This window comes from Marinobacter qingdaonensis (genome assembly GCF_034555935.1).
GTDB classification, from domain to species: domain Bacteria; phylum Pseudomonadota; class Gammaproteobacteria; order Pseudomonadales; family Oleiphilaceae; genus Marinobacter; species Marinobacter qingdaonensis.
In genome coordinates this window covers 2,462,353-2,691,888 of sequence record NZ_JAYDCJ010000003.1, presented here as the reverse complement: position 1 = coordinate 2,691,888, position 229,536 = coordinate 2,462,353, and the positions used below count along the sequence as shown (strand labels likewise).

General features: G+C 61.1%; 210 protein-coding genes, 2 tRNA genes and 1 pseudogene (2 of these 213 cut by a window edge). 107 read left to right on the top strand and 106 right to left on the bottom strand.

Annotation, left to right across the window (positions count from 1 at the left end; all coding sequences use genetic code 11):
• From U5822_RS15540 to U5822_RS15445, 20 genes are all read left to right on the top strand, one after another.
• A protein-coding gene (locus tag U5822_RS15540; RefSeq protein WP_322856519.1) for a copper resistance protein B crosses the window boundary here: on the top strand, positions 1-345 show its 3' end. 405 nt of this gene lie to the left of the window's left edge; the window shows 345 of its 750 coding nt (coding positions 406-750); its start codon lies beyond the left edge, outside the window; its stop codon occupies positions 343-345.
• 114 nt (positions 346-459) lie between these two features.
• Positions 460-1,758 carry an MFS transporter gene (locus tag U5822_RS15535; RefSeq protein ID WP_322856518.1) on the top strand — a complete coding sequence of 433 codons (1,299 nt, stop codon included), beginning with the start codon at positions 460-462 and terminating at the stop codon, positions 1,756-1,758.
• Positions 1,759-1,789: 31 nt separating this feature from the next.
• Positions 1,790-3,238 (top strand): malate:quinone oxidoreductase, encoded by a 1,449-nt coding sequence (locus U5822_RS15530; protein WP_322856517.1) that lies wholly within the window; start codon positions 1,790-1,792, stop codon positions 3,236-3,238.
• 27 nt (positions 3,239-3,265) lie between these two features.
• Positions 3,266-4,666, top strand: a complete 1,401-nt coding sequence (locus tag U5822_RS15525; protein ID WP_322856516.1) for an aminotransferase-like domain-containing protein — start codon at positions 3,266-3,268, stop codon at positions 4,664-4,666.
• Positions 4,667-4,764: 98 nt separating this feature from the next.
• Positions 4,765-6,147 carry a cytochrome c oxidase accessory protein CcoG gene (ccoG, locus tag U5822_RS15520; RefSeq protein ID WP_322856515.1) on the top strand — a complete coding sequence of 461 codons (1,383 nt, stop codon included), beginning with the start codon at positions 4,765-4,767 and terminating at the stop codon, positions 6,145-6,147.
• A 169-nt stretch (positions 6,148-6,316) separates the two neighbouring features.
• Positions 6,317-7,213, top strand: coding sequence for an AraC family transcriptional regulator (locus tag U5822_RS15515; protein WP_322856514.1), 897 nt, complete (start codon positions 6,317-6,319; stop codon positions 7,211-7,213).
• A gap of 340 nt (positions 7,214-7,553) precedes the next feature.
• Complete coding sequence (locus U5822_RS15510) at positions 7,554-8,846, top strand: ABC transporter substrate-binding protein (protein WP_322856946.1); 1,293 nt, start codon at positions 7,554-7,556, stop codon at positions 8,844-8,846.
• 81 nt (positions 8,847-8,927) lie between these two features.
• Positions 8,928-9,860 (top strand): carbohydrate ABC transporter permease, encoded by a 933-nt coding sequence (locus U5822_RS15505; protein WP_322856513.1) that lies wholly within the window; start codon positions 8,928-8,930, stop codon positions 9,858-9,860.
• A 17-nt stretch (positions 9,861-9,877) separates the two neighbouring features.
• Complete coding sequence (locus U5822_RS15500; RefSeq protein ID WP_322856512.1) at positions 9,878-10,711, top strand: carbohydrate ABC transporter permease; 834 nt, start codon at positions 9,878-9,880, stop codon at positions 10,709-10,711.
• Between the two features lie 12 nt (positions 10,712-10,723).
• Positions 10,724-11,827 (top strand): ABC transporter ATP-binding protein, encoded by a 1,104-nt coding sequence (locus tag U5822_RS15495; protein WP_322856511.1) that lies wholly within the window; start codon positions 10,724-10,726, stop codon positions 11,825-11,827.
• A gap of 5 nt (positions 11,828-11,832) precedes the next feature.
• Complete coding sequence (locus tag U5822_RS15490) at positions 11,833-13,293, top strand: mannitol dehydrogenase family protein (protein ID WP_322856510.1); 1,461 nt, start codon at positions 11,833-11,835, stop codon at positions 13,291-13,293.
• A 36-nt stretch (positions 13,294-13,329) separates the two neighbouring features.
• Positions 13,330-14,964: a glucose-6-phosphate isomerase gene (gene pgi / locus U5822_RS15485; RefSeq protein WP_322856509.1), complete on the top strand. Its 1,635-nt coding sequence runs from the start codon at positions 13,330-13,332 to the stop codon at positions 14,962-14,964.
• Positions 14,964-15,950: a carbohydrate kinase family protein gene (locus U5822_RS15480; protein WP_322856508.1), complete on the top strand. Its 987-nt coding sequence runs from the start codon at positions 14,964-14,966 to the stop codon at positions 15,948-15,950. Before pgi ends, U5822_RS15480 begins: the two co-directional genes overlap by 1 nt.
• A 280-nt stretch (positions 15,951-16,230) precedes the next feature.
• A complete protein-coding gene (locus U5822_RS15475; RefSeq protein ID WP_322856507.1) occupies positions 16,231-17,604 on the top strand; it encodes a carbohydrate porin in 1,374 nt (457 codons plus the stop codon).
• A 30-nt stretch (positions 17,605-17,634) separates the two neighbouring features.
• A complete protein-coding gene (locus U5822_RS15470) occupies positions 17,635-18,906 on the top strand; it encodes an ABC transporter substrate-binding protein (protein WP_322856506.1) in 1,272 nt (423 codons plus the stop codon).
• Positions 18,907-18,912: 6 nt separating this feature from the next.
• Positions 18,913-19,905, top strand: a complete 993-nt coding sequence (locus tag U5822_RS15465) for a carbohydrate ABC transporter permease (RefSeq protein ID WP_322856505.1) — start codon at positions 18,913-18,915, stop codon at positions 19,903-19,905.
• Entirely contained in the window at positions 19,902-20,744 is an 843-nt protein-coding gene (locus tag U5822_RS15460; protein ID WP_322856504.1) for a carbohydrate ABC transporter permease, read from the top strand. Before U5822_RS15465 ends, U5822_RS15460 begins: the two co-directional genes overlap by 4 nt.
• Before the next feature lie 15 nt (positions 20,745-20,759).
• Positions 20,760-22,379, top strand: coding sequence for an alpha-amylase family glycosyl hydrolase (locus tag U5822_RS15455; RefSeq protein ID WP_322856503.1), 1,620 nt, complete (start codon positions 20,760-20,762; stop codon positions 22,377-22,379).
• A gap of 45 nt (positions 22,380-22,424) precedes the next feature.
• Complete coding sequence (locus U5822_RS15450; protein WP_322856502.1) at positions 22,425-23,567, top strand: ABC transporter ATP-binding protein; 1,143 nt, start codon at positions 22,425-22,427, stop codon at positions 23,565-23,567.
• A gap of 12 nt (positions 23,568-23,579) precedes the next feature.
• Positions 23,580-24,635, top strand: coding sequence for a LacI family DNA-binding transcriptional regulator (locus U5822_RS15445; RefSeq protein WP_322856501.1), 1,056 nt, complete (start codon positions 23,580-23,582; stop codon positions 24,633-24,635).
• 9 nt (positions 24,636-24,644) lie between these two features.
• Here the strand turns inward: U5822_RS15445 and U5822_RS15440 are convergent.
• From U5822_RS15440 to U5822_RS15425, 4 genes and pseudogenes are all read right to left on the bottom strand, one after another.
• Positions 24,645-24,776: pseudogene (locus U5822_RS15440) on the bottom strand (MerR family DNA-binding transcriptional regulator); the annotation flags it as partial.
• A 72-nt stretch (positions 24,777-24,848) separates the two neighbouring features.
• Positions 24,849-25,415, bottom strand: a complete 567-nt coding sequence (locus U5822_RS15435) for an NADPH-dependent FMN reductase (protein ID WP_322856500.1) — start codon at positions 25,413-25,415, stop codon at positions 24,849-24,851.
• A gap of 19 nt (positions 25,416-25,434) precedes the next feature.
• On the bottom strand, positions 25,435-26,349 hold the full coding sequence (locus U5822_RS15430; protein WP_322856499.1) for a pirin family protein: 915 nt from the start codon (positions 26,347-26,349) through the stop codon (positions 25,435-25,437).
• Between the two features lie 171 nt (positions 26,350-26,520).
• Positions 26,521-26,937 carry a PaaI family thioesterase gene (locus U5822_RS15425; protein ID WP_322856498.1) on the bottom strand — a complete coding sequence of 139 codons (417 nt, stop codon included), beginning with the start codon at positions 26,935-26,937 and terminating at the stop codon, positions 26,521-26,523.
• 267 nt (positions 26,938-27,204) lie between these two features.
• Between U5822_RS15425 and U5822_RS15420 the strand changes: the two genes are divergently transcribed.
• On the top strand, positions 27,205-27,666 hold the full coding sequence (locus U5822_RS15420; protein ID WP_322856497.1) for a (2Fe-2S)-binding protein: 462 nt from the start codon (positions 27,205-27,207) through the stop codon (positions 27,664-27,666).
• On the top strand, positions 27,663-29,996 hold the full coding sequence (locus U5822_RS15415; RefSeq protein ID WP_322856496.1) for a xanthine dehydrogenase family protein molybdopterin-binding subunit: 2,334 nt from the start codon (positions 27,663-27,665) through the stop codon (positions 29,994-29,996). The genes U5822_RS15420 and U5822_RS15415 overlap by 4 nt, the downstream gene beginning before the upstream one ends.
• 48 nt (positions 29,997-30,044) lie before the next feature.
• Here U5822_RS15415 and U5822_RS15410 read toward each other — a convergent pair whose 3' ends face one another.
• The 5 genes from U5822_RS15410 to U5822_RS15390 form a co-directional block, all read right to left on the bottom strand.
• Positions 30,045-31,310, bottom strand: coding sequence for a tyrosine-type recombinase/integrase (locus U5822_RS15410; protein WP_322856495.1), 1,266 nt, complete (start codon positions 31,308-31,310; stop codon positions 30,045-30,047).
• A gap of 144 nt (positions 31,311-31,454) precedes the next feature.
• Positions 31,455-32,348 (bottom strand): LysR family transcriptional regulator, encoded by an 894-nt coding sequence (locus tag U5822_RS15405; protein ID WP_322856494.1) that lies wholly within the window; start codon positions 32,346-32,348, stop codon positions 31,455-31,457.
• A 54-nt stretch (positions 32,349-32,402) separates the two neighbouring features.
• Positions 32,403-33,305, bottom strand: a complete 903-nt coding sequence (locus tag U5822_RS15400; protein WP_322856493.1) for a bestrophin family protein — start codon at positions 33,303-33,305, stop codon at positions 32,403-32,405.
• A 512-nt stretch (positions 33,306-33,817) separates the two neighbouring features.
• Positions 33,818-33,949, bottom strand: coding sequence for a hypothetical protein (locus U5822_RS15395; RefSeq protein ID WP_322856492.1), 132 nt, complete (start codon positions 33,947-33,949; stop codon positions 33,818-33,820).
• A gap of 302 nt (positions 33,950-34,251) precedes the next feature.
• Entirely contained in the window at positions 34,252-35,169 is a 918-nt protein-coding gene (locus tag U5822_RS15390) for a LysR family transcriptional regulator (RefSeq protein WP_322856491.1), read from the bottom strand.
• Positions 35,170-35,308: 139 nt separating this feature from the next.
• Between U5822_RS15390 and U5822_RS15385 the strand changes: the two genes are divergently transcribed.
• The 4 genes from U5822_RS15385 to U5822_RS15370 all read left to right on the top strand — a co-directional run bounded on the left by U5822_RS15385 (position 35,309) and on the right by U5822_RS15370 (position 41,150).
• Positions 35,309-36,766, top strand: coding sequence for an NAD-dependent succinate-semialdehyde dehydrogenase (locus tag U5822_RS15385; RefSeq protein ID WP_322856945.1), 1,458 nt, complete (start codon positions 35,309-35,311; stop codon positions 36,764-36,766).
• Between the two features lie 28 nt (positions 36,767-36,794).
• The gene (gabT, locus tag U5822_RS15380) at positions 36,795-38,072 is read left to right on the top strand and encodes a 4-aminobutyrate--2-oxoglutarate transaminase (protein ID WP_322856490.1); all 1,278 of its coding nucleotides are present in this window, start codon (positions 36,795-36,797) and stop codon (positions 38,070-38,072) included.
• A gap of 155 nt (positions 38,073-38,227) precedes the next feature.
• The gene (locus tag U5822_RS15375; protein ID WP_322856489.1) at positions 38,228-39,511 is read left to right on the top strand and encodes an NAD(P)/FAD-dependent oxidoreductase; all 1,284 of its coding nucleotides are present in this window, start codon (positions 38,228-38,230) and stop codon (positions 39,509-39,511) included.
• Between the two features lie 166 nt (positions 39,512-39,677).
• Positions 39,678-41,150 (top strand): Na+/H+ antiporter NhaC family protein, encoded by a 1,473-nt coding sequence (locus U5822_RS15370; RefSeq protein WP_322856488.1) that lies wholly within the window; start codon positions 39,678-39,680, stop codon positions 41,148-41,150.
• A 284-nt stretch (positions 41,151-41,434) separates the two neighbouring features.
• Here the strand turns inward: U5822_RS15370 and U5822_RS15365 are convergent, their stop codons facing one another.
• On the bottom strand, positions 41,435-42,214 hold the full coding sequence (locus tag U5822_RS15365; protein WP_322856487.1) for a glutamine amidotransferase-related protein: 780 nt from the start codon (positions 42,212-42,214) through the stop codon (positions 41,435-41,437).
• 13 nt (positions 42,215-42,227) lie between these two features.
• Positions 42,228-43,565 carry a glutamine synthetase family protein gene (locus U5822_RS15360; protein WP_322856486.1) on the bottom strand — a complete coding sequence of 446 codons (1,338 nt, stop codon included), beginning with the start codon at positions 43,563-43,565 and terminating at the stop codon, positions 42,228-42,230.
• A gap of 242 nt (positions 43,566-43,807) precedes the next feature.
• On the opposite strand from U5822_RS15360, the gene U5822_RS15355 reads away from it, so the two are divergent.
• Both U5822_RS15355 and U5822_RS15350 read left to right on the top strand, forming a co-directional pair.
• The gene (locus U5822_RS15355) at positions 43,808-45,211 is read left to right on the top strand and encodes an aspartate aminotransferase family protein (RefSeq protein ID WP_322856485.1); all 1,404 of its coding nucleotides are present in this window, start codon (positions 43,808-43,810) and stop codon (positions 45,209-45,211) included.
• A 72-nt stretch (positions 45,212-45,283) separates the two neighbouring features.
• Positions 45,284-46,093 carry a response regulator transcription factor gene (locus U5822_RS15350; RefSeq protein WP_322856484.1) on the top strand — a complete coding sequence of 270 codons (810 nt, stop codon included), beginning with the start codon at positions 45,284-45,286 and terminating at the stop codon, positions 46,091-46,093.
• A gap of 38 nt (positions 46,094-46,131) precedes the next feature.
• Here U5822_RS15350 and U5822_RS15345 read toward each other — a convergent pair whose 3' ends face one another.
• Positions 46,132-47,619 (bottom strand): aldehyde dehydrogenase, encoded by a 1,488-nt coding sequence (locus U5822_RS15345; RefSeq protein WP_322856483.1) that lies wholly within the window; start codon positions 47,617-47,619, stop codon positions 46,132-46,134.
• 238 nt (positions 47,620-47,857) lie between these two features.
• On the opposite strand from U5822_RS15345, the gene U5822_RS15340 reads away from it, so the two are divergent.
• The 4 genes from U5822_RS15340 to U5822_RS15325 all read left to right on the top strand — a co-directional run bounded on the left by U5822_RS15340 (position 47,858) and on the right by U5822_RS15325 (position 53,341).
• Entirely contained in the window at positions 47,858-48,133 is a 276-nt protein-coding gene (locus U5822_RS15340) for a hypothetical protein (RefSeq protein ID WP_322856482.1), read from the top strand.
• A gap of 144 nt (positions 48,134-48,277) precedes the next feature.
• The gene (locus tag U5822_RS15335) at positions 48,278-50,962 is read left to right on the top strand and encodes a mechanosensitive ion channel domain-containing protein (RefSeq protein ID WP_322856481.1); all 2,685 of its coding nucleotides are present in this window, start codon (positions 48,278-48,280) and stop codon (positions 50,960-50,962) included.
• Positions 50,963-51,043: 81 nt separating this feature from the next.
• A complete protein-coding gene (locus U5822_RS15330; protein ID WP_322856480.1) occupies positions 51,044-51,790 on the top strand; it encodes a CLCA_X family protein in 747 nt (248 codons plus the stop codon).
• Between the two features lie 39 nt (positions 51,791-51,829).
• Positions 51,830-53,341 carry a patatin-like phospholipase family protein gene (locus U5822_RS15325; protein ID WP_322856479.1) on the top strand — a complete coding sequence of 504 codons (1,512 nt, stop codon included), beginning with the start codon at positions 51,830-51,832 and terminating at the stop codon, positions 53,339-53,341.
• Here U5822_RS15325 and U5822_RS15320 read toward each other — a convergent pair.
• The 3 genes from U5822_RS15320 to U5822_RS15310 are packed head-to-tail and all read right to left on the bottom strand — an operon-like array spanning position 53,338 to position 55,069.
• Positions 53,338-53,928, bottom strand: a complete 591-nt coding sequence (locus U5822_RS15320) for an ATP-dependent zinc protease family protein (protein WP_322856478.1) — start codon at positions 53,926-53,928, stop codon at positions 53,338-53,340. The two genes, U5822_RS15325 and U5822_RS15320, sit on opposite strands and share 4 nt — an antisense overlap.
• Positions 53,925-54,500 carry an acyl carrier protein phosphodiesterase gene (locus U5822_RS15315; protein ID WP_322856477.1) on the bottom strand — a complete coding sequence of 192 codons (576 nt, stop codon included), beginning with the start codon at positions 54,498-54,500 and terminating at the stop codon, positions 53,925-53,927. The genes U5822_RS15320 and U5822_RS15315 overlap by 4 nt, the downstream gene beginning before the upstream one ends.
• Before the next feature lie 23 nt (positions 54,501-54,523).
• Positions 54,524-55,069 (bottom strand): porin family protein, encoded by a 546-nt coding sequence (locus U5822_RS15310; RefSeq protein ID WP_322856476.1) that lies wholly within the window; start codon positions 55,067-55,069, stop codon positions 54,524-54,526.
• Positions 55,070-55,313: 244 nt separating this feature from the next.
• Between U5822_RS15310 and U5822_RS15305 the strand changes: the two genes are divergently transcribed.
• Positions 55,314-56,726 carry a TrkH family potassium uptake protein gene (locus U5822_RS15305; RefSeq protein WP_322856944.1) on the top strand — a complete coding sequence of 471 codons (1,413 nt, stop codon included), beginning with the start codon at positions 55,314-55,316 and terminating at the stop codon, positions 56,724-56,726.
• 66 nt (positions 56,727-56,792) lie between these two features.
• Here the strand turns inward: U5822_RS15305 and U5822_RS15300 are convergent, their stop codons facing one another.
• Positions 56,793-57,452, bottom strand: a complete 660-nt coding sequence (locus U5822_RS15300) for an alpha/beta hydrolase (protein ID WP_322856475.1) — start codon at positions 57,450-57,452, stop codon at positions 56,793-56,795.
• 33 nt (positions 57,453-57,485) lie between these two features.
• Positions 57,486-58,691, bottom strand: a complete 1,206-nt coding sequence (locus U5822_RS15295) for a lysophospholipid acyltransferase family protein (protein ID WP_322856474.1) — start codon at positions 58,689-58,691, stop codon at positions 57,486-57,488.
• 215 nt (positions 58,692-58,906) lie between these two features.
• Here U5822_RS15295 and recQ point away from each other — a divergent pair, with 215 nt between their 5' ends.
• A complete protein-coding gene (gene recQ, locus U5822_RS15290; RefSeq protein WP_322856473.1) occupies positions 58,907-60,775 on the top strand; it encodes a DNA helicase RecQ in 1,869 nt (622 codons plus the stop codon).
• 30 nt (positions 60,776-60,805) lie between these two features.
• Here recQ and U5822_RS15285 read toward each other — a convergent pair whose 3' ends face one another.
• On the bottom strand, positions 60,806-61,363 hold the full coding sequence (locus tag U5822_RS15285; protein WP_322856472.1) for a YiiD C-terminal domain-containing protein: 558 nt from the start codon (positions 61,361-61,363) through the stop codon (positions 60,806-60,808).
• Between the two features lie 32 nt (positions 61,364-61,395).
• The gene (locus tag U5822_RS15280; RefSeq protein WP_322856471.1) at positions 61,396-63,282 is read right to left on the bottom strand and encodes a methyl-accepting chemotaxis protein; all 1,887 of its coding nucleotides are present in this window, start codon (positions 63,280-63,282) and stop codon (positions 61,396-61,398) included.
• Positions 63,283-63,473: 191 nt separating this feature from the next.
• Here U5822_RS15280 and U5822_RS15275 point away from each other — a divergent pair, with 191 nt between their 5' ends.
• The 4 genes from U5822_RS15275 (at position 63,474) to selD (ending at position 68,575) form a co-directional block, all read left to right on the top strand.
• A complete protein-coding gene (locus U5822_RS15275; protein ID WP_322856470.1) occupies positions 63,474-64,994 on the top strand; it encodes a bifunctional GNAT family N-acetyltransferase/carbon-nitrogen hydrolase family protein in 1,521 nt (506 codons plus the stop codon).
• A 155-nt stretch (positions 64,995-65,149) separates the two neighbouring features.
• Positions 65,150-65,548 (top strand): hypothetical protein, encoded by a 399-nt coding sequence (locus U5822_RS15270; protein ID WP_322856469.1) that lies wholly within the window; start codon positions 65,150-65,152, stop codon positions 65,546-65,548.
• 40 nt (positions 65,549-65,588) lie between these two features.
• Positions 65,589-66,299: a helix-hairpin-helix domain-containing protein gene (locus U5822_RS15265; protein ID WP_322856468.1), complete on the top strand. Its 711-nt coding sequence runs from the start codon at positions 65,589-65,591 to the stop codon at positions 66,297-66,299.
• A complete protein-coding gene (gene selD / locus U5822_RS15260; protein ID WP_322856467.1) occupies positions 66,299-68,575 on the top strand; it encodes a selenide, water dikinase SelD in 2,277 nt (758 codons plus the stop codon). The genes U5822_RS15265 and selD overlap by 1 nt, the downstream gene beginning before the upstream one ends.
• 3 nt (positions 68,576-68,578) lie before the next feature.
• On the opposite strand, the gene senB is transcribed toward selD, so the two are convergent.
• Complete coding sequence (gene senB / locus U5822_RS15255) at positions 68,579-69,547, bottom strand: selenoneine biosynthesis selenosugar synthase SenB (RefSeq protein ID WP_322856466.1); 969 nt, start codon at positions 69,545-69,547, stop codon at positions 68,579-68,581.
• Positions 69,548-69,730: 183 nt separating this feature from the next.
• Between senB and U5822_RS15250 the strand changes: the two genes are divergently transcribed.
• The 4 genes from U5822_RS15250 to U5822_RS15235 all read left to right on the top strand — a co-directional run bounded on the left by U5822_RS15250 (position 69,731) and on the right by U5822_RS15235 (position 73,433).
• Entirely contained in the window at positions 69,731-70,600 is an 870-nt protein-coding gene (locus U5822_RS15250; protein ID WP_322856465.1) for a putative selenate ABC transporter substrate-binding protein, read from the top strand.
• Positions 70,600-71,250, top strand: a complete 651-nt coding sequence (locus tag U5822_RS15245) for an ATP-binding cassette domain-containing protein (RefSeq protein ID WP_322856464.1) — start codon at positions 70,600-70,602, stop codon at positions 71,248-71,250. The genes U5822_RS15250 and U5822_RS15245 overlap by 1 nt, the downstream gene beginning before the upstream one ends.
• A gap of 8 nt (positions 71,251-71,258) precedes the next feature.
• On the top strand, positions 71,259-72,725 hold the full coding sequence (locus tag U5822_RS15240) for a PhnE/PtxC family ABC transporter permease (protein WP_322856463.1): 1,467 nt from the start codon (positions 71,259-71,261) through the stop codon (positions 72,723-72,725).
• Between the two features lie 138 nt (positions 72,726-72,863).
• On the top strand, positions 72,864-73,433 hold the full coding sequence (locus U5822_RS15235; RefSeq protein WP_322856462.1) for a hypothetical protein: 570 nt from the start codon (positions 72,864-72,866) through the stop codon (positions 73,431-73,433).
• Here the strand turns inward: U5822_RS15235 and U5822_RS15230 are convergent.
• Complete coding sequence (locus tag U5822_RS15230) at positions 73,426-73,740, bottom strand: hypothetical protein (protein ID WP_322856461.1); 315 nt, start codon at positions 73,738-73,740, stop codon at positions 73,426-73,428. The genes U5822_RS15235 and U5822_RS15230 overlap by 8 nt on opposite strands.
• A gap of 89 nt (positions 73,741-73,829) precedes the next feature.
• On the bottom strand, positions 73,830-74,297 hold the full coding sequence (locus tag U5822_RS15225) for a hypothetical protein (protein WP_322856460.1): 468 nt from the start codon (positions 74,295-74,297) through the stop codon (positions 73,830-73,832).
• A gap of 132 nt (positions 74,298-74,429) precedes the next feature.
• Here U5822_RS15225 and U5822_RS15220 point away from each other — a divergent pair, with 132 nt between their 5' ends.
• From U5822_RS15220 to U5822_RS15210, 3 genes are read left to right on the top strand one after another with little or no spacing between them, the layout of a single operon-like run.
• Positions 74,430-75,350, top strand: a complete 921-nt coding sequence (locus U5822_RS15220) for an ABC transporter ATP-binding protein (protein ID WP_322856459.1) — start codon at positions 74,430-74,432, stop codon at positions 75,348-75,350.
• A gap of 26 nt (positions 75,351-75,376) precedes the next feature.
• Complete coding sequence (locus U5822_RS15215; protein ID WP_322856458.1) at positions 75,377-76,138, top strand: ABC transporter permease; 762 nt, start codon at positions 75,377-75,379, stop codon at positions 76,136-76,138.
• Positions 76,135-76,641, top strand: coding sequence for a DUF192 domain-containing protein (locus U5822_RS15210; RefSeq protein WP_322856457.1), 507 nt, complete (start codon positions 76,135-76,137; stop codon positions 76,639-76,641). Before U5822_RS15215 ends, U5822_RS15210 begins: the two co-directional genes overlap by 4 nt.
• Before the next feature lie 22 nt (positions 76,642-76,663).
• On the opposite strand, the gene U5822_RS15205 is transcribed toward U5822_RS15210, so the two are convergent.
• Positions 76,664-77,452 (bottom strand): enoyl-CoA hydratase, encoded by a 789-nt coding sequence (locus U5822_RS15205; protein ID WP_322856456.1) that lies wholly within the window; start codon positions 77,450-77,452, stop codon positions 76,664-76,666.
• A gap of 203 nt (positions 77,453-77,655) precedes the next feature.
• Here U5822_RS15205 and U5822_RS15200 point away from each other — a divergent pair, with 203 nt between their 5' ends.
• Positions 77,656-78,531: a DMT family transporter gene (locus U5822_RS15200; RefSeq protein ID WP_322856455.1), complete on the top strand. Its 876-nt coding sequence runs from the start codon at positions 77,656-77,658 to the stop codon at positions 78,529-78,531.
• Between the two features lies 1 nt (position 78,532).
• On the opposite strand, the gene U5822_RS15195 is transcribed toward U5822_RS15200, so the two are convergent.
• The 3 genes from U5822_RS15195 to U5822_RS15185 form a co-directional block, all read right to left on the bottom strand.
• Positions 78,533-80,515: a putative bifunctional diguanylate cyclase/phosphodiesterase gene (locus U5822_RS15195; protein ID WP_322856454.1), complete on the bottom strand. Its 1,983-nt coding sequence runs from the start codon at positions 80,513-80,515 to the stop codon at positions 78,533-78,535.
• Positions 80,516-80,696: 181 nt separating this feature from the next.
• Positions 80,697-80,783, bottom strand: a tRNA-Leu gene (locus U5822_RS15190).
• An 88-nt stretch (positions 80,784-80,871) separates the two neighbouring features.
• A complete protein-coding gene (locus U5822_RS15185) occupies positions 80,872-81,501 on the bottom strand; it encodes a class I SAM-dependent methyltransferase (protein WP_322856453.1) in 630 nt (209 codons plus the stop codon).
• Between the two features lie 183 nt (positions 81,502-81,684).
• On the opposite strand from U5822_RS15185, the gene U5822_RS15180 reads away from it, so the two are divergent.
• Genes U5822_RS15180 through cydC form a run of 4 tightly spaced genes read left to right on the top strand, consistent with a single transcriptional unit; the run spans position 81,685 to position 87,480 of the window.
• The gene (locus U5822_RS15180) at positions 81,685-83,118 is read left to right on the top strand and encodes a cytochrome ubiquinol oxidase subunit I (RefSeq protein ID WP_322856452.1); all 1,434 of its coding nucleotides are present in this window, start codon (positions 81,685-81,687) and stop codon (positions 83,116-83,118) included.
• 2 nt (positions 83,119-83,120) lie between these two features.
• On the top strand, positions 83,121-84,122 hold the full coding sequence (gene cydB / locus U5822_RS15175; protein WP_322856451.1) for a cytochrome d ubiquinol oxidase subunit II: 1,002 nt from the start codon (positions 83,121-83,123) through the stop codon (positions 84,120-84,122).
• Positions 84,123-85,871: a thiol reductant ABC exporter subunit CydD gene (gene cydD, locus U5822_RS15170; RefSeq protein ID WP_322856450.1), complete on the top strand. Its 1,749-nt coding sequence runs from the start codon at positions 84,123-84,125 to the stop codon at positions 85,869-85,871. It begins immediately after the preceding gene.
• Positions 85,864-87,480 (top strand): thiol reductant ABC exporter subunit CydC, encoded by a 1,617-nt coding sequence (gene cydC, locus U5822_RS15165; protein WP_322856449.1) that lies wholly within the window; start codon positions 85,864-85,866, stop codon positions 87,478-87,480. The genes cydD and cydC overlap by 8 nt, the downstream gene beginning before the upstream one ends.
• A 4-nt stretch (positions 87,481-87,484) precedes the next feature.
• Here cydC and U5822_RS15160 read toward each other — a convergent pair whose 3' ends face one another.
• The gene (locus U5822_RS15160; RefSeq protein ID WP_322856448.1) at positions 87,485-88,726 is read right to left on the bottom strand and encodes a saccharopine dehydrogenase family protein; all 1,242 of its coding nucleotides are present in this window, start codon (positions 88,724-88,726) and stop codon (positions 87,485-87,487) included.
• Between the two features lie 27 nt (positions 88,727-88,753).
• Positions 88,754-89,170 carry a hypothetical protein gene (locus U5822_RS15155; protein ID WP_322856447.1) on the bottom strand — a complete coding sequence of 139 codons (417 nt, stop codon included), beginning with the start codon at positions 89,168-89,170 and terminating at the stop codon, positions 88,754-88,756.
• A 206-nt stretch (positions 89,171-89,376) separates the two neighbouring features.
• On the opposite strand from U5822_RS15155, the gene U5822_RS15150 reads away from it, so the two are divergent.
• Complete coding sequence (locus tag U5822_RS15150) at positions 89,377-89,706, top strand: hypothetical protein (RefSeq protein WP_322856446.1); 330 nt, start codon at positions 89,377-89,379, stop codon at positions 89,704-89,706.
• A gap of 14 nt (positions 89,707-89,720) precedes the next feature.
• On the top strand, positions 89,721-90,200 hold the full coding sequence (locus tag U5822_RS15145) for a hypothetical protein (RefSeq protein WP_322856445.1): 480 nt from the start codon (positions 89,721-89,723) through the stop codon (positions 90,198-90,200).
• Positions 90,201-90,210: 10 nt separating this feature from the next.
• Here the strand turns inward: U5822_RS15145 and U5822_RS15140 are convergent, their stop codons facing one another.
• The 3 genes from U5822_RS15140 to U5822_RS15130 form a co-directional block, all read right to left on the bottom strand.
• Positions 90,211-91,053 carry a putative RNA methyltransferase gene (locus U5822_RS15140; RefSeq protein ID WP_322856444.1) on the bottom strand — a complete coding sequence of 281 codons (843 nt, stop codon included), beginning with the start codon at positions 91,051-91,053 and terminating at the stop codon, positions 90,211-90,213.
• A 102-nt stretch (positions 91,054-91,155) separates the two neighbouring features.
• Positions 91,156-92,097 carry an electron transfer flavoprotein subunit alpha/FixB family protein gene (locus U5822_RS15135; RefSeq protein WP_322856443.1) on the bottom strand — a complete coding sequence of 314 codons (942 nt, stop codon included), beginning with the start codon at positions 92,095-92,097 and terminating at the stop codon, positions 91,156-91,158.
• Positions 92,098-92,847, bottom strand: a complete 750-nt coding sequence (locus U5822_RS15130) for an electron transfer flavoprotein subunit beta/FixA family protein (protein WP_322856442.1) — start codon at positions 92,845-92,847, stop codon at positions 92,098-92,100.
• Positions 92,848-93,371: 524 nt separating this feature from the next.
• On the opposite strand from U5822_RS15130, the gene U5822_RS15125 reads away from it, so the two are divergent.
• Entirely contained in the window at positions 93,372-95,024 is a 1,653-nt protein-coding gene (locus tag U5822_RS15125) for an electron transfer flavoprotein-ubiquinone oxidoreductase (RefSeq protein WP_322856441.1), read from the top strand.
• Positions 95,025-95,152: 128 nt separating this feature from the next.
• Here U5822_RS15125 and U5822_RS15120 read toward each other — a convergent pair whose 3' ends face one another.
• The 7 genes from U5822_RS15120 to U5822_RS15090 form a co-directional block, all read right to left on the bottom strand.
• A complete protein-coding gene (locus tag U5822_RS15120; RefSeq protein WP_322856440.1) occupies positions 95,153-95,614 on the bottom strand; it encodes an FKBP-type peptidyl-prolyl cis-trans isomerase in 462 nt (153 codons plus the stop codon).
• Positions 95,615-95,814: 200 nt separating this feature from the next.
• Positions 95,815-96,381: a DUF1285 domain-containing protein gene (locus tag U5822_RS15115; protein WP_322856439.1), complete on the bottom strand. Its 567-nt coding sequence runs from the start codon at positions 96,379-96,381 to the stop codon at positions 95,815-95,817.
• 22 nt (positions 96,382-96,403) lie between these two features.
• Complete coding sequence (locus tag U5822_RS15110) at positions 96,404-97,300, bottom strand: radical SAM protein (RefSeq protein ID WP_322856438.1); 897 nt, start codon at positions 97,298-97,300, stop codon at positions 96,404-96,406.
• Positions 97,301-97,342: 42 nt separating this feature from the next.
• Positions 97,343-97,792, bottom strand: coding sequence for a SixA phosphatase family protein (locus U5822_RS15105; RefSeq protein WP_322856437.1), 450 nt, complete (start codon positions 97,790-97,792; stop codon positions 97,343-97,345).
• Positions 97,793-97,815: 23 nt separating this feature from the next.
• Entirely contained in the window at positions 97,816-98,883 is a 1,068-nt protein-coding gene (locus U5822_RS15100) for an NAD(P)H-dependent glycerol-3-phosphate dehydrogenase (protein ID WP_322856436.1), read from the bottom strand.
• A 64-nt stretch (positions 98,884-98,947) separates the two neighbouring features.
• Positions 98,948-99,439 (bottom strand): STAS domain-containing protein, encoded by a 492-nt coding sequence (locus tag U5822_RS15095; RefSeq protein ID WP_322856435.1) that lies wholly within the window; start codon positions 99,437-99,439, stop codon positions 98,948-98,950.
• 14 nt (positions 99,440-99,453) lie between these two features.
• Positions 99,454-100,662, bottom strand: a complete 1,209-nt coding sequence (locus U5822_RS15090; RefSeq protein WP_322856434.1) for a PP2C family protein-serine/threonine phosphatase — start codon at positions 100,660-100,662, stop codon at positions 99,454-99,456.
• A 114-nt stretch (positions 100,663-100,776) separates the two neighbouring features.
• Between U5822_RS15090 and U5822_RS15085 the strand changes: the two genes are divergently transcribed.
• Positions 100,777-102,261 carry an HD domain-containing protein gene (locus tag U5822_RS15085; protein WP_322856433.1) on the top strand — a complete coding sequence of 495 codons (1,485 nt, stop codon included), beginning with the start codon at positions 100,777-100,779 and terminating at the stop codon, positions 102,259-102,261.
• Between the two features lie 6 nt (positions 102,262-102,267).
• Here the strand turns inward: U5822_RS15085 and U5822_RS15080 are convergent, their stop codons facing one another.
• Positions 102,268-103,287 (bottom strand): NAD(P)/FAD-dependent oxidoreductase, encoded by a 1,020-nt coding sequence (locus tag U5822_RS15080; protein ID WP_322856432.1) that lies wholly within the window; start codon positions 103,285-103,287, stop codon positions 102,268-102,270.
• A 116-nt stretch (positions 103,288-103,403) separates the two neighbouring features.
• On the opposite strand from U5822_RS15080, the gene U5822_RS15075 reads away from it, so the two are divergent.
• From U5822_RS15075 to U5822_RS15030, 10 genes are all read left to right on the top strand, one after another.
• A complete protein-coding gene (locus U5822_RS15075) occupies positions 103,404-104,360 on the top strand; it encodes an acyl-CoA desaturase (protein ID WP_322856431.1) in 957 nt (318 codons plus the stop codon).
• On the top strand, positions 104,357-104,824 hold the full coding sequence (locus tag U5822_RS15070) for a nuclear transport factor 2 family protein (RefSeq protein ID WP_322856430.1): 468 nt from the start codon (positions 104,357-104,359) through the stop codon (positions 104,822-104,824). The genes U5822_RS15075 and U5822_RS15070 overlap by 4 nt, the downstream gene beginning before the upstream one ends.
• Positions 104,821-105,621, top strand: coding sequence for an SDR family NAD(P)-dependent oxidoreductase (locus tag U5822_RS15065; RefSeq protein WP_322856429.1), 801 nt, complete (start codon positions 104,821-104,823; stop codon positions 105,619-105,621). The genes U5822_RS15070 and U5822_RS15065 overlap by 4 nt, the downstream gene beginning before the upstream one ends.
• Positions 105,618-106,883, top strand: a complete 1,266-nt coding sequence (locus U5822_RS15060) for an NAD(P)/FAD-dependent oxidoreductase (protein ID WP_322856428.1) — start codon at positions 105,618-105,620, stop codon at positions 106,881-106,883. Before U5822_RS15065 ends, U5822_RS15060 begins: the two co-directional genes overlap by 4 nt.
• A 2-nt stretch (positions 106,884-106,885) precedes the next feature.
• Positions 106,886-107,770 (top strand): DUF1365 domain-containing protein, encoded by an 885-nt coding sequence (locus U5822_RS15055; RefSeq protein ID WP_322856427.1) that lies wholly within the window; start codon positions 106,886-106,888, stop codon positions 107,768-107,770.
• Positions 107,758-109,029 carry a cyclopropane-fatty-acyl-phospholipid synthase family protein gene (locus U5822_RS15050; RefSeq protein ID WP_322856426.1) on the top strand — a complete coding sequence of 424 codons (1,272 nt, stop codon included), beginning with the start codon at positions 107,758-107,760 and terminating at the stop codon, positions 109,027-109,029. Before U5822_RS15055 ends, U5822_RS15050 begins: the two co-directional genes overlap by 13 nt.
• Positions 109,026-109,547, top strand: a complete 522-nt coding sequence (locus U5822_RS15045; protein ID WP_322856425.1) for a DUF2878 domain-containing protein — start codon at positions 109,026-109,028, stop codon at positions 109,545-109,547. Before U5822_RS15050 ends, U5822_RS15045 begins: the two co-directional genes overlap by 4 nt.
• On the top strand, positions 109,544-110,293 hold the full coding sequence (locus U5822_RS15040; protein WP_322856424.1) for a hypothetical protein: 750 nt from the start codon (positions 109,544-109,546) through the stop codon (positions 110,291-110,293). Before U5822_RS15045 ends, U5822_RS15040 begins: the two co-directional genes overlap by 4 nt.
• 81 nt (positions 110,294-110,374) lie before the next feature.
• Positions 110,375-111,187 carry an exodeoxyribonuclease III gene (xthA, locus tag U5822_RS15035; protein WP_322856423.1) on the top strand — a complete coding sequence of 271 codons (813 nt, stop codon included), beginning with the start codon at positions 110,375-110,377 and terminating at the stop codon, positions 111,185-111,187.
• Between the two features lie 18 nt (positions 111,188-111,205).
• On the top strand, positions 111,206-111,835 hold the full coding sequence (locus U5822_RS15030) for a TetR/AcrR family transcriptional regulator (RefSeq protein ID WP_322856422.1): 630 nt from the start codon (positions 111,206-111,208) through the stop codon (positions 111,833-111,835).
• 17 nt (positions 111,836-111,852) lie between these two features.
• Here the strand turns inward: U5822_RS15030 and U5822_RS15025 are convergent, their stop codons facing one another.
• Positions 111,853-112,266, bottom strand: coding sequence for a phasin family protein (locus U5822_RS15025; RefSeq protein WP_322856421.1), 414 nt, complete (start codon positions 112,264-112,266; stop codon positions 111,853-111,855).
• Between the two features lie 338 nt (positions 112,267-112,604).
• On the opposite strand from U5822_RS15025, the gene U5822_RS15020 reads away from it, so the two are divergent.
• The 18 genes from U5822_RS15020 to U5822_RS14940 all read left to right on the top strand — a co-directional run bounded on the left by U5822_RS15020 (position 112,605) and on the right by U5822_RS14940 (position 124,702).
• Entirely contained in the window at positions 112,605-113,039 is a 435-nt protein-coding gene (locus U5822_RS15020; protein ID WP_322856420.1) for a YeeE/YedE family protein, read from the top strand.
• Between the two features lie 4 nt (positions 113,040-113,043).
• Complete coding sequence (locus U5822_RS15015; RefSeq protein ID WP_322856419.1) at positions 113,044-113,469, top strand: YeeE/YedE family protein; 426 nt, start codon at positions 113,044-113,046, stop codon at positions 113,467-113,469.
• Positions 113,470-113,564: 95 nt separating this feature from the next.
• Entirely contained in the window at positions 113,565-113,996 is a 432-nt protein-coding gene (locus U5822_RS15010; protein ID WP_322856418.1) for a protein tyrosine phosphatase family protein, read from the top strand.
• Positions 113,997-114,039: 43 nt separating this feature from the next.
• The gene (hemH, locus tag U5822_RS15005) at positions 114,040-115,149 is read left to right on the top strand and encodes a ferrochelatase (RefSeq protein WP_322856417.1); all 1,110 of its coding nucleotides are present in this window, start codon (positions 114,040-114,042) and stop codon (positions 115,147-115,149) included.
• A 3-nt stretch (positions 115,150-115,152) separates the two neighbouring features.
• Positions 115,153-115,893, top strand: coding sequence for a 5-oxoprolinase subunit PxpA (locus U5822_RS15000; protein WP_322856416.1), 741 nt, complete (start codon positions 115,153-115,155; stop codon positions 115,891-115,893).
• A 330-nt stretch (positions 115,894-116,223) separates the two neighbouring features.
• Complete coding sequence (locus U5822_RS14995; protein ID WP_322856415.1) at positions 116,224-117,522, top strand: tyrosine-type recombinase/integrase; 1,299 nt, start codon at positions 116,224-116,226, stop codon at positions 117,520-117,522.
• Positions 117,519-118,406, top strand: coding sequence for a hypothetical protein (locus U5822_RS14990; protein ID WP_322856414.1), 888 nt, complete (start codon positions 117,519-117,521; stop codon positions 118,404-118,406). Before U5822_RS14995 ends, U5822_RS14990 begins: the two co-directional genes overlap by 4 nt.
• A 127-nt stretch (positions 118,407-118,533) precedes the next feature.
• Positions 118,534-118,728 carry a helix-turn-helix transcriptional regulator gene (locus tag U5822_RS18385; RefSeq protein WP_425259270.1) on the top strand — a complete coding sequence of 65 codons (195 nt, stop codon included), beginning with the start codon at positions 118,534-118,536 and terminating at the stop codon, positions 118,726-118,728.
• Positions 118,725-118,940: a hypothetical protein gene (locus tag U5822_RS14985; RefSeq protein WP_322856413.1), complete on the top strand. Its 216-nt coding sequence runs from the start codon at positions 118,725-118,727 to the stop codon at positions 118,938-118,940. Before U5822_RS18385 ends, U5822_RS14985 begins: the two co-directional genes overlap by 4 nt.
• Positions 118,940-119,332, top strand: a complete 393-nt coding sequence (locus tag U5822_RS14980; RefSeq protein ID WP_322856412.1) for a hypothetical protein — start codon at positions 118,940-118,942, stop codon at positions 119,330-119,332. Before U5822_RS14985 ends, U5822_RS14980 begins: the two co-directional genes overlap by 1 nt.
• 38 nt (positions 119,333-119,370) lie before the next feature.
• Positions 119,371-119,766, top strand: a complete 396-nt coding sequence (locus tag U5822_RS14975) for a helix-turn-helix domain-containing protein (protein WP_322856411.1) — start codon at positions 119,371-119,373, stop codon at positions 119,764-119,766.
• 258 nt (positions 119,767-120,024) lie between these two features.
• Complete coding sequence (locus U5822_RS14970; RefSeq protein WP_322856410.1) at positions 120,025-120,264, top strand: hypothetical protein; 240 nt, start codon at positions 120,025-120,027, stop codon at positions 120,262-120,264.
• 143 nt (positions 120,265-120,407) lie between these two features.
• Positions 120,408-120,578 carry a hypothetical protein gene (locus tag U5822_RS14965; protein ID WP_322856409.1) on the top strand — a complete coding sequence of 57 codons (171 nt, stop codon included), beginning with the start codon at positions 120,408-120,410 and terminating at the stop codon, positions 120,576-120,578.
• The gene (locus U5822_RS14960; protein ID WP_322856408.1) at positions 120,575-121,129 is read left to right on the top strand and encodes a hypothetical protein; all 555 of its coding nucleotides are present in this window, start codon (positions 120,575-120,577) and stop codon (positions 121,127-121,129) included. The genes U5822_RS14965 and U5822_RS14960 overlap by 4 nt, the downstream gene beginning before the upstream one ends.
• Complete coding sequence (locus U5822_RS14955; protein WP_322856407.1) at positions 121,129-121,371, top strand: hypothetical protein; 243 nt, start codon at positions 121,129-121,131, stop codon at positions 121,369-121,371. The genes U5822_RS14960 and U5822_RS14955 overlap by 1 nt, the downstream gene beginning before the upstream one ends.
• On the top strand, positions 121,368-121,880 hold the full coding sequence (locus U5822_RS14950) for an HK97 family phage prohead protease (protein ID WP_322856406.1): 513 nt from the start codon (positions 121,368-121,370) through the stop codon (positions 121,878-121,880). Before U5822_RS14955 ends, U5822_RS14950 begins: the two co-directional genes overlap by 4 nt.
• A gap of 252 nt (positions 121,881-122,132) precedes the next feature.
• Positions 122,133-124,193 (top strand): hypothetical protein, encoded by a 2,061-nt coding sequence (locus tag U5822_RS14945; protein WP_322856405.1) that lies wholly within the window; start codon positions 122,133-122,135, stop codon positions 124,191-124,193.
• Positions 124,194-124,369: 176 nt separating this feature from the next.
• Positions 124,370-124,702, top strand: coding sequence for an HIRAN domain-containing protein (locus U5822_RS14940; RefSeq protein WP_322856404.1), 333 nt, complete (start codon positions 124,370-124,372; stop codon positions 124,700-124,702).
• A gap of 56 nt (positions 124,703-124,758) precedes the next feature.
• Here U5822_RS14940 and U5822_RS14935 read toward each other — a convergent pair whose 3' ends face one another.
• Positions 124,759-125,208: a hypothetical protein gene (locus tag U5822_RS14935; protein WP_322856403.1), complete on the bottom strand. Its 450-nt coding sequence runs from the start codon at positions 125,206-125,208 to the stop codon at positions 124,759-124,761.
• Between the two features lie 105 nt (positions 125,209-125,313).
• Positions 125,314-125,404: transfer RNA gene (locus tag U5822_RS14930), tRNA-Ser, on the bottom strand.
• 209 nt (positions 125,405-125,613) lie between these two features.
• Between U5822_RS14930 and U5822_RS14925 the strand changes: the two genes are divergently transcribed.
• The 5 genes from U5822_RS14925 (at position 125,614) to U5822_RS14905 (ending at position 127,811) form a co-directional block, all read left to right on the top strand.
• Positions 125,614-126,312 (top strand): Bax inhibitor-1/YccA family protein, encoded by a 699-nt coding sequence (locus U5822_RS14925; RefSeq protein WP_322856402.1) that lies wholly within the window; start codon positions 125,614-125,616, stop codon positions 126,310-126,312.
• Positions 126,313-126,400: 88 nt separating this feature from the next.
• Positions 126,401-126,814: a sulfurtransferase complex subunit TusD gene (gene tusD / locus U5822_RS14920; RefSeq protein WP_322856401.1), complete on the top strand. Its 414-nt coding sequence runs from the start codon at positions 126,401-126,403 to the stop codon at positions 126,812-126,814.
• 6 nt (positions 126,815-126,820) lie between these two features.
• Positions 126,821-127,171, top strand: coding sequence for a DsrE family protein (locus U5822_RS14915; protein ID WP_322856400.1), 351 nt, complete (start codon positions 126,821-126,823; stop codon positions 127,169-127,171).
• A 28-nt stretch (positions 127,172-127,199) separates the two neighbouring features.
• A complete protein-coding gene (gene tusB, locus U5822_RS14910; RefSeq protein WP_322856399.1) occupies positions 127,200-127,481 on the top strand; it encodes a sulfurtransferase complex subunit TusB in 282 nt (93 codons plus the stop codon).
• A 3-nt stretch (positions 127,482-127,484) separates the two neighbouring features.
• The gene (locus tag U5822_RS14905) at positions 127,485-127,811 is read left to right on the top strand and encodes a TusE/DsrC/DsvC family sulfur relay protein (RefSeq protein WP_322856398.1); all 327 of its coding nucleotides are present in this window, start codon (positions 127,485-127,487) and stop codon (positions 127,809-127,811) included.
• A gap of 7 nt (positions 127,812-127,818) precedes the next feature.
• Here the strand turns inward: U5822_RS14905 and U5822_RS14900 are convergent, their stop codons facing one another.
• The 3 genes from U5822_RS14900 to nfuA all read right to left on the bottom strand — a co-directional run bounded on the left by U5822_RS14900 (position 127,819) and on the right by nfuA (position 130,247).
• On the bottom strand, positions 127,819-128,184 hold the full coding sequence (locus tag U5822_RS14900; protein ID WP_322856397.1) for a hypothetical protein: 366 nt from the start codon (positions 128,182-128,184) through the stop codon (positions 127,819-127,821).
• Between the two features lie 33 nt (positions 128,185-128,217).
• Positions 128,218-129,384 carry a hypothetical protein gene (locus U5822_RS14895; protein WP_322856396.1) on the bottom strand — a complete coding sequence of 389 codons (1,167 nt, stop codon included), beginning with the start codon at positions 129,382-129,384 and terminating at the stop codon, positions 128,218-128,220.
• 275 nt (positions 129,385-129,659) lie between these two features.
• The gene (gene nfuA / locus U5822_RS14890) at positions 129,660-130,247 is read right to left on the bottom strand and encodes a Fe-S biogenesis protein NfuA (protein WP_322856395.1); all 588 of its coding nucleotides are present in this window, start codon (positions 130,245-130,247) and stop codon (positions 129,660-129,662) included.
• Between the two features lie 243 nt (positions 130,248-130,490).
• On the opposite strand from nfuA, the gene metH reads away from it, so the two are divergent.
• From metH to U5822_RS14870, 4 genes are all read left to right on the top strand, one after another.
• The gene (metH, locus tag U5822_RS14885; protein WP_322856394.1) at positions 130,491-134,189 is read left to right on the top strand and encodes a methionine synthase; all 3,699 of its coding nucleotides are present in this window, start codon (positions 130,491-130,493) and stop codon (positions 134,187-134,189) included.
• Positions 134,190-134,227: 38 nt separating this feature from the next.
• Positions 134,228-134,458, top strand: a complete 231-nt coding sequence (locus U5822_RS14880) for a DUF2970 domain-containing protein (protein WP_322856393.1) — start codon at positions 134,228-134,230, stop codon at positions 134,456-134,458.
• A 365-nt stretch (positions 134,459-134,823) separates the two neighbouring features.
• Entirely contained in the window at positions 134,824-136,476 is a 1,653-nt protein-coding gene (locus U5822_RS14875) for a nitrite/sulfite reductase (RefSeq protein WP_322856392.1), read from the top strand.
• Complete coding sequence (locus U5822_RS14870; RefSeq protein ID WP_322856391.1) at positions 136,469-136,975, top strand: DUF934 domain-containing protein; 507 nt, start codon at positions 136,469-136,471, stop codon at positions 136,973-136,975. Before U5822_RS14875 ends, U5822_RS14870 begins: the two co-directional genes overlap by 8 nt.
• 84 nt (positions 136,976-137,059) lie before the next feature.
• Here the strand turns inward: U5822_RS14870 and U5822_RS14865 are convergent, their stop codons facing one another.
• Together U5822_RS14865 and sohB are read right to left on the bottom strand one after the other, a co-directional pair.
• A complete protein-coding gene (locus tag U5822_RS14865) occupies positions 137,060-138,058 on the bottom strand; it encodes a YhdH/YhfP family quinone oxidoreductase (RefSeq protein ID WP_322856390.1) in 999 nt (332 codons plus the stop codon).
• A 23-nt stretch (positions 138,059-138,081) separates the two neighbouring features.
• Entirely contained in the window at positions 138,082-139,146 is a 1,065-nt protein-coding gene (gene sohB / locus U5822_RS14860; RefSeq protein WP_322856389.1) for a protease SohB, read from the bottom strand.
• 230 nt (positions 139,147-139,376) lie between these two features.
• Here sohB and U5822_RS14855 point away from each other — a divergent pair, with 230 nt between their 5' ends.
• Positions 139,377-139,691: an SCP2 sterol-binding domain-containing protein gene (locus tag U5822_RS14855; RefSeq protein WP_322856388.1), complete on the top strand. Its 315-nt coding sequence runs from the start codon at positions 139,377-139,379 to the stop codon at positions 139,689-139,691.
• A gap of 62 nt (positions 139,692-139,753) precedes the next feature.
• Here U5822_RS14855 and U5822_RS14850 read toward each other — a convergent pair whose 3' ends face one another.
• From U5822_RS14850 to U5822_RS14830, 5 genes are all read right to left on the bottom strand, one after another.
• On the bottom strand, positions 139,754-140,401 hold the full coding sequence (locus U5822_RS14850; protein ID WP_322856387.1) for a multidrug transporter: 648 nt from the start codon (positions 140,399-140,401) through the stop codon (positions 139,754-139,756).
• 5 nt (positions 140,402-140,406) lie between these two features.
• On the bottom strand, positions 140,407-142,113 hold the full coding sequence (locus U5822_RS14845; RefSeq protein ID WP_322856386.1) for a FimL-related protein: 1,707 nt from the start codon (positions 142,111-142,113) through the stop codon (positions 140,407-140,409).
• A 232-nt stretch (positions 142,114-142,345) separates the two neighbouring features.
• Positions 142,346-143,056, bottom strand: coding sequence for a DNA polymerase III subunit epsilon (gene dnaQ / locus U5822_RS14840; protein ID WP_322856385.1), 711 nt, complete (start codon positions 143,054-143,056; stop codon positions 142,346-142,348).
• 28 nt (positions 143,057-143,084) lie between these two features.
• Positions 143,085-143,528: a ribonuclease HI gene (rnhA, locus tag U5822_RS14835; RefSeq protein WP_322856384.1), complete on the bottom strand. Its 444-nt coding sequence runs from the start codon at positions 143,526-143,528 to the stop codon at positions 143,085-143,087.
• A 21-nt stretch (positions 143,529-143,549) separates the two neighbouring features.
• On the bottom strand, positions 143,550-144,344 hold the full coding sequence (locus U5822_RS14830; protein WP_322856383.1) for a class I SAM-dependent methyltransferase: 795 nt from the start codon (positions 144,342-144,344) through the stop codon (positions 143,550-143,552).
• Between the two features lie 93 nt (positions 144,345-144,437).
• Here U5822_RS14830 and gloB point away from each other — a divergent pair, with 93 nt between their 5' ends.
• The 7 genes from gloB to U5822_RS14795 all read left to right on the top strand — a co-directional run bounded on the left by gloB (position 144,438) and on the right by U5822_RS14795 (position 153,711).
• Positions 144,438-145,232 (top strand): hydroxyacylglutathione hydrolase, encoded by a 795-nt coding sequence (gloB, locus tag U5822_RS14825; RefSeq protein ID WP_322856382.1) that lies wholly within the window; start codon positions 144,438-144,440, stop codon positions 145,230-145,232.
• Positions 145,233-145,388: 156 nt separating this feature from the next.
• Entirely contained in the window at positions 145,389-147,143 is a 1,755-nt protein-coding gene (locus U5822_RS14820; RefSeq protein WP_322856381.1) for a LysM peptidoglycan-binding domain-containing protein, read from the top strand.
• A gap of 252 nt (positions 147,144-147,395) precedes the next feature.
• Positions 147,396-149,096: an extracellular solute-binding protein gene (locus U5822_RS14815; RefSeq protein ID WP_425259426.1), complete on the top strand. Its 1,701-nt coding sequence runs from the start codon at positions 147,396-147,398 to the stop codon at positions 149,094-149,096.
• Positions 149,097-149,142: 46 nt separating this feature from the next.
• Positions 149,143-150,228, top strand: coding sequence for a microcin C ABC transporter permease YejB (locus tag U5822_RS14810; protein WP_322856379.1), 1,086 nt, complete (start codon positions 149,143-149,145; stop codon positions 150,226-150,228).
• 2 nt (positions 150,229-150,230) lie between these two features.
• Positions 150,231-151,253, top strand: a complete 1,023-nt coding sequence (locus U5822_RS14805; RefSeq protein ID WP_322856378.1) for an ABC transporter permease — start codon at positions 150,231-150,233, stop codon at positions 151,251-151,253.
• A 1-nt stretch (position 151,254) separates the two neighbouring features.
• A complete protein-coding gene (locus tag U5822_RS14800) occupies positions 151,255-152,859 on the top strand; it encodes an ABC transporter ATP-binding protein (protein WP_322856377.1) in 1,605 nt (534 codons plus the stop codon).
• 66 nt (positions 152,860-152,925) lie between these two features.
• Positions 152,926-153,711, top strand: coding sequence for an enoyl-ACP reductase FabI (locus tag U5822_RS14795; protein WP_322856376.1), 786 nt, complete (start codon positions 152,926-152,928; stop codon positions 153,709-153,711).
• 62 nt (positions 153,712-153,773) lie between these two features.
• Here the strand turns inward: U5822_RS14795 and U5822_RS14790 are convergent, their stop codons facing one another.
• Together U5822_RS14790 and U5822_RS14785 are read right to left on the bottom strand one after the other, a co-directional pair.
• Complete coding sequence (locus tag U5822_RS14790; protein WP_322856375.1) at positions 153,774-154,181, bottom strand: PilZ domain-containing protein; 408 nt, start codon at positions 154,179-154,181, stop codon at positions 153,774-153,776.
• 23 nt (positions 154,182-154,204) lie between these two features.
• Entirely contained in the window at positions 154,205-156,028 is a 1,824-nt protein-coding gene (locus U5822_RS14785) for a DUF1631 family protein (RefSeq protein WP_322856374.1), read from the bottom strand.
• A 173-nt stretch (positions 156,029-156,201) separates the two neighbouring features.
• On the opposite strand from U5822_RS14785, the gene U5822_RS14780 reads away from it, so the two are divergent.
• Positions 156,202-157,278, top strand: coding sequence for a 3-deoxy-7-phosphoheptulonate synthase (locus U5822_RS14780; protein ID WP_322856373.1), 1,077 nt, complete (start codon positions 156,202-156,204; stop codon positions 157,276-157,278).
• An 82-nt stretch (positions 157,279-157,360) separates the two neighbouring features.
• Here the strand turns inward: U5822_RS14780 and cobA are convergent, their stop codons facing one another.
• From cobA to leuC, 20 genes are all read right to left on the bottom strand, one after another.
• A complete protein-coding gene (cobA, locus tag U5822_RS14775) occupies positions 157,361-158,212 on the bottom strand; it encodes a uroporphyrinogen-III C-methyltransferase (protein WP_322856372.1) in 852 nt (283 codons plus the stop codon).
• Positions 158,209-159,483, bottom strand: a complete 1,275-nt coding sequence (serS, locus tag U5822_RS14770) for a serine--tRNA ligase (protein ID WP_322856371.1) — start codon at positions 159,481-159,483, stop codon at positions 158,209-158,211. Before serS ends, cobA begins: the two co-directional genes overlap by 4 nt.
• An 88-nt stretch (positions 159,484-159,571) precedes the next feature.
• A complete protein-coding gene (locus tag U5822_RS14765) occupies positions 159,572-160,909 on the bottom strand; it encodes a replication-associated recombination protein A (protein WP_322856370.1) in 1,338 nt (445 codons plus the stop codon).
• Positions 160,909-161,568: an outer membrane lipoprotein periplasmic chaperone LolA gene (gene lolA / locus U5822_RS14760; RefSeq protein WP_322856369.1), complete on the bottom strand. Its 660-nt coding sequence runs from the start codon at positions 161,566-161,568 to the stop codon at positions 160,909-160,911. The genes U5822_RS14765 and lolA overlap by 1 nt, the downstream gene beginning before the upstream one ends.
• A gap of 11 nt (positions 161,569-161,579) precedes the next feature.
• Positions 161,580-164,186, bottom strand: coding sequence for a DNA translocase FtsK (locus tag U5822_RS14755; RefSeq protein ID WP_322856368.1), 2,607 nt, complete (start codon positions 164,184-164,186; stop codon positions 161,580-161,582).
• Positions 164,187-164,192: 6 nt separating this feature from the next.
• Complete coding sequence (locus U5822_RS14750; RefSeq protein WP_322856367.1) at positions 164,193-165,434, bottom strand: O-succinylhomoserine sulfhydrylase; 1,242 nt, start codon at positions 165,432-165,434, stop codon at positions 164,193-164,195.
• A gap of 30 nt (positions 165,435-165,464) precedes the next feature.
• Positions 165,465-166,988 (bottom strand): amidophosphoribosyltransferase, encoded by a 1,524-nt coding sequence (purF, locus tag U5822_RS14745; protein WP_322856366.1) that lies wholly within the window; start codon positions 166,986-166,988, stop codon positions 165,465-165,467.
• Positions 166,989-167,021: 33 nt separating this feature from the next.
• On the bottom strand, positions 167,022-167,591 hold the full coding sequence (locus tag U5822_RS14740; RefSeq protein WP_322856365.1) for a CvpA family protein: 570 nt from the start codon (positions 167,589-167,591) through the stop codon (positions 167,022-167,024).
• A gap of 91 nt (positions 167,592-167,682) precedes the next feature.
• Positions 167,683-168,369 carry an SPOR domain-containing protein gene (locus U5822_RS14735; RefSeq protein ID WP_322856364.1) on the bottom strand — a complete coding sequence of 229 codons (687 nt, stop codon included), beginning with the start codon at positions 168,367-168,369 and terminating at the stop codon, positions 167,683-167,685.
• Between the two features lie 134 nt (positions 168,370-168,503).
• The gene (locus U5822_RS14730) at positions 168,504-170,507 is read right to left on the bottom strand and encodes a glutamate ligase domain-containing protein (protein ID WP_322856363.1); all 2,004 of its coding nucleotides are present in this window, start codon (positions 170,505-170,507) and stop codon (positions 168,504-168,506) included.
• A complete protein-coding gene (accD, locus tag U5822_RS14725; protein ID WP_322856362.1) occupies positions 170,491-171,417 on the bottom strand; it encodes an acetyl-CoA carboxylase, carboxyltransferase subunit beta in 927 nt (308 codons plus the stop codon). The genes U5822_RS14730 and accD overlap by 17 nt, the downstream gene beginning before the upstream one ends.
• A gap of 43 nt (positions 171,418-171,460) precedes the next feature.
• The gene (gene trpA, locus U5822_RS14720; protein ID WP_322856361.1) at positions 171,461-172,273 is read right to left on the bottom strand and encodes a tryptophan synthase subunit alpha; all 813 of its coding nucleotides are present in this window, start codon (positions 172,271-172,273) and stop codon (positions 171,461-171,463) included.
• A gap of 13 nt (positions 172,274-172,286) precedes the next feature.
• Positions 172,287-173,495 (bottom strand): tryptophan synthase subunit beta, encoded by a 1,209-nt coding sequence (trpB, locus tag U5822_RS14715; protein WP_425259424.1) that lies wholly within the window; start codon positions 173,493-173,495, stop codon positions 172,287-172,289.
• Positions 173,488-174,117, bottom strand: coding sequence for a phosphoribosylanthranilate isomerase (locus U5822_RS14710; protein WP_322856360.1), 630 nt, complete (start codon positions 174,115-174,117; stop codon positions 173,488-173,490). The genes trpB and U5822_RS14710 overlap by 8 nt, the downstream gene beginning before the upstream one ends.
• A complete protein-coding gene (truA, locus tag U5822_RS14705) occupies positions 174,114-175,022 on the bottom strand; it encodes a tRNA pseudouridine(38-40) synthase TruA (protein WP_322856359.1) in 909 nt (302 codons plus the stop codon). The genes U5822_RS14710 and truA overlap by 4 nt, the downstream gene beginning before the upstream one ends.
• A 104-nt stretch (positions 175,023-175,126) precedes the next feature.
• Positions 175,127-178,384, bottom strand: coding sequence for a motility hub landmark protein FimV (locus tag U5822_RS14700; RefSeq protein ID WP_322856358.1), 3,258 nt, complete (start codon positions 178,382-178,384; stop codon positions 175,127-175,129).
• Positions 178,385-178,698: 314 nt separating this feature from the next.
• Entirely contained in the window at positions 178,699-179,814 is a 1,116-nt protein-coding gene (asd, locus tag U5822_RS14695; protein ID WP_322856357.1) for an aspartate-semialdehyde dehydrogenase, read from the bottom strand.
• A 128-nt stretch (positions 179,815-179,942) separates the two neighbouring features.
• Entirely contained in the window at positions 179,943-181,016 is a 1,074-nt protein-coding gene (gene leuB, locus U5822_RS14690) for a 3-isopropylmalate dehydrogenase (protein ID WP_322856356.1), read from the bottom strand.
• A 39-nt stretch (positions 181,017-181,055) separates the two neighbouring features.
• On the bottom strand, positions 181,056-181,703 hold the full coding sequence (leuD, locus tag U5822_RS14685; protein ID WP_322856355.1) for a 3-isopropylmalate dehydratase small subunit: 648 nt from the start codon (positions 181,701-181,703) through the stop codon (positions 181,056-181,058).
• 17 nt (positions 181,704-181,720) lie between these two features.
• On the bottom strand, positions 181,721-183,139 hold the full coding sequence (leuC, locus tag U5822_RS14680) for a 3-isopropylmalate dehydratase large subunit (RefSeq protein ID WP_322856354.1): 1,419 nt from the start codon (positions 183,137-183,139) through the stop codon (positions 181,721-181,723).
• A gap of 181 nt (positions 183,140-183,320) precedes the next feature.
• On the opposite strand from leuC, the gene U5822_RS14675 reads away from it, so the two are divergent.
• A complete protein-coding gene (locus U5822_RS14675; protein WP_322856353.1) occupies positions 183,321-184,208 on the top strand; it encodes a LysR family transcriptional regulator in 888 nt (295 codons plus the stop codon).
• Here the strand turns inward: U5822_RS14675 and U5822_RS14670 are convergent.
• The 10 genes from U5822_RS14670 to U5822_RS14625 all read right to left on the bottom strand — a co-directional run bounded on the left by U5822_RS14670 (position 184,200) and on the right by U5822_RS14625 (position 195,151).
• On the bottom strand, positions 184,200-185,357 hold the full coding sequence (locus tag U5822_RS14670; protein WP_322856942.1) for an MFS transporter: 1,158 nt from the start codon (positions 185,355-185,357) through the stop codon (positions 184,200-184,202). The genes U5822_RS14675 and U5822_RS14670 overlap by 9 nt on opposite strands.
• Before the next feature lie 42 nt (positions 185,358-185,399).
• Entirely contained in the window at positions 185,400-186,494 is a 1,095-nt protein-coding gene (gene aroC, locus U5822_RS14665; protein WP_322856352.1) for a chorismate synthase, read from the bottom strand.
• A gap of 37 nt (positions 186,495-186,531) precedes the next feature.
• Entirely contained in the window at positions 186,532-187,434 is a 903-nt protein-coding gene (gene prmB, locus U5822_RS14660; RefSeq protein ID WP_322856351.1) for a 50S ribosomal protein L3 N(5)-glutamine methyltransferase, read from the bottom strand.
• Between the two features lie 96 nt (positions 187,435-187,530).
• Positions 187,531-188,736: a patatin-like phospholipase family protein gene (locus U5822_RS14655; protein WP_322856350.1), complete on the bottom strand. Its 1,206-nt coding sequence runs from the start codon at positions 188,734-188,736 to the stop codon at positions 187,531-187,533.
• 5 nt (positions 188,737-188,741) lie between these two features.
• Positions 188,742-189,611, bottom strand: coding sequence for a DUF4892 domain-containing protein (locus tag U5822_RS14650; protein ID WP_322856349.1), 870 nt, complete (start codon positions 189,609-189,611; stop codon positions 188,742-188,744).
• A 34-nt stretch (positions 189,612-189,645) separates the two neighbouring features.
• A complete protein-coding gene (locus U5822_RS14645; RefSeq protein WP_322856348.1) occupies positions 189,646-190,569 on the bottom strand; it encodes an alpha/beta fold hydrolase in 924 nt (307 codons plus the stop codon).
• 13 nt (positions 190,570-190,582) lie between these two features.
• The gene (locus U5822_RS14640; RefSeq protein WP_008171779.1) at positions 190,583-190,933 is read right to left on the bottom strand and encodes a PilZ domain-containing protein; all 351 of its coding nucleotides are present in this window, start codon (positions 190,931-190,933) and stop codon (positions 190,583-190,585) included.
• A gap of 113 nt (positions 190,934-191,046) precedes the next feature.
• Entirely contained in the window at positions 191,047-192,057 is a 1,011-nt protein-coding gene (locus U5822_RS14635; RefSeq protein ID WP_322856941.1) for a DNA polymerase III subunit delta', read from the bottom strand.
• 17 nt (positions 192,058-192,074) lie between these two features.
• Positions 192,075-194,123 (bottom strand): transglutaminase TgpA family protein, encoded by a 2,049-nt coding sequence (locus U5822_RS14630; protein WP_425259252.1) that lies wholly within the window; start codon positions 194,121-194,123, stop codon positions 192,075-192,077.
• Positions 194,120-195,151 carry a DUF58 domain-containing protein gene (locus U5822_RS14625; protein ID WP_322856347.1) on the bottom strand — a complete coding sequence of 344 codons (1,032 nt, stop codon included), beginning with the start codon at positions 195,149-195,151 and terminating at the stop codon, positions 194,120-194,122. Before U5822_RS14625 ends, U5822_RS14630 begins: the two co-directional genes overlap by 4 nt.
• A 228-nt stretch (positions 195,152-195,379) precedes the next feature.
• Here U5822_RS14625 and U5822_RS14620 point away from each other — a divergent pair, with 228 nt between their 5' ends.
• Complete coding sequence (locus tag U5822_RS14620; RefSeq protein ID WP_322856939.1) at positions 195,380-195,997, top strand: hypothetical protein; 618 nt, start codon at positions 195,380-195,382, stop codon at positions 195,995-195,997.
• Positions 195,998-196,109: 112 nt separating this feature from the next.
• On the opposite strand, the gene U5822_RS14615 is transcribed toward U5822_RS14620, so the two are convergent.
• Positions 196,110-196,916 (bottom strand): DUF6160 family protein, encoded by an 807-nt coding sequence (locus U5822_RS14615; protein ID WP_322856346.1) that lies wholly within the window; start codon positions 196,914-196,916, stop codon positions 196,110-196,112.
• A 190-nt stretch (positions 196,917-197,106) separates the two neighbouring features.
• A complete protein-coding gene (locus U5822_RS14610) occupies positions 197,107-197,691 on the bottom strand; it encodes a hypothetical protein (RefSeq protein ID WP_322856345.1) in 585 nt (194 codons plus the stop codon).
• A 150-nt stretch (positions 197,692-197,841) separates the two neighbouring features.
• On the opposite strand from U5822_RS14610, the gene pabB reads away from it, so the two are divergent.
• Positions 197,842-199,191: an aminodeoxychorismate synthase component I gene (gene pabB / locus U5822_RS14605; RefSeq protein ID WP_322856344.1), complete on the top strand. Its 1,350-nt coding sequence runs from the start codon at positions 197,842-197,844 to the stop codon at positions 199,189-199,191.
• A 49-nt stretch (positions 199,192-199,240) separates the two neighbouring features.
• Here pabB and thrH read toward each other — a convergent pair whose 3' ends face one another.
• The gene (gene thrH, locus U5822_RS14600) at positions 199,241-199,855 is read right to left on the bottom strand and encodes a bifunctional phosphoserine phosphatase/homoserine phosphotransferase ThrH (protein WP_322856343.1); all 615 of its coding nucleotides are present in this window, start codon (positions 199,853-199,855) and stop codon (positions 199,241-199,243) included.
• A 181-nt stretch (positions 199,856-200,036) separates the two neighbouring features.
• Here thrH and U5822_RS14595 point away from each other — a divergent pair, with 181 nt between their 5' ends.
• On the top strand, positions 200,037-200,759 hold the full coding sequence (locus U5822_RS14595) for a phosphoadenylyl-sulfate reductase (RefSeq protein WP_322856342.1): 723 nt from the start codon (positions 200,037-200,039) through the stop codon (positions 200,757-200,759).
• A 28-nt stretch (positions 200,760-200,787) separates the two neighbouring features.
• Here U5822_RS14595 and cysB read toward each other — a convergent pair whose 3' ends face one another.
• On the bottom strand, positions 200,788-201,765 hold the full coding sequence (gene cysB / locus U5822_RS14590) for an HTH-type transcriptional regulator CysB (protein WP_322856341.1): 978 nt from the start codon (positions 201,763-201,765) through the stop codon (positions 200,788-200,790).
• Positions 201,766-202,007: 242 nt separating this feature from the next.
• On the opposite strand from cysB, the gene U5822_RS14585 reads away from it, so the two are divergent.
• Positions 202,008-204,728, top strand: coding sequence for a winged helix-turn-helix domain-containing protein (locus U5822_RS14585; RefSeq protein WP_322856340.1), 2,721 nt, complete (start codon positions 202,008-202,010; stop codon positions 204,726-204,728).
• 262 nt (positions 204,729-204,990) lie between these two features.
• Here U5822_RS14585 and dinG read toward each other — a convergent pair whose 3' ends face one another.
• The 5 genes from dinG to U5822_RS14560 are packed head-to-tail and all read right to left on the bottom strand — an operon-like array spanning position 204,991 to position 211,890.
• On the bottom strand, positions 204,991-207,195 hold the full coding sequence (gene dinG, locus U5822_RS14580) for an ATP-dependent DNA helicase DinG (RefSeq protein WP_322856339.1): 2,205 nt from the start codon (positions 207,193-207,195) through the stop codon (positions 204,991-204,993).
• Positions 207,195-207,917, bottom strand: coding sequence for a general secretion pathway protein GspB (locus tag U5822_RS14575; protein WP_322856338.1), 723 nt, complete (start codon positions 207,915-207,917; stop codon positions 207,195-207,197). Before U5822_RS14575 ends, dinG begins: the two co-directional genes overlap by 1 nt.
• Before the next feature lie 2 nt (positions 207,918-207,919).
• The gene (locus tag U5822_RS14570) at positions 207,920-209,581 is read right to left on the bottom strand and encodes an ExeA family protein (protein ID WP_322856337.1); all 1,662 of its coding nucleotides are present in this window, start codon (positions 209,579-209,581) and stop codon (positions 207,920-207,922) included.
• Between the two features lie 3 nt (positions 209,582-209,584).
• Complete coding sequence (locus U5822_RS14565) at positions 209,585-211,072, bottom strand: DUF3336 domain-containing protein (protein ID WP_322856336.1); 1,488 nt, start codon at positions 211,070-211,072, stop codon at positions 209,585-209,587.
• A gap of 32 nt (positions 211,073-211,104) precedes the next feature.
• Entirely contained in the window at positions 211,105-211,890 is a 786-nt protein-coding gene (locus tag U5822_RS14560; protein WP_322856335.1) for an MlaA family lipoprotein, read from the bottom strand.
• A 92-nt stretch (positions 211,891-211,982) separates the two neighbouring features.
• On the opposite strand from U5822_RS14560, the gene U5822_RS14555 reads away from it, so the two are divergent.
• On the top strand, positions 211,983-212,390 hold the full coding sequence (locus U5822_RS14555) for an acyl-CoA thioesterase (protein WP_322856334.1): 408 nt from the start codon (positions 211,983-211,985) through the stop codon (positions 212,388-212,390).
• Between the two features lie 6 nt (positions 212,391-212,396).
• Here U5822_RS14555 and U5822_RS14550 read toward each other — a convergent pair whose 3' ends face one another.
• The 3 genes from U5822_RS14550 to U5822_RS14540 form a co-directional block, all read right to left on the bottom strand.
• On the bottom strand, positions 212,397-213,518 hold the full coding sequence (locus U5822_RS14550) for a beta-ketoacyl-ACP synthase III (protein WP_322856333.1): 1,122 nt from the start codon (positions 213,516-213,518) through the stop codon (positions 212,397-212,399).
• 135 nt (positions 213,519-213,653) lie between these two features.
• Positions 213,654-217,517 (bottom strand): ATP-dependent RNA helicase HrpA, encoded by a 3,864-nt coding sequence (hrpA, locus tag U5822_RS14545; protein WP_322856938.1) that lies wholly within the window; start codon positions 217,515-217,517, stop codon positions 213,654-213,656.
• A gap of 230 nt (positions 217,518-217,747) precedes the next feature.
• Entirely contained in the window at positions 217,748-219,424 is a 1,677-nt protein-coding gene (locus tag U5822_RS14540) for a long-chain fatty acid--CoA ligase (RefSeq protein ID WP_322856332.1), read from the bottom strand.
• 187 nt (positions 219,425-219,611) lie between these two features.
• Between U5822_RS14540 and U5822_RS14535 the strand changes: the two genes are divergently transcribed.
• Complete coding sequence (locus tag U5822_RS14535; RefSeq protein ID WP_322856331.1) at positions 219,612-220,097, top strand: MaoC/PaaZ C-terminal domain-containing protein; 486 nt, start codon at positions 219,612-219,614, stop codon at positions 220,095-220,097.
• Positions 220,098-220,104: 7 nt separating this feature from the next.
• Here the strand turns inward: U5822_RS14535 and U5822_RS14530 are convergent, their stop codons facing one another.
• The 10 genes from U5822_RS14530 to U5822_RS14485 all read right to left on the bottom strand — a co-directional run.
• A complete protein-coding gene (locus U5822_RS14530; protein ID WP_322856330.1) occupies positions 220,105-221,082 on the bottom strand; it encodes an AgmX/PglI C-terminal domain-containing protein in 978 nt (325 codons plus the stop codon).
• Positions 221,075-221,563, bottom strand: coding sequence for an ExbD/TolR family protein (locus tag U5822_RS14525; protein ID WP_322856328.1), 489 nt, complete (start codon positions 221,561-221,563; stop codon positions 221,075-221,077). Before U5822_RS14525 ends, U5822_RS14530 begins: the two co-directional genes overlap by 8 nt.
• Positions 221,560-222,090 carry an ExbD/TolR family protein gene (locus U5822_RS14520; protein WP_322856327.1) on the bottom strand — a complete coding sequence of 177 codons (531 nt, stop codon included), beginning with the start codon at positions 222,088-222,090 and terminating at the stop codon, positions 221,560-221,562. Before U5822_RS14520 ends, U5822_RS14525 begins: the two co-directional genes overlap by 4 nt.
• Before the next feature lie 46 nt (positions 222,091-222,136).
• Positions 222,137-222,784: a MotA/TolQ/ExbB proton channel family protein gene (locus U5822_RS14515; protein ID WP_322856326.1), complete on the bottom strand. Its 648-nt coding sequence runs from the start codon at positions 222,782-222,784 to the stop codon at positions 222,137-222,139.
• 2 nt (positions 222,785-222,786) lie between these two features.
• Complete coding sequence (locus U5822_RS14510; RefSeq protein WP_322856325.1) at positions 222,787-223,152, bottom strand: hypothetical protein; 366 nt, start codon at positions 223,150-223,152, stop codon at positions 222,787-222,789.
• On the bottom strand, positions 223,153-223,617 hold the full coding sequence (locus tag U5822_RS14505) for a tetratricopeptide repeat protein (protein WP_322856324.1): 465 nt from the start codon (positions 223,615-223,617) through the stop codon (positions 223,153-223,155).
• Entirely contained in the window at positions 223,607-226,405 is a 2,799-nt protein-coding gene (gene bamD / locus U5822_RS14500; protein ID WP_322856323.1) for an outer membrane protein assembly factor BamD, read from the bottom strand. The genes U5822_RS14505 and bamD overlap by 11 nt, the downstream gene beginning before the upstream one ends.
• Positions 226,402-228,051 carry a tetratricopeptide repeat protein gene (locus tag U5822_RS14495; protein WP_322856322.1) on the bottom strand — a complete coding sequence of 550 codons (1,650 nt, stop codon included), beginning with the start codon at positions 228,049-228,051 and terminating at the stop codon, positions 226,402-226,404. The genes bamD and U5822_RS14495 overlap by 4 nt, the downstream gene beginning before the upstream one ends.
• A gap of 6 nt (positions 228,052-228,057) precedes the next feature.
• A complete protein-coding gene (locus U5822_RS14490) occupies positions 228,058-228,555 on the bottom strand; it encodes an AraC family transcriptional regulator (protein ID WP_322856321.1) in 498 nt (165 codons plus the stop codon).
• 382 nt (positions 228,556-228,937) lie between these two features.
• A protein-coding gene (locus U5822_RS14485) for a vWA domain-containing protein (protein ID WP_322856320.1) crosses the window boundary here: on the bottom strand, positions 228,938-229,536 show its 3' portion. The gene runs 580 nt beyond the window's last position; only the last 599 of its 1,179 coding nucleotides appear in the window; its start codon lies beyond the right edge, outside the window; the stop codon is at positions 228,938-228,940.

Sequence of the window (229,536 nt, the reverse complement as noted above, 5' to 3'; positions counted from 1 at the left end):
CAGTGGTTCGAGGTCGACGCAAACCTCTACGTCAGCGACGAAGGTGACACCTCCGCCGAATTGGACGCGGAATACGAGCTGCTGTTTACCAACTACTGGATTTTGGCCGCGACACTGGATGCGACAGTGGCGTTCAGTGAGGACCGGGAAATTGGGGTCGGGAAGGGGCTTGTCTCCACCGAGACTGGGTTGCGACTGAGCTACGACTTGATCGACCGGTCATTCTCACCCTATCTGGGCGTCGTTCATGAACGGAAGTACGGCGACTCGGCGGACTTCGCCGAGGCCGAAGGCGGCAGCACCGAGGAGTGGTTTGCCGTGTTGGGAGCGCGATTGGCCTTCTAGATCTGTTCGGAGGGGCGGACCAGCAATCTCCGCCCCTCTGTTCTTGCATTTCAAGCAAAAATTGTTGCCTACTTGTCTGTTTACAGACTCTGACCCACCCCGGAAGGCAACAGAATGAGCGAAGCGCAACGCCGCGACACCTCTACCGAACATGGATCCTTCGGCACCTACAACCACCTGATCAATCCGGTCCTGATTGCCGGCTGCATCATCATCCTGGTCAGCTTCGCCATCCGGGCATCGTTCGGCCTGTTCCAGTTGCCGATTGCCCTGGAGTTTGCCTGGCCCCGGGAATCCTTTTCCCTGGCGATTGCCATCCAGAACCTGTTCTGGGGCATCGGGCAGCCCATCTTTGGCGCCTTTGCCGAGCGCTTTGGCGACCGTCGGGCGATCCTGACCGGTGGCGCTGTCTATGTCGTTGGCCTGGTGCTGTCTGCGTTCGCCATTACCCCGGGCCAGCACCAGTTTCTGGAAATGCTGGTGGGTTTCGGCATTGCCGGGACCGGGTTTGGGGTCATCCTGGCCGTGGTTGGGCGTGCGGCGTCCGACAAGCATCGGTCCATGGCGTTGGGTATTGCCACGGCGGCCGGTTCGGCCGGCCAGATTGTCGGGCCGCCAGTGGCTCAGGCGCTGCTGAGCCAGATGCCCTGGCAGTCCGTGTTCATCGTGTTTGCGGGTTTCGTGGTGCTGTCTATGTTCGCCCTGGTGCTGATGCGGGCGCCGGAACGGCCCCAGTCCACCCCCAGCGACGAGCCCATGGGTGTGGTGTTCAAGCGTGCGATGAAAGACCCGACCTTCTGGTTCATCTTCATCGGCTTTTTCTCCTGCGGTTACCAATTGGCCTTCATCACCGCCCATTTCCCGGCCTTCATCACCGAGATGTGCGGCCCCATCAGTCCGGACAGTCTGCTGTACGTGCTCGGGGTAACCACCGCCTCCGGTCTGGGGGCCATCTCCATCGCGCTGATCGGCTTCTTCAACATCGGGGGCACGCTGCTGGCGGGCTGGCTGGGTAACAAGTACTCCAGGAAGTACCTTCTGGCGACGGTGTATCTGCTCCGAACGTTGGTGGCGGCGGCGTTTATCATGGCGCCGATCACGCCGGAAACGGTGGTGCTGTTCTCGGTTGCCATGGGCTCGCTCTGGCTGGCCACGGTGCCATTGACCTCCGGACTGGTCGCCCACATATACGGTCTGAAATACATGGGAACGCTCTACGGCATCGTGTTCTTCTCGCACCAGCTGGGCGGCTTCCTGGGCGTGTGGCTGGGCGGCGCCATGTACGACATGTACAACGACTACACTCTGGTTTGGTGGGTCGGCGTTGGCGTGGGCGCGGTCTCGGCACTGATCCATCTGCCGGTTAAAGAGTATCCCTGGTCACAGCGTGGCAATGCCGCCATGGCAACCTGAGACATTCGAGGAACCATAAGGAATAGGGGTTATGAACGTAATCATCATCGGTGCGGGGATCATGGGAACCACCTTCGCCACCCTGGCGAAGGAGCTGGCCCCCGAGCTGGACGTCACCATTCTGGAGCGACTGGACCACGCCGGGGCAGGTAACTCCTGGGTGTTCAACAACGCCGGCACCGGGCACGAGGCAAACTGCGAACTCAACTACACGCCGGTGGATGAGGAGGTCATTTCCGTTGAAAAGGCCCTGAAAATCCACGCCCAGTTCAACGTGGCCAAACAGTTCTGGGCCCACCTGGTGGAAACCGGGGCGGTGCAGGATCCGACCACGTTCATCAATCGCACCAAGCACTGCACCATCGTCTCCGAGTCGGCCATCGAGGAGCTGCGCCTGCGCTTCAAGGAGATGTCGGCCCACCATTTCTTTGAGCACATGCAGTACTCCGAAGACTTCGACGAGATCAAGAGCTGGATTCCGTACCTGATGGAAGAACGGCCGCGGGACCAGAAAATGGCAGCCACAGTGATCGAGACCGGCACCGACGTGAACTTTGGTGCGCTGACCGAGCAAATGGCCAAACACGCGGTTGAGAAGCTGGGCGTGAAGATCGAGTACGGCACCCACGTGAAGCGGGTGCACCGCAGCCCGACCGGGCGCTGGCTGATCGAAGCCCAGCAACACGGCAGGGCCATTCAGCACAAAGCCGATGTTCTGTTTGTTGGCGCCGGTGGTGGCGCCTTCCCGTTGCTGAAGAAAAGCCACCTGCCATTCCGCAGCCGGTTCAGCGGCTTCCCTGTGGGCGGCCGCTTCCTGCAGGCGCCGATCAGCGCGGAACAGGCCGAGTACTACCGGGCCAAGACCTATGGCAAGGCCGCCGTGGGCGCGCCGCCCATGTCCGTTCCCCACCTGGACCTGCGGGTTGCCGATGGCCAGCATTACCTGTTGTTCGGGCCTTTTGCCTCGTTCAAACCGGTCCTCGAAAAGGGCCGAGGGTTTCTGGATTACCTCCGTTCCATGCGGCTACACGACATCCCGGGCCTGTTGAACGTGGCCCTGGAGCATTTCCCGCTGGTGAAATATCTGGTGAGCGAAACCTTCAAGGGCGAAAAGAGCATGTTCGAGGAGCTGGAGAACTTCGCTCCTGGCATGAGCAAGAAGTTCAACTGGCGTGCCGTTGAAGCGGGCCAACGGGTTCAGATCATCAAGGACGGCGATCTGCAGATGGGCACCGAAATCCTGGTGTCCAGCGACAAGACTTACGGCACGCTCCTGGGTGCATCCCCCGGTGCGTCTGTCTCGCCGGAAGTGATGCTGCGCTGCCTGGAACAGATGATGCCGTCGATCTTTGCCAAGGAAGAAGCCCAGCAGAGGAAAAAGGAAATCTTCCCCGAAGATAACCTGGAAACCCTGAGCCAGGACGCCGAGCGTTACCGGGCAATCCGCGACGCCGCGAATAAAACCCTCGGCATCGCCTGATTCACGGACTGCCGGAGTACGCCGCGTTTGGCTGAAGAATTCCGTTACCAGCAGTTGGAAAACTGGCTGCTCCAGGGGCTGCAAGGCGAACGCTGGCGGCTCGGGGAGCGGCTGCCCTCCATTCGCAGCCTGTGTCAGGACCAGGGGCTGTCCAAGGCGACCGTGCAACACGCACTGCAGCGGCTCGAGGCCCAGGGATGGCTCGAAGCCCGCCCCAAGGCCGGCTATTTCGTGGCCGCCCGTCCCGCCAATGCCAATCCGCCCACCAGCCGTGCCCGGATCGATTCCCCGCGGCCGGTGACCGTCAGTGAACTGCTGCTCGACATCATGGGCCGAAGCGCTGCCTTTGACCTGTTGCCGGACCTGGCCGCGGGCGAATTGCCTCCCGGGATCGAGGCTCTGAATCGCGCCATTGGCCGGGCGCTGCGACGGCAACGGGGAGAGGGGCACCAGTATTACGACAAGCCCGAAGGCAACTTGGCGCTTCGCGAGCAGCTGGCCATCCACCAGGGCCGTCGAGGCTGGCAGGTAGCGCCGGATCAGCTGTGTGTCACATCCGGGTGCCAGCACGCGCTGTTCCTGGCATTGATGGCCACCTGTGAGCGGGGCGACGTGGTGGCGGTGGAGTCCCCCGGGTTTTACGGTGTCCTGCAGCTTTTGCAGCAGCTGGGCCTTCAGGCGGTGGAGGTGCCTTCGTCGCCGGACAGCGGCATGGACATGGACGCCCTGGAGGCCGTATTGGAGCGTTGGCAGGTGAGGGCGGTGATTGCCTCCCCCGCGTTCTCGACACCCAGCGGGGCATTGATGCCCCTGGACAACAAACAGCGCCTGCTGGCGTTGGCTGACCGCCATGACCTGGTGGTGATCGAGGACGACATCTACGCCGACACCGCCCTGGGGCCGGCGCCGGATCCCCTGAAAGCACTGGACACCGATGACCGGGTGATCCTGTGCGGCTCGCTCTCCAAGAGCCTTTCCCGGGATTTGCGGGTGGGCTGGATCTCCGGGGCTCGATGGCATGCCCGAATCCTGCATTTGAAACTGGTTACCCAGCTGGCCAGCAGCCGGTATCTGCAACAAGGCCTCGCGGAGTTCATGGCGGACGGCTACTACGCCGCCCATGTGCGACGCCAGCGCCAGCAGTTGCGGGCCAACCGGGACCAGTTGCTGGCCGCTCTGAATGGCTGGCCGGCGGACGTTCGCGCCAGTGTGCCCCAGGGCGGACTCTCGGTGTGGGTGGAACTGCCGGAGCATGTCGATACCCTGGCCGCCTACCCAAGAGGCCTGGAGGAGGGCGTGGTTATCACACCGGGGCCGCTGTTTTCGGTGTCGGGTCAGTTTGGCCACTGCCTTCGAATCAGTTACGCCCATCCCTGGACCGCAGATCGGGTCCGTGCCCTGGGCAAGTTGCCAGCGCTGCTCCTCTAAATCTGTCCCTATTAAAGTTTAAAAATCTGAGCCTGTGCCCATCGGTGCCGGCGGCGTAGGCTTTGACTTCCCACATCCAATTCCGGGAAGTCCGTCCAATGACCAACGCCATACCCCTGCGAAACCTGCCCAGCCATGGGAGCACCAACGACAAGATTTACCCCCGACGCTTCCAGGGTGTTTTCCGCCGTTTGAGGATCGCCGGCGGCAGTTTCCTGTTCCTGTTGTTTTTCGGGACGGCCTGGCTTGGCTGGAACGGGCGGCAGGCGGTGCTCTGGGACCTGTCCGGAAAGCAGTTTCATATTTTCGGCAGCACCTTTTGGCCCCAGGATCTTGTGCTGCTGTCGGCGATTTTGATCATTTGCGCTTTTGGTCTGTTCTTTCTGACGGTTGCGGCCGGACGCGTCTGGTGCGGCTACAGCTGTCCACAGAGTGTCTGGATGTGGCTGTTCCTCTGGGTTGAGCGAGTCACCGAGGGGGACCGCAATCGGCGCAGGAAGCTGGACCAGGCCCCTCTGTCCCGATCCAAACTGGCCAGGCGGGCGGCCAAGCACAGCCTCTGGCTGGCCATCAGCCTGATCACCGCCATCACCTTTGTCGGTTACTTCACGCCGATCCGGGCCCTGGTTGCCGACCTGGCCACCCTGCAAGCTGGCGGCTGGGCGGCCTTCTGGGTGTTTTTCTTCACGGCCGCCACCTACCTCAACGCCGGCTGGCTGCGGGAAAAGGTGTGCGTGCACATGTGCCCCTATGGCCGGTTCCAGTCCACCATGCTGGACCGGGATTCCCTGGTGATCAGCTACGACGCCGCCCGGGGCGAACCCCGGGGGCACCGCAAAACCGGAACCAGTGAGTCGGCCGAGGGCCTCGGGGACTGCATCGACTGCCAGATGTGCGTTCAGGTCTGCCCGACCGGCATCGATATCCGTGACGGCTTGCAGATGGAGTGCATTGGCTGCGCCGCCTGTATCGACGCTTGCGATTCCATCATGGAGAAAATCGGCGCGCCCACCGGTCTGGTTCGCTACACCAGCGAGCGGGAACTCAGCGGCGGCAAGCTCCGGGTCCTTCGGCCACGTTTGCTCGGCTATGGCGGCTTGCTCGCTGTGTTCATTGGGGTGCTGGTGTGGGCCATAGCCAGCCGTCCTCTGGTTGATCTGGACGTGACCCGGGACCGTGGCCTGTACCGCTTCAACGCGGCCGGGGAGATCGAGAACAGCTACACCCTGAGGATCCTGAACAAGGCCCAGCACCCCCGTCTCTTCGACGTCTGGGTGTCCGGTGTCGAGGGCCTGAGGTTGTTAGGTGGAACCCGGATTTCTGCCGGGGCGGGTGAACGGGTGGAGGTTCCCGTCAGTGTGTCAGTGCCCGCGGCCGCGATGGAGAATCCTATAACAGACATCAAGTTTCATCTGCAGGCAGCTGATTCTGATGCGGAAAGCGCCGAGGACATCACCCGCTTCATTGGTGCGGCCCGGTAGCCTGAGCTCGGACGAAAACACCCCTTTATCGGCGCTGTCGACGCCCGGCCGTGTCGCGCCCGCCTGGTGTTGAATGTGGTGGAATATCGCTGGCACCGCCCATCCTCTCGAAGGAATTGGTTACACTGTAGTGGTACGAACCAGGTGACCGGGAATTCGAGGCAGGACAATGGAAGCGGACAGACAACGCATCAAACCCGAATTCGAATGGGTTGAGCAGCGCGGCGATGAGTCCATCCGGTACCTGGACCATGGCTACCCGAGCCCGCTGGTGCGGTGGCACTACCACGAGGAGTACGAGCTGCATTTGATCACCGAGACCTCGGGCAAGGTCTTTGTCGGCGACTACATCGGCAATTTCTCACCCAACAGCCTGATTCTCGTTGGTCCCAATCTGCCCCACAACTGGATCAGCCACATCGAGAAAGGCGAGCGGGTGGCGCTCCGTGACCGGGTGATCAACTTCTCCCACGATCTGGTTCGCGCCTGCGAGTCGGTGTTTCCGGAAACCCGGGCGCTGGCGCCGTTCTGGAAGCGCGCCGAGTACGGCATCGAGTTTCTCGACGCCGCTGCCATCCCGGAGGCTGTGAGCCTGTTTGAGGACGTGGCGGAATCCACCGGGTTCCGGCGCCTGACCCGATTCTGGGCGCTGATCGAACTGCTGGCGTCCATGGGCGATTATCGGGTGCTGTCCTCATCCACCTATCTGCCGATTACCGATGAGAAGATCCTCAACCGCCTGAACCAGGCCCTGGATCTGATTTTTGAGCATTACCACACCGGGATCTCCCTGGAAGAGGTGGCTGCTCATGTAAAGGTCAGCCCGGCCTACTTTTCCAAGTTCTTCAAGCGAGCCACCGGGCATCGGTTTATCGAGTTCATCAACAGTCTCCGGGTCAACAAGGCCTGTGAGCACCTGGCTCACACCGATGAGCCGATCACCGAAATCTGCTTTCGGGTCGGGTTCAACAACATCGCCAACTTCAACCGGCGGTTTTACGACGTGAAGAAAATGACCCCGTCTGAATACCGAAAGACCTCCCTGGACAGTCTGTACAAAGGCTGATCGGCCCCACGCTGCCGTCCTTAGGCCTGTGAAAAACTAGCCCCGATGAAATAATACTTTCTGGTAGCCCTGCTGAAGGCTGTTTGGGCCCTTATTCGTGAGGGCCGTTCTGAGTCGCCGTGCTCTCAGGGCTTGCCTGCAATTTATATGAGGATGCGATATTTCCAGCCAAGGACAAAAAAGTACATAAAAATGACAAGGTACGTATTTGTCCGATTTCCGCATTGCGCGTGTAATTAGCTCATGCAATCAGCTCCGCAATCAGGAGCCGTTTGATCGACCTACTCCAAAAACAAACAGAGGTTCGAGCATGAACACCAAGAGCTATCTGGCCGCTCTGATGGCGGCTGGCCTGACCGTCACTGTCGCCCCCACCATGGCCGCTACCAAGGTCACCATTGGCACCGTGAACAACGGTGACATGGTCCGCATGCAGGGCCTTTCCGAAGAGTTCGAAAAGCTCCATCCGCACATTGACCTCGACTGGGTAGTGCTCGAGGAAAACGTCCTGCGCCAACGCCTGACCACCGATATCGCCACCAACGGCGGCCAGTTCGATGTCATGACCATTGGCATGTACGAGGCCCCGATCTGGGGCGAGAAGGGCTGGCTGACAGAGATGGACCAGTTGCCTGCCGACTACGACCTGGACGATATCTTTCCATCGGTACTGGGCGGCCTGTCCTCGGAAGGCAAGCTCTACGCGCTGCCCTTTTACGCCGAAAGCTCCATGACCTTCTACCGCAAAGACCTGTTCGAGGCGTCGGGCCTTACCATGCCTGACCAGCCCTCCTGGGATCAGATCAAGACTTTTGCAGAGAAGCTCCACAAGCCGGATTCTGAACAATACGGCATTTGCCTGCGTGGCAAGGCAGGGTGGGGCGAGAACATGGCTCTGGTCACCACCATGGCCAATGCCTTCGGTGCCCGATGGTTTGACGAGAACTGGAAACCGGAATTCACCGATCCCGAATGGCAGCAGGCCATCAGCTTCTACGTCGATCTTCTGGGAAATTACGGTCCCCCTGGAGCCAGTTCCAACGGCTTCAATGAGAATCTGGCGCTGTTCAACAGCGGCAAGTGCGCCATGTGGGTGGATGCCACCGTGGCTGGCGCCTTCCTGACCGACGAGTCCCAAAGCAAGGTCGCGGACCAGATTGGTTTCGCTCTGGCGCCTGAGCAGGTCACCGCCAAGGGCTCCGGGTGGCTGTGGTCCTGGGCCCTGGCCATTCCGGTGAGTTCCGACGCCAAAGCGGCCGCGAAAACCTTCGTTACCTGGGCCACGTCCCGGGATTACAGCCAGTTGGTCGAGGCCAACTACGGCGTGGCCAATGTGCCGCCTGGCACTCGCGCTTCAACCTACGACAATGCTGATTACCTGGCTGCAGCCCCCTTCGCGACGCGCACGCTGGAGGCCCTGGGCAGGGCCGACCCTAACGATTCAACCCTGAAACCGTCTCCCTACGTGGGTGTCCAGTTTGCGGCCATCCCGGAGTTTCAGGCGATTGCGACCCAGGTCGGCAAACTGATCTCAGGTGCCCTGGCAGGGGCGATGAGTGTCGATCACGCCCTGAAGGCGTCGCAGTCCATCACCCTCCGCGAGATGACGCGCGCCCGTTACTACGCCAACTGATCACCCGGCCCAGATGAAACAACAATGACCTGAGGCGGCCCCGAGCATAGTGGGGCTGCCATCGGTCCCCGGAGACCCGTTATGAAATCAACCGCTCTTAACGCTGGCACCGTGAGTTCCGCCACGGAAGCCAACAAGGACAAACGAAAGACCTCGCGCTTGAGTCGCTACATGGTGTCACCGTCAGTCCTTGTGCTGTTGCTGTGGATGGTGATCCCGCTGTCCATGACCATCTACTTTTCGTTGATCCGCTACAACCTGTTGTACCCAGGGGATAACGAATTCGTGGGGCTGGAGAACTTCCAGTTCTTCGTCACCGATTTTGGCTTTATGGCCGGCATGAGCAACACCTTGCTGCTGGTGGGTGCGGTTCTGCTGATAACCGTGGTGTTTGGTGTCCTCATTTCGCTGCTGATCAACCAGGCGTTTTGGGGGCAGGGCATTGTCCGGATCCTGCTGATCTCTCCGTTTTTTATCATGCCGACCGTGAACGCACTGGTCTGGAAAAACCTGTTGCTTCATCCCGTTTCCGGTGTGTTTGCCGCAATCTGGAAATTTTTCGGGGCCCAACCGATTGACTGGTTCGCCGAATACCCGTTGTTTTCAATCATCATGATCGTGTCCTGGCAATGGCTGCCGTTCGCCATCCTGCTACTGATGACGGCGCTGCAGTCCCTGGACCAGGAACAGCAGGAGGCCGCCCGGCTGGATGGTGCGGGTCCCGTTGCCATGTTCTTCCATTTGACCCTGCCGCATCTGGCTCGCCCGATTGCCGTGGTCGTCATGATTGAAACCATTTTCCTGCTCTCCATTTTTGCGGAGATCTTCACCACCACGGGCGGTGGACCGGGGTACGAAACCACAAACCTCGCTTACCTGATTTACAGCCAGGCGCTGCTGCAGTTCGACGTGGGGCTTGCGTCCGCGGGGGGCTTGATTGCCGTGATTCTGGCCAACATTGCCGCCTTCTTCCTGGTGCGGCTGATCGGCAAAAGCCTGACAGAAAAACAATGAATTCCGGAGGTTACAAGATGATTAGCCTGAAACAACGACGTAGCCTGAACACCTTTTTGATGGGGGTGTTGGCGTGGGGGGTGGCCCTGGCCATCTTCTTCCCGATTTTCTGGATGCTGCTCACCAGCTTCAAGACCGAGATCGATGCCTTCGCCACACCGCCACAGCTGTTCTTCTCCCCAACGCTGGAGAATTACACGCTGGTCAACGAACGCAGTGACTATCTGCACTTTGCCTGGAATTCGGTGGTGGTGTCCTTCGGCTCGACACTCATCGGAATGATGCTGGCCGTACCCGCTGCCTATTCCATGGCCTTTTTTGAGACCAAGCGTACCAAAGGGACCCTGCTGTGGATGCTGTCTACAAAAATGCTGCCGCCGGTTGGCGTGCTGGTCCCCATCTACCTGATCTTTAAAGACACGGGCTTGCTCGATACCAAGACCGGTCTGGTCATCATCTACACCCTGATCAACCTGCCGATCATGATCTGGATGGCCTACACCTACTTCAAGGAGATCCCCAAGGAAGTGTTGGAGGCCGCGCGGATGGACGGCTCCTCGCTGTTCCAGGAAATCTGGCGGGTGCTGCTGCCGATGAGCAAGGGCGGCCTGGCGGCAACCGTACTCCTTTCCCTGATTCTCAGTTGGAACGAGGCGTTCTGGTCGCTCAACCTCACGGCCTCGGAGGCGGCACCACTGACCGCGCTGATTGCCTCCTACTCCAGTCCGGAAGGGCTGTTCTGGGCCAAGTTGTCGGCGGTATCCACCCTGGCTTGTGCCCCCATTCTCATCTTTGGCTGGATCAGCCAGAAACAGCTGGTTCGCGGTTTGTCCTTTGGCGCCGTCAAATAACGGAGATTTCCCATGGCTAATTTAACAATAAAGAACCTCAAGAAATCCTTCGGGGATATCGAAATTCTCAAGGGCATCAACCTCGAGATCAAAGATAACGAATTCGTGGTGTTTGTTGGACCATCAGGCTGCGGCAAGTCGACGTTGCTGCGCTCGATCGCCGGTCTGGAGGAAGTGACCAGCGGGCACATTCTGCTGGACCACAAGGAAATCACCGAACTGGCACCGGCAAAACGGGACCTGGCGATGGTGTTTCAGAGCTACGCGTTGTATCCCCATATGTCGGTGCGTAAGAACATGTCCTTTGCCCTGGAATTGGCCAAGGAAAACAAGGAGGTCATCCGCTCCAAAGTGGCTGAAGCGGCGCGCATCCTTGAACTGGAGCCGCTGCTTGAACGCAAACCCAAGGAATTGTCTGGTGGCCAGCGCCAGCGAGTGGCGATTGGCCGCGCCATCGTCCGTCAGCCCAAGGTCTTCCTGTTTGACGAGCCGCTGTCGAACCTGGACGCGGCCCTGCGGGTGCAGATGCGACTGGAATTGGCCCGACTGCACCACGACCTGAACGCAACCATGATCTACGTCACCCACGATCAGGTTGAGGCCATGACCCTGGCTGACAAGGTCGTGGTGTTGAACCAGGGCCGGATCGAGCAGGTGGGATCTCCACTGGAGCTGTACCGCAACCCGGCCAACCGATTCGTGGCTGGCTTCCTGGGCATGCCCAAGATGAGCTTCCTGCCTGGCAAGGTCAGCGCGATTGACGCCGACAATGTGACCGTTGAATTAGCCGCAGGCACCTCGGTGCGTCTGCCAAAATCCAGTGACCACCTGCGCCCCGGTAGTGCCGTCAGTTTGGGTGTCCGGCCGGAGCATATTGATGTGGTGGAACCGGCGGAGAGCCCGCTTACCGGCTACATGGACATCGCCGAAAGTCTTGGCAGCGACACATTCTGCTATGTGAAGACCGACAGCGATGAAACCCTCACCGTTCGCATGCCCGGCAACTTTACCTGCAAATTTGGTGATCGCATTGGCTTAAGCCTGCATCTGGATGAGTGCCACCTGTTTGATGAGCAGGGTAATGCCGTGCAATCCACCCGTCGACTGGCAGCGTGACCTCCATGAATTTGAACAACTCAACTCTGGGACAGCTCAATCATGAGGTGTCCGTGCCCAATTACGGCCGGGAAAAGCTCAAGCACGGCATTGTACACATCGGGGTGGGCGGGTTTCACCGCTCCCACCAGGCGGTCTACACCCATCGGTTGCTTCAGGAGAAGGGCGATACGGACTGGTCAATCTGCGGCGTGGGCCTGCGAGCAGGGGACAAGGCCATGCAGCAGGTGCTATCCAGCCAGGATCACCTGTACACCCTGATTGAGCTCGGACCAGAAGGCGCTCGCGCGCCCACCGTGATTGGTTCGATCAGCGATTTCCTGTTCGCGCCGGACGAGCAGGACGCGGTTATCGAAAAAATGGCGAGCCAGGAGGTAAAAATCGTTTCACTGACAATTACCGAGGGTGGCTACAACGTCGACGACAGTACCGGCCGATTCAACGCGGACGATCCGGACGTTTGCCATGATCTGGAAAACCCGCAGCAGCCCCGCTCGGTGTTTGGTTACCTGACCGAAGCGCTGCGCCGTCGCCGGGAGCGCAACCTGCCGCCGTTTACAGTGATGTCTTGCGACAATTTGCCGGAAAACGGCAAGGTCGCTCGAGGTGCGCTTCTGGCTTTCGCCAATCTCCGGGATCCCGACCTGGCAGCCTGGATTGAAGCCGAAGTGAGCTTCCCGGGGAGCATGGTCGACCGGATCACACCAGGCACCGGCGATCAGCATCGGCAGTGGCTGAGGGACCAATACGACGTGGAAGATGGCTGGCCGGTGATCTGCGAGCCCTTCTGTCAGTGGGTTCTGGAGGACGACTTCTGCAACGGACGACCAGAGTGGGAAAAGGTCGGCGTGCAGTTCACTGACAATGTCGCCCCCTATGAGCGCATGAAAATCCGCCTGTTGAATGCAAGTCACTCCGCTATGGCGTACCTTGGGTATCTGTCCGGCTATCGCTATACCCACGAAGTCATGGCCGACGAGCGGTTTAGCCAGTTTATTCGGAACTTCATGGATGAGGATGTCACACCTGTGCTGGGCCCCATTTCCGGGATTGATATTCCTGCTTACAAGCAAACCCTGATTGAGCGGTTCTCCAATCCGCAGATGGGCGACCAGCTGGCCCGGTTGTGCATGGACGGTTCCAGCAAGATCCCCAAGTTTTTGGTGCCGACCATCGAGAGTCTGGTCAAGGGCGGGCACTCTCTGTCTCGGGTGGCCCTGGTGGTCGCCAGCTGGGCGCTGTACCTGAGAGGTGAGGATGAGCGGGGCGAGAAACATAAGGTTGACGACCCCGTGGCCGGGCGGCTGCAGGCGGCAGTGAGCAACCGGGCGTCACTGAGCCAGGATTTTCTGGGCATGGCCGATATCTTTGGGCCCACGTTAGCGGGCTCCACAGCGTTTGAGGACGCTTTCAATGCAGCGCTCGACCGGCTCGAAACCCATGGCGTCATGGCGACTCTTGAGTGAACTCGATAACGCCAATGAATCATTGAGGAGAGGATTATGAGCGCACCGACAACTTTGAAGTCCTGGCGCTTGCTGAACCAGCTTGCGGATTCGCACCGTCACGACCGGATCGCCGACTACTTTGATGCAGACTCCAAGCGCTTTGAGGCCATGAGCCTTAAAGTCGGCGGACTGTTTCTGGATTACTCCAAAAATCGGGTCGCGCCCCCGGTCATGCAGGCCCTGATCGACCTGGCCAGGGACTCTAACCTGGAACACCGTCGCGAGCAGATGTTTTCCGGGGCCGCCATCAATATCACGGAGAACCGTCCGGTCCTGCACACGGCGCTTCGCAACCAGAGCCAACGGCCGGTCGAGGTCGAGGGACAGGATGTCATGCCGGCGGTCCGCGCAAGCCTCGACAAGATCAAGACCTTTACGCACCAGGTCCGGGACGGCCAATGGCGTGGTCCCACCGGCAAGCGGATTCGACACATCGTTAACATCGGTATCGGCGGCTCAGACCTTGGACCCAACATGGTCTGTCGTGCCTTGCTGGATTATCAGCGCGCGGACCTGGACGTGCACTTCGTGTCCAACGTTGATGGTCGGCACCTGAAAAAGGTGCTGCGGGGCCTGGACCCGGAAGCGACCCTGTTTGTGGTTTCGACCAAGACCTTTGCGACCCAGGAAACCCTGTTGAACGCCCAGAGCGCGAAGCGGTGGCTGTGCAAGAACAGCCGGTGCAGCGATCAGGAAGTGGGCCAGCATTTCGTGGCGGTGTCGACCAACAAGGAAGCGGCCCTGGAGTTCGGCATTCGGGAAGAAAACACCTTTGAATTTTGGGACTGGGTCGGCGGGCGCTATTCGCTCTGGTCCAGCATTGGCTTGCCCATCGCATTGGCCGTCGGCTTTGATGCCTTTAGCGAGCTTTTGGAAGGTGCCTACGACATGGACCGGCACTTCGTCGAGGCGCCGTTCGAGGCCAACATGCCGGTCATCCTGGCGTTGATGGGGATCTGGAACAGCAATTTCCTGGGCGCCGAGACCCAGGCCATTATTCCTTACGACCAGGCGCTGCACCAGCTGCCCGCGTTTCTCCAGCAACTAGACATGGAGAGCAACGGGAAGTCCGTCGATCTCAATGGCAACACGGTCGAGCATGCCACCGGGCCGATCGTCTGGGGCCAAACCGGCTCCAACGGCCAACACGCGTTTTTCCAGTTGCTGCACCAGGGCACCCGGTTCGTTCCGGTCGACTTCATTGCCTCACTGAAAGCGGATGAGGAAGTGGCGGAGCACCACTTTGCCCTGCTGACGAACATGCTGGCCCAGGCGAGCGCACTGATGAACGGCGACACCCAGGAGAATCATCTGAGCTACGCCGGCTGCCCGGGCAATCGACCGAGCAACGTGCTGCTGCTTGATGAGCTCAGCCCGCGCAATGTCGGCGCCTTGATCGCGCTCTATGAGCACAAGGTCTTCGTTCAGGGGGTGATCTGGAACATCAATTCCTTCGACCAGTGGGGCGTCCAGCTCGGTAAACGATTGGCCAATGACATCAGTCGCAACATCCAATCGAATACCGATAACTACGACGCCTCTACCCGCGGGCTGATGGGCATCGTCAACCGCGGGCTTAGGCCGGAGACGGGCGACTCCGGTGACCTCAAGGTTGGGAGCGGAACCTGATGTTGAAGGTGATTTCATTCGGCGAAGCCCTGATCGACATGCTCTCGAATCGGATCAGTGATAGCCAAGGCGCGGTTGACCAACCGTCGGACACAGAGAGCTTCACCAAATATCCGGGCGGTGCCCCGGCCAACGTGGCAGCGGCCGTGGCCAAGCTGGGTGGTAACAGCTATTTCGCGGGTAAGGTCGGTGCCGACATGTTTGGCGACTTCCTGGTTCAGTCCCTTGAGGACCTGAACGTTCAGACCGATTATCTGGTTCAGACTCAGGAGGCCAAGACCGCGTTGGCGTTTGTCTCACTGGATTCGACTGGCGAGCGCAGCTTCGAGTTCTACCGCGGGCCCTCGGCGGATCTCTTGTTCCGGCCTGATGACTTCAAACCCGACTGGTTCCAGGGCCCGGGCATCTTTCATTTCTGTTCCAACACACTGACCGAGCCCGGGATTCTCGAGGCCACCCATGCCGGGGTGGAAATCGCCCGGTCGGCCGGCTGGCTGGTCAGCTTCGATGCGAACCTGCGGGCCAACCTCTGGCCCCAGGGGGCCGACCCGTACGAGTCGGTTTGGCATTGCGTCCAGCAAGCGGACCTGGTGAAACTGTCCGCCGAAGAGCTGGACTTCTTGTGCCGTGGCCAGGATGAACCGGAGGTTATTGGTCGAATTCTGGCGGGCAGGGCGGTGCTGGTGTTGGTCACCGACGGTGGCAAACCGCTGCGCTACTTCACCGCCGAGGGCGCCGGCACCATTGCCCCGAAAACGGTGACCATGGTGGACAGCACCGCCGCCGGTGACGCGTTTGTGGGCGGGCTGCTGTTTCGGCTATCTCAGCTGGATATTACCGGCGCCCGGTTGGGCGAACTTGCACAAGACACACGCCAGCTCGAAGGGGTTCTGAGTTTTGCCAGCGCCTGTGGCGCTCATGCGGTGACCCGTGCGGGCGCATTCACCTCGTTGCCCGCCCTGACGGACATCAGTGGCGAGCACTGAAGTTTGGTGTGCCGTCAGCCGAAAAAATTAAGTTGAAATTAAGCTCACCAACTGGTTGCAGAGGCTATATACCGGTTCTAACATGGCATCAGACTTAATGCATTAAGAGGATTGAAAGACCACTGATCGCAAGGCTTACGGGCTTGCAGCGACGACAACAAAAAATTTTTTAGATGCCATCTTAATGCTTTAAGTATGGCATCAAACAAAACCGAAACCTTACAACAACAATACGAGGTTCCTACCCATGCTAATAGCGAAACGATCGCGTCAAACGCCTATGGCTCCCATTGCTGTAGCTATCGCCAGTACGCTGCCGGTAGCTGTTCAGGCCCAGGACAGTGTCGAAGAGCGCCTGTCGGCTTTGGAAGCCCAACTGGCAGAAGTTGAGCCCAAGGCCACGGGCGAGGAAGGCTTTTCCTTCAATACCTATGCCCGCTCCGGTTTGCTGCTGAATGAGGACTTGAAGAGCGCGCCAGGCGGCCCCTATCTGACGCCTGCCGGCTCTGTCGGTGGTGCGGTGGGGCGCCTGGGCAACGAACCGGATACCTATCTCGAAGCGATTCTCAACTATCGGCAGAAAGCCGACAACGGCACCAAGTCTTTGTATCGGCTGATGATTGCCGATTCCACTACGTCCAGTAACGACTGGACAGCGAACGACGGCGCCGTCAATGTCCGCCAGGCCTACGTGGAATTCAGCGAACTGGCCGGATTCAGAGGCATTGTCCGCAACGCCACCATCTGGGCCGGTAAACGGTTTGATCGGGACAACTTCGACATTCACTGGCTGGACAGCGACTTCGCGTTTCTGGCCGGCACGGGCGCGGGTATCTATGACGTCCAGTTCGCGTCCGAGCTGAGTTCCAACTTCTCGGTGTACGGTCGGAGCTTTATCGATTTCCCGTCAGACCCCGACAGTTCCGACGGCACCTCCAAGACCGACAACATCATTCTGACGGCCAACAATTATTTCGGCCCGGTTCAGTTGATGGTCAACGGCATGACGGCGGCAGACAACGATGAGCGCATCGTGGCCGGAAATACGGACGCGGCCGACAGCGGAATTCACACCATGCTTGCCTACCATGGTGACAGCTTCTTCGGTTTGTCCGATGGCAACTTCAAAGTGGCAGTGCTGCACGGTTCGGGGCTTGGCGCCGAGGTCAAGAATATCGGCGCAGACGGCAACCTTCACGAGGATGCGGTCAGCACCCGGTTCGGCGCCTACGGCACTACTTACCTGGGCGACCACTGGCGCCTGGCTCCGGCAATTCTGGCTGAAACCAGCAAGGACCGGTACATCAAGGGCGACGACTATCAGTGGCTCACCCTTAATGCCCGCTTCGCCCATGAAATTGCCGCCAACTTTGAGATGCAGTACGAGGCATCCTGGCAAACCATGGATATAGATCCCCGTGGCTACCAGGGGAGGTCCGAGGTTGATGGTGAGTATTCTCGCCTGACCATCGCGCCCACGTTCAAACCGCAGGTAGGCGGTTTCTGGAATCGCCCGGAAATTCGTGTTTTTGCCAGTTACTCTAGTTGGGACGACGAACTGGATGCCTATGCCGTGGGCGATTCCCTCGGTGAGGACAGCGATTTTGCCAGCGACCAATGGACCTTTGGCGCCCAGATGGAAGTGTGGTTCTAAAGCCTATAACAACAAGACGAGGTGACTGCTATGTCCCGTTTCAATATCAAACACTGGTTCCTCGGCGGCCTGGCCGCCGCATCCCTCGTGGGAGGGTTGCAAGCCGAAACCATCACCATTTCGTGTGGTGCTGTGGGCGCCGAGCGTCAACTCTGCGAGGAGGGCACCCGGTTGTGGTCGGAAAAAACCGGTCACGAGGTGCAGGTGGTATCCACCCCGAATTCCGCCACCGAACGGCTGTCTTTGTATCAGCAGCTCCTCGCCGCCCAGTCGGGTGATGTCGACATCTTCCAGATTGATGTGGTGTGGCCCGGCATGCTGGCCAACCACATGATCGACCTCTCGGAGCACACCGACGGGGTCGAAGAAGAGCATTTCCAGCCTTTGATCAGTAACAATACGGTGGACGGTAGACTGGTCGCCATGCCCTGGTTTACCGACGCAGGCGTGCTCTACTACCGGAAAGATCTGCTGGAAAAATACGATCAGCCGGTGCCGGAAACCTGGGAGCAGTTGACCGCGACCGCCGAAACGGTCATGGCGGCCGAGCGCGAGGCCGGCCAGGACAAGTTCTGGGGCTTCGTATGGCAGGGCAGAGCCTACGAAGGCTTGACCTGTGATGCCCTGGAATGGGTGGCCAGTTACAACGGCGGCACCATCGTCAATCCGGACGGCGAGGTGACCATCAATAACCCCGCTGCCAAGAAGGCCCTGACCGTTGCAAGCCAATGGGTTGGCACGATCTCGCCCAAGAGCGTCCTGAATTACACCGAAGAAGAGGCTCGCGGTGTCTTTCAGTCCGGCAACGCGTTGTTCATGCGCAACTGGCCCTATGCCTGGAGCCTGACCCAGAGTGCCGATAGCCCAATCAAAGACCGGGTTGGCGTGGTGGCCTTGCCCCGGGGTGAGGAATCCGGCCAGCACGCCGGAACCCTGGGCGGTTGGCAATTGGCCGTCTCCAAGTACTCGAACAACAGCGAGCTGGCGGCCGATCTGGTGCTGTACCTGACCAGCTTCCAGGAGCAAAAGCGTCGCGCTATCCAGGGCAGCTACAACCCAACGATTCCGGCGTTGTACCGGGACGAGGACGTCCTGGCGGCCGTTCCGTTTTTCGGGGAGCTGTTCGAGACCTTCAAGAATGGCGTGGCGCGTCCGTCATCGGCAACCGGTGACAAGTACGGCCGTGTCTCCAACGCTTTCTTCAACAGCGTTCACGACGTGCTGTCGGGCGAAGCCAATGCCGATCAGGCGCTGTCAAAGCTTGAGCGGGATCTCCGCCGGCTGGGACGTCGGGGTTGGTGATCGGTCATGGCCATTTCGACTTCCGCGCCCAATAACACCAAAACCCACGATGGGTCTCCGTCCGGCGCCCCGCTGGCCCGGAGCCGGCCCAGCAGAATCCACCGTCAGCGCCTGCGCGCGGCCTGGCTCTGCCTCATTCCCATGCTGTTGGTCCTGGCCGCCGTCGCCGGTTGGCCTCTGGTACGTACCATCTGGTTCAGTTTCACCGATGCCAGTTTTTCCAACATCAGCGAATACGGCTGGGTAGGGCTGGAGAACTACCTGGTCTACGACGACGGTGCCTGGTACGGGGTTCTGGCGGACCCAACCTGGTGGCAATCGGTCTGGAACACCCTGTTTTTCACCGTGGTGTCGGTGGGTGCCGAAACGGTGTTGGGGCTCATCATCGCCCTGACCTTGAACGCCCAGTTCCGCGGTAGAGGGCTGATCCGGGCGGCAACGCTGATTCCCTGGGCGGTGCCGACCATCGTGTCCGCCAAAATGTGGGGCTGGATGCTGCATGACCAGTTCGGAATCATCAACGATGTCCTGATGACCCTGGGCATCATTGCTGAACCTTTGAACTGGACCGCCAACGCCGATCTCTCGATGTGGGCGGTGATCATGGTCGATGTCTGGAAGACCACACCGTTCATGGCGTTGCTGACCCTGGCGGCACTGCAGATGCTGCCGTCGGACTGTTACGAAGCGGCCAAAGTGGACGGCATTCATCCGGTTCGGGTGTTCTTCAAAGTCACCCTGCCGCTGATTCTTCCGGCCCTGATGGTCGCCATCATCTTCCGGGTCCTGGACGCCTTGCGTGTGTTCGACGTGATCTATGTGCTGACCTCCAACAGCGAGGACACCATGTCGATGTCCGTATACGCGAGACAGCAACTGGTCCAATTCCAGGATGTGGGGTACGGCTCGGCGGCATCCACCGTGCTTTTCCTCATCATCGCGTTGTTGACCATCACCTACCTGTACCTGGGGCGCAAGCAGATTGGAGGCGAGTCATGAGCATGAAACTGGCCAAGCGCCTGATCAGCAGAATCGCGTTCTACACGCTGCTGGCCGCGATCCTGATCTTCACGGTGTTTCCGTTCTACTACGCCATTCTGACCTCGTTCGAAAGCGGCTCGCAGCTGTTCACGGTGGAGTACTGGTTTAGCTCCTTCGATTGGTCCAACTACGCATCGGTTCTGGGGGAGGCGTCCTTCGTGACCAGCATCTGGAACTCGGTGCTGGTGGCGTCGTCCACGGTGGTGATCGCCATGGCCTTCGGTCTGACCGCAGCCTATGCCCTGGGCCGGGTCAAGTTCCGGGGCCGGGGCGCGGTGCTGATGATCGTGCTGAGCGTGTCCATGTTTCCTCAGGTCGCGGTTTTGTCGGGTCTCTTCGAGGTGATCCGCGCCATGAACCTGTACAACGACCCGCTCGCCCTGATCTTTTCCTACACCATTTTCACGCTGCCGTTCACGGTGTGGATTCTGACCACCTTCATGCGGCAATTACCGAAGGAGCTGGAAGAGGCGGCCATTGTCGACGGCGCATCGCCGATGACGACCCTGTTCCGGGTGTTCATCCCGTTGATGTGGCCGGCGATGGCGACCACGGGGCTGCTGGCGTTCATCGCGGCCTGGAACGAATTCCTGTTTGCACTCACCTTCACGCTCACCAACAGCGAGCGCACCGTCCCGGTTGCTATCGCCCTGATCACGGGCGGGTCCCAGCATGAACTGCCCTGGGGCAACCTGATGGCAGCCTCCGTGGTTGTGACCGTTCCGCTGGTGGTGCTGGTACTGATCTTTCAACGTCGAATTGTCTCCGGCCTGACAGCGGGCGCGGTCAAAGGATAACCGAGGAGTATTTGTATGAATCAATCTCAACCCTGGTGGAAAGGCGGCATTATTTACCAGATCTATCCTCGTAGTTTTCTTGACACTACGGGCGATGGCATCGGCGACCTGCAGGGCATTACCGAAAGGCTGTCCTATGTCGCATCCCTGGGGGTCGACGCTATCTGGCTGTCGCCGTTTTTCACCTCGCCCATGAAGGACTTTGGGTACGATGTTTCTGATTACCGGGGCGTTGATCCGATCTTTGGCAACCTGGACGATTACCGGGCGCTGGTGGCCGAAGCCCATCGCCTTGGCCTGAAAGTCATCATCGACCAGGTGCTGAGCCACACCGCGGACAGCCACCCGTGGTTTGCCGAAAGCCGGACCAGCCGCGACAACCCGAAATCGGACTGGTACGTCTGGGCCGACCCCAAACCCGATGGCAACCCGCCCAATAACTGGCTCTCGATCTTTGGCGGCAGCGCCTGGGCCTGGGATAGCCGGCGAGGCCAGTATTACCTGCACAACTTCCTGACCAGTCAGCCCGACCTGAACTTCCACAATCCGGAGGTGCGCCAGGCCCAGCTCGACAACATGCGGTTCTGGCTGGACCTGGGAGCCGACGGTTTCCGACTGGATACCGTGAACTTCTACTACCACAGCCAGGGACTGGAGAATAATCCGGCCGTCCGGGAAGGGGACAGCAAGACCTTTGTCGCCAACAGCATCAATCCCTACACCTACCAGCGGCATGTGTACGACCTCAGCCAGCCGGAAAACCTGGCGTTTCTGGGTGAACTTCGCTCCCTGATGGACGAGTACCCGGACACCACGTTGGTCGGGGAAATTGGCGACGATAACCCACTTCAACGCATGGCCGAGTACACTCAGGGAAACAAGCGTCTGCACATGGCCTATTCCTTTGACCTCTTGTCCGACCGCCAGGGGCCGGAGTGGGTCCGGGACGTGGTAAGGCGGTTCCAGAACGGGCTGGCGGGTGGCTGGCCCTGCTGGGCGCTGAGCAACCACGATGTGGTGCGTGTGGTGTCCCGATGGGGGCAGGGGGTCGACGACCCGAAGGCCCTCGCCCGGATCCTCATGGCCTTGCTGCTGAGCTTGCGCGGCAGTGTCTCGATCTACCAGGGCGAGGAACTCGGATTGCCCGAGGCCGAAGTACCGTTCGAGGCCCTCCAGGACCCTTATGGCATCGAGTTCTGGCCAGAGTTCAAGGGGCGGGACGGGTGTCGAACGCCCATGCCCTGGACCGCCGACCAAAACGGCGGCTTCACCTCCGGTTCGACGCCCTGGTTGCCGGTGGACCGACGTCACCTGGAGATGGCTGTGGCCGTCCAGGAAGAGGATTCCGAATCGACCCTGAATCAGGTGCGTCGACTGATTCGCTGGCGGCAACAGCAACCCGCACTGGTTGGGGGTGACCTGAGCCTCATCGAGGACACCGGAGACGCGCTTTGCTGGGTCCGTCGCACCGAGGACCAGGCCATTTTCGTAGCGCTCAATGTCACCGGTACCGAGCTTAGGTTGCCTGCCCCTGTTTCGATCCGTAGGGCATTCGGCGAACCCGGCTTCCAGGGACGCATCGAGGACGGCGACCTGGTTTTGCCCCCGTACCAGGCGCTGTTCGGCGAACTGTAAATTTTACGCCCGAACTGACGGGTGACTAACAGAGGAGTCTCCACCATGGCCAGTGTGGAACTGAACAAGATCAACAAAACCTTTGGCGGAGTGGAGGTAATACCGGGCGTAGACCTTCGAATTGAAGACGGTGAATTCGTGGTCTTCGTGGGACCGTCAGGCTGCGGTAAGTCGACCTTGCTTCGACTCATCGCCGGCCTGGAGGATCCCACCTCCGGCGACATTCTGATCGACAACGACCTGGTCACCGACCTTTCCCCCAAGGAACGGGGAGTTGGCATGGTGTTCCAGTCCTACGCGCTTTATCCGCACATGTCGGTCTACGAGAACATTGCCTTCGGTTTGAAACTGGGCAAGGCGAACAAGCACAAGGTCAGGGAGTGGGTTGAGAAAACCGCCGAGGTGCTGCAGCTCGACAAACTGATGAATCGCAAACCCCGGGAGCTGTCCGGCGGCCAACGCCAGCGCGTGGCCATCGGCCGGGCCATGGCCCGGGAGCCCAAGATCATGCTCTTTGATGAGCCCCTCTCCAACCTGGACGCCAGCCTCCGGGTGCAGATGCGCACGGAAATTGCAAAGCTGCACGACAGGCTCAAGTCCACCATGATTTATGTCACCCACGATCAGGTCGAGGCAATGACCCTGGCCGACAAAATCGTGGTTCTCAATCGTGGCAAGGTGGAGCAGGTGGGAACCCCCTACGAGCTCTATGAAACCCCTGCCAGCCTGTTTGTCGCCGGGTTTATTGGCTCACCGAAGATGAACCTGGTGCCCGGCACCATTGCCGAGACAGCAGCGGATGGCACCACCGGCGTCGACGTTGCCGGTTGGGGCAGACTGTTGGTGAATCGCGACACCTCCTCACTGCAATCCGGCGACCAGGTCACCCTGGGGATTCGGCCGGAGCACATGCAGCTGGAGATCAGCACCTCCGCCAGCGGTCTGGATGTCGTGAATGTGGAATATCTTGGCAATGAAGCTTATGTTTACGTGGCTTTGCCAGGTGTGGAGGAACCCATTGTGGTTCGCCAGCCAGTCCCGTGCGGCGTACAACCTGGCCAGCGTGTCTCGCTGTCTGCAGAGCCCCAATGTGTTCACCTGTTCAACAGCGACGGGCTGGCACTGGGTGCACGTGCGCAGGCGGAAAACGGAACAGAAGCGATGGCAACCGCAGTAAGAAGAGCCTGAGGGAATGACAGCATGAAGGTCAGCGACAAGCCCCGACGTCTGACGGTGAAAAGGATGGCGGAGATGCTCAACGTCTCCACCGCCACCATCTCCAATGCCTTCAACCGTCCTGACCAGTTGTCCGAGGCACGGCGTCGGTGGATTCTGGAAGAGTGCCGACGAGTGGGCTATATGGGGCCGAACGCCGCCGCCCGGAGCCTGAGGACCGGGCGCACCGGCAACGTCGGCGTGATGTTGGCGGATAACCTGGCCTACAGCCTGACCGATCCCGTGGCCAGCGAATTCCTCCATGGGTTGGCCGAAGTCTTCGACCGGCGGCAGATGAATATGTTGCTGCTTTCCTCTCGGGAGGATGACGAGCACCGCAGTCGACTGCAGGAATCCATGGTTGATGGCTTCATCGTCTACGGCTGGCTGCAGGAAGGGCGGACCTATGATCGCCTCCTGCAGCATGGAAAGCCCATGGTGGCCGTGGATTTTGATCTGGAGGGATGCACCTGGGTCAATATCGACAACTATGCCGGTGCCCGTGGCAGTGCGGAACACGCTCTGAAACAGGCACCGGAAACGGTGGCCATTCTCGGGCTGCGCCTGGTGGATACGGACCAGGTGTGTCGGGTAGGGGACCAGAAGCTGTTCAACGAAAAAAGGGCCATTTCGGTTCGACGGTTGAACGGCTATACCGACGCTCTGGCCGCCGCGGGCCGGCAGGTGTCGTCCGAGCTGATTTGGTCGGTGCCCGTCAATACGCACCAGGTGGCTTACCAGGCGGCACGAGAGGCGCTGACCTCGAGTCCACGGCCTGATTTGCTGCTCTGTATGAGCGACCGCATTGCCTTGGCGGCGATTCAGGTGGCCCTGCAAATGGGCCTGAAAGTTCCAGAGGATGTGCGGGTGGTGGGGTTCGACGGCATTCCCGAAGGTGCGAACCTGCATCCCTCACTGACCACCGTTTACCAACAGAGTGCAGAAAAAGGGCGAACCGCTGCCCGTCTGTTTCTGGGCGAACAGGAAGACCGCAACGTACTGCTACCAACCTGTCTGGAGATTCGGGAAAGTTGCCCGTGATCGGTATGGGAGCGTTTCCGGCGGGTAGCTCCGATAGCCGTTGGCGCTTCGTTTGACCGTCTTCAACAAGCCGATTTTCTCGTAGAAGCGGATACGCGAGGCCGCAAGGCCGGAGCGTTTAGCCAATTCCCCGATTTTCATTGAACCACCCTCGGTCACCAAGCTTAAAATTTACTTTAGCATTGGCGGGATTGGGCGCCCAAGACCTCAAGATCAGGTGCGGATCGTTTTTAGAGCTCGGGCCCATTTTTCCAGTTCGGTGAGCAGGGCTTTCCCAGAGTCCTCGTGATGTTCATTGGGTACGAAGTTTTTCTCGTCATCAAGCAGAGACCAAGGCGCCTGCACCATCACACCTTCCATCATCGGCATCATCTTTACTGACGTTGCCAGCTGTTTTGCTAACTGGGCGGAGCGCAAGCCGCCGGAGACACCGCCATAGCTGACGAAACCGCAGGGCTTGTAATTCCACTCGTTGTAGACGTAATCCAGCGCGTTCATGAAGGATGGAGGAGGGCAGTAATTGTACTCGGGGATGACAAAAGCATAGCCATCGGCGTCAGAGACGCTCTTGGACCAGGCCCGGGTGTGCTCGTGCTCGTATTTCTGGAGCCGAGGGTGGTGGGGTTCGTTGTAAACGGGCAATTGGAAGTCGGCGAGGTCGACCAGGGTAGATTCAAACTGGCCCTGGCCGTTGGCGAATTCATTGAACCATTTGGCGACTGAGGGGCCCACGCGACCGGGTCGGGTGCTGCAAATGATGGTATGAAGTTTCAGAGACATGATGAGCTCCTTAGTCCTGCTAGTCCGGGAACGGAATAAATTCCTCTTCGTCGCCTGGCACAACTGGAAAACGGCCCTCTTTCCAGTCCCCCTTGGCCTGCTCAATACGTTCTTTACGGCTGGAGACGAAATTCCACAGCATGTGGCGCCGTGAAAAAGGTTCGCCGCCAATAACCGCCAGGCGAGTTTCTTCCTGCGCGGTAACCTCGATACCCTGTTCGTGACCAAGCACCGCCATGGCATGCTCGGGAATCTCGGAGCTTTTCGCCTTGAGTGAACCCTGGGCCACGTAGAGTGCCCGTTCTTGAGCAAACGGCAGCGTCAGGCTCTGGCCCTTCTGGAGGTGGGCTTCGATATACAGGGTGTCCGCATACACTTTGACCGGCGACGTTAGGCCGTAGGCGCTACCCATGATGACCCGAACGGGTACGCCGTCGATATCGATTGAGGGAATGGAGTCGCCGGGATAGTGCATGAACGCCGGATCAATTTCCTCCTGCCCCTCCGGCAAGGCCAACCAGAGCTGAAGCCCATGAAGGGTGTGGTCTGTCGCGGTGATTTCAGGTCGCTCACGCTCTGAGTGCACGATGCCTCGGCCGGCTACCATCAAGTTGATATCACCCGGTTTGATGGGTTGAACACTCCCCAGGGAATCCCGGTGAAGGATCTCGCCCTCGAACAAGTAGGTGACCGTGGCAAGATTGACGTGGGGGTGAGGACGCACGTTAATGCCCGTTCCTGCTGGAAAATGGGCCGGACCCATGTGATCAAAAAAGATCCAGGGCCCGACCATCTGACGCTCTTTCGTCGGAAGCACCCGTCGAACCGAAAATCCACCCAGGTCCTTGTCCCGCGGCTGAATCAGCAATTCGATGGCACCGCATGATTCCGCAACTTGGCACTCCCATGGCACCGTCGTGGTTAGATTGCTCATGTCGAACCTCCTGTTTTAGCCCCTGGGCATTGTCTTCAGCTCCCAGGTTACGCCCCGTCCGAGGTTGAATCGGTGGTTTAAATCTAGTTAAAAAAGACCGGACGCGGTAGGCCGGTATGCTGAATTGGTCGCCACACAGATAGAACGATCGGATTTCGGCTGGCTTTGGAATTATGCCTTCACATTCACAATGGTCGCCTGCATCAACGCCACCACTTTCCGGGACTCACCGGAGATGGCCACCACTTCGCCGCGACAGACGGTCAGGGTTTTGCCGGCGGTTTCGACCCGGCCGGTGGCGATAAAACGCTCCCCGATGGCCGGGCGTGCGAAATTGGTCTTGAATTCGGCGGTCACGACTTCGTGCCCGGCGGGTGCCTTGGTCAGGGCGGCGTAGCCACAGGCGCTGTCGACCACGCTGGTGATCGCGCCGGCGTGCACATAACCCAGCTGCTGGGACAGCGTGGTCGAGTAGGGAAGTTCGATCTGCACCTCGCCATCCTGCACAGAGAGCAGGCGCGCGCCCAGGGTATGCATGAGTCCCTGGGCGGTGAAACTGGTTTCAATTCGGTCCTGGATGTCGGTCATGGTTACCTCTTTTCTTGTTTTCTGAATTGTCTGTGTGGTTAGTTTGGTGTCTGGCTTCAAGTCTCGTCATCTAAATTCTCACAAACCAATCGATATTGCGTCAGTTTCGTACCCTTCAGTTCAGGGATGGTGCGTGCTTCACCCCTATCTCAATCCTATCGATTTCTTGCCTGTTTCTATTAAACGTATTGCAAGCGGGTGAAAGTCGACTAGGTATTAGGTTTGAATCAGGCTTACCCCAGACTCTAAAAAACGAGGGAGAGACCAATGGCCAGTCTGACGATCAACGGACGCCAGTACGAACTGGACGTACCTGACAACATGCCCCTGCTCTGGGTCATTCGAGATGTTGTCGGCATGAAGGGCACCAAATTCGGCTGCGGCATGGCCCAGTGTGGCGCCTGCACCGTGCACATTGATGGCGCAGCTACGCGTTCCTGTGTGACCCCGGTCTCGGCGGTGACGGGCGAGGTTAAAACCATCGAGGCGATGGCCGAGGATCCGGTCGGGAAGAAGGTCCAGCAAGCCTGGCTGGATCTGGGCGTGGCCCAGTGCGGGTATTGCCAGGGTGGCCAGATCATGAACGCCACCGGCCTGCTCAACAACAACCCGAAGCCCAGTTCCCAGGAAATCATCGATGCCATGGCCGGCAACATCTGCCGCTGCGGCACCTACAACCGCATTCTGGCCGCCGTTGAGCGCGCCGCGTCAGAGGAGGGCCAGGCATGAGTCGGTCAGACGATACTTTGCTGCTCGCCAACGTCAGCCGCCGCGGCCTCCTGAAGGGCATGGCCGGGGCCTCCGCACTCCTGTTGGCTGCCCGCTGGGACACCGGTCTCGCCAATGAGAAGGCCCAGTTTGGCGCCGGCGCCATGCCCGGCGGGTGGGCGGACAACCCCAATGTTTTCATCCGGATCGATGCCCAGGGCACGGTCACCTTCATCAACAACCGGGCCGAGATGGGCCAGGGTATTCGCACCAGCCTGGCCATGGTGGCCGCCGACGAGCTGGGTGCCGATTGGGAGCGGGTGCAGGTAGAACAGGCGCCGGCAGACCAGGACAAGTACGGCAATCAGAATACCGACGGCTCCCGCAGCATGCGCCACTGGTACGATCCCATCCGTCGCGCCGGCGCTGCCGCTCGGCAGATGCTGGCGCAGGCCGCGGCCAACCAGTGGGGTGTGCCGGTGTCGGAAGTGCGCGCCGAGATTCACCGGGTCGTCCATCCGGCCAGCGGCCGGGAACTCGGGTTTGGTGAGCTGGCCGAGGCTGCACGCGAACTGGATGTGCCGGCCCGGAACGCCCTGGTGTTGAAGCCCCAGAGCGAACTGCGTTTCATCGGCAAGGAAACCGGCCTGGTCAACGGTGAATTGACCAAATCGCATCCCAAGGCCCTGGATGGCGAGGACATCGTCACCGGTAAGGCAGTGTTTGGTGCGGACGTGGACCTTGAAAACATGCTGTACGCGGTGATTGCCCGCCCGCCGGTCTACGGTGCCGGAATCACCAGTGTGGATGACAGCGCGGCCCTGAAAGTGCCCGGCGTGAAGAAGGTCATTCGCATCAAGACTGCCGAACAACCGGCGGTCTTCAACCCTCTCGGTGGTGTCGCGGTGGTGGCCACCAACACCTGGGCCGCGATGGAGGGCCGCCGGGCGCTCAAGATCACCTGGGATACGGCGGCCGCCGGCGACAACGCCAGCTACTCTTCCGACGCCTATCAGGCCGCCCTGGAGAAGGCGGCGCAGTCGCCGGGCAAGGTCATCCGCCAGTCCGGTGATGTGGACGCCGCGCTCGACGGAGCCGCCAAGCGGGTGTCGGCCACCTACTACATGCCCCACATGGCGCAAGCGCCCATGGAGCCACCGGTCGCGGTGGTTCGCGTCCAGGACGGCAAGGCCGAAGCCTGGGCCCCAGTGCAAAACCCCACGGCCACCCGGGATGGCATTGCCGGCATCCTCGGCATCGACCGCACCCAGGTAACGGTGCACCAGACCCTGCTCGGCGGTGGTTTTGGTCGCAAATCCAAGCCGGACTTTGTCAGTGAGGCGGCCCGGATCGCCCAGGAGTTCGAAGGGCAGCCGGTCAAATTGCAGTGGTCCCGGGAAGATGACATCCAGCACGCGTACTTCCACGCGGTGTCGGTGGACCACCTGGAGGCTGGTCTGGACGCCGACGGCAAGGCGACCGGATGGCTGCACCGGACCCTGTCACCTAGTATCGCGTCCCTGTTTGCCCCGGACCCGAAACACAAAGGTGAGTTTGAGCTGGGTATGGGCTTCAACACCATGCCGTTCAGCATTCCGTCGATTCGCCTGGAGAACCCGCCGGCGCCTGCGCACGTGCGGATTGGCTGGTTCCGGGCGGTCTACAACCTGCCGCACGCCTGGGCCATCCAGAGCTTTGCCCACGAGATGGCAGTGGCTGCCGGCAAGGACCACCGGGACTATGTGCTGGATCTGCTCGGGCCAGACCGGGAAGTGAACAACCTGACGGTGGGCGATGGCTGGAACTACGGTGAGGATCCGGATCTGTACCCGATTGATGTCGGCCGCATGCGGCGGGTCATTGAGCGGGCCACGGACAAGGCCGGCTGGGGCCGGGACCTGCCCAAGGGCCGTGGCCTAGGCCTGGCGTTCCATCACAGCTTTGTGTCCTACACCGCGGTGGTGTTCGACGTTGAGGTGGACGATGCCGGTCAGGTCACCATTCACAGCGCCGACATCGCGTTCGACTGTGGGCCCCAGGCCAATCCGGAGCGCATCCGGTCGCAAATGGAGGGCGCGTGCGTGATGGGGATTGGCATTGCCCTGAAAAACGAGGTGACTTTCAACAACGGCGTGGCGCAGCAGAGCAATTTCCACAATTACCTGTTGCCGCGCATGCCGGATGCGCCGAAAGAGGTTCGGGTTCACCTGATCGATAACCCCGACGACGCCATGGGCGGCGTGGGCGAGCCCGGTCTGCCGCCGGTGGCGCCGGCCTTGCTCAACGCTATCTACGCGGCCACCGGCAAGCGTATTCGTCGGTTGCCGGTGGGTGATCAGCTGAGCGCGTAATCCACCGTGCTGGGAACCACCAGGCCGCCATGTTGGTTGCCTGGTGGCTCAAACCATCCGCCGACGCCCTTCGGTTCGCCGCCGCGCCTGTTCAGAATTCACGTAAACCGATTCCGTGAAGGTGGCGTTGGCATGCCCAAGCTCTTCGCTGATGTGGCGAATATCGCCTCCGGCCTCGATCGCCTGGCTGGCGCCGGTGTGCCGTAGGTAATGGGTTTCTGAGCGGATGGCCAGGATCTGCCTGGCTTCATCGCGGAAGCCCTCGCGCTCCATTCGGTCCGCGGTCGCGACCATGGCCTGCTCGTAAATTCTCTGGACCTGGCGTTTACCCAGGGCATCGCCTTTCTGCGAGGGCAGGATCGGCGTGGACTCCCCGGGAACCGGCAACGGCGCGGTCAGGCCCAGGTGCGTGCGCCATCGTTTCAGGTAATCCAAGTAGGCATCTGGCAGGGTGACCTGGCGGGTCTTGTCGCCCTTGCCGAAGACGGAATAGATCCAGTAGGGCTCGCCATCCACCACGGTGCGCCTGAAATCCCCGAAGGTAGGCGTACGGATCTGACCGCGGTCCACGGGCCTGGGCGCCAGCTCGCTGACGCGCAGAAACAGGCTTTTCATGGTGACGATAACGAACAGGTGCCGCTCGTACTTGGCATCGCCACTGGCCAGTTCGGTGAGGGTTTCCAGCAAGTAGGACCACTGCCAATCGGTCAGGCGTCGCACCTCGGCATCGCGATCCTGGTTGAGGTTGGGTTTCGCGTTTCGGTCCCTTTTGCGCACATCCAGCAGGGGATTTCGCTGCAGATAATCCCGGCTGACCAGGTACTTGAAGAAGGTCTGCAAGGCCGTGCGGCTGGCATTTAAGCTGGCCTGGGAAACCGAGTAGGGCGCATCTTCGTTGGCACGATGGACGAGTGGGCGCCATTTCGGGTTGGATCGCCTCAGCTCGTCACGGTTCTCAAACGCCGGATAAATACCCGGCGCCACCCAGGCCACGGGGGGCGTTTTCAGGAACGCAAAGTAGCTGCTGACCAGGTCGGTGTCGGTCTGGCTCAGGCTCCGTCTGGCCACCAGCCAGGTGTAATTCAGGAAGCGCTGAATCTCGCTTCGAAACCGATTGTAGGTACCTGAAACATCGCTGTATTTGACCAGAAATCGGTGCGCGATGTGGAAGTCATCCAGAGCCGACTCCTGGGCGATGGGTAATGCTGTCAGAGCGGCACGAAGGTCCGGGTACAGCTCAAGATCCGCCTGGTCGTGAATCAATTCGGCGGTATCGAACAGGGGAAAACCAGGGAACTTGGCTTTGGAGCTCATAGAAGGGTAAGTCGATGTCAGGAAAACGAAGAAGCTACACCATCATCAAACTGGTGATAATGCGGAGGAAAGGTATCGAAACGAGGACCATTGTTGGCAGTTAAGTGGCCGTTGTAAAGGGCAAAAATAGGGTTTGGCCTCAGGTTAGTCGGCCTCCTCCATAAAGATCTCCCGCGCCGCCTCAAAACATCGTTCCGCCAACGCCGATCGTGGCTCAGTCCGCCGCATCAGCAATCCCATTGGTGCCATTGTTGTCGCACCGATGACCGGTAGGATCCGCAATTCCTCACTCAGGGACTCAACACCACTGTGTAGCGGCATCATTGCGCAGCACATTCCGGTGCTTACCGCCTGCACGAGGTGCATGGTTGAATCGCTCTCGAGTATTGAACGAGGGTCCAGCCCACGGCTGCTGAAATTAAGGGCGATTGAATGACGATAGTGCGTGCCGCGGGTCAACAGCCCCAATGGCAAGCTGCTGATCTCTTCCCAACTCAATTCGGCCTGTTCAAACTGAAAATGGCGGGTATCGTAGAGTAAGCCCATGCGGGTGGTGCCCAGCTCAAGGCTTTCGAAATGTTCAGGATCGACATGTTCGAGATAACACAGGCCCAGGTCCAACTGGTTGCGCATCAGACCATCAACGATCTCCTCTGAACTCATTGATCGCAACTGAAAAGATAATTCAGGGTAGCGCTGGAACAGAGGCTGCACCAACGCCATCGGGTTGAGGCTCGAGAGCGGAACAATGCCCAATCTCAGGTTTCCCACCAGTTCGCCTCGGCAATTGGCGGCTTCTGAACGGAGGCCATCATATGCCGCGAGGACGCTTCTGGCCCACGCCAGAACCCGTTCACCGCCTTCAGTAAAACCCTCGAACCGTTGGCCACGCTCGATCAGAACAAGGTCCAGTTCTTCCTCGAGGTTGCGAATCCTCATGGACAGCGCGGGTTGGGTCACGTGGCAGAGTTCCGCCGCCTTTCCGAAATGCCGGGTTTGGTCCAGTGCGATCAGAAATTTGAGCTGTTTGATGTCCATGGGCGCCAAAGTCTGGGTGGGTTGCCGCCTGTTTCAGACGGAACGAGCGGCGTGTCAGGTCAGTACGCCGTTCACCGGCTCTAATACCGGAGGGAGTGAAGCCTGCGCTGACGCCCCGAATATATCCCGCTCGATGCTGCGTACCATGGCGTCGATCGGTAGGTCGTTTTCGTCGAACCCGAACGGGTCCTCCAGTTCGTCGCCAATGGTGTCCAGTCCAAAAAAGGTATAACTAACGATACTTGTAAATAGGGGGGCAAGCCATCCCAAAGGCTGTGCCAACGCGAACGGAAGCAGTAAGCAAAAAATCAGCGTCGTCCGGTGCAGCAGCAGAGTGTAGGGGAAGGGCAGTGGCGTGTTCTTGATACGCTCACAGTTGGCCTGGGCTTCCGATAATCCGACCAACCGTTGTTCAAGGGTGATATAGCGCCATTCGCTGATCTGCGCTCGATCGGCCAAATCGGAGCAGCACCTGCCAACGTGCATCAGGATAGCATCCGAGACATTGTGACAGTCATCGCCTCTGAAAGTGTCGGGTAACCAGGGCCGGGAGGCTTCAAACTCGTCCCGATCCCGAAGCCGGGCATTCAAAGAATGGGCAAACCCACACAGCGCGTGGACCAATTCGATCCTCAAGTGATTGTCCGTGAGCGTGGAGACTTCCCGAGAAAACGAGCGTATCTCGATGATGATTTTTCCCCACATCTGGCGTCCTTCCCACCAGCGCGCGTAACAGGCGTTGTTTCGAAAACTCATGAAGATCGAAAGCGAGAGCCCCAGTAGGGTAAACGGCATCGCGCTGCTTCCCTGGAACGTGGCGGGATACAGGCTTTCTACCCAGACAATGAGGGAAGCCAGCGCGGTAATCAGAATGCATCGCGGCGCAATTCGCCGAGCGATGGATCCCCGCAGGGTGGTCAGGATGGCGATCCAATTGGTGTTAGGGTGAATGATCATTCTGCTGGCTTGGTAGGTTTTGGTTGGGAGGAATGAAACCCGCTGAGATTGGCGTCAAATGCTATCCAGCAGTCAGCATTTATTCCAATCGCTTTGCCTTATGCATTAATAAGTAGAACTTAACACCAGCATTTTTAGTAGGTTAGATTGACTCCGAGGCAGTTAGACGACCATTCAGGAGAGATAACGATATCCTAGTAATGTCCAATACTCCCAAATATTGGACATACTTTATAACCTCATAAAAACAGCATATTACCGCATCTTTCTCGACGTAAAATTAAGTTGAAGTTCGTCAGCCAGAACACCACCGCCTTGGCCGTGCGTGACAGCCTGCTGTATACCGCGCGACAGAGAGTGTTTCGAGCGGCCTTAATCTAGATCGCTAGAACTGCCGTCACGTCGTTTGGGCTCAGGATTGGGTGCAGAGATATGTTGGAATAAAAGGCAGGAGCTGAAAAAAAGAAAACCCGGCTGACAGAGCAACCGGGTTCAGATCAGAGGCAAGGCAATCAGGAGGCGAGCTGGTTCTCGTCTTGCTTGTCGATCGCCTGGTTCTTGCCAACCGCCAAGCGCAAAGCAAAGGCCAGAGTGAAGAACGCAGTCAGGCCGCCGAAAAGAGTGATAACGGGAATAATGTTCATGGTGCTACAACCTCCAGTGGTTCGATCTGCTGGGACGCGCTTTCATTCCATGTAAACCTGCGTGCCAGCATTTAATCTGTGAGGCCTGATCGATAAAAGCAGGCCCGTGTTTGAAAGTATGGCTATTTTACGAGGAAGATAGCTTGCAAAGCGTATGCAGAAACCGTGACCCCGGGTATGGAGATACCCTTACTTTTGTTCTGCCTGGCAATGTCCGACTGCGCATAATGTATATTATGTTAAATACCGTATTCGCTAATCCAAATCCATCGTTTCCAACTCCAATCCCATAGCCCTTTACCTCATACCCGATCCACCTCGGTCATCCCCGTCAGACTTTCCAAAAACAGCGCTCTCGCCCGATTGGCCTTTCCGTGCGCCCGCGTGATCGCCACAATCTCCAGCGCGTAGTGCTTGGTCTCCGGTACCAGTGCCCTGAGTTCGCCACTGGCGACCTGTTGCTGTACGAAGGCGTCCGGCATGAAGCCTATGTAAGCGCCGGACAGAATCATGGCCAGTCGCGCTTCGTAGAAATAGGAAATGGCGGCCTTGTTCATGTCCGCCAGTTGGCTGCCCACCTCCGGGCTGGTGTGTATGCCCGCGTGCACTACTTTCGCAGCCAGTACTTGCTCCAGCAGCGCGTCACTGTTCGGGCTGTCGTACAACGGGTGTGCCCGGCTGCAGTAAAGATGAAACTGGTCTGCGTACAGCGGCGCGTAATTGAGCCCGGACAGCTGTCGATGGAATGGGATCAGCCCGATGTCCGCCTCATCGTTCAACACCATCCGTTCGATGTCATTGAGCGCTTTGACGTCAAGGAGCACGTTCACTTCCGGTGCAGCGGCGGTGAACTCGGCAATGGCCTCGGGTAGCCGGGCCTGGGGGTCCATGCAGATGGCATCACTGGCGATAACCCGCAGATTGCCGGTCAGGCGCACGTGTAAGGCGTTGACGCCACTGCGAAATCCATCCAGGGCGGCAAACAGCTCCTTCATCAGTTCGTAGACCTCAACGCCCTCCTCCGTGAGCGAAAATCCACCACGGCCCCGGCGGCACAGTTTCAGGTCCAGCCGGTCCTCAAGGTTGGCGATATGGGTGCTGATGGTGGAACGGCCGATGCTCAGCTCGCTTTCGGCCGCGGAAAATCCGCCGCTTTCCACCACGGCTTCAAAGACTTTGAGAAGCCGGATCTCGAAATCCCCGACTTGGCCAAGACTCACCCTCAGGTCTTTTTTCATTGTTTGATAGCGCTCAACGTTTACGACTAATCATTGAGATTTATCACACTCAGGCCCCGTTTTACCATCCTCGCCAACGGTATCCGCCGCATTTTCAGCCAATTTGGACGAACTTATGACCATAGAACTCAACTCTCCCGAGCTGTTCCAGCAGCGCGCCTATGTTGATGGGCAGTGGGTTTCATCGGCCAAGGGCCATACTTTCCCGGTCTTCAACCCCAGCACTGGGGCCCTCATTGCGCAGGTTCCGGATCTTGGTGAGCAGGAAACCCGTAACGCGATTGACGCCGCAGAAGCCGCGATGCCGGCCTGGCGCTCGCTCACCGCGAAGGAGCGTTCCGCCCGTCTGCGCGCCTGGTTTGATCTGATCATGGCTCATCAGGACGACCTGGGCCGCATCATGACCAGCGAACAAGGCAAGCCTCTGGCCGAAGCCAAGGGCGAAGTGGCCTATGGCGCTTCCTTCGTGGAGTGGTTCGCCGAAGAAGCCAAACGCATTTATGGCGATGTCATTCCTGGCCATGGCCCCGACAAGCGTCTGGTCACGATCAAGCAGCCCATCGGTGTGGTGGCCGCCATCACGCCCTGGAACTTCCCCATTGCGATGATCACCCGCAAGGTGGCGCCGGCGTTGGCGGCCGGCTGCACGGTGGTGATCAAACCCGGCGAAGACACTCCCCTGAGTGCCCTGGCCCTGGCCGAACTGAGCCGACAGGCCGGCATCCCCGCCGGCGTGGTCAATGTGCTGACCACCCTGCAGTCACCGGTGGTTGGTCGCACCCTGTGCGAAGACCCACGGGTTCGCAAGTTGTCGTTCACCGGGTCCACCCCGGTCGGAAAACTGCTGATGCGCCAGTGTGCCGACACGGTCAAGAAGGTGTCGCTGGAACTTGGCGGCAACGCGCCGTTCATCGTGTTCGATGATGCTGACGTGGATGCGGCGATATCCGGGGTGATGGCCGCGAAATTCCGCAACGCCGGGCAAACCTGCGTCTGTACCAACCGCATCCTGGTCCAGGACGGCATTCACGACCAATTTGTCGAAAAACTGAACGCGGCGGTGGCCGATCTGGCCGTTGGCGATGGGTTCGCCGACGGGGTGACCATCGGCCCGCTGATTAACGACAAGGCAGTGACCAAGGTCCGCGGCCTGGTGCAAGACGCGGTCGCCCAGGGCGCCCGGATCACCTTGGAGCATGCGAGCACGCCCGATAACCCCAACTTCTACGCGCCGACGGTTCTTACCGGCGTCACGCCTGCCATGCGCATCGCCCAGGAAGAGATTTTCGGGCCGGTGGCCACGGTGACCCGCTTCGCCGAGGAATCCGAGGCGGTTGCCATGGCCAACGACACGCCATTCGGCCTGGCCGCGTATTTCTACAGCCGCGACATCGGCCGGGTCTGGCGCGTGTCGGAGGCCCTGGAGTACGGCATGGTTGGCATCAACGAAGGCCTGATCTCCACCGAATTGGCGCCGTTTGGCGGCATCAAGGAGTCCGGTATCGGGCGCGAGGGCTCCCGGTACGGCATCGACGATTTTGTCGAAATCAAATACCTCTGCATGGGCGGCATTCGCTGACCTGTTTCATCGCTAAGGAAGCACGACTATGTCCAATCAATCACTTCATGAGCGCCGGGCAGCCGCCATGGCCCAGGGTCAGGGTGCGCTGCATCCGGTTTACGTCAGCCGCGCCCGCAACGCGGAAATCTGGGACGTCGACGGCAACCGCTTGATCGATCTAGGCGCCGGGATTGCGGTGAACAACACCGGCCACAACCACCCGCGCATTCAGGCCGCGGTGCAGGCCCAGGTTGAGCAGTTCAGCCACACCTGCCTGATGGTGACGCCTTACGAATCCGCTGTGGACCTGGCCGAGAAGCTTAATCGAATTGCGCCGGGCCCCAGCCCGAAAAAGAGCATCTTCGTGACCACCGGGGCCGAGGCCGTGGAGAACTGCGTGAAGATTGCCCGGTCCCACACCGGTCGCCCTGGCGTGATTGCTTTCAAGGGCGGGTTCCATGGCCGGACCAATCTCACCATGGGACTGACTGGCAAAGTGAAACCCTACAAGGCCGGCTTCGGGCCCTTCCCGGCCGATATATTCCACGCCCCCTACCCCAATGCGTACCACGGCGTGACCGTCGAGGAGTCCCTCGCCGCGCTGGACGATCTGTTCCTGTGCGACATCGAGCCGGACCGGGTGGCCGCCATCATCATCGAGCCGGTTCAGGGCGAAGGTGGTTTCTATGCCGCACCGGCGGACTTCATGCAGGCGCTGCGCAAGCGTTGCGACGACCATGGCATCCTGCTCATTGCCGATGAAATCCAGACCGGCTTTGCCCGCACTGGTCGTATGTTCGCGACCGAATACGCCGGCGTTGAGCCGGACCTGATGACCATGGCCAAAGGCATCGCCGGCGGCTTCCCGATTGCCGCTGTCGTGGGCAAGGCCGAGATCATGGACAGTCCGGGACCGGGTGGTCTCGGTGGTACCTACGGTGGTTCGCCCATCGGCTGCGTGGCGGCCCTGGCGGTCCTGGAGGTCATCCAGGAGGAAAACCTGTGTCAGCGGGCCCTCGAGATCGGTGACCGGATGACGGCCCGCCTCCGGCAACTGCAGGAACGCTTCCCCGCCCGGGTTGGCGATGTCCGCAATCTCGGCGCAATGATTGCCATGGAACTGGTGGTGGACGGCGATGTGAACCGCCCCGACCCGGAACTGACCCGCGCCCTGATCAGTGAGGCCGCGGCCAACGGCCTGATCCTGCTGTCCTGCGGCATTCGGGGCAATGTGGTGCGCTTCCTGCCCGCGTTGACCATCCCCGACGAACTCATCGACGAGAGCATGGACATACTGGATCGAAGTCTGGCAGCCCTGAGCTGAGCCACGATGCCACCCCACGGGGTGGCATTTTTGTTGGCGCGCCTGCTTGTCATCAAATCGCAAAATATACCCTGGGGGGTATGTAGGCGCTTCTCCCAAACTCGTAACGTGATAGTCACTAGCCCAATAACCCAAGCGATTTCGGGAGTGACAGCGTGCAACCAGTCTCACACACCAATTCCTATTACGCGGCCTCCGCCAACGACACCCGGCAACGCCCGACCCTGACCGAGGACGTCAGCGCCGATATCTGCATCATCGGTGCCGGCTACACCGGCATGTCCACGGCCATCCATCTTGCCGAGGCCGGCTACCGGGTCATCGTGCTGGAAGCCAGCCGCATCGGGTTTGGCGCCTCCGGTCGAAACGGCGGGCAAATCGTCAACAGCTACAGCCGCGACATCGACTTCATCGAAAAGCACTACGGTGACCACGTCGGCGCCGAGATGGGCCGCATGGCGTTCGAAGGCGGCCGAATCCTGCGTCGTTTCGTGAAGGACTACAACATCCAGTGCGATCTCAAGCAGGGCGGCCTGTTTGCAGCCTGTAACCGCCGTCAGTTTGACGAGCTGCAGGAGAAGAAGGCGCTGTGGGAGTCCCATGGCCACGAAGGGCTGGAGCTGCTCGATGACAGACAGATCAAGCGTCATGTCGGCTCAGACCGGTACAACGGCGGTCTGCTGGACCACACCGGTGGCCACTTCCATCCCCTGAATCTGGTCCTGGGCGAGGCCGCCGCGCTGGAGTCCATGGGTGGCGTGATCTACGAGGGCTCGCCCGCAGTGAGCGTGGACGAAGGCACCAAGGCCGTGGTGAAAACCGAACACGGCAGCGTCACCGCCGATTACGTGCTGGTGGCGGGCAATGCCTACCTCAACGGCCTGCTGCCCAAGCTGGAAGCCAAGGCCATGCCGTGCGGGACCCAGGTCATCACTACCGAGCCACTGTCTCCCGAGGTCCAGAAGCGACTGCTGCCCCAGGACAACTGCGTTGAAGACTGCAACTACCTGCTCGATTACTACCGCCTGTCCGGCGATGGCCGTCTGATCTACGGCGGTGGTGTGACCTACGGGGCGCGCGAGCCGTCCAAAATCGAATCGCTGATCGTGCCCAACATGCTCAAGACCTTCCCTGAGCTGAAAGGCACCCGGGTGGATTACGCCTGGACCGGCAACTTCCTCCTGACCCTGATGCGCCTGCCGCAGTTTGGCCGGATTGGCCGCAACATCTATTACGCCCAGGGCTACAGCGGCCACGGCGTTACCTGTTCGCACCTGGCCGGCAAGGTCATCAGCGACGCCATGCGCGGTCAGGCCGAGCGGTTTGACGTGTTCTCCAACCTCCCGCAATACAGTTTCCCGGGCGGCCGTCTGTTCCGGATTCCGTTCACCGCCATGGGTGCCTGGTACTACAACCTGCGGGACCAGCTCGGCGTCTGAGCCAACCAATTGATTCGAAACCGATAACAACAGGCCTTCCCGGGCCGACCGGAGAGTGAAACGAACCAGTGCGGTAGCCATAGCCATCGCACATCAACAACAAAGCAAAAATACGGGTACGATAATGACACATGACACTTCACAAACACTCGGCGAATACCCCTCGATGGAAGAACAAAGCCAGACCACCGAAACGCGGGGACCGTTGATACCGGTCCTGGTCTACGGTGCCATCATGGCGGGTTTCGCCTTCCTGTCATCGCGCTATGTGGATGGTGAATCGTTCGGATTCGTCAGCCTGCTGCCTTCGCTGTTGATCGTCGTGGTGGCGATCAAAACCAAAAAGCCCCTGGAATCCATTTTTGCCGGCGTGATTGCCGGTTTGCTTCTGCTCGAGCCCACGTCCCTGATTACCAGCCTGGGTGACATTTCCATGGGCGTGGTCCAGAACGAAACCATCGCCTGGATCGTACTGGTGTGCGGCATGATGGGTGGCTTGATCAACATCCTCGAACGCGGTGGCAGCGTGCTGAGTTTCGGTGAGTTGCTGGCACGACGAGTAAAAACCAAGCGTGGCACCATGCTGACCACGTCTTTCCTCGGGCTGGCCGTGTTCATCGACGATTACCTGAACTCGCTGGCCGTATCCGCGTCCATGAAGAACCTGACGGACCGCTTCCGCATCTCCCGGGAGAAGCTGGCGTTCCTGGTGGATTCCACCGCAGCACCGGTCTGCATCCTGGTGCCCTTGTCCACCTGGGCGGTGTATTTCGGCGCTCTGCTCGAAGAGAACGGCGCCGTCGCTGAGGGCCAGGGCATGTCGCTGTACATCGAGTCCATTCCCTACATGGCTTACGGCTGGGCGGCCATCCTGGTGGTGATGCTGGTGGCCACCGGCAAGCTCAAAGACCTGGGCGCCATGAAGGCTGCCGAGCTGCGGGCCCAGAACGGCCAACCGATTCCTGACGGCGTGGAATCGATTGGCTTTGATACCTCCCACGTAAAACGTCCGCCGATTTTCGTCGGCCTGATGAATTTCCTGCTGCCAATGGCGGTGCTGGTCATCGCCAGCCTGTACTACGAGATCGACCTGCTGCTGGGCGCCCTGGTGGCCTCCGGGTTCACCATGATTCTGTACTTCTGGCAGCGCTTGATGAGTTTTGGCCAGTTGGCCGACGCCATGCTTGATGGCTTCAAGGTGATGCTGCACCCGATCGCGGTGGTTGCCGCCGGCTTCATGATCAAGGAAATCAACGATCAGCTGGGCATGACCACCTACATCATCGACACCATCACGCCCTACCTGTCGGCCCAACTGCTGCCGGCGCTGGTGTTCGTGAGCATGGCCGCCGTGGTGTTCGCCACCGGTTCCAGTTGGGGGGTATTTGTGGTGTCCCTGCCGATCGTCATCCCCATGGCCATGGCGATGGACGTGTCCATGCCGCTGACCGTTGGCGCGCTGCTGTCGGCCTCGGCGTTTGGCAGTCACGCCTGCTTCTTCAGTGACTCAACGGTGCTGTCGTCCACGGGCTCCGGTTGTACCCCGATGCAGCACGCCTTGACCCAGATCCCCTACGCCCTGATCGGCGCGACCATTGCCTTCATCACCCTGATCATCCTCGGCTACGCCGTCGTCTGATCACCTCTGTACTTCATTTCTATACTTTGCCGGGCGGGCCCACCTGCCCGGCAAATTTTTTGTCCTCACAATTTGCCTCGTACGAAGTCTGCCTTTCACAATGCACAACACCTACGTTATCTCTGCCTTCGGTCCGCCTTCCCGCACTCGCCAAGCGCTAGCAATCTACAAAGGTCCCGCGGCGCGTTCAGTTGATACCGCCCGGCCGTCATTTCTTTCGCGCACAAAAAAGCCGGCACCTGGGTGCCGGCCTGAAACCTTGGACAGTCCCTAACCTTGCAGAGCTAGGGGCAAGCCTCCTCGGTCCGTTCACTCGCGCTGGAGCTGTTGGACTGCTCATCGGCATCGCGAGTCAGGAACCGCGCCATCCAGGCTGCGATCGCCAGGGAATCCGTGGCCGCGTCCGGTTTTGAAAGGCCATCCAGGGCCTGGTTTGCATCAGCCTCTGGGACCGACTGGCCTTTGAGGTGCTGAACCAGACGCCGCTCGAACGTGACATCAAACTCGGGGTGCGCCTGGAAGGTCAGAATACGATTGTTGTATCGCAGCACCGCGTAGGGGCAAAAGGCGGATTCGGCCAGAACCTCGGCCGCCTCGGGTTTCTCCAGGACCTGGTCCTGATGCATGGCGCTGAGGGTGAAAGTCGACGAAGCCAGGGTCAGGCCCTCGACCGGCCGCTTCAGGGTGTACTGGTGCAAACCAACGCCCCAGCCACCGCTGAATTTGTCGACCCGGGCATCAAAGGCGTCGGCGATGATCTGGTGGCCAAAGCAGATGCCGAGAATGGGCCGGTCTGCCTGGTAGATGTCGCGGATCAGGCCTTTGAGGGTGCGCATCCAGGGCAGGTCCTCGTACACGTTGGCCTTGGACCCGGTGATGATCCAGCCGTCACAGTCGGTGGCGGCGGCCGGAAATTCCCCGTCGCGGACGTCGAAGGTCCGGTAATCGAACTCGAAGCCGGCCTTGCCCAGCAGCCGCGGGAACATGTCGGCGTAGGAGCCGAATTCGTCAATCAGCGCATCCGGCGTGATGCCGGTGGCCAGAATACCAATCTTGAATGTCATCCGGAGTCTCCCGTTAAAGCAGGCCGAGGTAGGCCTCGTATTCCACGTCGGTGATGCGCTCGCTCAGCAGTCGCTGTTCCTGGCGCTTGGCGGAGCTGTATACCCGCTGGAATTCCTCACCCAGGTATTCCTTGAGGACCGCGCTGTTTTCAAAGGCATCGGTCGCGTCTTCCCATTTGTTGGGCAGCACCAGGGCGTCGTTGCTCTCCGCGTAGGCGTCGCCCTCGATCGGCGCCACCGGCTCCATCTCCTGTTCAATGCCATAGAGCGCCCCCGCCAGGACCGAGGCCAGCACCAGGTAAGGATTGGCGTCGGCGCCCGCGACGCGGTGTTCGATGCGACGTGCGACGCAGGGACTCTCGGGTATGCGCAGGGCCACCGTCCGGTTCTCGTAGCCCCAGCTGGCAATGGTCGGCGCGTGGGCGCCCGGCATGAAGCGGCGGTAGGAATTGAGATTGGGCGCCAGGGTCAGCATGGTGTCCGGCATGGTCGCCATCATTCCGGCGACGGCCTGTTGCATGAGCTTGCTGCCGGCGTCGGTGCCATCGTCGAACACGTTGCGCCCGGCCTCATCAAGCAGGCTGAAGTGCACGTGGAAGCCGTTTCCGCTCTGATCCGCGTAGGGCTTGGCCATGAAGGTGGCGCCATAGCCGTTGCGGCGGGACACCCCGCGCACCAGGCGCTTGAACAGGATGGCCTGGTCGGCGGCCAGCAGCGGATCGTCCACGTGGTTCAGGTTAATCTCGAATTGGCCCGGGCCCATTTCCGCAATGATGGTGTCCGCTTCGATGCCCTGGGCCTCGCAGGCGTTACGGATGTCGGCGAAGAACGCGTCAAATCCGTCCATTTCCTCCACCGCGTAACCCTCGGTATTGGACAGGCGCCGCCCCCGTCCGTCGGCCAGCATGGGCGGGATGGGGCGCTGGGTGGTCTCGGACTTGCCGTCCATCAGGTAGAACTCGAGCTCAGTGGCCATAACCGGGCGCAAACCTTTCGCCTTGAACCGGTCCACCACCCGTTTCAGCACCTGGCGCGGATCGGCCTCGAACGCGGTCCCGTCGGAATTGAACATCATCGCCAGGATCTGCTGGCGCGGAATGTCTGACCAGGGCACGGGCAGCGGGGTGTCGGACACCGGCAGGCAAACCCCGTCACTGTCACCGGTCTCGAAGACCAGCCCGTTATCCAGGACATCCGCGCCCCAGAAATCAAAGCCAACCACGGAGCGGGGAAGCTTGATGCCCTCATGCAGGACCTTGTTCAGGGCGCCCGCAGGCATTCTCTTTCCGCGCAAATTGCCGTTGAGGTCGGTAATAAAGAAGTCGAATTCAGTGTTTTTGTTGCTTGTCATAGGTATCTCTCTGGGGCGCTGGCGTTTCTATGAGTCTTTTCACACTAAACCATCCCACAGACCCTGTAACTATCACCCAGGGGGTATACGCGGTGTTGCGGCCACGCCTCCCTCAGCTCTATCCCCTGCGAGGTATATCAGCGCTCTGCCCGGTTTTGTTACTTGTTAAGCGTCCAGGCCTGAATTCAGTCAGCCGGCCCTTCTCACACCACTCAGCCAGGGGATTCGAAATGCCAACAACAATGACAAACACACCACCCGCCAACGGCGCTACGCTTCGGGCAACGGACGCCCAGCACCACCTGCACCCGTTTACCGACACCGCAAGCCTGAACGCCAAGGGCGCCCGGGTGATTACGAAGGCCAAGGGGGTATACCTATGGGACTCCGAGGGCGAGCGCCTGATTGATGGCATGTCCGGCCTGTGGTGCGTCAATATGGGCTATGGCCGCCAGGAGCTGGTGGACGCCGCCAATCGGCAGATGGAGGCGCTCCCCTACTACAACACCTTCTTCCAGACCACCAACGAGCCCGCGGTCCATCTGGCTCAGGCCATCGCCGAGATCACCCCGGGCGATCTCAACCATGTTTTCTTCGCCGGATCCGGTTCGGAGGCCATCGACACCGTGATTCGGATGGTTCGCCATTATTGGACCCTGAACGGCCAGCCCGACCGCAAAATCCTGATCGCCCGTGACAACGCTTACCACGGCAGCACCATCGCCGGCGCCAGCCTGGGCGGCATGTCTGGCATGCACAAGCAGGCCGCGCCGCTCCTGCCGGACATTCATCGCATCTCCCAGCCTTACTGGTATGGCGAGGGCCGTGACATGAGTGAGCACGATTTCGGCATTGCCTGCGCGCGGGAATTGGAAGACAAAATCCTGGAGCTGGGTCCGGACAATGTCGCCGCCTTCATCGGCGAGCCGGTGCAAGGCGCGGGGGGTGTGATCGTGCCACCGGCCAGTTATTGGCCGGAGATCCAGCGCATCTGCAACAAGTACGGCATCCTGCTCGCCTCCGACGAAGTCATCTGTGGATTCGGACGCACCGGCAGCTGGTTCGGCTGCGAGACCCTGGGTTTTCAGCCCGACATCATCTCCATGGCCAAGGGCCTGTCCTCCGGCTACCTGCCGATCTCGGCGGTTGCGGTGGGTGAGCGCATCGCCAGCACCCTGATTAACAAGTGTGGCGATTTCAATCACGGCTTCACCTACTCCGGCCACCCGGTGGCCGCAGCCGTGGCGCTGGAGAACATCCGGTTGCTCCGGGATGAACGAGTGATCGAGTACGTCGCCAACACCATTGGGCCCTACTTCCAGTCCCGGGTTCGGGAACGTCTGGGCGACCACCCGCTGTGTGGTCACATCGAGGGCGTCGGCCTGTTGGCGGGCATTGCCCTGGTCAAGGACAAGGCGTCGGGCACCTTGTTCGAATCAGGCGTTGATGTTGGCACGGTTTGTCGCGATCATTGTTTCAACAACGGGTTGGTCATGCGCGCCTGTGGCAGTCGGATGGTGTTCTGTCCGCCCCTGGTGATCAGCCGCGCCGAGGTGGACGAGATGGTGGAGAAGGCGCGTGCGTGTTTTGATCTGACCTACGAGGACGTGATGGGTGAAACCCTGAGCTGCGCCAGCGTCGGCTGACCGCCGATGGTTCGAGACGCCCGGGCCATACCGGGCGTTTCATTCACTCCACAAACCCAAGCGCGAGTAGTCATGCAGGAACGAGTCAGTCGCATCAGCAGCAATGAAAGCTGGCAGAAAAACATCGCCGTGTTGATCGAGCATCAGCGCCTGCGAAACTTTCCGGCTGTCCTTGAAGACTTCCTCTCAACACTCTGTTTTTTCGACACCTTTATTGTTGTTACCTACAAGAAGTCACTACGCCCTATCCTGATCTACCCGACCGCACCGGAAGAACAGAGTGACACGCTTCGGCAGTACATCAGCCGCGCCTACGTCCTCGACCCGCTGTTTCATGCGATCAAATCCGGCATTGCGCCCGGGGTGGTCCGGCTGGTGGACATCATGCCGGATTCGTTCAAGGAGACGGAGTATTTCCAGACCTGCTACCAGAACTTTGGCCTGGTGGATGAGATCAATCTGATCGTGCAGCTCGATGATGAGGTGACCTGTACCCTGACCCTCGGGCGCAAGGCGGCACTGGACAGCATTTCCCGCACCGAGCTGAACGCCCTGAACGAGTGTTTTCCGGTGTTGAGTGCCCTGGTCCGGCAGTTCTGGCTGGCCCAGTCCCGGGAGTATCTCCAGTACGGACGCTCGGACGGCCCGATGAAGCGGGCTTTAAGAACCTTCGCCAGCGGGGTGCTGACCCAGCGGGAGCGCGAGATCACCGACCTGATCCTGCGCGGGCATTCGTCCCAGGCCATCGCGGACCAGCTGAAAATCAGCGTTGGCACGGTCAAGGTGCATCGCAAGAACATCCATAACCGCCTGAACACCTCGACCCAGGCGGAGATCTTTACCCAGTTCATCACCCACCTGAACAACCTCGACGAGTCGTAAACGGCCCGGCGTTCATAACCGGGCCCCAACGCTGCCGGTCAGAGGCTGATCCAGACGGTTTTCAGCTCGGTGTACTTTTCCAGTGAATGCAGGGACTTGTCGCGGCCATTGCCGGAGGCTTTGACGCCCCCGAATGGCATGGTCGAGTCGCCCCCACCCCAGCCGTTGACCCACACCATCCCGCTCTGGATCTGCCGGCTGACCCGGTGGGCCCGTGACAGGTTGTCGGTCCAGACGGAGGCGCCCAGGCCGTAACGGTTGTCGTTGGCCAGGTGCACGGCCTCGTCTTCGGTGTCGAAATTACAGACGGCAAGGACCGGGCCGAAAATCTCCTCCTGCACAAAGGCCATGTCGTTGCGGGCCCCGGTGATGATGGTCGGTTCGACGTAAAAGCCTTGGCCTTCGAGGTATTCGGGCATGCCGCCGGTGACCACTGTGGCGCCATCGTCCATGGCCGATTTGATGTACCGGGCCACGGTGTCCAGTTGGGCCTTGTCGACCAGGGCGCCCATGCGGGTGTCCGGGTTCAGGGGGTCACCGCCGCGATATTGCTTGGCCGCGGCCAGCAGGGCCTGCAGGAACTGGTCCTTGATGGAGTGCTGCAGGTACAGGCGCGAACAGGCAATGCAGACCTCGCCCTGATTGGAGAAGATGGCCGCAGCGGCCGTGGTGGCGGCCTTCTCAATATCGGCGCAGTCCTCGAACACCACCATCGGGGATTTGCCACCGGCTTCCAGCCAGACCTGCTTGAGGTTGGACTGTCCGGCGTATTCCATCAGCAGCCCGCCCACCCGGCTGGAGCCGGTGAAGGCCAGCACATCCACGTCGTTATGCAGTGCCAGGGCCTTGCCGGCGGTGTGGCCGAAGCCCGGGAGCACGTTGAGCACACCATCCGGCAGACCGGCTTCGGTCGCCAGCTCGGCCAGGCGCAGCACACTCAGTGGACTCTTTTCCGAGGGTTTGAGGATCACGGAGTTACCGGCCGCCAGGGCCGGTGCCAGCTTCCAGCTGGCCATCATTAAGGGGTAATTCCACGGCGTGATGGCCGCCACCACGCCAACCGGTTCACGGCTGATCAGGCCCAGTGTCTCGCCCCCGGTCGGTGCAATCTCGCCGTACATCTTGTCGATGGATTCGGCGGTCCAGCGGAAACAGTCGATCGAGTCCGGCAGGTCAACGCTCAGCATCTCGCTGATGGATTTGCCCATGTCCAGGCTGTCCAGCAACGCCAGTTCGTCTCCATGTTGCTCCATCAGCTCGGCCAGCCGAAGCAGCACCTGCTTCCGTTCGCCCGGCGCCTTTCTCGACCAGACCCCGGACCGGAAGGCCTCCCGGGCCCTGGTCACCGCCAGTTCCACATCGCCCGTGTCGCAGCTTGCGACCTCGGCCAGCGTCTGCTCAGTTGATGGATTCACGGACTCGAACGTCTCACCCGAGAGCGCCGGCCTGAACGTGCCATTAATGTAGGCCTGGTGACGGAGGGTGATGGTCTGGCTCAGTGAATGCCAATCGGCTGTTGTCTTCATGCAGTGCCCTTCGATGTAGATGATCTCGACTAAAGGCTAGCTGCCCGCCGCGGTTTGCACTATATCCCTTAAGAGGTAGTGACTCTCCTTGGGCTCACCTTAAAGCAGTACAGATCCGCCTGCCGGCACCGGTACAGAAAGCGTGGAACGACCATCTGTGCTGCCACTCTACTCGCCGCCTGTGTCTACTTTTTGACCACCACAACGGTAAGCTGGACCTATATCGTGGAGGTGGCTTATGACAATTCGGACATTCCTTTCAGCACGGCTCAGGCTGTATTTGCGCAACTATCTGACCCGCCGGAGACTGCGGCGGCAGCTCCAGCACCTGGACGCACCCGCGCTGGCGGCCCTGGTCAGTGACCTGGGCATCTCCCAGGGCGACCTGGCGGCGGAAGCCGGCCGTCCGTTCTGGCGTTCCAGTCAACTGGAGCAGGCCCGGCGTGAACGCACCGAGGCCATGCGGTCATCGGTTTCATCCGTCAGTCCGCCCAGGACGGTGAACGCAGCGTAATCTCACAGGCCCGGCCACGGCTGGGTCCTGCTGGCTGTGCGGGTTATCCTGACTAGACTGACAGAAAGCAATCCAGGGTTTGTCCAGGCCATGACAGCTCGCAGCCATTCTCCCCTTCTGGTGAGTCTGCTTTTCATTTTTTGCATGGGTTACCTGAACCAGGCGTCCGCCGCCCTGGACGATCTTTTGCCCCCGGTACAGACCGAAACCGAACGTTACCCGCCCGCCGAGGACGACGAAGAGCAGGCCGATCAGGAGGCCGAAGCCGAGGACGAAGAGGCGGAGCCCGAACCCGACCCGGAACCGGTCAAGCCGGAAATCGAGGCGCCGGAAGAGCCTCTGAAAAGCACCATTCCCACCCCGAAAAATGCCGATATCCAACAGCAGATCCAGAAACTGCGCGAAGCCCTGGACAGCCGGCAGCACGCGCTGGACATCAGCCAGCAGCGCCTGGATTACGCCGAGGCCCTGCTCAAGCGTCTGAACAACGAATACGAGAGTTTCGAGCTGCGTCTTGAGCGCGCCGGCCTGAACCTGACCGACGACTACGCCAACCTGCTGCGCCAGCGCCTGGAACGCCTGCAGAACCAGACCGTGGCCGCCGGACTGACCAAGGGCATCACCGCCCAGCTGTCCGCGGCGCGGGAAGAACAGCTGCGCCTGGAAGAATTCGAAGCCGTCATCGAGCCCGAGGACGACGCCCGCGGCCGGCTGGAAGTGCAGCGCTCCCGCCTGTTGCGGCAGTTACACGCGTCGGTCACCCAGCACATCGAGGTGCTGAACGAGTATTACAACATCGTGGTGCAGCTGCACGACCGGTTGGAGGCCTACCAGACCCTGCTGCAGCAACGCCTGTTCTGGTTGCCCAGCACCGAGCGCATCGACCTGGACATGGTGAGCGAAGTCTACCGGGGCGTGATCTGGTTCGGCTCCGGCTTCAAGTGGCAGGCCCTGCAAGCGGCCTTTACGGCGTCGCTGGAGGAGCACTGGCCTCTGTTGATGCTGTTCTCCGGACTGCTGGCGCTGATGGCGGTCAAACGCCGCAGCCTGCGCAAGGCCCTGGTCGACGCTGGCGCCCATGTCGGCAATGTCAGGAAGGATCGCTGGAAATTCACCTTCCAGGCGCTGTTCTACAGTCTACTGCTGGCGCTGCCCGGGGTTTTCTTCCTGGTCATCGGCTATCTGCTGCTGGAGAGCGGCAACCAGTTCCTGCACGCCCTGTCCCGCGGCATGTCCAACGCCGCCTTCGTCGCGCTGTTGTTGCGCAGCATCTACACGGTCGCCTACACCAAGGGCCTTGGGGAACGGCACTTCCAGTGGAACTCGAACACCCTGCGGACCCTGCGTAAGCAGATCCCGATTCTGCTTGCGGTGTTGATTCCGATCCTGATCATCATGCCCACCATGTCCACCTCCAAGGGCGCCGTGTACAGCGACAGCCTCGGGCGCCTGCTGTTCACCATCGCTTCCATTGCCCTGGCCCACTTTGCCCAGCGCTTCATGACCGCAGTGCGCAAGGACCAGCAAGGCAGCCTCACCCTGCGCCTGCTGCACTGGGTGGCGGTCAGCATGCCCCTGGTCCTGGCGGCCATTTCGCTCTGGGGCTATCACTACACGGCGGTGCGTTTCGAGGGGCTGATGTTCATCAGCCTGTGTTGGCTGGCGTTTGTGATCCTGCTGCACTACCTGGCGCTGCGCAGCCTGGCGGTCCGGGAGCGGCGGATGGCACTCAAGCGGGTGCTGGAAACCCGGGAGGCGGAGCGCAAACTGGCGGAAACCCGGGAAGCGGCGGAGACCTCTGGCGAAGGCGTGCCCCTGAGCTACGACATGCCCCAGCGGGACATTCACGACATCAGCCAACAGAGCGAAACCCTGCTGAAAATCTTCTCGCTGATCCTTGCGGCGGTGGGGCTCTGGATGCTCTGGGACAACGTGTTTCCGGCCCTGGGCATTTTTGACGAAATCACGCTCTGGACCATCAGCACCGGCACCGAGGGCGAGGAACCGGTGCCCATCAATCTGGGTGACCTGATGGTCGCCCTGGCCATCGGGGCCGGAACCGTGCTGGCCGCCCGCAACCTGCCCGGCACCCTGGAAGTGGTTTTCCTCAGCCGGCTCAACCTTGAGCCCGGCGTGGGTTACGCCATCACCACCCTGGCCACCTACATCATCGTGTTCATCGGCATTGCCGCCGCGTTGGCCGGGCTGGGGTTTCAATGGTCCCGGCTGCAGTGGCTGGTGGCGGCGTTGGGCGTGGGGCTCGGCTTTGGTCTGCAGGAAATCGTGGCCAACTTCGTCTCCGGCATCATCCTGTTGTTTGAGCGGCCCATCCGGGTTGGCGACACGGTCACCATTGGCGGCATTACCGGCACCGTCTCCCGCATTCGGATCCGCGCCACCACCCTGGTGGACTGGGACCGCAAGGAGCAGATCATTCCGAACAAGACCTTCGTGACCCAGGACCTGACCAACTGGACCCTGACCGACCCCATCACCCGGGTGATTATCCGCGTTGGTGTCGCCTACGGGTCCGACGTCGACCGGGTCCAGGAGCTCCTGCACCGGGTCGCGGAGGAAAACGAACGGGTGGTCGAAGAACCGGCTCCGGCGGTGTTCTGCGTGGAGCTTGGCGACAGCCGGATCGAATTCGAGGTGCGGGTGTTTGTCCGTGACCTGCTCGACTTCATGCCCCTGTCTCACGAACTGCATTCGGCGATCACCCGGGTGCTCAAGGAAGAAGGCATCGAAATCCCCTTCCCGCAGAGGGACATCCACATCCGCACCGACCCGGGCTACCCGCGCCCCAGCGACCACAAAGCGGACACCTGACCCCCCAACCCCGTTTGCATGGCAGCACCGGCCTCGACTACCATGCTGTACATAAATACAGTGCCCGACAATAGGTGACGTTTGAGCATTTCGTTTGTACATATCCGCCGGCAGTACGATTTTCGCAGTATCGAGATCGGTCGATGGGTGACCGAGGCCGAACGGGATCGGGCCGCTGGACGATTCCACGACGCCCTGGTGGCGCTCATGGGCACCCTTCAGGTGCCGGAACAGGTGATTTCCCTCAAGAGCAGTCTCGGCCTGCAATACGGCATTGGTGGCCAGCTTGGGGTCTGTGCCCATTACATCCCCGCGACACGCCAACTGGCCCTGGCCAAGAACGCCGGCGCCGGCAGCCTGGCGCACGAATGGTTCCACGCCTTTGATCACTACATCGCCAGCAAGGTGTTCGTACAACCGCCCCGCCAGGCGTTCGCCAGCGCGCTCTGGCTGGACAGCCAGGCCTTCAAACCACACCCGCTCAACACCCGCCTGTTTCGCTGCTTCGAAGCCATTCTCCTGAACGAGGACGGCACCCGCCCCAGTGCCCTGTTCGAGGCCTCCCAGCGAGTGGATAACCAACAGCAAAGCCTCTACTGGGCGCGCCCGGAAGAACTCTGTGCCCGGGCATTCGAGGCGTTTGTGGAGGACCGGGCGCCCCGCAACACCTTCCTGGTCAAGGGCAGTCGTGGGTCTGAGGAAGCCCGGCTCGGGCTCTATCCCGAGGGCAACCAGCGGGACCGCATCGCCGAGGCCTTCAGCGCCTATTTCCTGGCGCTGGGCCAGGCCCTGGCGCGAGTGCCGCCCACTGGCGGCAAACCCCATTGAGGACCATACTCAAAGGGACCAACCAACAACGACACAACAATGGCCCTGATTAAGCCGAAAGGATTCAGCCGGCAGGAACTGCGACAGTGCATGCAAACCGCCACGGATTATTGCGAGTGGTATGGGTGCGCCTTGGCCTTGGACAAGCTTTCGGGGGCGGACGATTGGCGGCGAAGCGATGCCTCCGAACACTTCGATTATCAGGACATCCGTGCCCGCTATGACCAGCTGTGCGAACTGCTCGCAGAAGGGAATCACGAAGAGCTGCTCTACGTCCTGAACGAGGGCATCCACGGCAACATGAGCGGTATCGGGCGCCCGATCCTGTACGACCGTGCCCTGGCTGGCACCAAGCAGCTGATCGACGACTACGTCAGCGCCATCGCCGAGGCCCTGCGGGTGGTCGCCGCGTCTCCCTCCCGCAAGATTCGCCTCTCGGCCAAGGTCGATTTCTTCCGTCGCGCCAGCCACTGTTATGGCCGCTCCGCGCTCATGCTCAGCGGCGGGGCCGGCCTGATCTACTGCCATCACGGGGTGGTGCAAACCCTGATCGAGCAGGATTTGCTGCCCAATGTGGTGTCCGGGGCCAGTGCCGGCGCCTGGGTCTCGGCGCTGCTGTCCATGTACACCAACGAGGAACTGAAAGCGGGCTTTTTCGACCGCTACCGTTACGACATGCCGGTGCACCTGAACCCGCTGCGGGTCCTGGCGGGCATGGAACCCGGCGTCTCGCCGCTGTCGGTGAAACAGCAGGCCATGGACGCCATCGGCAACGACATGACCTTCCAGGAGGCCTACGAGCACACCGGGCGTTACATCAATATCTCCATCGCGCCCGCAGAAAAGCACCAGAACTCCCGGCTGATGAACGCCATCACCTCCCCCAACGTCTACATCCGCTCGGCCATGGACGCCTCCGGCAGCGTGCCCGGCGTGGTTCCGCCGGTGACCCTGTATGCCAAGGGGGCCAACGGCAAGCCCAAACCCTACCTGCCGTCTCGCAAGTGGGTGGACGGCTCCATTGCGGAGGATTTGCCGGCCAAACGGCTGTCGCGGCTGTTCGGGGTCAATCACTACATTGTCAGCATGATCAATCCGGTGGCGGTGCCTTTCGTCGCGGACCCGAAACTGCGCTCGCCCAACCGCATCCGCAATCTCGCCAATACCGCAGTCGTTAGCGTGGCGTCCGAGATGCTGGCCGGCCTCGAGACCTACCTGGCGCGGGTTGGGGTGTCGTTCATCAGCCCGGCGGTGCTGATGGCCCACGGTGTGTTGAACCAGAGTTACACCGGAGACGTGAACATCATTCTGGAGAAAAAGCATTTCTACTGGCGCAACGTGCTGTTCAGCTATCACGGCGACGAGGAAATCGAGAATCTGGTGTTGGCGGGCAAACGCAATACCTGGCCGAAGCTGGCCATGATCCGGAACGCGACCCTGATTGGCCGGGAGCTGGACAGTATTCTGGAAACGCTGGATCGGCGGGAGTTCGGGGAGCGGAGCAACGGACGGGAGCGCCGTCGACTGACGCTCCCGTCGGTGTCTTTCTAGTCCGCCTGTTTGGCGATTTGCTCCAGGGTGTTGAATTCGCATTCGCGCTGGGCAATGAAGCTTTCTGCGGAATCGATCAGGATGTTGTCATCCCGCATGAAGCGGCGGCCCAGCAGCACCGGGTAGGAGAAGTTGCCCCTATCGGTCAGCGAGAACTGGGTTTCATGCTTGGTGCCGGCGATGCAGAACTCCATCTTGACCACGTAGCGGCGCTGGGACGGCGCCCCTTTGCGTTTGATCAGAACCTTCCGGTACACCGGCCGTTCGAACTCGATGATCACGTCCTCGTGCTCGATCTCACCCTCGCTGGGCTGGTCTTCATGATCGCCCAGCGGGAGTTGGAATTTCACCCAGTCCTCACTGTCGCGGGTGAACTCCTCGACGTTCACGGCGTGCAGTGACGAGGTCTTTGCGCCCGTGTCCAGGCGCGCCTTCAGCCTGATCCCGGTGTCATTCATGACAACCCACTCGACGAAACCCAGGGTTTCCGGGACCGGCGGCTCAGCCTTCTCGGTCTCGTCTGCAAAGGCTGTCGCAGCCGGCAGGGTCAATGCGGTCGCGAGGACCAGTGAACCAAGAAATTTCATTCAAACCCTCCTGCAAAGGATTGTAATTCTGGGAAAAAAGCAAGAAACCTCTCTTCAAGTTCCTGCTCGTTATCCCGGATTTCCTCAATGATTCCGGTAAAACGGTTGGGAAACCGGACCCGTCCGGCCACCCGATCCAGCGCATAGCCGATCTGGTCGAGGTCGGTGTAGGCCCCAAACCAGTCATGTCGCACCATGCGCCTGGTTACTATGATCATAGCCTCCGGCATGAGATCTTCATGGTTTTGGAGGTCTTCGTAAACACGCTGCACGAAGGTATCACGATCAGTCTGGCTGAAACGTTGCCAATGTCTTAACAGAAAGTGATCGTACAGGATGTCCAGGGCGACGCCGGCGAACCGGCGCCGTTCCCTGGAAAAGCAGGCCTTGCTGGCGAGCACCTGCGGGTGTCGGTCGGTAAAACCGTCGATCGCCCAGTGCTGCTCCACCCCCAGCTGCACCTGCGCCGGAAAGCGGGCCAGTTCCACGCCCCGGGTGAAGTCACCAAGAATGCTGCCCACCCGAGCCTCCGGCGAGTCCGGGGCAAGAAATGCGTGTGCAAGGTGGTTCAAGCAGACTCCTGAGGGTCGATCGGTTAGAAATTGACCTGCAGTCCGACGCCCAGGCCGTCCACGGTCACATCTTCGTCGTCATAGTACCGCATGTATTCGAGGTTGCCAGAGAGATTGGGCGCAAACGCCATGTTCAGGCCGAGGCCGTAGGACACGTCGCTTTCATCCTCGGTCACCGTGTTGAACGGCCCTTCCGCTTCCAGCTCCACCCGGGTGAAGCCCAGAATGGCGTAAGGTGTCACCGGGGACTCGTTCACCAGATTGAAGGTGGCGTAGCCGCCGAAGAAGTTGTCGACGGAAAGGTCGACACCGCCAATGTTGTCATCATCGACACCGAAACCGCCCCGCGCCTCAAAGCCGAGGAACGGCGTCGCCATGACGCCAACCTTGGCTGACAGGGTGCCCACGTCGGCTTCCTGTGAGCCAAAGTCCATGTCCACGAAGGTGTAATTCAGGCCAGTGTAGAGGCCACCGACACCGGATTTGTACATGTCCTGGGCCTGGGCAGCGCCAGCGGTCAGCAGACCCGCAGCCAGGACCGCGGCAGACGAACGCAGATACTTCATCATTCTTTCTCCTTGGATGATGTCGTTTGTTGCTCTCTCACGGTGCAACAACCTCGCGGACATTGCCAGAAAAAGCCGCGTTTTTACCGCTAATTTACAGGGATTTAATCCTCTTTGACCGCCGCTTCCGTTGCGCCATTTCCTTGCGGAAGCCGGCACCCGCAGGTATTCTGACGCCGACTCTTGTTTCAGCTGGCTTGAGCATTCTTTGAGAAACCTGTACCCCGTTATCTTCATTGTGAGCGTCATGTTCGTGCTGCTCAGCATTTTCATGACGTTGCCGGTCCTTTTTTTGGCTGGTTCCGAAGCGCCGAACGCCCTGGCGTTCGCGGAATCTGCCGGTATCGTGTGCGCGCTCGGTATCCTCGGCATTGTCTCCACCTATCACCAACCGAGGGACCTGAAACCACGGTTCATGTTCGTGCTCACCGTGTCCAGCTGGTTCATCATTGCCCTGTTCTCCTCCCTGCCCTTTTACCTCAGTGACAATGGCATCTCCGCCGCCGATGCCTTTTTCGAAGGCACCTCCGGCATCACCACCACCGGCGCCACGGTGCTGAGTGGCCTGGACACCATGGACGCGGATTTGCTGCTGTGGCGCTCGATCCTGCAGTGGCTGGGTGGTATCGGGATCATCGGTATGTTCGTTGCGGTACTGCCGTTCCTCCGGGTCGGGGGAATGCGCCTGTTTGCCACCGAATCCTCGGAATGGACCGACAAGGCCTTACCGCGCATGAAAACCCTGAGTCGCGGCCTGCTGATCGTCTACATCGTGTTTTCCGTGGTGGCGGTCCTCACCTACTGGGTGTCGGGCATGACCCTGTTTGACGCCTTTAACCACGGCCTCACCAGTATCGCCACCGGCGGTTTCTCGACCTCGGACATGTCCATGGGCAAGTTCAGCGACCTGATTCTGATGGAAGCGACCCTGTTCATGATTCTCGGCAGCCTGCCTTTCTTCCTGTTTGTCCGGGAAATGCATGGGCAACACGGGGTGCTGTTCCGGGACCAGCAGGTCCGGCTGTTCCTGACCATCCTGCTGGTGGTGCCGGCGCTGATGACCCTGTACCGCTGGCTGGTTTCGCCGGTGCCCTTCGACCCGCTGCACAACTACGCCGCCACCCTGTTCAACGTCACCTCGGTGGTCACCACCACGGGCTACGCCTCGGAGGATTACTCCGCCTGGGGCCCACTGGCCTTTGTGCTGTTCTTCTTCCTGATGTTCGTGGGGGGCTGTTCCGGCTCCACCGCCGGGGGCATGAAAATCTTCCGGTTCCAGCTGTCGCTGATCATCCTGCGCGAGCAGCTGATGCGGCTGCTGCACCCGCGTGCGGTGCTGACCCGGAACTACAACGGCCGCTCGGTGAGTGACGAAATCATCTCCTCGATGATCGCCTACACCTTCATTTTCCTGCTTTGCCTGCTGATCATCACCGTGTTGTTGGCGGCTATGCAGCTGGACTTCGTGACCTCCCTGTCCGGCGCCCTGACCGCCCTGACCAACGTTGGGCCCGGCCTGGGTGAAATCATCGGGCCATCCGGCAATTTCGGCCCCCTGCCCGACGGCGCCAAGTGGGTGCTGGCGGTGGGGATGCTGATGGGTCGCCTGGAGATACTCAGCGTGGTGATTGTGCTGTCACCGGCCTTCTGGCGAAGCTGACCGGCCATAAAAAAACGCGGCCCGGGTAACCCGGAGCCGCGCTTTCGGAAGGCCGATCCGCGACGCTCAGAGCGCGTGCTGACGGATAAACCGGCCGATATCCAACACCTCCTCCAGACACACGCTGTGCTCCATCGGGTAGGTCTGGTAGGACGACTCAAACCCCATGTCCTTCAGGGTCTCGACACTGCGAACGCCCAGCGATTCGGGCACCACCGGATCGAAGGTGCCGTGATAGACGTTGATTGGGATGCCGGCGTTGGCCTCAGAGCGCTGAATGCTCTCGGCGGTGGCGAAATAGGTCGACAGCGCCAGCACGCCGGCCAGCCGTTTCGGGTAGGTCAGCCCCAGTTCGTAGGCCACGGCGCCGCCCTGGGAAAAGCCGGCGATGACGATGTTCTCGGCCGGAATGCCCCGTTCGATTTCCCGGTCCACCAGTTTCGCCACCGCATCGGCCGATGCCATCAACTGCTCAGTGTCCACCACCCGGTCAATGTCCATGGCCTTGATGTCGTACCAGGCCGGCATGGTCATGCCACCGTTTATGGTGACGGGCAGGTTCGGCGCGTGGGGGAAGATGAAACGCACGGCCGCGCCGTCCGGCAGGCCCAGCTCCGGGACCACCGGTACAAAATCGTGGCCGCTGGCACCCAGGCCGTGCAGCCAGATCACGGCAGCGGTCGGGTTGGACGCGGTTTCCAGTTCGATGTAATCAAGATCCTGCACTCAGCACCTCATTGTCGGGGAATGTCGGGAGAATTATTCGCGCACGGTCTCGGGGGCTTCGGCGTCCGAGTTTGCCTCCAGCGCCGTCACTACCGGGTTGGCGTACATGTCCAGAAGGTAAGGCCGGATGGCCGGCTCGCAGGCCTCCAGGCGCCGCTCCATTTCGGCTTCGGCGGCTTCCATTTCGGCCGGCGACCAAGCTTCCGCGGTCACCACCGTGTCGCTGACGGTTTCCGGTGTGGAATGGGCCTCCGGGTGCACGCCACGCAGGTGGAAGGCGACCAAGTTGCTGGCGTGCAGGTGGTAATTGGCGTGCATTTCCCGGTCGATGCGCTCGGACAGCGCCTTAGCGTTCTCCGGCGCATCCTTGATCGGCGCGCCGAAGTGCACGTGCACGTGACCCTTGAATCCGGTCAGGCCTTTCATGATCTGACTGGTGTCTTCGCCCTCGGCCTTGGTGTATTCACCGGTACGGGCGCGGGTTTCCAGTTCCTTGGCCTTGTCGGCGTCGCAGGGGTCGTACTCGTAGGCGATGGACACCGGCACGATGTGCAGGCGGCTCATGGCGTCCGCGAAGCTCAGTCCGCTCTTCTTGCGACTCATGTAGAACATCTTGATGATCGCCGGGTCGGTGAAGTCGAGGCCGTCTTTGGCGCGGCCCTCACGCTGGGCAATCCAGATACTGTTATTGGTGTCGATGCTGTGGTTGATGAAGCCCGACAGGGTCATGTAGGCGTCGCGCATTTCGCGCGGGCTGGTCATGTTCCGGCGCACCACAAAGCTCTTGTTAAGCCGCATCATTTCCGCAAAGACCCGGTTGGACAGCAGGTTGTCGCCGATGGCGATGCGGGTGGTGTGGAAACCGTTCTGGAACAGCAGGTAGTTGACCACCATGGGATCGAACACAATGTCCCGGTGATTGGAGATGAACAGGTGCGCGCTGTTTTTGTCCAGATGCTCCAGACCGCTGCTGGTGACCCGGGTGGTGGTGCTGTCCACCAGTTCACCCACGTAGCCGGAAAGTCGGGCCTGAAGGTCATCAACCTGGCGGTACTGGCCAAAATGGGACTCCAGCCAACGGCGGGTGAAGGCCCGCAACAGTGCCGGTGCCCAGCGGGCAATCGTCGGCGATTTGAAGCGGCCGATCATATCGAGAAATTCCGGATCGTTTACCAGGCGCTGGATAGCCGGACCGGTTTCTTCGTCCGAATAGGGACGGATGGCATCAAATTCCTGCATGGAAGCCCTGTATTATTGGTGTCTGTCCGAGATGTCCGCTGAACGGTCATCAAAAAACGCGGTATTGTAGCGTTTCTGTGGTTACTTTGCCTCCACCCTGCCAACGGCGCTCCCCACCCGCCCGGGCGAATCTGGTATCATGCGCGCTCCGTCGCCAAGGCGGCCAATCCGACTTCGAAATCTCCCCGGCGCCACGCCGGCTAACCGGTTCCGACATGCTTTCTGACCAGGACTTCGCACAACTGAGCACCGAACGGCCGACCGCCTCGAACCGCGACCCGGAGCAGGTCCTGCACGAGGTATTTGGCTACGAATCCTTCCGCCCGCTTCAGGGCGACATCATTCGCGAAGTGATTGCGGGCCGCGATGCCCTGGTGCTGATGCCAACCGGGGGCGGTAAATCGCTGTGTTACCAGGTCCCGGCGCTGGTGCGTCCGGGCACGGCCGTGGTGGTCTCGCCGCTAATTGCACTGATGCAGGATCAGGTGGCGGCACTGAAAGAGCTGGGCGTGAAGGCCGCGTTCCTGAACTCGACCATGGATTTTGAGCAGGCCCGGGCTACCGAATACGCGTTGATGAGCGGCGAGCTGGACCTGCTGTACTGCGCCCCGGAACGCCTGATTCAGCCGCGCACCGTGGAGCTGCTGCACAACGCCTCGATTTCCCTGTTTGCGATCGACGAAGCTCACTGTGTGTCGCAGTGGGGGCACGATTTCCGCTCGGACTACCTGCAACTGAGCATGTTGGCCAGTGAGTTTCCGTCGGTCCCGCGTATTGCCCTGACCGCCACCGCCGACGAGCGCACCCGCAACGAAATCGCCGAACGCCTGTCGCTCACCGAGGCCCGGCACTTCGTCAGCGGCTTCGATCGCCCGAACATCCAGTACCGCATCGCACCTAAAACGAATGCGAACAAACAGCTGCTGGACTTTATCAAGGCCGAACATCAGGGCGATTGCGGCATTGTCTACTGCCTGTCCCGGAACAAGGTCGACGCCACCGCCCGCATGCTGGCGGACAAAGGCTACACCGCTCTGCCCTACCACGCTGGACTCCCGGCCGAAGATCGGGCCCGGCATCAGGAGCGCTTCCTGCGGGAAGACGGTGTGGTGATTGTCGCCACCATTGCCTTCGGCATGGGCATCGACAAGCCGGACGTGCGCTTCGTGGCCCACCTGGACCTGCCCAAGAGCCTGGAAGCCTACTACCAGGAAACCGGCCGTGCCGGGCGGGACGGCAAGCCTTCCACGGCCTGGATGGTGTATGGCCTGCAGGATGTCATCAAGCTGCGGCAGATGCTCGAGGCGTCCCAGGGCAATGATCACTTCAAGCGGGTGGAACGGCAGAAGCTCGACGCAATGCTGGGGTTGTGCGAGGTCACCCATTGCCGGCGGCAGGTGCTGCTACGCTATTTTGGCGACCAGCTGGAGCAGCCCTGCGGCAACTGCGATACCTGCCTGAACCCGCCGGAGACCTGGGATGGCACGGTCGCGGTCCAGAAGGCTCTGTCCTGCGTGTTCCGCACCGGCCAACGATTCGGGGTGACCTACCTGATCGACGTGCTGCGCGGCTCCGAGAGTGAACGCATCCGACAGTCCGGGCACCAGGCGGTGTCGACCTTCGGCATTGGTACTGACCTGTCCGCCAACGAATGGAAATCGGTGTTCCGGCAACTGGTGGCCAATGGCTATTTGCGAGCCGACCCCGAGGGTTACGGGGCCCTGCAGTTGACCGAGGAATGTCGGCCGCTGCTGAAGGGCGAGAAAGTGGTGCAACTGCGCAAGGACCCGGTGGTCAAGCGTTCGGGTACCCGCTCCACCGGCGCCAAAGGCGCTGCTATTCGGGATCAGATTACCGATCAGGCCGGCTGGGATGCGTTACGGGCGTGCCGGAAGGAATTGGCAGACCAGCAGGGTGTGCCGCCGTACGTCATTTTTCATGACACCACCCTGTTCGATATGCTCGAGCGCAAGCCCCGGACCCTGGAAGAATTGGGCGACGTCAGCGGTGTTGGCGCCGCCAAGCTGGAGAAGTACGGCGCCATCTTCCTGGAAGCCCTGGCCGGGCTGGACCAGCCCACCTAGACAGAGCGGGCGCCGGGCCACCGCGCCGGTTCAGTCGGCGCTTTCCTGAAAGCCCTGCTTTCTTACCCGGTAGTGCGCGATCGAGTTGGCAACGTGATTGCCCTCGTCGTCGTGCAGTTGCCCTTCCAGGGTGAATTTCGCCCGCCCGCTAGCATCCGCTTCCTTCAGAATGGCCGCGACCTCGTCCGGGGTCAGTGAGAACTCAACGGTGACGTCGGAATTGGCCGGCTGCAGGAACTGCAGCGTCATTTCCTTGAGGATCGGGGTGTACCTGGGCCCCAGATCAAACAGGGTCAGCACCCCGCCCGGAATTTCCGCGACCAGGAAATAGGCGCCGGCGTACAGGCTGCCAAAGTGGTTCTTGTTCCCTTTCAGCTTGATCCTGGCCCGGACATAACCCGGGCGCAGCGCCTCGACGCTGAACCGGTTGCGGGTCGCAAACGGGATCGACAGGCCAATGATCCGGTTGACCGCGGCGTAGCCACTGGTCTTGCGCAACCAGGCCAGCGGGTTTGCCAGAGTGGCCTCGGCGTCCGATTTGGAGACCCACTGGCCGGTCGCGCCGATGATGGTATCGATTAGTGCCATGGTGTTCCTTGCCCTCACGTCCTGTCCGGGCGTTACACCCGGAACCGGGACACATTCTGGTTAAGGGTGTGCCCGATGCTTTCGATCTGACCACTATACACGTCGTTTTCGCTCGCCGCCGCAGCCGCTTCCTGGCCCTGATCGGCAATGCGGGTGATCGAGGAATTCAGCTCTTCGGTAACGGAAGTCTGCTCCTCGGACGCGGTGGCAATCTGGGAGGTCATCTGATTGATCGAGGTGATAGCCTCGGCAATGCGGTTCAGGGCATCCATGGCATCCTGCGCCTTTTCCATGCTGACGTTGGAGACCGCCGTCGAGGCGTTCATGACCTCCACTGCGTCATGGGCGCCCTTCTGCAGACGCTCGATCATGTTGTTGATCTCCTCGGTGCTGCTTTGGGTGCGTTGCGCCAGGTTACGCACTTCATCGGCCACCACGGCAAAGCCACGACCGGCCTCACCGGCCCGGGCGGCTTCGATGGCCGCGTTCAGGGCCAGCAGGTTGGTCTGCTCAGCGATGCCCTGAATCACCTCCAGTACCGAGGTGATCGAGGTGACGTCCTGGCCAAGGGTGTTGATCACCCCGGCCGCGGAATTGATTTCCTTCGACAGCTTCTGCACCGCATCGCGGGACGCGGCGACCGTCTCCAGCGACGCCCGGCTGTCCTCGTCTGCGGTGTTGGCGGCATCGGCGGTCTGCTGGGCATTCTGGGCGATTTCGCCAGCGGCGGCGGACATCTCGTTAATGGCCGTGGCCACCATGTCGATCTCCGCCTGCTGCTGCTCCACGCTCGACCGGCTGGTGCCGGCCGTCTCACGCAGGGAGCGGACGTTACCGGACAACTCTTCAGTACCACGCTGAACGTCCCGCACCACGGTCTGGATGTTGTCCACGAAGCGATTGAAGCTGTCCGCCAACTGACCAAACTCGTCCTTGGCCTGCACGTCCAGACGCTGGGTCAGGTCGGCGTCACCACTGCCAATGTCGGCCATGGCGGTGTTCAACCGGCGCAGCGGCGCCATCAGCACCTTGATGCCCACATGCAGAATGGCCAGGGAGATCAGCAGGCCGATCAGGGCCATCACCAGGCCGGTGGTCCGGGCGCTCTGCACCGGGGCATTGATCTTGTCCTGGTTGACGAAGGTGCCCAGGTACCAGTCCACGCCCCGGGCCTCACTGATCGGGTAGAAGCTGGCGGACCAATTCTGCTCGTCGGCCTGGTATTCCAGCACCGAACCGTCCAGTGCCGGCTTGGTGCCGGTCAGGGTTTTGATGTTCTTGCCGATCAGTTTCTCGTTCGGGTGGAACAACACTGTGCCCTTGGCGTTGATGAGCGCCGCGTAGCCGGTATCCGCCAGGGTCACGGTCTTCAGGGTGTCCTCGATGGCGCCCAGGCTGATGTCCGCACCGGCCACGCCCTCGTAGGCGCCGCGCTTGACCGGCGCCAGGGTGGAAATGATGGTGTCACCGGTACTGGCGTCCTGGTAAGGCTCGGTGAACGAGGCGCGCCCCAGGCTCATGGCCTTCTTGTACCAGGGCCGGACCCGGGGATCGTAGTCCGCCGGCAGCGTGGCGTTGGCGGCCTCGGACTTCATCAGCATGTAACCGTCCGTGCGGCCCACGTAAACATCCCGGAAGCCACCACCGGTGGTGATGGCCTGCAGCACCGTGCGCGCTTCTTCGTCGGTGCCGGTTTTGGTCAGCGCCTCGGCCACCGACTCGGTCATCTGCAGACGGGTGTTGAGCCATTCGGCAATGCTGGACGTACTCTGCGCCACCGTGTCATCAATCAATGCGTCGACGTAGGTGGCGGTGGTGCGTTGCAGGCGAAGATCGCCGGACAGGGTGAAGGCGCCCATGACCAGCACCAGCAGCACGCCGAAGGCGATAAGTAGTTTTTGACCGAAAGTCAGGTTCACGTTGCATCCCTCACGGAGAGTCGTTAATTCTCGGTAGCGCGCCAGAGTACGCGGCCGAACCATTAAAGTCCGTTAAGAGTTGTTTCGGCCTGCTATGCGAAGTCTTTAACTTCATCTGATAAACTTTTGTCATCCAACGCCGATTACACTGCCTGTTGCGAATTCTCCATCTTGAACGGGAGCCGACCTGAATGGCCCATGAAGAACTGCACCTCAACCTCCGCAACCTGAAACTGGAAGACTACGATCAGCTTCGGGTCCTGATGGACCGGATCTACGACGACATTGGCGGAGCCTGGCCGAAAGAGACCATCAAGGCCCTCGTGGAGCAGTTTCCGGATGGTCAGATCTGCATCGAGGACAACGGCCAGCTGATCGCGGTCGCCCTGACGGTGTGCGTGAAGTACGAGCGCTTCAGCAACCCGCATACCTACGACGATCTGATCCTGCGCAACGAGAAGATCTGGCACAATGCCAACGGCGACTCCCTGTATGGTCTGGACGTCTTCATCCACCCGGATTTCCGCGGTTACCGGCTGGGCCGCCGGCTGTACGAAGCCCGCAAGGAACTGTGCCGCTCCATGAACCTGCGCGCCATCCTCGCGGGCGGGCGCATTCCGAGCTATCACAAGTACTCCGACCAGTACACGCCGGCCGAGTACATCCAGCGGGTGGACCGCAAGGAAATCTACGACCCGATCCTGAGCTTCCAGCTCTCGAACGATTTCCAGGTCACCCGCCTGATGCACAAGTACCTGCCCGAGGACGAAAAGTCCCTGGGCTACGCCACCCTCCTGGAGTGGCGCAACATCCTGTACACCCCGCCCTCCTCCGTGCTCAACGTCAAGAAAACCCAGGTGCGGCTCGGGGCGGTGCAGTGGCAGATGCGGGAATTCACCTCGGTTGAGGAGGTGCTCAAGCAGGTTGAATACTTTGTCGACGCCCTGTCCGACTACAAGAGTGACTTTGCGCTGTTTCCGGAGTTCTTCAACGCGCCGCTGATGGGGCTGACCGATCAGCTCGACCAGACCCGGGCGATCCGGTTCCTGGCCGGCTTCACCGAGCAGTTCCGGGACGAGATGTCGGAAATGGCGGTGAGCTACAACATCAACATCATCACCGGCTCCATGCCGTTGCTGGAAAATGACCGGGTCTACAACGTGTCTTACCTGTGCCACCGGGACGGGCGCGTGGACGAGCAGCGGAAGATCCACATTACCCCCCACGAGCGTAGGGACTGGGTAATCGAGGGTGGCAACGACTTCGAGGTGTTCGACACCGACGCCGGCCGGGTCGCAATCATGATCTGTTACGACATCGAATTCCCGGAACTGGGACGGATCGCGTCCAGTGAAGACGTCGACATCATCATGGTGCCCTTCTGGACCGACACCAAGAACGGCTACCTGCGGGTCCGGCACTGCGCCCAGGCCCGCGCCATCGAAAACGAATGCTACGTGATCATCACCGGCAGTGTCGGCAACCTGCCGAAGGTGGAGAACCTGGACGTCCAGTACGCCCAGTCATCGGTGTTCTCGCCGTCCGATTTCGCGTTCCCGCACGACGCGGTCATGGCCGAGACTACACCGAACACCGAGATGATCATGTTCTCGGACATGGACCTGGAGAAACTCAAACTGGTCCGGAACGAGGGTTCGGTCACCAACCTGAAGGACCGCCGGGTCGATATGTACGAACTCCGGAAAAAGTGATCGGAACGGGTTGATAGTTGGGAAAACGCCTGAAAGCTCGGCCATAGACGCCTGATCGCGTTGCCAAACCGGCTTTCGGTGTCTATTGTTTAGTCAATAACCGCCGGAGGATGGCGGAATGAGACGGATAGGGAAATCACAAGAGATCTATGTTGATGAATGAAGCACTGCCAGACCTAATTGCGCAATTTCGCGTCAAACAGGGCCTGTTCCGCAAGGAACTGGTGGAGGCCGCCCTGTACGAGCTGGATGCCTATGGGTGCGTCATGAAGACCGACAAGGTCTTCAATCCCGGCGACACCCTGGTGCTCGATCTTGTGATGGACATGCCCTTTGACAAGATTCGCGCCGAAGGCGTGAGTGGCCTGGTTACAGAGCGAAGAAAGCACTGCAGCAATTTCTTCTATTCCATTGATTTTGTGGAATTTGATACTGGAAGCAAGGCCCACCTTCCGGAAAAACTGCGGCGCATCCGCGAAGTGCTGTCGAAGAAGCAGTCATTGAAATCCAGGCGTTCCCCTGGGCCCATTTCCGGCCTCCGGCAAATGGCCTGATCTCCACCGTCCGTTCCTCCCCACTCCAAGGAGTTGCTTCATGGCAAAGAAAGCCAAACCGAGCGTTGATAAGATCGTCAAGAAGGTCAACAAGGAATTTGAGAAAACCTCCTCCCAGATTGAAGGGCTTGTGAACGATGCGCTCAAGCAGTTCGACAGCCTGCAGAATCAGATCCAGGAGCCGGTCCGTAAGCTGCTGAAAGAAGTCGATGAGCTACGTGAACGCGAAATGAAGCGTTTCAACGAGGAATTCGAGCGTCGGCTGAACGAATTCCATGAGCTGCAAGACAGCATCCTCGAACGCCTGGGCGTCGCGTCCAAGGAGGTAAAAGAGGATGTGAAGAAACAGGCCGAAAAGGCGGGCAGCCAGGCCAGCGCCGCTGCGCAAAAGGCTGCCCCCAAAGCGGCCCAGAAGGCTCCGGCGAAGAAAGCGCCCGCCAAAAAGGCTCCGGCCAAATCCGCCACCAAGGCCGCCAAACCGGCAGCGAAGAAAGCCCCGGCAAAAAAACCGGCTGCCAAGAAGGCTCCGGCGCGGAAGCCGGCCGCGAAGGCTGCCAAGCCCCTGGATAAGAGCGATCTTACTCTGGTGAAGGGCATTGGACCGGCAACGGCGAAAAAGATGAAAGACGCCGGCATCACCTCGATCGAACAGATTGCCAACCCATCCGCGGCCGACCAGGAAAAGCTGAAGGCCTTCTCCAGCGTCAAGGGATTTGACCAGTTCAGTACTGAAGCCAAGAAAATTCTCTGATGCAAACACCTGACCAGCCAGTCTTACGGGACATAGTCCTGATTGGCGGCGGGCACAGCCATGTCGGGGTCCTCAAGCGGTTCGCCATGAACCCGGTCCCCGGCGTGCGCCTGACCCTGATCTGCCGCGACACCCACACCCCCTACTCCGGCATGCTGCCCGGTTACGTTGCCGGCCACTACGGCTACGACGAGGTGCACATTGACCTCAGTCGACTGGCCGAGTTCGCCGGTGCCCGCTTCTACCGCGACGAAGCCATCGGCATCGACCGGGACAACAAGCGCATCCAGTGCCGTGGTCGCCCGGATGTGCCCTACGACATCCTGTCGATCAACATCGGCTCCTCTCCCCGCGTCAACGAAGTGGACGGGGCGTCGGAGCACGCGGTACCGGTCAAACCGATTACCGGCTTCAACAACCGGTGGCTGGCCTTGCTGTCCAGAATCGAGAACCACGAGGGTCCCCTGACCATTGGCGTGGTCGGTGCCGGCGCCGGTGGCGTGGAACTGACCCTGGCCATGCAGTACCGCCTGACCCGGGAACTCAAGCAGCGGGGCAAGGACCCGGATCAGTTGCACTTTCACCTGTTCGATGCCGCCGACCAGATTCTGCCGACCCACAACGCCAAGGTTCGCGAGGTATTTCGCCGGACCCTGTCGGAGCGCGGGATCAAGGTGCACCTGGGGTCACCGGTAAAACAGGTGGAAAAAGGCGTGCTGCACACCGAGTCCGGCGACTCCCTGCAAACCGACGAGGTGCTCTGGGTGACCCGAGCCGGTGGTCCGGAATGGCTGAAAGACACCGGGCTGGCCCTGGACGAGGGCCTGTTTATCCGGGTCCGGGACAGCCTGCAGGCCGAGAATGACGACAGCATCTTCGCCGCCGGCGACATTGCCAACGTCGTCAATCACCCCCGGGAAAAAGCCGGCGTCTTTGCCGTGCGCCAGGGCCCGCCCCTGGCGGACAACCTCAAGCGCCTGGCCGTGGGCAAGGCCCCTAAGCCGTTCGAGCCCCAGAAGAACTGGCTGGCGCTGATCAGCACCGGCGACAAATACGCCGTGGCGTCCCGGGGCAACCTGCAGTTTGACGGTGCCTACGTGTGGCGCTGGAAGGACTGGATTGATCGTCGGTTCATGAAGAAGTTCAACGACCTGCCCGAGATGCAGGACGAGGCGAAGCTGCCCGACACGGCTGCAGCACAGAACCCGGAGGAAGCCTCCCAGGCCATCTCCGCCGTGGCCATGCGCTGTGGCGGGTGTGGTGCCAAGGTTGGCAGCACGGTGCTGTCCCGGGCCCTCGGCGAGCTGAAACCGATTGAACGGGATGACATTGTCATCGGCCTGCACGCCCCGGACGATGCGGCGGTGCTCAGGGTGCCGCCGGGCAAGGCGGTGGTGCACACCGTCGATTTCTTCCGGGCCTTCATTGACGACCCCTACGTGTTTGGCCGGGTCGCTGCCAATCACAGCCTGGGCGATGTCTTTGCCATGGGCGCCGAAGCCCAGAGCGCCACGGCCGTGGCCACGGTGCCCTACGGGATTGAGTCCAAGGTCGAGGACGTGGTCTACCAGATGATGTCCGGCGCGGTGGAAGTGTTGAACGAGGCCGGTTGCGCGCTGGTCGGCGGCCACACCGGCGAAGGCAAGGAGTTGGCCCTGGGCTTTGCGGTCAATGGCCTGATCGATCCCGACGAAGTCATGAGCAAGGGCGGCCTGCGCGCGGGCGATGCCCTGATCCTGACCAAACCCATTGGTACCGGCACCCTGTTCGCCGCCCATGCCCGGCTTGCAGCTCGAGGCCGGTGGATCGACAGCGCCCTGGCCTCGATGGTGCAGTCCAACAAGTTGGCGGCCGAATGCCTGCGCCGCTATGGCTCCCGGGCCTGCACCGACGTCACCGGTTTCGGCCTGCTGGGCCACCTGGTCGAGATGACCCGACCGTCCGGCGTCGACGCCGAGCTCAACCTGTCCGCCATCCCGGTCCTGCCAGGCGCAGAAGAAACCGCTGCCGCCGGCATTCTCAGCTCATTGCAGCCGGCCAACATCCGCCTGCGCCGCGGCATTCGGGATCAGGAAAAATGGATCAAGCATCCCCGCTATCCCCTGATCTTCGACCCGCAGACCGCGGGAGGCCTGCTGGCCAGCGTGGCTGCCGATCAGGCCGAGGACTGCGTGCGCGAGCTCAAGGCCCTGGGCTATCCGCACACGGCCATCATCGGCCGCATCCTGCCCCAGGACCTGGAAGGCGCCATCGAGCCCATCTCCCTGCGGGACTGATGCTTATGAGCGGCGCTGGACCGCCAGTGCTAGCGCCCGCTCCAGGGATGCCTGCTCGGTCTCCGGGGTAAACCGGGCCGCAGTTGCATCAACCTCTGCCGTTAAGGTTTCCAGAAAGCCCGGCTCGGTTTCCGCCCGCAGCATCAAGCTGGCCAGGGCGGCATCGTCGCCGGCGGGGAAATACCCGGGGTAATCCTCCCCGAGCAAGCCCCGGTTGCCGGAAATGTCGGATGCCAAAATGGGCAGCCCCATCCGGCAGGCTTCCGACACCACGTTGGCGCCCCCCTCCATCACCGAGCTGATGACCATCACCCGGGAGTTCTGCATCAGGCGCTGGCTCGCACGCCGGTCCAGCTCACCGAGCCAGTGGAAACGGGCATTGGCGGCCTGCTCTGCCTGGGCGGCAGCCTGCCAGTCAGGCGTATGGGCCTTGCCCGCGTTCACCACGGTAATTTCGGAGGTCTTCGGCAGTAAGCGAGCGGCTTGTGCTGCCCGCAGGGAATCCTTTTCCCGCCTGAGATGGCCGATCACGCACACCTGGAAAGCGCCGTCTGCAGGCCCGGCACGGCGTCTGGCCACCTGCTCCGCCGATTGCAGCACGGTCACCAGTTTGTCGCTGAACTCCTCGGGAATGTCCCGGGCCACAAGGTCATGCAGGCCAATCAGGCAATCGGCTTGCTTCATGCTGTAGAGGGTGTCGTCAGGACAGCGGTGTTGGTGGTCGTAGATATCGGTGCCGGTGAGCACCACGATCAGTGGTCTATTCGGAAAGGTGTCGCGGAACCGCCTTACCGCCTTGTGGCTGCGCCAAGCGTGCAGTGCGATCAGCACATCGCAGGGCTCACCCTGGTAGTCGGTGACAACCTTGACCTCATGGCCCGCCTGGTTCAAAAGACGCTCCCACCGTTCAGCGGTCGCTCGATTGCCGGCCTTCGAGCCGGGCGGTGCGGGTGTAATCAGAGTGATCTGCATGGCGGCTGAATTCCTGGTCGTGGGTTCGCGACAATCATTTTTTCGCCCGGCTGCACTTTTTCTGGCTTGCAATCGTATAGCTGTTCCGAGTCGTCGTAAATCACGGTATGCTGATGAAGCCAGTATTTTCGGCACTTTACAACTCAAAAGAACGAACCATCCCCGGTAAGAAAGGACCCTATAATGGCTCTGAATATGATACGGAAATTGGCCGCTGCAAGTGTCTTGCTGTTGTCTTGTTCGGCCGCTGTTTCAGCCCAAACTCTGGTGTTCACTGCGATTCCTGACGAAGATGAAACCAAGCTGGTTGAGCGCTTCCGTGGCATTGCCGACTACCTGTCAGAAAACCTCGACGTGGACGTCCGCTACATCCCGGTGAAATCCTACGCTGCTGCCGTATCCGCATTCCGCAACAACCAGGTCCAGCTGGCCTGGTTTGGTGGCTTGTCCGGCGTTCAGGCGCGTTCCCTGGTACCCGGCTCCCAGGCCATCGCCCAGGGCGTGGAGGACCAGGCGTTCTATTCTCATATCATTGCCCACAAGAGCACCGGCCTGGACGAGGCGGAAAACCTGCCTGAGGACCTGCGCGGCAAAACCTTCACCTTTGGCTCCAAAGGCTCCACCTCCGGCCGCCTGATCCCAGAGTACTACATCCGCGAAGCCTTCAACGAGGCGCCGGACGAGGTGTTCTCACGGGTCGGTTTCAGCGGCAACCACACCCGCACCCTGCGTCTGGTCGAAGCTGGCACCTATGAAGTCGGAGCGATCAACTTTGCGGTCTGGGACAAGGAAACCAAGGATGGCAACGTCGACACCGATGCCGTCAAGGTGATCTGGACCACGCCCAGCTATCCCAACTACCAGTGGAGCATTCGCGGTGATGCGGACGAGACCTTCGGTGACGGCTTTACCGATCGCGTTCAGCAGGCGCTGTTGAACATGAAGGATAAGGAACTGCTGGACAGCTTCCCGCGTTCCGGTTTTATCCCGGTATCCAACGACGCCTATAAGCCGATCGAAGTGGTAGGAAAGCAGATCGGAATCATCGATTAATGTCAGGATTTGATCTATCGGGCCTAGCGGCCTCGTTTGGAGGGGAGCGGGTGATTGGCCCGCTTTCCCTCCAAGTGAAAGAAGGAGAGCGAGTTGCGCTGGTCGGTAAGAGCGGCGCGGGAAAGTCGACACTGATCAGCCTGATCCATCAGCAGGTTGGCCGCAGTTCTTCCCTGGTCCCACAGGACCTGGGCTTGGTGAACGCCCTGCCGGTGTTCCACAACGTATTCATGGGTCAGCTGGATGCCCACCCAACCTGGTACAACACCCTCACCCTGATTCGCCCCTTCGCCAAAGATTCCGCCGCCGTGCGCGCGCTGCTGAAAGAGCTGTCGATGCCCGAGAAGATCTGGGTCCCCACGGCATCCCTGTCCGGTGGCCAACGGCAGCGGGTCGCGATCGCCAGGGCGGTGTTTCGCGAGGCGGACATGCTCTTGGCGGATGAGCCTGTGTCCGCATTGGATGGGCCCATGTCGCACCTGGTCATGAAACTGATCAACCAGCGCTTTGCCACCAGTGTAGTGGCCCTGCACGATGTGGATCTGGCGTTGCAGTACTGCACCCGTATCGTTGGCATTCAGGACGGACAGATTGCCCTGGATGAACACAGCGAGCGACTGACCTCCGCCGACATTACCCCACTGTACTGACGGCTCCCATGTTCTCTTCACCCACGGTTCGAGTCAGCTTTCTCTTCGTCGCCATTGCCCTGGTCGGGCTGGTGTTTGCTGACATCGCCATCACCGCCGCCAACCCGTGGAAGGACCTCGGCCGGTTCTTCATGGGCGTGGTGACACCGGATTTCTTCAGCTCCGAGGGCGTTGCCCTGGCGCTGTTGCGAACGGTGGCCTTCGCGTTCGTGGGTGTGGCCCTGGGCAGCATGGTCGGTTTCGTGCTGTCGCTGGTGTATCGGAACCCGGTGGTTCGCACCTTCTGCGCGTTCATCCGCGCCATTCATGAGCTGTTCTGGGCGCTCATTTTCCTGCAGTTTTTCGGCTTTCACCCGCTCACCGGCGTGCTGGCGATTGCCATTCCCTACGCCGGCATCTTCGCCAAGGTGTATTCCGAGATTTTCGAAGAGGCAGACCCAACCCCCGGCCGCCTGCTGCCGCCGGGCACTGGCGTGGTGTCTGCGTTCCTGTACACCCGCATTCCGGACTGCTGGGTTCAATTAAGAACCTACACCGCCTACCGGCTAGAGTGTGGTTTGCGCTCGAGCGCGATCCTGGGCTTTGTCGGTCTACCCACCCTTGGCTTTTTCCTGGAATCTGCGTTTTCCCAGGGCCATTACTCCGAAGCCGGGGCCATGCTCATTCTGTTTTATGTGCTGATTGCCACCATGCCGCTCTGGGTCAGGCCCAAGCTGCTCCCGGTCTACATACTCGGGGCGCCCTTCTTTCTCGGTGAGGGCCTGCCCATCGTCTGGGGCAATGTGCAGCGTTTCTTTACCCAGGACATCCTGCCCTCGCCCCTGCGCAATGGTGACGGCATTGGCGGCCTGCTCCCGTGGCTCGGGGATGTGATGGCGACCGAAGCCCTGCCGGGCATCTGGAACACCGTCATTCTGACCCAGATTGCCCTGGTAGCCACCGGCATCCTTGCGCTCCTGGCGTTTCCGCTGATCTCGAATCACTTCGGCGGGCCGGTCCGCCGCACCGGCGGGCACGTGTTTCTGGTGATTGCCCGCTCTACCCCGGAATACATCCTGGCGTACATCCTGCTGCAGCTCTGGGGGCCGTCGATGCTGCCCGCGGTCATTGCCCTGGCGTTGCACAATGGCGGCATCATCGGGCACCTGATCGGCCGGCAATCCAGCGCGATACAACTGCGCCCCGATGCGGCGGCCGGTTTCAATCGCTATACCTACGAGCTGGTACCCCGGGTGTATCGGGCGTTCCTGGCGTTCCTGTTCTATCGATGGGAAATCATCATGCGGGAAACCGCGATTCTGGGCATTCTGGGTATCTACACCCTCGGCTTCTATGTCGACAGCGCCATTCAAAACATCCAGTTTGACCGGGCCATGGTGCTGATCATCATCACCGCGCTGCTGAATATCGGAGTGGACGCCCTCGGCCGCTTGATCCGCCGCAAGCTGGCGTTGCAGACCATGCCCACCTGCTAGGCAGGCTGGCTGCGATTTTCATCACAGTTCCGTCATTAGGGTCAACCCATTGACCGAATCTGCCGAGTCGATCGCCCTCCCCTCAGTTACCTTTCGTTACAATTCGCACAACTGATAACGAGCCAGGGAAAGTGAATCATGGTCGAAGGTTTGGTTGCCGTTACCCAGGTGGGATTGCTCGCGCTGATCCTGCTGATGGCGTTTCGGGTTGTGACACTGGTGCGCTCTGCGCCTTTGACCGGCACCGTGGTCGCTACCCCGTCCCCGGCGGGTGCGGTCGTCCGTAGAGAGCCTGCGACGGTGGCATCAGTGTCTGCGGGAGATCGGGCCGAACTCTACACCCAGCTGCACATCCTCGCCGGGTTGCAGGAACGGGACTGCCGCAGCAATGGTCTGGACCTGACCCAGGCGCCGGCGGCGGTGAAGGGGTATGCGGTGACCTGGCTCTATGGCGCAGCCTGCGCCCTGTGCGGCCAGTCGGCCAGGCATTCAGGCGCACTCACGGATCTGGTGGGCCAGATCGGCCATCGGAAACTGGGCGTTGGCGAGGCCGAGGCGTTGCACACCATCGATGCGTTGACCGGGAGCACCGTTCAGCTGGCCTGTTACCGCAGTGGCCTGGAGGGAGCGGAGTTCTGGCGCGAGCACCAGTACGTGTCGCCCCGGCAAAGCCTTTACACGGCGATCACGTCGAACGCGTTTATTTGACCGCCGCTTGAGCGGCACTGGTGTCCAGGGTCCAGTTGGTGCCCAGGGGTACGGCGTCGGCGGTGTGGCCGGCATCCACGGCGGCGCCGGCAATGGCGGGCTTGCTGAACGTGCCCTCTTCGGTCGGTTTCATGGTGTCTACATCGACCGAGCGCACCAGGTAGGTCTGGCCGTCAGAGATGACTCGGGCCCGGTGGGTCAGGCCAAATACGAACCGGCAATAATCCAGTTTCAGTTGCACCAGATCCTGCTCGGCCTTGCGGATCTTCCTCAGTAGTACCTTCTGAACGCTGTCACCGTATTCCATCGCCGCTTCCCTGAACTTTGGTTATTTTTCGGAATTCTACACCATCTCCCCACGCTGTCAGCCGCGGCATCGCCGAGGTTTGCGGCCGATCACAGGTCGTGGGCCTGGAACACCAGTGTCGCCGGCGCGCCGCCAGTGGGTTGGCTGCCCTGCTGCAGATCGACACGCCAGCGCATGTCCGCCCCGGTGCTGCACACGGGCGCATCAAAGCGGGCCAGGTAACGGCCGTCACCCTGATGCTTCAGGGGTACCGGGTACTCGCCCATGTACATGGATTCGCCGCGCAACACCGCGACCAGTCCCTCTGGCTGCCCGGGGGCCGAGATCGACAGCTGGTAATCGCCCGATGGGTTTTCCTCGCCCAGCACCTGAAGTTGTGCCGACCAGGGCCCACCCTTCCCGGACCACCGGCAGGCCTGCGTCAACAGGTCGCAGGGTGCGCCGTCGCCGGCACCGACTGCGTTTTCGGTGCCGTCCGATCTCAATAACTGGGGGCCAAAAACCGCGGCCACCAGCAGCAGCAACATCAATCCCACCACGGCGAAAGCTCGTAACATAGTCTTACCTCAAGCGCTGACCGCGGCATTATGGGGGTTATCCGCACTCAGGCAAAGCTTTCTAAACTGTCGGCAGTCATGAGAAAATACCGCGCTTTCGATTCTGGCCCATCATCAAGACAGGATACGCCCGTGCAGCCGGACATTTCCGTTAAGCACCTTAGCAAGGTCTATGGTGACGGTTTTCAGGCCCTGAAGGACATCAACCTGGAGATCAACCGGGGCGAAATTTTCGCCCTTCTCGGCCCGAACGGTGCCGGTAAAACCACCCTGATCAGCATCATCTGCGGCATCGTGAATCTGTCCCAGGGCACCGTCGAGGCCGCCGGCCACGACATCGTCAAGGACTACCGCAAGGCGCGCCAGTCCATCGGTCTGGTGCCCCAGGAGTTGAACACCGATTCCTTCGAGACCGTGTGGGATGCGGTGTCATTCAGTCGGGGTCTGTTCGGCAAGGCTCCGAAGCCCGCGCACATCGAAAAGGTCCTGAAAGACCTGTCTCTGTGGGACAAGCGCAACAACCGGATCATGTCCCTGTCCGGAGGCATGAAGCGCCGGGTGATGATCGCCAAGGCGCTTTCCCACGAGCCCCAGATCCTGTTCCTCGACGAGCCTACCGCCGGCGTGGATGTCGAGCTGCGCCGCGACATGTGGGACATGGTCCGGAAACTCCGGGAAAACGGCGTCACCATCATCCTCACCACCCACTACATCGAGGAAGCCGAGGAGATGGCGGATCGGATCGGCGTGATCCGCCAGGGCGAGATCATCCTGGTCGAGGATAAGTCCCAGTTGATGAGCAAGCTCGGCAAAAAGGAGCTGCGCCTGCAACTGCAAAGCAAGTTGAACCGCATGCCGGGCCAGCTCACCCTCGAGCCGATCGAACTGTCCGATGACGGCTACGAGCTGATCTACACCTTCGATTCGCAGCAGGAACAGGCCGGCGTTGCCCGCCTGCTCCGTACCCTGGGCGACCTGGGCATCGAGTATCGGGACCTGCAGACCCGCGAGAGTTCCCTGGAAGAGATTTTCGTCGGCCTGGTGCACGAGTAGGTCCAGCCGAATTTACGGAGAAAGTCATGAACCTTTACGGCGTTCGCGCTATTTACCAGTTTGAAATGGCCCGCATGAAACGCACGGTGATGCAGAGCGTGCTGTCGCCGGTCATTTCCACCTGCCTGTATTTCGTGGTGTTTGGCTCGGCCATCGGCGCCCGCATGGGCGATATCGACAACATCAGCTACGGGGCCTACATCATTCCCGGCCTGGTCATGCTATCGCTGCTGATGCAGAGCATCTCCAACGCCTCCTTCGGCATCTACATGCCGAAATTCTCCGGCACCATCTACGAGGTATTGTCCGCGCCCGTGTCCTACGTCGAGGTGGTACTCGGCTACGTCGGCGCCGCCGCCACCAAATCCGTTTTCCTCGGGCTGATCATCCTGGCGACGGCCCGGCTGTTCGTCGATTACGACGTGCTGCACCCGTTCTGGATGCTCTCGTTCCTGGTGCTGACCTCGGTCACCTTCAGCCTGTTCGGCTTCATCATCGGGATCTGGGCCGACGGCTTCGAGAAACTGCAGATCGTGCCCATGATGATCGTGACTCCCCTGGTGTTCCTCGGCGGCACCTTTTACTCGATCGATATGCTGCCACCGATCTGGCAGACCATCAGCCTGTTCAACCCGGTGGTGTATCTGATCAGCGGCTTCCGCTGGGCTTTCTACGGCGTCTCCGACGTGCACGTGGGTATCAGCGTGGCCATGACCCTGGTGTTCCTGACCGCCTGCATGGTCGCAGTCTGGTACATCTTCAAGACCGGCTATCGCCTGCGGTCATGAAGTTCGTCGCGGGTGCCGTCGTTGCCGCCCTTGTCGGTCTGACAGCCCTGGTCGCCGTCAGCCATGGGGCAGCGGTGACCCCGCAACCTGAGCTGCGCACCGTCGAGGCCTGCTTTCAGACCGGAGAGCGAGCGGTGCCGGTGCTGTTGGAGGTGGCGAGCAGCCGCCAGGAGCGCCAGAAAGGCCTGATGGGCCGGGACGCCCTGGCGCGGGACACCGGCATGCTGTTCCAGTACCGCCATGCCCAAGGGCCGGACCGGGGCTTCTGGATGCACAACACGCGGCTGCCGCTCGATATCGCCTACCTGAACGCGGAAGGCCGGATTGGCAGCATCGTGCCCATGGCCCCCTGCACCTCGTCCCGGGGTGCCGACTGCCCCACCTACCCGGCCGGCGTCAGCTTTATCTACGCGGTGGAAATGAACCAGGGTTTTTTCGACAGGCATGGCCTTGAGGTCGGCGATCCCCTGTTGACGGGCAGCGAGCACTGCCCGGATCGCTGAGGATTCGGGCTGTCCGGCGAGATCAGAGGTCGTTCCATTCCGGTTTGCGCTTGTCCAGGAACGCGCAGATGCCCTCTTTGGCGTCCACCGCCTGCAGGTTCTCCGCCATCACCTGGGACGTGAAATCGTAGGCCTCGCCCAGAGGCAGCTCCAGTTGCCGGTAAAACGCCTCCTTGCCGATTTTCAGGGTGTGGCTGGATTTGTCGGCGATGGTGCGAGCCATCCGGTACACGGTTTCATCCAGAATCTGCTCATCCACGGCGCGGTTGATCAGGCCAATGGCCTCGGCCCGCACCGCCCCGATCATCTCGCCGGTCAGCAACATCTCCATGGCGTGCTTGCGCGACACGTTGCGCGACAGGGCCACCATCGGCGTGGAACAGAACAGGCCGATGTTGACCCCGGGGGTGGCGAAACGTGCCGTGTCCGCGGCCACGGCCAGATCACAGCTGGCGACGAGCTGACAGCCGGCGGCGGTGGCGACCCCCGCCACCCGGGCGATGACCGGTTTGGGCAGGTTGACGATCTGCTGCATCACCTTGCTGCACTGCTCGAACAGGGCCAGCTGGAACTCGTGGGCGTCAAAATTCTCCCGGATTTCCCGCAGGTCGTGACCGGCACAGAACACGTTGCCGTGGGCGGCCAGCACCAGCACCCGCGTTTCGGTGTCCTGGGCAATGGTGTCCAGGTCCTCCGACAACTGCTGCAGCATCGCCATCGACAGGCTGTTGCGGCGCTGCGGCTGATTGAGTGTCAGTGTGGTGATTCCATTGTCGCTGTATTTGCGTACCAGCGGCTCCATGTCGGCCATGTGCGCCCCTCCCGGTGTTCTTTGGTTGGTATTGGTTATTAAGCTCAGTATTGACCAGGGCACCGAAGCTGTCGAAACGACCTTGGTCCAAAGCCCGCGCCATTGCCAACGTCATGATCCTGAAGGCGAGGACTGGAATTGCTATCATCGGCGGCAGCCGCTGTTCGGCACCACCCGTTCTCAAGCCTCATGGGGAGACGCACTTGCACGCTACGCGCATCAAGGGATTGACCATCGCCGCCGTTGGGGTCCTGTTCATCACGCCGGATGCCCTCCTGGTCAAGATCACCTCGGTCGACCCGGTGGTCTTCCTGTTCTGGCGCGGGTTGCTGCTGGCGCTCAGCTTCCTGATGATCAACAGCTGTCGCTACGGCGCCGGATTGCTGGATGAGATGAAGCGCTGCGGCTGGAAAGGCTGGTTCTGTGCCCTGGCCTTTGCCGTCAGCACCCTGGGCTTTGTGGTGGGCATGAAGAACACCGCCGCCGGCAATGTGCTGGTAATCCTGAACACCGCGCCGGTGATCGCCGCCCTCATCGCCTGGGTGGTCTGGCGCGAAGTGCTGCCGCTGCGAACCTGGGTGATCATCGGGGTGTGTGTGGCGGGCGCCACCATCATGGCGTGGGGCGAATGGGGCCGGGGTGAACCTCTGGGCATGATCATGGCGGTGACCGCCGCCACTGCCCTGGCGGCCAACCTGAACGTGGCCCGCTCCCACCCGGACGCGGACATGAGCGTGATGCTGATGTTCGGCGCCCTGGTCCTGGCCGCCATCGCCGCCGGCTTTGGCGGAGCCCAGTTGCCCTCAGCCCGGGACAGTTTCTTCATCGGCCTGCTGTGCCTGGTGTTCCTGCCGGTCGCCGCCACCCTGATCCAGATTGGCCCCCGCTACATCCCGGCGGCGGAGGTCAGCATGATGCTGTTGCTGGAAACCGTAATCGGTGCCTTCCTGGTTTGGTTGGTGCTTGGCGAAGTGCCGACCACCCTCAGCCTGATCGGTGGGGTGATCGTGTTCTCGGCCCTGCTCGCCCACGGCTGGATTGAGGTCAGCCGGTTCCGTAAGGCACGCCTGAACGGCTGAGTCAGGTGCCGTCGGCGCTGGCGGGCACCCAGTTTCCCGGCGTAACGGCCAGGCCGGTGACCTTGGGCCGGCCCTCCAGCCAGGTCAACAGGTCGGGAAAGCTCAGTGGCCGCGAGAACAGGTAGCCCTGGACGGCGTCACACTGGTTCAACGCCAGCCATTCCAACTGATCGACCCGCTCCACGCCCTCGGCCACCAGTTTCAGGCCCAGGGTTTTGGCCATGTGAATCACGGACGAAACGAAGGCCGCGTGCTTGGTGTTCACCGGGATTTCGTCCAGGAAGGATTTGTCCAGCTTGACCGTGTCGGCGTTCAACTGGGTCAGGTAGCTAAGCGAGGAATAGCCGGTTCCGAAGTCATCCAGCGCCACCCCGAACCCGAGCCGCTCGATGTCCCGCAGCATCCGCTTGACCTCTATGCTTTCGAGCATGAGTGCACTCTCGGTGATTTCCAGCTCAATCTTCCGCTGGCTCCCCTCCAATTGCCGGGAGATATCCGCCAACAGGTCGATCAGGCGGGGATCACCGAATTGTTTGACCGAGACATTCACGGCGATGGCAAACTGGTCCGGCAGCCCCGGGTCCTGCACCAGGCGCGCCGCCTCGCTCAGTACCCAGCGCCCCAGGGCCATGATGTCGCCGGTGGATTCGGCGATGGGAATGAAATCCGCCGGGCTGACGATACCCATGGTCGGATTTTGCCAGCGGATCAGGGCCTCGGCACTGGTGACGTTGCCGGACTGGATCTCCACCTTCGGCTGCAGGTACACCGTGAACTCGTCGGCGTGGATGGCCTGCTGCAGTTGCGAGCGAATCCCCATCCAGCGGTTCAGTCGATCCGACATCGAGGCGTCGTAGCGCGCGAACGAATTGCCGGGATCCTTGGCGGCCTCGCGCATGGCGGTCACGGCCTTGCTGATCACCGCCGATTCGTCCGTCTCATCGCGGTTCAACGAGGCCGCGCCGATGGACACCGACAGATACAGCTGCTTGGTTCCGGAAAAATACGGGTGATTGAACGCCTGGAACAAATTGCCGATGGTGCGCTCTTCCGCCTCGGCGTCCTGGTCGAACGTAAGGATCAGGTACTCGCCCAGTCCCACGTGGGCCACGGTGATGGTGCTGTCCTCGGGGTTTTCGATCCGCCGCGCCACCACCTTGACCAGACGATCCACGATGGCCTTGGTGTGGGTCGAATACATCTGCTCCAGGTCATCCACCTTCAGCGACAGCAGGGTGTAAGCCGCGCCGCCGGTCAACCGGGCCTTGCGAATGTGGCCCACCATGCCTTCCAGGTTGAGCAACCCGGTGACCGTGTCCAGGTACTTGTCCCGCTTAAGCTTCTGGATGGTCGACACACTGGTGGCCAGCCGCCGGCGCACATCCACCGACGACACCAGGTTCTTGGCCATGATCACCTGCTTGTAGGTGGTCATCACACTGGCCACCAGCAACATGCCCAGCAGCGAGGTTTCGTAGTTCAGCCCCAGCTCAAGCCCCTTTAACACCAAGAAGCCGATAGCGGGGCCGAACACCAGAATGGGATGGAGAATGGCCGCCGGCAGGCACAAGGCCAGGACCGGCATGGGAACCGACACGATGGCAAACAGGATCATGAACAGGGTCACCTCCTGCCAGAAGCCGAGGGACTCGAGGCAGATGTAGGTGAAAGCGCCCCACATGAGGCCATAACACACAAACGCGGCAATGAAATTCCGGCTCCAGGCCACGAAGGTACCGGCCTTGGGTTTACGCTGCGGCAGAAAAAGCGTGAGGTAGGTGACGGAATAGATGGCCAGGAAGCAAAACGCCCAGACCTGAAGCGCATCCCGGGTTTCCGGCGTCTGGAACAGGATGGCGCAGGTGATGGCCGCAAGCATGCCGACCAGCGGAATCTCCCGTCCCCGCCGAAACAGCTGCTCGGCCAGTTCAAGTCGAAAATATTCCGCGCGCATGGAAACCAATAAAGCGTTGAGCTGGGTCATTCCCCTTCCTTTCTTCTAATTTTTAACGTGCGCGCGTGCGTACGTAGTATTGCTAACGATGTTAGCGGAGGAAAGGTTCCACGGGTTTGACGTTTTTCTGGGAATTCGACGACTTTCCCGATATTTTTGGCGCCAAATTGTTCAATTTAAGACCAATAAATTGAACAAACGGGGGAAGGCATGGTGCTCCGGGCCGGAATCGAACCGGCACGACCTAAAGGTCGAGAGATTTTAAGTCTCTTGTGTCTACCAATTTCACCACCGGAGCATCGGAGGGAACTTCAGACGGCCGGAATTGTATAAGGGCCGGTTCGGTAACGCAATTCGGATTCCGGCTCGCGTAATTGGTGATTAATTCATGGGTTTTCAGGCTTTCGCGCCCGCCCCAGGTAGATGTAGCCGGCAATTTTGGGCGCCTTGGAGAGATACAGATTTTCCAGCTCCATAATTTCGAAGCCCGCTTCCCGGATCAGGTCGGCGATGTGGCGGTTCAGGTGGCAGCCGCCGGCGAGTTTCTTCCAGCCTGGGGTGATTCGGTGCTGCCAGGTGCGGGTGCGATCATCCGGCGATTCGCCGTGTTCCAGAAACAGCAGGTCGCCCCCGGGCTTGAGCACTCGTAACATCTGGCCAAGCGCCTTCCGCCAGTCGGGGATGGTGCAGAGGGTGAAGGTCAGCAGCACCGTGTCCACGCTGTGGTCCGGCAGCGGAATCTGCTCGCCCGGCAGGTCCAGCCATTCCACGTTTATCGCGGAGCGGGCCAGGTTGGGCCGGGCCTTGCGCCGCATTCCCTCGGAAGGCTCCAGGCCGTAAACCAATTCGACCCGGGCCGGGTCGTAGTATTCGAGATTGATGGCCGACCCCATGCCCACCTCCAGCACCCGGCCCTGGGCCTTCGGCACCACTTGCCTGCGCAGGTCCATCACCGGAGCGATGGAGCAGGCCCGGTCAATGATGTGCGGCAGTATCCGGTTTTCGTAGAAACTCATTGAATTCCCTGCATAATTTCTGAAACCCTGTGGTGCGACAATCTGCCCTATTCGCTTTCGCCGTATCTTCTGTAGCATGGCAACCATCTGCCGGTAATAACAACAGACAATAGGGCCAAGGCAGCGGCCGAGCGGGCGCCGTGCTCCCGTTCTTGGAATCGTGTGTGTTACCGGAGGCTTCCCATGGAGCTAGATCCCCTCATTCTCTCGCGCATCCAGTTCGCGTTCGTGGTGTCATTTCACGCTATTTTCCCCGTTTTTACCATCGGTCTGGCGGCCTTTATCGCCGTTCTCGAAGGATTGGCCTACAAGACCGAAAACCCGGTCTGGGTCAAGCTGTCGGCGTTCTGGACCAAGGTGTTTGCGGTGGTGTTCGGCATGGGCGTGGTGTCCGGCATCGTGATGTCATTCCAGTTTGGCACCAACTGGAGCAACTTCGCCCAGGCCTCGGCCAACTTCCTCGGCCCCATCCTGAGCTACGAGGTGATCACGGCGTTCTTCCTGGAGGCGGCGTTCCTCGGGGTGCTGCTGTTCGGCCGGCAGAAGGTACCGCCCGGCCTGCACCTGTTCGCGGCGATCATGGTGGCCACCGGCACCTTTATCTCGTCGTTCTGGATTCTGTCGGCCAACAGCTGGATGCAGACCCCGGCCGGCTACGAGCTGCGGGAAGGCGTCATTCACGTGGTTTCCTGGAGCGATGCGATCTTCAATCCCTCGTTTCCGTACCGGTTCCTGCACATGGCGCTGGCGTCCTTCCTGACCGGCGGGTTCGTGGTTGCGGGTGTCAGCGCCTGGTACCTGCTGCGTGGCCGGGAGGTTGAAGCCAACCGCAAGGCCCTGTCCATGTGCCTGTGGTTGCTGCTGTTCATCGCCCCGGCCCAGGCGGTGGTCGGCGACTTCCACGGCCTGAACACCCTGGAACATCAGCCCATGAAGGTGGCGGCGATGGAAGGCAACTGGGAAACCTCCCGGGACGTGCCGCTGCTGCTGTTCGCCCTGCCCGATCAGATCAACCAGATCAACCGGTTCGAGATCGGCATTCCCAGCCTGGCCAGCATGATTCTCACCCACGAATGGGACGGCGAGGTGCCCGGCCTGAACGAGGTGCCCCAGGACGAACAGCCGCCAGTGGCGCTGGTGTTCTGGTCGTTCCGGATCATGGTCGGGTTGGGTCTGTTGATGATCGCTTTCGCCGTAACCGGGCTGTTGTTGCGGGCCGGCGGCCGGCTCTGGCGCAACACCTGGTATCTGCAGGGTCTCCGGTTCATGAGCATTGCGCCGTTCATTGCGGTGCTGACCGGCTGGTTCGTCACCGAGACCGGGCGTGCGCCCTGGCTGATCTACGGGGTGATGACCCACGCCGAGGGCCTGACCCCATCCCTTACCGGCGGCATGGCCCTGTTCACCCTGATTGGCTACATCGTGGTGTACGGGCTGGTGTTCTCCGCCGGGATCTATTACCTGATGCGGGTACTGTATGTGGGTCTCGAAGACCGTGATGAGGGCGAGCATGAGGCGGAACGGCCTGCACGGCCGCTGTCCGCGGCCCACGTGCCCTTTGAAATCGGAGACGATGAAAACGAAACCGCAAACACCGCGACCCAGGGAGGTCACTGATCATGGAACTCTTCGATCTCCCGCTGATTTGGGCGTTCATCATCGGCTTCGGCATCATCATGTATGTGCTGATGGACGGCTTCGATCTGGGCGTCGGCATTCTCTTTCCCTTCGCGCCCAACGAAGAAGCCCGGGACACCATGATGAACACGGTGGCGCCCATCTGGGACGGCAATGAGACCTGGTTGGTACTCGGTGGCGCGGGCCTGCTGGCCGCGTTCCCACTGGTGTACTCAATCTTCCTGCCGGCCCTGTACCTGGGCGTGTTCCTGCTGCTGGCCGGGCTGATTTTCCGGGGCGTTGCCTTCGAATTCCGGTTCAAGGCCCGCACCTCCCGCTATCTGTGGAACTGGGCCTTTGCCGGCGGCTCCACCCTGGCCTCCTTCGCCCAGGGCGCCGTGGTCGGTGCCTACATCCAGGGCTTCGAGACCGAAAACGGAGTCTACGTAGGCAGTGCCCTGGACTGGCTAACGCCCTTCACGGTGTTGACCGGCCTAGGCATGCTCGCCGGCTACGCCCTGCTGGGCTCGACCTGGCTGATCCTGAAGACCGAAGGGCGGCTGCAAGCCTGGGCCTACCGAATCACCCTGCCGTTGCTGGCCGGCGTGCTGGTGGTATTCGCCATCATCAGTGTCTGGACACCGTTCGTGGATGACCTGGTTCGCAACCGCTGGTTCTCCAACCTGAGCGTGATCTGGCTGCTGCCGATGCTGACCCTGCTGTGCGCCTGGCAGATTTTCCGGTCGGTCCGAAACCGTTCCGAAGGCATGCCCTTCGTCGCCACCATGGGGCTCTTTATCACCACCTACCTGGGCCTGGTGGTGAGCCGCTGGCCCTATGTGGTCCCGCCCGACTACACCCTCTGGGAGGCGGCCTCGGCGTACGAATCACAGCTGTTCCTGCTGCTTGGCCTGCTGTTTGTAATTCCCATTGTGCTGGTCTATACCGCATGGACCTATTGGGTTTTCCGCGGCAAGGTCCGCGCCGGCGAGGGCTACCATTAAGTGGCGGAAGCAGCTGATCGACAGCCCCGGGGCCCGGACGCACCCTCTGTAGCCCCGGATCAGCGCCGGGTAAAACGCTGGCTGGGCGAACTTGCCCGCAACAACCGGCGCGCAATTATCGCCACCACCCTGGCCGGGTTGTTTGCCGGCACCGCCACCATGGCCCAGATGATCCTGCTGGCGCTCATCATTCACCGCGGCGTCATCGAGGACCTCCCGGTCCAGAGCCTGACACCGCTGTTTCTTGGCCTGATTCTGACCCTGGTGCTCAGGGCCCTGGGCCAGGGGCTGCAAACGCGTCTGGCAGCGGCCTGTAGCCAGAAGGCACGGCGCGATGCCCGCTGGCAGATCCAGCACCACTGGCAAGCCGCCGGGCCGGTGGCCCTCGGGCACGTGTCCGCCGGCACGTTGGCCCGGGAGTGGCTGGATCATGTCGAGGCCCTGCACGGTTATTTCGCCCGGTTTCTGCCCCAACTTGCGGTGGCGACCATCCTGCCACTGCTAATCCTGATGCTGGTGTTCGCCCTGGACTGGCTTGCCGGCGTCCTGTTGTTGCTGTCGGCACCCCTGATTCCGGTGTTCATGGCGCTGGTGGGCATGGGGGCCGAGCGCTTGAACCAACAGCATTTCCAGACCATCAGCCGGCTGTCCGGTCAGTTCCTGGACCGGGTTCGGGGGCTGACCACCCTGCAGCTGTTCGGCCAGACCGAGGCGGCCGCCCGCCAGATGCAGGACCGCTCCGAGCAGTACCGGACCATCACCCTGAAAACCCTGCGCGTGGCCTTCCTGTCGTCGGCCGTGCTGGAATTCTTTGCCTCCATGGCCATTGCCGTGGTGGCCATCTACATTGGCTTCGGCCTACTCGGATACATCCGCTTTGGCCCGGCCGATCAGCTCACCCTGTTTTCCGGGCTGCTGGTCCTGCTGCTGGCGCCAGAGTTCTTCCAACCGCTCCGGACCCTGTCCCAGCACTATCACGATCGCGCCTCCGCACTGGGGGCCGCCGCCGAGATACTCGGGCGCCTGGGGGCAGCTCACGGGCCAGCCCCGGTTGCAGGCGATGGCCATGGACGCAGATCCCGGGACCTTTCGCCCGAACCCGGGGCCAAGGACGCCATCACGCTGGCCTCGGTCAGCCTGAGCTACCGGCCGGAAAAACCGATCTTGTCCGAGCTGTCGCTGTCGTTCCAACGGGGGGAATGCATCGCCCTGACCGGGCCCACCGGCAGTGGTAAAACCTCCCTGTTACACCTGCTGGCCGGGTTTGTGACGCCCAGCGAGGGTGCCATCAGCGTGTTCGGTCAGGCCCCCGGCAGTGCCCCCTTTGGCTGGCTCGGTCAATCCGGATTTCTGGTGCAGGGATCCTGGGCCGACAACCTGCGAATGACCAGCCCCGATGCCTCGGACATCGCCATTGAAACTGCCCTCGCCAATGTCGGGCTACGGCCCTTGCTGGACAGCCGGAAGGCCGGAATCCACAGTCCGGTGGCCGAAGATGGCCAGGGGTTGTCCGGAGGTCAGGCCCGTCGCTTGAGCCTGGCGCGGATTTTCGTCGCCGATTACGATCTGATCCTGCTGGATGAGCCCACCGCGGGCCTGGATACCGACAGCGAGATTCAGGTGCTCGAAGCCCTGCACAAGTTGGCGGAGGCGGGTAAGACCCTGATCTTTGCCACCCATCATCAGGCCCTGCTGACCCTGGCCGACCGAATCCTGCTGGTGACACCGGGCGAGGTGCGGGATGCGTGACCTGCTGCCCTGGCTCCGCCTGATCTTCCAGCGACCCGGGCGACTGGTGATGGGCGCCCTGCTGATGCTGCTTACCCTGGCTTCGGGCATTGCGCTGCTTGCCACGTCGGGCTGGTTCATTACCGAAACCGCAATGGTTGGCCTGGCGCTGGCTGCCGGATTGGCGGCCACCATCGACCTGTATACACCCGGGGGCGCTATCCGTTTCTTCGCCCTGAGCCGCACCGTCGGACGCTATCTGGAACGCCTGTACAACCACGACACCGTGCTGCGCCTGCTTACCAGCATCCGTGTCACCCTGTTCCGACACCTCGCCGGGGCGAGCCGACCGCGCCGGGCCGAGCGCACCGGCGCGCACTGGCTCACCCGTCTGATCAGCGACGTGGACGCGCTGGACACCCTGTTCCTGCGTCTGATTGCCCCCACGGTGCTGGCCGGTTTGGTCGCCCTGGCGCTGGCGATCCTGACCGCTACCCTGTTCGATACCACCACGGCCCTGACGGTGGCACTGCTGCTGGCGCTCGCCTTGCTGATCGCAACCCTGGCTACCTGGGTGCGGACGGGTGCCATCAGCGAACGCCAGAGCGATCGTGAGGAGCAGCTGCGGGCGGCGGTCATCGAACATCTGGAGGGGCAAGCGGAACTGAACGCCGCCGGGCGCGAAGGCAAACATGGGGCCTGGCTGATGCGGCAGGCGCACGCCCTGGCCCGGCAACAAGCCCGGGTGGACCGGCGCACCGGCTGGAACCAGGCGTTGTCGCACCTGTTGATCAATCTGGCCGCGGTTGTGGCGCTCTGGCTCGGCTTTCAGCTGTATGCCCAGGGCCTGGTCTCCGGTCCGGTGCTGGTGCTGTTGCCCATCGCCCTGCTCGGACTGGCCGAGAGCTTTGCCGCCCTGCCGGACCCCTTTGGCCGACTGGGCGCCACCATCGCTTCGGCCCGGCGTCTGAATCGGGATACCGCGCCCGCCCCGGATGGCACCCAAGCGACACCGGAAGCGCCACCGGGCGCCCAGGCACTGGTGGCCACCGGACTGGCTGTGCGGCACCCCGGTTGTGCGCCGCTGTTCACCCATTTCAAACTGCAACTGGCCCGCGGCGAGCGCCTGGGTATCATCGGTCACTCGGGTAGCGGCAAGTCGACCCTGGCTGACGTTCTGGTCGGCCTGCTCGAGCCGTGCAAAGGCCGAGTGAAACGGCTGCCGGTGGGCTACCTCACCCAGCGCACCGTGCTGTTTGAAGACACCCTGCGAGCGAACCTGCTGCTGGGTAATCCAGCGGCCAGTGAGTCAGACTGTTGGCGGGTACTGGAACTGGTGGAACTGGGAGAACGGTTCGCGACGGAACCGGATCGATTGGACTGCTGGCTCGGCAGCGCCGGCAGCACACTGTCGGGCGGCGAGGCCCGGCGAGTCGCCCTGGCCCGGGTACTGTTGAGCCCGGCGCCTTTGATTGTTCTGGATGAGCCCTTCACCGGCGTGGACGCCGCCACCCGGGCCCGGATTCGGCCCAGGCTGGCAGACTGGCTGGCCGGCCGCAGCCTGATTGCGCTGGCACACGGGCCCGATGCCCTGCCGGACACCGACCGTGTGCTGCATCTGACGTCCTGAGCCCTCAGCGGGTTTCCAGCACCTCGAAGGTCAGGCCGGCTTTGCTGGTGAGCCGCTCCAGCAACTGGCCGTCCAGCAAGGAAGACGGCGTCCAGAACCCCCCTTCCCGTTCTGCCGGCACATCAAACGCCAGGCACATACCGGCCTCGCCCAACATCTTGCCGGTGGAGCCATAGCCCGGATCCCGGTCCCCGGTCACCTTGGTGATGATGGTTTTGCCATCCTCGGTTCGACCCACAAAGCGCAGGTCAAAGAAGCCGGCTTTCTGGGCTTCCGGGCTCGGGCCCTCACCCGGCTGGGGCACGAACTTTTCCACCAGCCAACGAGTCGGCTTGATGGCCGAGGCGGTAAAGAAGGCGCCCAGGCCGCCGGTAATGCCATAGGCGGCAAGCCGACCCTTGACGCCGCGACCGGTCATCATGGCCTCGTCGTAGGTGAATTCCTTGCCGTAGCGAGCTTCCTGCAGCGCGTTCGAGCGATGCACGATGCGGGTGTTGATGGCGCCCATCACGAACGGTGCCAGCCAGACGTCAAAGGTCTTGTCGTACTCGGCGCCTTTCAGGCTCGGCTGACGGGTCTTGGACCGGTGTTCCGGCGGGCAGATCGAGAACGGGTTGGCCAGCTCCTTGCGCAGTTTCGGGTCGGCGGCGGCTTCATTGGCGATGTTCATCATGGACGCCACTGTGCCACCGGAGAACTCGCCCTTGGCCGCCTTCACCCGCATCCGGACGTCCCGGCATGGCGCGCCAAAGGTCTGCTCGGCCTTTTCCTGCAGGAACCAGACCCCCATGTCGGAGGGAATGGAGTCGAAGCCACAGCAGTGGACAATCCGGGCTCCGGAGGCCTTGGCTTCCTCTTCGTAGCGATCCACCATCTTGCGAATCCACTGCACCTCACCGGTCAGGTCGCAGTAGTCGGTCCCCGTGCGCACGCAGGCGCGGACCAGGGGTTCGCCATACAGGGCGTAAGGGCCCACCGTGGAGATGATCACCCGGGTCTGGGCGCACATGGCTTGAAGCGCCTGCTCGTCGCCGGCGTCAGCCAGGATCACCGGTAGCTTGCTGGCCGCGCTGCCCAGTTCGGACTTCAGGGTATTGAGTTTGGCCTCGGACCGGCCCGCGATGGCCCAGTTCAGGGACTTGCCTAGGCCGTAGGTCTCAAGCAGGTAACGGGAGAGGATCTGGCCAACAAAGCTGGTGGCCCCGAAAACGACGATGTCGTAGGTCGCGTCCGCAGATTTAGTCATTGCTCATCCTTTGCGAAAAGTTGGTAATCAGAGTTCTTGACGGGGCGCCCGGGCCCCCAGTAATCCCATGAACACGGCAACGCCCAGCCCCCAGAAACCGTTCAGGATCAGGCCGCCAATCCAGGTCTGGGCTGAGACGTCCAGGCCTTTGAGCGGAAACACCAGCAGCATGGCCACGGCCGTGGGACCGATGGCGCCCAGCACAATGTGGCCGAACCAATGGAACGCACCGGTCGTGCGACCGACGATCAGCCAGAGCAGCATGCCCCAAAGGCCGCCGAAAAAGGCCAGAGAAAGCACCGATGGTACCCCAAGGGGCGGTACCGGAGTGAGGTTAAACGGGGCCATAGGTACGGCGCCGCCCAGGTAAAACAGCATGAACAGGCCCTGATGGAATACCAGGGTGGCGAGAAAACCGGCGATGAAAGCCTTGAACCAGACCATAGTCGATTCCTTGCGTGAGAGTCCTTGGCGCTTAACTCCTTGATTCTGCATAGCCAGTCACCAGTCTGCAAATGTAATTCTTGAGTTTGCGGGCCTATTCCGGGTTCACATCAGACCCGGCAATACTCGTCGTCAGGGCCAATCGTTTGTCCTGGTTTGTCAGGCAAACTGGGGCGGATTTCATAACAATACCCTGGAGGTTGGAGTTGACCACTGTCCTGGTGATCGCAAGCCTGATCCTTGCCCTAGTCAGCGGCTTCCTGTTCTGGCAGGTGCGCGAGCAGCGTAAAATGATCAATCATATGATGGATGCCGAGGCCCTCGGCGACTCGGACCAGGATCCAGAACTGGTATTGACGCTCCGGGTGCTGGACCCGATTGCCATTGCCAAACGGGAATCCCGTTCGGCGCGGGTCCTGGCCGACCGCTTGCCGGTCATGGTTCGCAAGATGGTCTACCAGGAGGTCATGCGAGAGCTGGAGGCCGAACTGGCTGAGCGCGAAATTGATGTAGAAATGCACATCGAGTATCGCTAAGAGGGTCCGTCCCGATGAATCTAACCCTGCTGATTCCCACTACGCTTCTGGTCGTCACCCTGTTTTTGTCGGTGGCCTGCTATCGGCTGCTCTTGGCAGCCCGGCGTGATGTCCGGGCCCTGAACGCCCACCGGATTGCGGCCCACAGCGCCATCCAGAAAAGCCGGATGGACCTGCTGGAAGTGCGCAACCGGGCCCGACTGCTCGAAGACACGGTCTCCGGCGGCGCCAGCGCGGTGGAGAAGGTCCACAAGGCCATTTCCAACACCACCTTCGGCCTGATCGACCACTTCTCCCGGGATGAGGAATTCCGGGAAAGCGCCCGCAAGGCCCGTAAGACCCACGATCAGACCAGCGAAACCATCTACAAGACCGTGCGCACCACCAATAAGGCGCTGCACATCCTGGCCGACACCCTGATCATCGGCAAGGCCGAAAAACGCATCGCGACCCAGCAGCCTTCCGGCCGTTCGAACCAGGACCGGTCCGACTGACTGTCGGGCCTCAGTGTTTTTCGAAGGTTCTGATCGTCACGTCTACGGTCACGGTCAAGCCCGTCAATTCGGCCGCCCGCCGCCGGCCGTCTTCCGTCGCCCGGTAACCGTGGGGCGTCATCGCCAGGAGATCCGAGATACGGTCCTGGCCCTCGACGGTTAGCGGGTAACGCACCGACTCAGCACCCAGGCTCCGGAAGCCTTCCGGGCAGGTTGACTGCTCGGCCTTCGCGGGTTTCAGCTCGGGGTAGATGATTTCCCGCAATTCCCGGAGGTGGTCCGGCCCGGTGTCCACCTGGAGCAGCAGCCCACCGGGCTTGAGCACCCGTGCGAACTCTCCGTACACCGGGAAACCAAAGAGCGACAGCAGGGCATCCACCGCCTCCGGCAACACCGGCAGATTGGCGTTGCTGGCAACCACCCAGCTGAGGTCTTTGTAACGTTTGGCCGCGGACTGGACCGCCCACTTGGAAATATCCAGCCCCAACACCTGCAGTTCCGTCTGCCCCGACAACGCCTCGGCGAGCCGACCGGTGTAGTAGCCCTCCCCGCTTCCGGCGTCGAGGATGCGCCAGACCGGCTGCACCGCCAAGCCAGCCGTCACCACCCGGTTCACCGCATCCGAGACCGGCTCATAGCCACCGGTTTCGAGGAAACGGCGCCGCGCCGCCACCATCTCCTTGCTGTCACCCGGTTCGCGGCTGCGCTTTTTCTGAACCGGCAGCAGGTGCACGTAGCCCTGGCGGGCAATGTCAAAGCTGTGGCCGGAAGCGCAGCGCCAACTTTGTCCGTCCTGGGCCAGGGGGACGCCATCGAGTGGACAGGCCAGTTGATCAAACGCAGCAAGGGGCATGGTGATAATCCGGAAGTGAGATGAATCAAGGGCGCCGGCACAGTTTATAGCCGGCCAATAAAAAAGGCACCCGGAGGTGCCTTTTCTCAAGCGTCGGAAAGTTTACAGGACTTTCTTCAGCTCTTCTTCCAGCTGCGGAACCGCTTCGAACAGGTCCGCGACCAGACCGTAGTCGGCCACCTGGAAGATCGGTGCTTCTTCGTCCTTGTTGATCGCGACGATCACCTTGGAGTCAGACATACCGGCCAGGTGCTGGATGGCGCCGGAGATGCCCACGGCCACGTACAGCTGCGGGGCAACGATCTTACCGGTCTGACCAACCTGCATGTCGTTCGGTACGAAGCCGGCGTCAACCGCGGCGCGCGAGGCACCTACCGCTGCGCCCAGCAGGTCGGCAACCTTCTCCAGCATCTTGAAGTTGTCGCCGTTCTGCATGCCACGACCACCGGAGATAACCACACCGGCGCTGGCCAGATCCGGACGATCGGACTCGGCTTTCTGCTCGCTGACGAAGGCAGAGATACCGGCGTCCTTGACCACGTCCAGTTGTTCAACGGCAGCGGAACCGCCTTCGGCGGCTACCGGATCGAAGCCGGTCGGACGTACGGTCACGACCTTGATGCTGTCGCCGGCCTTGACGGTGGCGATGGCGTTACCCGCGTAGATCGGGCGTACGAAGGTGTCTTCGGACTCAACACGGATGATGTCGGATACCTGGGCCACGTCCAGCAGCGCAGCAACGCGCGGCATGAAGTCCTTACCGGTGGTACCGGCGGCGGCCAGGATGTGGCTGTAGCCCTTGCCCACTTCGGCAACCAGCTCGCCCAGGTTTTCAGCCAGGAAGTGACCGTAAGCGGCGTTGTCGGCAACCAGTACCTTGTTTACGCCTTCAGCCTTGGCAGCTGCTTCAGCAACGGCACCGCAGTTCTCGCCGGCCACCAGGACGTCGATGTCACCGCCGATGGCCTTGGCCGCCGCTACAACATTCAGGGTAGCCTGCTTCAGGCTGCTGTTGTCATGTTCAGCAATTACAAGGATGCTCATTTAGATCACCTTCGCTTCGTTCTTCAGTTTATCGACCAGCTCAGCAACGTCTGCCACCTTCACACCCGCCTGACGGGCAGCCGGTGCTTCAACCTTCAGGGTGGACAGGCGCGGTGCCAGGTCGACACCCAGATCGGCCGGGCTCACAGACTCGAGCGGCTTCTTCTTGGCCTTCATGATGTTCGGCAGGGAAGCGTAACGCGGCTCGTTCAGACGCAGGTCTGTGGTGACTACCGCCGGCAGGTTGAGGGATACAGTCATCAGACCACCGTCAACCTCACGGGTAACGTTAACCTTTTCGCCGTCAACAACCACTTCGGAGGCGAAGGTGCCCTGACCCATGCCGGTCAGCGCGGCCAGCATCTGGCCGGTCTGGTTGTTGTCGGAATCGATGGATTGCTTGCCGAGGATAACCAGCTTCGGCTCTTCCTTCTCGACAACGCTTTTCAGCAGCTTGGCCGCTTCGAGAGACTGAACCTCTTCGTCGGTTTCCACGTGGATACCACGGTCGGCACCCAGTGCCAGGGCGGTCCGGATTTGCTCCTGCGCAGCTTTCGGGCCGATGGAGACCACCACGATTTCACTGGCAACACCCTTCTCTTTCAGACGAACCGCTTCTTCAACCGCGATTTCGCAGAACGGGTTCATTGCCATCTTGACGTTGGCGAGATCAACGCCGGTGTTGTCCGGCTTGACGCGCACCTTTACGTTGTAGTCGATTACTCGTTTTACAGCGACCAGAACCTTCATAGATTCCTCGTTCTTCTACGATGGGTTTAAAGACTCGCAATCAGAAACACTCTCTTCGCGACCCCGCAGCTGCGGATATCGGAGCATTCTTGATTCCTCTCGTTTCGGCGTGTTCCGAATTATGGGAAGACACTCCGAACGTTACAAACAGCTTCCTCACGCGGGGCCTGCTGTCACGGCGGACTAATACTGCAGGCAAAGGATGAACGGGTCAATAGCCCCGCCCGACGCGCCAGGAGCGTTTTTCAAGCCAATGGACCGCAGTTGACTCGGCCCGGCAAATGAGACGATACTAAAAAACGACTCAAAACACACGATGTTTCGGTGTTCACGTACAATGCCAAAGGATGGGGAGAATTTCAAACAAACGTTTGTTTGATTCTTCAAATACGATATCCTTTCTTGAAACAGTCGGCCGGGCCGGCTTCGGGCAGTCGTCTATAGGCACTATTACCGGTATGATGACGCCTCTGAATTCGCCTGCGGGCACATAATATCCATTAAAGAAGTGTGAGGAGACCAACGTGGAACGCGAATCGATGGAATTTGATGTTCTGATCGTCGGCGGCGGCCCTGCGGGCCTCTCGGCAGCCTGTCGCGTCATGCAACTGGCGCAGGAAGCCGGCGAAGAACTGACCGTCTGTGTGGTAGAGAAAGGTTCCGAAATCGGCGCGCACATTCTGGCCGGTACCGTATTCGAGCCCACTGCCCTCAATGAACTCTTCCCGGACTGGAAAGAGAAAGGTGCCCCGCTGAACACGCCGGTCACCCGCGACGACATTTTCCTGCTGAAGAACCAGGAAAAGGCGACCAAGATCCCGAACGGGTTTGTGCCCAAGAACATGCACAACCACGGCAACTACATCATCAGCCTGGGCAACCTGTGCCGCTGGCTGGCCGAACAGGCCGAGCAGCTGGGCGTGGAAGTCTACCCGGGCTTTGCCGCGTCCGAGACCATCATTGAAGACGGTCAGGTCAAAGGCATCATCACCGGCGACATGGGCGTGGCCCGTGACGGTTCCGAGAAAGACGGCTACATGCCGGGCATGGAGCTGCGCGCCAAGTACACCCTGTTCACCGAGGGTTGCCGCGGCCACCTGGGCAAGCGCCTGATCAACGACTTCAAGCTGGACGAAGGCAAGGACCCGCAGCACTACGGCATCGGCATCAAGGAGCTGTGGGACATCGACCCGGCCAAGCACGAGCCAGGCCTCGTGGTCCACACCACCGGCTGGCCGCTGAATGAAAGTGGCAGCACCGGCGGCTCCTTCCTGTACCACCTGGAAAACGGCCAGGTGTACGTCGGCCTGATCACCGACCTGTCGTACAGCAACCCGCACCTGAGCCCGTTCGAGGAATTCCAGCGCCTGAAGCTGCACCCGGAAATCAGCAAATACCTGGAAGGCGGCAAGCGCGTCTCCTACGGCGCCCGTGCCATTTCCAAGGGTGGCTACAACGCCCTGCCAAAGATGAGCTTCCCGGGCGGCCTGCTGCTGGGATGTGACGCCGGCACCCTGAACAGCTCCAAGATCAAGGGTTCCCACACCGCCATGAAGTCCGGCCTGCTGGGCGCGGAAGCGGTGTTTGAAGCGCTGAAGGAAGGCAAGAACGGCGAAGAGATCACCAGCTTCCAGCAGCGGTTCGAGGACAGCTGGCTGTACAAGGAGCTGTACGCCGAGCGTAACTTCGGTCCGGCCATGCACAAGTTCGGCAACGTCGTTGGCGGCGCCATCGCGTTCTTCGAGCAGAACATCCTGCGTGGCAGCCTGCCGATCACCTTCCACGACACGGTTCCGGATTACGCCACCCTGAAGCCGGCGTCCGAGTCCAAGAAGATCAGCTATCCGAAGCCGGACAACAAGCTGACCTTCGACCGCCTGTCCTCGGTGTTCATTTCCAACACCAACCATGAGGAAGATCAGCCGGTTCACCTGAAGCTGACGGACCCGGACATTCCGCTGAACGAAAACCTTCCGAAATACGACGAACCGGCGCAGCGCTACTGCCCGGCCGGCGTTTACGAAGTGGTCGAAAAAGACGACGGCAGCGGCAAGAAGTTCCAGATCAACGCCCAGAACTGTGTTCACTGCAAGACCTGCGACATCAAGGATCCTGCCCAGAACATCAACTGGGTGACCCCGGAAGGCGGCGGCGGCCCCAACTACCCGAACATGTAAGTTCGGATTCCGGACAAGACGGCCTCTCGGGGCCGTCTTTTTTTTGCCCGAATGTTGTGCTCGCCGTTTCTCCGGGCACAAAAAAACGGCTCCCGAAGGAGCCGTTCTTTACGAGCGCTGCAAAGAGCTTAGTGAGCGTGACCGTGCTCTTTCTCTTCGTCAGTCGCTTCGCGCGCTTCGACAACTTCCACGTCGAAGTGCAGGGTCTGGCCAGCCAGCGGGTGGTTGGCGTCGATGGTGACGGTTTCGTCGCCAACTTCAACCACGCGAACCACCTGGGGGCCGCCCGGAGTCTGGGCTTGGAACTGCATGCCCGGCTCGATGGTATCGACGCCTTCAAATGCAGAACGCGGTACCGGCTGAACCAGCTCTTCGTTCACTTCACCGTATCCTTCAGCCGGCTCAACAGATACTTTCACCTGATCGCCAGCGTTCTTTTCGTTCAGTGCACTTTCCAGTCCACCGATGATGTTCTGAGCACCTTCCAGGTAAGACAGAGGCTCACGACCTTCTACACGGGAGGAGTCAAGCTGCTCTCCCTGATCGTTGGTGAGCGTGTAATGGATGGTGACAACACGAGGTTGGGCCATGTGATCTCCTTGCGTGTCGCAATGACTGTTTAATTGAATTTGGGCAATCGAAAGTGATCTTGGACAGCCAGACTGCACAGAGGGACTAACGACCACCGGGCCTCGTTAGAGAGCCAGGCTCATAACAAGTAAGAAAACACAGTTTAACAACTGAGAGAGTGCGTTTTCTACCGTAAAGGATGGGGCCTGGGTACGGGTTTTCAACCACCCTGCCCGATTTCGTAGAAATTTCCTTGGCTGACGACGCCGAAAACGCGGCCGGCTTCGGTTTCACGCTCTTCCACGTGCTCCACCAGGTCGTAGAAGGCGGCCGTCACCAGCCGGGCGGTGACACCGTGGCGCACGTGGATGATCGGCCGGGGCTCGTCCGTGTTCGGATAGACCCCAACCTCCAGCGGGTGGCTCTGCCCCACGGCCAGGGTTTCGCCCACGTTGGTGGTCAGGCTCAGCGCCTGCTGGCCGTCAACACTGGTAACCTCCAGGGAATGCGCCAGCAACGGTGTGTCCTCAACCTGGATGCGCCACTTCTCGACCGGGGTCACCAGGTAATGCTCGCCATCCTGTTCCCGACGAAGGATGGAGGCAAACAACCGGACGATGGCCTCTCGCGCCAGCGGCTCACCCTGATAAATCCATTGCCCGTCCCGGGCGATGCGCAGGTCCATATCGCCGGACAGTTCCGGGTTCCAGGTCTCAAGCGGGGGCCGGCCGGGATTCTTCACCGCCTGTTTCACCTGTTCCGCCAGCTTTTCCGGGTTCTGTTTCATAAACCGACTCCACGACTCTGACTTACAAACCGCGCATCCACTCCGCCCGTAGCGGCGCAGCGCCCGGGTTGGCGATGGCGACATTGACCTGGTCCAGCAGCTTCTGCTTGTCCCGGCCCAGGTTGCCCTTCAGCACCAGGTAGTTCGACGCATGGTCACTGCGGAACACCGTCCGATCCAGTTCCAGATGCTCCAGGAAGAGACGAATTTCCTCGAACAATCCCTGCTGGGACAGGGGTGCAAAGTCCTCCCCGAAGGCGGCGCGGAAGCGTTCCTCGCCCTGCGGAAAGCTGACCACCAGGGTGGACAGGTAATCCGGCTGGGTTTCGTTGCACAGCTTCGCGGTGTTGATGGCGTGCTGACGAGACAGTGCCTCGCCGCCAAGGCCATTGAGCACCATGACCGAGCTGGTCAGCCCCGCTTCCTTGATCTTGCACAGGGCCGAGCGGGTCGACTCCCAGGTTTCCCCCTTGTTCACCCGGCTCAGGACCTCATCGTCACCGGACTCCATACCGACATACAGGATCTGCAGCCCCGCTGCCTTGAGTTCCGCCAGCTCCTCCACGGATTTGCGGGCCAGATTGCGCGGCAGGCAGTAGCTAGATACCCGCTGCAGATCCGGAAACGCGGCTTTCAGGTCGGCAAGGATCTCCAGCAGCCGCCGGGTCGGCAGCACCATGGCGTCGCCATCGGCCAGGAACACCCGGCGCACCCCACCCAGGCTCTGTGCCGCCTTGGCGATGTCCTGGCGTACATCCTCCGGCTTGCGGGCCCGGAACTTCTTCTGCGGCTGGGTGTACATTTCGCAAAAGCTGCACTTGTTCCAGGAGCAGCCATTTGTGACCGGGAGAATCAGCGATTTCGCCTCGCTTGGCGGGCGGAAAACCGGCTCGATGTAATCGATGGGAAAACTGTACATAAGGTTTTTTCGGTTGGTGAACGGTGCCTGATACCGGAGACATCAGGGCAGAAACTGGGCTTTCAAGTCGGCGCAGCCCGGGCCGACCACCGGCATGTCAAGCATCACGGCCTGGGACGTCATGAACGGAATGCCATTACGGTGCGCATCCACCAGCAATGTCGCCAGGCTGCCGACCAGCGGCATGTGGGAGACAATCATCAGAGGTGAGATGTCCGTGTCCAGCAGCGCATCCAGGCATTGACCTGGGTCGTCATCGGGGGTCAGGAACGGGCGTTCCTCGACCGGGCAATTCAGGATTTCAGACACGATGGCCGCTGTTTCCCTGGCCCGGACAAAGGGGCTGCTCCAGATCAGTTTCGGCCGCCAGGGTGATTCCGCGATCTGGGCGGCTGCTTCCGCCACATGCAGACGACCGGTCTCGGTCAGTTCGCGTTCCTGATCCAGGGTGTGCCACCCCGCCTCGCCGTGACGCATGATGAGCAACTCCACGACTTATCCTCCCCTTCTGGCCGTTACTGGCTGATGGTACGCGGCAGGATGAATTCCACATCCGAATTCTGCACCGACAGCATCAGACTGTTGATCACCGCCTTGATGGAGGCCGTCCCGTACAGGATCTCGTACAGGCCGCGAACCAGGGGCATGTAGATGCCAATGGCCTCGGACTTTTCCTTGACCAGTTTCAGGGTGTAGATGCCCTCAGCCACCTGGCCCAGCTCGTTCACGGCATCATCCAGATTCTGGCCCTTGCCGACGGCGTAGCCAACCCGGAAGTTCCGGCTCTTGGCCGAGGTGCAGGTCACGATCAGGTCGCCGACGCCCGCCAGCCCCATGAAGGTCATCGGGTTGGCGCCCAGGCTGACGGCGAATCGGCTCATTTCCGCCAGCCCACGGGTAATCAGCATGGCCTTGGCGTTTTCCCCCATCTCCAGGGCCGAGGCCAGGCCGGCGACAATGGCGTAGATGTTTTTCAGGGCACCGGCGAGTTCAACGCCGTAGATGTCGACGTTGGCGTAAACCCGGAAATACTCGCAGCCAAGCAGGTCCTGAACCGTCCGGCGGACATCCGGATCCTTGGCGGCAATGACCGTGGCGGTCAGATCGCGGCTGACAATTTCGCTGGCGAGATTCGGGCCGCTCAGCACCCCAATGCGGCAGCGCGGAATTTCCTCCTGCAGGATCTCGCTCATCAGCTTGAAGCCGTGCTCTTCAATGCCCTTGGTCAGGCTGATGACGATCTGTCCGTCCCGGAATTCGCCGCTGTGCTCACGAATCACGGCGCGGAACGCCTTGCTGGGAATGGCGACGAACACGATTTCCGCCTTGCCGACCGCTTCGGCGAGGTCGGTGGTCGGCAGCAGGTCCCCGGTCAGCTCCACATCCGGCATGTAGCGGCTGTTGATCCGGGTCCGGTTGATCTCATCGACCTGGCCGGCGTCGCGCATCCAGAAATGCACGCGATGCCCATTCTCGCCCAGCACCTTGGCCATGGCAGTGCCAAAGCTGCCGCCGCCGAGGACCGCCACATCATGGGTCGGGCCCTTGGCCCCATCGGTTTGGGGCGCGTTCTGTTCTGGCATAGTCATTCCATTATGTTGTCAGATCGGGTGAGACATCCGGCGCCTGCGTGGGGGCGGCGCCGCTTCAGCCGGGTTCTTCACATTCCAGTGCGCGCACCAGGTTCTTGAACTCTTCCCGGTTTCGGCTGTTCATGCCCATAAGCACCTTATGGGCGTCCAGCACCTTGTCGCGAACCTGCTGTTCGCTCGCTTTCAGGACCGGGATCTCTTCGAGTTCTTCGATGCGGGAGGCGGGTTCACGGACAATGATGAAAATCTTGTCGAACCCCATGGATGTGATAATGCGGGTAACGTCCGGATTGGTGGAGATCAGTGTGGGCAGGAAATGGCTCTGTTGCTGGGCCGCCATGGCGATCTTGGCCAGCAGGCCGAGCGTGGTGCTGTCGATGATCTCAGTTTCGGTGAGATCGATCACCACGGTCTTGAAATGCGGATCCTGGGTGATGGACTCAACCAGATTGTCCAGCGTCGAACACAGGTTCAGCCGGATTTCCCCAATAAACTTCAGGACATAAATGCCCTGTTTTTCAGCTTGCAGGATCTTGTAACCAGCCATGTTTCACACTGCCACTATTTCGACGACGTGTTGTCAGATCCGAGTATGGAATCAGTAACCGACACGATAGCTATATCGTCCGGTAATTCCGTGATCGCGTCGAGATTCAGAGCCTCGCTCAAGGAAGCGATAGTGTGACGACCTCCCGACACGAGTTCAAGTAGTGTGCTCTCCTTTTCGTCGAGGCTTTTGGCGGAAATCACCTCCAAAATGCCATCCGAAAACAGCGTCAGACGGAAAGGCTGTGCCAGCGGTACCTCGTACACCTCCCATTTGGGCGTTTCAAACAGCCCTACCGGTAACCCGCTGCCTTCCAGGAACCGGGTTTCCCCGCCCTCGAACGACAAGATGGGCATGGGGAAATGCGCCCCGACCGCATACTTCAATGTACGCTCTTTGACCGAAATGATGCCAACGAAAACGGTTACGTGTTTGCCGAGCCCCGTGTCCAGCAGTTCCGAGTTGATCCGCTCCAGGAACCGATCCGGGTACAGGATATCGTCGCTGGAATGCCGGCGCAGGTTACGCTGCAGACGATTGGTGAGGTTCTTCAGCAAAACGGTCACGAACGCGGAGCTGGCGCCATGGCCGGACACGTCAGCGATGTAGACCAGGACCTGGTCCTCGGAAATCCGGAAGTAATCCAGGAAATCACCACTGAGGTACAGCGAGGGCTTGATCAGGTGGTCAACGTGCAGGCCCACCAGGTCCTGTTCCCGTTCCGGCAGCATTCGCAACTGGACCTTGCGGCCGGCGCGCTGGTCGGCGCGCAGCTCGGAAATGCCGTTGCGAAGGTCCCGATTGGCTTCCTCCAGCTCGTGCCGGTAGAGCTGGTTCAGTCGATTCACCCGCACCCGGTCGAACAGCTTCTCGATGACGTCATCCAGGGCGCCCTTGTCGTCATTGCAGGGCTTGAGCACGAAATCCGCCGCCCCGGCCCGGAGCGCGCGCACCACGTCGGCGCTGGACTCGCTGTCTGAGCAGCACACAATGGGGGTGAGGGTTTCTGCCTCTTCCAGCCGACGCGCCAGGTCCTTGATGGCCTCCGGCGGCAGGTCGGCGAAGATGACGTCGGGGATGTTCTCATCGAACAGGGTCTTGGCGGATGAGAGGCCGGCGTAACCGGACACATAAAAGCCGCGGGCTTCCAGATACCGGGCGAGATCCGTTCGGGCCTGTTCATCGGCATCAATAATCAGTATGCGCTCAGTGCGCGAGGTCATGGCGGCTGCCCTAAACTACCAGCGATAAAAGAAAAATCCGGATCAATACGCCTATTCTGGCACGACCCTGTGATATAACAAGGCCAGATTCAGGAATTTGGGGGATTGTGAGCGATGCGACGGGCCGTAAACGACTTGCTGGGAGCCTACGACAAGCTGATCATGGATCCGGTTCATGGCGGCATTCCGCTGTATCGGCACGAAATCCAGGTCATCGACCACCCCCTGTTCCAGCGACTGCGCAACATCTGCCAGAACGACATCCTGAGCCTGGTGTTTCCCGGCGCCACCCACTCCCGGTTTCTGCACAGCATTGGCGTGATGCACGTTGGCACCCGCATGTTCCGAGCCATGATCGACGCCTACCTGCGGGAGCGCCAGCTCAGCGAACAGACCGATCTGAGCCTGAGTCAGCTCGATGCCATCGACTACCTGGCCAAGGTGATCCGCCTGGGCTGCCTGCTGCACGACAGCGGCCATTCCAGCTTCTCGCACCAGTTCACCCAGGCCCGCCGGATTCGCGACCTGATGTCCCGCCCGGGGCGCTTTGCCGATCTCTGGGCCGGGGTCGACTATTCGCTCTACCACCGGGAAGAGCCGGAGGAGCTCGAGCACGAACATTATTCGGTGCGGGTCGCCCACGAGGTGCTGTCCCAGGTCGATCTCCATGGCGCCGGCCTCTTCAGCCAGGACGTCATCGGCATCATGGAGACCACCGACGTGTTGCCGAGTGCGACCTTCCAGCGCCACGCCCACACCTTCTGGCAGTTCATCGCCGGTGAAGACGCCAAATCCGGCGCCCTGATCAACAGCGACATCCCGCGCATGGTGATGGATCTGCTGAAATCCATTGTCTCCGGTGAAATCGATGCCGATCGGGCCGATTACATGCTGCGGGACGGATTCCATTCCTCGGTGACCATCGGCGGGTTCAATCTGGACCACCTGGTCAGCAACCTGCGCTTTGGCTGGGACGTGTCGGAGCCCTGGCTGGGGTTGGCCATCACCCAGAAGGGCCTGGGCGCCCTGGAGGATTTCGTCTACAGCCGGCACCAGATGTACCGCAAGGTCTACGCCCACAAAACTGCGCTGGGCTTTGACTGGCTCCTGCGCGAGGCCATCAACGAGGTGCTGGAGGTCCCGGATAATTTCCACTGGGTGGATACCTGCCTGAGCGACATGCGGTATTTCGCCGAACTGACCGACAACTTTTTCTGGGAGGCATTCCGAAAGGTCGCCCGCGGCAATCCCCGGAGCTTTTCCTTCTGCATCGTGAATCGGGTCAAGCTCGACCACCTGGATACCCGGGAAGACCTGGCCGGGCCCCAGATCGAACGCCACAGTCGCTGGCTGGCCAGCAAGCTCGGCCTGGCGCCGACCGACGTGGTGACCTGCTCGATGCGCGCCCGGTTCTCCAACATCCAAGACAATTTCAACGGCATCAAGGTGTTGTCGAGGGATCCCATCAATCGGACCCGATCTCTGAAAAAGATTACCGACGTCAGCGCCTTTTTCAGCAAATTCGGTGACGGCACCATCACCCACTTCTACGCCCGCCCGGCCGTTACCACCCAGGCGGGCGACGGTCTGACCGAGTAAGCCAACTCAGGCCGACGCCACCATGGCGGCAACCAGGCTGCGGGCGCTGTTGAATGCGCCTTCGACCCGCCCGCCGTCGAGCCAATCCCCGGCCACGCCCAGGTTGTGATCAGCAAACCACAGATGGCCCGGCCGTTCGCCGTCCTCGGATCGGGCATAAAGCCAGCGATGGGTGACCACGGCGTCGGGCTCGGCCTGGAACCCCGCCAGCTCCCGGAAGGCCTCAATCATCTGGGTGGCGACCTGCTCCGGCGGCGTGTCCACGTGGTCCGCGGTCCATTCCGGCCCGGCGTGCAGCACCCACCACTGCCCGGTATCCTCGCGGCCAGGCTTGCTGGAATTGTTGGCGATCCAATAGAGCACCGGATGCTGGACCCGCATTCCTTCATGCCGGGTCCAGGGCGGCTGGACAAAATGGGCCGCGACCGCCCAGCACGGCAGGACCCGTTGTACCGGGTCGTCCAGGTGGCTGGCCAGGTCCGCCAGATCACTCTCTGCCATCAACGCCCGGGCCTGGGCCGGCGGGGCGGTAATGATCACCTGGTCAAACGGCTCGTGCCGGTTGCCGACGGTGTCGACGAGCGTCCACTGGCTGCGCTCACGCTCTAGGCGTTCGATGCGGGTTTCGGCCACTACCGGCACATGCGCGGACAATGCCCGGGTGATGGCGGTCATGCGTGGGGTCCCCACGTATCGGGACTCCTCCGGGAATCGATCCCAGTTGCCCTGCTCGTCCCGGTAGCCAAACCGGCCATGCCAGACCGAAAAACTGGCCTCTCCGGCATAGGCCGACAGGAATGGCAGGAATTCCGGGTTGCGGGCGGTAAAGTACTGGGCGCCAATATCGGCGGATCCGCCGGTCACCCGCTTGGCCGCCAGCCGGCCGCCCGGGCCCCGACTCTTCTCGAACAGGGTTACGTCATGGCCCAGTTGCTTGAGCTGGATTCCAGCGGTCAACCCGGCGAGGCCTGAACCGACGATGGCAATTCGGCGTATATCGGTAGGCAAAGAGGACTGATTAATCATGGTTTATGTGCATCCAATCAGGTTCGGTAAATCGTACTACCCCACGAATCGTTTTCTCGGCGGCAGTTGAGGAAACGCTGCAAGGATTTATCGTTGTTAACAAAGGCTAAATGGGTATGACCCGAGTGCAAAATTGGCTTACAAACATTCTGAGATGGTTCGACTCGTCTGCTGGTTCGGATCACATGGACACGAGCTCCCGATCCTTTAACTTTATTCGAGTTATTCCTTTTCTTGCCCTCCATCTGGCGTGTCTGCTGGCATTGTTTACCGGCGTCAGTACCTTCGCGGCGCTGTTCGCGTTCGGTTTCTTTCTGGTGCGAATGTTCGCCATTACCGGCTTCTACCACCGCTACTTCGCCCACAAGACCTTCAAAACCAGCCGGCCCGCGCAATTTGTCTTTGCCCTGCTGGGGGCCAGTGCCGCCCAGCGCGGTCCGCTGTGGTGGGCCGCCCACCACCGGCATCACCATCAGCATTCGGACCAGGAGCAGGATCTGCACTCGCCGCACCAAGGTGGCTTCTGGTGGTCTCACGTCGGTTGGTTCACCTGCGATGCTGGCTTTGCCATGGACGAGCGACGGGTGCGGGACTGGCTGAAGTACCCGGAGCTCAAGTTCATTAACCGCTTCGATTCGGTCGTGCCCGCCATCGCAGCGGTAGCCATCTACCTGCTGGGTGAGGCGCTGGCACTGTGGGCGCCGGGCCTTGGCACCAACGGTCTGCAGCTGCTGGTGTGGGGCTTCTTTATCTCCACCGTGGCCCTGTTCCACGCCACCGTGTCGATCAATTCGCTGTCTCACGTCTGGGGCTCGCGGCGCTTCGAGACCTCGGACGGCAGCCGCAACAACTTCTGGCTGGCCCTGCTCACCCTGGGTGAGGGTTGGCACAACAATCACCATCGCTGGCCGCAGTCCGTGCGCCAGGGCTTCCGGTGGTATGAAATTGATGTGACGTGGTATGGCCTGTGGTTGCTGTCCCGCCTCGGCATCATCTGGGAACTCAACCCGATTCCCAAGCACATTCAGGAAGAAACCCGCCAACTGGACAACATGCGGAGGACACGATCATGACCACCGCCTCAGCCGTTGAAGTCGGTTCCAAGAATGCCGCCGTGCCAGCCACCCTGGAGCGCTTCCAGACTCTGTTTAATCGGCTGGACAAAGGCAATCTGAACAAGTTGCCAGATGTGTACAGTGAGGATGTGCGATTCCAGGATCCCCTGGGTTCGGCCCAGGGGCTGGATGAGCTGACCCGCTATTTTGCCGGTGCCTACGCCAACGCCATCAGTTGCCGGTTCGATTTCTCGGAACCCGTGGTCAACGGTGACCGCGCCATGGTGCCCTGGGTGATGCACCTGCGCCATAAACGCATCAACAAAGGCCGCGAGATCCGGGTCGAGGGTGTCAGCCATCTGGGCATCGCCGACGGCAAGGTTAACTACCACCGGGACTATTTCGACGCGGGGCAGCTTCTGTACGAGCACCTGCCCTTGGTGGGTCGCGTGATTCGCATGGTAAAAGGATACGCCGGATGAGCGAGCGTTTGCAGAGTCACTCCAACATCTGGATCACCGGCGCCAGCTCGGGCATCGGCGAGGCCGTGACCCAGGCGTTGGCCCGCGGCGGTCATCGCCTGACCATCACCGGCCGGCGGCAGCAGCCGCTGGAGGCGTTGAAGGCCCTGGCGCCAGAACGGATCCAGGTGACGGTCGGCGACACCACCAGCAAAGACGATCTGGCGGCCATCGCCAACGTCCTCGAGGACCAGGGCGACCTGAACATGGCCATTCTGAACGCCGGCACCTGCGAGTACCTCGATGTCGCCAACTACGACAGCGACGTCATTGAAAAGAACATACATACCAACGTGATCGGGACCGCCCGCAGCGTGGAGATCGCATTGCCAGCACTGCGCCGGACCCGCGCCAAGGGCCTGCCCGCCACCCTGGTGATCGTCAGCTCCTCGGCCTGGTGGTTTCCGTTCGGGCGGGCCGAAGGCTATGGCGCTTCCAAGGCCGCCCTCACCTACATGGCCCAGGCCCTCCGCGCAGACCTGGCGGCCGAGGGGATCGATGTGGTGGTGGTATCCCCCGGGTTTGTGAAAACACCGCTCACCGACCGCAACGATTTTCCCATGCCGTTTCTGGTGTCCGCAGACGCCGCCGCCGAGCTCATCGTCAGTGGCCTGGCCAAAGGCAAAAATGAAATCGCCTTTCCCAAGCGCTTCACCTGGATGCTCAGGACCCTGGGTGCCCTGCCGCAGGCACTGAAAGACCGAATGGCGGCAGGCATGGCAAGAAAGAGCACCAACCAACAGGGAAATAGTGGATGACTAACGACCGTCAGCGTATTGCTGTCATCGGCGCCGGCGTGTCCGGCCTCACGGCAGCCTGGCTTCTGGCCGAAAAGCATGATGTGCAGTTGTTTGAGGCCGGTGACTACGCCGGCGGACACACCAATACCGAGCAGGTCGAGGCCGGCGGCCGCACCTGGCCGGTGAACACCGGTTTCATCGTATTCAACGACTGGACCTACCCCAATTTTATTCGCCTGATGGAGCGACTCGGGGTGCCGTCGGAAGTCAGCGACATGAGTTTCAGCGTCGACAGCAGCGCCACGGGCCTGCAGTACAATGGCACCAGTCTCAACACCCTGTTCGCGCAGAGAAAGAACGTCTTCAATCTGAAATTCCTGAAAATGGTTCAGGAAATCCTGCGCTTCAACCGGGAAACCCGGGCGGATCTGGAAGCGGGCTCCATTTCCAACGAGGAAACCCTGGGCGGGTACCTGAACCGCAACGGCTATTCCCGCTACTTCCGGAACTACTACATCGTGCCCATGGGCGCGGCCATCTGGTCGGCCCCGGAGATTGTACTCGAGCAGTTCCCCATCCGGTTCTTTCTCCAGTTCTTCAACAACCACGGCATGCTCTCGGTCGACGACCGTCCCACCTGGCGGGTCATCTCAGGCGGCTCGTCCCAATACGTGGACAAGATGATGGAGCGCCTGGGCGATCGCACCCACCTGAACAGCCCGGTGGAATCAGTCCGACGCGACGACTCCGGCGTGACCGTGGCCGTCGGCGGCCAGGAGCACCGCTTCGACCAGGTGGTGCTGGCCTGCCACAGCGACCAGGCCCTGGCCATGCTGGCGGATGCCACTGCGCAGGAGTCGGACGTCCTGGGAGCCATCGGCTACCAGGACAATGAAGTGGTCCTGCACACCGACAGCCGGGTACTGCCCTCCAACAAACGCGCCTGGGCGGCCTGGAACTACTTCATCCCGGCCCACAACACCGAGCCGGTGTCGGTCACCTACAACATGAACATCCTGCAGAACTTCGACGAGGCCGCGGAAACCTTTTGCGTCACCCTGAACCGGACCCGGGACATCGCGCCGGAGCGCATCATCAAGCAGTTCCGCTATGCCCACCCGGTATTCACGATGGAGGCGGTCGCCGCGCAGAACCGGTACGACGAGATCGGCAACCGCAATCGCACCCATTTCTGCGGGGCCTACTGGTTTAACGGCTTCCACGAAGACGGTGTACGCAGCGCGCTGCGGGTGACCGAGGCCTTCGGGCTGGGGCTCTAGCCATGAACTCGCACTGGCTGGAAGGGTCCGTACGCCACCGGCGCAAGATTCCGGTCGGCCACGAGTTCGAGTACAGCACCGGCATGCTGGCGCTGGACGTTGATGAGTGGGACCAAGTGACCTCGGTCAGCCCCTGGTTTTCTCTCGAACGGTTCAACTGGCTGTCCCTGCGCCGCCGCGACTACTTCCGACCCGAGGCCGGCGACCTGTCCCCGGCCCTGCGCCGCCACGTCGCCAAGGCCACCGGCTGGCGTCCCGACGGCCGTATTGAGCTGATCACCCATCCCCGGTATTTCGGGTACGTGTTTAACCCGGTCAGTTTCTATTTCTGCTACGCGGCAGGCGCTGAGCCCCACGAGGGTGCGGTGCCCAAGGTGATCGTCGCCCAGATCACCAACACACCGTGGCACGAGCGCCACGTGTACTGCCTGGAGACCACCGGCGCCGAGCCTACGTCGGCCGGCTGGCGCAGTGAACGGTTCGGTTTCCAGAAACGCTTCCACGTTTCTCCGTTCAACGGCATGGAACAGGACTATCAGTGGACCTTCAGCTTCCGGGGCCCGGAGCTGCGCATCCACATGAACGTGGTGGAGGGGGAAAAGAAGCATTTTGATGCCACCTTGGTGGTCCGGCGGACCCCCCTCACCCGTAAAGAGGTACATAGAAGTCTGCGGAAGTTTCCGCTGGAAGCTCTCAAGGTAACCGCCGGGATCTACTGGCACGCCCTGAAGCTGAAGCTGAAGGGGGCGCCGTTCTACACCCATCCGGACAAGCTGGCCGCAGACGATCCCGCCCATCGACGGGGCATCGACGACTCGGGACTGGACATCACCAGCGCCGGAGACAATAACCAGAAGCGTGGAAGGGTAAGTTCATGGAGAACCTGAATACCTCGATCGAATCGAACCGGGCATCGGAAACCACCCCGTTGGCCAGCCGCATCGCCAAATCCTTGGTGGTGCAGCAGCTCAACCGTCTGGAGCACGGTCGGCTGACGGTTCGGGAGTCCGGCCAGGAAGACCTGGTGTTTGGCGACGGTGACCCTGACTTCCAGGCCGCTGAACTGGTCATCCACCATCACAGTACCTGGCGTGACCTGCTCACCGGCGGCAGCGTCGGCGCAGCCGAAGCCTTTGTCAGCGGCGACTGGTCGTCACCGGATCTGGTGTCCCTGTTGCGTTTTTTCACCCGCAACGTCGACCGCATGAACGAGTTCGAGGACCGCTACAGCTGGGTCACCAAACCGGCGCTCAAGGGCCTGCACTGGCTCAACCGCAACACCCGTGAAGGTTCCCGCAAAAACATCAGCGCCCACTACGACCTGGGCAACGACCTGTTTGAGCGCTTTCTCGACCCGACCATGATGTACTCCTCGGCGATTTACCCGTCCGACGAGGCCAGCCTGGAAGAAGCCGCGGTGTTCAAGCTGGACACCATCTGCCGCAAGCTTGACCTCCAACCCGGAGACCGGGTCATCGAAATCGGGACCGGCTGGGGTGGTTTCGCGATCCACGCCGCCAAGCATTACGGCTGCCACGTCACCACCACTACTATATCCCGGGAACAGCTCGAGCTGGCCAAGACGCGCGTGCAGGAAGAAGGTCTGGACGACCGCATCACCCTGCTGTTTGATGATTACCGGGATCTGCAGGGCCAGTTTGACAAGCTGGTGTCCATCGAGATGATCGAGGCCGTGGGTCCGCAGTTCCTCGACAGCTACCTGGCCCAGATCAGCACCCTGCTCAAGCCCGACGGGCTGGCGTTGATCCAGGCCATCAACATGCCGGAACAGCGCTACCTGCGCGCCCTGCGCAACGTCGATTTCATCCAGCGATTCATCTTCCCCGGTAGCTTCATTCCCTCGTTTGGCGCCATCCTGGAGTCCGTGCGCTCCCAGAGCAACCTGGTGCTGACTCATGCCGAGGACATCGGCTTTCACTACGCCCGTACCCTGCGGGACTGGTGCCAGCGATTCATGGCCCAGGCCAGCGAACTGGATGCCCAGGGCTACGACGAGGCGTTCCGACGGCTCTGGCATTTCTACTTCGCCTACTGCGAGGCCGGCTTCAGTGAGCGCGCCATCGGCGTCTCCCAGATTCTGCTGGCCAAGCCGTTTAACAAACGTGCGAATCTGTTGAGCCAATGATCCGTTCAGAAACTGCCCGCAATGTGCTGAACTTCGCCTGCTTTCAGGTCGGTTGGCTGATCTGCGTGCTGTACCCCGGCCTGCTGGCCGCGGGCCTGGTGCTGCTGTTTCTGGTGGCGCATTTTGTCCTGGTCAGCCAGAAACGGTTCAGCGAGCTCCAGTTTATTGGCCTGGGCACAGTGGTGGGAGCGGCCCTGGACCTGCTGTGGTTCCGAACCGGTATTCTGGCCAGCACCCAGGGCGAGGTCGTTCTGACGCCGCCCTGGCTGGTCGCCATCTGGGCCATTTTCATGACCACCCTGAGCCACTCCCTGAACTGGATCAGCCGGCGGGTGTGGCTGGCCTTTGTCCTGGCGCCCATGGCTGGCCCCTTTGCCTACTGGTCCGCCAGCAAACTGGGTGCGGTCACCCTGCCGGAGCTTATTCCGTCGTTGCTGGCATTGGCGCTGGGCTGGCTGGTCGTGTTTCCCTTGCTGTTGTTTCTGCGCAAATCGCTGTATCCGGAGTTGCAGCCATGATGGGCCATCGGACCACATTCTGGACCACCACCCTGCTTCTGGCCGCGGGCCCCGCCCTGGCAGCAGCTGCCGAGATGCGTTTCACCGGATCGGCCCGGACCGACGCGGGCGACCTCATCTACCTGGAACAGCACCAGGTCAACGGGTCCTGCCAGGAAGGGGTATTTCGGCCTCAATCCCACCGGATTGGCTATGTCAAACCTGAGAGTGAGGCGGAGTTCGCCACCAAGGACCTGACCTATCAAGATTCGGTCATCCGGCCGGCGGTGGATTTTCGCCAACCGGATTTTGGCGAGACCCTGCGCATCACCTACCCGTCGGTCTCGAATCTGACGATTGACTGGCGCACACCGGAAGGCCGGGAACGCAGCTTCGACGTGGCGTTCGGCCAGGACCTGGTGGTGGACGCCGGGTTCGACAACTTCGTGCGCCGGCACTGGGATTCAGTGCTGGCGGGCGAGGCTGTTCCCTTCCGCTTTCTCGGACCGACACGCGGCGAGCACTACGGCTTTGTGCTCGAGCCGGCTGACAGTTCCCGAATCACCGCCGAGCAGGTGCTGCAGATCCGCCCGACCGGTATGGTCCTGCGCTTTCTCGTTGACCCCATAGTGCTGGGTTACGACGGCAACGGCGCGCTGACCGACTACTATGGCCTCACCAACATCCGCAAGGATGAGGACACCAATCACACCGCCCACATTCGCTATTCGGTGGAGATCTGGCCGGATTGTGAACTGACTCCCTGAATCCGTCACCGGTGCCAAAGCGGCGCCCCGGGCTCCTTGTGTTAAACTCCGGGCGGATCCAACGCCGGAGAAACTGCACCAATGATGTTCGTGTCCTTCAACGTAAACAGTATTCGCACCCGCCTGCATCAGCTTGAGGCCGTCATCGAAGCGCTGAACCCGGATTTCATCGGGTTGCAGGAAACCAAGGTCCGCGATGAGGAGTTTCCGGAGGAGGATATTCGCGAGCTGGGTTACCACGTGCATTTTCATGGTCAGAAAACCCACTACGGCGTCGCCCTGCTCTCCCGAATGGCCCCGGAGAGCGTGCGCAAGGGCTACCCCTGGGACGACGACGATGTGCAGCGTCGGCTGATCACCGGGCACTTCACGGTGAATGGCGAGCCGCTGACCGTGGTGAACGGCTATTTTCCCCAGGGCGAAAGCCGCGACCATCCGGTGAAGTTTCCCGCCAAAGAGAAGTTCTACGCCGACCTCATGGCCTACCTCGATGAGTTGAAGGCGCACGGCGGTCACGTGGTGGTGATGGGCGACATGAACATCTCGCCCACGGACAAGGACATTGGCATCGGCGCCGACAACGCCAAGCGCTGGCTTCGTTCCGGCAAGTGCAGCTTCCTGCCCGAGGAGCGCGAATGGCTGGGTCAGGTCGAAGCCCGGGGCTTTACCGACGTTTTCCGCCATCTGCACCCGAACGAAGCCGACACCTTCAGCTGGTTTGACTATCGCAGCAAGGGCTTTGAGCGGGAGCCCAAGCGGGGTCTGAGAATTGATCTGATCATGGCCAGCGAAGACCTGCTGCCGAAGGCCCGAACGGCGGGCGTTTCCTACGACATCCGGGGCATGGAGCGGCCCTCGGACCACTGCCCCGTGTGGGCAACCTTTGAACTCTGAGCCCGGGCCGGCCGCGACATGAAAAAAATCAAAACCCGCGACCGCATTCTCGATACCAGTCTTGCCCTGTTCAACAGCGTCGGCGAACCCAACGTCACCACCCTGCTGATCTCGGACGAGCTCGATATCAGCCCGGGCAATCTCTACTACCACTTCAAGAGCAAGGGCGACATCGTCGACGAACTGTTTGGCCGGTTCGAAGAGGAAATGCTGGATCTGCTGGCGGTACCGGAAGACGTCGACATCAGCCTCGACCAGCAGGGCTTTTTCCTGCACCTGCTGTTCGAAACCGTGGCTCGCTACCGGTTCATTTACCAGGACCTGGTCAATGTACTGTCCCGGTACGAGCAACTGCAGGGCCGGTTCCGGCGCCTGCGGGCCCGGAAAACCACGGCGTTTTCGGTGATCTGTGAAAGTTTCCGGCGTCAGAAGATGATGGAAATTGGCTCAGAACAACTTCAGGCACTTTGTGAGCAGCTTACGCTAACTGCCTGTTATTGGAGTAGTTTTGATACGCTTTCCCACCTGGACGATCGGGAAGCCGTGGACCCCGGGCGGGGCGTCTATCAGATGATGCACCTGGTCATCCCGTACCTCACGGCCGACGACCAGGATCAGGCCCGGCTGATGAGCCGGGACTACCTCTAGAGCCGCCCCGGCGGGACTTACTCTTCGTCGTCGCCCGACTTGCCCTGCAGGCGCGACAACTCACTTTCGAGCACGGCAATCCGACGCTCCAGGGCTTCAATCTCCTCGCGGCGGTGGATGCCCAAACGGCGAAGTGCACCGGATACGCGCTGATCAAAGAGGGATTCTAGCTTGTCCCAGGTGCCGGTGGCCCGCTCGCGCACATCCCCGACCCGATCTTCGACCGACTTGATCTGTTTCTCGACCACACCCCGGGTCTTGTTCTCAAGCTGTTCGCCTTCCTGAACCAGGCGCTCGAAGAACCGGCCGGTGTCTTCTTCCGCCTTGGTGTACGCCCCGAGGCCGGCCAGCCAGATCTGGCGCGCGGAATCCTTGATCTTGGCGGCCAGTTGCGGATCGTTTTCCGGCTTTTTGTCGTTTTCGTCAGACATGTAAGAACCTCAGGGGATGGAATGATGCTATGAGTCTCTATTGTATTACAGTGACCGGCCGATTTCAGTCAGCCTGTGAGCCGCGCCCTATCAGGCCGCAGTATAAACAGGCATTCAATATGAAAAAATGTTTTCAAAGGTTTGAGACGATCGCTTGAAGTGTTCATTTTATAGTCAATACTTCCCTTTACCGGTGTCTCTGCGGACGCCGGTTTGTCTGGAAGTCTTTCATGGATACTACTCGCACGCCTCTGCCCGACACCCTGTGTCGGGCTTTTTTTTGCTAGGATCGTCTCCACTTATATGCATATTCCCTTGAGGAATTGGAGACCCTTGCTATGACCATTGCCTGGACCGAATTCACCCCCTGGACCGCGCTGATTGGCGGCAGCCTGATCGGACTTGCTGCCGCCGGCCTGCTACTGCTTAACGGCCGCATCGCCGGCATCAGCGGCATACTGGCGGGCTGCCTGCGCCCGGTCCGCGGCGATACCCTCTGGCGGCTGGCGTTCCTGGTGGGGCTGATGGCAACGCCAGCGCTGTGGCTGCTGTTCTCAACCCTACCCCCCATACAGATCGATGCGGACTACCCAACGTTGGTTCTTGCCGGTCTGCTGGTCGGCCTTGGCACGCGCTACGGATCCGGCTGCACCAGCGGGCACGGGGTTTGCGGGCTGTCCCGGTTGTCGCCGAGATCCCTGGCCGCCACCCTCACCTTCATGGCGGCCGGATTCGCCACGGTTTATCTCATTCGTCATTTGCTGGAGGGCTGAAACCATGGCCTACGCGTTCGCATCACTGCTGGCTGGACTGGTGTTCGGTCTGGGCCTGCTGATTTCCGGAATGGCCAACCCGGACAAGGTGCTCGGATTTCTTGATCTGGCCGGCCCCTGGGATCCCTCGCTGGCCCTGGTCATGGTCGGGGCAATTATGGTCGGCGTGATCGGCGTTGCCGTGGCCCGGCGGCGCACCCTGTCGTTCCTGGGCGCCTCGATCAGCCTGCCCACCAACACCCGGATTGACAAGCGGCTGGTGTTTGGCGGCCTTACCTTTGGGGTGGGCTGGGGCCTGGCCGGGTTTTGCCCCGGCCCCGGCCTGGTGGCCTTGGGCGCGGGCGAGCTCAAGGCCCTGGTGTTCGTCGTTGCGATGGTTGCCGGCATGGCCGTTTTCGAGGTGATTGAGCGTCGGCGGGCAAAATCCTGAGCTTTTCTGCTACCTTGACCGGCCGACGTTCTGACAGCCGCGGTCGCCTGTGCGATCATAGCGGTGAGCCATCCGAATTTTGGAGACGATGACCCATGGATTTCAGAAAAATCGACGACTCGATCTCGGTCGCCCCGCAACTTTCCGTCGCCGACGTGGCCGAAGCCGCTCGGTTGGGCTTCAAGACCCTCGTGGCCAACCGCCCTGACCAGGAGGAGTTCGGCCAACCCGCCATGGCGGATATCGAAGCGGCGGCCCGGGAACACGGACTCGAATGGGTATACATGCCGGTGGAATCCGGCAACATCACCGACGACGACATCGACCGGTTTGCGCCGATGATCCGCGCTGCTGAAAAACCCGTATTGGCCTTCTGCCGTTCGGGAACACGGTGTACCGTTCTTTGGGCATTGAGCGCCGCGCGCGACACCTCCGCCCAGGAAATCTTCACCAAGGCCCGGAACGCAGGTTATGACATCAGCGGCCTGGCACCTCGCCTGGCCCAGCAGTCCAGCGCCCATCAATAACGGGCGCACGTCCAATCAGCTCGCCAGTCAACGGGTAACATCTATGCAGTTCAAAGGTTCAGCCAACTTCAGTCACGGACAGCCGGAGCGCCTCGGGGTGCTGGTCACCAATCTGGGTACTCCGGACGCCCCGACCCCGTCGGCACTGCGTCGCTACCTGGCTGAATTCCTGTCTGATCCTCGCGTGGTGGAGGTGCCCCGGCCCCTGTGGTGGCTGATCCTGCACGGCGTCATCCTGCGCATTCGGCCCCGCCGCAGCGCCAAAGCCTATGCCGGCATCTGGGAGCCCGAGGGATCACCACTGCTGATCCACACCGCCCGGCAGGCGGACGGTATTCGCGAGGCACTCAAGAAGAAATACGGCACCAACGTGGTGGTCGGGTTTGCCATGCGCTATGGCAACCCGTCGATCCCCAAGGTGCTGGACGAGATGCAGGAACAGGGCGTCCGCAAACTGCTGGTCCTGCCCCTGTACCCCCAGTATTCGGCATCGACCTCGGCGTCCACCTTCGATGCCATTTCCAATGACTTCCGGCAACGCCGCTGGCTACCCGACCTGCGGTTCGTGTCCCACTACCCGGATTACCCGCCCTACATCGAAGCCATGGCCCGGCACATCGAAGCGCATTGGGCCAACCATGGCCGGAACGACAAGTTGGTGTTGTCGTACCACGGGGTGCCCCTGAAATACCTGCTCAAGGGTGATCCCTACCATTGCGAGTGCCATAAGACCTCACGGCTCCTGGCCCAGCGCCTGGGCCTGTCGGAGGAGGACTACCTCACCACCTTCCAGTCCCGTTTCGGTCGGGAGGAGTGGCTGAAGCCCTACACCGACGAAACACTGAAGTCCCTGCCGGAAAAAGGTGTAAAATCTATTGATGTGTTCTGCCCCGGCTTTTCCTCCGACTGCCTGGAAACGGTCGAGGAAATCGACGAGGAAAACCGTGACTACTTCATGGAGGCCGGCGGCCAGCGCTTCAGCTACATTCCGGCGCTGAACGCCACGCCTGGACACATTGAGGCGCTGGTGCAGCTCATCGAAGACAACCTACAGGGCTGGACCGTTCCGCGTAACGATCCGGACCAGCTGGCCGAGCGCCAGCAGCTGGCGGATCACCGAAAGGAGGCCACGTTTCCGGGCCGGGATGTGTGAGTCATGAAGCTGAACTGCGATCTTGGTGAGAGTTACGGCGCCTGGCAGATGGGCCAGGACGACGCGGTAATGCCCCTGATCGACATGGCCAACGTGGCCTGTGGCTTCCACGCTGCCGACCCGATGGTCATCCGGCGTACGGTCGCCCTGGCGGCCCAGCACGAGGTGGAGATCGGCGCCCACCCCTCCTATCACGACCTGGCGGGGTTTGGCCGCCGCTCCATCGCCCACTCCGCGGAAGAGATTCACGCCCTGATGCTGTACCAGATGGGCGCACTGGACGGCATGTGCCGGGCGGAAAAAACCCACATCAGCTACGTGAAACCCCACGGCGCCCTGAACAACGACATGATGCGCGACGACGCCCTGCTGCGGGCCGTGGCCGAGGCGGTGCACGACTACCGCCACGACCTGCCCCTGATGATGCCGGTCAGCTGTCGATACCGGGAGCAGATCGCGATTGTCGAGCAGGCCGGCGTGCCAGTATTGCTGGAAGCCTTTGCCGATCGCGCCTACACCGATGAAGGCCTGTTGGTGCCCCGAGCCCAACAAGGCGCGGTCCACACCGACACCAAGATCATTGTCGATCAGGCCCTGTCGTTCGCCGAGAAAGGCGGCGTCTTCAGCATCAACGGCCGTTGGCTGGACCTGCCGGCGCACAGCCTTTGCGTGCACGGGGACAACGAAAGCGCACTCGAAGCCGTTCGAGCCATTCGGGAAGCACTGAAAACCCCGGCCACCTGAACCTCGCCCGCAGGCTGGCGGTCACGCTTAGCCACAACTCATCGCCACACCGATTCGGATCAGATGCAAGCAACGGTATTAACCGGGTTGTCGGGGATTCAACGACGATCGAAAAAACGGGGTGCAAATACTAGAAGGGGAGGAAAATGGCGGTGGGCCAGGAATACTAACTCACCACCTAAGCACTTGTTTTTCCCGCCTATAAAAAGCAAATTACCTATCAAAAACAGCGCCTTAACGAATTTCATCCTCAAGCACTTGTAACGCAGCGTAGCACCATGTAGCATCGAATGACAACATTTTTTGTGGGCCAAATAGTGGGCTTTTTCGATGCCAAAGATTGCCAAGGAACTTACGCCAATTGAGGTAAAGCGCCTCTCCCACAGGGTAGACCCGAAATCCGGAAAAGCTATTGAGGTCCGCTATCCGGTTGGCGGAGTTTCCGGCCTGCTTCTTAAAGTCACGCCCTCCGGCTCCAAGCTCTGGATACTGAGAACCAAAATCGGAATTAAGCGCCGAGACGTTGGCCTTGGCCCGTACCCAGAGATTTCACTCGCACAGGCGCGAGAGAAAGCCCGTGAGGTGAAAGAAAAGATCCGGGAAGGGGTAGACCCACTGGAAGAGAAACGAGCGTTAAAGCGGGCTCTGCTGGCGGAACAAATCAGCACCCTAACCTTTGTCGCCGCCATGGATGAATACATCAAGATGAAAGAGAAGGAATTCAAAAACCCGAGGCAGGCGCAGCAGTGGAAGAATAGCCTCAATACCTACGCCGTCCCGCACATTGGCAAGGTGCCAGTTCGAGAGATTGAGCTGTCACACATTAAGTTGGTGCTGGATCCGATCTGGGAAACGAAAACCGAGACGGCCAACCGCGTCAGGGCCAGGATCGAGAACATTCTCGGATGGTGCGCAATTCACGGCTATCGGTCCAACGACAACCCTGCTCGGTGGCAGGGCTATCTGGATGAAGTCTATCCATCGCCCGAGAAAATCAAAAAGAAGAATCACCACTCTGCCCTGCCGGTCGAACAGATGCCGGAGTTTATGACTGATTTGCAAAAGCGCACCGGCACAGCGGCCCGCGCTCTCGAGTTCCTGATTCTCACTGCTGCCCGAACCAACGAGGTGATTGGCGACAAGCGCATTGGAAAGCCCGGTGTGACCTGGCAGGAAGTAGACCTCAAGCGAAAGCTGTGGACCGTGCCAGCGGATCGCATGAAATCAGGAAAGGAACACCGCGTCCCGCTGACCGATGCAGCTGTGAAGCTCCTGGAATCCATGGAACTCGGCAAGCCTGAAGCCCTGATTTTTCCGGGGCCAAAGGGGGATATTCCCTCAAACAATTTCCTTTCCGCCTTGCTCAAGCGAATGGATCAGAAAGTAACCGCCCACGGCTTCCGATCCACGTTCAAGGATTGGGCCCGGGAGCACACGGCGTATGCTGACGAGGTTTCGGAGCTCGCCCTAGCCCACGTCAACAGTGACGCCACAAGGGCCGCCTACGCCCGCTCAGAGCTGATAGACAAGCGTCGGCTACTGATGGCGGATTGGGCGCAGTTCTGTTTGCACGGCGAGACCAAGAAAGAATCCGGCAAGGTGGTAGCCATTGGGGAGAGCAAAGCATGAGCAATAAAGAATTGAAACTGCCAGCTCAAAGAACCTACGACTGGTCGTTCGACCCGATCAAGTCCTTTCGCGAAGGAGAAGAGGGAGAGCAGAATAAGACGTTCATCATGACCGGGTTTGATGAAAAACCGATTTCCGATCCTATTCTTTGGGAAGCGGGCAAAAGAGCCTTCGATGTTGTGAGATCAAAGGTGGAAGACGGGGAGATTACTACCGAATCGTTTAAGGAGTTAAGGGAGCGCTATCCCTCGGAGATGGTTAAGGTTTTCAACAGTATGAAGGAGATGTTCGATAAGCTGATTACCGATGGCCGTTTAATACTCTTGTCAGAAGCAGCCGAGCCCATTACGGAGCTTCCACCTATAACCGTTGACCCTAGGGGGTTCTGGGCGCATTCCGCAATCGAGCCCAGCCTGGTGATGCTTGACGACATATGCGAACAACAGTGTTTACAGATGGATATTGAGTGTTTCCCATACGATCGGGAACTTCTAGCGGCCTATTTTACCCTCTCACACCTAGACACTACTCTCATCGGCGTTTCTTTCGGTGATGCTGGAGGGCTCGATTATGACTGGGTAACCCACTGGTTTGAAAAGATCGACGCTTATAACCGCACTAAAAGAAATATAGAACTAAGAGACGAATGCCAAAAAAGGAGGAAATCCCAGTCGATGAATTCTGGGAGACATGCCAAACGAAACGAGGCGGTGCAACTTGTTACGCAAGATTGGAGCAAGAGAAAAAGCGAATTCCGAAGCGCCGAAAAAGCCGGTGTCTATTATGCTGACTGGCTCGAAGCTAGAGGCCATGAATACGAGCCCCGAACAATCACAAACTGGATTCGGAAGTACGCCAAGGACAATGGTATTAAGCTGAGATAGCAGTCTCCACAGGAGACTGTTCTTTATCCATTGGAAACTGCTCTTAGTCCACTGGAGAGGCGTCTCAAGCCGTTCATTCCGCTGGCTAACTGCCCATGTGTTAAACGAAATCACATGAGGCACAACGATGAACCGTGATTTGGCAGAGAAGTATGTTTCGGACTTGGACTTAGCCCTTCGCTACCAAGTCTCCCGTGTCACACCCTGGCGCTGGGCAAAGAAAGGTACGTTCCCCTCCCCTATAAAGCTTGGCCCGAACTGCACCCGCTGGAAGCTCTCAGAGATCGAAGCCTGGGAAGCCAGCAAGGAGGCAGCGGCATGAAAACCAACCAATCCGTTCAGCCCGGCTGGTTCTTCCGAGGCCGCCAGCAATACCTAGCCCTATCCGAAGTACCCCGCACGATGAACCTGACCGCATCGGAAGTAACCGATGCTGTTTCTCTGGGCGAGCTCAGAATCGAGCGTGTTAGCGGCTGCAAAGTCGTCGCACTCGAGGAGCTGTTTAGCTGGATCGAAGAGAGGGAGGGAAAGTAATGACTGAGGAAAAGAAAGCTCCCGCCGGCGGCAACCTGGTCGAGAGCTCAGAAAAAGCACTTGGTACTCACGCGCAGTATAACCACAACCACAGCAGCCTGTTAATCCTCGCCGTGCAATTGAGCCCTCGGCACGTCCGATTGCTTCAGCGGCTCTTGGCTGGCCCCCTGCCCCGGCTCGAAGCCGATCGCGTGGCAGGCACTACCAACGGCCCGGAGTATGTCGGCCAATTGCGGCACGATTTCCTGATTCAGATTAAAACCCAGCGGATTGAAGTGATCGACCGCGACGGCTTCAAGACACGCCCCGGCGTTTACCACCTGAAGCCGGAGTCTCGGGAGAGAGCCCAGGCATTGCTCGATGCCTATGAGGCAAGGAGGGCCGCCGGATGATCCCTACATACCTCTCAGAGCCGCAGGGGTGACGCCCTATGGCGAAAAACAAACCAAGACTCCCCTTCGATAAGAAGGGGGGTGTAGTCGCCATCCAGCGCCGATTACTGGCGTCGGAAGCCTATCTCAATCTGTCGCCCCAAGCGAAAGCACTGATGATGTTATTGCAAACGCATTGGTCCCCCAGAGGGCCGGTGGACTATGGAGTGAGAGAGGCCGAAGCCAAGATCCCATGTTCGCGGAAAACAGCAATGCGGGCCTTCAAGGAGCTCGAGGAGGCAGGCTTCATCGTGAAGATCGACGAAAGCCTTTTCAGCTCCCGGACGCATTCTAAAACCCGGACCTGGCGTCTCACCTGGATGCCGTGTTGGCGACACCGAGAACCAACCAATGATTGGGAGGAAATCTCAGATGACCAAAGCAAGGCAGCATAAAAAAATCATCCGGTGGAATTTCGACACCTGTAGCACCTCCAGAGGTGTCGTTTTTACACCATTGGGCATGATTTCGAGAGTCAGAGGTGTCGTTTTTGACACCTGTAAGCGGGTTTTCGGGAATCCAGAGGTGTCGTTTTTACACCACACCTACTTAAGCCACACCTTATCTTCATTCTTTAGGCTTGGCTGTTGGAATCATGACCGCCAGGAAGGCACACGCGGGTCGAAACCTTCGCAATCCATAGGGGGCTCACAATGACCGTTGACCAGTTCATTCTCACCTATCCGGATCATCCCTTGGCGGGGATCCTGAAAACGATGTACATCCCTGGCCATCAAGACTTCGTGTTGCTCAAAGGCGCAGCCGTTGGAATGGTCATGCTGGCCAAACATGAAAAGCTGTTTCCGGACTCTGTGTGCGACAGCCTGATGGACGACCTCAAGCCCTGGGAGTCCACCCGACCACGAAAACCCAAGCCAAACGAAATCAATTGATCCTGTTTCAGCAATAATCCGAAGCCCCGGCCAAGAACCGGGGTTTTTTATTGCTCATTTATTGGATAAAAAGCAATCTATACTGTGTTTATAACCAGTATTTTGGTATAATTGAGCACATATTGAACAGAGAGGACTACATCATGGCAAGCACCCGTGGCCGCCCACGTGGCAGCCGTAACATCAAGCCGAGCCGCAAGGCCGTCCGTGGCTACTACCAACTCCTTCGCGAGAAGGCAGAACAGGGCGACACCATGGCCGCCGGCTGGCTGGCACAGCTAGACCTCCTCAACCAAAAGGAATCAACGCAATGATTATGAAGCGTAAAAGCGTGACCCAACGGGCTGCCGAGGCAATCAAGGAAAATGCCTCAGCGGTGGATCTGCTGGAGCTTAAGCGAGAGGTGAGCCAACGGATCCAGGAAGTTGAGACCGAGCTCAAGGCCAAAAAGACCGATGTGGAGAACGCCATGGGCACGGGCGACCTTGAGGAACTACGCGCCGTACGTCAGGCGGAGTCGGACCTCGAGGACGAGAGCATGATGCTTCACCGCCAACAGAGCGAACTACACCGGGCGATTAAGATTGCCCAGGGCGAGGAAGCGGTAAAGGCCACCAGCAAGCACCGCAAGACCCTGGATAAAGCACTCGACCAGGCAGCGAAGGCCCAGGCCATGCTAGAGGAATCCAGGCAGATGGCCCGTGAGGTGATCCAGGCTCGCCAGTACGCAGCGCAAATCGGACAGCGCATCACGTTTAACCCCGACACCATCCGCGCTCTGGCCTCCATGACCTACCCCGAGGGCAATCAGAGCAAACAACTAATGATCGAACTCGGCATCCGGGAAGCTATGGAGGCTGCGTAATGAAGATCGAACGAGCAGAAGCGGGCACCCGCTCATGTATGACCGCCTCCGATAAGGCTCAATACACGGGGCTGGCTCGCCACCCTTTGGCCCGGAAGTGGATGTTGGCCCGACTGATTGAGGCCAGGGAGAAGATGGAGGCAGCTGAGACCGAGGAAGCGGGAATGCGGTGGGCGGCTGAAGTCGAGCGCGTATCCGGTGAGCTACGCCGCTGCGGCCTGGACATGGATGCCAGCACATGAAGATCACCGGGCACGCTGCCGTATTCAATAGCCGCTCTGTAGACCTGGGCGGCTTCCGCGAAATCATCGCGCCGGGAGCGTTTGCCCGTACCTTGCGCGATGGTCATCCCGTGTTTGCTGTCCATCACCACAGCATGGCGGATGTTCTCGGATCGACCCGTAGCGGCACCCTGAAGCTGTCCGAGGATAGCCGCGGCTTACACTTCGATCTGGCATTGCCTGACAGCTCATTGGGGCGCGACATCCATGAATTGGTTAGGCGTGGCGACCTCGCCAGCATGTCCTTCTCGTTTTTCATCAATGGCGCAGCTGGCGAGAAGTGGCGCGAAACGTCGAGCGGTGAGATTGAGCGCACATTGATCGATGTGAGCTTGGTGGAGATAAGCACCGTCGCACTGCCGGCCTATCCCGCTAGCACCGTGTCCGCCCGCACCGCTACCCATGACAACCAGGCCGCCCGGAACAGAATGCTTCGACGCTTCATGGCATCGCGGCTAGAGGCGGCGTAAAGGAATGTGTCAGCTGGGATTACTCGGCGAGTGCCCGGCACTTCAGGCAGCCCAAAACCCCGAGAGCTGGTGGGGCCGAACCTCTGAGCGGCCCACGACCAGCACCCCTACTCCCCGGGGGTGTATCGACGATCTCAGGCCTTCCCGGCGAATGCCGCCGCCAAACTTTCGTGTGTTTCCTAACTCACTTCAAAACGTTTTCTATGAGATATCACCAATCAATAGGTATCACAAATTTCATGAGGTAGACCCATGGCTTCTAAGTCACTTGGCCAACTTACGATCGATCTCGTAGCCCGCACGGGTGGTTTTGTTCAGGGTATGGACAAGGCCGAGCGCCAATCCAAAAAATGGCGCAAGCAAGTCGAGCGCGACATGGAGAAAGTCAGCAACGGGCTCATGGCCGTAGGCAAGGCAACAACCGCCGCCACTGCCACTGGGGCCGCTGCCCTAACCGCCCTCACCGTCAGCAGTCTCAAGTCCATCGACGCTCAGAACAAGCTGGCCCGCTCCCTTAACACCACCTACGACTCTGTGACCGCCCTGGGCTTTGCCTTCGATGAATCCGGGGTGAATGGCTACGAGGAATCCTTGGCACGGCTTAACCGTCGCCTGGGGGCCGCTGAGATGGGATCGGGTGAGGCCGCCCAGACCGTGGACGCGCTGAACCTCAATCTGGAAGAACTCTCCGGCCTGGATGCCGATGAACGGGTGGCCCGCATTGCCGACGCGATCCGGGACTCTGGCGCATCGGCTCAGGAAGCCGCCCGGTATGCCCAGCAACTCGGGTTTGAACAGAAGGAAGCCGCGCAATTCTTCATGCAAGGCGGGGATGCGATCCGGGCCTACCGCCAGGAAGTCGAAGCGTTTGGCCTGGCCCTGGACACCGTGGATGCCATCAAGGTCGAGCAAGCGAATGACGCCTTTGGCCGCACCGGCCTGCTAATGGACGCCGTAGGCCAGCAGATGGCCGTGCAGGTCGCCCCGATTGTCTCCGCCGTCTCCGATCTGTTCCTTCAGTCCGCCAAGGATGTGGGCGGCATGGAGGAAGCCGTGGAGGACGGCTTTAACGCCATCATCGAGGCTGCCGGCTTTGTGGCCGATGCCGTGGAAGGGGTGAATCGGGTCATCGACGTAACCGGGAGCGCCGTGGCCATCCTGGGGCTCAACGTCAAAAAGATCCTGCTCACCATCTACCGGGATGCCGTCGAGCTGCCCGTGGAGGCCGCCAATCAGATTATTTCTGCCCTCAATGCCCTGCCCGGGATCGACCTGGATCTGATTGCCCTACCCGGTGACGATATCCGCCAGGAGATTGCCCTGACCAAAGGCGCAATTGAGGAAGGCTGGAACGACATTCACAACACACTGATGGCCCCGCTGCCCTCCACCATGTTCGAGCAATTCGTGGACGAGGCCCGGGAGAAATCCGACGAGGCCGCCAGGCTCACTGAGGAGGCCAACGAGCGTATCCGGTCAGCCATGGGCGTTACCGTTACCCCAAAAGGGCCGATGGCCGGCACAGACGATTCTGAGGGCGCTGGCGGATCGGTCGGCTCTGACACCGGCGGGGAAGATATCGAGCTGTCCTACTGGGACAAGTGGATGGACTCAGCCGAGGAGAACTTGCAGAACTTCGACGAGCTGAGCAAAACCGTTGTCGACAACTTCACCACCGGTTTCGGGAATGCGTTTGAGTCGGTCATCTTTGATGCCCAGACCCTGGATGATGCGCTCGAGGGGATTGGCGAAACTATCCTACGCTCTGTCGTTAACTCCATCGGTCAGATGGCGGCCCAATGGCTGGCGCTGCAAGCGGTACAAGCGGTCATGGGATCCAGTGCCACCACGGCATCGATTGCTCAGGCCGAAACCGTAGGCGCGGCATGGGCCGGCCCTGCCGCCATGGCAGCACTGGCGACGGGTGGCGCGAACGTTGGCCCCGCGTCCGCGGCGCTCCTTACCACGACAACACTTGCTAAGGGCCTGTCCCTCACTGGCATGGCTCACGACGGCATCGACCGAGTACCACGCGAAGGGACATGGTTGCTGGACAAGGACGAGCGCGTGTTAACTGCACCACAGGCGGATAACCTGGATGCGTTCTTGGCATCGGAGAGGATGCGTGGTGCCTCCACTGACGCCCCGATCGTGAACATCACCGAGAACCCGGACAAGGCCGGCTCAGTGCAGGCCAGGCAGAACGATAACGGGCAATGGGTAATCGATGTGGTGGTTGCTGATGCGCTTAATGGTGGCAGAGCGTCGAAAACGTACGAATCGGTTTACGGAATGAGACGGCAGGGCCGCTGATTTAGGGCCCAATGGGCAGGGGGTGGCATCGCTAACGGTGAGCCCCCGAACCTAGACCGTGCAACCAGGAATATTTATCTCCCCACAAAATTCACATTCCGGACTTACCTTTTACTATCTGGAAACACAGAGATAGGCAGCTACACTTTTGCGTGAGCCATTCAAGGAGGATACTCATGCGATACGATGCGATCGTTGCCGGAACCGGCTTTGAAGGAAGGGCCAATAAGATCAGGCTGTGTGCAAAACCTGGAACTGAGATTGTTCTCTCTCCTGAGCCCAACAACCCCTATGATCCCAACGCCATCGCGGTCTATCTAAAAGTCCGGGGCTGGTACAGCTTGTTTATGAAAGTCGAAGTGCAGATCGGCTACATCAAGAAGAGACTGGCAGCGAGCTTAACCAAGAGACTGGCCGAGGGCGGGCAGATTTTGGCAGCGGAAGTGAAAAGCCTCTATCTCCCGCTAGACCACCCCAGAGTGACCATCGCCATCTATACAGATTGGTGACAGTGAAATAAGAGAAGGCAAAGCCCCGGGAGACCGGGGCCCTATGCTGGCTGGCCTTACCCCTTCCAGGGCTCTGGATCGTTTGTTAGGAGCTCCATAGCCCCAGCCGCGGCACTCTGGTACTCCCTGGCCTTCTCCGCCATTGCAGTAATCAAAACGTCCTCAGAATCGGAGTGCTGGTAGGTGCGAGGATTTGCCAGCGCAATCATCAAAACCTCCGCTTCCAGCATCCGCTCTCGGATCTGCTCGAGCACAGTTTCCCTATTACGGCTGGGATCATGACTTTGGGTCCGGTCAATCTCCGGCAGAAGCAATAGCTCAGACTCAAATGGTCTATTCATTGGAGCGCTATCATCCCTAATCCAGATTGGCGACTCGTCTGAATCGACACAACCATTGCCAAAGTCGTGGCCGCGAAATCGGTAAACAATCGCGCCGGTTTCTTTGCACTTGCCGAAGTATTTTTCGCAGTTGGAATTGATTGGGGATGCTGCTGAAATCATCATGTACGCCTCCGTTTTTCGGTTAGGAATGAAGCGCAATGAGGATGTGGGCCGCGTTGGGGGCCAGAGCTGATTTTGGAGGGTAAGAAACTGATTTAGAAGGGAAAATGGCGGTGGGCCAGGGATTCGAACCCCGGGAAGGCTATTAACCTTCGGCGGTTTTCAAGACCGCTGCATTCAGCCACTCTGCCAGCCCACCAATTTTCCATTGCCGCCGTCTCGACAGCGGTGTGCATGATACCGGAATTGCCTGCGCTGTCAACGCCCTGCATAAAACCGACCGGACTTTCCAACATTACGGGCTTTTAATGGAATCCGCGGCACAGATTCTTGTCGTAAACGATTGAAAGTTGCGTTTCTGACACTATGATGGGAAACAGTATCCAGACGTTTTTAACGGAGATCACAATGGAAGACAGACGATTCGGCGTTCAGAACACCCAGAGTGCCTATTCTGCCCCTCAGACAGAGCGTGCGACCACGGGTATCAGCGCTGATGCAATGAAGGTGCTGCGTAACACCTACATGCTGCTGGGCATGACCCTGGCCTTCTCGGCCGTGACCGCGTTCTTCAACATGAACGGCACTCACCCCGGCTTTCTGATCACCATTGTCGGGTACATCGGCCTGCTGTTCGCGACCTACAAGCTCAAGAATAGCCCCTGGGGTATCGTGACCACCTTCGCTCTGACCGGCTTCATGGGATACACCCTGGGGCCAATCATCGGCGCATTCGTGGCCGCAGGCGCGTCCCAGATTGTCGCCCAGGCCCTGACCTTGACCGCGGTTGCCTTCGTCGGCCTGTCCGCCACCGCGATCATCACCAAGAAGGACTTCAGCTTCCTGTCCAGCTTCCTGACCGCAGGCGCGTTCGTGCTGATTGGCGCGATGCTGCTGGCCTTCTTCATGGAAAGCTCGGTTCTGCACCTGGCGGTGTCTGCTGGCTTCACCATCTTTGCCTCGATCATGATTCTGTTCGAGACCAGTCAGATCATCAAAGGCGGCGAGCGTAACTACATCATCGCGACCGTCGGTCTGTACGTCTCGATCTACAACCTGTTCGTGAGCCTGCTGCACCTGCTCTCCGCCTTTAGCGGCGAAGACTGAGCCCGGCTCCGCACCGTTGCAATAAGCCCCGGCCCTTGCCGGGGCTTTTGCTTTCAGTACACTTAAATTTTCACCCGACCACGACACCATGACCGATACCGACCAGCATTCCTTTACCCTGGTAATCACCGGCGCGCCCTATTCGTCCCAGGCGCCGCAGACGGCACTCAGTTTCGCCAGGGCGGCGGTAGCCGCGCGCCATCGCATCGACCGGGTGTTTCTCTACGGTGACGGCGTCCACCTCGCCTCGGCGCTCGTCACACCGCCATCGGACGAGACCCACTGGCCGAACGCCTGGGCCCGGTTTCTGACGGACCACAAGGTCGCGGGCATCGCCTGCATCGCCTCAGCGCTCCGGCGCGGGCTGGTGGACGAAGGCGAACAGAAACGTTACGAACTGACCGCCAGCAACCTGCTATCACCATTCAGCATTGCTGGACTCGGCGAATGGGTGGAAGGCACCGTCAAGTCCACCAGAACGCTCTACTTCCACGGGGGGTAACGAGGCATGGGCATGCTCATCGTGATAGACCAACCTGCCTACGGCACCTGGGCCGGCCGTGAGGCGCTGGACATGGCCTTTTCCCTGGCGGCCTTCGACCAGCCGGTCTCCCTGCTGTTCACCGGTGCTGGCGTCAGCTGGCTGCGCAAGGATCAGGATCCGGCGGGCATTGACCAGAAATCCGTGGCCAAGAACCTGGCGGCCGCGCCGGTGTTCGGGATTGAGGCGGTGATGGCCGATCGGGCCTCCTGCCAGCGGCTCGGCTTGGACGCCGGAGACATGGCAGCGGGTGTCACCCTGGTCGACGCCGATGCGCAACTTTTGTCCCAGTTCGATCAAACCGCCTTTTCAGCCTGACCTGACCGCTGCGCCCCAACCCATAGGAATGAACGTGATCCATACCCTGCACATCCTGAACAAGACCCCGGAGCACCCCCGTTTTCGTGAATGCCTGGGCATGCTCGGGCCCGACGATGCGCTGGCCCTGACCGAGAACGGCGTGCTGGCCCTGGCCGGCGGCCAGCCTTTTGGCCTGGAGCGGGTCTACGCCCTGCGTACGGACCTGTCTGCCCGGGGCTTGTCGGCCACGGGCGCGACCGTGCAGCCAATCGACTATCCTGATTTAGTGGAACTGACCCTCGAAGCCAAACGCGTAATCAGCTGGTGAGCAATGACCAAACCGACGCAACCGATACGGAATAACGAAGGGTTTCTGGAAGATGCCGACGCCTGGCGGCCGGACGTGGCCTTGGAGATCGCCGCGGAGGACAGCTTGACTCTCGATGAAAATCACTGGGAAATCATTTACTTCCTGCGTGATTTTTATGAAGAGCATGAAATGTCGCCGCCCTCCAATCGGCTGTTTGTCAAAGCGGTGAAAGAGGCGTTTGGCGAGGAGAAAGGCAACAGCATCTACCTGATGCAACTGTTTCCAGGAACGCCGGCGAAAACAGCCTGCCGGATTGCGGGATTGCCCCGCCCCACCAACTGCTTGTAGCGCCGAGTTAGTCCGCGGGGGACTCGCCCCGCGGCCGACCTGATGCCTTTCGCTCCAGGTCGGCGGCACTGCCCAGAAAACTGCTCAGGCCATTTTCGAACAAGCCGGACCCGAATTTCAGAAATTGTCGGGTCGATTCCTTGACCGTGGCGCCGTCCAGGGCGTTCTCTGGCAATTCCCGCAGGGCCTCGGCGGCGCCCCGCTTAACACCCGTGGCGACTCGGGCTTCGACCGTCTCCGTGGCGGCAATCAGCTCCGCAACTTTGCGGTCAAGGTGCGGACGAATCACCCACCGCCAAAAACCGAACAGCACCAAACCAACGGTCGCTGCCGTCGCCAGAACCTGGCCCAACAACCATTCCCATGCCGGCATCCCGACGCTCCTCGCCCCAGGGGCTCCGATAAATTAGCCGCCCCAATACATCAGGGCAAAGAACTGCGCAAAACCCGCCAGCGCGCCGAACACGCCGCCGACAAACATCAGCCGAACCTCTTCCTCCCGGAATGCCGGACGGAGAATGTCCTGGAATTCGCTGGGCCGCAGCGCCTTCATCTGACTGGACAGCACCTCGGCCACTACCGGCGCCCGCTCTCGATTGAAGCCCGGATCGCTGAACACATCCCTTGTCGCCAGCACGGCCTTCTGGTTCATCGCTTTTTTCAGCTCGGTGTAGCCGGTCATGCCCACAGTGACCTGGGCCGTCAGCTTCATCACCGCCGAGTTGTCGAGCAGCGGCCGCAGATGCTTCTGGATGATGGCCCGGGTGCGATCGCCGTGGCGACCATTGAGCATGGCGTCAGCGACCTTCTCGACCGTGATCAGCTCTTCCGCCACCAGTCGCGCCCAAACCTCGCTGATTTCCGGCTGACGGCGCAAAAACAGCCCCTGGATACGCCAGAACAGGATGCGTCGGGGTCGCACTGGGGCAAAGATAAGATTGATCGCGATCCAGTTGGTCACAAAGCCCACCGCGAAACCGCCCAGGGGCAGCAGCCAGGGCTCGGGATAGCGGGTCCAGAGTGGCACCAGCGCGGCGCCGAGCAGACCACCGATCACCGCACCGCGGTTGATCACCGACTGCAACTCCACGGCACCGGCCTGCTTGAATATCCGGTTCATCAGATCCGGGTGCTTGACCAGCTCCCGACTGAGCAGGGCCTTGAGATCCACGAGATCGTCCAGGTCGTCGCCGAAGTCCTCAACCAGCTCCTCGACCCGGGATGGCAATTGCTCACGCGCCCACTGGTAGATCCGGCGGCGCAGGAATAACGGGAGGTTGTCCCAGAGCACCGGCTGGATCTCATACATGACCTCGTCGATGTACTCATCGAGGCGGGGCGTTACTTGGGAGATAATCTGTTCAACGATGCGTTGGGGTTCAAGCTTGCGGTAGACCGAATTGAGATCGCCAAACTGCTGCAGGGTGCGATCAATGCAGATGTGGGCCATTTTCTCCGCCTTGCGCGGAATAACACCCTGCCAGCCGATGACACCCACGCCCATGAACTGGACCGGGTAGAACGACATCTGTATCGCCAGCCAGTTGGTAAACCAGCCAACGACCGCCGCCATGGCGGGCAATGATAAAAGCGCAAGGTCGAGCAAATGAAACCCCGAAATCAGGAACGAACAGCCAGCGAGCAAAAAGCACCATACCGACGACCGGTTGCACCATGGTAACAACGGCGTTGCTCAGTGTATGTGACTGATTCTGGGATATTTGAAAGGATTCAACATTGGCCGCACCGCCTCGACGGGGGCGCTGATGCGGCAGTAAGGAATGCGCACGCCGTGCGCGTCCCTCCCACCGCGTTTTCCAGTACCACGGCGGCCGGCCACCGGGGGGATTACTGGTAGTAGGCGTTCTCGGTGTTGGAGTGGTCGGTCACATCCCGAACCGCGGTGATCTCCGGCACCCGCTCCTTGAGGGTGGTCTCGACACCCTGCTTCAGGGTCAGACTGACTGCGGAGCAGCCCTGGCAACCGCCACCGAAGCGCAGTACCGCGACCGACTCATCCACGATTTCCACCAGCGACACGTCACCGCCGTGGGCCGCCAGGTTGGGATTGATTTCCGAAGCCAGGACGTAGTTGACCCGGTCCGGTAGAGGCGCGTCGTCGTCCACCTTGGGAACCTTGGCGTTGGGCGCCTTGATGGTCAATTGACCGCCCATCTGGTCCTTGGAGTAGTCAACGAAGGCTTCCTCAAGGAACGGAACCGAGTTGTGGTCCAGGTACAGGGTGAACTTGCCCAGGTCCAGCTGCTCGTCGGTGGGAACCACTTCGTTGGGCGGGCAGTAGGCCAGACAGGTCTCGGCGTTCTTGGTGCCGGGCTGGGTCACGAAGATACGAACGCCCATGCCTTCTACATCCTGCTTGTCGATCAGTTGCGCAAGATAATCCCGTGCGGGATCTGTCACAGTAACCAGTGCCATGTTTTCAACCCATTTGAAAGTTTGAATTTATTTTAAGGGACTTCGTCAGAACATGAAAGACCAAGTAAAATACTAGGTCTTTCTGCAGGTACAGACTTTTACCTACGACGGGGTGACGCAATGGGCTGCCGGAACAGTCCAAGATAATCGTGATTCGTACTAAGACGGGCCCCGGCATTTTTGCTATGATCCCGCGCCATTGGCACAAATACGACGTTACAAACGACACCCGGAAGTATTGATATGACCGATCGCAACACCCGTCTGGAACAACTCCACAAGGCCTTGCAAGAGCGCATCGTGGTCCTTGATGGCGGTATGGGCACCATGATCCAGAACCTGAAGCTGGACGAACAGGCGTTCCGCGGCGATCGGTTTGCCGACTACGATCGGGAAGTCCAGGGCAACAACGACCTGCTCAACCTGACCCAACCCGCCCTGCTCCGCACCATTCACGCCGATTACCTGGACGCCGGCGCCGACATCATCGAGACCAACACCTTCAACTCCACCCAGTTGTCCCAGGCGGATTACGGCCTGGAGTCGATTGCCAAGGAATTGAACGTGGCGGCGGCGCAACTGGCCCGCGACGTTGCCGACGAGTTCACCGCCCGCAATCCGGACAAGCCGCGCTTCGTGGCCGGCGCGGTTGGGCCGACGTCACGCACCGCCTCCATCTCGCCGGACGTCAACAACCCGGGCTACCGCAATGTGGATTTCCAGACTCTGGTGGACAACTACTACGAGGCGGTGGAAGGCCTGGTCGAGGGCGGCTGTGACCTGATCCTGATCGAGACCATTTTTGACACCCTGAACGCCAAAGCCGCCATCTACGCGACCCAGCAGTACTTCGAAGACGCCGGCGTCGAGCTGCCGATCATGATTTCCGGCACCATCACCGATGCCTCCGGTCGCACCCTCTCCGGTCAGACCACAGAAGCATTCTGGAACTCGGTCGCCCACGCCAAGCCAATTTCGGTCGGCCTGAACTGCGCCCTGGGTGCCGACGCCCTGCGTCCTTATGTAGAAGAGCTGTCGGCCAAGGCCGAAACCTTCGTCAGCGCGCACCCCAACGCCGGTCTGCCCAACGAATTTGGCGAATACGACCAGACGCCCGAGGAGATGGCCGAGATCATCGAGGGCTTCGCCCGGGACGGCTTCCTTAACATCATCGGGGGCTGCTGCGGCTCTCGCCCCGACCACATCGAAGCCATCGCCAACGCCGTTGCCAAATACCCACCGCGCGCGATCCCCGACCGCAAAAAGGCCCTGCGCCTGTCCGGGCTGGAGCCCTTCACCGGCGACGAGAACACCCTGTTCATCAACGTGGGTGAGCGCACCAACGTCACCGGCTCCAAGCGCTTCCTGCGCCTGATCAAGGAAGAGCAGTACGAGGAAGCCCTGAGCGTGGCCCGGGACCAGGTGGAAAACGGCGCCCAGATCATCGACATCAACATGGACGAGGGCATGCTCGAGTCCAAAGATGTCATGGTGACCTTCCTGAACCTGGTGGCCTCGGAGCCGGACATCTCCCGGGTACCGATCATGATCGACTCCTCCAAGTGGGAGGTGATCGAAGCCGGCCTGCGCTGCATTCAGGGCAAAGCCGTGGTGAACTCCATCAGCCTGAAGGAAGGCGAGGACGAGTTCATCAAGCGTGCCCGGGACTGCATGCGCTATGGTGCCGCCGTGGTGGTCATGGCCTTTGACGAGCAGGGCCAGGCCGACACTTACGAGCGCAAGACCGAGATCTGCCAGCGCTCCTACGAGGTGTTGACTGGCATTGGCTTCAACCCGGCCGACATCATTTTTGACCCCAACATCTTCGCCATCGCCACCGGGATCGAGGAGCACAACAACTACGCCGTCGATTTCATCGAGGCGACCCGCTGGATCAAGACCAACCTGCCCCACGCCTCCATTTCCGGTGGCGTCAGTAACGTGTCTTTCTCGTTCCGGGGCAACGACGTGGTGCGCGAGGCCATCCACTCGGTGTTCCTCTACCACGCCATCAAGGCCGGCATGAACATGGGGATCGTGAACCCGGGCCAGCTGGTGATCTACGATGAGATTGACCCCGAGCTTAAGGAGCGGGTCGAGGACGTGGTCCTCAACCGTCGGGACGACGCCACCGACCGGCTGCTGGAGATTGCCGAGCGCTTCAAGGGCAAAGGTGGCAAGACCCAGGAAGAGGACCTGGCCTGGCGCGAGTGGCCGGTGAAAAAGCGGCTCGAGCATGCGCTGGTCAAGGGCATCACCACCTACATCGTCGAGGACACCGAGGCCTGCCGGCTGAATGCCAGCCGTCCCATCGAGGTCATCGAAGGCCCGCTGATGGCCGGCATGAACGTGGTTGGCGACCTGTTTGGCGACGGCAAGATGTTCCTGCCCCAGGTCGTCAAGAGCGCCCGGGTCATGAAACAGGCGGTGGCCCACCTGATTCCGTTCATTGAGGCGGAAAAGACCGAGGACCAGAAGGCCAAGGGCAAGATTCTCATGGCCACCGTTAAAGGCGACGTACACGATATCGGCAAGAACATCGTCGGCGTGGTCCTGCAGTGTAACAACTACGAGGTCATCGACCTGGGCGTGATGGTGCCCTGCGACAAGATCCTGGAGACTGCGAAAGCGGAGAACGTCGACATCATCGGGCTCAGCGGCCTGATTACCCCATCCCTGGACGAGATGGTCCACGTGGCCCGGGAAATGCAGCGGCTCGACTTCAATATTCCGCTGATGATCGGTGGCGCCACCACCTCCAAGGCGCACACTGCCGTCAAGATTGAACCTCAGTACAAGAACGACATTGCACTGTACGTGTCCGATGCCTCCCGCTGCGTCAACGTGGCCTCCCAGCTGCTGAGTTCCACCGGCAAGCCCAATTTGGTGGATGCCGCCCGCACTGAGTACGATGAAATTCGCGAGCGCCGCAAGAACCGGGGCGAGCGCACCAAGCTGGTGTCCCTGGACCAGGCCCGCGAACGTGCCCCGAGCATCGACTTTACCGACTACACACCGCCCAAGCCCGCGTTCACCGGGATCAAGGTCTTTGACGACTATGACCTGAACGAGCTGGTGGACTACATCGACTGGACTCCCTTCTTCATCTCCTGGGACATGTCCGGCAAGTACCCCGGTATTTTCGACGACCCCAAGCGTGGCGAAGCCGCGCGCACGCTGTTTGACGACGCTCAGAAGATCCTGCGACAGATGATCGACCAGAAACGGGTCAAGGCCCGCGGCGTGATCGGCTTCTGGCCGGCCCATCGGCGTGGCGACGACATCGTTGTGTACCGGGACGACAGCCTGAGCGAGGAACTCACCACCCTGCACCACCTGCGCCAGCAGGACGAGAAAGCACCGGGCAAGCCGATGATGGCATTGTCCGACTTTGTCGCCCCGGAGGGTTCGGAGCAGATCGATTACGTGGGCGGTTTCGCGGTGACCACCGGCATTGGCGCCGAGGAGTTTTCCCTGGAATTCAAGGATCGCAACGACGACTACAACGCGATCATGGTCAAGGCCCTGGCCGACCGGCTCGCGGAGGCCTTCGCCGAGCGCATGCACGAGCGGGTCCGGAAGGAATTCTGGGGTTATGCTTCCGAAGAAGGCCTGAGCAACGAGGATCTGATCAAGGAACGCTACCGGGGCATTCGTCCGGCGCCGGGCTATCCGGCCTGTCCTGAGCACACCGAAAAGGGAACCCTGTTCGAATTGCTGGAAGCGACCGCCACGACCGGCATTGAGTTGACCGAGCATTTCGCGATGTTCCCGGCCGCGGCTGTATCCGGCTGGTACTTCGCCCACCCCCAGGCAAAATACTTTGCGGTCGGGAAAATTGGCGCAGACCAGGTGGAAGACTATGCTGAACGCAAAGGCGTCACCAAAGCGGAAGCGGAACGCTGGCTGGCACCGAGCCTGGCCTACGATCCTGCGGAGTGACACTCGGGGCGGCGCCGTCACCTGAAGCGAGTGCAGCAATGACCGGCCAATCCAAGACCGACGACAAGCAACACCGGACCAGTCCCGGGGTTCTGAAAGTCATGCAGAGTATTCTCGCCGGCGCGTTCGGCGTCCAGTCGGACAAGCGCCGGGAAGAGGATTTCTCAAGCCACAGCCCCTGGCCCTATATCATCGCCGGGGTGCTGTTCACCGCAGGCTTTGTGGTGGGGCTGATTCTGATCGTGCAGATGGTGCTGGCGAACCAGTAAGCTACTGGCCGGAAACCCAGACCACAGCGAACGCGACCACAAGCAGTACCAGCAATACAGCTGCTACAGCGTCAACCTGGCTGTCTGAATGCGCGGATTTTTTCATCGTGCTTCCTCGTTGGATGCTGTACTCGTCAAATTATTGTTATTAAGGGAGGCGCCGGACGCACGGCCCGAGCCTCCTTTCAGTAAAGCCCCAAACCCCCGATTCGTCCAGTTTCCCGCCCGGGCTGTATATCGCCTCAATCGATAAACATATTTAGAAATAATCATTTTAAGAATAATAGCGCGGTGATATCCTGCCGGGCAGATATAAGGCCCGCCCCTGGCCGGCCGTCACGACGCTTTGAATCAGGACGTTCCCTATGTACGTATACGATGAACACGATCGGCAAATTGCCGCCGAACGGGTTGCCCAATTCCGGGATCAAACCGAGCGAGCCCTGGCCGGTGAGCTTGCCGAGGAAGAATTTCTCCCGCTGCGCCTGCAGAACGGGCTCTACGTTCAGCGTCTGGCGCCCATGCTGCGGATTGCCGTGCCTTACGGCATGCTGCGCTCTGATCAGTTGCGCCGCCTGGCCCGCATCAGCCGGGATTACGACAAGGGCTACGCCCATTTCACCACCCGGCAGAACGTTCAGCTGAACTGGCCGGAACTGGAAGATGTGCCTGACATTCTGTCGGAACTGGCGGAAGTGGAAATGCACGCCAACCAGACCAGCGGCAATTGCATCCGTAACACCACCACCGATCAGTTTTCCGGCGTTCAGTCGGATGAAATCGCCGATCCTCGGCCCTACTGCGAGATCATCCGCCAGTGGTCGACCTTCCATCCGGAATTCGCGTTTCTGCCACGGAAGTTCAAGGTCGCGGTGAACGCGTCCGAGAAAACCGACCGCGCCGCCATTCAGGTCCACGACATCGGCCTGCAGATGGTTCGCAACGACGCCGGCGAACTCGGTTTCCGGGTGCACGTGGGCGGCGGCCTGGGCCGTACCCCGATGGTTGGGCCGGTAATCCGGGAGTTCCTGCCGGAACTGGACCTGCTGACCTATCTGGAAGCGGTACTGCGGGTGTACAACCGCTACGGCCGTCGCGACAACAAGTTCAAGGCCCGGATCAAGATCCTGGTCAAGGCCCTGACCCCGGAAGGCTTCGCCGAGAAGGTCGAGGCTGAGTGGGAGCATATAAAGGACTCCCCGACCCGGCTGACCCCGGACGCCATTGACCGAATCCAGGGCTTCTTCACCGAGCCGGCCTACGCCGCTCTGGATAATGCCACCGACCTGCTGGCCAAGCAGCGCTTCGAGAACCGGGACTTTGACCAGTGGCTGAGCCACAACGTCGATACCCACAAAAAGCCCGGGTACGCCATCGTAACCCTGACCATCAAGGAAACCGGCACACCGCCGGGCGACGTCACCGATCGCCAGCTGGAACAGATTGCCGATCTGGCGGACCAGTACAGCTTCGGCGAGGTGCGGGTTACCCACCAGCAGAACGTCGTGCTGGCCGACGTGCGTCAGGATCAGCTGTTTGAACTCTGGCAGGCCCTGGTGCCCAAAGGGTTTGGCACCGCCAACCTGAACACTCTGACCGACGTGATCTGCTGCCCCGGTGGCGACTACTGCGCCCTGGCCAACGCCAAATCGATTCCGGTGGCGGAAGCCATCCAGCGCCGCTTTGACGACCTGGACTTCCTGTACGACCTGGGCAACATCGACCTGAACATCTCCGGTTGCATGAACGCCTGTGGCCACCACCACGTAGGCAACATTGGCGTGCTGGGGGTCGACAAGAAAGGCGAGGAGTTCTACCAGATCAGCCTGGGCGGTTCGTCCCACCACGACGCCACCATTGGCAAGATTCTCGGGCCGTCGTTCGCCCGCGAGGACATGCCGGACGTCATCGCCAAAATCATTGATGTGTACGTCGACAAGCGGACCGAGGAAGAAACCTTCCTCGACACCTACCGTCGCGTTGGAATTGATCCTTTCAAGGAGCGGGTCTATGCCTGAAGTAATTTCCCACGATGGCAGCATCCGTCAGGATGACTGGCTGGTTGTTGCCCGGCCGGCGGAAGGCGAGTCGCTGGACATTCCGGCCCAGCAGAACGCCCTGATCCCGGCCGACCTCTGGGTTGCCGGTTACGAGCACTTTGCCGGTCGCGCCGACATCGGCGTCTGGTTCGACAGCCACGACGAGCCCGAGATCCTGGCCGACAAGGTCAACGAGCTGCCGGTGATCGCCGTCAATTTCCCCAAGTTCAGCGACGGACGCGGCTACAGCATCGCCCGGCTGCTGCGCGAACGTTTTGGTTACAGCAACGAGCTGCGCGCCATTGGCGACGTGCTGCTGGACCAGCTTCAGTTCATGAAGCGTTGCGGTTTCGACAGCTACGCCCTGCGTCCGGACAAGGACATCAACAAGGCGGCCCGCTGCCTGAACTTCTTCAGCCAGGGCTACCAGGCGGCGACCGACACGGATCAACCCCTGTTCCGGCGTCGCGCGTCCTGATAGGACGCACCGTCAGACACAAAAAAAGCCTGCCATGACGGCAGGCTTTTTTCGTTTCGGGTGGCCAATAACGCGGCCCCGCCCTCAGCGCTGGTGATCGAGTACGATCTTACCGGCCGAGGCCCCCTCGAGAAACGCTTTCAGGGCCGAGTCCAGCTCACCCCGACCGATGTCCCGGGCCGATGCCTCGGTGGCCGTGCAGGCCCAATCCTGAGACAGCTTGCCCCAGACCTGGCGCTTGTCCGCCAGGGGGATTTCCACCGAGTCGACGCCGAGCAGATTGACCCCGCGCAGAATGAACGGCAAGACCGTGGTTGGCAGCTGCGGGCCGGCAACCAGGCCACAGCAGGCCACCGAACCACCGGGCTGGATCTGCTTCAGCAGCTCTGCCAGCGGATTACCACCCACGGTATCCACGGCATTGGCAAAGACCGGTTTCACCAGCGGCTTCTTGGATTCCGCCAGGGCGTCGCGACCGACCACCTCGTTCGCGCCCAGCCGCTTGAGTTCGGCTTCGTGCTCGGCTTTGCCGCTGATGGCCACGACGTCGAAGCCCAGCTTGGCCAGCAGCTCCACCGCGACACTGCCAACCGCACCGCTGGCACCGGAAACCGCCACCGGCCCTTGCTCGGGGGCGGCGCCCATGGTCAACAGCTTCTGGACGCAAAGACCGGCGGTCAGGCCCGCCGTGCCATAGATCATGGCGGTCCGGGCATTCCAGCCCGCCGGCATGGGCACGCACCAGGCCGCCGGCACCCGGATGAATTCGCCGAACCCGCCATCGGTGTTCATCCCCAGGTCAAAACCGGTCACGATCACCTGGCTACCCGGGGTGAAGTTGGCCACCGCTGACTCGACCACCTCTCCGGCGGCATCGACGCCCGGGGTATGGGGATAGCTGCGGGTCACCCCCTTGTTACCGGACGCCGACAGCGCGTCCTTGTAATTCAGGGAGGAGTGGGAAACCCGAATCAGTACCTCGCCATCCGGCAGGTCCGCGGTGTTCAGGGTCTGCTCGCGGCCGACGTAGGCGCCGTCCTGCTCTTCAACCCGCCAGGCTTTGTACTCGGTGTTCGCTGTCATCGTTGTTCCCCACCCTTGTTGTGCTAGTGAATGTTCTGGTTCCTAAATGCGCTCAACACCCGCCACACGGTATGCTCAAGCGCAGCGCTGGTTGCCAGGCCAAGCTTCTCGGGCAGCGAGCGCTTGCGCTGGTACGCCACCGAGACTACGTCGGCGCGATCACAGGCCTCAATCAGATATTCGTCTGAGGTCTTGATCTCGTCGATCAGGTTCACATCCAGCGCCCGCTTGCCGAACCAGATGTCGCCGTTGGCCACGGCACCGATGTCGACACTGGGCCGACGTTCACTGACGTATTCCTTGAACAGCACATGGGTGTCCTCAAGGTCTTCGAGGAATTTCTGACGCCCCTTGTCGGTGTTTTCACCAAACACCGTCATGGTCCGCTTATGCTCGCCGGCGGTCAGCACCTCGAAATCGACGTCGTTTTTCTTGAGCAGGCGATGGAAATTCGGCAGTTGGGCGACCACGCCAATCGACCCCAGGATGGCGAACGGCGAGGCCACGATCCGGTCGGCAACACAGGCCATCATGTAGCCGCCACTGGCGGCGACCTTGTCGACGCACGCGGTCAATTTAATGCCCTTGCTCCGGACGCGGTCGAGCTGGGCGGCCGCCAAACCATAGGAGTGCACCAGCCCGCCGCCGCTTTCCAGGCGAATGACCACTTCGTCGCGCTCGGCATCAGCCACGCTGAGTACCGCGGTGATGGCACGGCGCAGAGGGTCGGTGTCGCTGGCTTTGATATCGCCATCGAAATCCAGCACGAACACTCGGGCGGTTGGCTCCCGGGCCTCCGCGCCGTCTTTGTGCTGGGCCTTCTCTGCCTTCTTCCTGGCTTTCTCTTCCTTCTTGCGGGCCTTGGCAAAGGCCTTGCGTTCGGAACCCGACATCAATCTGGCCTGAATGGCCTCCCGCAGCTTGGTGTACTTCTCATTCAGCTTGCGAATTTTCAGTTCGCCGTCGCTGCCGTGGTCCTCGCGATCTTTCTGGGCCGAGGCGACGATGACCGCCACGACCACGATGACGGCCACGGCGAAGGTGACAACCTTGGCGAGGAACAAACCGTATTCTGTCAGGAACTCCAAAGTGCTTCTCCAGATGGTATTGAAAACAACAGAGTGTAACTTACCGAATTTAGGGTGATAAGCAGAACGAAAAAATTAAAACAAGCGTTCGACCGAGCTTGACACTTGCAGACTCTAACCATAAAGTCGGATGGCGAGTCGGCTCCAGACCCACAGCCCCGATCAGGCTCCAAGAGCCAGGGACATTGAAGCCGTCACCATGACAAGACAACCATCAAAAGGGTAGAACAATGTCTGTAGCTCAGGTATTCGAACAGCTCGAACAGAACTTCAACGCAGACGCCGCACAGGGCCTGGATCTGGTTTTCCAGTTCGACATCGAAGACGACAAGACCTATCACCTGGTCATCAACGATGGCACCTGCAAACTGCACGAAGGCGCCCACGACGATCCTTCTGTCACCCTGATCATGAACTCTGAGACTCTGCAGGGTATCGTATCCGGCGAGACTGACGGCATGCAGGCGTTCATGGCCGGTCAGCTGCGTGCTGAAGGCGACATGATGCTGGCTACCAAGCTGGGCGAACTGTTCAAGATGGGCTGATTGCTCAGACGAACAAAAAAACCTGCGCACTGCGCAGGTTTTTTTTGCCTGAACCCTCACCATTACTCGTCCCAGCGTTCGACCGCTTCCCTCGCCTGCTCGTTCATCGGCACGGCCACCAGCCCGGAGGCCGACAGCCGCACGTCAAACACCGCACCGTCCCGCATGGGCATGAACGTGGCGTTGCCATACACACCCTCTACGAACGGCATATTGAACTCGCGATCCAGCTCCCACAAATCCAGCCAGAACCGGTCGCCCAGGCCAATTATCGTCCGCGGCGCGGTCCGTTCCTGCTCCAGCGACGTGTACCGCCCACCCAGCCGCTCGAGCCGATAACCCGGCGCTATGCCCAGCCACCGCAATGGCCCGGAAAACCGGATAATGCGGGCATCCAGTTGCCACTGATCGCCACGCAGGGTTTCCGTCAGGTTCTTGTCATCGCGCGGCTTCATGGTCACCAGCCAGACCTGCTCGCCCTGACGCTGGATGGAAATGGTCGCCACCGTCTGCATACCCGCCAACGACTGATAGCCGGCAACGTTGACCGCAATCACCAGGCTGTACAGACCAAACACAATAATGGCAAAAACCGCCATGCCCTTGAGCCAGCCCAGCAGCCATCGGGGCCGGAGGAAGAACAGCAGTCCCAGGATCACCAGCAGCGCTCCGAACGCGCCCAGCACCATGGTTGCAAGATCGTGGGACATGGGAGTTAAAGGCCTACGTCGTCCAGGGAGGTTTCAGCCAGCTTGAGCAGGTCGGCATTCCGCTCCTCCCGCTGACCAATGCTTTCAATGTAGTACTCGAGGGAGGTAAGCGCGTCCGCCAGCGCTTCCAGCACCTGCATCGGCGGCGCCTCCCGGGCGTCCAGCAATCGTTCCTGGATCGACCCGGCCACCCGCTCGAGCACGGTCGCCGCCGAGGGGTCGTTGACCATCTGCAATCCGCCCCAGATGCTGTGCAGGGTGCTAGGCAGATTGGCCAGGTGCAGTTTGTCGTAATCCGATTCCATGAACGCGGTGATGGCCCGTTTCGCCAGGGTCAGCGCGCCGCGTGCCTCGTCGGCTACCACAAACAGAGCTTCGCGCAGGTACACCGACTCGTCCCGACCCAGCTGGCTGTTGGCCAGCGCGTCGGTCTCCGAGGTGATGCCCCGGGTCACAATCTGGACGATGGCGTCTTCGATGCCCAGCACCGAATCCGCCAGCCGGTACAGCTCCTCATCGCCGGGCAGCCGGGACTCTGCTTCCCAGGTGCGCAGGCGCTTGGCCTCATCCCGGGACACGCCCGCGAGCTTGCTGAGGTCCAGCATCACCAGGGTGTTGGCCAGGCGGTCCAGAGCGTCGGCGATGGACGACAGCTCGGCCAGGTCCGGTTCGATGCCGCGTTCGATGATGTCCAGCTTGTCCTTCAGCTGATTCAGTTCGTCCTGCAGGGCGTCCGACAACGACTTGAGCACATCGGTCCCTGGGCCGTAGAGGCGCCGGGCATGGGCCTCGAGTATTGCGTCCGGGAAGTCCGTCGGCGCCAACTGGTAGGCCGACAGCACCGCGGTGACCTCGGGGTTGGCGGAGCCACTGCGATACAGCAGGTAGACCAGATCCCGAACCAGGGAGTCCGGGGCGTCCTTGGCGGTGGCCACCTTGCCAACGTAGACCACCTCCCGGGCATATTTTTCAATACGCATGAGCATGCGCTTGCGCGCCTTGGTGAACCCCATGGCCCGGTCGAGCATGGTGTCGGCGACGATCGACACCAGGCACCACAGCTGTCCCATGGGTGCGCCCTGGCACAACCGCGCCAGGCCTCGGGCTGCCCGCCCCACCAGCTTCTTGCTGACCACATCGTTACGATCGCGCAGGATACTCAGCAACGCCACCTGCAGGGTCAGTCGCATGCGCCGGGCCATCACCTCGTATTCCGCGTCGTCGCCATCGAATGGCTGCAGACTCAGCCCGGCGCAGAAGTCCGGCCGCTCTTTCACATCGACGTCAAAGAAACAGGATTCGGGATAGGGTTTTTCCCGGCGGGCTTCGCGCAGGTCATTGATCACCGGCAACAACAGTTCCGGATGGTCCTCACGCTGTTGGTGGTAATACTCCACGTAGCGCCGCAGGATGAAGAGCGCGCTGTTGAGGGTGGTCAGGAGGATGTTTTTGTCGTCGTTGGCGCCGACGGGGACGTCGTTGGCCATGCTGACCGCTTCCTGACACAGCAGGGTGCCGCCCCGCAGCTCCACCAGGATGAAGATGCCGCGCAACTGATTCAGGAAGTCCACGCAATTCTGGAGGTCTTCACCGCTCTCACGGTTTTCCTGGAAGCGCTCGAGACTGGATTCGGCCTGTTTGATGGTTTGCTCTATTTCGCTCTTCACCAAATCAAACGACTGCGATTTCGTCGCCAGAGACGATTGAACCATAAACGCTTCCTGTTATTGTGCGGAGACTACCGCGTCCTAAACCGTGACTGCAGCCCGTCCGGTAAACTGACAGGCGTTTATTGTTGTGAGCCGGTTCAACCCTTTCCGGCCTGCCCGTAAAAAACGGGGCGAACGTCCGCTAAAACTGGCGAACTTGTCATTACTTATAACATAAAACTCATGTAGCTCAAGAAAGCCGGAATGTAACATTTGGTACACACCGGCCCGACCCTCAATCGCCCTGCTGAAGCTTGCCCCAGACCGTACCGCCAGCCTGCTTTTCCAGCATGGCCATGAACTCCTCATGGGCTTCGCTCTCATCGTCCGACGCCTGAATCACCGTTAACGGCGAACGGTCGCTGGGCAATCGGCGAATCCCTCCGGTACCGCTTCCCCCTTCGGCTCCGGCGTCCAGGGACAGGGCGGTCTGACCGCCGGTCAGCAGCAGATAGACATCGGCCAGGATCTCGGCGTCCAGCAAGGCGCCGTGCAGCTCACGATTGCTGTTGTCGACACCGTACCGCTTACAGAGGGCGTCCAGGCTGTTCTTCTGGCCCGGGTGCTTCTTCCGGGCAATGGCCAGGGAGTCAACGATGCCACAGTGGTCCGCAGTTTTGCGCACCGGCTTCAAGCGCGCGAATTCCGCATCCATGAAGCCGACGTCGAACGCCGCGTTATGGATGACCAGCTCCGCGCCCTTGATGAACTCGAAGAAGTCGTTGGCGATCTCAGCGAACTTGGGTTTGTCCGCGAGAAACTCGTTGGTGATCCCGTGCACGGTGATGGCTTCCGCCTCCACCTCCCGCTCAGGGTTGATGTACACGTGGTAGTTGCGCCCGGTGAGCTGGCGTTCGACCACTTCCACGCACCCGATCTCGATGATCCGGTGGCCCTCGTTAGGGTCGATACCGGTGGTTTCTGTATCCAGTACTATTTGTCTCATAACTCAGTCTTGCCCGGTGTCTTCGGTGTCAGGCGCTGGCCAGCTCGGCCACGCCCTGATTTGCCAGTTCATCGGCCAGTTCATTGTCGGGAATACCGGCGTGGCCCTTGACCCAGTGCCAGTTGACCCGGTGCCTGGCCGTCTCGGCGTCCAGCTCGCGCCACAGATCGTCGTTCTTGACCGGCTTCTTGGCGGCGGTTTTCCAGCCGTTGCGCTTCCAGCCCGACAACCATTCGGTGATGCCTTTGCGAACGTACTGGGAGTCGGTGTACAGCTCCACGTCGCACGGGCGTTTCAGCGCCGCCAGGCCGCGGATGGCCGCCATCAGCTCCATTCGGTTGTTGGTGGTGTTGCGCTCACCACCGTGCAGGGTCTTGCGCACATCGCCGTAGCGCAAGACCACGCCCCAGCCACCGGGGCCAGGGTTCCCTTTACAGGCGCCGTCGGTGTACAGAATCACCTTGCCGGACATGGTTACTCCTATCGGTCGTATTTAATCGGATTTTCCAGGCAGGAACTGCCGTTGCGCACAGCCCCGGGAGGCGCCAACGGTGCGGGTGCCGGACAAGGAGATCACCTTGGCCTGTCGCCACGGCGGTCGGCGGGGCAGACCCGCGTATACGCGTTTTTTCGCAAGGATACAGTAATAGGCGCCAACAGGCAGGATTCGGTTTCCCGCGAGGCGGGCATCGAGCCCGTCCAGGGGCCGCCGGCCACTGCGCTGCATAGGCAACCGGAAGAACCGGGTGACCGACGCCTCGACATTGAAGCCCAGCAGATGCAGCCAGTCCTCCATGCGCCCACGCAGCAGGAACCGACCACCCCACGGACCTTCCCGATGCCGGGAAACGAGCCGACGCAGTCCCCACAGGCTCATCGGGTTGAAGCCCATCAACGCAATGGTGCCCTCGCCTCTCAACACCCTGGCGGCTTCCCGGATCACTTCATGGGGGTACTGACTGAAATCGGCGCTGTGATGCAGGATCACCAGGTCCATGGAATCACCGGGAAACGGCAGTTCGTGGGCGGCACAGACCGTCACTCCATCCGGGATGTGTGGGTGCCACCGGGGCGTGGTCATGATCCGCTGGACGAAATCCGTTCCGGTCGCCAGCGGCAGGCGGTGGCTGACCCCGACCTGGATCTGGCGCGCGCCGGTGAGTCGCGCCAGCTCGTGGTCGAGCATGGCCCGTTGATCGGCCAGCAATGCCCGACCAAGCGGGGTGCCGAACCACCGCTCGAAACTTTCGTGTCGTACCGGGTAATTGATGACGCCAGGCTCTTTCACACCGTCCGCTCCAGCAACCAGGGCCCGCTGTTGGGGCCATGTCTGTAATGATCTATCATATCAGGCACACTCGTTTTGCACATGTGGGGTTTTATGTTGACCATCTCCGCCATTCCGGCCTTTAGCGACAATTACATCTGGTGCCTGTCCAACCCTGACAATGGCAAGGCGCTGGTCGTTGACCCCGGCCAGGCCGATCCGGTGGTTGATCGCCTGGCCGAGCAGGGGCTGGTCCTCGACACCATCCTGATCACTCACCACCACCCCGACCATGTCGGTGGCGTGAGCCAGCTGATGAAGGCCTTCCCCGAGTGCCAGGTAACCGGTCCTGCAGACTCCCCATTCAAGGGCTGCACCAGTACCGTTCGCCCCGGTGACGAAGTGAGCTGGGAAGGCATGACCTTCCAGGTACTGGGCGTGCCCGGCCACACCCTGGACCACATCGCCTATTTCTCCGACACCGAGATCAACGGGCGACCGGTGCTGTTTTGCGGCGACACCCTGTTTGTGTGCGGCTGCGGCCGGCTGTTCGAAGGCAAACCCGCGCAGATGCGCCAGTCGCTGCAGACCCTGCGGGCGCTTCCGGAAAAAACCGCGGTGTACTGTGCGCACGAGTACACCCTGGCGAATCTGAAGTTCGCCCGCAGTTGGCTGCCCAACGACCAGGGCCTCAAGGACTTTGAAGCACGGTGTCAGGAGCGGCGCGAGCGTGGTGAAGCGACGGTACCGTCGGTGCTGGCCGAGGAAAAAAGACTGAACCCGTTCCTGCGCTGGGACGACCCCGCCGTGGTTGATGCCGCCCGGAATTACTGCGCCACTCACGGACTGCCGGCCGATTCGGACAACGCCATCTTCGCCGCCATTCGCCACGGCAAGGATAACTTTTAGGCGGTTAACAAATCCTCTCAAGGACGTAACGAGCGGATTCTTGACCCTCCGAAAAGGGCTCCCATAGAATCGTTCCAATTTTGTGACAGTCACCCATTAGACAGGCCGGATTTCGCGACAGATCTTCCGGCTTCAACTGTAAGCCGGAAGTATTCTATGTCCGTCAAAAGATGGTCTTTACTCGTGTTCGCCGGGGCGTTGGCCACCGGCTGTAGTCTCCTGAATCAGCCCGTGGAGGACTGGGACAGCCCCACGGCCTGGTTCAGTGACGACGATACCGACGAGGGCGAAACCAACCCGCTGGAATCCGAAGAAGTGACGGTCGCCACCGGGGATGAGGAACTGAAGCAATCGGTGGTCGCCGGTGACGGCGAAGACGCCACCGCCGACAGCCCCCTGGATGACGCCATCGCGCCGGAGTTGCGCACCACCGCACGGGACGCCCGGGCCAAACTGGACGACCCCGAGCAGCAGCCGACCGAGACCGACGCCGCACAGGAAGATCTCTGGACCCGACTGCGGGCCGGCTTCGCCCTCAACCATGACGTCGACAATGAGCGGGTGCGCGACCAGCTGAACTGGTACGCCAGTCACCCCGGCTACATCAACCGGGTGGTGGACCGGGGCAGTCGTTACCTGCACTACATCATCGGTGAGATTGAGAAACGCGATCTGCCGACAGAGTTTGCGCTGTTGCCCGTGGTTGAGAGCGCCTTCGATCCGTTTGCCTACTCCCACGGTCGCGCGGCCGGGCTGTGGCAGTTCATTCCCTCTACCGGCAAGTACTTCGGTCTGACCCAGAGCTGGTGGCATGACGATCGCCGGGACGTGGTCGCAGCCACCGATGCCGCCCTGACCTACCTCGACCGCCTGGCCAAACGGTTCGACGGCGACTACACCCTGGCGCTGGCTGCCTACAACAGCGGCGGTGGTACCGTGTCCAGCGCCATGCGCCGCAATCGGAAGCTGAACCGGCCCCAGGATTTCTGGTCGCTCGAGCTGCCCCGGGAAACCCGCCACTATGTGCCCAAGCTGATCGCCCTGGCCAAGATCTTTGACCAGCCAGAAGCCTATGGTATTGAGTTGCCGCCGCTGGAGAACAAGCCGTATTTCGAGATCGTGAAGACCGGCTCCCAGCTGGACCTCGCCCAGGCGGCGGAACTGGCGGACGTCGACGTGGATGAGATCTATCTGCTGAACCCGACCTACAATCGCTGGGCGACCAATCCGGACGGCCCGCACCGGCTGCTGGTGCCGCGGGAAAACGCCGACACCTTCCGCGCCGCGCTGGCAAAGATACCGGCCAACCAGCGGGTGTCCTGGCGCAACTACAAGGTGCAATCCGGGGACAGCCTGATCACCATTGCCCGCAAATTCTCCACCACGCCGTCGGTGATCCAGCAGGTGAACAAGCTGAACACCGACCTGATCCGCGTCGGCCAGCGCCTGATGATTCCGTCGGCCAGTAAGGGCTCCGACACCTACGCGCTCAGTGCCTCCCAGCGCCTCGAACGCAAACAGGAGCGCAAACGGGATGGCAACAAGGTCCGCTACACCGTGCGCCGGGGCGACACCTTCTGGGACATTGCCCGGGACCACCGGGTCTCGGTCCGCGAGGTGGCCGCCTGGAATGGCATGGCGCCCGGCGACCCACTGATTCCCGGCAAGGAACTGGTGATCTGGTCCAAGACCGCGCAACCAAGTGTGGCGGCGGCTAGCAGCAGCCGTGGCAAGGCCATGGTCCGCAAGGTCGGGTACCGGGTCCGCAAGGGCGACAACCTGTCGTCAATCGCCAACCGGTTTTCCGTGAATGTGCAGGACATCGCAAGCTGGAACGACCTGAACACCTCACGTTATCTGCAACCCGGACAAAGTCTGGTACTCTACGTGGATATACGGAACAGTCCCTGATCGCCAGTATGCCGGTGCAGGAACTTTCCCTAACTACAAGAATCATAAGGGTTCATAATGGAACCTGAGGCGCCCCGACGGGATTCGGGGCGCCGGCCTGACACCCCGGAACGTGCGAGACCTATGACAAGCAAACGGACAGCCTCATACCTGAAACCGATTCTCCCCTTTCTCGCCTCCCTGGCTCTGATGCCGCCGGTCCTCGCCGATGACCACAACACCGGCCCGGCCGAACCCCGTCACGGCATGGCCATGCACGGTGAGCCCAAATACCCCGAAGGCTTCTCGCACTTCGACTACGTAAACGCGGACGCGCCCAAGGGCGGAACCCTGAAGATGGCCGTGGTTGCCAATGGCTTCGATTCGTTCAACCCGTTCGACATCCGGGGTGTCGCCGCCGCTGGCATCAACACCTACCTGTACGACACCCTGATGGAGTCGTCCGACGATGAGCCGTTTTCGGCCTACGGCCTGATCGCGGAATCCATGGAGACCCCGGAGGATCGCAGCTACGTGGTCTTCAATCTGCGCGAGCAGGCCCGGTTCCACGACGGCGAACCGATTACCGCGGAAGATGTGAAATTCTCGTTCGAGACCCTGACCACCAAAGGGCATCCGTTCTTCCGCAACTACTACGCCGATGTCGCCTCGGTCACGGCCGTGACGCCACAGCGGGTGCGCTTCGACTTCAAACCCACCACCAACCGGGAACTGCCGCTGATCCTGGGACAGATGCCGGTGTTGCCCGCGCACTACTGGGCCGACCGGGACTTTGGCGGGAACGGCTTGACCCCACCCCTGGGCAGCGGCCCCTACCGGATTGGTGATTTTGAGGCCGGTCGTTCCATTGTCTACCAGCGGGTGGAAGACTACTGGGCCAAGGACCTGGGCGTTCGCAAGGGCCGGTTCAACTTCGACCAGATCCGCTACGACTACTACACCGACGACACGGTGGCATTGGAAGCCTTTAAGGCCGGCAATTTCGACTTCCGGGTGGAAACATCCGCCAAAAACTGGGCCACCGCCTACGCCGGCCCGAAATTCGACAGTGGCAAGATTGTGACCGAAGCCATCGACCACCAGCGCCCAACCGGGATGCAGGGGTTTGTATTCAACACCCGCCGGGACAAGTTCAGCGATCCTCGGGTACGGCAGGCCCTTGCCTACGCCTTCGACTTCGAATGGGCCAACCGCAACCTGTTTTACGGTCAGTACACCCGCACCGACAGCTATTTCGAGAACAGCGAACTGGCCTCCTCCGGGCTACCCGAGGGCCGTGAACTGGAACTGCTGGAGGCCTACCGGGACCAGCTGCCCCCCGAAGTGTTCAGCGAGACCTACCAGCCACCGGTAACCGATGGCCAGCAAGGAGTCCGGCAAAATCTGCGGCGCGCACTGGAACTGCTCCGCTCGGCCGGGTACGCCATCAAGGACGGCAAACTGACCCACACCGAAACCGGGACGCCGCTGGCGTTCGAAATCCTGCTGTTCCAGAAGAGCTTCGAACGGGTGGTTCTGCCGTTCAAGAACAACCTGGCCAAACTCGGCATCGAGGTTTCGGTTCGCCTGGTGGATTCCAACCAGTACGTGCAACGGGTGCGCGAGTTCGACTTCGACATGATCACCCAGGTGATGCCCCAGTCCGATTCCCCCGGCAACGAACAGCGCGAGTACTGGCACTCGGCCAACGTAGACGCCATCGGCTCCCGCAATTACATGGGCGTGAACAGCCCGGTGATCGACGATCTGGTGCGCCAGGTAATCCAGGCGCCGGATCGGGACGAGCTGGTGCAACGGGTACGGGCGCTGGACCGGGTGCTGTTGCACGGCCATTACGTCGTTCCCCATTGGCACCTGGCCAAGGATCGGGTGGCCTACTGGCGGCACCTGCAACGCCCGCAGATGACACCCAAGAACGGGGTCGACCTGGACAACTGGTGGGTAAAGCCCTGAGCCGTTGATTCTGACCCTCGCTGTAACGGAAGGAACTCCCCGCTAAATGGGCATCTATATTATCCGAAGGCTGGCGCTCATTATCCCGACCCTGATCGGGATAATGCTGCTCAACTTCGTGATCGTCCAGGCCGCCCCCGGGGGCCCGGTCGAGCAGCTGATTGCCGAGATGGAAGGTCACGGCGGCAGCGCCCTGGCCCGCGCCTCCGGCGGCGATGCCGGGGGCGAAGTGTCCAGCGCCTCGGGGGACAGCCGGGGCTCGCGCGGCATACCGGAAGAGCTGCTGCGGGAGATCGAAGTCATGTACGGCTTCGACAAGCCGCCTCACGAACGCTTCCTGAAAATGCTCGGCGACTACGCCACCTTCAATTTCGGCGATTCCTTTTTCCGGGAAAAGAGCGTGACCGACCTGATCCTGGAAAAGATGCCGGTGTCCATCTCCCTGGGCCTGTGGTCTACCCTGATCATCTATCTCATTTCCATCCCCCTGGGCATCCGCAAGGCGGTCACGGACGGCTCCCGCTTTGACGTCTGGAGCAGCTCCGCCATCGTGGTGGGCTACGCCATTCCCGGCTTCCTGTTCGCGATCCTGCTGATCGTTCTGTTCGCCGGCGGCAGCTACTTTGACTGGTTCCCGCTGCGGGGACTGACCTCGTCCAATTTCGACGAACTTACCTGGTACCAGAAGGTCGGCGACTATTTCTGGCACCTGGCGCTGCCGGTGACGGCCAATGTGATCGGTGGCTTTGCCACCCTCACCCTGCTCACCAAGAACTCGTTCCTGGACGAAATCAGTAAACAGTATGTGGTGACCGCCAGGGCCAAGGGGCTAGACGAGAAGCGCGTGCTCTACGGCCATGTGTTCCGCAACGCCATGTTGATCGTCATCGCCAGTCTGCCCGGGGTTCTGGTGGCACTGTTTTTCACCGGCTCGCTGCTGATCGAAGTGATTTTCTCCCTGGACGGCCTGGGCCTGTTGGGTTTTGAAGCAGCCCTGAATCGGGATTACCCGGTGATCTTCGGCACCCTCTACATCTTTACCCTGATGGGGCTGATCCTGAAGCTGATCAGCGACATCACCTACGTTCTGGTGGACCCCCGCATCGACTTCGAAAGCCGGGAGGGCGCCTGACCGTGAAGCCTCTGACCCCGATCCAGCAACGCCGGCTGCGAAATTTCCGGGCCAACCGCCGTGGCTTCTGGTCGCTGTGGGTCTTTCTGGCCCTGTTCGGCCTGTCCCTGGCGGCGGAGCTGATCGCCAACGACGCCCCGCTGATGGTGTCCTACCAGGGCGACCTCTATTTCCCGGTGGTCGAGGCGGTGCCGGAGGAAACCTTTGGTGGCTTCCTGCCCACCGAAGCGGATTACCGGGACCCGTTCATTGCCGATGAGATCCGGGCCAACGGCTGGTTGCTGTGGCCGCCCATCCGCTTCAGTTACGACACCATCAACTACGATCTCGACGTGCCCTCACCGGCGCCTCCCAGCGCCGAAAACTGGCTCGGCACCGACGATCAGGGCCGCGACGTGGCCGCCCGGGTGATCTACGGCTTCCGAATTTCCGTGCTGTTCGGCCTGACTCTGACCTTCGCCAGCTGCCTCGTCGGGGTAGCGGTCGGGGCCATCCAGGGGTACTACGGCGGCAAGATCGACCTGCTGGGCCAGCGCTTCATCGAGGTCTGGTCCGGTTTGCCGGTGCTGTACCTGCTGATCATCCTGTCCAGCATCGTGCAGCCCAACTTCTGGTGGCTGCTGGGCATCATGCTGCTGTTCAGCTGGATGGGGCTGGTGGACGTGGTGCGCGCGGAATTCCTTAGGGCCCGCAACTTCGAATACGTGAAAGCCGCCCGGGCCCTGGGTCTGGACAACCGCAAGATCATGTTCCGGCACATATTGCCCAACGCCATGGTCGCAACCCTGACCTTTCTGCCGTTCATCCTTACCGGCGCCATCACCGGCCTGACCTCACTGGATTTCCTGGGCTTCGGCCTGCCCTCCGGCTCACCCTCGCTGGGCGAGCTGATCGCCCAGGGCAAGGCCAACCTGCACGCACCCTGGCTCGGCATATCCGCGTTCGTGTCCCTGTCGGTGATGCTGACCCTGCTGGTGTTCGTGGGCGAGGCCGTGCGCGATGCCTTCGATCCGAGAAAGAGCTGATATGACCGAACTGCTGCAGATTTCCAACCTGTCCATCTGCTTCAACGGCGGCCCGCGGGTGGTGGACAACCTGTCCTTCGGCATTCGCGAGGGCCAGACCCTGGCGCTGGTCGGAGAAAGCGGCTCGGGCAAATCCATCTCGGCGTTGTCTATCCTGCGCCTGCTGGACGAGCGCCACGCCAGCTACCCCAGCGGCGAGATCCGGTTCCGCGGCGAGGATATGCTGCAGGCCAACGACCGGCGCCTGCGCCAGATTCGCGGCCGCCAGATCAGCATGATCTTCCAGGAACCGATGACGTCCCTGAACCCGCTGCACACCGTGGAAAAGCAGATCAGCGAGACCCTGGCGCTGCACAAGGGCCTGCGCAATTCCGCGGCCCGCAAGCGCTGCCTGGAGCTGCTCGACCTGGTTGGCATCCGGGATCCCGAGAGCCGGCTCGACAGCTATCCGCACCAGCTGTCCGGGGGGCAGAAACAACGGGTGATGATTGCCATGGCCCTGGCCAACGAGCCAGACCTGCTGATCGCCGACGAACCCACGACGGCGCTGGATGTCACCGTGCAGAAACAGGTGCTGGAGCTGCTGCGGGAGCTTCAGGCCAAACTCGGCATGGCAATCCTGCTGATTACCCACGACCTGAGCATTGTCCATCGCTACGCCGACCGGGTCGCCGTGATGGAGCGCGGCAAACTGGTGGAACACGCCGACACCGAAACCCTGTTTGAGCAGCCACAGCACCCCTACACCCGCATGCTGCTGGATGCCGAGCCTCCCGAGGCGCCACCGGCGATCAGCGCGGCGGCAGCACCGCTGCTGGAGGTCAAGGGTCTGGACGTGCGCTTTCCCACCCGCAAGTCTTTGCTGGGTAAGGTCAAGGAAAGCTTTCACGCGGTCCGGGACACCAATTTCACGCTGAATCGGGGCGAAACCCTGGGCATCGTCGGCGAGAGTGGCAGTGGCAAGACCACCATCGGCCACGCCCTGCTCAAGCTGATTGGAAGCACCGGCCGCATCCGCTTGGCCGGTGAGGATCTGGGCGCGCTGAACCAGCGGCAGTTCCGGCCCTGGCGCCGACGGATCCAGATTGTCTTTCAGGACCCGTTTGGCAGCCTGAGCCCGCGGATGTCGATTGGCGACATCGTGCGCGAAGGACTGGAGATCCACGATCCAGACAACGACGCCTCCCACGAGCAGCGGGTCATTCGCGCCCTCCAGGACGTCGGCCTGGATCCGGAGGCACGGCACCGCTACCCGCACGAATTCTCCGGCGGCCAGCGCCAACGCATCGCCATCGCCCGCGCCCTGGTGCTGCAACCGGACCTGATCATTCTGGACGAGCCCACCTCGGCGCTGGACCGCACCGTGCAAAAGCAGGTCATCGAGCTGCTCCAGCAGATCCAGAGCCGCTATGGTCTAAGCTATATCTTCATCAGCCACGACCTGGCGGTGGTTCGGGCGCTCAGCCACAAACTCCTGGTGCTGCATCACGGACAGGTGGTTGAGTACGGTAACGCCGAGGACATCTTCGAGGCCCCGGAACAGGCCTACACCCAGGAATTGCTGAATGCGGCGTTCTTCTACCAGACGCCGTCTACGACCAATTGAGTGTTACCCGGATCGAAACAGTTCGGGGATAATGCTCCGAAATCAGGAACACAGGGAGATTGACCCATGGGAATACTCAGTGGCAAGAAAGCACTCATCGTTGGCGTTGCCAGTAAACTGTCGATTGCCTACGGCATCGCCGAGGCCTTTGCCCGCGAGGGCGCGGAGCTGGCCTTCACCTACCAGAATGAGAAGCTTCAGCCTCGCGTCGAGAAGTTTGCCGAGCAGTGGGGCAGCAAACTGACCTTCCCCTGTGACGTCGCCAGCGACGAGGAAATCCAGAACGTCTTCACCGAGCTGAACAAGCACTGGGATCACATCGACATCATTGTGCACGCGGTCGGTTTCGCGCCGGGTCACGAACTGGATGGCAACTACGTGGACGTCACCACCCGTGAAGGGTTCCGGATTGCCCACGACATCAGCTCCTACAGCTTTGTCGCACTGGCCAAGGGTGCCCGCTCAATGATGCACGAGGGCAGCTCGCTGCTGACCCTGAGCTATCTGGGCGCCGAACGCGTCCTGCAGAACTACAACGTGATGGGCCTGGCCAAGGCGTCCCTGGAGTCCAACGTCCGGTACATGGCGGCAAGCCTGGGCAAGGACGGCATTCGGGTTAACGGTATCTCCGCGGGTCCAATCAAGACCCTGGCGGCCTCCGGCATCAAGAGCTTCCGCAAGATGCTGGCCGAGAACGCCAAGCGTGCGCCCCTGCGCCGGAACGTCACCATCGAGGAAGTGGGCAATGCCGCCAGCTTCCTGAGTTCCGACCTGGCCAGCGGTATCACCGGGGAAATCATGTACGTCGACGCCGGTTTCAACATCACCGGCATGGCGGAAATGGAAGACTGACCCCAACCGCGGTTCGGGCAGCAACAAAAAAGCCGGCGCATCGCCGGCTTTTTTTATGGCCGTTATTCGGCCGCCAACGCCTGGGCCACCGCCTCAACCCATTCCACGTAGGCGGTGCCGGCGGAATCCAGCACCTGACACCCCACCAGGAACTGGGACTGGCTGGGCCGGCACCAGACCACCTCGACCATCAGGGTAAAGCTCTCGGAACGTTGCCCCAGGGACACCTGGGCCGGCAGCAGCGCTCCGATGGACAGTGGTTCCCGGGAAAACAGCGACATGCCCCGGGCCGAGATATCACGGAGTCGGCAAGCCAGGTCCCTGGCCCGTTCACTGCCACTGGCGTCGGGTGCCTTCGACTCCAACTCCAGCACTACCCGGGCCGTTGCCGTCAGCCGGTAGTCTGATCGATTGTCCGGGCCAGGCCGGCCCTCGTCGGGATTGCCAAAACTGTAATCTGCTTCCGTCATTCTTGTTATACCGTCCTCTGCTGCTAATTCCGTCCGACCCGAATTCGACCGACGACCCGGCTCAGGGCGTCGTCAAACTCCGCGCTGCTATCGAGCACCCGGACCTGACCACGGAGAACCCCCTCCACCAAGGCCTCGTCCCGGTACTCACGCCGATTGAGCCCCAAGCGATCAACGAACACGAGTTTGCGTGAGGCGTTGATTCGGACCGCCAGTTTCAATCGGACCGGCTCGTCCCCATCCTGGTCCGGCGCCACCACGATCCAGCCCCCCAGCTGGATACCGTCCACCTGTTTTTGGGCAATCAAGGTCTGTTCCCGCAACAGGCGTTCCTGCTCCAGGCGCTCGTCTTCCAGGCGTTGCTGTTCCGCCACTGCACGCTGCCGGGCCAGTTCCGCCTCCCGGGCCTCTTCTTCGGCACGGCGCGCCGCCTCCGCCTGTGCCCGTTCCTGACGCAGGGCCTCGGCCCGAATTCGTGCCTGCTCGGCAGCCAACTCCCGTTGCCGGCGCTGCTTGCCGGATACCTTGGCCAGGAGTTCGACCGTTTCCGACAACACCTGGCCGAATGGGGTTAACCGCGGCAGCGGCCGCAGGCTGCCCTTGTCGCAGGCCGCCTTAAACTCGGCCCAGGGCTGCACCCCCTGCTTGACCCCGGCGCCGTTGGTCCAGAGTATTTCGGCGGTGTCCTCGAGCAGGGCAAAGAAATAGCGTCGCTGTTCGCTGCGCCCTTCCCCCTCGACAAACCATTCCCCCTCCACCTCTTTGACGGCACCGACATCGGCACCGGTAAAACCCAGCCAGGCGCCATCCCAGGCAAACGCTTGGCTGGACGCCAGGGCGTCGTGCAATTCCGCCGGCTCGCCCCGCAGCCGAGCCACCATCACCTCTTCAATGCCGTCCAGGGTGCCGGCCGCCAACGGCAGGCGAAAGGTTCGCTGCCACACATCGAGAATGCGATCGCCGATCTGCTCGCCCACGTGATAGAGCCGATTGCGATCCTGATCGGACAAGCTCGGATCCCCCACCCAGACCAGCCACTCGAGCAGTTTGGACCCGTGGCGACAGGCCTCGCCATCGACCCCATCCTGCCAGATCGCCTGTTTCAGCAATCGGTACCAGTGATCCAGAATAAACTTGCTGATGGCGGGTGGGAGTTTTCGGCCTTGCAAGGCCCGGCCAATCAGGGCGCGGGCGGTCTGATCCGCCCGACGTTGACGGGCCGCCCCCTGCTCGGTCTCCAACAGGCGGGCGCGGAGCTTGCCGACCTGGGCGTTGCGCCGCGCCAGATCGTCCTGCCACTGCTGACAGAACTGCTCAACGGGCTCGATGGTGCCGGTCTCGAAGCTGCCGGAAACCGCGATGATCAGGGCATCAAGCTGATCCAGCAGGACCCTGGCTGAGCGGCCGCCGGTGTTACTCCAGCCCCGCCACTCCTGCAGGCTGTCGAGCCAGCTGATGATGGTGTCGCTGAAGGTTTGGGCGCCGTCCAGGTTCATTCGCCAGGCAAAGAAAAAGCGCAATCGGGCAATGCGCTGGGACAGGTCTGGGTGCAGACCACTGGTTTTCAGGAACACGTCCATGATGCGGTCGGCGATGTACGCGGCATTCACCTGCTTGGAAGACCAGATCAGGTGCACGGACCGCAGTACGTGGGTGACCCGCTCGTCCCGCTGCTCGTTCCAGCACGACAACAACAACGGTCGCCAGTCGCTAACGGCGTCCGCTTCAAGCTTGCCTGCGGGGTACGGCAGATCCGGCACCCGAATGCCGGCGAGGACATCGCCAATCTTCCCGGAAACCGCCTTGCCAGTCGGCAGCTGTCGCGGTTTCTGCCTGTTTTGTGACATCCGTTCCCCGTACCTAAGAAGCGTTGAAAAGGCCTACCAAATGACGCAGTATAACCACCTCGCCGGGGTAAATCGCAACTTGATACCGGAGACATTCGCGCCAATCTGCAACTTCGTTGGCATTTGTTCGTCCAACGCAGATGCAAAGACCTGAATCGGGGATACAGAACAACATGTCGGGCAAAAAACTAGAGAACCTGAACGTGGCCAGCCAGGAACCACTGATCACTCCTGAAGCGCTCAAACAGGAGATGCCGCTCTCCGACACCGCCGCCGAAACCGTCGCCAAAGGCCGTCAGGCCATCTATGACATCATGGACGGCACCGATCACCGCCTGTTCGTGGTGGTTGGCCCCTGCTCGATTCACGACGTGGAAGCCGCCCGCGATTACGCCAAGCGCCTGAAGACCCTGGCCGACGAAGTCAGCGATACGCTGCTGATCGTCATGCGGGTCTATTTTGAGAAGCCCCGCACCACCGTTGGCTGGAAGGGGCTGATCAACGATCCGCACCTGAACGACACGTTCGACATTGAACAGGGCCTGCACATCGGTCGGCGCCTGCTCCTGGACATCAACGAACTCGGCCTGCCGGCGGCCACCGAGGCACTGGACCCCATTTCACCCCAGTACCTGCAGGACACCATCGCCTGGTCGGCCATTGGTGCCCGCACCACCGAATCCCAGACGCACCGGGAAATGAGCAGCGGCTTGTCCATGGCCATCGGCTTCAAGAACGGCACTGACGGCAGCCTGGATGTGGCGGTCAACGCCATGAAGTCGGTGTCCCACCCGCACAGCTTCCTGGGCATCGACCAGCAGGGCAAGGCCTCGATCGTGCGCACCAAGGGCAACAACTACGGCCACGTGGTACTGCGCGGTGGCGGCGGCAAGCCCAACTACGATTCGGTCAGCGTGGCCCTGTGCGAACAGGCACTGGAGAAAGCCAAGCTGCGCAAATCGATCATGGTGGATTGCAGCCACGCCAACTCCAACAAGGATCCGGCGCTCCAGCCCCTGGTCATGCAGGATGTCACCCACCAGATTCTGGAAGGCAACAACTCGATCCAGAGCCTGATGGTCGAGAGCAACATCAACTGGGGCAACCAGTCGATCCCGGACAACCTGGACGATCTCAAGTACGGCGTATCAGTGACGGACGCCTGCATCGACTGGCCGGCCACGGAAAAAGCCATTCGGGAAATGCGCGACAAACTCAAGGATGTGCTGCCCGGCCGTAAAATCGGCTAACACCGGCAGACATAAAAAAGGGAGCCAGAGGCTCCCTTTTTTTGTGTTTCGATCCGGCGACGCTATCCCGGGCCAACGAAGATCAGCGCTCCGGCAGACCGCCCACCCAATCCAGGCGTTCCCGCAGCGCCACCACATGACCGATGATCACCAGGGTTGGTGGCTGCACCTTTTCGGCGCCGACCCGCTCGACGATGTCCGCCAGTGTCCCCCGGATCACCCGCTGGTCCGGCGTCGTACCCTTGGACACCAGGGCAACCGGCATATCCGGTGCCATGCCGTGGTGCATCAGCTGGCGGGCAATGATCGGCAGCCCCACCAGGCCCATGTAGAACACCAGGGTCTGGTTGTTCTGGACAAAGTCCTCCCAAGGCAGATCGCAGGTGTCGTTTTTCAGGTGGCCGGTAACAAACCGCACCGATTGGGCATGATCCCGATGGGTCAGCGGAATACCGGCGTAAGCGGCGCAACCCGAGGCCGCGGTGATGCCCGGCACCACCTGGAACCGCACGCCCGCCGCCGCCAGGGTTTCGATCTCTTCGCCGCCGCGGCCAAAGATGAAGGGGTCTCCGCCTTTGAGCCGGACGACCTTGCGGCCTGCCCGGGCCAATTCCACCAAACGGTCGTTGATCTGGTCCTGGGGCAGCACGTGATTGGCGCGCTGTTTGCCGACGTGGATCTTTTCCGCGGTTTCAGGGATCAGGGCCAGGATTTCGGGCGACACCAGGCGGTCGTACAGCACCACCTCCGCCGAGGTAATCAGGCGCCAGGCCTTGAGGGTTAGCAGCTCCGGGTCGCCGGGGCCGGCGCCCACAAGGGCGACTTCGCCGGCCGAGCTGTTCGGGTTATCGGTAACCGGGTTAACCCGGTACCGAATTGGTGCAGGCGTTGCACCAATGCCCTTCCCTGGTGCGTTGTCAGACGGATCACTCATTGGATTCGGTCGAGGCCTCCCATGTACGGCTTGAGTGCGTCGGGAACCAGGATGCTGCCATCCGCCTGCTGGTAGTTCTCCATCACGGCAATCAGGGCGCGACCGACCGCCAGGCCTGACCCGTTCAGGGTATGGACTGGCTCCGGCTTTCCGGTTTCCGGGTTACGCCAACGAGCATGCATGCGCCGTGCCTGAAAGTCCCGGGTGTTGGAACAGGACGAAATCTCGCGGAATTTCTGCTGGCCCGGCAGCCAGACTTCGAGATCGTAGGTCTTGGCCGCCGAGAAGCCCATGTCGCCGCCGCACAGGGTCACCACGCGGTAAGGAAGCTCCAACAGCTGCAGCACCCGCTCGGCGTTGCCGGTCAGGGTTTCCAGTGCAGCCTCGGAGTCTTCCGGGCGCACCACGTGAATCAGCTCGACCTTGTCGAACTGGTGCTGACGGATCATGCCGCGGGTATCGCGGCCGTAGGAACCCGCCTCACTACGGAAACAGGGGGTGTGGCAGACCAGCTGCATGGGCAGCTCACCGACGTCCAGAATGGTGTCGGACACCAGGTTGGTGGCCGGCACTTCGGCCGTCGGGATGAGATAGAGCGGGTTATCCCCCTCCATCTTGAACAGGTCTTCCTCGAACTTGGGCAACTGACCTGTGCCGTACAGGGTTTCGGCGTTCACCAGGTAAGGCAGATAGGCTTCGGTATAGCCGTGCTCGCTGGTGTGCAGGTCGAGCATAAACTGCGCCAGGGCGCGGTGCAGACGGGCCACCGGACCGCGCATGACGGCGAACCGGGAATGGGCCAGTCGGCTCGCGGTCTCGAAATCCAGGCCCTTCAGGTTCTCGCCCAGGGCAACGTGGTCGAGCGGTTCGAAGTCGAGGTCCCGCGGCGTGCCCCAGGTCCGCACTTCCACGTTGTCGTCCTCGGTGTCCCCGGCAGGCACATCCTCGTCCGGAAGGTTGGGAATACCGGACAGGAAGGCGCTCAGTTCTTCCTGCAGGGTCCGCAGCTCGTCCTCCGCTTCGGAACGCTGCTTCTTCAGGTCTTCGACCTCGTCCAGCAAGGGCTGGATGTCCTCGCCGGCGGCCTTGGCCTTACCGATGGACTTGGATCGCTTGTTCTGCTCGCTTTGCAGTGTCTCTGTGCGCACCTGCAAGGCGCGGCGGCGTTCCTCGAGCTGCTCGAAACTGGCGATATCAAAGGTAAAGTTTTTGATGGCCAGACGGCGGGCAATCTCTTCGGTCTGAGTGCGGACACGTTTTGGGTCGAGCATGGTTATCCTGACTATTCCGATTTGCGGTGTATGGAAAGTGATTGGCCATTATACCTGCACTGGCGCTGCTGGCTACCGCTGCACCGGCTCAGGAATAACGTTTGCGGGGGCTCTGGGCGTTGCGCTGATCCAGACGATCCCGCTTCTCCGCCAGCTTGATCTCCAGTCCGCGATTGACCGGCTGATAGTAGCGACGCTGGTGGATCGGCTCCGGCAGATAGGATTCGCCAGCGGCGAAGGCCTCCGGTTCGTCGTGGGCGTATCGGTAGGACTCGCCGTGGCCCATGGATTTCAGCAGCTTGGTGGGGGCGTTCCGCAGGTGCACCGGTACGTCGTAGTCCGGGTCCTGACGGATGTCCGCCATGCATCGGTTGAAGGCGTTGTAGACGGCGTTGCTTTTGGGCGAAAGCGCCAGGTAGGTCACCGCCTGGGCCAGCGCCAGCTCGCCCTCCGGTGTGCCCAGGCGCTCCTGCGCGTCCCAGGCATCCATGCTCAGCTGCAACGCCCGGGGATCGGCGTTGCCGATGTCTTCGCTGGCAATCCGCACCAGCCGGCGCGCCACGTACAGCGGGTCACAACCGCCGTCCAGCATCCGGCACAGCCAGTAGAGGGCGCCATCGGGGTCGGAGCCGCGCACGGATTTGTGCAGCGCCGAAATCTGGTCGTAAAAGACATCCCCGCCCTTGTCGAAGCGGCGCAGACTGGTCTGCATCACCTGCTCCAGCTGATCCTGGCTGATGCAGTCCGTGCCATTGGCGTCCGGCTCGGCCAGGTCGGCAGCGACCTCAAGGATATTCAGTGCCCGACGGCCATCACCGCCGGCCGCCGATGCCATGACCTCGAGCACGTCATCCGGCACCGACAGCCGGCCGGCAAAGCCCTGCTCCGATACCAAGGCCCGGTCCAGCAAGCGACGAATGTCCGCATCCTCGAGGTTCTTCAGGACATAGACACGGGTTCGGGACAACAGTGCGCTGTTCAGCTCGAACGACGGGTTTTCGGTGGTGGCACCCACGAAAATGAAGGTGCCGTCTTCGATGTGGGGCAGAAAGGCGTCCTGCTGGCTCTTGTTGAAGCGGTGCACTTCGTCCACGAACAACAGGGTGTCACGGCCTTCGGACTGTTTCCGGTTGCGGGCCCGGTCGACCACCGCGCGGATTTCCTTGACGCCACTCAGCACGGCCGAGATGGTTTCAAAGCTGAGATCGCTCAGGTTGGCCAGCAGTTGGGCAAAGGTGGTCTTACCGACCCCAGGCGGCCCCCACAGGATCATGGAATGCAGCTGGCCCTGTTCCACCGCCCGGCGCAAGGGCTTGCCCGGGCCCACCAGATGCTGCTGGCCAACGTACTCGTCCAGGCTCGACGGCCTCATTCGGGCCGCGAGCGGACGGAACCCAGGCTGGTCCGCGAACAGGCTGTCCTGCATCAGGCCTCGTCCCGGATGATGTCGACACCCTCCGGGTAATCCAGGGTGAAGGCGCTGTTGGCCACCTCGGCGTTCAGCCGGATATTGTCGAAACTCAGGATGCTGAGCTGGGAGAGGGAGTCCTGCATCCGCATCTCCTGCAATTCACCCTTGAAGAAACTGAGGCGCAGGGAAACGAACAGAGAATCCGGGCTGCGCGGTTCCAGGGTGAATTCGCGGGTGTTGTCACCGATGGCGCGCAGGGACACCTTGTAGGTTTCGTCCAGGTTATCCACCTCGCCGCTCAACAGCAGCGCCGGCGTGGTTTGCACCCGCTGGTCCAACTGATGGACGGTGACCTGCTCCAGGTCCGGGTCATAGACTTCCACGGTCTCGCCGTTGCTGACGATGAACTGGGACAGGGGGGCGCTGGTCTCCCAGTAGAACAGGCCGGGGCGCTTGGCCTTCAGGCTACCCCGGGTCTCCTGGACCCGGCTGCCGTTTTCATTGACCACGATCTGGATGAAGTCGGCCTGATAGGTCTGGTAGCTGCCCAGCATGGCGGCCAGCTTGCCCGCCGCATCCTGGGAACTGGACGCGGCCTCGGCCGCCTTGGCGGACAGGACAAAGACGGTGACGATGGCAAGCGCGACGACCTTGAAAAACGGGTGCTGTTGCATTCGAACGACTCCTAGTCTCTGGGGGGTGGCGGCGCCAGTACTTCCCGGGCGCCATTGTGCCCGGCGGCACTGACCACGCCCGAAGCTTCCATGGCATCCACCAGGTTCGCGGCCCGGTTGTAGCCAATCTTGAACTTGCGCTGCACGGACGAGATGGAAACCCGGCGGCCCTCGGTGACAAAGGCCACGGCCTCGTCGTACAGGGCATCGCCCTCGCTGTCACCGCCACCTTCATTCAGGGTGGGGACCCCGGGCAGGTTTTCACCCTCGGCACCACTCAACACATCGTCCACGTACACCGGCTCGCCCCTGGCCTTCCAGGCACTGACCACGCGGTGCACTTCGTCGTCGTCGACGAAGGCGCCGTGGACCCGCACCGGCAAGCCCGAACCGGGCGGCAGGTAAAGCATGTCACCATGCCCCAGCAGCTGTTCGGCGCCGCCCTGGTCAAGCACGGTCCGCGAATCGATCTTGGACGACACCTGGAACGACATCCGGGTGGGGATGTTGGCTTTGATCAGGCCGGTGATCACGTCCACCGACGGGCGCTGGGTGGCCAGCACCAGATGGATACCGGCCGCCCTCGCCTTCTGGGCGATGCGGGCGATCAGTTCTTCTACCTTTTTGCCGACGATCATCATCATGTCGGCGAACTCATCGATGACCACCACGATGAACGGCAGGGTCTCCAGCTCTGGGCGCTCCTGCTCGTCGTTGGCGAGGTACTCATCCGGCTTCCACAGCGGATCCAGCAATGGCTCGCCGGCGGCGATGGCGTCTTTAACCTTGCGGTTGTAACCGGCAATGTTACGCACGCCCAGGTTGGCCATCAGCCGGTACCGGCGTTCCATTTCCGCCACACACCAGCGCAGGGCGTTGGCGGCTTCCTTCATGTCGGTGACCACCGGTGCCAGCAGATGGGGAATACCGTCGTAAATGCTGAGTTCCAGCATTTTCGGGTCCACCATGATGAAGCGCACTTCTTCCGGCGAGGCCTTGAGCAGCATGCTCAGCAGCATGGCGTTGACGCCGACCGACTTGCCCGAGCCGGTGGTACCGGCCACCAGCAGGTGTGGCATCTTGGCCAGGTTGGCGACCATCGGATTACCACCGATGTCGTTACCCAGGGCCATGGTCAGCGGGGAGGCGGAGTCTTCGAATACCCGGGCCCCGAGGACCTCGCTCAGGCGCACGATCTCCCGCTCCTCGTTGGGGATCTCGATGCCCACCACGGACTTGCCGGGAATGACTTCCACCACCCGCACACTCAGCACGGCCAGGGAGCGGGCCAGGTCCTTGGCCAGATTGGAGATCTTGCTGACCTTCACCCCCGGAGCCGGCTTGATTTCAAATCGGGTAATGACCGGGCCGGGATTGACCTCGACCACCTCCACGGAGACCCCGAAATCCGCCAGTTTCTCTTCGAGCAGCCGGGACATGTGCTCCAGGGACTCCTCGGAATAGCCCTTTTCCTGATGTTCCTCGGGGGGATCGAGCAGCGAAATGGGCGGAATCGGGCTTTCGACATCCTCAAGCAGTGACGCCTGCCTGGACTTGCCGTTTTTGCCCCCGGAGGCTTCCTCGTCCTTTTTGAAGGGCGAGATCTTGAACGACCGGTTGGCTGGGGCCGCGCCGTTTTTGTCCGGAGCCGGTTTGGGCTTTGCCGGCGCCGGCTGGGCGTCATCCCGGGAACTGAAGCTTTCCAGCGGCATGGAGTCCGGCTCAGGTTCCGGGGCCATGCCCTCGAGCCCCGGTTCCTTGCGCACGGGCGCCTCACTGGCCGGCAGTTTGCCGTTGCCCTTGGTTTTGCCCTTGGCCCCCAGGCCGGGAATCCGATGCCACCAGCGCGCGCCTTTGGGGCCCGATTGGTCACCATCGGCGGACTTCTCCACCCGATCACGAACCACCGGCGGCTCCGGCTTGGCCTTGGGCTCCGGCCGGGCGGGCTCCGGTTTGGCGGCCTTTTTGTCGGGATCGGGAGTGAACAGATCCTTGGTGGCCAGAGCACTGCGCAAAGTCCAGCCGCCGATCTGATCCATCAGCCAGAACCAGGACAAACCGGTGGTGACCGTGAGGGCGAACAGGAAAATGGCGATCAGTAACAGGGTGGTGGCAGGCAGATTGAAAAACCGGACCATGGCCTCGGACACCGCGGTGCCCAGGACGCCGCCGGAGGACACCCCGAGCCCGAACACCGAGTACAGGGACAACAGGCTGGTTGCCGACAGCAAGATCAGCAGAAACCCGCCAAAGCGCATCATGAACAGCGGCCAGTGCAGATCCATGGAATCGTTGCGTCGCCGAATCAGCATGATGGCGTAGCCGGCGATCATGACCGGGAAGAGGTAGGCCACCTGGCCAAAGAAGTCCATGAACAGGCTGGCCAGCCAGGCGCCCGTGCGTCCGGCGTAGTTCTGGACACTGGTGTCATGGCCGATGCTCGCCCAGCCTGGATCGGACGGACTAAACGTCACCAGCGCCATCGCGAAGTAGATGCACAGCGCGATCAGGGCGATGACCGCACCCTCGCGGGCGCCCTGCGCCATCAGGCGGCGAAAACGCTGCTGCTTTTCCGTCAGTTCCTCGGGAGCTTTCTTCGCTTTAGCGGACTCGGCCATGAATACTCAAACGTTTCCTTTGCTTGGGTTCTGAAGTGCCTGAAAGCCACGCGCCAGGTCGGTTTTCAGGTCTTCGACTGCTTCAATGCCCACCGAAATCCGCACCAGGTTCTCGGTGATGCCCGCGGCGTCCTTGTCCTCGTCAGACAGGCGCCCGTGGGTGGTGGTGGCCGGATGGGTGATGGTGGTTTTCACATCCCCCAGGTTGGCCGTGATCGAAATCATCCGGGTGGCGTCGATAAAGCGCCAGGCCTCTGCCCTACCCCCGGTCAACCGGAACGACAGCACGCCGCCAAAACCCGATTGCTGCTTGCGCGCCAGCTCGTGCTGGGGATGACTCTCCAGCCCGGCGTAGAACACCTGATCCACCGCCGGCTGCTGCTCCAGCCACAGCGCCAACTGTAACGCATTGTCGCAATGGGCACGCATACGGATTGGTAAGGTTTCCAGACCCTTATGGAAGACCCAGGCATTGAACGGACTCATGGTCGGCCCGGCCGACCGCAGGAAGCCGTAGACCTCTTCCATCAGGTTGTTGGGGCCGACCACCACGCCGCCGACGCACCGACCCTGGCCATCCAGGTACTTGGTGGCGGAATGAATCACGATATCGGCGCCGTGCTCGAGCGGGCGCTGCAGCACCGGCGTACAGAAACAGTTGTCGACCACAAACAGCGCGTCATGGGCGCGGGCCAACTTGGCCAGCGCCGCCATGTCGGCAACCTCGCACAGCGGGTTGGACGGGGTTTCAATGAACAGCATGCGGGTTTCCGGGCTCACGGCACGGGTCCACTCGTCCATATCGGTCAGGCTGACAAAGGAGGTCTCGACCCCGAACTTGGCCATGTACTTCTGGAACAGCACATTGGTGGTTCCGAACACCCCGCGGGAACAGACCACGTGGTCACCGCTCTTCAGCAAGGCCATGCAGGTGCTGAGGATGGCAGCCATGCCGGATGCCGTCGCTACCGCCCGCTCACCGCCTTCCATCGCCGCCATCCGGCCCTCGAAGGCCTGGACCGTGGGATTGGTGAACCGGGAATAGATGTTGCCGGGCTCGTCGCCCCCGAAACGGGCCGCCGCCTGGGCAGCACTGCCGTAAACGAAGCTGGAGGTCGGGAAAATCGGGTCACTGTGCTCCAGCTCGCCGGTGCGGATCTGTCCGGCCCGCACTGCCAAGGTGTCGACGGACATTCCCTCAAGGTCGGATTCGGGAATCCAGACGTTTTCTTCACGGCGCAAAGTCATCAACTGCTCCTGATCGCACGGGGTGCGTGATTAATCTTCGTCATTGTGCAAATCGATGATGGCATTGCCACCCGACTCACTGCCCTGCTTCGACCGATTGTCGTCGTTGCGCGCTTCCTCAAGCCGGTCCAGGTAAGCCTGGTCGACATCCCCGGTGACGTAGTTGCCGGTGAATACCGAGCACTCCCAGCCTTCGATGTCCTCGTTGACGTCATTGACGCAGGTGATCAGGTCGTCCAGATCCTGGTACAGCAGCCAGTCGGCGCCAATCAGGTCACGGATCTCCTCCACCGACCGGTCATGGGCAATCAGCTCGCTCGCCGAGGGCATGTCGATGCCATAGACGTTCGGGTACCGCACCGGCGGCGCCGCGGAGGCAAAGTACACATTGCGGGCGCCCGCGTCCCGGGCCATCTGGACGATCTCCTTGCAGGTGGTGCCGCGGACGATGGAGTCATCCACCAACATCACGTTCTTGCCCCGGAATTCCAGATCAATCGGGTTGAGTTTTTGACGCACGGACTTCTTCCGCATTTTCTGTCCGGGCATGATGAAAGTCCGGCCGATGTAGCGGTTCTTGATGAACCCTTCACGGAACTTCACCCCCAGCCGGTGGGCCATCTGCATGGCCGAGGTCCGACTGGTATCGGGGATCGGCATCACCACATCGATGTCGTGCTCGGGACGTTCCCGCAGGACCTTGTCCGCCAGGGTCTCGCCCATGCGCAGACGCGCCTTGTACACCGAGACCTTGTCGATGATCGAATCCGGGCGGGCGAAATAGACGTGCTCGAAGATGCACGGGTACAGGTGCGGCTGCTCCGCGCACTGCTGGGTGTAGAGGGTGCCGTCCGTTTCGATGTACACCGCCTCGCCCGGGGCAATGTCCCGAACCAGACTGAAACCGGCGGCACTCAGGGCCACACTTTCCGACGCGATCATGTACTCCTTGCGGCCCTCTTCGTCTTCGCGGACACCGTAACAGGCCGGACGGATGCCGTTGGGATCCCGGAAACCGACGATGCCGTAGCCGGTGATCATGGCGATGACCCCGTAGGCGCCCCGGCAGCGCTTGTGCACGGCCTTGACCGCGGCAAAGATCTCATCCTTGGTGGGATTGAGTTTGCCCAGCTTCTGCAGCTCGTGGGCGAACACGTTCAGCAGAACTTCGGAATCGGAATTGGTGTTGATGTGGCGAAGGTCGGTACGGAACAGGTCCTGGCTGAGCTCATCGGCATTGGTGAGGTTGCCGTTGTGAGCCAGGGTGATGCCGTAGGGGCTGTTCACGTAAAACGGTTGGGCTTCCGCGGAGCTCGAGCTGCCCGCGGTGGGGTAGCGCACGTGGCCAATCCCGACGTTGCCCACCAAACGGCGCATGTGCCGGGTATGGAACACGTCCCGGACCAGGCCATTGTCCTTGCGGAGGTAAAACCGTTCATCCTGGAAAGTAACAATGCCCGCCGCGTCCTGGCCTCGGTGCTGAAGTACAGTCAGCGCATCATAGAGCGACTGATTGACGTTGGAAGTACTGACGATGCCGACAATGCCACACATGGATCCGGTATTCTCCGAGTGTTAAAACGAATGTTAGCCAGCGGCTGACAGGGGCGACCCGTCAAGTGGCTGGAGACTGCTCTCTGCTTTGTCCCGGGCGTCCGTTGCCGGACCCAGGAAGCGGGCGAATTCATCGCCCAGGGTGCGCCGGGACCAATCCTCGACCACCGCAAGTTTCGTGATCATCACCGATTCACGCCACCAGGTATCCTGCGCCAAGGGCGTGTATCGGGTGAAGGCAATGGCAACGACAACCACCACGACGCCCCGCAACAGGCCAAAGCCCATACCCAGGACACGATCGGTCGCCGACAGCCCCGTCGCCCGAATCAGGTGACCGATCATGTTGTTGATGATCGCACCTACAATCAGGGTACCAAAGAAGAGTATCGCGAAGGCCGCAATCAAACGCACCAACGGCGTTTCCACGGTGCCTTCCAGAAGGGTTTGCATCTGCGGGTGGAAGGTGCGCGCGAGTATGAATGCGCCCACCCAGGTCACCAGAGACAGAGCTTCCCTGACGAAGCCCCGTTTCAGGCTGAAAAGCGTCGAAACCGCTATGAGGGTGATGATGACCCAGTCAATCCAGATCAGCGCTTCCATGAGGAACCCGATGCAAAAAAGGAACGGCGAATTCTATCAGGAAACGGGCCGCCACCAAACTGTCTGGGGCGCACAATCCGCGAGAAAAGGGCTACCGGTCGCCAGAGGTCACCAGACTGTTCAGACTGAAGGCCTCGTCGAGCACCTTCTTGGCCGCTTCGGCGTCGGCCTTGTTGGCAAACGGGCCGCTGAACACCCGGGTCAGCGTGGTGTCACCGCGCTCGACCTGCTGGAGATGCGAGCCATAGCCCTTTTCCCGGACCTTGTCACGCAGACGGCGGGCGTTGTCGGTGTTGCCGAAGCTCCCCAGCTGCACCACCCAGGCGCCTTCGAGGGATCGGGTAAACTCCGCGCTACCGGCATCGGCTTCGGGCTCGCTGGTCGTGGCAACCGGGCTGGACTGAGAATTTTCGACTGGCTTTTCAACGGCCTTCGGCTGGCTCTGGGTTTCCGGCTGGGAACCGGCGTCCTGTTCAGGCGCCCCGGAGAAGGGCTCGGAGTCTTCTTCTACCAGGCGGTAACCAGGCTGCTCTTGCCCGGCCTCGGACGCAGACTCTGACAGATCTGGCTGCGGCGCCTGCGCCGACTCGTCGTACGCCGGCGGCATCGGGCTGTCGGCTTCGGGCGCATTCACCTCGGGAAACGGGGGCTCTTCAGGAATTTTGATCTGGGTGGAGGTTCGCTCGGAATGCGGCTCGTCGAACACCATGGGAACGAATATCACCGCCAAAGACACCAGCACCAGTGCGCCGATTATTCTTTGCTTCAGTCCATCCACGATTGCTGGCTCCCGTTGAAAATGCCGTTCCCTACTGGGCTTACGCTGCTGATACTAACCGCCATGCTAATAGAACTCAAAGCCGCCACCCCGGCCATGGACAAAGTTTAAGGCGAACCGGGGCGCCTCTACGCTCAACCCGGAGGCTGCCCTCGCCCGGAGAATTTCGCCAGGATGTGAGCGATACGCTCCCGCATCTGGTGGCGCTCCAGAATCATGTCGACGGCGCCATGCTCAAGCAGGAACTGACTGCCCTGAAAACCGGCGGGCAGCCCCTTCAGTTCGACCTGGCTCATATCCGACGGCGACTGGTACCCGGCACGACAGCCGGACTCGGCGATGTTCAGATCCCCCAGCATCGCCAGACTGGCCGCCACTTCGCCGTAGACCTGCTCGGTCATGACCGAGATGTAGGGAATGCCTTCCTGCTTCATGCGCTCCAGGACCGCAGCGGTTTTTGCCATCTGCAGCAGGGCCAGTAAACCTTCCTGCACCCGAGCACCGCCGCTCGCGGAAAAACACACCAGCGGGACCCGGCGCTGGATGGCCGCGTTGGCAGCCTGGACGAACTTCTCGCCCACTACCTCGCCAAGACGCCCGTCGAGGAAACTGTATTCGAACGCGCAGGCGACCACCGGCACTCCCAGTGTGGCCCCATACATGGCCACCAGGGCTTCACTTTCGCCGCTCGCCCGGCGTGCGCCCGCCAACTGCTCGGAATAACTGACCGGTGGCTCGCCGCCGCCCCGGTCGTCAAGCAGCAGCCCCGGGCAGATCTCCTCCCGGCCGTCGGCGTCAAGAAACCACTCCAGACGTTGGCGCGCCCTGACCGGGGCCAGGAATTCGCGGGCCTCGGCCACCGTGAAAAAGGAGCCAAACACGATGATCAAATCCTGGGGGCGGGCCTGGGCCCGGGCGCCATTGATGGCCTCAGCAACGGTATCAACACGCGCGCAGGCTGCGATGCCCTGCCCTTTGGCCTTGCCCAGCATGGTTTCGGAGTCCAGCCCCCGGGGCACACTCAGGCCAGCCAGCCACCAGTGGTCAACCACGGGCTCCATGGCCTGGAACACCCCGGCAACGTCTTTGTCCGCCAGTGCGGCGTAGACCGCAATCACCCGGCGCTCCGTCCCTTTCAGGGCAGACAGGCGACCGGCAAGCCAGGTCGCGGCGTGGGGATTGTGGCCAACATCGACGTACAGGTCCGGGTAAGTGGCCATGCGCTCAAACCGGCCTGGCACCCGTAGCCTGGCCAGCGCTGCCTCAATCTGCGCAATCCCGAGCTCGGGCGCCAGACTGCGCACGGCAACGACCGCCCCGGCCACGCTCGGCACCGGCAAGGGCCCGGCCGGCAACCTGATTTCTTCGTCGCGATAATGCAGCAGCACGCTGGTGCTGGGCTCGCCGTCCGCAGATTCGTGTTCTTGCAACTGGTAATCACGGCCCGCCAGGGCCAGGGCAACCCCCTGCGCCGAAACCTGCTGGAGCACCGACTGGGGTGGATCGGTATCAGCAAACACCGCCGGAATCCCCGGCCGCAGAATCCCGGCCTTCTCGAAGCCGATGACTTCCCGGTTGTCCCCGAGAAAAGCCACGTGATCGATGTCCACGGACGTGATCATGGCAAAATCCGGATCAAGGACGTTGACGGCATCCAGCCGGCCGCCAAGGCCCACCTCCAGCAACCAGTCCTGGACCCCCGCCTCGGCGAGCGCAACGAACGCAGCCAGGGTGCCGAACTCAAAGTAGGTCAGCGAGATATTGCGTCGGGCCGCCTCGACCCGTTCGAACGCCGCGACCAGGGACGCGTCGTCGATATCCCGACCGTTCAGGCGAATGCGTTCGTTGTAGGCTTGCAAATGGGGCGAGGTGTAGGCGCCGGTGGTCCGGCCCGCGGCTTGCAACAGGGCTTCCAGTGAGGCCACGGCACTGCCCTTGCCGTTGGTGCCACCTATGGTAATGATCCTGGCCACCGGCTTGCGGGGGAACAACCGGCGCATGACAATCAGCACGCGGTCCAGGCCAAGGTCGATTTCGGTCGGATGTATGGCTTCAAGGTAGGACAGCCACCGGGAGACGGTGGCACCAGTCCCCGGCGCTGCCGGGGACTGGCCAGAGGTGTTACTGGGCGGGAGCATCTGTTTCGGGCTTTTCCGTTACTTCAAATTCAATGGGATCTTCCGTTCCCGGCCGCTCCTGGCCAGTGAACTTCGCCAGTACGTGGGCGATCCGTTCACGCATCTGGTGGCGATGGGCGATCATGTCGATGGCACCGTGTTCCAGCAGGAATTCACTGCGCTGGAACCCTTCCGGCAGTTTTTCACGCACGGTCTGCTCGATGACCCGGGGGCCGGCGAAGCCAATCAGGGCGTTCGGTTCGGCAATATTGAGGTCGCCCAGCATGGCCAGACTGGCAGAAACGCCACCGAACACCGGATCGGTCATCACCGAGATGTAGGGGATGCCTTCCTGCTTCATCCGCTCCAGGACCGCGGAAGTCTTGGACATCTGCATCAGCGACAGAATCGCCTCCTGCATACGGGCACCACCACTGGCCGAGAAGCACACCAGCGGAATGCGCTCCTCCAGGGCGACGTTGGCGGCCTGGACGAACTTCTCACCGACCACCTGCCCCATGGAACCACCGAGGAAATTGAACTCAAAGGCGCAGGCCACCAGAGGCACACCGAGGGTGGTGCCCTTCATGGCCACCAGAGCGTCTTTCTCGCCCGTCACCTTCTGGGCGTGGCTCAGACGGTCCTTATACCGCTTGCTGTCCTTGAACTTCAGACGATCCCAGGGCTCGAGTTCAGCCGCGATCTCCTGACGACCGTCCGGATCCAGGAACACGTCAAGCCGGCGGCGGGCATGGACACGCAGGTGGTGATTGCACTTGGGACAAACATCCAGATTCTTCTCAAGCTCGGGCTTGTACAGGAAGGCACCGCATTTCGGGCACTTCTTCCACAAACCCTCGGGTACACCGGTTCTCTGCTTGGATTCCGAGCGAATTTTGCTCGGCATGATCTTGTCCAGCCAGTTACTCATGGTTTCATCCTGTCCTTTGATGCCTGTCGGCCTGTCCGTTCAATCAGGAGGTCAGACCATCCAGTGCTTCGCGCATCGGGTGGAGCAGATCCTTCAGAGCCTGTTTCAGCTTGTCGGTATCTGCCTGATTTCTGGCTATTGTATCGACCAGGACGCTGCCAACAATTACACCATCGGATACCCGGCCAACCGCTGCGGCGGTTTCCGCGTCGCGAATGCCAAAACCAACACCCACCGGCAGCGCCGTCAGATGGTGGATGTGCTCGACTTTGGCGGCCACCTCATCCACATCGATCTTGCCGGCGCCGGTCACGCCCTTGAATGAAACATAGTACACATAACCGGAGGAGTGCTCGCTGATGGCGCGAATCCGGTCGTCGGTGGTGGTGGGGGCGAGCAGGAAGATGGCGTCCAGTTTGCGCTGGGTAAACAGCGGCGCCACTTCGTCCGCCTCTTCCGGCGGCAGGTCGACGGTCAGAATGCCGTCTACGCCCGCATCGGCGGCGGCGTCGGCAAAGGCCTCGTAGCCCATGGCTTCCATCGGGTTGAGGTAGCCCATCAGCACCACAGGGGTGTCAGCATCCTTGGTGCGGAATTCCTTGACCATGGCCAGCACCTGGCGCAGGGAGGTTCCATGCTTCAGCGACCGCTCACAGGCGCGCTGGATCACCGGACCATCCGCCATCGGATCGGAAAACGGCACCCCCAACTCAATGATGTCGGAGCCCGCCTCGACCAACGTGTGCATCAGCTCGACGGTGGTGTCCGGGTGCGGGTCACCTGCGGTGATGTAGGGAATCAGCGCCTTGCGCCCCTGCCCCTTGAGGGCTTTCAGGGCCCCTTCAATTCGGCTCATGCCTGCTCCTTGTTCAGATTCCAATGCCTTCGAGCTTGGCAACGGTGTTGATGTCTTTGTCGCCGCGGCCGGAGACGTTAATAACGACGGTCTGATCCTTGTCCATGGTGGCAGCGAGCTTCATGCCGTAGGCGACGGCGTGCGCGGTTTCCAGCGCTGGCATGATGCCCTCGACCCGGGTCAGCTTGCGGAAACCTTCCATCGCCTCGTCGTCGGTGACCGAGACGTAATTGGCACGACCGATGTCCTTCAACCAGCTGTGCTCGGGACCGACGCCCGGGTAGTCCAGGCCGGCACTGACGGAATGGGTTCCAGCAATCTGCCCGTTTTCATCTTCCATCAGGTAGGTCCGGTTGCCGTGCAACACCCCGGGGCGACCGGCGCAGAGCGGCGCGGCATGCTGGCCGGTCTCGATGCCGAGGCCGCCGGCCTCAACGCCGTACAGCTCGACCGACTCATCGCCCAGGAACGGATAGAACATGCCAATGGCGTTGGAACCGCCGCCCACACAGGCAACCAGCGCATCCGGCAGCTTGCCGGTCTTTTCCAGGGCCTGACGACGGGTTTCGCGCCCGATCACGGACTGGAAATCACGAACCAACAGCGGGTAAGGATGGGGGCCTGCGACGGTGCCGATGATGTAGAAGGTATCGTCCACGTTGGCGACCCAGTCACGCATGGCGTCGTTCATGGCGTCCTTGAGCGTGCGAGTACCGCTTTCAACCGCGTGCACCTCGGCACCCAGCAGCTTCATACGGAACACGTTCAGGGACTGACGCTGGACGTCTTCGGCGCCCATGAAGACATGGCACTCCAGCCCCAGACGGGCGCACACCGTGGCGGTTGCGACGCCATGCTGGCCGGCGCCGGTCTCGGCGATGATGCGTTTCTTGCCCAGGAAGCTGGCCAACAGCGCCTGACCGATGGTGTTGTTCACCTTGTGGGCGCCGGTGTGGCAGAGGTCTTCCCGCTTCAGCCAGATCTGCGCCCCGCCGGTTTCGCGGCTCAGCCGCTCGGCAAAATACAGTGGCGTCGGCCGCCCAACGTAATCGGCCAGCTCCTTATCAAAGCGGGCCTGGAATTCAGGGTCCTGCTTGAGCTCCTTGTACTGTGTTTCCAGCGTCAGCAGTGAGTCAAACAGTGTTTCGGACACAAACCGGCCACCAAAGGCGCCGAAGTGCCCCCGGGCGTCCGGCAGTGCGCTCAGCATTTCTTCAGTCAGTTTTACAGACACGGCGAACCTCTTTAATGAAATCGGAAATTTTATCGATGTCCTTGATGCCTTTGCTGCGCTCGACACCACCACTGACATCCACAGCCCACGGGCGCACCTGCTCGACAGCGCCGGATACGTTAGCAGAAGACAACCCACCGGCCAATATGAGCGGGAGCGGGCGCGATGCGGGAATGAGCGACCAGTTGAAGGATTGACCCGTGCCACCATACCGCTGTGGATCGTAGGCATCGACCAGCAGGCCAGACGCCTGGTCGTAGTCCTGGAACGCGCGCTCGATCTGTTCGGCGTTCTGAACCCGAACGGCCTTGATCCAGCGGCGTTGGAATTGCGCGCAGAATTCCGGCGTCTCGTCGCCATGGAACTGCAGCAAATCCAGGGGCACCTGATCCAGCGTTGCCCGCACCTCATCGGCCGAGGGGTTCACAAATAACCCAACGGTGGTGACAAAGGCAGGGACCTGGCGCACCAATTCCGCCGCCTGGGCAATGGTGACGGCGCGGGGACTGGGCTGATAAAACACAAAGCCCAGGGCGTCCGCACCGGCCTGCACCGCATCTGCGACATCCTCGGCTCGGGTCAGCCCGCAGATTTTCACTCGTGTACTCATTTCGGCTGTACCGGTTGCTTCACGTGCACATGGGTTGGCGGAATCGGACGGTTGTCCAGAGGGTCAAACCAGGGCCTCAAAAAGCCCGGGCCAACCTCTGCGCCCGGTATCCCGAACCCGTCTGGGTAGCCAACATCCACCAGGTAAAGACCGTGGGGCGGCGCGGTAACGCCGGCCAGGGTCCGGTCTTTTGCCGCCAAAACCTCGGCAATCCAGCCCGGCGGCTGCTCCCCGGCGCCGACGGCAATCAAGGCGCCGGCAATGTTGCGGACCATATGGTGAACAAAGGCATTGGCCTGGACGTCTATTACGACAAAGTCGCCCTTCCGGCTTACTGTGATCTGCTCCAGAAACCGGACCGGCGTTCGAGACTGACAGCCTGCCGCCCGAAACGACGAAAAATCGTGCTCACCGACCAGAGCCTGGGCCGCCGAGTGCATTTGAGCGGCGTCCAGCGGGCGATAGATCCAACTGACCTGACCTCGCTGAATGCCCGGACGGACCGGATAATTATAGATGACGTAACGATAGCGGCGGTAGATGGCGGAAAACCGGGCGTGAAAATCCCCAACCGCGTTTCCAGCCCAGTGGACACTGACGTCGTAGGGCAAGGCGGTGTTGATCCCCATCACCCAGGATCTGACTGGCCGGACCGAAGCGGTTTCGAAGTGGGCAATCTGGTAACTGGAGTGCACTCCGGCATCGGTGCGCCCCGCACAGACCAGCTCGACAGGATGGTTGGCAACTTTTGAGACCGCTTTCTGCAGCTCGGCCTCAACCGAGCGCACTCCGGATTTCTGCAACTGCCAGCCGTGGAAATCGCGACCATCGTACTCAAAGGCAAGCGCAACCCGGCCATTGCCTACATCGACGTCGGTGGTGAGTGGTTGTGGTTCGAGAAACAATCGCCTACCCAAAACAGTGGTGCTGAAAAGCGAAGCGCCGGATCACGTCGAAACAGGGTTCGACGGCCGGCGCTCGCTGCTTGGTTGGCTTAGATTATAACGAATCAGGCCAGATTTTTAAGAAGTTCCTGTGCTTCGGTTTTCTGGTCGCTGTCCCCTTCCAGGGCAACTTCCTCCAGAATGTCCCGGGCGCCATCGCTGTCGCCCATTTCAATGTAGGCCCGAGCCAGGTCCAGCTTGGTCGCTGCCTCGTCGGTACCCGCCAGGAAATCAAAGTCATCATCGTCGCCGAGTTCGTTTTCGTCGATATCGACTGTCTCCGCCATATCGGCGTCCTCACCTACCTTTTCGGAAGCCACGGGAAGCTCGGTCTCTGGATCCGACTCGGAAACCACCTCCGACTCCTCCAGCTCGTCGGCCGGCGCGAGCCCTTCCAGCTCCTCCAGATCCTCGAGCTCCTCGGTGCCAGCGACCTCGGCTTCGGGACTGTCGGCCTCGAGGTTGCCGAGGGTGTCGTCATCGCCCAGGGCATCTTCAAGGTCCAGGTCGTCATCAAGCGCCTGAGCAGGCTCGGCCTCCGAATTGGCGGAATCCGCCGAGTCGGAGAATTCCTCCATCAGCGCCAGGTCTTCATCCGAGACATCCAGCTCAAGATCATCCAGGGTGGATTCCTCAATCTCCTCACCACCCAGCTCGCCATCTTCATCAGCGACCTTGTCGAGCTCGGCATCCAGTTCGTCGAGGAATGACTCATCCAGCGAGTCCATGTCCTCGTCCACCACCTGCTCTTCGGCATCGGCAACTTCGTTGGTGGGCGCCGCCGAGGTCGATTCAGCCTCAAGCTCTTCTTCCAGGGCGCTGTCGAGTTCAAGATCGAGATCAAGCTCTTCGGCTGCCGCTTCGGGCTGCTCAGTGCGATCGGCCGGTTCGTCGAATTCGATTTCCAGGGCCGAATAGTCGTCATTCGACTCGAGGCTCGCCACTTCCGCGTCGTCCGCGGACTCCTCGGCAGCGTCTCCGTCCGACCCCGTGGAAATATCGGACAGATCGTATTCGATCAAATCATCGGCACTCTTGTCTTTCGGAGCCTCCTCAGCCTCGTCCACGGAAGCCGTGGCGGACTCTTCCGCCGATTCGACCTCGTTCAGGTCAAAGTCGGCAAAGTCGCTGTCCAGCTCGCCGAACTCGTTCTCGACCTGCTCTTCCTTCTGTGCGTCGTACTGGTCCGCAAGCAGCTCATCCGACAACTGGAGTTCGTCGTCCTCTTGCTCCGCGGCTTCGGTGGCCATCTCGCTCACCTCGGCGCCGCCGAACGAATCCGAGCGCAACTGGGATTCCAGGTCATCGATGCTCGGCATCGACTCAGCTTCATCCAGCTGGCTGCGAAGGGCCATGGCAGAAGCCGTGGCTTCGTCGTCGTCCAGGGCTTCCAGTTCGCCGAACTGCTTGTCGAACGAGGCGCGATCCTGACTGTCGGCATAAACCGCAAGCAGCTTCAGCCGCAAATCGGTGCGACTGGGCTCACGGGAAATGGCATTCTCCAGGGTTTGCGCGGCCTGCTCGTGACGGCCATAGGCGATGTAGGTGTCCGCCTCGGCAATCGGGTCCTGACCGGCTGCTGGCTCGGCCTCATCGTCATCGAGGCTGAGCGCGAACGAATCGTTCTCATCACCGGAATCACTGTTGAGCTGATCGTAGAAGGCTTTTTCCCGATTGGCGTTGCGACGGGCAATGACCAGCAGAAGCAACAGCAGGAGAATCAGGCCGCCACCCAGGGCAATCTGATAGATCGGGTTCTGTTTGATCGCGTCGATCACGTTGCCCGGGAACGGTTTATCGGCGGCCGGCTCCTGAACGACCGACTGAGCTGGCTGAACCTCCGGCTCCGCTGCGGGTGCAGCGGCCTCGGATGCCTGTGATGCCTCCGGTGCCGCTGTGGCGCTGGCATCAGCCTCATCGGTGGTACTGGTCGCGGCCTGCTCGGATTCAGCCACATCCTCACCGGTCGCTGATTCCTCCCCGGCAACCGCATCGGTCCCGGCCTCGCCATCAGTCACGGCTTCTGCCTGGTCGGAGGCGGAGGCATCCTGAGCTTCGGCACTGGCAGCCGCCTCGGTACCCTCGGCCCCTGACACGTCATCGGCATCGGCGGCAGCGTCGGCCTGGGCGGGCTCGCCCGCGGGCGCGTTCGCGTCGGAACCGGTTCCGGTTTCCGGCGCCACCGCCACGTCGGACTCTTCACCCGCCCGCTGCTGCATATCCGCCAGCTGACTGTTCTTCAGTTCGAGCAGACGCTGCAGGGTCTGTACCTGATCCTGCAGGTCTTCAACGCGGGTATTCAGTTCATCGTTTTCACGACGGGCCCGCTCCAGTTCTTCCATGGCTGCGGCAGAACCGGCGTCTACCCCGCCCGGCAGATCGGCATCGCCACCGGCGGAGCCGCCTTCGGTGGTTTCACGACTGTCGTTATCGGCAACCAGAAGCTTGAGCTCATCACCGCCCGTTCCGGCCTGCTGGGGTGCCGGCTGGGCCGGCTGACTGGCGGTCGCGTCCACGGTGCGGCGGGGGGACTGGAATTTGGTATTCTGCTGGCTGACGGCGCGAGTTGCCTCAGCACGGGTACGACTTTGAACCTGCTCAAGCGATGGCACGCGCAGGATTTCTCCGCGCTTGAGTCGGTTGATGTTTCCGTCAATGAAGGCGTCGGGGTTGAGATCCTGAATCGCCAGCATGACTTGCTGGGTGGACACGCTGTCATTGGGGCGTACGCGGGAGGCGATGGTCCAGAGGGTATCGGAGGCTCCGGTCGGACCCAAGGTTTCGCCCTGGTAGCTGCGACTCAGGGACTGCTCCGCCTGGGTTTGGCGTCGAACCGACTCGGCACTGCGAGCGGGAGCTGGCTGACTGGGTGCCGCCGAGGTCGTCGGGGCCGCAACCTGCTCCTGGATGCCGGAATCTTCGGCGTAGACCGGCGGGTCGACCAGTACGGCGTATTCCCGCATCAGGCGGCCACTGGGCCAGGTCAGTTCCAGCAGAAAGTTCAGGTACGGTTCGCGCAGGGGCTCCCGGGAAGAAACGTTGACGGCCAAGGAACCGTCGTTCTGGGTAACCACCTGAAACCTCAGTTTACTCAGAAACTGGTTGCGGCTGAGTCCAACCCGTTCGTAAGCCGATTCGGGCGCGATGTTGACGAACACATCGCTCGGATTCACTCCGCGGCTTTGGGGCAGAGTGATCTCCGCATCCAAAGGCTCATTCAGATAGGACTGAAGTTCAATTTCTCCCAGCCCCAGGGCCTGTGCGACGCTGGATCCAAGCCCTCCCGCCAGAGCCAGGGCAACCGCAAGCTTGCGTACCTTCATGCTTTTTCCTTTCCAGTCTCCGTTATTCGGTTACTGCTTTGTACAAACAGAATCGGACGAGGTTGGATGACTTCCGTCTGGATCGTTCTAGTTATTATGTCGTGCAATTAATCTTTGGTCCGGCAAGTATTGTTGATAACACTCGGTTTATCAATCAATCAGCCGCAATCCTTGTACCATTTTTTTACCAATCGAGCGGAACCCTCTAGCGTTCCTGAAAATAACAGGGGCGAAGGCTGAAATCAGCCTTCGCCCCTTCCCGGTTTGGTGAAAACCGGACACAGTTGGCATTAATTGCCCCTGCGTAACATTTCTTAACGTTCTTGCAGGATACGCAGCATACGCCGCAGCGGCTCCGCCGCCCCCCACAACAACTGGTCGCCGACCGTGAACGCCGAAATGTACTCGGGCCCCATGGCCAGCTTACGGATGCGGCCAATGGGAACGCTCAGGGTGCCGGTCACCTTGGCCGGCGTAAGCTCTTCCATGGTCGCGTCGCGGTCGTTCGGGATCACCTTCACCCAATCGTTCGCTTTCGCCAGGATGGCCTCGATCTCTGCCACCGGCAGATCCTTCTTGAGCTTGATGGTAAGCGCCTGGCTGTGGGAGCGCATGGCGCCAATCCGGACACAGATGCCGTCGATCGGAATCGGGGAATCGCTGCGACCCAGGATCTTGTTGGTCTCAACACCTGCCTTCCACTCTTCCTTGCTCATGCCGTTATCGAGCTGCTTGTCGATGAACGGAATCAGGCTGCCGGCCAGCGGAACACCGAAGTGCTCGGTCGGGAAATCCCCCGAACGCATGGTCTCGGTGACCTTGCGGTCAATATCCAGGATGGCGGAAGACGGATCGGCCAACTCGGCTTTGACATTGCCGTGCAGGTCACCCATCTGATTGAGCAGCTCACGCATGTTCTGCGCACCGGAGCCGGAAGCGGCCTGGTAGGTCATGGGGGATACCCACTCGATCAGGTCCTCTTCGAGCAGCCCGCCCAGGGCCAGCATCATCAGGCTTACGGTGCAGTTGCCGCCGATGTAGTCCTTGACGCCTTTTGCCAGGGCGTCGTCGATGACGTTCCGGTTGACCGGATCAAGCACGATGACCGAATGGTCAACCATACGCAGGGTGGATGCCGCATCAATCCAGTAACCGTCCCAGCCCGCATCGCGCAGTTTCTGGTAAACCGCAGAGGTGTAATCACCACCCTGACAGGTCACGATCACATCCAGGGTTTTCAGGGTATCGATATCAAAGGCGTCCTGGAGAGGCGGAACCCCCTCCTTGCCCACATCCGGCGCCGGCTTCCCGGTCTGGGACGTGGAGAAAAATACCGGTTCGATATCGGCAAAGTCGTTTTCGTCACGCATGCGCTGCATGAGGACCGAGCCCACCATGCCGCGCCAACCTACAAGTCCAACTCGCTTCATTGCGACCCTTGAACCTCGTTTTATGCCCGCCCGCTGCCCTTATCGCTGGCAGGGACAGGATGGATGATCCCGCGGCAACAGCATGTTGTTGCCGTCGGGTCTCAAAGTTGACTGGAGCAGGCGCAGGCTTAAAGCGCCTTGAGTACCGCCTCGCCCATGTCGCGGGTGGAGACCTGGGTACTCCCGTCCGACATGATGTCGGCCGTTCTCAGGCCCTGATCCAGTACGTTGCTGACCGCCGCTTCGATGGCGTCTGCCGCCTTCTCTTCACCCAGGCTATACCGCAGCATCATGGCGGCACTGAGGATGGTGGCCAGCGGATTGGCTACGCCCTTGCCTGCGATGTCAGGCGCCGACCCGTGGCATGGCTCGTACATGCCCTGCTTTTCAGAGTTCAGGGACGCCGAGGGCAACATGCCAATGGAGCCGGTCAGCATAGCCGCTTCGTCAGAAAGAATATCACCAAACATGTTGCCAGTCACAATCACGTCGAATTGCTTAGGCGCGCGAACCAACTGCATGGCGGCGTTATCGACGTACATGTGAGACAGCTCCACGTCCGGGTATTCCCGGCGCAGATCGTTCATGATTTCCCGCCAGAGCACGGTCACTTCAAGGACATTGGCCTTGTCGACGGAGCACAGCTTCTTGCCCCGCTGCTGGGCAGCCTCGAAGGCCACCCGGCCAATCCGACGGATTTCCGATTCGGTGTAGGCGTAGGTGTTGTAACCCTGCCGTTCGCCACTTTCGAGTTCGCGCACGCCCCGGGGCTGGCCGAAATAGATACCCCCGGTCAGCTCCCGCACGATCATGATGTCGAGCCCTGAAACCACCTCAGGTTTCAGGGACGAGGCCGACGCCAGCTGCGGGTACAGGATCGCCGGGCGAAGGTTGGCAAACAACTCAAGGTTGGAGCGCAACCCCAACAGGCCTTTTTCCGGGCGCTTGGCCATCGGCAGCCCGTCCCACTTGGGGCCACCGACCGCGCCCAGCAGAATAGCGTCGGCTTTTCGGGCCTTGTCCAAGGTATCGTCCGGCAACGGGCTGTCGGTGGCATCCAGGGCGGCGCCGCCGACCAGCCCGGTCTCGAAGCTCAATCCCAGGTCAAACTGGTCGTTGACCTTGTTCAGGACTTTCTCGGCCTCGGCCACGATTTCCGGCCCGATTCCATCGCCCGGCAACATCAATACGGTTCTGGACATGCTTTCTTCCTGTGTCAGATAACTTTAATTTGGCACGAATTACTGGTTGGCACGGAACAGCCAGGGAGCTGACTGACGGCGCTGGGCCTCGTAGGACTTGATGGCGTCCGCGTCTTCCAGGGTCACGCCGATGTCGTCCAACCCGTTCAGCAGGCAATGGCGACGAAAATCATCCACGTCGAAGCCGAAGACCTCACCCGAGGGCGTGGTCACCGTTTTCGCTTCCAGATCCACGCTCAATTGGTAGCCCTCGGACGCTTCCACTTCCTGGAAAAGCCGATCAACCGCTTCTTCTTTTAAAACAATCGGTAACAGCCCATTCTTAAAGCAGTTGTTGTAAAAAATATCTGCAAAGCTGGGCGCGATCATCACCCGGAAGCCAAAGTCCTCCAGCGCCCAGGGGGCATGCTCCCGACTGGAGCCACAACCGAAATTGGACCGGGCCAGAAGCACGCTGGCTCCCTGGTAGCGGCTCTGGTTGAGCACAAAGTCCGGATTGATCGGGCGCTTGGCGCAGTCCTGATCCGGCTTCCCCTCATCCAGGTAGCGAAGTTCGTCAAACAGGTTCGGTCCAAAGCCGGTGCGCTTGATGGACTTCAGGAACTGCTTTGGAATGATCATGTCCGTGTCCACGTTGGAACGGTCCATGGGGGCAACCAGGCCCTGGTGTTGCGTAAATGCTCGCATGGTGTTTCTCCTGTGGATCAGTTCATCAATTCGCGGACATCAACGAAGTGGCCGGTAACGGCCGCCGCCGCCGCCATGGCCGGGCTCACCAGGTGGGTGCGCCCTCCGAACCCCTGCCGGCCCTCGAAATTCCGGTTGGAGGTGGACGCACAGTGCTCACCCTGGCCCAGTTTGTCGGCGTTCATGGCCAGGCACATGGAGCAGCCCGGGTCCCGCCACTCAAGCCCTGCCTCGATGAAGATCCGGTCCAGGCCTTCCTGCTCGGCCTGGGCCTTCACCAAGCCCGAGCCAGGCACCACCATGGCCTGCTTCAGGCTAGGGGCGACTTTCCGCCCTTTCACCACGGCGGCGGCCTCGCGCAGATCTTCAATCCGGCTGTTGGTGCAGGAACCGATGAATACCCGATCCAGCTGAATCTCGGTGATAGCCATGTTCGGGCGCAGACCCATGTACTTCAGGGCACGGACGATGCCTTCGCGTTTGATCGGATCGGCTTCCTGCTCCGGGTCGGGCACCTGGCCATTGACCCCGGCCACCATCTCCGGCGACGTGCCCCAACTGACCTGGGGCGTGATTTCAGCGCCGTCGAGCTCGACGACTTTGTCAAACACCGCATCGTCGTCGCTGTGCAATGTGCGCCAATAGGCCACGGCGGCATCCCATTGCTCGCCTTCCGGGGCAAACGGACGACCGTGCACGTAATTGATGGTGGTGTCATCCACCGCCACCATACCGACGCGAGCACCCGCCTCGATCGCCATGTTGCAGATGGTCATGCGACCTTCCATGCTCAGATTCCGAATGGCGTCACCACCGAATTCAATGGCGTGGCCGGTACCGCCCGCCGTGCCGATCTTGCCAATGATGGCCAGCACCACGTCCTTGCCAGTGACGCCGGGTCCGAGCTTGCCGTTCACCTTCACCAGCATGTTCTTCATTTTTGACTGCACCAGGCACTGGGTAGCCAGCACGTGCTCCACCTCGGAGGTACCGATGCCGTGGGCCAGGCAACCGAAGGCGCCGTGGGTGGAGGTGTGGGAGTCGCCACAGACGATGGTCATGCCCGGCAGGGTTGCGCCCTGCTCCGGGCCGATGACGTGCACGATACCCTGGCGCTGGTCCTTGATCTTGAATTCAAGGATGCCGAATTCGTCGCAATTCTTGTCCAGGGTCTCAACCTGGGTGCGCGATACCGGATCGACGATGCCGTCGATGCCCTTGTCCCGGTCCGTGGTCGGAACGTTGTGATCCGGGGTGGCGATGTTGGCGTCGATGCGCCAAGGCTTGCGGCTGGCCAACCGCAAACCTTCGAACGCCTGCGGCGAGGTCACTTCGTGCAATAACTGACGATCGATGTAGATCAGGGCGGAGCCGTCCTCCCGCTGCTTGACCAGGTGATCGTCCCAGAGTTTGTCGTATAAAGTTTTGCCCGCCATGGTTACTCTCTCATCGGTTGGGGGTTTCTAATTCTGCTGCTATGGAGCTATCTTACTCCTGGGCACTTGATAACCTCAATTCATGTTTTTTATTCATTGCATTCCAAAATGGCATGTTTTAGCGTTTCAGTGATCCGCATCGCACAGGGGCGATGGGGCAACCGTCATCGGGGACCTCACCATGGATTCGAACGCGCTTCGGGCCTTTCTGACCATCGTCGATCAAGGCTCCTTTTCCGAGGCCGCTGAACTGCTGCACCTGACCCAGCCGGCGATTAGCAAGCGACTGGCGGCACTGGAACACCAGCTCGACGTGACCCTGATCGACCGTAGCCATCGGCAGATCCGCTTGACCGATGCCGGCAGTCGTTTGCTGCCCCACGCCCGGCGCATCCTCGACGAGATCCACAACGCCCGGGTGTCGCTCTCCCCCGATACCGACACCCTGGCCGGTGAACTCCAGATCATCGCCAGCCACCACATCGGCTTGCACCATCTGCCCGACTGGCTCCGGCGCTTCTCCAGCCAACACCCGGAAGTTCGGCTCAACCTCCAGTTCATGGAATCCGATGCGGCCTATGCCCAGATGCGCAAACGCAGTGCCGAGCTGGCCTTCGTCACTTTGAGCGACAGCATGGAGGGTCATTTCGTGGTGCATGAGCAATGGCCGGATCCGATGGCCTTTGCCGCCGGCCCCGACCATGCCCTGACCCGGCGAGGCCGGGTGACCCTGGCCGATCTGGCCGAGTATCCCGCCTTGCTCCCGGATACCGGAACCGCCACCTATCGAACGGTCAGCCGCCTGTTTCTGGAAGCCAATCTGCCGCTGCAACAGCAATTCCCGACCAATTATCTGGAAACCATCAAAATGATGACCAGTGTCGGGCTCGGCTGGAGCGTGCTTCCGGTTCGCATGCTCGACCGATCGATCCGCCCGCTGGAACTCGACCACCGTGTCACCCGGGTGCTGGGCGCAGTGGGCCTGGCGGGCCGGCAACTGAGCCCCGCTGCCAAGGCCTTGCTCGCCATTGTGCACGAACAGGAAACCACCACCGGTTTGCTACCTTGACGCCATGGACGGCGCCTTGGGTGGTGGCCTCAAGCCGCGCCAGGTAACCAGAATGGCCACCAGCATAGTAGCGGCGCCACCCCAGAACGCGGCCGGTGTGCCAAAGCCGTCCACCAGGAACCCAGACAGCCAGGCGCCGACGGCGCCGCCGGCGCCAAAGGTCAGGCCGCTGTACAACGCCTGCCCCTGACCGTGATGGTGAGCGCCAAAGAAGCCCTGAATGTACTGGACAGAGATGGCGTGCAGCGCCCCATACGAGGCGGCATGAAGGCACTGGGCCAGCAACAGCACCCCGATGACGTCGGTCAGCTCGGCGATGAGCACCCAGCGGATCATGGTCAGCGCAAGCGCGCCAATGGCGATCTGGCGAACACTGAAACGCCGGGACAATCGATGCATGATCAGAAACAGGCCAATCTCCGCAATCACACCCAGGCACCACAACAGGCCGATCGACAGCTTACCGTAGCCGTGTTGTTCCAGATGAATGCTGAAAAAGGTGTAGTAGGCGCCGTGCGACACCTGCAACAGGAAATTCATCAGGAAAAAGGCGATGACGGCCGGGTGACTGACAATTTTCTTGAGGCTGCCCGTAGGCGCCCGGGGTTTGCGCTCACCGCGCTCCGCCGGCACCAGAAAAGCGGACACCGCGATGCCGGCGAACACCGGCAGCAACAGCCAGGGCAAGGTGGCAATGGGCACCAGCTCCAGCAGACCACCCACCAGCCCTACCGCGCCTATGAAGCCGACCGAACCCCACAGCCTGACCTTGCCGTAGCGGTCCCGGTGCTCGCCCAGAGTCCGCAAGGTAATGACCTCGTACAGCGGCAGAATGGCGTTCCAGAAAAACGTGAACGCCAGCATGACCAGCAACAGCCCGTAGAAGCCAGGCTCAAGGAACACGCCAGCGAAGAACAACGAACCGGTAATCGCGCCAAACCGGACCAGGCGCACCCTCTGCCCGGTACGGTCCCCGAGCCAGCCCCAGACACTCGGAGCGATGATCTTGGTGAGTTGGATGGTCGCCATGAGCGTGGCGATCTGCAGATAGGAAAAGCCGCGGCCCTCCAGATACAGCGACCAGTAAGGCAACAGGCCGCCGAGGAGGGCGAAAAACCAAAAATAGAGATTGGAAAGGCGCCAGTAAATAACAGACCCCTCAGCCGGGAAAGTCAGGTCTCGGTGCCACCGTTACAGCTGGCCGAGCACCGGCGTGGTTACCGATACATCCGCGTTCTGGCCCCGGTGACGGAGGTAATGATCCATCAGCACGATGGCCATCATCGCTTCCGCAATCGGCGTTGCCCGAATGCCGACACAGGGGTCGTGACGACCCGTGGTGATCACCTCCACCGGATTGCCATGGACATCAATGCCCCGCCCCGGCAAACGCAGACTGGAGGTCGGCTTGAGGGCAATGCTGGCGGCAATGGGCTGTCCCGAGGTAATGCCGCCCAGCACGCCCCCGGCGTTGTTGGACAGGAACCCGTCCGGCGTCATCTCGTCCCGGTGCTCGGTGCCCTTCTGCTCGACACTGTCGAAACCGGCGCCCACTTCCACACCCTTGACGGCGTTGATGCTCATCAGGGCGTGGGCCAGATCGGCATCAAAGCGGTCAAACACCGGCTCACCCCAACCGGGTGGCACGCCGTCGGCAACCACGTTGATCCGGGCGCCAATGGAATCCCCTTCTTTGCGCAGGGCATCCATGTAGGCTTCCATCTCCGCGACCTTGTCCGGGTCCGGACAGAAGAACGGATTCTGATGCACCTGGTCCCAGTCCAGTTTCTCGACCTTGATCGGGCCCAGCTGGGACAGGTAGCCGCGGATGGTGATGCCCAAGCGCTGTTCCAGGAATTTGCGAGCCACCGCACCGGCGGCTACCCGCATCGCAGTTTCGCGGGCCGAGGAACGGCCCCCACCACGGTAGTCCCGGAAGCCGTATTTGTGCATGTAGGTGTAGTCGGCGTGGGCCGGCCGGAACTGCTCCGCAATCTTCGAGTAGTCCTTGGAGCGCTGGTCGGTGTTTTCAATCAACAGGCCAATGGGCGTGCCGGTGGTCTTGCCCTCGAACACACCGGACAGAATCCGCACCTCGTCCGCCTCCCGTCGCTGAGTGGTGTGACGCGAGGTGCCGGGCTTACGCCGATCCAGGTCGCGCTGCATGTCCGCTTCGGAGAGCTCGAGTCCCGGTGGGCACCCGTCGATGATGCAGCCGAGGGCGGCGCCATGGCTCTCACCAAAGGTGGTAACGGTGAACAGTTTTCCTATGGTATTTCCCGACATGATTCAGCACTTTATCCAAGTTTTTTAAGAAAGCAGTTTACGTCTTTTGATGCCACGCCCGAAGCGCTTCGGCGGTCACCAGGAACACTCCGCTACCACCGTTTTCAAAGTCCAGCCAGGTCAGCGGCAAATCCGGATAGGCCTCGTCCAGGGCCACCCAGCTGTTCCCGACTTCGACGATCAGCAGGCCCTCAGGGCTCAGATGCTCCAGCGCGCCGGTCAAAATCCGGTGGGCCAGATCCAGCCCGTCCGCCCCGGCCGCCAGCCCGAGTTCGGGCTCGTGGCGGTATTCCTGCGGCATCCCGGCGAGGTCTTCCGCGTCCACGTACGGCGGATTGCTCAGGATGACGTCAAACTGACCCTCGATATTCTCAAACAGATCCGAGCGCACCGCCCGCACCCGATCCTCGACCCCGTGATAGGCGATGTTCGATTGCGCCACCTCGAGCGCCTCCGCGGAGATGTCGGACAACACCACTTCCGCTTCGTCGAAGACCGACGCCGCCCCGATACCGATGCAGCCGCTGCCGGTGCACAGATCCAGAATCCGATTGACCGGTGTGTCACCCAGCCACGGCTGCAGACCGTTTTCCAGCAGCTCCCCAATTGGCGAACGGGGGACCAGGACCCGTTCGTCAACGTGGAACGGCATGCCCATGAACCAGGCTTCCTTGAGCAGATACGCCAGGGGCACGCGCTCACTGATCCGGCGCTTGATCCGCTCCAGGATGGTCTGACGCTCCTCCCGGACCAAACGGGCATCGAGAAACAGCGTGTTGTTCTCCAGCGGCAGGTTCAGGGTCCGCATCACCAGTTGAACCGCCTCGTCCCAGACATTGTCCGTGCCATGACCGAAGTACAGTTCCGAGGCGGCGAATTGGGACGACGCATACCGGAGGAAGTCACGGACGGTGTGGAGATCATCAATTGGGCTGGTCACGAATCTGGATCCTGTGGCGCAAATGTCAGCGCGGCATTATACGCTGAATACTTGCCAGCCTGCAGCTCCTGTGACCACAGCGCACCAGAGAGGCGATTAAATCGCCAGAGGGCCTGAGCTGTTGCGATTGGTTTCAAACTTGTCCAGAGCCAGGGACATGCGCTCACGACCGAGCTGTATCAACTCCGGTGCCTTGTGGTAGTCGTAACTTCGACAGGCATTCTTGGGAACATTGACCAACAAATCCGGCGGGTATCCCGCCAGCTTGTACTGCACCAGCGCGCTTTGCATGGTTTCCACAGTCAGGTTCATGACGTCGAACTTGCCTATGCCCAGCTTGTCCCAGTCGATGGTTTCATGCTCCTCCTGGGCACTTTTCGCGGAGGGCTTGGCCGCCTCCGCCTTCTGGTCCTTTTTGTTCATTTCCCGGGAAATCTTGTCCTGGGGTGTTTCCTCGGTGTCGGGCTTGCGCGCCGCCAGGGACTTGATGGTGTCCCAATCGAACCAACGGGAAGCCTTGTCCCGGATGGTGTCCACCCACTCCTCCATGTCACCACCCTCGGCCTCCGGGCTGAAGGCGGCGTCGGGAATGCGCTGGGTGCGTTCGTCTTCGCCACTGAGGTTTACCGCGACAATGATGTCGGCGTGGGAAGAGATGGTGGGAATGATCGGCAGCGGGTTCAACAAGGCCCCGTCCACCAACACCCGACCGTTCAGCACCAACGGGGTGACCACGCTGGGAATGGCCACCGAAGCGCGAATGGCCTGATCAAGGGGACCCTCCTGGAACCAGATCTCCTTGTGGGCCAACAGGTCCGTGGCAACGGCCGTGTACGCCAGTGGCAGATTCTCGATGCGGATGTCGCCCAGCATTTCCCGAACCACGGAGAAGATCTTTTCACCCCGGATGGCCCCGACCGAATTGAAGGTTACATCCAACAGCTTGAGGACGTCGAACTGGCCCAGCCCGGTCACCCAATCCTTGTATTCCTGCATCTTGCCCGCGGCAAACATGCCACCGATCAGGGCGCCCATGGAACAGCCGGAAATGGCGATGATGTCGTAGCCCCGCTCCACCAGCACCTCAATGGCGCCGATGTGGGCGTAGCCCCGGGCGCCACCGCTGCCCAGGGTAAGTGCTACGGTTTTTCGCCGCTTGGCTGGCTGGGTCTGCTGCTCGGAGGATTCGACCGAGGTGGCCGACACGTCCGAGCTTTTCATGACGGTAGAGGCTCCGTCTTCGGTACCGGATTCCACCGTTTTTTCCGAGCCCGGTCCCTCGTCGCCGGCCGATGCTGCCATGTCCGTCACCTTGTGATTACCGTAATTTCAACCCGGTCGCCCTGCCGGTTCGGGTCGCTCAGAGGGATCGCCGGTCCCACCACGATGACCTCCTGCTGCCCAGCCGACACCCCGGTCTTGGCGAGCACTTCCGACAGCGATGCTGCGGCCTCGCCCGCCCGGGACATGGCGTCCTGGAAACTTTCGTCACCACCCAGGGCCGCAAAGGCGGTCAGCACCACCGTTGCACCCTCGGCCGATGCCCACTCCGATATCCGGCGCCGGTCTGTCGCGGACCAGTCAAACCGAAAGGTAATGCCCCCTTGCCAAGGCACCACCACCGGCCCCTTGACGCGACTCTCGGCGCTGCCCAGACCCGGCACTGTGGCGCCACTGCCCACCGCCAGATGCTCAATCCAGACGTATTCCCTGAGATTACCCCGGGTGACCGTGTAGACAAGGGTCAACCAGCGACTGCCGTCTGCCGCGGTACTCCCGGCCACCAGGTAGTCCTGGGTGGCGTCGCGACCGTACAGCACCCGCTGCCCGAAGATCTTGTTGGCCCAGACATTACTGCGACCGCAGGCAATGCTGCTGCACTCAAACAGCACCTGCGCACCCCTGGCCTGCAGGAGCCTCAGGTAATGATCCCTCGCCTTCTGACGACTGGAATCCCGGTCCACCTGATACAGCCGCCCCTCACCGCTTACCGGCAATCGAGCCATCGTTTCCGAGCGAATCTGGTTATTAACCTCTCGGACCGGGCTGAACAACACGAGGTGGCCCGAGGACTCGATGCGGGTGGAGGTTTCCAGGGTGGATTGCGCAAACGCCTCGGGGAACGCAGAAGGCACCGCCGCCCAGGGTTTTCCCGGCAGGAAAGCGGTAAACAGCATTACACAAACGGTCAGGAAGAACTTTTGCAAAGTACTACTCATTGGTCAGGAATTGTTTGACAGCCAGGGTCACAGGCGCGGTATCGCCGTCCAGATGACAGTGGTGACCACCCGGGACGTCCGCCACCCGCAGGTTCTGGATCACCTCCCGACGGAGGTCGATACCCTTGCGGGCAGCCAGCAGGCCCTCTTGAGCTCGTACGAACAGGGTGGGCGTAGCGATTGCTTTCAATGACGCGATGACCTGTTCTTCGCCCATCATCATCGGCGTGGGATGCCGTAACCGGGGGTCAGTGCGCCAGACCAAGCCCTCACCTTCGGGCTTCATGTTTCGCGGCGTCAGCGTCAGGGCCGCTTCCGGACTCAGGGGACTGAGCCCGCCCTCGCGAGCCTTGGCGGCGGTTTCCAGATTGGGATAAATGGTTTGCCGGCCGGACCCGGCCAGGCGCTTGTTGATTGCCCGACGAAGCTGGGGAATGGTGTCCTCCGCCGGCCGGCTGAGCGCGCCCAGGCTGTCGATCATGACCAGCCTGCGCACCCGCTCCGGAAAGGCCGCGGCATAGAGCGCACAGACAATACCGCCCAGCGAGTGTCCGACCAGATCAACCTGATCGTCCTCCCCGGTCAGCAGATGGGTGTCGAGCAGCTCCGCCAGGTCCGCCACGTAATCCATGAGCAGGTAATTCTGGCCGGCGGGGCGATGACCGGAGTGGCCGTGACCGGCCATATCAATGGCGTGGACCGTGGTTTGTCGAGCCAGCTCCGGCGCCAGCCGGACAAAGGTCAGGCTGTTGTCGAGCCAGCCGTGGAGCATGACCACCGGCGGTGTCCCGGTCGCAGAATTCCCGGCCTTCCAGGTCAGACCGGACAGGGAGATGTAGCGCAGGGGCCAGTCGGCCTCCTGGTACTGGGCCGACCGGACCGGCGATGAGGTTGGTGCTTCGGCAATGTCATTCATGCAACGGTGGCCCTCACATGGTATGGGTGGGGCGATCCGAGCTCAGGGACCCTGCAAGGTATGATTCGATCTTGGTGCGGGCAGTCTCGTCGTCGCCATTGAACTGGACGCCAATACCAGCGGCGCGATTGCCCTGGGCGCCTTTGGGCGTGATCCAGATAACCTTGCCGGCGACTGGGATTTTCTCCGGCTCATCCATGAGGTTCAGCAGCAGAAACACCTCGTCCCCGAGCTGATATTGCTTCTGGGTTGGGATGAACAGGCCGCCCTGGCGGATATACGGCATGTACGCGGCGTAGAGTACCGCCTTGTCCTTGATGGTGAGGGTGAGTATGCCGCTGCGTGCACCAAATCCGGGACCCATAACTGACACCTTTCTTGTGTTGGCTCTTTGTAAGATTGGTTCAGGGAGGGAAAATCCCTGTCATTCCGCAATCATAGCAGTTGTTCAAGGGAAAAGTGCAATGCCCGACGTCGTTATCCGGCCCGGCGCCGAGTTGGCATCAGTTGCTGCCAGGCCATCAGCAGTCGGGCAGCCTCCAGCTCCGGGTTGGCGTTGTAGACTCCGGCCGCCCTGGCCTCCCGAACCATATCGAGCAATTCGTGGGCTTTCCAGACCGGGTTGGATCTGGCCAGAAAGCCCAGCATGTCCTCTGCCTCGGCATCGACCGGGGCACCGCCAGCGCCGATCCGGGCCAGATCGGCGGCCCAGCTCTCGAACAGCCAGAGACTGTCCTCCAGGCCCAGCGCCTTGAAGGCCTTGGCCGCTTCGGCCACCGGAATCTGGTTCTTCATGAATTGCTTGAACCCGTCAAAAGCCTGATCCCGCAACCCGATGAAATCACCGGTCGCGTACTCCAGCGCCAGCCTGGGAGCGTTGCCGGCCAACATCAGGGCTTTCGCCAGTACCGTCGCCTCGGGCCGCGAGCCCTCCTCCATCGTCAAGACCTGCTGCGCCAACCACTCGTTGGCGACCTCGGCCGTCGGGTTCGGCAAGGTCATGGCCTGGCACCGGGAGCGTATGGTTGGCAATACCGGTCGCCCCGCTTCCTGAAGCAGCAACAACGTAACGTCCGGCTGCGGCTCTTCCAGGGTCTTGAGCAGAGCGTTGGCGGCGTTGATGTTGAGCTGATCCGCCCGGTCGATGATCGCGACTTTGCGCCGGGCCACCTGAGGCGAGGCGACTGCAAAGCCCGACAGGGCCCGAATCTGGTCGACCTTGACCATCCTGGACTTTTCCGGAGCGTACACCCGGATATCCGGATGACTCGCCGCGCGCACCAGCTCGCATTGCTTGCATCGGCCGCACGCTTCTGGCGCTCCCGCATCGAGATTCTCCGGGGCGTCACACACCAGCAGGCCCGCGACGGATTCCGCCCAGTGGCGCTTACCAACGCCACGTTCGCCGGTGATGATCAGGGCGTGGGGCAACCGGTCCGCCGCCAAGCGGTTCTGGATGGTCGACCAGGCGGCCTGGTGCCAGGCCATTGTCGCGGTGGTTGGGGTCAAGACTCTGTTCCCGGGGTTGTGTGGGTGCCGCGCAGTTGTTTTCGCATTTGGCTCAACAACCGACGCATCTGCCTCAGCTCACGGTCCTCCCCGCTGGCTGAGCCATCGCTATAGTAATGGCTGTTAACCGTCCGGGCAAAACGACGAGCCGATTCCGCCGCGGCAGGCCGCGCCTGTCCGAGCCTGGCCGCCAAGGCCGACGGGGTCTCGCCCTTGCGAACCGGAACACCGGCACGGTGGCACAACTGATGCCAGTTCGAGAGGATGCGCCCAAAGGCATCCCGGCGGTCGCCGGTGCGCATCCGCCAGGCCGACACCAGCCCCGCAATGAGCAGACCGGCGCCGACGATGCCCGCCGTGAGGTACCCCAGTTCCCTCATGCCCAGGCCCCATGGCAGTTGCCGCATGAGATTCATCTGGGTCTGCCCCTGGTAACCGACCACCCACCGTTGCCAGTGGTAATTGATCCGGTCCAGCTGGAGGCTTGCCCATTGCACCAGGGCCACGTCGCCATAGCGCTGAGGGGATGCCCAGTTGTTTTCCAGGAACGAGCCTTCGTCCGACACGGCGTCCCGCAACCCGGATTCAATTCGGCTGGGCGCAATGGCGGCTGTGGGGTCAATGCGCACCCAGCCCCGCCCCCGGAGCCAGACTTCAACCCAGGCGTGGGCATCGTATTGACGCACAATCAGGTAGTCGCCACCGGCACCGGTCTCGCCGCCCTGGTAGCCCACCACGACCCGCGCCGGAATGCCTGCGGCCCGAAGTACGAAGGCGGTGGCGCCGGCGTAGTGGGCGCAGAACCCCCGCTTGTTGTCGAACAGCAGACTGTCTATGCCGTCGTCCGGCATCGCCGGTGGGCGTAGCGTGTAAAAATAGGGTTCGGTCCGGAATCGGGTCAGCAGGGCCTGGACGGTTTCCACATCGGAATAACGACCGCGGAGACTGCGAGCGAGCTCCCGTGCGCGCGGGTTTCCCGAGGTCGGCAATTGCAGGTACCGACGCTCCTGCAGCGGCGTCAAGCGCTCCGTCTCCTCAGCCGCGTCCGACTCAAAAGCCAGGCGGTAGCGGATCGACGAATCCGCGGGACGGCGGAAGCGGAACAGGTCCTGGCCTGCCTCCACCACGTTGCCGGACACCGCTCGGGAATTCTCCAGCGCGAACGCCCAGCGCTGATCCGTGGGTTCCAGCAGGACATCGTACTCGCCCGTTTCGAGCTCACCAACGCCGCCGTCGCGAGCCACCCGTCCCGGCCGCCGGGGCAGCGACCGCTCGCCCTGGCGCCAGGTTTCACCATCCAGATAGTCCAGCACCAGGCCACGCCAATACCGGTCCGGGTACGCTGGCATGGGGCCAGCAAAGGTGACCCGAAACGCCCGCTCGCTGCTTTGGGCCAGATTGGAAATATCCCCCGGTCGCATGGTGTCGCTGATGCCGGTTCTGGCCTGGCCGGATACCAGCGGAACGCTCCACAGCGGCTCCATCCGCGGGAAGAACACGAACAGCAGCGCGACGATCGGCAGGGTTTTGACCGCCAGCATCCCCAACCGGCGCCAGCCGGCGGTGGAACTGTCGGGCAAATCCGGCGCATTGATGATCTGCAGGCCGACGAGCAGCAGGGCCAGGGCCGTCAGATTCACCAGACTCCAGAGAATGTCCTGCTGGAACAGGAAATTAACGGCCCCCAAGTACGCCAGGATGAAAAACAGCACATAGAAATCCCGGACACTTCGGGTCTCCAGCCATTTGAGCCCCACCGCAAGCACAAAGAAAGACGCGGCCGTATCGACAGTAAACCGGCCGTGCACGGTCGCCACATACACCGCAATCAACGCCAGCATGATGGCCGACCGCAACCAGCGCCCGGGCAACCGCACCCGACCCTGCTGTGCCAGCCAGCGCCACCCCGCCAGCAGGCAGCAGGTGGCAATCAACCAGAACGGCAGTCGTTCCAGCTGCGGAATCAGCAAGACGCCAAAACTGGCGACCAGCCAGATCAGGGCACGGGACGGTAGCGAATCCTGCACACTCGTGGTCAGCATCATGACGCTCTCCGATCAGGCGGGCGCCCATCTTTACGGGCAAACTGACGGGTGCCATGCTTTTCCGACGCCGCGTCCCTGGGCCGGGTTTCGCCCCATACGGCGAGGGCACGGAGGCAGCGCCTCGCATGACCAGGACCGGCGTCCGGTTCGATCACCTGACCCGGCAGAACCAGGCCGAATCGCTCACCGTTGCGCTCCCGCTCGGCCACCAGCCATGCCAGATAGCTAAGCCTCAATTCATGGTCCGCTCCGGGAAAGGCATGAAAATCCAGCCACTGCGGACTGCCCTGCTCGCCTTCCCAGTCCGCCACCACAAGCTGGCCGCTGCGGGCATAACGCTTCCACATGACTCGCTGGCTCATGTCACCTTCCCGCCAGGGCCGTAGATCCGCGTGATCACTGCCGTCGGTCGGCACAATGCTGTCGCTGTCTTCACCATCCTGCACGGCACTGATCACGTCAGGCGCGGGCACCGGCCGGGGAAACACAATGCCCGCGGACGCCGGGCGAACCCACGACCAGGCTTTGAGCAGACCGAACGGGAAACGGGTCTCGACCCGAATCCGATCGGGGCGCAGGTAACCGCGATGGGCGGATGGAATCGCCAGCTTGAGATCCTTGCTCTGGCCGGCCACGATGTGACTGGCGTCTGGCTCGGCCTCCCCACAGGACACTACGATGGCGATGGCATCGTCCCGGTCCGCCGTGGCCCGGAATTTGAACGGTATGGGCTCCCCGGCCACGCCTTCGCCCGGCTGTACCAGGGCAACCTGCAATCCGGCCAGATTCCGATGGGTCTGATGCATGGCTCCCACGAACACGGCACCCAACAGAAAGGTGACCAGATAGATCAGACTGTTTTGGTAGTTGATCCCCGTGATCAGCATGATCAGCAGCAGAATCCCGAACACCACACCGGCACCGGTTGGCAGGATGAAGATATTTTTTTGCGTAAAGGTCTGGGTATCGGACCGAGCCACCCGTTGATTGACCCACTTCTGCCAGCGCTGCGTTACAAACTTCTTCATGGCGCCCTTGGAGGTTTTTGGCGGAGGTGGCGCAGCGGCCCTGAGGCGCGCAACGCCGATATCTCAAAACAATACTGGCGTTTCAACGAATCTGATCACAACCCGACCAAAACCCGCTTGAAATGCCCATGGACAAGTCAAATACTAACCATATCGCGACGCGTTTTGGCGAAAATTTCCGCTCCGCGCGCCACCAGACCACGTAAGTTCCTGCAGGAAGGGCTTGATATGAAACGCTTTCATTTGCTCGCCGCATCGATTGCCGGAGCCGCTGTTTCCATGCCTGCCCTGTCGGGCGTTCAGGCGCTGACGTCCGATGAAATGGTCGAAACCTACGTCAAGGATTCGGCCGTCATCATCGTACCCAAGGAACAGCGAAAATCCGATGCCGATCGACAGCGCATTCTTCGTTCACTGACCATCTCGCCCGGAGAACCGGTGCTGACCGAAGCCGAGGAGGAGGCCTATCGGGATGCCCTCCAGCGTTATGTGGAGGCGGGCAGCAAAGACGCGCTGAAAAGCGCCGAAGAGGAATTTCTGCGTCGCGCTCTGCTGCTGCCGCAGGACGAACTGGCGCGCGCCCAACCGCCCGCCGAGTTCACCCCAACCATTCCTCCGATCATCTTCGGGCAACAAGCCCAGATTCCCGAAGAGCCCTTTACCCAGACCTTCCTGAACGATCAGCTGGGTATTGGCTTTGATGGTCAGAATCTGAACTTTTCCATCGGCAATCCGCCGGGCATTGACCGGATTCAGGTGCCAGAGGGCATTAACGAGGGCCCCATAAGCCTCACTCCACGCCCTGGCGGCGGCTTTGACCTGTCCATCAAAGTGCCCGACCAGTAAACAACCGAATGCAAAAACGGCAACCCACGGGTTGCCGTTTTTTTTGGGGTGCTGCCCAACGAAAAACGCCCCGCTGGGCGGGGCGTTCTACCAGTGCAGCTATCAGGTCAGCTTAGTGACCGTAGACAGCCATGCTGGTGTTGGTGATGGACAGGTTGTCCATAGCCACGGAACCGATGGAGGCACCACCGATCTCGATCGCACCGATGTTCATGTCCATGGTGATGTCAGAAACATCAATCCGCAGTACGTCAGTGGCTGAAGAGCCAGTCAGGCCTGCGCCTTTATAGACGTCAACACTGGCGACGGCAAACAGACCAGCGGCAGTAGAAGGAGCGCCACCAGCAGCTACTTCCTCGAAGAACTGGCTACCCATGATCGCCATGTCACGAATACCAACACCCAGGAACTCAACGTCGAAGTCCATATCGACCACGTTGAAGGCAACGTCCAGGTTCAGGGTGTCAGTGGCGGTATCAACAACGATGTCCAGCGCGCCGAGAGCACCGTGGCCGCTCAGGTTGGAGATCAGGGTGGTGGAGTCAGTGCCGCCCACGAGCGCCATGGAGCTGGCTGTCATACCCCAGTCAATCGGGTTACCTGAGATAGAGCCAACGTGGATTACAGCGTCGCCGTCAGCCAGAACGTCGATATCGATTTTCAGGTCGTCCAACAGGTTGGAACCCGCGCCACCGGCAACACCAGAACCACCCAACACGATGTCGTTAACTACGAAGGAGCCTTCATCCGTGTAGCGGAACTGACCGATGCTGACCTGGGTTTCGAGTTCGATGGTCACACCCGCCTGACCGGTCACGCTGGACATGGCGGTGTCATCCATGGCTTGCAGATCGGCGTGGGCAGCGAAGGGAGCCGCGGCTACGGCAGTCGCGAGAGCAATTTTCTTCAGGCCTTTCATATTCTTATCTCCTTGGAAACTCATTTTCTTTATTATCTGAGTTTTGATGTTGAGTGCGGAGTTCCCTGACTCCACAAACCCATTTAAGATTGTTTTACAGTCCTAGTCCGTGACTCTAGTCACAGTCTTTAACCGATCGGTTACACAAGGAAACAAACCACGACTGGTTCTCAGTGAATCCGATTGAACATCAGCCTTTTTTGCTTTCCTGGTCATAAAACCACTCAAACGGCTTGCTCTGGGACACGGGCTCGGCCCACCGCAGGTCTTCGCCCTCGACCGTAAAACCGATGACCTTGTTGGCAGAAACCCCCAAGCGGTGCTCATGCTCGATGACCAAGGCTTCTACCTCACTGTCGGGGCTGACCCGGCCGGTATAGAGAATGGCGGCCGCATTGATCTCGCCACCCTGTGCTATGGCCTTGATGGCCGCCCGATACATATAGATACGGGCAGACGCAGGCACCTCCGCCCCCTGCTCTCCGAGGCTGATCCGTTTCACGGTGGTGCCGTCTTTCATCAACATCCAGGCGGAAGGCATATTGGGCCTGGCATCCGTCAGCTGGCCTCTGTAGGCTTTCGTCGCCTCATCGGTGAGCCGAATCAATTGGGTCTGGGCAGCCGCGAGGATACCGGCTAGCTCCTCTTCACTGACCTGACCGTCTTTGAGGGGCGAATTGGCCGGCAAAGTAATAGAGTCTGAGAAAACGGGCGTTGAGGTAACCAGCGTTGCCGTCATCGCTGCGGCAGTAACAAGACCTTTAACGGAAATCATAGAGGCACATCCATTCTTATTGGGTTTGCGGAGTTATCCTCACCGGCGACGGTGTAGAATAAGCACCGGCGAATGGCGTTTATTACATCATCTGACCCGCCGACCATTATTTGATTGCGTTGGCGTTTTCGAGAATTTAGCGGAGCAAATTTGACTGACGTTGCAGCCCAGCCCATCGACCGGGACCTGTTCACCAGACTCCAGGCCCATGCCTGCCAGCATGACGACTTCGTCTATCTGGGCAGCACAGGAACCAGTGGCGACACCGGCGAATGGAGCTTCTTCTCGGCGCTCTCGACGTCCAGCTATGAACTTCGGGACCGTGATCGTGCGCCGCAAAGCGTGCAGAATGCGGTCACAGAACTGGACGAGCTCAGGCAGCGGTACCACTTTCAGGGGGAGAACGCGGAGATACCGGCAGGCGGTATCGTCGGCTTCGTGAGCTATGAACTGGGCTATCTGAAGGAAAAAAAGCTGCGGGCGCTGTCAGGCCCTCTGCCGACCCCGGTACTGCAAGCCCGTCTTTTCCTCTGGATGGCGTCTTACAATCGAAAAACCGGGGAGTACTTCCTGCGTTTTCACGACCAGTGCCCCGACGCCGTGCGCGCAAAGGTCGAGCACTGGCGCGACACTCCCGCCGCCAAAGTAGCCCCACCGTGGACAATGACCGCGCCTTTTCAGGCCACTCAACCCCAATCCGCGTTCGAAGCCAGTGTCCAGACGGTCAAGGACTACATCGAGGCGGGGGATTGCTACCAGGCAAACCTGTCGCAGGAGTTCAGCGGTCGGTATCAGGGCGATCCCTGGCACGCATTCGAGGCCCTGACCGGCACCCACCCAACGCCCTACAGCGCCTTCATCCGTGGCTCCGACTTTTCGATCCTTTCGATTTCCCCGGAACGGTTTCTGGAAATCGACGATGGCGTTGTGAAAACCAGTCCGATCAAGGGCACGCGGCCCAGGGGGCGTACCGAGGCCGAGGACCAATCGTTCGCGCTCGAATTGCAGGACTCTGAGAAGGATCGGGCGGAAAACCTGATGATCGTTGACCTCCTGCGGAACGACCTAAGCGTGAATGCCAAGCCCCAATCCGTGCGGGTCGATCAGCTGTTCGCCCTGGAGTCCTACCAGAACGTCCACCACCTGGTCAGTCACATTCGGGCGGAATTGCGGGAGGGTGTGTCCCCCCTGAAGGCGTTCATCGATGCCTTTCCAGGCGGCTCCATCACCGGCGCGCCAAAGCTCCGGGCCATGGAAATCATCAAGGAGCTGGAACCCCACGCACGGGGCCCCTACTGCGGATCGGTGTTTTTCTACGGCCTGGGTGGACGACTCGACAGCAGCATTGCCATCCGTACCCTGGTTTGCACCGGCGATGGCGTCATTCGCTGCTGTGGTGGTGGCGGGATAGTCGCCGATTCGGACCCGCAGGCGGAGTATCAGGAAACCCTGACCAAAGTGGCGCCCTTGATGCGGTTTTTGCAGGATCTGACAATCTGAGGAAGCCGCGCCCCGGCGCTGGCACGGCTTCGGCTCCCGGACTTCCCGATTACGCGGTGTGAACCGCGCTTGCCTTGAGGAATTCCTGCTTCAGGTCTTCAAAGTTATGTACCGCCGGGAACTGCGGGAACTCGTCGATGACATTCTGCGGCGCGTGGAACAGGATGCCGGCCTCGGCCTGCCCCAGCATGGTGGTGTCGTTGTAGGAATCACCGGCGGCGATGACCCGGTAGTTCAACAATTGGAACGCCCGGACCGACTGGCGCTTGGGGTCGCGCTGACGCAGCAGGTAGTCGGTAATCTGGCCATTCTCGGCGACTTCCAGTTTGTGGCACAGCAGGGCCGGGAAACCCAACTTGGCCATCAGCGGCATGGCAAACTCATAGAAGGTGTCGGACAGGATCACCACCTGGAACCGCTCCCGGAGCCAGTCCAGGAATTCCCGTGCACCCGGCAGCGGGTCAAGGCCACCAATTACTTCCTGAATCTGTGGCAGGCCGTATCCATGCTGGTCCAGCAGTTTCAGACGCTGGGTCATCAGCACATCGTAGTCCGGCACATCGCGGGTGGTCGCCTTGAGTTCTTCAATACCGGTTTTCTCGGCAAACGCGATCCAGATTTCCGGAATCAATACTCCTTCGAGGTCAAGGCAAGCCAGTTCCACAGTGATCTCCTGATAAACAGTTGGGTGTCCCGGAGCCCGGGCTCCGATTTGAGTTGCGCCGTATAATAAGAAAAACCGCCCGGGAATGCATCGGGCATAACCATATAGATCCTCATTACTTCAGGCAATGAAGCATTTAATGGTAGTCTTTTCACTCATTTAGACCAGACAGCAGGCAAACATGACGGATATCCAAACGCTTCGTGACGAGCTTGAGGGCCAGAGCCCCCGCGCCATCCTCAAAGCTGCCCTCAAGACGTACGACAATATCGCCATCTCCTTCAGCGGGGCCGAAGACGTCGTGTTGATTGAAATGGCCCACCGGCTCACGGACAACCTGAAAGTGTTTACCCTGGACACCGGCCGCCTGCACCCGGAAACCTACGAATTCATAGAGCGGGTCCGCAAGCACTACGGCATTGACATCGAGGTGCTGTTCCCGGACGCCGCCGAGATCCAGGACCTGGTGAATCGCAAGGGCTTGTTCAGCTTTTACGAGGATGGTCACTCCGAGTGCTGTGGCATTCGCAAAGTGAACCCGCTGCGGCGCAAGCTCGCCACCGTAGACGCCTGGATTACCGGCCAACGCAAGGACCAGAGCCCCGGAACCCGCAATGACGTGCCCGTGGTCCAGGAAGACACCGCGTTTTCCACCCCGGACAAAACCCTGGTGAAGTTCAACCCCCTGGCCAATTGGACCTCCAAGGAGGTCTGGGATTACATCCGCATGTCCGAAGCCCCCTACAACGAACTCCATGAGAAAGGCTTCATCAGCATCGGCTGCCAACCGTGCACCCGTCCGGTTCTACCCGGTCAGCACGAGCGCGAGGGTCGCTGGTGGTGGGAAGAGGCGACCAAGAAAGAGTGCGGCCTGCACGCCGACAACCTGATCGCCAAGGAATAGGAAACCGGTCAGTGCCCTGCCCACCGGATCAGTAGGTGGGCAGCTCCACATCCCGAAACAGTTCTTCAATCTCTGAGCGACTGCCCTGATGGGCCACCGCTTCGTCCACCCGCTCCTTGGTGAGATGGGGAGCGAAACGCTCGATGAAGTCGTACATGTAGCCCCTGAGGAAGGTCCCCTTCCGGAAACCAATCCGAGTGACGCTGGGCCGGAACAGTTTGCGGGCATCCAGCGCGACCAGGTCCGGATCCGCCTTTGGATCGAACGCCATACTGGCAATGATGCCGACCCCCAGACCCAGCCGGACGTAGGTCTTGATGACATCGGCATCGGCCGCGGTAAACACCACCTTGGGCGTCAGTCCCTGGGACTGGAACGCCTCATCCAGCTTGGACCTGCCAGTGAATCCAAACACGTAGGTGACCAGCGGGTATTCCGCCAGTTGCGGCAGGGTCAGCTCCTCCATCTGGGCCAGGGGATGGTTCCTGGGCACGATCACGCTGCGGTTCCATCTATAGCACGGCATCATGATCAGGTCGTTGAACAGCTCCATGGCCTCGGTGGCAATGGCAAAATCGACCGCACCATTGGCGGCCATTTCCGAGATCTGCATGGGGGTGCCCTGATGCATGTGCAGGGACACGTCCGGGTAGGATTCGATGAACCCACTGATGATCGGCGGCAGGGCGTAGCGGGCCTGGGTATGAGTGGTGGCGATACTGAGGTCACCCTGGCGCTGGTTACTGAACTCCTGGGCGATCTTCTTGATGCCCTCGACCCGGCGCAGAATCTCGCCGGCTTCCCGAATGATGATTTCGCCACCGGGGGTGATGCGGGTCAGGTGCTTGCCGCTTCTGGCGAAGACCTCAAGACCCAGTTCGTCCTCAAGCAACCGAATCTGCTTGGAAATCCCGGGCTGTGAGGTGAAAAGGCTTTGCGCGGTCGCGGACACATTCAGGTCGTGGTGTGCGACCTCCCAGATATATCGCAACTGTTGTAATTTCATTGAATCGGTTGCTCCCTGGAATTCCGGTCTTCGGAGGGTGGCACGGGGCAGTGGCTGAATCTTAGCGTACGCATAAAAACACTATTTTTCATTCTTTTTTAATATAGGTATTGCCCTGATCAAAGTTTAGACCAAAATTGCATTAAAGCGCCGGACAACGCTCTACTTTGTTGCATGGCCCTTGACTTGCACACGGCATCCCACACAATCCGGTATCGACACCCGTTGTAACCAGAGCCGCCATGCTGTTGACCACCAAATTCCTGCGCCCCTCCACCGATCGCCGAGCCATCCGACGCGACCGGTTGAACATGCTGCTGGAGCCGGCGGACGCCAAACGTTTGAACCTGGTGGTTGCGCCAGCGGGATTCGGCAAAACCACATTGGTGGCGCAGTGGCGCGCGCGTTCGACCGGGTCGACAGCCTGGCTGTCCCTGGATGAACACGACGACGAGCCCAGACGCTTCTGGCAGTACCTGATCGGAGCCTTCGAGCACGCCGGTCTGCCCGGTCTTGAGGCCTGCAAGCCCCTGCTGGTTCACGACCAGGACGAAACCGCGACAGGGACGATCACCGCCCTCATCAACCAACTGGCGGCCGATGGTGGGCAATGGGCCCTGGTGCTGGACGACTTTCACCTGATCCGCGACGATCGCATCCTCCGGGCACTGGCCTACCTGATCGACTACCTGCCCCCGTCCGTTACCGTCACCCTGGCCTCGCGCACCGAACCGCCCCTGCCCCTGGCCCGGTGGCGGGTGCGTCGCTGGATTGAGGACATTCATCCAGCGCTGCTGGCGTTTTCCGAAGGCGAATGCCGTCAGTTCTTCCAGGACACCATGGGACTTGATCTGAGCGACAGCGAGGCCGACGCCATTTGCCGCAGGACCGAGGGCTGGGTGGCGGCGATGCAACTGACGGCCCTGACGGGAGCCCGCGGGCAAGAGCCCCAGCCAACCTCGGCACCCCGGCTCCAGGTGGATGAACGACACATCAGCGACTACGTTCTGAGCGAGGTGCTCTCCCAGCAGTCGGCAGCCGCCACCGAATTTCTCCTGGACACCGCTCACTGCCCTCGCCTGTGCGGCTCCCTGTGCGATGCGATCCGCGGTAGCCAGGACAGCCAGCAGTGGTTGGAACACCTGCTGAGCCAGAACCTGTTCCTGATTCCCCTCGACACCCAGAGCCAGTGGTTTCGGTACCATGACCTGTTCCGGGACGCGCTACTGCATCGGATCCGACATCTGGACCCGGACCGCGCCCGCAGTCTCTGGCGCAAGACCGTGGACTGGTTGCTGGACCACGGTCACGTCCAGGACGGCATCCTGCAGATCGTGAAGGAAGCGGACTGGCCCTGGCTGGCCAGCGTGCTCGCCGAACACGGCAACAACCTGATTCACGGCGGCTATCACTTGCCCGTGCTGGAGTGGATTGAATCGCTGCCGCCGGAACTGATTCACGACAGCCCGCAAATCCAGATGCTGCGCTGCTGGGCCCTGTTCTTCGCCAATCGCCTGGATACCCTGGACCCGCTGCTCACCACCCTCGAAGATCTGCTCGACCGTCGGGTGGCAGACTCCCATCCAGACGCCGAGGGCGCCCTCGGTCTGCAGAGTGAGATCTCGCTGATCCGCTCCTACCTGGCCCGCACCCGCAGCGACGACAGGAGCGCCAGCGTGCTCACCCGACAGGTGCTCAAGGACATCGACCACACCCAAATCCCCCTGAAATCGGTCACTTACTACGGGGTTGGACTGGACTATTTTGGTGAGGGATTGCTGCTGGACGCCGAGGACGCGCTCTTGTCCGCGATTCGCTACGGCCAGCTCGAACGCAAGCCCAGTACCGTGCTGTCCAGTGGCGGGCTGTTGGCCTGGATCCAGTACAACCGGGGCGATATCGAACAGGCCCTGAGCACCTGCACCGACGTGCGGGCCTGGGTAGACCAACATTACGCCGATCCGAGTCAGCCACGGCTGATCTCCTGCTGGCAGAACAGTGCCCTGGCGGAGATCTACCGGGAACGGAATCAGCCGGACCTGGCCGCAGCTCACCTCGCGCCGCTCCTGGAACACGTGGATCGAGGTACCGAACCCGGCCAGCACGTGATCATTCAATACGTCCGCGGCCATCTGGCCTTCAGCGAGGGCCGGTTGCAGGAGGCCTTCGAGGTGCTGGAGGACGCCGTCCGGATCGGCCGCAAGCGGCGCGACCACATCGTGTTCGAACCGCCCGCCAGTTCGGCCCTTCTGGCCCGCTGTTACCTGGCTGCAGGCCACCCGGACCAAGCCCTCGAATGCCTCGACCCAGCCGATGCCGGGTCCTTCAGCAATCCGCTCAACCGGGAGCAGTATCTGATCAGTTGCGCGCGGGTTCAGGTGGCATTGGGTCAGCCGGATCGGGCCCAGGAAATCCTGAGCAGCTTGTTGTCGGCGGCCGAACGCAACGCCCACAACCGTCATCTGGTGGAAATCCTGCTGGTCTACGGTGAGGCCCTGGATCTGCAGGGGCGGCACGAGGAAGCCGTGGAGATGCTCGACCGGGCAATGGCCAAGGCGTCCGAGGCGGGCTTCCTGCGTTTGTTCAGTGAGGAAAGCCCGCGACTTCAGACCCTGGTTCGAGCCTTGCCGGCCCTCCAGGCTCCCGGCGCCTGGAACCAGGACCTTCGCACCCTGCTCGGTGGCTGCCGGCCGGCCGAGCCGGACGATCAACCGGGGCCCGCAGGCCCCGGCGCGCAAACGACGGCCAACCCGGCGCTTCTGCCGGAGCCCCTCAGCCAGCGCGAAATGGAGGTGCTGGCGTTGATTCATGACGGCCACTCCAACAAGGACATTGCCAGCCGGATGGCGGTGGCTCCAGCAACCGTGAAGGCCCATATCCGCAACCTGTACGGCAAGCTGGGTGTGGGACGGCGAACGGAAGCCCTGGCCCGGGCGCGGGAGCTGGGCCTGCTATCCCGGTGACGCAGGCTAATTTGTGACCGACCTCACACTTTGGCCGATCTAATCGGCGGGACTACGCCCTTTGGACGATCCGGCTACGCCCCCTGATCCCCTATGATGCTTTCCATGGTGAGGGAAACCTCATCGGAGAATTCTGAAACTTCAGGCCTTCAGACTTCTTGTTCCGCGTTGTTTCGACGCCCCGGGTTCATTTGAACCCCTTCGACAAGAGCCACCCTTCCCGGGCTGGCTCTTTTTTTATTGAGAGAAAATGCTTCTGTGGTTAGCGCTCGATGACGCGCCGGAACGGCGGCAAGGCATCCAGCAGCAACTGCCCGTAACGACGGGTCACGATCCGACGGTCCAGAATGGTGACCCGGCCGGTATCCTGCTCGGTACGCAGAAGCCGGCCCACTGCCTGGACCAGTTTGATGGACGCGTCCGGTACGGTGATCTCCATGAAGGGATTGCCCCCTCGCTGGGTCACCCACTCGGCAAGGCTGGCTTCGATCGGATCGTCCGGGACCGAGAACGGCAGCCGGGTAATGACCACGTGATGCAGGTATTTCCCCGGCAGGTCAATGCCTTCGGCAAAGCTGGCGACGCCGAACAACACGCTGGGCCGGCCCTCATCCACCCGGTTGCAGTGCTGCCGTAGCACCTCGCCCTTGGCCATGTCATCCTGGGTGATGATCAGCTCCGGATACTCCGGCGCCAGGGCATCACGAACCTGCTGCATCTGACGTCGGGAGGTAAAGAGCACCAAGGTGGCCTTTTCCCCGGCCCAGAGGTCCGGGAGGCGCTCAACCAAGGCGTCGCCGAAGCCGTCATCGGTGGGCATGACCGACATGGCGGGCACTTCCACCGTGGCCATCTCACCGTAGCGGAAGGAGCTGGGCACCACCAGATAGCGGCTGGATTCCGGCAAGCCGGCCCGGGCACGCAAGCGATCAAACCGGCCGAGCGCCGTCAGCGTCGCGCTGGTTAGCACAGAACCGTAGGCCCTCGACCAGAGACGAGCATAAAGCAGATTGTCCGCCAACACCGGCGAGCTGTAGAGCGTGATGTCCTCGGCATGGTCCCAGCGCTGCTTCACCGCCCAACGGGCCGGAGCCGGACTCTTGTAGCCGGTGCGTTGGGGCTCCTCGGCCTCCCCGCTCTGGTCGGGCTTGGTCTGATCGCCAGATTGGGTGCCGCCCGGCTGGTCACACCAGGCGGCCCAGAGGCGAAGCTGGTCCTCGGCCCGGCTGTGGAACGAGCCAATCACCGGGTACCAGGCTTCCGCCGTGTCCCGGTCGATTTCGTGGTCCTTGCGTTCGTCGAACGCTCCCTGCAAATCGTCCGCCAAGCTGCCGAGGTGCCGGGTCAGATTCGCGGTGGCGATGCGCGCCTCCGCCGCCAGCTCGGCCAGTGTTTCCGGCAATTCGCCCTCCGGGTAGCGCCATTGGGCCGTGCGGCGTTCATCGTTGAACTCCCAGCCGGTGTTCTGCTCCGCGTCCTCGTAGACCCGGGTCAACACCAGATCGACATCCCGTGAAGCGGTGCTGATGCGATCGAGCAACTTGGCGGCCTGGGTCCCCGGCGCCAGGAACGGCTGCATTTTGGTCAATGCCTGGGACAGTTGCTTGAGCCACTGACGCGTGGCGTTCAGGGGTACCGAGGCGGCAAAATGATTCAGCGCCTTGTCCGGCAGATGGTGGGCCTCGTCAAAGATGAACAGGGCGTTTTCCGGTTCCGGCAGGATGGCGCCGCCGCCCAGCGCCAGATCCGCCAGCACCAGGTCGTGATTGGCGACCACCACGTCGGCGTCGTCCAGATCTTTTCGGGCGTCGAAGAAGGCGCAGCTGTCGAAATAGCTGCAGTGGCGATTGGTGCACTGCCGGTGGTCGGTCGTGACCTGGCGCCAGGTATCATCCGGAATCTGTTCCGGCCAATGATCGCGGTCCCCGTCCCACTCCCGGGAACCATAACTGGCCAGCATTTCCTCAAAGAAGGCCTTGGATCCCGGTTCTTCGCCCTGAGGACCGTCCAGCAGGAACAGCGGCATGGTGTCGCTGTCGCCGTTACCCTCATCGTGCAGCCGTGCCTCCAGTCGGGACATGCACAGATAGCGGCCGCGGCCCTTGGCCAGAGTCCAGTTGAAATCCAGTTTGCTGTGCTTGCGCAGGTCCGGCAGGTCCTTCAGGACGATCTGGTCCTGCAGCGCCACCGTGGCCGTTGAAATGACCAGGGTCTTGCCCAGGGCCTTGGCGACGGGAATGGCCGCCAGCAAGTAAGCCAGGGTCTTGCCGGTACCGGTACCGGCCTCGACCACACAGGCGGAGGGTGGCGAAGTGCGCTGGCCATCGTTGTCAGTGATGTCGCCCATGTACTTGGCGATTTCAGCAATCATCAGGCGCTGGCCATAGCGGGCCCTGACGTCCTTGCCCGCCAGGACATCCCGATAGCCCTGCTGGATCTGCTGTTTGACGTCGTCACTTAACGCCATCAGCGCGGGCTCACCCAGTCCCGGACGATGCCAACCCGGAAATGCTGGCCCTGGCGACTCAAGACCACCCCGTCCTGGGTGATCCGTTCCACCGTGAGTCCGGAAAAGCTGTCCCCGCGGCGCAGGTAGTTGTTGTTGATCATCACCCGGCTGGCGAACGGATCGGACGAATAGATGTGGCTGTTGAAGGTCAAATCGGGAACACTCTTCTGAAACGAAACGGGGAGCTCTACCAGGTGCGGTACCCTGCCAGCCGAGACGGGTTCTGGCAATATCGGATTGTCCTGCTTCGGGCTTGTCCTGGGCTCAATGATGGTCGGGCGTTGGCGGTCCGGGCGAACCTGCTCCTGCTCCGCGCCCTGCGCCAGGGCGGGTTCAGACACCGGGTTGGTCGGTGTCCCGGCTTCCGGTTCCGCCAGAGCAGCCGTCGACTCAGCGGTGTCCTGCCCGGACGTGGCTGCCTGGGCCGGTTGCACCGCCGCCTCATCACTGGCCGCGGACACCGGGCCGCTGGCGGTTGCCGTCACCGATTCGCCATAGGGCCAGAACACCACCGCAAGGACACCGGCGTTAACGAGCAGCGCCAACACCACCCAGAGCACCGGCGATGGCTTGCTGCTCTTGGGGCGGTGGATCAGCTGGACCTGATGACCAAGGTCGGGCACCTGGCCCTGCCGCCGCTCGGTTTCCGATTTCCGCAATGCATCGAGAATGTACGACATAACTACCTGCCTGCCGACGCCGCGGGCACCAGGCGTGGAACCTCGGCCCCCAAATCGTTGTGAATCTGAATCACGGTCATGGCCCCGACGATGCCATCAACACTGAGCCCCTTGAGATCCTGATACCAGCGCACCTGCTCGTCCATGGTCATACGTTTCAACTTTCCGTTTTCCGTCACCGATGAGCTGAAGCGGTCCGCCAATTCCATCATGCGCGCGCCAACCCACAGCTGCTCGGCCCGGCGCCCGCCATTGTCCCGGTCGTCCAGAAATTCCGGTCGCTGCCAGAGAATGCGGTAACCGCCAAACCAGAAGGGCTCGATGCTGGCGAAGGTCACCACCGCGGGGCCGGATGGGGTCAGGATTTGCGCGCTATCGCCGTCCAGACCGCTGAGCACCACATAACCCCGGTTACCGGCGTCGTCCTGGACTTCCAGCATCGCCGGTCGGTTCAGAAACTCCAGGCTACGCCGGCTACCCTGACGCTCCAGACAGTCCAGGCCCTCGGAGCGGGCAAATTGACAGGCGCTGGGGAACGCCGCCTGCTGATAATCCAATCCCCACAGGCTGAACAGGGACCGGAACGCACCGGGCAAATCGGAGGCCTGTTCGGGGTAGCGGAACGCCTGCGTCTCCGGTTCCTCGGGCTCCACGACCGGCGCGGCCGGGGCAGGCTCCTCACGTTCCACCAGTCCCGCCTGCTCCGAGGTTTCCGCCAGCTCAGCGCGCAGATCGGTCATGGTGATGGGCCAGCGGTCCAGCAGCCAGGCGGTACTGATCACGGCCAGCAGCAGCGACGCCAGCAGCATCAGGTACCGGCTCGACCGACCCTTGCCCCGGCCCGCTACCGAGCCGGTGGCATCGCCGCGTACCTCGCGGGCCGCGTTGCGGATATGGGCCGCGGTAATGTCGTGTTCGCCCTCGGCGTAGGCGCCGAGCAGCGCGCGATCGCTGATCAGGTTGATCAGCCGGGGAATGCCCTGGCTTTCCCGATACAGGCGGGCAACGGCGCCGGGGGAAAACACCTCACCGCGCATGCCCGCCACGCTGAGCCGGTATCGGAGATAGTTGGCCAGCTCGGCTTTGCCAATGGCGTCCAGGTGATAACGTGCGGTGACCCGCTGGTTCAGCTGGCGCAATTCCGGCAACGCCAGGATCTGCTGCAGCTCCGGCTGCCCAAGCAGTACGATCTGAAGCAGTTTCTTTTCCGCGGTTTCCAGGTTGGTAAGCAGACGGAGCTGCTCCAGCACATCGGCGGACAGGTTCTGGGCCTCGTCGATCAGCAGGACCTTGTGGCGTCCGGCGGCGTGGGCCTCGAGCAGGTCCTGGTTGATGAGGTCCACCATTTCCTTGATGGACGCCTCGGTGCGATGGCCAATGCCCATCTCATCACAGATCGAAGAGAGCAGCTCGCGGGCGGACAACCGCGGGTTCAGAATCAGGGCAATGTCCACGTGGTCCGGGGCGTTCTCGATGAAACAGCGAGACACCGTGGTCTTGCCGGTGCCCACTTCGCCGGTAATCACGATGAAACCGCCCTGCCCCTGCACCCCGTACATCAGGTGCGCCAGTGCTTCCTTGTGGCGCTCGCTCAGGTAGAGGTAGCGGGGGTCGGGCGCGATGGAGAACGGAGGTTCCCGAAAGCCGAAAAAGTCGTAGTACATGGCTTAGGCTTCACCGGACTCTGCGTTGCTCACCAGCCGGAGTTCGGCGGTTCGCCGACTCTGCTGCTTCAGGCGGCGGACGCAGCGTTCCAGGGTTTTGGAGATTCGCGCGTGGGAACGAATCATCGAGACCTTCGGCCAGGTCGCCCGTTCGCCCGCGAGGATCATCTCGCGAACGTAGGCCGGCTCGGGATTGGACAGCATGCGTCGATAGTCCCGAATCGAGTAGTTCGGCGCGATGGTGACGTCGCCGGAGTAGCGCTGGGCCATGATGGTGTAGAACTGCCCGGAGACCTGGCGCAGGAGCTCGGGTTTCAGTCGCTTTCTCAGGTAATCGAACAGGCCCCGTCCGTGGAATTGGAATTCCGATCTGAGGATGTGCATGGGCAGACTCGGGGCCGCCAGTTTTTCATCCAGACCGTAATTGCCGAGGAATGGCACCACATGGGGGTTGGTCTGACTGACGATGGTGAAATTGACGTCGTACAGATGCATCAGGCGTTCAATCGGCAGGTCACTGACCACGGAGCCATCGACGAATTTCAATCGAGGCATGTACGGCAGTGCATTGCCGTAGAGGTCCTTTTTCATCAGCGTCACCGGCGGGAAGATGCCCGGCACCGCCGCACTCGCCAGGGCCGCGCTCCACACCAACAGGTAGGGTGAGGTGTAACCGCACAGCAGCCGAGCCTTCTGGTGTGCCTGTATCGGCGACACGCTGACGTTGATCGACCGCCCGGTCCGCTGATACGCCTCTTCGAAGGTGTATTCGCCGATGTTGGCGCGCAGACAGCTCTTCAGCTGATCCTGGTCCATCAGGCCATCGCCCCGGACCGCGCTCAGCAGGCCGCGCCACTTCCAGGCTCTCAGGTCGTGGTTCTCCGGGACCAGCATTTCCGGAATTTCGGCATCGGTGTGGACGCCGAGAATGCCGGCGATGATGGCGCCAATGCTGGAGCCGGCGATGACCTGGGGCAGCAAGCCCTTTTCCCACAGCGCCTTGATCACGCCAAAGTGGAACATGCCCAGGGTCGCACCGCCGCTGAGCAGCAACGCCGGCCGGCCATAGCTGGTCAGGGTATCCCGGAAAAACTGCAGTTTGTCGGCGATGGGGAAACCGGGAACCGGATGATCGCACAGGTAATCGAGGGCTTCGCACACCTGGGTGATGTACTCCTCGACCAGATGCTTGGTACCGACCCGGGAATGGGTGTAGAGCGCCGGATTGCCCATGTTGCCCAGGTCGTGATGCAGACCCTCCCGCAGCGCACGTTTGAGTCGCTCAAAGTCGTTCTGCTGTCGGTACTGCTTCAGGTTGCTGAGCCGGTCGTAGATCAACTCATAGTGGTACAGGTCGGAGGCAAAATCCTCTTTCCACTCGGCGTTGCCCTCAAGAAAGTCCAATTCCAGCGCGGCGGCCTTCCAGACCTCGTAATTGGGGGCCTCCGCCAGCATCTTGCGGAATTTCTTGATTCTTGGGTCCCTGATCACCGGTCACCTCCTGCCATGCCCGCCTCGCGGGCCTAGAATTCTTCCAGCATTAAATCTTCATCATCGCCGTTTGCAAAGGGATCGTCCGTGACCTTGCCGTCGTTGATGAGGTACTCCCGACGCTGCAGGAATGCGTTGCGCACGAAAATGTAGCTGTCGCCGGAGATGAAGCTTTCCGCCGGAATCAGATCGGCGCGGGTGTCGACGATCTGCAGCCCGCGGGCGTAGTACCGTTCCGGACTCTCCGCGTAGTCCCACGGCGACGGCAGCACAACCATGTCCATGCCCAAACCGGTGGCGTGCCGTGGGCTTGAAGGGCCAAGCAGCGGCAGCATCAGGTAGGGTCCGGAACCAACGCCCCAGTACCCCAGGGTCTGACCGAAGTCCTCGGGCCGCTCCGGCAGGTCGAACGCCGTGGCCACGTCAAAGATCCCGGCCAGTCCGAACACCGTGTTGTAGGTGAACCGCCCCGCCGCGACCACCGCCGACTCCCCCTTCAACTGGAACAGGCTGTTAGCAAAATTGCGCACCTCCTGCAGGTTATTGAAGAAGTTGGTGACGCCCCGGTCCACCACCGATGGCGTGATGGCCCGATAGGTCTGGGCGACGGGTTTGAGGAACCAGCGGTCGATGGTTTCGTTGAACCGGAAGACTTTCCGGTTCCAGCTTTCATAGGGATCGGAGGCCGTCACCGGGGCAGAGCCACCGGGAGCCGGCTCCTGCACGGCCTGGGCCAGGACCTGCCCGCCTTGGGCCGCCAGCAGCGTCGCTGCCAGCAACAGGACCGGGCCTCTGCGCCAATAAAAAACTTGTCTCATGCTCTGCTCTTGGGTTGTTGAGTCGTTTCCGTTCGTCGAGAATATCGGGCGCCATGTAATTGTTATAAAGACCATCGACCCGGAGGAATCCAATGTCCGTACCAGGAAACCTGGTAAATACCATCACCACACCGCTTCGCTGGGGCGACATGGATGCATACGGCCACGCCAATAATACCGTGTATTTCCGCTTTTTTGAGGAAGCGCGGATCGTCTGGCTCGCCTCACTTGGTCTGGGCGGCCCCGATGAACCCACCGGGCCGGTCATTATAAAGACCAGCGCCACGTTTCTGAAGGAATTGACCCACCCGGCGACCGTGGTGGTGGAAACATACGCCGACAAGGCAGGGAATACCAGCCTCGACACCTACCACTTGCTGAAAGATGCCGAGACTGGAGAAGTCTACGCGGAAGGCTACGCCAAGGTCGTCTGGTTTGACCGGCAGAGCCGGACCTCGACCCGACTGCCAGATGCCTTGCGGAACCTGGCGAGCAACTGACCCCGCCTAACGGCGGCGAACGACCACGCTGCCGATGGAATAACCGGCCCCGAAGGAACAAATCACGCCGATGTCGCCAGACACCAGATCGCTCTTGTGCTTGTGGAAAGCAATGATCGAGCCGGCCGAGCTGGTGTTGGCGTACTCATCCAGAATTACCGGTGCCTCGTCGGCATCGGCATCCCGGCCCAGCACCTTCCGGGCAATCAGTTGGTTCATGTTCAGATTGGCCTGATGTAACCACATGCGACGCAGGTTATCCGGCGTCAGGGACAGGCCTTCGAGCTGGTGCTGGATGGTTTCGGCCACCAGCGGCGACACTTCCTTGAACACCTTTCGACCCTGCTGGATAAACAGCTTGTCCGGCTTGCCGACACCGGATTCGTCGGCGCGGTTCAGGAACCCGAAGTTGTTGCGGATGTTGTTGGAGAACTGAGTCTTGAGACTGGTTCCGAGGATTTCGAAGCCCGAGCCGGGTTGGGTGTTCTCTTCCCGCTCCACCAGGATAGCGGTGCAGGCATCCCCGAAGATAAAGTGACTGTCACGGTCCCGGAAATTCAGGTGACCGGAGCAAATCTCCGGACTGACTACCAGTACCGAACGAGCCGCGCCGTTTTCCACCGAATTGACCGCAGCCTGGAGGCCAAAAGTGGCGGAACTGCAGGCCACGTTCATGTCGTAGGCAAAACCATTCACACCCAGGGCCTGCTGGACCTCGATGGCGATGGCCGGGTAGGCGCGCTGCAGATTCGAACAGGCCACAATCACCGCATCGACGTCGTCCGCGGTCTTGCCCGCCTGGGCCAGCGCTTCATTACAGGCGGCAACCGCCATCTCACATTGCACGGACCGCTCGTCGTTGCTGCGCTCCGGAATCGACGGGGTCATCCGCTCCGGGTTCAGGATGCCATCCTTGTTGATGACATGCCGGCGCTTGATGCCCGACGCCTTCTCGATGAACGCCGACGAGGATGGCTGCAACGCCGCCACGTCGCCGCGGGCTATTTCATCCGCGTGTTCGGAATTGAACTGTTCTACATACTGGTTGAAGGCTTCAACCAGCTCGTCGTTGTCGATGGTCGCCGGCGGTGTATAGAGACCGGTTCCGCTAATGACGGCTTTAATCACACGAACCCCACGTCATGGTTATGGAATCTGGACGGATTTAGTGAGCTGACGGAAATACTAACACAGTCTCAGGGGATTGCCCGCCAGTAAACCGTGCACCGGGCACCGCATCGGTGCAGCGCGAACAGGCGCCCGTCAGACCCGGGTTTGCTCCCACTGCTTATCCAGGCGCTTGACCGAGACGGTCATCACCGTGCCCAGCTGTTGGGCAAAAAACGACACCCGAAATTCTTCCAGCATCCACCGGTAACGCACCAGCTCCGGGTCCCGTACACCCTGCCGCAGCTGTTCCTCCCGCTTGCTGGCGTAGCGGGACCAGAGTGGCTCGATCGCGTGCAGGAATTCCCGCTCGCGGCCCATTTCCCGGGGCATTTTTTCCAGCCGGACCAGGGCCGCCTCGAAATAGCGCCCGAACTCGGCCAACCACTCACCCGGTGTCGCGACCAGGAACCCGGGATACACCAGCTGCTCCATCTGAAATTTCAGGTCCGCCATGCTGTTGGCCAGGGCCAGGTTGATCTTGCCCTTGAGCTGCTTCGCCACTTTCTGGTAGCCGGTCATGGCTTGGTACAGGCGCTCATCCGCCGCTTCCAGGGCGGGAATGAAGTCACCCCGATGGCGGTCGAACAGAAGGTCGAACGCGCTCCGGTCCCGGGGCAGCCCGTCGGCCAGGAAATGCTGCATGGCCGTCGCCAGCAGCAGGTCGTCCAGCAACACCTTGGCCCGGCCCACCGGCGCGAACATCAACGCCGACTGTTTGAACCGGGGCAATTTCCGCTCGAGGTCGTCCAGGGTCTTGCCGAACCGGTTGAGAATCAGCCGGGCGACGCCCTTCCGGGTCGTGTCCTCGGCGGTGAGCCGGTCCAGGCAACGAATCGGACGAACGGTCTCGCCCAGATCCTCCAGCGCCGGATACACGGTCACCTGCATACCGCCTTTTTCGGTCTGTACCTGCTCCGGCAGTGCGCCAAACTGCCAGTCGGGGTGGTCCCCGGCCGGCTCACTATCCCGAGTGTCACTCTCCGCGGATGCCAGCGCCGCTTCCGCCTTGCCTTCCAACTGATCCTGCAACCGGACCGCTTCCCGACTTTCGGCCATGACCTTGCCGCCGTCGCCCAGCACCCGCAGGTTCATTCGCAGATGTTTTGGCAATTCCGATTCAGACCAGGCGTCGGGATCGATTCGCACCCCCGTCATGCGCCGCAATTGCTCGCCAAGCTGGAGGGTCAGGGGCTCGTTCGACGGCTGCAGATTGGCCAGCGCCGCGTCGACGAAGTCTGGCACCGGTACAAAATTGCGCCGGAGCGCCTTCGGCAGCCCTTTCACCAGGGCCACGCACTTCTCTCGAAGCAGGCCCGGCACCAGCCATTCCAGCCGCCGGGACGGAATCTGCTTCAATGCCATCAGAGGCACCTGCAGGGTTACGCCGTCCCTTTCGCTGGTGGGTTCGAACTCGTAGCTCAGGGGGTACTGCACCCCCTCCCACTCCAGAAAATCGGGGTAGAGGTTCCCGGCCTGGGCATCCACCGGCCGCTGCAGCACATCGGCCTCGGTCAGCTCCAGCTCCTTCAGCTCCTGGGACGACAGTCGTTTCCACCAGTCCTCAAAATGACGGCCACTGACGATGTCCGCAGGCAGGCGCTGGTCGTAGAACGCGACCAGAACCTCGTCGTCAACCAGGAGGTCCCGACGCCGGGTCTTCTTTTCAAGGTTCTCGACGGTATCCAGCATCTCCCGATTACGGGCGATAAATGGGGCCTTGGACCGGTAATCCCCCTCTACCAGCGCGCGCCTGATAAAGAGATTCCGGCACTCCACCGGATCGATCTTGCTGTAAGCAATGCGGCGCTTGGGCACTACATCCAGGCCGTAAAGGGTGACCTTCTCATAGCCCATCACCTGGGCGCGCTTCTGCTCCCAGTGCGGTTCGAAATAAGAGCGTTTGACCACGTGGCCGGCGAGCGGCTCCAGCCATTCCGGCTGAATGGCGGCGACCATGCGGGCAAACACCCGGCTGGTTTCAACAATTTCGGTGGCGACAATCCACTTGGGGCCGGTCTTGGCCACCTTGGAACCGGGAAAGATCATCAACTTGCGATTGCGGGTGGCCAGGTACTCCTTTTTTTCCACCTTGACCGCCACCTGACCCAACAAACCGGCCAGGATGGCCTTGTGCAAGGCCTCGTAGCTGGCCGCATCCCGGTTGAACGCCATCTTCTGATCCCGGCAGATCAACGTCAGCTGCCGGTGGATGTCCCGCCACTCGCGCATGCGCATCCAACTGAGAAAGCTCTTTTGACACAGCTTTTTCAGTTGATTCTGGGACAGCTCCTGGCGCTGCTCCTCGTAGAAATTCCAGATGTTCAACAGGGTGAGGAAATCCGATTCCTTGTCGTTGAACGGCGCGTGCGCCTGGTCCGCCGCCTGCTGCTTCTCCTGGGGCCGTTCCCGGGGGTCCTGCACGCTCAAGCCGGCGATCACGATCAGGGTCTCGGCCAGACTGCCCTGCTCCGCCGCCGTCACCAGCATCCGCGCCAACCTGGGATCCAGAGGCAGTTTCGCCATGGTGCGGCCGAGCTTGGTAACCCGGCGTTTGTCATCAACCGCGCTGAGTTCCTCGAGCAGCTTGTAGCCATCATTGATCTGGCGCTTGTCCGGCGCCTCGAGGAACGGGAAGTTGCGGATGTCCCCGAGCCCGGAGGTGGCCATCTGCAGGATGACCGAGGCCAGGTTAGTCCGCAGGATTTCCGGGTCGGTGTACTCCGGGCGATTGATGAAATCGGTTTCATCGTACAGCCGGAAGCAGATACCGGGCGCAACCCGACCACAGCGGCCAGCACGCTGGTTGGCGCTGGCCTGGGAGACCGGCTCAATGGGCAGACGCTGGATTTTCGACCGCACACTGTAACGGCTGATCCGGGCGACCCCGGTATCGATGACGTACCGGATACCCGGCACCGTCAGGGAGGTTTCGGCCACGTTGGTGGACAGAACGATCCGTCGGCCCCGGTGCGACTGGAACACCCGATTCTGTTCCTGGTTGCTCAGCCGGGAATACAGCGGCAGCACCTCGGTGTGCTTCAGGTCGACATGGCGAAGGACCTTGCTCAGGTTCCGGATTTCCCGTTCACCCGGCAAAAACACCAGGACATCGCCAGGCGGCTGTTTCTCGGCGCGTTCGTGCTGTTCAATTTCATCCAGGGCGCCCAGCACTCCGTCCGTCCAGCCCTGGTCACGGTCGTCTTCGTCGCCCGTCAATGGCCGATAGCGGACATCCACCGGGTAGGTCCGACCGCTGACTTCGATGACCGGCGCCTGGTCGAAGAACTCGCTGAAGCGCTCGACCTCAATGGTGGCGGAGGTGATGATCACTTTCAGGTCCGGGCGCTTGGGCAGCAGCTGACGCAGGTACCCCAATAGGAAGTCGATGTTCAGGCTGCGTTCGTGGGCCTCATCAATGATCAAGGTGTCGTAGCGATCGAGGAATCGGTCGTGCTGAACCTCGGCCAGCAGGATCCCGTCGGTCATCACCTTGACCCGGGACTGGTCCGAGGTGGTGTCGGTGAAACGCACCTGGTAGCCGATCTGCTGACCGGTCTGCTCCCCCAGTTCTTCGGCAATCCGCCCGGCCACGCTGCGCGCCGCAATACGCCGGGGCTGGGTGTGGCCAATCAGGCCGCGGATGCCCCGACCGCTGTTCATGCAGATCTTGGGAATCTGGGTGGTTTTCCCGGACCCGGTCTCACCGGCGATGATCACCACCTGATTCTGTTCAATTGCATCGCGGATATCGTCGACCCGTTCCGACACCGGCAGGCCATCCGGGAAGCTCGCGGGCTTGTGCAGCGCCTGGCGCTGTTGCACCTTTTCCAACCCCCGCTCGAGCCAGCCCGCCATTTTCTGCAGGTCCTTTTCACCCGGGTTACCCTTGGTGCGGGCGACCGTCTTGACGATCCGTGCCGCCTCCTGCTGGTTGCAGGCATCCAACTGCTCCATCATGGCTTTCACGGCGGCTTTACCGTCGGGCTTCAGCGTCGTGGTGTCGGCACTCTTCGGACTGGTTCTGGTCATTGCAGTGGGTAATCGGTCTCGGTCGGAATGATTGGCGAAATGGCGACAGTCTAGCGGGAAAGCCGTGCGCATAAAAACGAAAACCCCGCCGGGGCGGGGTTTTGCCGGTGCCGAATCGCTCGATCGCGATCCGGCGCTGTCCGGGTCCGAAGCTCGGGTTACTTGGCGTTGGCCTCGTCCCGCAGCTCACGGCGCAGGATCTTGCCGACGTTGGTCTTCGGCAGCTCCTCGCGGAACTCGAAGTGCTTGGGCACCTTGTAAGCGGTGAGCCGTTCGCGACAGAATTCCTTGAGCTCATTTTCGCTCACGCCCTCACCGGTGGGCACCAGGTACACCTTCACCGCTTCCCCACTCTTGGAATCAGGAATACCAACGGCCGCGCACTCAACCACCTTGGGATGGCTGCTTACCACGTCTTCGATTTCGTTCGGGAAGACGTTGAAGCCGGAGACAATGATCATGTCCTTTTTCCGGTCGACGATGCGGATGTACCCATCTTCCTGGATCAGCGCGACGTCCCCGGTTTTCAGGAAACCGTCCTCGGTGAAGGACTTCTGGGTGTCCTCCGGACGCTGCCAGTAGCCCCGCATGACCTGAGGTCCCTTGACGCACAGCTCACCCGGCTCGCCCAGCGGGGTTTCGTTGCCCTCTTCGTCGATGGTCTTGATGACGGTGGACGGGATCGGCAGGCCGATGGTGCCCAACTGGATCGCGACGTGGGGGTTAAAGGTAACCACCGGGGAGGTTTCGGTCATGCCGTAGCCCTCGGAAATCTCACAACCGGTCACACGCTGCCACATCTTGGCGGTATCACTGGTCAGGGCCATACCGCCGGACGAGGTCAGCTTGAGGGCGCTGAAGTCGAGGTTGCGGAACTCCTCGTTGTTGCACAGCGCCACGAACAGGGTGTTGAGGCCCAGGAACGCGCTGAATTTGTGGTTCTTCAGTTCCTTCACGAACCCTGGAATGTCCCGGGGATTCGGGATCAGGACGTTGTGGGCACCGGCTTCCAGCATGATGCCGCAGTTCAGAGTGAAGGAGTAGATGTGGTACAGCGGCAGCGGCGCGATCACCACTTCCTGGCCCTCGACCACGATGTCGCCCATCATCGGGCGGGTCTGCAGCAGGTTGGCGACCAGGTTGCCGTGGGTCAGCATCGCACCTTTGGCAACACCGGTGGTGCCACCGGTGTACTGGAGTACGGCGATGTCGTCGGACTTGCACTCGACCGGGCTGAATTTCTCACGGGCACCGGCACTCAGGACCGCAGGCAGTTTGTGCGCTCCGGGAATGTTGAACGGCGGCACCATCTTCTTGACGTGCTTGATCACGGCGTTCAGCAGGGTGCGCTTGATCGGCGAATGCATGTCCGCGATTTCGGTCACGATGACGTGCTCGATGCCGGTGTTCGGCAGCACCTTCTCGGCATTTTCGGCCATGTTGGCCAGCACCACCAGCGCCTTGGCGCCGGAATCATTGAACTGGTGCTCCATTTCCCGGGTTGTGTACAGGGGGTTGGTGTTCACCACGATCAGACCGGCGCGCATGGCGCCGAATACGACAACCGGGTACTGGCTGACGTTGGGCATCTGGACCGCAATGCGATCTCCGGGCTTCAGATCGGTCTTGTTCTGCAACCAGGCGGCGAAGTTCCGGCTCTGGGTGTCCAGGTCACGGTAGGTGAGAGTCGCTCCAACAGCGCTGAAGGCTGGGCGGTCCGCGTATTTCTTGACGGCCTGCTCAAACACTTCGACCATGCTGCTGTACTTGTTCAGGTCTACCTCGCGGGGCACCCCGGCGGGGTATTTGTCCTGATAGAACTGCTCAAAATCCATCACCATCTCCTGTTTGGCGTTTCTGATTGTAATGCTCCGAATTTGCCAGACTGATCAAAAATCAACCCTACTAAAGTCTCAGTCGGAAAAAAGTGGAGAGAGAATAGCAGTTTTGTTAACGATGAGGTAGTTTTCAAACTTCAAGTATGAACACCTGTACTCAACAAGGAATTGTGCGGAGCACCCCATGAGCGACACCCTGGACACCCTTGAAAACATTACCTATGACGAGTTGAACGAGGGCGACACCGCAACCTTCACCCGCACCCTTTCGGAAGAGGAACTGGTGCTGTTCGCGGCGGTGTCAGGGGACGTCAATCCTGTACACCTGGATTCCGAGTTCGCGGCCGATTCGGTGTTCAAGGAACGGATTGCCCATGGGATGTGGAGTGGGTCGCTGATCTCCGCGGCGTTGGCGACCGTGATGCCCGGCCCGGGTACCGTGTACCTGGAACAGAGCCTGAACTTCAAGCGGCCAGTCAAGCTCGACGACACCCTGACGGTGACCCTGAGCGTGTTGCGTAAGGAACCGAAAAATCGGGTCGTGTTCAAGTGTGACGTCCGCAACCAGAGCAATCAGCGCGTCGTCGGTGGCGAAGCCCGGGTTATCGCGCCCACCGAGAAAGTGTCGCTGCGCAAACCCCGCCTGCCGAAGATCACCATCGAGAGTTAAGTAAGGTTCACCCGGGCAGGAAGTCGATGGGAAAACGGACCTTGCGCGCGCCCACGTTGTCGGCGCCAAAGTTGAACAACCGTACCCTCATTGCGATGCGCTGCTCCAGGGTCGGATGCTTCAGCTCCGAGCTGACCACCTGGCACGCGGACACCGACCCATCCGGCTCGATCACCAGCTCCAGCAGGACCTTGCCCTCCAGGGTCGGGTCCTGGCGCAGTTCCCGCCGATACATCGAATAGAGCGCCGTCTTCTGGGCATCGAACACCCGACGGATGTTGCTCATGGCTCGCTCCCCGGCTTCCGGCTTCTTAGGTTTCGACCGGGCGGCCACTGCCTTGGCCGGAGCCGCTGCCTCAACCCGTTTGACCTCGTGACCCTGGACGGCAACCTGGCTTCGGGGCGCGTCAGTATCGGCCACGCCACCACTGCCCCGCAGTGTCTGATCAAAACCCGTGGACGCGGCAGCTCCGGCGGTGGCCGCTTCGGCGTTTGCCTGCATTTGCGTTGGCGCGGCCGGCTCGTCTGCGCGCATTGATGCCAAGCGGTCCTTCATGGCCAGCAATCCGGAGCGAGAAGCCGTCTCCCGTGCCTGCGCCACAGTCTGGGCCCCGGGACGCTTTGGTTTGGCCGGCTCCACGGGCGGTTTCTGGGCCGGCTCTGGCTTCGGCTCAGGCTTGGATGCAGTCTCGGCCAGGGGTTGTGGTTCCGGTTCGGGTTGCGGTTCGGGTTTCGGCGGAGAGACAGCCGGTCTCGGGGCGGCCTCGGGTTCAGGGCGCTCAATCAGCCGCGCCAGTCGTGGCGGGATTTTCTCGGCCTCGGTGCGGTCAATGTCGGGTACGTCCAGACCCGGAATCAACACCGCCAACGGAACAAACAGGGCAGCCACCAGCAGGACGATAATGACAAAACGGCGCTCCTCCCGGGCGTCCCGGCTCCAGGGCAATCCGGCCCCGCGGCTGACCGCATCGGATCGATCAACCATTGCGCACCCCCGCTTCGACCGCCAGTCGCACCTGGCGATAGTCCTGATCGACGCAGGTCTGCATGATCTTGCGCAGCAACCGGTAATCGGTGTCACGGCCGGCCATGATGGTGACTTCATAGCCCGATTCGGTGCTATCGGTGCGAAGGCTCCGTCGGTAAGCAAGCTCCTGGGCCAGGCCTCCGATGTTTGAATCGGTTGCCTCGATGCCCTCGACCCTGGCCACTTCCCGGCCCTGCACCAGAATCACGCCACCGGACACCTGAACGGTCAGGGTGTCCTCGGCCGCCAGCTCGGAGGTGGATGTGGGCAACGGCACGTCAGCCGTGTTCTGCAGGACCTTGACGTCGGATGAGTTGACCATCAGGAAGAACACCAGAATGGTGAAGATGTCCATCAGGGACACCAGGTTCAAGCCACCGGTGCGGTGCATGCGGCGGTAATGGCACTGAATTCTTCCGGCTCTGCGCGATCGCTTCATGCGCCCTCCCCGTCCGGTATCCCGCCACGGGTGGCCAGTTCCCGGTTGTCCGCGGCGTCCATCAACGCCACATCCGGAAACAGCTCTCCCTCGACCACACTGGCGGCCACCACCGCCGGGTAGGATCGGACCGTGTCCATTGCGGTGATAAGGGTCTGGTAATCAACATCGGGCCCCACCTGCAAAACCAGGTCGGTCTTGTTCGGTACGGATCGCTTGATCTGTTTCAGTGTCTCCCGCAGAGCGGCAAAATCCTGCGCGCCACGCCTCGCCGGCAGCACCGCAAGGACCCCGCGTTCGCTGTCAGTCACTTCGATCCCGGCAGGAATCAGGGTCACCAGAAGCTGAAACTCATCCGATGACGGCGTCTGCCCGGACTCGCTGCCGGGAAAATTCAGCTCAATGGTACGTAACTGGGAAAACACCATGCCCAGCAACAGAACCGGCACCAACACGATCATCAGGTTCATGAACGGGGTGATGTCCAGATCCGGCGAACTCGTCAGTTTCCGATGTCGGCGTCTCATACGAATCTACTCTCGCAGCCAGCGGGGAAATCCAGGAAAAATCGAGTCATGCGGCCGCAGACTGGCCGCCCTGATCGGACACGATGTTCAGCAGTTTGACGCCCGCCATCTCGAAACTGTCCACGAGTTCGTTGGTGCGGGTCTGCAGCACGGCATGGAACATCAGCAAGGGTATCGCTGACATCAGGCCAAATGCGGTGGTGTTCATGGCCACCGAAATGCTTTCCGAGAGCAAGCTCGCCTTTTGTGACGGGTCTGCGGCGGCCACCGCGGTGAAGGCGGAGATAAGGCCGATGATGGTGCCCAACAGACCGAGCAAGGTTGCGATGTTGGCCAGGGTTGCCAGGTATTGGGTTCGTTTTTCCAGGCGCGGCAGCACCTCCATCAAGCCCTCTTCCATGGCGTACTCGATATCTTCCCGGCGGCTGTTGTTGAGCAGGCGCCCGATGCCGGCCGCCATGATAGAGGCAATGGCACTGTCGGAATTGTTGGCGGCCTTCATGGCGCGCTGATAGTCGCGTCGACTCAACAGCGGCAGAATGCCCTGTTCGAACGCCAGGCGGTTTCTTCGCCGTACCGATGCCAGATAGAAGAAGCGCTCGAGCGTGATCGCCAGGCCCAGTGCCAACACAACCGCGATCGGGTACATGAACGGTCCACCGTCCTGAAAAAACCTTACCAGGGTATCCAGCATGTCTAGTCTCCGTATGACTGAGAGGTTGAGTCCAAGCCCCGTTTGGGGCTGAGAACCAGGGGGTCGAGGGTGTGACGAAACACCCGGTGTCGCTCCAGAGTGAGCGGGTCAATCGGGGCCATCAGGTCGGATGCCGGACCATCCAGGCTTGCCTTGGGCCGACGTGGCAGGCTCGGTGCCTGCCACGGCAGGACAAACAGCACCCTCGGGTTGTCCTCACCGACGCTGGCGGAAATGCCTTCCACCGAGAGCGTCATTGCGCCTGCATTGCCCTCCGCCCGAGCCTGAACTGGCTTCATCAGCGCTAGCAGGACCAGCAACAACGCCAGAAGCCAGGCGGCAAACCGGATCCATCCCAGTGCGCGCATTCAGTCCAGCCTCCGTTCCAGATCGGCAATCCAGCCCGCCACCGCCTCATCGTCCGCCGGCGTCAACGCCCGGTAGCGGTGGTAGTGACTCAGCGCCTTCCCGAGGTCCAGCAGATACAGCTCAGACACCACAGCCAGGTTGTAATGCAGTTCGGCGACGGTCGGCGTGAACTCCACCCCCTGTTCCAGCACAGTGGCCGCGTCGGCAAACTGATTCTGCTCGATCAACAGCACCGCCAGGTTGTTGACGACCACCGGGTTGCCCGGATCGAGCCGGACCGCCTCACGCCAGGCACGGATTGCCGCCAGTTTGCCCCCCTGCTCCAGGGCCAGTTGTCCTTGTCGCACCCACTCCGCCGCCGCCACGGGATCCGAGGGGACTGGAGTCGGCGGCTTCACCGAGGGGCTGGTGCAGCCCACCAGGAACAGAAGCCCCACTGCGGCCATTCGGGATTTAAACGTCATCGGAAGTCTCCGGGATCCAGCTCATCCAGCGCACCGCCCGCTCATAGCGACCAGGATTGAGTGCCGCCAGGGCGCTGAGGCTTTTGCCAATCCAGGCGTCGTAGCCTTGGCTCGAGATGCGCTGGTGATTTTCAGAGTGCAGACGGATCGCCTTCTCTTCAAAGGGAAAGGCCTCCTCCTCAAGCAGCATCTGGTATTGCATGGCTTCCAGCTCATTCAGTTCGGCCGGAACCGAAGACGCCATCAGGTCCTGAGCCATGATTCGATATAGCTCCGCGCGTCGATACAGGGACTCGGACCGGACCTGTTCGCCCGCCAGCCGCTCGGCATCCAGAAACCGTTGGCGGGCGAGCTCCAGAGCCTTGTGCTTGCGTTCGAGAGCGGCGTCTAAGGGTGCGGTCAGGGCAATGGCGGAGAAGCTCGCGGCAGCCCGGGCGCCAAGCGCCAGGGAACTGCGCGCCGCCCAGGTCAGGGTCTGCTGGGAGTGGAATTGGCTGGCAAGTTCGGATCGGACCAGCTCAGCACGCAAACGTTGTTCGTCCACGCCCGCCTCAATCAACCGGTGCCGGAAGGTCTGGAGCTGCACATGATGATCGGCATCCGCCACCTGGGGCCCGGTCGCGAGATACGACGAGTAAATCGGGTTTCGCCGCGGCCAGGCCTCGGCCTGGTGAAACAGTTCGGCGGCCCGAAGTCGAAGAGGCCAGGGCTCGACGGCGGTGTCCGCCTGGCTGAGCAGCTCCTCGGCAGCCCTCAGGGGTTGACCGGATTCGGCGTAGGCGTGCACCAGTTTATCGCTGATCCTGTCGCTGAGCCGATGGCCCGGAAAATCCTGACGGAAGCGCTCGAGCTCCCGGATGGCCGTTGGCAATTCGGAAGCCTTCAGCAGGGTGTTGGCGGCATCAAAGCGGCCGCTGATGGCCAGCTCGGAATTCGGCAGGACCGGCTCAATGCGTTGAAAATGGCGAACCGCCGTGGCCACCTGGCCCTGGCTGGCCGCCCGCTCGCCCTGACGATAGATGGCCGTGGCCAACTGCTGCGTTACGGCATCCCGTATTTCCGGCCCATTTCCGGCTGAGTCGGTTACCTGCAGGACCTGCTGCCAGGCCCGCTCCGCCAGGGCATAATCCCCCTGCTGTTGGCGCGCCTCCGCAACGACCTGCCAAGCGACGTAACGTTCGCGGGTACTGGATAGCCCATGGCTCGCCGCCGCGCTGGCGTAACCCAGCGCCGCTTCAAGCTGCCCCGCCGACAGCCACCTTGACGCAATATCAGCCAGCAGGCCGGGTAGCCGGGCATCGTCGCCATAACGCGACCTGAACCGATCAGTCTCGTCGGACAGGGTGCTCAGGTCCGGCCGGAACCCTGGACCGTTGAGTGCCCCGTCCAGCCCATCCCTGAGCAGCACCAGCCCGGCCCAGCCAGCGTCTGCACCCTCGGCGTGGTCGTCAGTCTGATAGGCGGATTGGCGGAAATTGGCCAGTGCAGCGGCATAGTCCCCTGCCTGCAAACGGGCATCACCCGCCAGCCTGAATTCCGGGCCGGCATCGTCGACACGGGCGGCCAGACTTTCATAATAGCCGGCCGCCCGGGCAAAGGCGGCCTGCCCCGCACCCTGCGGATTGGCTTCCAGCAGGCTCGTCCCCTGGCGATAGTGGACTTCAGCCAGTTCGCGGGCGTACGTGCGCCAGCGCGACTGCTCCTTGCCCGTAAGGCGGCTGTACTCCGGGTCACCGGCAAACCTGGCGAGGTAACTGGCCTTGGCCTCCCGGATCCGGGTCTGGTGTCCGGCCTGTTCCCATACGGACACCACCTGCGCCAGAAACAGCGGGATGTGGGGATGCTCGGGTTGGTAACGAACAAAATAAAGGTTGGTGGCAACGCTGGCTTCGACGTCGCCGTTCACGGCGAAAAAATCGGCCAGGCGATCAAACAGAAGGTAGGCACAGGGCCGGCTTGGAGTCCCCTCCAACCATTCGGCGAGGGTGGCCGGGCCGTCCCTTCGGGCCGCCATGATCGCCAAAACCCGGAAGGTATCGTCGATGGTGTCCACGCTTGAGGGGGCAATACTGGCAAGACTGTCGACGGAGGGCAGAAACTCATCCAGCACTGCCAGGAAGGTCTGACCAGCCCGGTCCCAAGCGACGTCACCCTGCTTGAACTGGCTCCAGCCCAGCATGTAGCGGGCTTTCGCCTGCAACCCGCCACTTTCACCGGATTCAAGCAACGCCTGATAGTGGACTTCGGCCTCTTCGTAGTGACCATGAGCAAAGGCCGCCTCGGCCATCCGGAAACGGGCTTCTGGTACCAAACCCGACTTGGGGTATAGCCCCACCAGCTGCTTCAGGCGTTCGATGGACTCCTCCGATTGCCCGGTCAGGGCATGGGCCTTGGCCATCTGGTACAAGAGTTCATCGAGTCGACCGCTGAATGAGCCGCGTGCCAGGATCGATTCGTAGCTGCCAAGGACTTCCTGGTAAATTCGCTGCTCATCCTCGATTGAGTAACCGATGTCCCGCCCCGACCGGTCGCGAAGATTGCTCAGTCGATTCAAGGCGTCGACCCGAACCTCCGGCTCATCGGAGCTCTGGAACAGCGCCCGGTACCGGCGCGCCACCTCGGCCGGCGAGATATCCGGCAGGGACCGAGCCTCGAACTTCAGGAACACCGGCCGCATGTCGCCGATGGTTTCCCCGTCACGGCCCAGCTCCATCCGGAACGAGTCCTGGGCCAATGCCGGCGATGCCAGCAGGCAGAGAAGCCAAATCAGTCGAATGGGGAGATTCACGGTCCCTGTCCCTCGAGGTTTTCCAGTGCCAGGTACTCGTAAAGATGAGCAATTTGTTGCTCAGTCTTGTCCTGGGCGGCCACCATCTTCTGATCCTGGAATTCGACGTAGGCCAGGGCCAATCCGTCCAATTCAGTTTCCGCCCGTTGCCGCAGGGCACCCGCCTTCTGAGCGTACTCGGAGCTGTTGACCTGGAGCCGGCGGGCCTGGGCCAGAAGGCGCTGGATCTGCTCGGGGCGGCCTTGCGCCCGGTCGGAAAATCCCCGGAGGCTGTCAGCCGCTGCCCCGAGCACTACTGCCAGCGACGCCAGTTCCTGACTTCGGCCGGGGGTCTTGGCTCGGATCCGGTTTAACCGCTGCTCCAGTGCCTCCTGCTCGCTTTTCAGGGCGCGCACAGGCGCGCCGACGTCTTCTTCCAGGGTGGTCAGTTGTTGCTCCAGAGACTGGATAAAAACCGCCAGGTCCGCCACCTGCCGCGCCAGAGCCTCACTCATTGCGGTCAGTTCGGCGACGCGGTGGACCGCGATTTGCGACGATTCCTGCTGCAGGAAATCCAGTAAATAGGCCAGACGCGGCTGTGTCAGGGTGCGGCTGTCGGAGAGGAACCATTCGACATCGGAGGCCCCGGCATCGGCCACCAAGACCTTGAATGCGCCCCGGGAACGAATTCCCTCGGCCAGCTTGCGCAGCGTCACCCGCTCACTCTCGTAGGCGGAATTGGCGGCCAGATAGGCCTCACCCGCCTGCCCCAGATATCCCGACAGATCGTAACCACGGCCCATCGCCATCCAGGCCTCGGCAACGCCGGCAAACGCCAGGGGGTATTTCTTGGCTCGATGCCAGCTCTGCATGGCAGCCCGATGATTGCCCTTGCTGGTCAGGGCCAGGCCATGCAGATAGAGGGCCTGGGGCGTGTCATAGCCATCGAGCCTGACCTGTTCGAGAAAGCCGATGGCCTTGTCCGGCTCGTCATTCTGGAACGCCAGGAAGCCGGCCCGCACACGCAGCTCATCCATCAGAGATGCGCGCCGGTCATCGTCGGGGTCAGTCTCGGCCAGGGCCAGTGCCACTCTCACGGCCACCAGGGCCCGGGTGGTGTTCAGATCTTCCGCCGCGTAATCGGCCGCCAGGTTGAGGTAACCGGTCGCCGCCCAGTAGCCGGCGTTCATCCCTGCCAGTATCTTGCCGGCCTGGTCCGGCTGTCCCTGTCGGCGCGCCATTTCCGCCAGTCCGTAAGCGGCCTGCTCACGAGCCTGCCCGTACCCCACCTTTCGAGCCCGATCAAACCAGGCCTTGGCGGCCGCCAGTTGCCCACGTTCCACATAAACCCGGCCAAGCAGAACGGCGGCCTCGGCCCGATGGTGCTGGCCCCCGGCAACTTGCTCCAGCAAGGCCAGGCCCTGGTCCGAATGACCGCTTTCGAGCAGCAGACGTGCTCGCAGAAAGGCGCCTGACTCCCCCTCCAGCTCGTTGCTACTGGCCAGGACCGGAACCAGGTCCTCCGTTGCCAGGGCAAAATGAACCAGGCCGGGTAGAAGCTCAGCCGGCGCCATCGTTTCGGAGGCCTCGGCCGACGGCGACAAGGCATGCCAAGCCAGCAGCAAGCCAGCAACACACCGAAGACCGAGCGCAGGAAAACGAGCCATGGCGAATTACTTCCAATCCACCAGGGAAACGCGGGGGGCAAAGTCCGGGGCCGGGGCATCGAGACTCAATTGCAGGCGAGTACTCCCCGGACGTTTTTCAAACCGATGAATGGCTTCCCTGCGGACATAGGTGTCCTTCACCGAACGGGCACTGACCACGATTTTGAGTTCGTGCTCACCGTTGGGCAGGTTGCCGACAAATAGTTGCTGGACCCCGCCCTGCTCCAGGGAGTCGCGCTCGCGTTCGCTGTAGAGATGACTGGTAACCGGCTGTCCGTTCAGAAAGAGTTCGACGGCATCCAGGCTCAGGGCGGCCTGCCCGACCTGGGTCAGGAACACGGCGAGACGGGTACTGGCCGGATAAAGGATCTTTTGCTCAAACGTATACACGGCGGCCGAGTGCTGGGCCACCTGCGCCTTCAGTTGGTCGATCTCGTGATCAAGCTCTGAGGCCCGGGCCAGCGGTGCGCCCAGACTGAATGCCAGGGCGATGAGCGCGGCCAAGCCTGTTGAGTGAATCCGGCCTGTTGGTGCTGTCCTTGTGCCGAGCATGATTCCCGGGTGCCTCCTGCCTGCCGACGTTTGTTCTTATGTAACAAGCTGGCAGGAAGCGTAACATTTGGTAAACGGCAAGAACGGTATGCAGATCACCAAATGGAAAAACCGTGCGGGCAATCAAGATAAATGTCGATATTTTTTACAGGTAAGACGGGTTCGGTGTGACAGATTTGATGCAGTTGTTTTTTGGCTGCCGCAACCTTCTGTTTTTCTACATTTTTTGAGGAGTGGTATTGAAACTGCATTGGTGGGAATCGCGGGGTGCCTTTCAGGAAACCCCGCTTGATATGCCGAGCTTGGCCGATGCACTCAACCGCATCGGCTTTTTTTATTTGCTCAGATGCTTCATGGCCGACTCGAGGCCATCGATGGTGAGCGGGTACATGTGCTCGTTGACGAGCTGGCGCGTCATCCCCAGGGATCCGCCGTTGCCCCAATAGTTCTCAGGCAGCGGGTTGAGCCAGACCACCTTGCGGAAATGCTCGGAAACTCGCTGGAACCATGTGGCGCCGGCCTCCTCGTTCCAATGTTCGATGGAGCCGCCCGGGTGCGAAATCTCGTAGGGCGCCATGGTCGCATCTCCGACAAAGATCACTTTGTAATCCGGCGAGTACTTGTGAAGGATGTCCCAGGTACTGGTCGTCTCGTTCATCCGCCGGACGTTGTTGGTCCAGACGCTTTCATAGATAAAGTTATGAAAGTAGAAGTACTCCATGTGTTTGAACTCGAGACGCGCCGCTGAGAAGAGTTCCTCGCAGACCCGCACGTGCGGATCCATGGAGCCACCAACATCGAAGAAAATCAGTACCTTGACCGCATTGTGACGCTCGGGAACCATTTTCAGATCGAGGTAACCGGCGTTTCGGGCGGTAGAACGGATGGTGTCGTCCATGTCCAACTGCTCGGCCGCGCCCTGGCGGGCGAACT

Excerpts from the sequence above, each read along its gene's own strand:
- U5822_RS14675 (WP_322856353.1), top strand. The coding sequence starts at position 183,321 with ATGGATTCGAACGCGCTTCGGGCCTTTCTGACCATCGTCGATCAAGGC.
- U5822_RS15100 (WP_322856436.1), bottom strand. The coding sequence starts at position 98,883 with ATGCCAGAACAGAACGCGCCCCAAACCGATGGGGCCAAGGGCCCGACC.
- ccoG (WP_322856515.1), top strand. The coding sequence starts at position 4,765 with ATGACCAACGCCATACCCCTGCGAAACCTGCCCAGCCATGGGAGCACC.
- recQ (WP_322856473.1), top strand. The coding sequence starts at position 58,907 with ATGCTTTCTGACCAGGACTTCGCACAACTGAGCACCGAACGGCCGACC.
- U5822_RS14610 (WP_322856345.1), bottom strand. The coding sequence starts at position 197,691 with ATGATTTCCGTTAAAGGTCTTGTTACTGCCGCAGCGATGACGGCAACG.
- U5822_RS14755 (WP_322856368.1), bottom strand. The coding sequence starts at position 164,186 with ATGGCCGAGTCCGCTAAAGCGAAGAAAGCTCCCGAGGAACTGACGGAA.
- U5822_RS15215 (WP_322856458.1), top strand. The coding sequence starts at position 75,377 with ATGAACCTTTACGGCGTTCGCGCTATTTACCAGTTTGAAATGGCCCGC.
- U5822_RS14880 (WP_322856393.1), top strand. The coding sequence starts at position 134,228 with ATGACCGGCCAATCCAAGACCGACGACAAGCAACACCGGACCAGTCCC.
- U5822_RS15115 (WP_322856439.1), bottom strand. The coding sequence starts at position 96,381 with ATGAAACAGAACCCGGAAAAGCTGGCGGAACAGGTGAAACAGGCGGTG.
- U5822_RS15310 (WP_322856476.1), bottom strand. The coding sequence starts at position 55,069 with ATGATGAAGTATCTGCGTTCGTCTGCCGCGGTCCTGGCTGCGGGTCTG.
- U5822_RS15250 (WP_322856465.1), top strand. The coding sequence starts at position 69,731 with ATGGCTCTGAATATGATACGGAAATTGGCCGCTGCAAGTGTCTTGCTG.
- U5822_RS14765 (WP_322856370.1), bottom strand. The coding sequence starts at position 160,909 with ATGCAGGACAGCCTGTTCGCGGACCAGCCTGGGTTCCGTCCGCTCGCG.
- U5822_RS14785 (WP_322856374.1), bottom strand. The coding sequence starts at position 156,028 with ATGTCACAAAACAGGCAGAAACCGCGACAGCTGCCGACTGGCAAGGCG.
- U5822_RS14950 (WP_322856406.1), top strand. The coding sequence starts at position 121,368 with ATGAAGATCACCGGGCACGCTGCCGTATTCAATAGCCGCTCTGTAGAC.
- U5822_RS15285 (WP_322856472.1), bottom strand. The coding sequence starts at position 61,363 with ATGGCACTAATCGATACCATCATCGGCGCGACCGGCCAGTGGGTCTCC.
- U5822_RS14985 (WP_322856413.1), top strand. The coding sequence starts at position 118,725 with ATGAAAACCAACCAATCCGTTCAGCCCGGCTGGTTCTTCCGAGGCCGC.
- U5822_RS14530 (WP_322856330.1), bottom strand. The coding sequence starts at position 221,082 with ATGGTTGATCGATCCGATGCGGTCAGCCGCGGGGCCGGATTGCCCTGG.
- U5822_RS15325 (WP_322856479.1), top strand. The coding sequence starts at position 51,830 with ATGGCCCTGATTAAGCCGAAAGGATTCAGCCGGCAGGAACTGCGACAG.
- U5822_RS14585 (WP_322856340.1), top strand. The coding sequence starts at position 202,008 with ATGCTGTTGACCACCAAATTCCTGCGCCCCTCCACCGATCGCCGAGCC.
- U5822_RS15230 (WP_322856461.1), bottom strand. The coding sequence starts at position 73,740 with ATGGAATACGGTGACAGCGTTCAGAAGGTACTACTGAGGAAGATCCGC.
- U5822_RS14995 (WP_322856415.1), top strand. The coding sequence starts at position 116,224 with ATGCCAAAGATTGCCAAGGAACTTACGCCAATTGAGGTAAAGCGCCTC.
- U5822_RS15095 (WP_322856435.1), bottom strand. The coding sequence starts at position 99,439 with ATGGCTGGTTACAAGATCCTGCAAGCTGAAAAACAGGGCATTTATGTC.
- U5822_RS15265 (WP_322856468.1), top strand. The coding sequence starts at position 65,589 with ATGGCAAAGAAAGCCAAACCGAGCGTTGATAAGATCGTCAAGAAGGTC.
- U5822_RS15070 (WP_322856430.1), top strand. The coding sequence starts at position 104,357 with ATGACCACCGCCTCAGCCGTTGAAGTCGGTTCCAAGAATGCCGCCGTG.
- U5822_RS15320 (WP_322856478.1), bottom strand. The coding sequence starts at position 53,928 with ATGAAATTTCTTGGTTCACTGGTCCTCGCGACCGCATTGACCCTGCCG.
- U5822_RS15045 (WP_322856425.1), top strand. The coding sequence starts at position 109,026 with ATGATCCGTTCAGAAACTGCCCGCAATGTGCTGAACTTCGCCTGCTTT.
- U5822_RS14640 (WP_008171779.1), bottom strand. The coding sequence starts at position 190,933 with ATGGGTCCCGGATTTGGTGCACGCAGCGGCATACTCACCCTCACCATC.
- tusB (WP_322856399.1), top strand. The coding sequence starts at position 127,200 with ATGAACGTGATCCATACCCTGCACATCCTGAACAAGACCCCGGAGCAC.
- U5822_RS14915 (WP_322856400.1), top strand. The coding sequence starts at position 126,821 with ATGGGCATGCTCATCGTGATAGACCAACCTGCCTACGGCACCTGGGCC.
- U5822_RS14990 (WP_322856414.1), top strand. The coding sequence starts at position 117,519 with ATGAGCAATAAAGAATTGAAACTGCCAGCTCAAAGAACCTACGACTGG.
- U5822_RS14855 (WP_322856388.1), top strand. The coding sequence starts at position 139,377 with ATGTCTGTAGCTCAGGTATTCGAACAGCTCGAACAGAACTTCAACGCA.
- U5822_RS15160 (WP_322856448.1), bottom strand. The coding sequence starts at position 88,726 with ATGACTAAATCTGCGGACGCGACCTACGACATCGTCGTTTTCGGGGCC.
- U5822_RS15270 (WP_322856469.1), top strand. The coding sequence starts at position 65,150 with ATGAATGAAGCACTGCCAGACCTAATTGCGCAATTTCGCGTCAAACAG.
- U5822_RS14850 (WP_322856387.1), bottom strand. The coding sequence starts at position 140,401 with ATGTCCCACGATCTTGCAACCATGGTGCTGGGCGCGTTCGGAGCGCTG.
- hrpA (WP_322856938.1), bottom strand. The coding sequence starts at position 217,517 with ATGATGGAGCAGTTGGATGCCTGCAACCAGCAGGAGGCGGCACGGATC.
- leuC (WP_322856354.1), bottom strand. The coding sequence starts at position 183,139 with ATGGCGGGCAAAACTTTATACGACAAACTCTGGGACGATCACCTGGTC.
- U5822_RS15515 (WP_322856514.1), top strand. The coding sequence starts at position 6,317 with ATGGAAGCGGACAGACAACGCATCAAACCCGAATTCGAATGGGTTGAG.
- U5822_RS14925 (WP_322856402.1), top strand. The coding sequence starts at position 125,614 with ATGGAAGACAGACGATTCGGCGTTCAGAACACCCAGAGTGCCTATTCT.
- U5822_RS15530 (WP_322856517.1), top strand. The coding sequence starts at position 1,790 with ATGAACGTAATCATCATCGGTGCGGGGATCATGGGAACCACCTTCGCC.
- U5822_RS15465 (WP_322856505.1), top strand. The coding sequence starts at position 18,913 with ATGGCCATTTCGACTTCCGCGCCCAATAACACCAAAACCCACGATGGG.
- U5822_RS14870 (WP_322856391.1), top strand. The coding sequence starts at position 136,469 with ATGCCTGAAGTAATTTCCCACGATGGCAGCATCCGTCAGGATGACTGG.
- tusD (WP_322856401.1), top strand. The coding sequence starts at position 126,401 with ATGACCGATACCGACCAGCATTCCTTTACCCTGGTAATCACCGGCGCG.
- U5822_RS15365 (WP_322856487.1), bottom strand. The coding sequence starts at position 42,214 with ATGACATTCAAGATTGGTATTCTGGCCACCGGCATCACGCCGGATGCG.
- U5822_RS14515 (WP_322856326.1), bottom strand. The coding sequence starts at position 222,784 with ATGCTGGATACCCTGGTAAGGTTTTTTCAGGACGGTGGACCGTTCATG.
- U5822_RS15110 (WP_322856438.1), bottom strand. The coding sequence starts at position 97,300 with ATGTACAGTTTTCCCATCGATTACATCGAGCCGGTTTTCCGCCCGCCA.
- U5822_RS15295 (WP_322856474.1), bottom strand. The coding sequence starts at position 58,691 with ATGCAGGAATTTGATGCCATCCGTCCCTATTCGGACGAAGAAACCGGT.
- U5822_RS14960 (WP_322856408.1), top strand. The coding sequence starts at position 120,575 with ATGATTATGAAGCGTAAAAGCGTGACCCAACGGGCTGCCGAGGCAATC.
- U5822_RS14520 (WP_322856327.1), bottom strand. The coding sequence starts at position 222,090 with ATGAGACGCCGACATCGGAAACTGACGAGTTCGCCGGATCTGGACATC.
- U5822_RS14560 (WP_322856335.1), bottom strand. The coding sequence starts at position 211,890 with ATGAGACAAGTTTTTTATTGGCGCAGAGGCCCGGTCCTGTTGCTGGCA.
- U5822_RS15065 (WP_322856429.1), top strand. The coding sequence starts at position 104,821 with ATGAGCGAGCGTTTGCAGAGTCACTCCAACATCTGGATCACCGGCGCC.
- U5822_RS15430 (WP_322856499.1), bottom strand. The coding sequence starts at position 26,349 with ATGAGCAATCTAACCACGACGGTGCCATGGGAGTGCCAAGTTGCGGAA.
- U5822_RS14780 (WP_322856373.1), top strand. The coding sequence starts at position 156,202 with ATGTCGGGCAAAAAACTAGAGAACCTGAACGTGGCCAGCCAGGAACCA.
- U5822_RS14620 (WP_322856939.1), top strand. The coding sequence starts at position 195,380 with ATGAAACGCTTTCATTTGCTCGCCGCATCGATTGCCGGAGCCGCTGTT.
- U5822_RS15340 (WP_322856482.1), top strand. The coding sequence starts at position 47,858 with ATGACAATTCGGACATTCCTTTCAGCACGGCTCAGGCTGTATTTGCGC.
- U5822_RS14865 (WP_322856390.1), bottom strand. The coding sequence starts at position 138,058 with ATGACAGCGAACACCGAGTACAAAGCCTGGCGGGTTGAAGAGCAGGAC.
- U5822_RS15460 (WP_322856504.1), top strand. The coding sequence starts at position 19,902 with ATGAGCATGAAACTGGCCAAGCGCCTGATCAGCAGAATCGCGTTCTAC.
- U5822_RS15450 (WP_322856502.1), top strand. The coding sequence starts at position 22,425 with ATGGCCAGTGTGGAACTGAACAAGATCAACAAAACCTTTGGCGGAGTG.
- U5822_RS14895 (WP_322856396.1), bottom strand. The coding sequence starts at position 129,384 with ATGGCGGCGGTCGTTGGCTGGTTTACCAACTGGCTGGCGATACAGATG.
- U5822_RS15400 (WP_322856493.1), bottom strand. The coding sequence starts at position 33,305 with ATGATCATTCACCCTAACACCAATTGGATCGCCATCCTGACCACCCTG.
- U5822_RS15055 (WP_322856427.1), top strand. The coding sequence starts at position 106,886 with ATGAACTCGCACTGGCTGGAAGGGTCCGTACGCCACCGGCGCAAGATT.
- U5822_RS15000 (WP_322856416.1), top strand. The coding sequence starts at position 115,153 with ATGAAGCTGAACTGCGATCTTGGTGAGAGTTACGGCGCCTGGCAGATG.
- U5822_RS15345 (WP_322856483.1), bottom strand. The coding sequence starts at position 47,619 with ATGAAGACAACAGCCGATTGGCATTCACTGAGCCAGACCATCACCCTC.
- U5822_RS14970 (WP_322856410.1), top strand. The coding sequence starts at position 120,025 with ATGACCGTTGACCAGTTCATTCTCACCTATCCGGATCATCCCTTGGCG.
- nfuA (WP_322856395.1), bottom strand. The coding sequence starts at position 130,247 with ATGGCACTGGTTACTGTGACAGATCCCGCACGGGATTATCTTGCGCAA.
- U5822_RS14730 (WP_322856363.1), bottom strand. The coding sequence starts at position 170,507 with ATGCTCCCGCCCAGTAACACCTCTGGCCAGTCCCCGGCAGCGCCGGGG.
- U5822_RS14845 (WP_322856386.1), bottom strand. The coding sequence starts at position 142,113 with ATGGTTCAATCGTCTCTGGCGACGAAATCGCAGTCGTTTGATTTGGTG.
- U5822_RS14980 (WP_322856412.1), top strand. The coding sequence starts at position 118,940 with ATGACTGAGGAAAAGAAAGCTCCCGCCGGCGGCAACCTGGTCGAGAGC.
- U5822_RS14740 (WP_322856365.1), bottom strand. The coding sequence starts at position 167,591 with ATGGAAGCGCTGATCTGGATTGACTGGGTCATCATCACCCTCATAGCG.
- U5822_RS14650 (WP_322856349.1), bottom strand. The coding sequence starts at position 189,611 with ATGCTGTTTACCGCTTTCCTGCCGGGAAAACCCTGGGCGGCGGTGCCT.
- U5822_RS15335 (WP_322856481.1), top strand. The coding sequence starts at position 48,278 with ATGGGTTACCTGAACCAGGCGTCCGCCGCCCTGGACGATCTTTTGCCC.
- U5822_RS15155 (WP_322856447.1), bottom strand. The coding sequence starts at position 89,170 with ATGGTCTGGTTCAAGGCTTTCATCGCCGGTTTTCTCGCCACCCTGGTA.
- U5822_RS14900 (WP_322856397.1), bottom strand. The coding sequence starts at position 128,184 with ATGCCGGCATGGGAATGGTTGTTGGGCCAGGTTCTGGCGACGGCAGCG.
- aroC (WP_322856352.1), bottom strand. The coding sequence starts at position 186,494 with ATGTCGGGAAATACCATAGGAAAACTGTTCACCGTTACCACCTTTGGT.
- U5822_RS15040 (WP_322856424.1), top strand. The coding sequence starts at position 109,544 with ATGATGGGCCATCGGACCACATTCTGGACCACCACCCTGCTTCTGGCC.
- trpA (WP_322856361.1), bottom strand. The coding sequence starts at position 172,273 with ATGAGCCGAATTGAAGGGGCCCTGAAAGCCCTCAAGGGGCAGGGGCGC.
- U5822_RS15420 (WP_322856497.1), top strand. The coding sequence starts at position 27,205 with ATGGCCAGTCTGACGATCAACGGACGCCAGTACGAACTGGACGTACCT.
- U5822_RS15085 (WP_322856433.1), top strand. The coding sequence starts at position 100,777 with ATGCGACGGGCCGTAAACGACTTGCTGGGAGCCTACGACAAGCTGATC.
- U5822_RS15410 (WP_322856495.1), bottom strand. The coding sequence starts at position 31,310 with ATGAGCTCCAAAGCCAAGTTCCCTGGTTTTCCCCTGTTCGATACCGCC.
- U5822_RS15455 (WP_322856503.1), top strand. The coding sequence starts at position 20,760 with ATGAATCAATCTCAACCCTGGTGGAAAGGCGGCATTATTTACCAGATC.
- metH (WP_322856394.1), top strand. The coding sequence starts at position 130,491 with ATGACCGATCGCAACACCCGTCTGGAACAACTCCACAAGGCCTTGCAA.
- U5822_RS14505 (WP_322856324.1), bottom strand. The coding sequence starts at position 223,617 with ATGACGTTTAAATCCCGAATGGCCGCAGTGGGGCTTCTGTTCCTGGTG.
- U5822_RS15355 (WP_322856485.1), top strand. The coding sequence starts at position 43,808 with ATGACAAACACACCACCCGCCAACGGCGCTACGCTTCGGGCAACGGAC.
- rnhA (WP_322856384.1), bottom strand. The coding sequence starts at position 143,528 with ATGTCCGGCAAGGTGATTCTGTACACCGACGGCGCCTGTAAAGGGAAC.
- U5822_RS14595 (WP_322856342.1), top strand. The coding sequence starts at position 200,037 with ATGACGGATATCCAAACGCTTCGTGACGAGCTTGAGGGCCAGAGCCCC.
- U5822_RS14815 (WP_425259426.1), top strand. The coding sequence starts at position 147,396 with ATGCACGGTGAGCCCAAATACCCCGAAGGCTTCTCGCACTTCGACTAC.
- U5822_RS15275 (WP_322856470.1), top strand. The coding sequence starts at position 63,474 with ATGGCCCATGAAGAACTGCACCTCAACCTCCGCAACCTGAAACTGGAA.
- U5822_RS14700 (WP_322856358.1), bottom strand. The coding sequence starts at position 178,384 with ATGAAGGTACGCAAGCTTGCGGTTGCCCTGGCTCTGGCGGGAGGGCTT.
- U5822_RS15415 (WP_322856496.1), top strand. The coding sequence starts at position 27,663 with ATGAGTCGGTCAGACGATACTTTGCTGCTCGCCAACGTCAGCCGCCGC.
- U5822_RS15425 (WP_322856498.1), bottom strand. The coding sequence starts at position 26,937 with ATGACCGACATCCAGGACCGAATTGAAACCAGTTTCACCGCCCAGGGA.
- U5822_RS14655 (WP_322856350.1), bottom strand. The coding sequence starts at position 188,736 with ATGGCAGCATCGGCCGGCGACGAGGGACCGGGCTCGGAAAAAACGGTG.
- U5822_RS15075 (WP_322856431.1), top strand. The coding sequence starts at position 103,404 with ATGACCCGAGTGCAAAATTGGCTTACAAACATTCTGAGATGGTTCGAC.
- U5822_RS15225 (WP_322856460.1), bottom strand. The coding sequence starts at position 74,297 with ATGTTACGAGCTTTCGCCGTGGTGGGATTGATGTTGCTGCTGCTGGTG.
- xthA (WP_322856423.1), top strand. The coding sequence starts at position 110,375 with ATGATGTTCGTGTCCTTCAACGTAAACAGTATTCGCACCCGCCTGCAT.
- U5822_RS15405 (WP_322856494.1), bottom strand. The coding sequence starts at position 32,348 with ATGGACATCAAACAGCTCAAATTTCTGATCGCACTGGACCAAACCCGG.
- U5822_RS15060 (WP_322856428.1), top strand. The coding sequence starts at position 105,618 with ATGACTAACGACCGTCAGCGTATTGCTGTCATCGGCGCCGGCGTGTCC.
- U5822_RS15120 (WP_322856440.1), bottom strand. The coding sequence starts at position 95,614 with ATGGCCCAACCTCGTGTTGTCACCATCCATTACACGCTCACCAACGAT.
- U5822_RS15490 (WP_322856510.1), top strand. The coding sequence starts at position 11,833 with ATGAATTTGAACAACTCAACTCTGGGACAGCTCAATCATGAGGTGTCC.
- dinG (WP_322856339.1), bottom strand. The coding sequence starts at position 207,195 with ATGGCGTTAAGTGACGACGTCAAACAGCAGATCCAGCAGGGCTATCGG.
- serS (WP_322856371.1), bottom strand. The coding sequence starts at position 159,483 with ATGCTCGACCCAAAACGTGTCCGCACTCAGACCGAAGAGATTGCCCGC.
- U5822_RS14810 (WP_322856379.1), top strand. The coding sequence starts at position 149,143 with ATGGGCATCTATATTATCCGAAGGCTGGCGCTCATTATCCCGACCCTG.
- U5822_RS14575 (WP_322856338.1), bottom strand. The coding sequence starts at position 207,917 with ATGTCGTACATTCTCGATGCATTGCGGAAATCGGAAACCGAGCGGCGG.
- U5822_RS14570 (WP_322856337.1), bottom strand. The coding sequence starts at position 209,581 with ATGTACTACGACTTTTTCGGCTTTCGGGAACCTCCGTTCTCCATCGCG.
- U5822_RS15475 (WP_322856507.1), top strand. The coding sequence starts at position 16,231 with ATGGCTCCCATTGCTGTAGCTATCGCCAGTACGCTGCCGGTAGCTGTT.
- U5822_RS15185 (WP_322856453.1), bottom strand. The coding sequence starts at position 81,501 with ATGAGTTTCTACGAAAACCGGATACTGCCGCACATCATTGACCGGGCC.
- U5822_RS15445 (WP_322856501.1), top strand. The coding sequence starts at position 23,580 with ATGAAGGTCAGCGACAAGCCCCGACGTCTGACGGTGAAAAGGATGGCG.
- U5822_RS14965 (WP_322856409.1), top strand. The coding sequence starts at position 120,408 with ATGGCAAGCACCCGTGGCCGCCCACGTGGCAGCCGTAACATCAAGCCG.
- U5822_RS14940 (WP_322856404.1), top strand. The coding sequence starts at position 124,370 with ATGCGATACGATGCGATCGTTGCCGGAACCGGCTTTGAAGGAAGGGCC.
- U5822_RS15245 (WP_322856464.1), top strand. The coding sequence starts at position 70,600 with ATGTCAGGATTTGATCTATCGGGCCTAGCGGCCTCGTTTGGAGGGGAG.
- U5822_RS14750 (WP_322856367.1), bottom strand. The coding sequence starts at position 165,434 with ATGACTTTGCGCCGTGAAGAAAACGTCTGGATTCCCGAATCCGACCTT.
- U5822_RS15235 (WP_322856462.1), top strand. The coding sequence starts at position 72,864 with ATGGTCGAAGGTTTGGTTGCCGTTACCCAGGTGGGATTGCTCGCGCTG.
- asd (WP_322856357.1), bottom strand. The coding sequence starts at position 179,814 with ATGAAGCGAGTTGGACTTGTAGGTTGGCGCGGCATGGTGGGCTCGGTC.
- U5822_RS14630 (WP_425259252.1), bottom strand. The coding sequence starts at position 194,123 with ATGATGCTGACCACGAGTGTGCAGGATTCGCTACCGTCCCGTGCCCTG.
- U5822_RS15495 (WP_322856511.1), top strand. The coding sequence starts at position 10,724 with ATGGCTAATTTAACAATAAAGAACCTCAAGAAATCCTTCGGGGATATC.
- U5822_RS14555 (WP_322856334.1), top strand. The coding sequence starts at position 211,983 with ATGTCCGTACCAGGAAACCTGGTAAATACCATCACCACACCGCTTCGC.
- cysB (WP_322856341.1), bottom strand. The coding sequence starts at position 201,765 with ATGAAATTACAACAGTTGCGATATATCTGGGAGGTCGCACACCACGAC.
- U5822_RS15395 (WP_322856492.1), bottom strand. The coding sequence starts at position 33,949 with ATGAACATTATTCCCGTTATCACTCTTTTCGGCGGCCTGACTGCGTTC.
- U5822_RS15505 (WP_322856513.1), top strand. The coding sequence starts at position 8,928 with ATGAAATCAACCGCTCTTAACGCTGGCACCGTGAGTTCCGCCACGGAA.
- U5822_RS15510 (WP_322856946.1), top strand. The coding sequence starts at position 7,554 with ATGGCGGCTGGCCTGACCGTCACTGTCGCCCCCACCATGGCCGCTACC.
- hemH (WP_322856417.1), top strand. The coding sequence starts at position 114,040 with ATGCAGTTCAAAGGTTCAGCCAACTTCAGTCACGGACAGCCGGAGCGC.
- U5822_RS15210 (WP_322856457.1), top strand. The coding sequence starts at position 76,135 with ATGAAGTTCGTCGCGGGTGCCGTCGTTGCCGCCCTTGTCGGTCTGACA.
- U5822_RS15180 (WP_322856452.1), top strand. The coding sequence starts at position 81,685 with ATGGAGCTAGATCCCCTCATTCTCTCGCGCATCCAGTTCGCGTTCGTG.
- U5822_RS15130 (WP_322856442.1), bottom strand. The coding sequence starts at position 92,847 with ATGAAGGTTCTGGTCGCTGTAAAACGAGTAATCGACTACAACGTAAAG.
- leuB (WP_322856356.1), bottom strand. The coding sequence starts at position 181,016 with ATGTCCAGAACCGTATTGATGTTGCCGGGCGATGGAATCGGGCCGGAA.
- U5822_RS14875 (WP_322856392.1), top strand. The coding sequence starts at position 134,824 with ATGTACGTATACGATGAACACGATCGGCAAATTGCCGCCGAACGGGTT.
- U5822_RS14510 (WP_322856325.1), bottom strand. The coding sequence starts at position 223,152 with ATGCGCGCACTGGGATGGATCCGGTTTGCCGCCTGGCTTCTGGCGTTG.
- cobA (WP_322856372.1), bottom strand. The coding sequence starts at position 158,212 with ATGAGTGATCCGTCTGACAACGCACCAGGGAAGGGCATTGGTGCAACG.
- leuD (WP_322856355.1), bottom strand. The coding sequence starts at position 181,703 with ATGCGAGCATTTACGCAACACCAGGGCCTGGTTGCCCCCATGGACCGT.
- selD (WP_322856467.1), top strand. The coding sequence starts at position 66,299 with ATGCAAACACCTGACCAGCCAGTCTTACGGGACATAGTCCTGATTGGC.
- gabT (WP_322856490.1), top strand. The coding sequence starts at position 36,795 with ATGTCCAATCAATCACTTCATGAGCGCCGGGCAGCCGCCATGGCCCAG.
- U5822_RS14955 (WP_322856407.1), top strand. The coding sequence starts at position 121,129 with ATGAAGATCGAACGAGCAGAAGCGGGCACCCGCTCATGTATGACCGCC.
- U5822_RS15025 (WP_322856421.1), bottom strand. The coding sequence starts at position 112,266 with ATGTCTGACGAAAACGACAAAAAGCCGGAAAACGATCCGCAACTGGCC.
- U5822_RS15470 (WP_322856506.1), top strand. The coding sequence starts at position 17,635 with ATGTCCCGTTTCAATATCAAACACTGGTTCCTCGGCGGCCTGGCCGCC.
- U5822_RS15535 (WP_322856518.1), top strand. The coding sequence starts at position 460 with ATGAGCGAAGCGCAACGCCGCGACACCTCTACCGAACATGGATCCTTC.
- U5822_RS14945 (WP_322856405.1), top strand. The coding sequence starts at position 122,133 with ATGGCTTCTAAGTCACTTGGCCAACTTACGATCGATCTCGTAGCCCGC.
- U5822_RS14645 (WP_322856348.1), bottom strand. The coding sequence starts at position 190,569 with ATGAATGACATTGCCGAAGCACCAACCTCATCGCCGGTCCGGTCGGCC.
- U5822_RS15015 (WP_322856419.1), top strand. The coding sequence starts at position 113,044 with ATGGCCTACGCGTTCGCATCACTGCTGGCTGGACTGGTGTTCGGTCTG.
- U5822_RS15090 (WP_322856434.1), bottom strand. The coding sequence starts at position 100,662 with ATGACCTCGCGCACTGAGCGCATACTGATTATTGATGCCGATGAACAG.
- U5822_RS14635 (WP_322856941.1), bottom strand. The coding sequence starts at position 192,057 with ATGGCCTGGCACCAGGCCGCCTGGTCGACCATCCAGAACCGCTTGGCG.
- U5822_RS14820 (WP_322856381.1), top strand. The coding sequence starts at position 145,389 with ATGTCCGTCAAAAGATGGTCTTTACTCGTGTTCGCCGGGGCGTTGGCC.
- U5822_RS15480 (WP_322856508.1), top strand. The coding sequence starts at position 14,964 with ATGTTGAAGGTGATTTCATTCGGCGAAGCCCTGATCGACATGCTCTCG.
- U5822_RS14790 (WP_322856375.1), bottom strand. The coding sequence starts at position 154,181 with ATGACGGAAGCAGATTACAGTTTTGGCAATCCCGACGAGGGCCGGCCT.
- U5822_RS15050 (WP_322856426.1), top strand. The coding sequence starts at position 107,758 with ATGGAGAACCTGAATACCTCGATCGAATCGAACCGGGCATCGGAAACC.
- U5822_RS18385 (WP_425259270.1), top strand. The coding sequence starts at position 118,534 with ATGAACCGTGATTTGGCAGAGAAGTATGTTTCGGACTTGGACTTAGCC.
- U5822_RS14525 (WP_322856328.1), bottom strand. The coding sequence starts at position 221,563 with ATGAAGCGATCGCGCAGAGCCGGAAGAATTCAGTGCCATTACCGCCGC.
- U5822_RS14905 (WP_322856398.1), top strand. The coding sequence starts at position 127,485 with ATGACCAAACCGACGCAACCGATACGGAATAACGAAGGGTTTCTGGAA.
- U5822_RS15010 (WP_322856418.1), top strand. The coding sequence starts at position 113,565 with ATGGATTTCAGAAAAATCGACGACTCGATCTCGGTCGCCCCGCAACTT.
- U5822_RS15350 (WP_322856484.1), top strand. The coding sequence starts at position 45,284 with ATGCAGGAACGAGTCAGTCGCATCAGCAGCAATGAAAGCTGGCAGAAA.
- purF (WP_322856366.1), bottom strand. The coding sequence starts at position 166,988 with ATGTGTGGCATTGTCGGCATCGTCAGTACTTCCAACGTCAATCAGTCG.
- U5822_RS14625 (WP_322856347.1), bottom strand. The coding sequence starts at position 195,151 with ATGAAGAAGTTTGTAACGCAGCGCTGGCAGAAGTGGGTCAATCAACGG.
- pgi (WP_322856509.1), top strand. The coding sequence starts at position 13,330 with ATGAGCGCACCGACAACTTTGAAGTCCTGGCGCTTGCTGAACCAGCTT.
- U5822_RS14975 (WP_322856411.1), top strand. The coding sequence starts at position 119,371 with ATGGCGAAAAACAAACCAAGACTCCCCTTCGATAAGAAGGGGGGTGTA.
- gloB (WP_322856382.1), top strand. The coding sequence starts at position 144,438 with ATGTTGACCATCTCCGCCATTCCGGCCTTTAGCGACAATTACATCTGG.
- U5822_RS15145 (WP_322856445.1), top strand. The coding sequence starts at position 89,721 with ATGAATCTAACCCTGCTGATTCCCACTACGCTTCTGGTCGTCACCCTG.
- U5822_RS15195 (WP_322856454.1), bottom strand. The coding sequence starts at position 80,515 with ATGACCCAGCTCAACGCTTTATTGGTTTCCATGCGCGCGGAATATTTT.
- U5822_RS15080 (WP_322856432.1), bottom strand. The coding sequence starts at position 103,287 with ATGATTAATCAGTCCTCTTTGCCTACCGATATACGCCGAATTGCCATC.
- dnaQ (WP_322856385.1), bottom strand. The coding sequence starts at position 143,056 with ATGAGACAAATAGTACTGGATACAGAAACCACCGGTATCGACCCTAAC.
- U5822_RS15240 (WP_322856463.1), top strand. The coding sequence starts at position 71,259 with ATGTTCTCTTCACCCACGGTTCGAGTCAGCTTTCTCTTCGTCGCCATT.
- U5822_RS14495 (WP_322856322.1), bottom strand. The coding sequence starts at position 228,051 with ATGGCTCGTTTTCCTGCGCTCGGTCTTCGGTGTGTTGCTGGCTTGCTG.
- U5822_RS14795 (WP_322856376.1), top strand. The coding sequence starts at position 152,926 with ATGGGAATACTCAGTGGCAAGAAAGCACTCATCGTTGGCGTTGCCAGT.
- U5822_RS15305 (WP_322856944.1), top strand. The coding sequence starts at position 55,314 with ATGTTCGTGCTGCTCAGCATTTTCATGACGTTGCCGGTCCTTTTTTTG.
- U5822_RS15030 (WP_322856422.1), top strand. The coding sequence starts at position 111,206 with ATGAAAAAAATCAAAACCCGCGACCGCATTCTCGATACCAGTCTTGCC.
- U5822_RS14710 (WP_322856360.1), bottom strand. The coding sequence starts at position 174,117 with ATGAGTACACGAGTGAAAATCTGCGGGCTGACCCGAGCCGAGGATGTC.
- accD (WP_322856362.1), bottom strand. The coding sequence starts at position 171,417 with ATGAGTAACTGGCTGGACAAGATCATGCCGAGCAAAATTCGCTCGGAA.
- U5822_RS15020 (WP_322856420.1), top strand. The coding sequence starts at position 112,605 with ATGACCATTGCCTGGACCGAATTCACCCCCTGGACCGCGCTGATTGGC.
- U5822_RS15205 (WP_322856456.1), bottom strand. The coding sequence starts at position 77,452 with ATGGCCGACATGGAGCCGCTGGTACGCAAATACAGCGACAATGGAATC.
- U5822_RS14935 (WP_322856403.1), bottom strand. The coding sequence starts at position 125,208 with ATGATGATTTCAGCAGCATCCCCAATCAATTCCAACTGCGAAAAATAC.
- U5822_RS15140 (WP_322856444.1), bottom strand. The coding sequence starts at position 91,053 with ATGCCCCTTGCTGCGTTTGATCAACTGGCCTGTCCACTCGATGGCGTC.
- U5822_RS14800 (WP_322856377.1), top strand. The coding sequence starts at position 151,255 with ATGACCGAACTGCTGCAGATTTCCAACCTGTCCATCTGCTTCAACGGC.
- U5822_RS15435 (WP_322856500.1), bottom strand. The coding sequence starts at position 25,415 with ATGTCTCTGAAACTTCATACCATCATTTGCAGCACCCGACCCGGTCGC.
- U5822_RS14615 (WP_322856346.1), bottom strand. The coding sequence starts at position 196,916 with ATGAAAGGCCTGAAGAAAATTGCTCTCGCGACTGCCGTAGCCGCGGCT.
- U5822_RS14540 (WP_322856332.1), bottom strand. The coding sequence starts at position 219,424 with ATGGATTTTGAGCAGTTCTATCAGGACAAATACCCCGCCGGGGTGCCC.
- senB (WP_322856466.1), bottom strand. The coding sequence starts at position 69,547 with ATGCAGATCACTCTGATTACACCCGCACCGCCCGGCTCGAAGGCCGGC.
- U5822_RS15370 (WP_322856488.1), top strand. The coding sequence starts at position 39,678 with ATGGAAGAACAAAGCCAGACCACCGAAACGCGGGGACCGTTGATACCG.
- U5822_RS15360 (WP_322856486.1), bottom strand. The coding sequence starts at position 43,565 with ATGACAAGCAACAAAAACACTGAATTCGACTTCTTTATTACCGACCTC.
- U5822_RS14535 (WP_322856331.1), top strand. The coding sequence starts at position 219,612 with ATGAGCGACACCCTGGACACCCTTGAAAACATTACCTATGACGAGTTG.
- U5822_RS15500 (WP_322856512.1), top strand. The coding sequence starts at position 9,878 with ATGATTAGCCTGAAACAACGACGTAGCCTGAACACCTTTTTGATGGGG.
- cydB (WP_322856451.1), top strand. The coding sequence starts at position 83,121 with ATGGAACTCTTCGATCTCCCGCTGATTTGGGCGTTCATCATCGGCTTC.
- U5822_RS15135 (WP_322856443.1), bottom strand. The coding sequence starts at position 92,097 with ATGAGCATCCTTGTAATTGCTGAACATGACAACAGCAGCCTGAAGCAG.
- lolA (WP_322856369.1), bottom strand. The coding sequence starts at position 161,568 with ATGCAACAGCACCCGTTTTTCAAGGTCGTCGCGCTTGCCATCGTCACC.
- cydC (WP_322856449.1), top strand. The coding sequence starts at position 85,864 with ATGCGTGACCTGCTGCCCTGGCTCCGCCTGATCTTCCAGCGACCCGGG.